Below are 230,686 nucleotides of genomic sequence, written 5' to 3'. Positions count from 1 at the left end.
AGTACTTGAGCTGTCTGCGTCGGAACCGACAAGCGGCCGGACGGGGTAACAAACTCCTCCGTAAATGCAGTGACGATTCGTTCGTATAGCTCTGCATACTCGTTGGCATCCTCTGTTTTCCCAAGAACCGATGCAGTCTTCTGGAGCAACGATGTCGAATACGCATAGAAAGCCGTCGCGATGTAATCCTTGTCAGTTGCACCAATATACGAATCCGGCTTGGAATCGAGTCCGAGCCAATCTCCGAATTGGAAGCCGGTATTCCACAAATACTCGTTGTCCCCCTGGCTACGGATATAATTCACCCAAGCCTGCATACTTTCATATTGCTCTTCCAATATGCGCTTATCCCCATAGCAAACATAGATCGTCCACGGACATATCACGGCTGCGTCACCCCAAGCGGAAGAAGAATACCCCTCCTTATCCAACACATGCGGAACAACGAATGGAACTCCCCCATCCTCGCGTTGATCTGCCGCTAGGTCACGATTCCATTTGGTGAAAAAAGGAGCAATGTTTTTCAAATACGCAGCTGTTCGGATGAACATCTGGGCATCGCCCGTCCAGCCAAGACGTTCATCCCGTTGCGGACAGTCCGTCGGTACGTCTAGGAAGTTCCCCTTCAGTCCCCATAAAATATTATGCTGCAACTGATTAATAAGCGGATCAGAGCACGAAAATTGTCCTGTTGAGGCCATATCCGAATGAAGAACGATACCCGTAAAATCCTCTAACCGAATCGCTTCGTCGAACCCGATCAACCGAATATATTGGAAGCCTTGGAAGGTGAAGCGAGGTTCATAGCATTCCGCTTCCCCTCCCTTCATCACATAACGGATTGTAACCTTTGCGGAACGCATATTATCGATATAGAAATTTCCATCCTTATCGAGAACTTCCGCATGATGAATCTCAACCTCTCTTCCGGACACCCCTTTTACTGAAAAGCGAACCCAGCCGACCATATTTTGTCCGAAGTCCAGCACCGTTTCACCTTTAGGTGTCTTAATGATCGCTATCGGTTGTATCTCTTCTATTTTCTTGACTGCCTCATTCTCTTGAGCAATTAGAGGCGCATTGGACTGTTGAATAATCTCCACTGAATCCCAACCATTATCATCGAATCCTATCGTGCTCCAACCATTCAACTCCAACCTAGCATCATAAGTCTCACCGTGATAGAGCTCCGACATTAAGATCGGACTTCCCGCCGTTCGCCAGCTTCCATCTGATAAGACGACATCTTCCGTTCCATCTTCGTATTCGATGTGCATTTCCAGGAACAGAGCCCGCCGATCGCCGTATATGCTGTGATTCCCTTCCCAGACAAGATTACCTTTGTACCATCCATTGCCTAGCACAGCCCCAATGACGTTCGCTCCACTGACGATCTGATCTGTAATGTCATAGGTTTGTACTTGCAGTCTATGCTTATAGCTGGTCCATCCCGGAGTGAAATAGCTGTCACCCACACGAGTACCATTAAGCTCAAGCTCATAGAGACCTAAAGCAGATGCATAAATTCGTGCCCGCTTCATTCCGTCCTTAACCGTAAAACCCTTCCGAAGCAAAGGGCATTGTTCTGACTCAGGCTTCCCTTCCACAGAGGCCACACTGATCCACTCCGCCAGCCATTCCTCTGTTTCCAGTACCCCCATTTCCCAATAAGCTAGCTCCGACCACGATGAGCCTTCTCCGTTCTGATTCCAGCTTCTGACCCGATAGTGGTAGCGTTTGCGAGATTCAACGCTCAACCCCTCTAAATCCACATGAACAGACTGATCGGAAATCACCTTCCCCGAACTCCACAAGTTCTTCTCAAAGCTTGCATCCTCAGCAACCTCAATCTCATAAGCGGATTGCATGACAGCTCTTTCGTCGGATTCTAGCTTCCAGCTTATGCGGGGGTGCCTAACATCAATACCTATCGGGTTGATCTTATACTCACAGCGTAAATCTATAACGTTCAACATGTTTCAATAAGCTCCTCTCAGAATACAATCTTTTGTTTCCTATGATATAATGGAGCCGACTTTTATTATTGCGGTATAACGGACAGTTTATATCGGTTAAACAGACATTATTGTCTCGATAGGAAGGAGCTCCAAATGAAAAGATCTAATGAAACTTTAAAGGGTGAAGGTCTTTTTCATGATGATTTACTTCTATACATTAATCGCGTAACAGAAAACTTCACAGCCCCAGTCCATGATCACGACTTCATCGAGTTTGCTTACATTGCTGAAGGCAATGGCTTCCACCATATCAATAACGATGTCCACGAGGTGCGGAAAGGTCAAATCTTCTTCATCCCGATAGGAATTCCTCATGTTTTCCGTCCTGTATCCACCGACAGCAATAAACATTCGCTTATCGTCTATAACTGCATATTCCCCCCTCAACTCCTATTAAAGCTAAGTGGTTTCACTTCGGATCATAAGATCAAGCTTCTAATTTCAGCTATTCATGAAGGAAATATGACTTACTTCTACCTCACCGATCCAAGTGATACGATCGAGAAGCTCTTCCTAACGCTGCACCGTGAATATGCATTGCCTAGAGAAGGCTCAACCGAATTTTTAAATACGTTGCTTTTACAGCTACTTATCCTCATTCATCGGTTGAAGCAGCAGCCTGAATCCAATTCGACTCGTCAACTTACCCAATTCGATCATCTACTCACTTACATGGAACAGAATCTGTCCCAAGAGCTGTCGCTAAAGCATCTATCGGCAATCAGCCGCTGGAGTGAACGGCATCTTCAGCGCTTATTCGCACGGTACACTGAGCAATCCTTCGTCAGCTTTCTTCAATCGCTACGTGTTCAGAAGAGCTGTGAGTTATTAAGGAATACTCCTTTCAAAATTAGCGCCATTGCCGAAATGGTCGGATACAAAGACATTTCTTCATTTCTTGCCGTTTTCAAGCGCGTAGCCGGGATGACACCAAGCGAATTCCGAAAATCCTCAACTTAACCCCTATCTCTTTACTGATTGTCATGCATAACCCATCCCATGTTGAACATAATAGGAAAACCGCTATTGTAGCCACAATTTTCCTTAGTCGACAAAATGGAGTTGAAAGTTCATGGGTTCCGGATCCGCACAACATCGAAATCATATCAACCTCTTTCGAGAAGCTTTGGGGCAAAGTCCGGATTTAATCATCAGAGAAATGAAAATCTCCAACACTGTACCGGCTGCCATCTTATATATGGATGGATTAGTAGATGTCCAATCTCTTCATGATTTCGTTATCAAGCCCTTGATGTCTGTAAAGTTTAAGGATCTTAACGTTGTGTTACCTTCCAAACAAAATCTGTTGGAGCTCCTAGTTGAAGAAGTCTTGGGGGCCGGAGAAATGGAGATTTCGGGCAACTCCGAAGAGCTGATCAAGCACCTCTTGTCGGGGAACGCGATCTTGCTGCTTGAGGAAAAAAGGGATTGCATCCGCATTAAAGTGGCCGGCTTGGAGGAAAGAAACGTCACGGAGCCTCTCACACAATCGGTCGTCAGAGGCCCGATGGAAGCTTTTACGGAAAATTCCCAGACGAACATCGCGTTAATCCGGCGTAAAATCAAAGACCCCAACCTCTGGCTCGAATCCTCCTCCATAGGGAACGTAACCCAAACAAAAGTATCCATTTTGTATATCTCTTCTATAGCTAGCGACAAAGTCTTGAATGAAGTTAGAGCGCGTCTGAAAAAGATCAATATCGACGGCATACTCGAGAGCGGATATATCGAGGAGTTTATTCAAGATAAAACCTACACGCCCTTCCCTACGGTCTATAACAGCGAACGGCCCGATACAATCGCTGCAGGGTTGCTCGAGGGCAGAGTGGCCATTGTTGTCGACGGAACTCCGTTCGTACTGCTCGTTCCCGGTCTATTCATTCACTTCTTCCAGTCATCAGAAGACTATGCCCAACGGTCCGACATCAGTAGCCTTATCCGGCTCATGAGGTATTTAGCCTTCTGTATCGCCCTATTCGCACCTTCCTTGTATATCGCCATTACGACTTTCCATCAGGAGATGCTCCCTACGAGCTTGCTCATTAATTTGGCTTCTCAACGGGAAGGCGTGCCCTTCCCCGCCTTCATTGAGGCGTTGCTCATGGAAGTCACTTATGAGATCTTACGCGAAGCAGGGGTGCGGATGCCGAGAACGGTAGGACAGGCTGTATCCATTGTTGGCACCCTCGTCATTGGCCAAGCTGCCGTACAAGCCGGTATCATATCCGCCGTGATGGTCATTATCGTTTCCATCACTGCCATATCCAGCTATGTGATGCCCTCCGGAAGCATGTCTATCTCGGTACGGATGCTTCGCTTTATTTTCATGGGCCTAGCCGCTTCCTTTGGCATTTTCGGAATCTTGATCGGAATATTCGGGCTCATCTTCCATCTCTGCAATTTGAGTTCTTTCGGGATCCCTTATATGTCGCCACTTGCCCCCTTCATTGCACAAGATCAAAAGGATACTCTGTTCCGGTTACCATGGCCGCGCCTATTGACAAGGCCGCTCTTAGTAAATAAGAAAAATATCAAAAGACAAAAACAAGTCAAATAGCAAAGGAAACAGCCCCCAATGAAACGACTAGCGTTTATCCTGTTATTCGTCCTTCTTATCGCCTTATTCACGACAGGCTGCTGGAATCGGCGAGAGTTAAACACGCTCGCCATTCAGCTAGGCACAGGTATCGATAAAATCGGGGATCAATACAAACTTTCCGTGCAGGTTGTAGATCCCGGCGAAGTAGCCGCTGCCAAGAGCTCCTCGACTGAACGTTCCCCCGTCGTGATGTATAAGGCAACCGCCCCTTCTCTCTTCGAAGCCTATCGAACCATGACGGTTAACAGTCCCAGGAAAATATACGGTTCGCATATCCGCGTGCTCATCATCGGGGAATCACTAGCGCGAGATGGCATCGATAAAGTATTAGACCTTTTCTCCAGGGACGCGGAAAATAGAACAGATTATTACATTATGATTGCCCGTGGAACTACAGCAGAAAGCGTGCTTAAGATCTTGACACCGCTGGAGAAAATTCCCGCGAACAAATTGTTTGCCTCCTTGGATACTTCCTCCAAAGCGTGGGCACCTACGACTGCCTTTACCCTAGATAAATTGATTTCCCAAATGGTTACGGAAGGACAGCACCCTGTTCTGACCGGCGTGATCATTAAAGGTGAGCCCAAGCTTGGAGAAACGCAAACTAACATCAAACAAATCGAGCCCTCCGCCACCCTAACCTTGTCGGATTTGGCGGTATTTAAGGGCCCACGCCTCATCGGTTGGTTAAATAGAGACGAGAGCAAGGGCTATAACATTATCATGGACAATATCAGGAGCACCGCGTCTAACATCGCTTGTCCTAACGGTGGTTCAATCACACTCGAGCTCTTGCGTTCGAAAACCAAAGTCAAAGGGAAAGTCATTAGTGGCGAACCAACTATTCACGTTCAAGTAAAAACAGAAGCTAATATCGCTGAAGTCAATTGCAAGCTCGATATCCAAGATCCAATGACGATTAAATATTTGGAAAACCAAGCCATGCAAAAAACGATCGATCTCATGAAGAAATCCGTAAAAACGGCGCAAACACGCTACAATTCGGATATCTTCGGATTTGGACAAGCCATTTACCGAAGCGATCCCAAATATTGGTCCACAGCATCAAAACATTGGGAGGACTTATTCAGTCAGTTACAAGTGAAGTATAAAGTCGAATTTTTTATTCGAAGAACGGGTACGACGGGGAACTCTTTTGTTCAAGACATCAAGGGGTGAAGATCATGTTCGGGTCCATTTTCGTCGTACTGGTCGCTCTAATGATTAGTGTCATCGAGCTCCCCTCATTAATCCGCAAACGGTGGAGTAGAGAAACCCTCTTATACCTCCTGTTGCTAATCACAGGAACGACATTAAGCGTTCTTGCCATTCGGTTGACTCGTATATCAAGCCCGCTTAATTTCTTGATCTCCATATATAAGCCTTTGATAGATTGGTTTGCTTATTTCTTTCACTAAAGGGGAGGCATCGCATTGAACAATGGCAAGATTAGCGTGCAGCAAATGGCGATACTCGTCCTATTGGTCGTTATAGGGGACTCTATATTGATCGCTCCCTCTCTAGTGGCACATTTCGCTAAAGAGGATGCTTGGATTAGCGGTCTATTAGGTGTTGTCCTAGGGACACTGCTAGCCGGGCTGATTTACTTTTTAAGCCGTTTACATCCTCATGCAACCTTAGTCCAATTCAACCGCACTCTGCTTGGCAAATGGATGGGCGGGATCATGTCCTCCCTCTTCCTCCTTTACTTTTTGTTAAATGCTGCGGCCATGACAAGAGAAATCGGGGATTTCATCACCACGCAGATCATGCCCGAAACTCCCCTAAGAGCTATTCACCTGCTACTCGTTATTTTGCTGATGTGGGCTCTTTACAGCGGAATCGAAACAATTGCTAGGACGGCAGAGCTGTTGTTTCCCTGGTTCGTTATCTTTTTCGTGGTACTCCTTATATGCCTTGCCCCCAAAATCGAGATAGATCGGCTACTGCCAATCATGGGTCATGGATTCATGCCGATCCTGCAAGGCTCGATCTACGTGATCGTGTTTCCCTATGCAGAATTAACTGTCTTCCTGATGCTATTTCCTCTTGTCACTCGGAATAAGCATACCAACAGAGATTTTATCCTTGCGACAGCTTTAGGGGGAATTGCAATCACTGCAGTAATCCTAATTTGCATTCTCGTTCTTGGTCCTTACATCACTGCTCATCAAACCTATCCGACCTACGCACTTGCCAAAAAGATAAGTATCGGAGGCTTCTTGGAACGCGTAGAAGCCTTTCTTGCCATCATTTGGATTATATCGATTTTTTTTAAAACGATATTATACGCTTATGCATTCTTGACGGGATTTTCCCAGTTATTCCACTTGAGGAACGAGCGAATTCTTCTCATGCCTTCGGCGTTCTTGTTTTTTGGTCTTGCTTATGCCATTTCACCAAACATCATCTACTATGATTATTTTCTTACGAATTATTGGCCTCTCTGGGATTTCACCTATGCCCTAGTCATTCCACTCGTCCTTATGATCGTCCACCTATTTCGCCGTAAAAAAAGAGCCCATTCGGTGTAACCGAATCGGCCCGTCAGTCGGATTGCCGAAGAAGTCGGATTTCAACACGGCTCCTATTTCTCTTTCTGTTTTTCCAATAAAAAGGGGATCGCCCCGTTAGCCTTTCGTAGAAAGCTAATGGGCCACGTATAGATGAGGGCATACAAAATTCCACTTAGCTGCACATTGAGCAAAGTGGGTACGAGGGTTTACGATAACGAGTCGGGTTGGAGTGGTTTAACCACCGCTTCATCAATTGTCTTACACAATGGAGCGATCGTCGAAGCTAATTCACGAACGCCTTGTCTATGGCTTCTAGTACTCGATTCGTTTGGAACGGTTTGATGATAAAATCCTTGGCACCACTTTGAATGGCTTCAATAATAAGGTTTCGTTGTCCCATCGCGGAGCACATGACGATATTTGCCTCTGGATCAAGCTTCCGTATTTCCTTGACGGCTTCTATCCCCTCCATGACAGGCATCGTGATGTCCATCGTCACGATGTCTGGGCGCATCGATTTATATTTTTCAACAGCTTCTTGTCCATTCTTCGCTTCGAATACAACTTCATGCCCACCCGTAACCAATATATCCTTAAGTATCGCCCGCAAAAATGCTGCATCGTCGACTACCATGATTTTCGCCATTCCGTTCTCCCTCCGAGCCTGATCTTTTTTTCAATCATACCCGACAAAACTTAACAAATTCTGAACAAAGTAAGTTCACCTATGAAAAAGAGCCTAGATCTCATGATCTAGGCTCTTTTTCATAGGTGCTATGCGATGGCTATATTACGAATCTCCGCTAGTGTTGCTTCATCTAATTCAACATCTACAGCAGCTAAAACACTCAAAATATGACTCGGCTTTCTTACACCCACTAATGCGCTAGTTAATGCTGGATGTGCAAGCACATAAGCGATAGCTAGCTGAGGTAGAGTGATATCGAATCTTGCTGCAATAGCCTTTAGCTTCTCCGCACGATCCACATTACTCCTTAATCCTTCACCGATATGCGCCTTATTACGAGATCTCCAATCGTCATCCTCAAACTTGGTATCGTAGGTGTAATTGCCCGACAACAATCCCGACGTTAGAGGACTGTAGGCAACTACACCAATTCCATTCTCTTGGCAGTAAGGTAGAATGTCCTTCTCAATCGCGGGTCTGAGAATCGAATACGGCGGTTGCAAAGAATCGACGTGGCGCACAGTTAGCGACTTCTCCAAGAGTGGAACATCGTAATTGCTAACCCCAACATACCGAACCTTCCCGTCTTGCACTAGCTTGTCCATCGCCTGCATTGTTTGTTCAGCAGGGGCGTCCTCGGCAGGCCAGTGCATTTGGTATAAATCGATATAATTCGTACCTAAACGACGTAAGGAAGCATCTGCTTCGCGGAGGATTGACTCATACAAACCACTTCTCGATACCTCTTTATCCTCATTCCAGACTAAACCGCATTTCGTCGCTAAGATGACCTTATCGCGATCACTCTTAAGGGCTTGTCCTATCACTTCTTCAGAGTGACCTAGTCCATAGACGGCCGCTGTATCGTAGAAGTTCACACCCGCATCTAGAGCAGCGCGCACGCTATCGATAGATAGCTGATCGTCTTGACTTCCCCATGCACTAGCCCAACCCCCACCACCGATTGCCCATGAGCCAAAACCGATGACAGATATTTCAGGTCCGTTTTTCCCCAGCTTACGGTACTTCACTTCGCTTCATCCCCTCGCAAAGGTTCAATTGCCGCATATCCATCATCAATAAGCTCAAGCTTACCCGTATCCGAATGCATGATGAAGCCATGAACAGGGACAAAGCTCGGCATAAGAGGGTGCTTACGTATAATCTGAATGCTATGCTTTACCCCGTCCTCAGGACTATCGAAGCCTCTCAAGAAACGTTCCATGCGAATACCTGAGTTTTCTAGAGTATCTAACACCTCATCCGATATCCCATTTGCTTTGAACTTCTCTACAAGGGAAACCGAATCCAGTTGTGTCATCCCACAACCATGATGTCCGATCACGAGTACTTCTTTAACACCCATATCGTGAATAGCGATCAAGATGCTTCGCATCGCACTACCGAATGGCTGCGTCAAAATTGCACCCGCATTTTTGATGATTTTCGCATCTCCGTTACGCAGGTTAAGTGCTTTGGGCAATAGTTCAAATAGACGTGTGTCCATACAAGTTAAGATAGCAACCTTCTTATCCGGGAACTTATCCGTTAAATATTTCTCGTACCTTTTCTGCTCCACAAACTGTTCGTTAAACTCAAGAATTTCACTGACTATTGTCATCTTTATCTCTCCTCTTATTCTCTTCACACCGATCTCATTCATGTAATCAATGCTGAGAGATGACTGAGTTATCTCTTAAGTTTATTCGATTTTACTTAAATTGCAAAATCCCTTGCTAGATTAGTATCGTATTGCTGGCTCCAGTAGAGTGATTGTAGCATTATTAGCGTTCATGTTGGCAATTGCCCCAATGGGGATTGCCGCTTTGTAAACCCCATGTCCCGTTGCGAAATTTGTAAGCAAAGGCTTACCGAGGGGCACAATATAATCATTAATTAAATCCTCATAGGAGCGACCGTATGCATCTTGGCACCCCGTGCATTCGCCCATAATGATTCCGAGGCAGTCGCTAAACTTACCAGCTAACCTAAGCTGCTCTACATACCGATATACCGTATTCACCGGCTCATGAACTTCCTCAAGAAACAGGATTTTCCCCCTTGTATCCACTTCAAAGGGAGTGCCTAGAGAACCAACAAATGAAGTCAAATTCCCACCGACAAGCGGTCCACTTACGGATCCAGCAACCTTTCGTATGAGTGGTCTACCCGGTGGATTACTAATACTACGCGGTACGACAATAGAGGAGGTTGCAGAAAAAAACTGCTCGAAGTTATAGGGAGGTGTGCTTGGTTTGAAGTCGATGAGCAGAAGACTGTGCAGGGTTATAATACCTGAAAACTGGGTCAACGCATTTAATAACACGGTAATATCGCTATACCCGCTAACTATTTTGGGGTACCGGCGAATATACTCATAATCCAGATAAGGTAAAATCCCTTCTACACCCACTCCACCTCGAGACGGCAAAATCAACCTCACATTATTATTCGCAAACATATTCATGAGATCCTCAGCACGTTCTTGAGCCGTTCCCGCAAGATAGCCATTCTGCGCATACACATAACGACCTAATATCACATTCAGTCCCATAGACTGCAAATAAGCGACCCGAGCATCTATTACGCTAGCATCAAGCGGACTTCCCAATGTTACGATACCCACCGTATCGCCTTGCTGCAATGCCAGTGGTTTAATAGCCATACGAATCCCCTCCCCAGTATTGCCCGCTATTACAATCGTATGAGGGCAGAAGATAGGATATCCTAAAGGAAAGTTTGTTTTACAGATCGTTATTTATTTGGTATAGTTACTTACATAAAGTAACTGAAAATGCATCGGAGGAATGTCAAATGTCCCAACCTCAATCCATACATGGAGACACCGTACTTGGGGTACTCAAGCTTAAAGTTAGCAATCTGCAGCGGTCCATTCAATTTTACCGAGAAGTGGTTGGTTTCCAAGTGTTACGTAACGAGGGAGATAGCGCACAGTTGAGCGTGGATGGGAAAAATCCTTATCTCCTCCTTGAAGAGGTGAAAGATTCCGTCGTCACTGCAAGACAATCTACGACTGGCTTGTATCATTTCGCTGTTCTTGTACCGACCCGTGAACAGCTTGGCTTATCCTTGCGTACTCTAGCACAATCTGGCATTCCTGTGGGTCAGGGTGATCATCTTGTGAGCGAAGCTTTATATATTTCTGATCCGGACAATAACGGGATTGAAATCTATTGCGACCGTCCTCGTTCTGAGTGGATGAAGGATGCCGCAGGCAACTACATCATGGCGACAGACCCTGTTGATATCGAGGGCTTACTCAGGTTGGCAGGAGATAAAGAGTGGACAGGATTATCAGCAGATACGATCCTAGGACATATTCATCTGCATGTCAGTGAGCTATCCGCGTCTAAGGTGTTCTATTGCGATGTTCTTGGATTCGATCTCGTAGCCGATATGTCCAAAACGATGGGAGCCAATTTCGTCTCAGCTGGAGGTTATCACCACCATATCGGCATGAATATATGGGCAGGCATAGGTGCTCCCCAGCCTCCAGCGAACGGAACTGGGTTGGCCTATTATACGATCATTCTTCCTTCCACAACGGAGTTAGAGCGTATCCTTGATAACATCATAAGAGCCGGGTACCTCTTGATCGAGCAAAATGGAGTGTGGGCAGTAAAAGATCCCTCAGGGATTGAAGTCAGACTCATAGCTGCTGTCTAAATGAGTACTAGAGAATGTCTAGCATGGGCAAGCCCTTCGCCTTATTGCCCGACCTAAGCATACGAAAGGGCCATCGCAGAAAGTCTATTCAGACTCCTACGACGGCCCTTTTTGTACTAAAGATTACGACGCAGAAGGACTCGCAACATCATCCGTTGACTGCTCACCGGTAACTCCACGAGCTTTGCCCCCGCCATGATGACGACCGCCGCCAGGCCCTTTGCCATTAATACTACTTTCAACTCGTTCAGCTACTTCAGCCAATTGCTTGTCCGCTTGCTCCTGGGTTAGCTTACCCGCTTTCACAGCTTCGTTAATGCTGCTAGTTATCGTAGCCACCTGAGCATCGATCAGCTTTTGTACATCCACGCCTTTATCAGTGGCAAGATCTGCAAGTGATTTACCAGCCTTTAGTTGCGCCTTCACTTCATCTTCACTAAGTCCAAGTAGCTCCGCAGCTTTAGACAAATCCTGCCCCATACGAGCTCCCCCGCCCTTCCCATCGGGCTTGGACACTTGGAGGTCAGAATCGATCACCTTATCTAGATTAGTGGAGTACTCTTGTTTCTTTTCTTCCAGCTTCTTATTATAAGCAGCGGTCATCGCGCTTTTTAAGCTATCTCTTGAAACGCCTTGTTTCTCTGCGATTTCGGCTAGTGTTGCGCCTGCTTTGATTTGCTCATTCAGAGCTGCTTTATCAAGCTTCAACAGATCGAGTACTTCTTGACTTACACTACCTCTGCCTACGCCGAAGCCTCCGCGTCCCTCGCGCCCACCGTTCTTGAAAGACTGATCCTGCACTTCCGTCTTCACGCTTGTGGCGTCCGTAGTGCTACCTGATGTCGTTGCGGCATAAGCAGAGATTGGAATCATAACCGCTAAAGCAGCTGTAATCCCCAACGTTCTCACCTTATTTTTCATCGTAAATCCTCCTGTTCCATTTATTTTCTCGCCTTACCTCACCCATTATTATCAAATTGTATGAAAATAGGCTGAAGAAAACCTTAGTGGAACATAAGGACCTCCTGAAAGATTGCTGAACGTTATTCCATAAAAGCCAGAGTGAAGAACAATGGAGCATTGTAATCAATCGCATATTCGTTGCTTGCATAGCTGGACAAATCATCCACAAAGCTCTTGGCGGGTGGGAGCCCTTGATTAGCCATTTTCTCCAGAACGGGGTCATTCAAATCTTGATTCGGACCTCCTACCAACAATCCCGGTACGAGAATACCACTTGCCGCCGATATTCGGTGATGGGGATGCAGGGGATACTTCGTTCCTACCCCTGTTACGTAGCTCGTACCCATCGCATTCCTACCTAACACATAATGAAGCTGGTCAGCAGCACCATCCACATAGCTTCTATTGGATTGTAGCTCATTCGCTAGAAGCATGAGTTCACCCTGGGCTAATGCGTTCTTGTTCGAAGCCCAAGAGTATTCTTTACTGAGTAGAGAGCTCCTATAGCCATCCATCCCTACTCGATCTACAAGTCCATCCGCTGCCTTAATAATCGCTTGAGTAGCCACTTCCTTGCCTGCTGAAGGAGTAAGAGATGAAGTCACGACTGCCCACTGACCAAGCAATTGAGCATTAGCCCAGCTAATAAAGGTTGACTCATTACTCTGCAGGTCAGCGAATTCACGCTGTATCGTAGCATCGTAGCGACGATCTCCTGTCGTCTTCAATAGCTCAGCCTGCGCCCAGAAGCGCTCCTCCCGATCGCTTGACTTCTCATAAGGGCCAGAGCCCGAATTCTGACCCTCGTCCACACGAAAAAAAGCATCCGGATTCGCGTCAAGCCACTTTGCCGCTTTCTTCGAACTTGTCAGCAGCTTCTTCGCATACACCGGATCGAACGGCTCATAAATTCGCGCAGCCATGGCCGTTGCGGCCGTAAACATCGCAGTGCCATATGTCGACAGTCCGTATATCGAACGATCCTGCACATCCTCAGCCGGTAAAATAAAGCCAGGGAATGACCCTCCACTCACTTTGTGGTAAACAGCCCCATCCTCCCTCTGCATCCGAAGCATCCAGTCCAGCTCAAATTTCACTTCCGATAACACATCAGGTGCTGCCTTCGCCGGCTTCCAATGCGTCTTCTCCCTATCGTGCAGTAATCTCCTCCCCTCGAAAAATGCCGGACGAACCTCATAAGCCAGCATAAGCTGAGCGACCGTAACGGCCGCAACAGGGATGTATTTGCCATAGTCCCCTGCATCATACCAACCTCCATGTACATCGAGGGTAGGTTGCTGTCCTTTCTCATCCTTGAAGAAGAGTGTTGCTTCTTTATCCTGCAAATGTCCCGGTTGCAGCTTGAGTCCTATGAGCGGGTCATCGATCGCTTCCCCCGACCGTTGTAGCTTGTAGGAGCGTGCCACATTGATGAACAATTCCTTATACACTTCTTTATTGATGAAGAAGCGTAACGATTCGTTTCCTGCTACATTAATATGGTACCAGCCTTCCGTTGTAAGCTTACCGAAATCCACTTGCGATACCCAATCTCCAGAGGCAGCATCTTGCCGTGCAGCGGGACTGACTCCTTTCCATACCACCTTCTCATTATCATGTCGATCCGCTACGCTAACCTTTAACTCTGGGAACGGTTCATCCGCAGCAATGACAAAGACCTTAGGTCCATCCGGCAAATAACCAACCTGATTAAGATGAATGCGCAATTCCAACTCAGAGTCTATGACAATAGATGATGCTGTTTCTGATGCAGAGGTTGTTGGCGAGCTTGAGATAATGGCAGGAGTAGTAACCGATGACACTGCCTTTGGTTTCGACTCCGAACTACGAGTACAACCTGACAACATCGCTGTTGTTCCCATTAGGATACTGAGGATAAGCATCGCAAAACCCCTCTTTTTCACCATCGGTACTGAAGTCCCCTTCCCATCTAGAAAACGTTATCAGAAGTCTATTCGACCGCCCCACGCCAAACTCCTTCTTCCTCTGAATAACCGAAATCTTAAGGATTTCTTCAGAAGTTATTTTCATTTAATTAATGATTGGACTTGTATAATCAAATCATAACGGAGGGATCACGATGATTGAAATGAATCAAATAAACCATCAATTCACCATTGGCAAAAAAGGCAAGGAACGGGTCATCCCCGTACTTCACAACATAGACTTACAGGTTAAGCAAGGTGAAATAGTCGCTATTGTCGGACGGAGTGGCTCTGGCAAATCCACGCTACTCAATCTCATGTCTGGCTATATTAGACCAACATCCGGAACCATTCACTTGGCAGGACAAGCCGTAACGAATATGAGTGAAGGGGAATGGGCTAATTTCCGCCTGGCTCATCTCGGCTTTATGTTCCAGAGCTTCCAGCTTATACAGAGCATGACCGCATTCGAGAATGCGGAGCTGCCACTTGTCCTCAAGGGTGTCGGAGTATCCCAGCGCAAGAAGCGTGTTATGGAGATGCTCGATCAGGTTGGTATAGCTGATTACGCTGGTCATTACCCAGGAGAATTGTCTGGGGGACAGCAGCAACGGGTTTCTGTTGCCAGATCCTTAATGTTAAATCCACCCATTGTGCTTGCGGATGAACCTACCGGAAGCTTAGATAGCGACAATGAACGTCAATTGCTCGCCCTCATCCGACATCTGAATCAAGACCGAGGAACGACCTTTGTGCTCATTACACATGATGAGCAGGTGGCCTCTGTTGCTAACCGAACCATTACTTTGAAGGATGGACATTTGTTAACCGCAGCTCCTGCGAAAGGAGGAATACACTCCTATGAAGCTCACTGACCAGTTCAGATTTGTCCGACAGAACATGAAGAAGAACAAAACTCGCTTATTCATGACGGTACTGGCAACAGCAATGGGCTGTTCCTTCCTCATCGTTCTCGCTTCCGTTGGCTTTGGTTTACAGAAGAGTATCGTGGATAAAGTCGTTGGCGACCGGATGGTCACAGCCATAGATATCTACGGAATCGCAGCTAAGGACCAAGTAAATACGTCAATGGATCAAACCAATATAGAGTACTTGCGCTCAATTGATCATGTTAAAACGGTCACCTATCGCAATTATATTTTGCAAAATTTAAATCCTTCCGTCGAAGGTACCGCGGTGAACAGCAATGGTGCCGTTAATGTCGATTTCGTGGCCGAGGCGAAGGCTGGCTTCGCGCTAGCATCCGGAAGGCTTCCGCAAAATGGCTCCGAGGTTATTGTCGGCTACAACATTCGCGAGTCTCTTGACGGCAATAAGCCAAACACAGAGCCCCCTTCCGCCAAAGAGTGGCTAAGCAAGACCATGAACCTAGAGGTTGAGCAGTTGGCCAAGGACGGTACAAAGCAGTCTAAGACGATCCCAGTAACGATTGTCGGAATCGGTCAAAAGCCATCTCGGGAATGGCAAACGGACACGAAAGTATATGTAGGTAACGAAATCTTAACCGAGATCGAGAGCTTCACCCAAACCCAATGGGGAGAAAAGCGCATCCTCGCGGATAAGGAAAATAAAGATAATCCAGCAGGATACGAGCCTCTCGGATTACAGGATCCTCGTCAATATAGAGAGGTTCAAGCGATCGCCGACGGTGCTAATCATGTTAAAGCCATTGCCGAAGAAATTCGGGTTCAAGGCTACTATAGCCATTCCATCGCTGATGAGCTGGAGCAGGTTAATCTTGTTTTCCTTATTATGAAAATCGGTCTATTGTTCGTTGGCACCATCGCCGTATTGATCGCCTCGATTGGGATCTTTAATACGATGACGATGGCTGTAACCGAACGCGCTCAAGATATTGGAATCATGAAAGCGATTGGGGCTCACCCCTCTGCCATTCGAAGAATATTCCTCATTGAGAGCAGTATGATTGGGCTACTCGGTGCAGCCATTGGAACGATAGTGGCTTATATCATTTCCATCGCCGTTAATGCCGGACTGCCACTAATTATTGAAGGTTTCATGGATGAGAAAGTACCGCAGGACTTCATTTTCTCTTGGATTCCGCCTTACCTGGCGATTATCTCCTGCCTCATCTCTCTTGCAGTCGCCCTGCTATCAGGCTCGCGTCCAGCCAAACGGGCTACGCGCATTGACGTGCTTCGGGCGCTTAGAAGAGATTTATAGACACCTATAGAAACTTAAAGACATTGCTACAAAAACCTAGAAGGGCTACGTTCCGTGATCCTTCTAGGTTTTTTCCCTTCAGAACGTCCACATCGAATGCTCCCACATTTCGATAGTACCTAACTATGGACATCCCCTATTGCTAGTTCACAGGCGGCGCTTAATTGCTCAGGACTAACCTCCAATCCTTCTATTTTAAGATCAACGATTACTACCTTTATTTTATAAACCCCCTCTACAACTTCGTTTCCATCATTATCTTTAAAGTCCCAATATTCGTTATAAGTAAGCTTTCCGCCCTTTTTAATATCCATCTTCATCAAAGCTTGAGTAAATGCGTATTGAGTTGACCACTTATAAACCTCTACATCCTGATCATTGTAAGCAAAAATATCGTACTGCTGCCCCGAACCGAATACAATCTCAAGATTCCTACCAGAAATATTTTGAAGGGAAAAATTAATCTTTACTCCTTCATTTACAATTGCCGCCTCCAGTGTAGTTTTAAATAACCCTTTGACGGATTTAGACTGATTCTCTTTCTTTTCGATTAGCCCTTTTGCGATATCAGGATTAATAATCACTTTTTCGCTAGGTTGTATACTGCCCTCCCTGTGCGAAAGAATGACTTTCGTTTCCAATATGGGATTACTATCTTTAGTTGAAATACTGTCTTTAACTATAACTTCAGGAGTAAAGCTTTCTGCCTTTGCATCGTTTGATACATTCGTACATCCGACGAGCAACAACAGGCTAAATCCAAAGATTAATAAGCATCGAAACTTTGTCATACACAATCACCTCATTTTCTATGACGGCGATCATCCCCAAAATGTTCCATATTGCAGAAATAAAAAAAACCGTCAGACCTCTGTCGGTCTTTCGGTAGATAGCCATAATAGTTTTTAGTACCGCCTCGCGGGTTTATTGCGAGTGGATTTCCGACTGTCGCGCCAATTCTCGGCGTTTGAGCGACTTTCGCTTAGATAAGTCCATCACGCGGACTTATTCCCGCCGATTGCAATATTAGAGGGTGATTACGATTTACGATTTACGATTTACGATTTACGATTTACGATTTACGATTTACGATTTACGATTTACGACTTCTTTCGATCTGACGGAAGCAATAGAGCGAATAATCCAACTAACGGAAGGAAGCTACACACGAGCATGACGTCGGATAATCCGAATACATCGGCAGCATTACCAAGCGCAACCCCTCCGATGGCTCCCATACCGAAGGCTAAACCAGTCGTCAATCCCGATGCCATACCTACGTTCGCGGGCATGAGGAACTGCGCATAGACGACACTGACCGAGAAGCCAGATAAAATGACAAATCCGAGCAACGCGATAACCGGATATACCCAGAACAGAGGGAGATGGGGCAGGATAAGTGCGATCGGAGCAGCTCCTGCTATAGAAAACACGATCATGTTTTTCAAGCCTAGTTTATCCGCCAAGACCCCACCAAAATAAGTGCCAAGCACACCCGCAGCTAGAAACAGGAACACCGGAATTTGCGCTTGCTGGGTTGTTAAGCTGTAATGCTCTTTGAGATAAAACTGATAGAAGCTACTAATGCCAGCATGGTACCAAGAGCGGGCAAACACGAGAAATACAAGCATTCCCATTGCAAATTTAACCCGAGGATGACTCATCTTCTCAACGACAGTCGAACCCGCTTTGCCTGACGCTGCTTGTGCTCGCTGTGCTTCCCACTCTGCAAGCTTACGTTTATACCAAGGCAGCAGCCCGAGTAGAACAGCAATCCCAAATCCTGCGAATAGCGTTCCCCATATCGCTCCAAATTGACCAAGAGGAACAAAGATGAGTGCTGTCATGAGCGGAGCTAAGGAGCTTCCGGCATTCCCACCAACTTGGTAGACAGATTGTGCGAAGCCTCGTTTGCCCCCAGCCGCGAAATACACGACCCGAGATCCCTCGGGATGAAAGATCGCAGAGCCTAAGCCGATGAACACGACTGCCAATAACAAATACCAGAACTGTGGGGCAAAGGCGATACCAACCATTCCGATCATGCTAAGACCCATTCCGATCGGGAGCATATTGGGCAACGAGCGACGATCCGAATATGCACCAACTACGGGTTGCATGACGGATGAAGTCATATTCAGCATAAATCCGATCCAGCCGACCTGCGCCAACGACAGGTTTAGAGATTCTTCCAGTATCGGATACAACGCCGGTACGACCGCTTGCATGGAATCGTTCAGCATATGAACGACACTAATAGCAAGCAATACAGGCATTACCGTTTTCACTGCCGGGTTTGAATTCACGCTTTTGGGTCCTGCTATTGAAGCCAAAGTATTCCCTCCGTTGCTATAACACCTATGACTAACAAGTGTAGAATCGGAGCACCTTGAAGTCAAGAATCCAATTGGTAATGTAAGGGGATACATTAAAAAATATTAATTAGAATTGCACAATCTATCATGTAATATGAAAAAAGGTCAAATTTGGAAGAGGTGTGTCGAATGAGGACATTCGCCATGATTTTGTTTGCATTCTTTTTGTTACCTGTAGTCCTTACCGGGTGTAGCAGCCCTAAAGCTATTCCATTAGTAGAAAAAGAAAATGTCACATTAAACATTGGTTACTTATCTGAGGAAGACTTCGAGCAAAGATATGCGAATATCCTCCAACGCCAATACCCCAAGTTAAGGTACAATATTGTCCCAATGAAGGATCTGTATCGCGGACAAGCAACCGTTCAGGAATGGATGCAGCAGCACCAAGTAGACCTACTCTATATCCCCTCGCACTTATTCCAGTCGTTCATAGACCAGGGACAATTAAAGCCATTAGAGCCTTACATAGAAGGAGACGACTTTTCTCTCGATAACAGAGTTCCTGAAGTGATGGAATTGACAAGACTTTATGGGAATGGGATCTTTTACGGATTACCTCCAACGTTCTATGGAACTGCAATCGCTTATAACAAGACGATGTTTGATCAAGCTCACGTTGATCATCCGACTAGCGGTATGAGCTGGAATGATCTAACTATACTCGCTCAACGTTTCCCTCATGGGCTATCTTTCACTGATAAGGATGCTTGGCTTTGGATCCAAGAGATGGGCTATGATCTAGATCTCCAACTCTATAATGAAGAAACCCGAACAGTTACCTTCAATACTGATTCTTGGCTGAACATATGGAATTCTGCTATTGAGCCACTGAGGAATGGGAATGTTCTGTTCGACGACATTAATCAAAGCCCTTTCCATACTGGAGATCGCGCTATGGTAATGGTGCACAGCGATCAATTTAAGCAACTAGAGCAATTGGTAGCCGATTTCCAATGGGATCTCATTACCGTACCCATAAACCCTGCTCACCCGGATGTCTCCGATAGTCTAAGGGCTCAAGGCTATTATGCAATCCCACAGAGCTCATCCAATTCCGATGATGCTTGGGAAGTGATGCAATTTATGCTGTCTGACCGAGCAGCCAAGTGGGTAAGTGGGGATGAGTATGGGTATTCCACCTTATTAGATCAGTTGGGTAACAATGCAGAGGAGAAGAAGCACCGTTCTGTTTTTCACCAACTGCGTCCTTTGCTCTCAAATCCCACATCCCTGCCAGATTACTTACGTGAACTAGCTGCGCAAACGCTTGATGAACTTATCGCCGGCACAGGACCGATTACGATGGCTGATCTGGACAAGCTTCAGAAGCAAGCAGAGCTACTGCTCCAATCCGAAGCCCCTAAATCGACGGAGGAATGATGATGCGTTTCAAACATTTGCTCGTTCTTATCTTGCTTATATGCACTTTGTTTAGTTTATGGGGCTGTCAAAGCTCAGCGCAAGTGGAGCCAGTTATCCTCAAAGTTAGCTATCCTTCTGTCCAACAATTTTATAGAGATTACGGCTTTGGCTACGAGAAGAAATACCCACACATCCAAATTCAAGTCGTTCCTTACGACTGGGAAGCTGCGGATCCTGGCAAAGATGCGGACATCCGGTATATGCAGCTGATGTCTGATTACAAGCAACAGATTGCCGATGGTAAATTACTATCCCTTGCCTTCCGGTTTCAACAAGACCGTGACGAAGAGCTGCTCAAGATTTCTCCCATTATGGCGACATTACTGAAATCCGTTGCGGATAACGGCGAATTGTATGGCGTTTCTCCTACCTTTGAGGGGATAGGGTTATTTTATAATAAAGATCTGTTCACCAAATACGGGGTTGCCCTACCTACTGAAGGATTAAGCTGGAAGGGTATTTATGCACTCTCGATGAGATTTCCGAAGGAGACTGCTGACGGCAAGCCCTTGTATGGGTTGCAATTTGACAATAACCCTCGCACAGTAATGAAATATTTAATGGAAGCAGGTCGAACCGAGGGTTTATCCTATATTCAGCCGCAATCTCTTCAAGTTACGATCAATACGGATCGATGGCAAGCCTTATTGAAGGATGCGATAGAAGCATTTCGTTCAGGTTCTTTTTTTGCAGAAAATGATGCAGGCAATCCTCCCTTCCTGACCGGACAAGCTGCCATGACCATAGGCAATCTTGGATCTGCCTATAACTATGAGCAGTTCGCAAAAATGGAAGTCGCCGATGCTATAAATTGGGGACTCACCACACCACCAATCGATCCTGGACAGCCTGAGCGCTCCCGAGGCTACAGTATCCACGAGATTTTTGGTATTTCTGCCGATTCCACTCACCCAGAGGAAGCCTGGAAACTACTTAAATTTATGATATCCGATGCGGAAAACACTCGTTACATGACCAATTATCAGAACCGCGGAATACCTGTCATCACAGAATTCACCCAGCCTATTCCTGGTAAAGATGACCTCTCTCCCTTATATAGGCTGGAAGCTAATCCCGACAATCCTGATCCTTATCTATGGCTTGATCATGAAATTGTGAACGCCTTTCATGATACTGCCCAACCTATTATAGAAGCAGCCATTCAGGGTGACATGACCATTGAGGAAGCTTTGGCGGAAATCGAGCTTAAGGGCCAACAAGCCATTGATGCGAAGAAGCAGTAAATACACAGAAGAGCCATCCGATGCCGTGTGCATGGCGAATGGCTCTTCTGTGTATTAGCTCACCTTCAATAAAGCGTTAATTAGTGCTTTCATAGCCGTTAGGTTGGTCGTGGACATCCACTTATCTAACTGATCCTGATTCTCGTCGAAATAAGCCTCCAACGTCATCTTTAATTCCTTCGTATAGCTCCCACCAATCGAGCTACCTTCTTGCTTTAACCCTTGGATAAGCTGTCTCCAATTCGGGTTTCCCTGCTCGAATGGGGCTCGTTCTGGATATTGATCCGCCAGCTTCATAGCCGAATCGTAAGTCTCATTTAAATAGAGCTCCACTGCCACATAATTGCCGATAAACCGATGAGACCGATCTTCAGTCATCGCTTCTGCTAGTTCGACGGCTGCTTCCTTAAACCGTCTTTGTTTCATAAGTGCAGTTCCGTAAATAGACTGAGTATAGCTTTCAATCTTACCCTTGCGTGCTTCAACCAAACGTTTATAGTACCGATCGACCTGCGACCATTCCTTCTTCTCCTTGTAATAGTTGAATAACATGAAGATGTATCTCTCATTCGGATTAACCTCTACCATTTGCTTAATATAGGGAAGTGCTTCCTCGCTCATCCCCCTATTATTTCCAGACGATTCCAGAGCTTCATATAGTTTTACAATCATGCGCAGGCTATGACGATCTTCATTATTGTCCTCATACGACTTCTTGTATACGGCCATTGCTTCATCCAGCTGGTCATTCAGCAGCAATTGATCTGCTTCGGTTAATGTCCGCTCCTGCAAATAGAAAAAAGGTAAATTCCCAAGTGTATTCTCGTTCAAGCGATAGCCGTTACTCTTCGTTATCGGTCTACCTTGCGCGTTGAAAGCTTCCACACTCCAACTGAACCTCTTGTTCGGATTAGCGAAGCCTAGCAGCATTGAGCCATCAACGATCTCCTTGTCATCTACTGTTTTGTATGAAATACCAGATCCATGATCATAGAGCTCCTCGACTGGCATTTCGATATGATTATCCTTGATATCCATACGAAGTACGGTCCCGAACGACCCATTCTCTATCGGCACTGTTCCACTCAACTGATAATAAGCAGCTCCTTCAACCGGCCCCCACTGGAAGGAAATGGTTTTTCCAGTAATGACCTGCTGATTGATCGGTGATTGAATTTCCAGTAGAGGATGCAATACGATATTTGATATTAAGCTTTGTCCTTGCCCAACATCAATCCAGTCCTCATCCAAAGTCGGCCATGTCCAGCCATTAATTTGATCGAATAACAGCCCGATATACAGCTCGTAGCTCCCAGGGAGCACTCCCTTAAATTCGTAACGTCCCTGAGCATCAGTCAACATTTGATACGGTTCACCCTCCGTCACACTATGATAAACATCTTTCTCGCCACGAAGATACACGCCGATTCGTGCCATCGGAGTACCATCGCTTCGTGTAATGGTTCCCGACACAGTCGAGCTAGAATCTTCATCATGCTCCAATGCATTTTCAAGCATACCTTTAAGCGATGTCAATTGCTCCAGCTTTGCCGGGGTGAAGTCACCCATTTCCGGGAATTTCTCAAGCTCTTCCGCTTTCGCCTTTTTAAGCGCTTCTATTTCCCTGCTAACTTCTTTAACTGCACTACTAACATCACCCTTACGGATCAGAATTTGAGCCTTAAGCTGTGCTACCTCGCCATTAAAGTCGTCCATCGCATTCGGGCTAAGCTGCTTCGTTAATTCATTCAATATTTGATCGACATTGCCAATCTCGTCATATTTGGCGTATAGCCTTGCTTGCTCTAGCTTAAGCTCTCGCTTCTGACCGCTATAATTGCCTCCAAGTCGTTTCTCTGCTTTTTCCAAAGCATCTAGCGCTTGGTCCACCTTATTTTCACTGCCATAATAGAAGGCTAACTGTTTAGCTGCGCGAACCAAATATCCGTCTGGTGGACCTTCTAATAAATAAGCTTCCAAGTAGGGGAGCTTATCTTCCCAAGCCCAGTTCCGACTCTCACCCGTTGTAGAATTTGCCATCACTGAGCCATGAGCTCCAACGACTACATCGAATCCGTGAACCGCCGAATCTGTGCCGCTCTCGATCATATTTGTACGAATAAGCTCCCACTTCTGAGCTTTCGAAGACTTATCTATAACAGCAAGCAAGTTTTCCTTTCCATGAAGGCTCCCCTGCTCGTAACCTTTTTGCGCATGATATACCTGAAGCTTGGGGAAAACAACGAAGAAAAGCAACATTAGAAGTGCGCTGATGAAGAAAAGAGCCGTAACAAGATGCTTAACCTTTATGGTCACCTTCAACCGAACCCACCGCCTTCTCGAATTCATCCTTCCAATACGTGTTCCCCCCAGCCTCGATCAGCTGCCGTTGCTTCTGATTCGTAATCGAGGCGTCAATTCCCTCTTGAGCATCCCCGAGTTGATTAATCATTACAACCGCTAAAATAATCGCAACTCCAATCCCCACAGGCAAGATCGGCAATTCGAGTTCTTTGTTCCACAAAGCCTTCCAGCGCGTGCGCCATGTACGGGGATGGGTCCGCTCTAACACTTCTACACCCTTGGAAAATCGCATTTCCCCAAGCTCTTCATCCAATTGCTCCTTAATAAACTCCTGCTCTAGCTTCATCTCCATCCCCCTCCAATCTTTTTCTAAGCTGTATTCGCCCTCGAGCTAATCGTGCTTTGATCGTATTCTCCTTACTTCCAAGCTGATCTGCTATTTCCGTTATAGATAGACCGTTATAGTAATACAGCGTAATGACTTCCCGATACTTATAGTCCAAACCATGAATGGCAGTACTCAATTGCGTATTACGCCACTTTGCGAAGAAATAATCTTCTGGGCCAGGCTCCGTTTCTTCAATAACGGGATCCATATAGGCAAAAGGAAGCATGTTCCTCCAGCTCCAAGTTCGCACTCTCATTCGACACTGATTAATGACGATTCGGAGGAGCCAGCTTCTAAGCTTAGCCGGCTGTTTAAGCTGGCCAATCTTGTTGTACGCCTGAACAAACGTATCCATCACAGCCTCTTCTGCAGCTTGCTCATCCTTAACAATCAAATAGGCCGTCCGCTGTAGCTCATCCCCATATTGCACGATCAGCTCCTGCAGCGCAGTTTCATCCTTCTCTAGCAACCTCTTAATGACATCCAGATTGGCTCCCCCCTCTCCCACTTATTATGATGCGTCTAACCCCGATCAGGTTGCATTGTAATGATAAAAAAAACCGACCCACAAGTCGATTACACTTGTAGAGCCGGTTTAATTTCAGCTATTCGTTATTCACCTTAAAGCTTCTAGCCCAATAAATAACCGGCGTCGAAGCAACTGAGATGACAAATTTAAGAACATAAGTCGTGATTGCAATTTCCCACCATACATTCCAGGTGTATTCCCCAATAAAAGCAATAGAGCAGAAGATCAGCGTGTCTACCAATTGGCTTACACCTGTACTTCCATTGTTACGAATCCACAGCTGGCTTCGTGTCGGATACTTCACTTTAAGCTTACTGAATAGCTTAACATCGAGAAACTGGCTGACGAAATAAGCTGTCAGACTAGCTAGAGCGATACGTGGGGCTAACCCGAATATCGCCTGAAGCGCAGGCTGCCCGAAATCAGTCTCTTGCGGCTGGAATACGAGCACCATCTGCATGATTGCCGTAGACATGAGCAAGAAGAAGAATCCAAACCATACCGCTTTCTTCGCTTCCTTCTCACCGTATTTCTCATTCAGTAAGTCCGTCGTGAGATAAATCGTCCCATACATCGTGTTACCAAGCGTCATGACGAATCCGAACATTCCGATCGTCTTGAGCACTTGAATGTTGGCGAGTACAACCGCCGCTGCGATCCAGGCATACAGCCCCTGCTTACCGAACAATCGATAGCAGATCAGGAACAACGCAAAGTTGACTAGGACGAATAAAACGCCCCAACCCAGATTAAACATAACCATCCTCCTAGTTTTGTTGACGCGGGAGTTTGCGAACCGCGGCTCCGCTTTGCGGAGCAAACGCCTAATTATAGCATACAAAAGGAGTCGGCCAGACTAGGAATTATTTCCTAGCCTGACCGACTCCAATCAGATATTAACAATTATGCGGATATGCGCTCTTCCTTAGCAGCAACAACAGGCTGTTTAATCTTACCGATGAGCAAGCTTAAAGGCAATGCAGCTACAGCTACGAAGGTTGCGATAAGATATACATCGTTAACGCTCATCGTAAAGGACATCATTCCGATATGGAGCTCGTTCGTGTCCCCTGCCTTCATCAAGGATGCGGCATGATCAATGGAACGTGATGCAAGCAGCGTCGTAAAGATCGCGATCGCGAACGATCCAAAGACGTTCCGCGTCCAGTTCGAGATGGCCGATGCGTGACCAGATAGCTCAGGAGGAATTTGCTCCATACTAGCATTACTGGAAGGCATAACGACAAGTGCAATCCCCAAGTTCCGTACAATCATCCACCATACGATATACGAATGAGGAACATCGAGGCTTAACCAGCTTAATGTCAATGTACCCAGTGTTAGCAATAAGATTCCCACTGACATCAACCAACGGGGGCCTACGATACTATACAGCTTTCCGACGAATGGCATGGCGAGCGCCATAACAAGTGAAGCCGGTAATAAGATCAATCCCGTATCCATAGCGGATACGTGTTGAATCCTTTGTAAGAATATCGGCGTCAGCAATGTGCCAGAATATAAGCTAATTGTGATAATGTTGGCAATAATTGTATTTAAGGTGAATCTGACGTTCTTGAATACACGCAGATTAAGCAATGGTGTCTTGGCTGTAAGCTCCCGCCATATGAATAACACCAGCATAAACGCTCCACCAATGAGCAGGAGTCTAACCTTCATGGAGTCCCAGCCCCAAGTGTGTCCTTGACCAAGGGCTAGCAATAGGGAAGTACTGCTTAGGACTACGGTAATAAAACCAAACCCATCAAAGCTTTTCGGTATATTAAGTCGATAATAAGGAATATAAGCATACACACATACAATCGCAATGATTCCAATGGGGATATTCATTAAGAACAACCACTGCCAATCAAAGTTTTGCAAAATCCAACCGCTAATCGTTGGGCCGAACGCGGGTGCCAGCATCGCGGACAGTCCCCACAAGGCAATGGCCATCGCTTGCTTGTCGCGAGGAATGATCTGATAGATAATGGACATAGTCGCCGGAATGATTAATCCGCTAAAGGCTCCTTGCAGCACTCGAAAGAAGATCAGAGATTGTTCGTTCCAAGCAGCGGCGCATAATCCTGATGCTACTGTAAATCCAACTAATGAGAACAGATATAATCTACGATAGCTAAATCTCTCACCTAAATAGCCAACAACCGGTGCAGTTGTCCCCATCGCCAACATAAATCCAGTTAAAGTCCATTGTACAGAGCTTAGAGTGGTGTCGAAATGATCCGTTAAAATTTCTAATGCGAGATTAATGGTAGCTGACGCTAAAACGCATAAGAAAGACCCGATAAAAATAGCAGCCATAATTGGCCAGAAACGTATTTGCTTCTCGTTCGTATTACTCATAAAACCTTCTCCACATCCTCCATTGATTGTATGTCTCTTTTTACATATAACTAGATCAAGCAAGTAATATTACTACTTTATTCCCACCCTGTCAAAGTTTACATCCCACGGAGGATTGAAATGTACAAATGAACACACTTGCATACGGTTTATTGAGCTTACTCTCGCACTCTCATTTATCAGGATATGATTTAATGCTTAAGCTCCAGCCCTTCTGGCCTGCGAAGCATAGCCAGATCTATCCCCTTCTCTCTAACTTAGAGAAAGAGGAGCAGGTCACCTTTGAATTAGTTGCCCAAACTGACAAGCCTGATAAGAAGGTGTATACCATTACGGAGAAAGGAATCGATTCCCTTCGTGAATGGTTATCCGTGCCTGCCTCTGATCCGGTCTTGCGGGATGAATTAATGATTAAAGCGTATTGCCTCTCTTTCGTTGATCCTGCAATTTCTCGAAAGCTATTTGTCTCCCGTCTGGAGTATTATCATATTAAGTTACAGCGCTACGAGGAGAAAATAACTCATATCCTTAAAAAAAGCGGTGTCAATGAAGGAGAAATTCCCTCCTATCAATCCCCTTACCTTGGCGCTTACATCCTACTCAATAAAGCGCTTATGAGCTGTAAGACGAACATCGAATGGTGTACATGGGTACTCAAGGTCATTCCTGCAGATAACGAATAGGATTAAACAGTTCAAAAGGCTGATCTACCTCACAAGGAGGAAGATCAGCCTTTTGTTATTGCTATTTCGATTGAGCAGCATTACGTTTAAGCTGCTATTTTCGTATCCCCGCCTCGTCCTGTCAGCTTAGTCCATCCTTTGCGAATCCATCCGAGTAAGAAATAGTCTAGACCAAATTTACCGGCATTCGTACCTGCAATGAAGATGATAATGCCAAGAAGCAAGAGCCAAGGGTTAGTCGATACTGTACCACTAAACAAGAACAGGAAGTTCATTAATATCCCGAAGAATGCTGCCGCTGCCGTCAAGCCCCCAATGATAAGTCCTAGTCCAACTAGGAATTCGCCCACTGGAATCAAGAAGTTAATAAGTTTTACATTCGGCAATGCAAAATGTTCTAAAAATGCTGTATACGTCGGGTAGATTGCTTCTTTCGTCGCTTTATCCGCTACCGGGTTTGTTGTCGCATTTTTCAAGAAGCCCGCTGCACTGAAAGCGTCACTACCTGTAAGCTTATGCCAGCCTGCATCCAGCCACTGCCACCCCAGATAAATTCGAACTAAAGTTAGAGCTACTGCAGCCCATACATTTTCTTTAATAAATTTCATAACCATACTGGTCATCTCCCATTCATTCTAGGTTCTTATGTGTTTGCTTGTTTGCTACAACCTCAGTATGCACCTGATTTCATTGTTTGAATGTGAAATAAATCACATAATAAATGGCGAAATGATGAACCTCGTTCACAGCATGATTAGCTATTCTGAAGGATGAGTTTTACATGATACAATAGAAGAAAAATAAATGGACATGGAGAATAACTATGAACGATAAAATAACCCCAATTAGAGAGCAAGCCATTATCATCGGAGCCGGACCTTGCGGATTATCCGCGGCGCTTGAACTGCAAGCCGTTGGAATAGAGCCATTAATCATCGAGAAAAACTCCGTCGTCCACTCCCTTTACCTATATCCGACCTATATGCAATTTTTCAGCACCTCGGAGCTATTGGAAATTGGGGGTGTCCCTTTCATTACCCCGAACGATAAGCCCACACGTCGTGAGGCTTTGCAATACTATCGGGATGTTACTTTGCGGAGTGGGTTACGAGTTCGTTCCTATGAAAGCGCGACTTCGATTATTCAACAAGCTGATGATTCATTCCAGGTTAGTACCGTCGATCGGTTTGGAGGGATTCATACTTATGAATCACGCTACGTTATTGTTGCTACTGGATATTTCGATCATCCAAATTTACTCGGTATTCCAGGAGAGGATCTCTCTAAGGTTAGCCACTTCTTTCAAGAAGCACATCCCTATACAGGGATGAAGGTAACAATTATTGGCGGTAATAATTCCGCTGTGGACGCAGCTATGGAGCTTCTTCGAGTTGGTGCAGAAGTGACTGTCGTATATCGTGGTGATCAATACTCTCCCAGCATTAAACCATGGGTGAAGCCGTTATTTGATGGCATGGTGAAGAAGGGGAAAATTAACATGCTGTTCTCCTCCCGCGTGACTCACATCGATGAAGGAAGTGTGACCATTGAGCCTTCTGACCCAGACAGCCCCTCCTATAACTTAGATAATGATTTTGTGCTAGCCATGACCGGCTTTCGACCTGTAAGAACCTTACTTACGGATGCCGGAGCAGAGGTGGACTCCGATTCTACGATTCCAACTTTTAACCCCGAGACGATGGAAACAAACCTACCTGGGCTTTTTATTGCGGGGGTCATCGCAGCAGGGAGACAGGCAAACGAAATATTCATCGAAAGCGGACGTCATCATGGGAAGCTGATCGCTCAGCATATCCTACACCAGCAAGCTTAAATAAGGGAATGAGACATATTTATTTTCGAAGTGTGATATTCCTCACATTAAAATAGGGGAAATTCCCCCCTCAATTCAGCGGATTCCCCGATAACAATAATATCCTTCTGGAGGTACAATGAGATTAAGAAGTACAAGGGGGATGGCATCAATGGGAATTAATTGTCCTGTAAAGGAAACCGGACGTGAAGATATGCATAATCCAAGTGAAAGAAATAAGGGTATTGCAAGCTTCTTCTCTCAGAAGCAATTCGATCAACTCGAAAGCGTCATGGTACCGATGCGCATCAACACAGGTGGGTTCCTGTTCTGGGAAGGGGACATCACAGAAAACCTTTATTATATTCGGAGCGGAAGAGTTAAGCTGAGGAAATCAACGGAAGACGGTAAAGAATACATTCTCACCGTTCTTCAAGCTGGCGATCTCATCTGCGAAACCGTTAACGGATATGAAGCATCGCAGTTCAGCTTTACTGCCGAAGTTATCGAGAACGCAGAAATCGGAGTCATCTCGCGTTATGCTCTCGAAACTTTAATGCTGCATGACGGAAGTATCGCACTTAGCTTTATGAATTGGATGACGGTATCCCACCGGGTTACACAATCAAAGTTTCGGGATTTGTTGCTATTCGGCAAGCCTGGGGCATTGGCTTCGACATTAATTCGTTTAAGTAACTCTTATGGTGTTATGGAATCGTACGGAATCCGAATTGATATGAAGCTCACCCACTCGGATCTTGCGGACTTCATCGGATCGACTCGCGAGAGCGTTAACCGGATGTTGAATGAATTTAAGGAAGAGGGTATCCTCGACTTCAGATACGGTAAGATCATTATCTATAAGCTTAAACCGCTTCAGGAGATTTGCCAGTGTCCAACCTGTCCAGCTTGCACGAAGGAAGTATGCAGAATATAATCACACATTGCATGCACTAGTAATCTATTCATAACCGTAACATCAAGAAGGACCGTCTTCGCGCCTATTCAGCGCAAAGACGGTCCTTCTTGGCTGGAACGAAAGAGAAATTATACCCCTGAGTACTTAGGCAACCAATCCCCATGAGCTTCAATAAGATCGTCGCACATCGCAATGATGTCATCCATCGATAATTCGGCAGAAGTATGTGGATCAAGCATCGCTGCATGATAGATGTGCTCTCTCTTGCCGGTAATTGCTGCTTCGATCGTGAGCAGTTGCGTATTGATATTAGTACGGTTCAACGCCGCTAGCTGCGGAGGTAAATTGCCGATGTATGTCGGGTTGACACCAGAACGATCGACCAAGCAAGGCACTTCAACGCAAGCTTCGCGAGGTAGGTTCGCGATTAAGCCCCCCGTATTCATGACGTTGCCGCCAATCTTGAAAGGTACGTCCGTTTCGATTGCTTCAAAAATGTACGAAGCGTATTCATGGGTGCGTTTATGCTCCAGGTTCGCATCATTAACGAGCTCCTCACGCATTTTTTTCCAACTGCTGATTTGATTTACGCAGCGGCGCGGGTATTCGTCTAATGGAATATTGAATCGTTCGATAAGCTCTGGGTAATTACGCTTGATGAAGTACGGATGATATTCAGCGTTATGCTCTGATGATTCCGTGATGTAATAGCCGAATTTAAGCATTAGCTCATAGCGGACCATGTCATTATGCTGTTCTTTCTGCTTCTCAGCCGCACGCTTCTTAATTTCCGGATACAGGTCGACTCCGTCCTTCGATACTTCAAGCAGCCAAGCCATATGGTTAATGCCAGCAATTTTTGCTTTTACGCCCGCTTGATCGATCCCAAGATGCTTAAACATCTCTGGGACGCATGCCTGTACGCTATGACATAGTCCGACCGTGTTCACACCACCGTAAGTGTTCATCACGTTCGTTAGAACAGCCATCGGATTCGTGTAGTTCAGGAACAAGGCATCCGGACACACCTCGCGAATATCCGCTGCGAAGTCGAGCATAACCGGAATCGTACGCAGATTGCGGAAAATCCCGCCAATCCCGACCGTATCCGCAATCGTTTGTCTTAAGCCATATTTCTTTGGAACTTCAAAGTCTGTAATCGTACAAGGGTCGTATCCGCCCACTTGAATCGCATTAACCACATATTTGGAACCGCGAAGTGCTTCCTTACGGTCCGTAAAAGACTTGATTACACAAGTACTTCCAGATGTTCTTTTGATGTTATTTAGCATGTTCTCTGAATCTTTCAGACGAACGGGATCGATGTCAAACAGTGCAATTTCAAACCCTTGCAATGCTGGAGTCAGCATCACGTCACCAAGCACGTTTCTCGCAAAAACTGTACTCCCAGCACCAATAAAAGTGATTTTAGACAAGTTCAAAACCTCCGAATGAATAATGTGATTTGCTACTCTCAATGTACTGCAAGCGCAATCAAAAGAGTATGGATGGTTTAAGCATCTATATGGACATTTGTCGTTTATTTGTTACAGTAGTAGAAGTAGTTGATCAAACAAATCAGATAGGTAGGTGACTCCGCATGCAATCAGAACATGATTATTATACCGCTGACTTTAATCCTTCTCCTTCGAATAATGAGCTATCCGTTCTTTTCAGTGGAGAAGCACAGCCTATTCGACTCCATAAAATGGGTCCGACCGTACACGATTATTATCTTATTCACACCGTGCTTTCCGGGCATGGCGATTTCATGATCCGGGACAAGAGCCATAAATGCAGCGCTGGTGATACGTTCGTAATCTTTCCGGGAGAATTATTCTCGTATCAAGCAGATGCTCATGAGCCTTGGCGCTATACCTGGATAGCATTCGTGGGCCAGAGAGCGGAGGACGCTATGTCATTATTAGGCGTTTCTCCGGAACGCCCCATCATATCGGGTAGCCTCAACCCGAGTGTCCGGAACTACTATGATCAGCTTCGCCGATGCTTCGAATCCCCTTTATTCCCGGAATTGTCCAATATGGAGGCCGAGGGATGGGTTCGACTTCTGCTACAGCAATTTGGAGTGGCCAGCAAGAAACGAGAGAAGAACAATCCAGAAGCGAGCAATGCGGCGAGCGAATTGGTCATTAAGCAAGCGATTCAGTACCTTACCCTGCAATATACCCAACCAATTTCTATTGCACATATGTCACGGATGATGGGTTACCACAGAACTCATCTTTGTAAGCTATTCAAGCAAGCAACAGGATTATCACCCATGCAGTACTTACTGAAAATACGCATGGAAAGAGCGGAGATGCTACTGGCTACCGCCATGACCATTGATCAAGTCTCCTCTTCCGTCGGCTTTAGCGATGCGCTCTATTTCTCTAAGAAATTCCGAAAATGGCGTGGGCAGTCTCCTTCCGAATATCAAAAAGCGCTTCGGAATCATCCGAAGCGCCTTGTGGATCTTTATGGGGATTAATTATTGCGGTTGATAGATTTGGTCGAAAATTCCATTATCCGCAAAGTGCTTCTTCTGTGCTGCAGCCCATCCTCCAAAATCGCGAATTGTGACCAGTTCAAGCTTAGGAAATTGCTTAGCAAATTCTTTCAGAACAGCTGGATCGTTCGGTCTGTAGTAATGCTTCGCTACAAGTCGTTGACCTTCTTTTGTATACAAGTATTTCAAGTATTCATTTGCGACTTCAGTTGTCTCATTCTTCTTAGCGTTCTTCGTAACGACAGCCACAGACGGTTCAGCTAAGATGCTGAGTGATGGGGTAATGATCTCGTAATCTTTACCAAATTCCTTCTGAATCAAGTGAGCCTCGTTCTCCCACGTAAGCAGCACGTCACCAATTCCCCGTTGTGCGAATGTCGTTGTCGAGCCTCTGGCCCCAGTATCCAGAACCGGTACGTTCTTATACAGCTTGGTCACGAATTCCCTAGCTGCATCTTCGCTATTCTTATTGTGTTTTAGCGCGTAAGCCCATGCAGCTAAGTACGTCCAACGCGGTGCTCCACCCGTTTTCGGATTTGGAGTAATAATCTGTACGTCGGATTTGACGATGTCGTCCCAATCCTTGATTCCCTTCGGATTCCCTTTGCGAACAACGAATACGATTGTAGATGTGTAAGGCGAGCTATGGTAAGGAAGCTTATTCTCCCAACCTGCATCTATCAGCCCTTTATTTTGGATTTCCCCGATATCCAGTGACAGAGCAAGGGTCACAACATCGGCTTTAAGTCCATCTACAACCGAACGGGCTTGTTTGCCAGATCCTCCATGTGACTGTTTGATCTCCACCACCTGGCCGGTCTTCTTCTTCCAATAGGTTGCAAAGCTTTTGTTGAATTCCTCATATAGTTCCCGTGTGGGGTCATAGGAGACATTCAGGAGCGTAATCTTTTTCTTCTTAGCCGCTGCCTCCACCTTGTTGTTTACAGCTGGGCTAGCAGATCCGAAGATCAAAGCGATTGTAGACAGTAAGATGACTACAACCTTCATGCTCTTGAATACTTTCATTGTCTCTCCTCCAAACTTACATAATTTAGAATCTCCATCAGTATAATACACACTATTCCCACTTGTAAACTTGTATTTAAAATAATGGCTTCACCTGTATATGTGTTTCTTCCTTTTGCCGCTATCCCCTTCGTTCAGGAATACTTCGCCAATTGGGATTATAGTTGGGCTTCAGCTAACTGCGCTGTCGACTTCCTGCTGTTTGGGTCATATAGTTCGGTGTCACCTAACTGTGGGGATTTGTATTGCGAGGTTTGAGTTTCTGCTGAGGGTATGAGTTTGTAATGTCAGGTTTGAGTTTCTACTGGAGGGTTTGAATTTCTGCAGAGTGGTATGAGTTTGTGTTGATAGTAGAAAATCAGAAAGCCGCTCCCCCATCTGTGGGGCTAGCGGCTTTCTCATTATTACACCCTAACACTTAAGTTACGCCTCCACAGCTTTCGGAGTGATCTGCTTTCTTTCCGTACTGATCCACACCAAGCCCGCTACCATGCAGACCGCTCCTAAGAGCTGCCAAGCTGTAATTCCCTCATCGAAGAAAACAAGACCCGCAATAACCGCAGCTGCAGGAACGATGTAACGGAAGAAGTTTGCCCTCGCCGCGCCGATCTTGAACATACTCGCATTCCATACGACGAAAGCAACAATCGTACAGATGAGTACGTTATAAATAATCGCTGTATAGTGCCCTACCCCGAGCCCACTCCAATCGACTTTACCCCAGCTTCCGATCGTTAACGGCAGCATGAATAGGCTCCCGAACAAAATAAACCACGTACTCACACGTAATGCTGAGTATCGCTTCATGAGTGGCATACATGCGAGGTTATACAAGGCTCCAAATATACTGACACCGAAAGCCAGTAAGTTACCAATCATATGATCCGACGAAAGATTCAAGCCTTCTTCTCCGCCCAGAATAATAAAGGTAACCCCCACAATCGCGGCCGCACCTCCGACGCCAAGACGTCGAGTAAATTTCTCCTTCACAAACAATGGGGCAAATAGCGCCGCAAATATCGGCCAAGGAGCCACGTTTAACAGCGATGCATTAGCTAGTGTCGTATACTTGATAGAGTACATAACCGCAATTTCGAGTCCTGTCACCCCTACCAATCCAATCAAAGCTAGCTGCAGTATGACTTTCCAAGGCAGACCGACACTACCCTCTTTTATTTTCAAAATAAGAAAAAAGAACGGCACCGCAAGCCCAAAACGAAGAAAAGAAAATAAGATAGGGTCAAACGTTTCCATCGCGGATCGAGATACTCCGAAGTTAGCCCCCCAAATGATTGAAACCATTGCTAAACCTAAATAACTTATCCACTTTTTGTCCATATCGTGCTGCCTCTGCCCCATTCTAATAGATGCTGTATGTACTGGATGTTCCTCTACCCATAGCGATCACGAAATCGTTCTCTCAGAATATTTTCCCATATCCATACTCTATCGTCTGCTCTCTCAATGAGCAAGTGAATGTTTACGGACGGACGCAGCAATCGCTGGTCAGTGATTCCCTACTGATTCCCTAACCCTTTACCCTATCATTTTCGCAGCCCATAATCCGGCATTTAGAATCAAACGTCGGTAGCCCTCCACTTTAAACGCGGAAAGCTGATGACCTGGCATTAAGTAAACAATCCTCCCAAGACCGAATTCATGTGTCCACGCGGCAGGCCATCTCTCTCCTTCATGCTCGTATTCTGCTAGGATCTTTGTCTGGACATGAGGGTTGAATTCGAACCGATACGGCTCATCCTCAACGATAAAAGGCTCAACTCGGTCCATGATCCGATGATTCGGCTCGCGAATACGAATTGGCAACGAGGTGAAATCAGGATGGTGCGTAAACTTGGCTCCAAGCATAACCGCTAGCTCCTGATTCCTCTGCAAGGAAATGCCGTTGTGAATCGCTAGAAACCCTCCGCCACGCGCAACGAATGATAGAAGCGCTGCTGTCCGTGACGGGGAAAGCTTCTCTTCCATAAATTCCGTATAAGAAATAAAAAGCTGATAGGATGATAAATACTCCTCTTTGAGCATTCCGTAATCTCCTGAGCTTCGCACATCTATTTTCCCATGAAAAATCTGCTCAATTTCCTTGTCGATACCCGCAAAAGGATGATAAATAGCATCCGAGTAATTTCCCAAAGCCAACGCCTGAATCGTATTCATTCCAGTGCTCCTCCACTCTTCTAATCGCGTTCTGCTCGCCGAACGAGTACTCATTTATCCGATCAAAATATATGCTAGAAAATTTCATTTTGGCTGGTCTGCTATCCTGAAATTATTTTAGCACACACCTCGATAAATACGTGAAATATCCCTCTCAGAGAATCGTGCGAAGCAAAACATTATTCCCTTAACTTATGATAGTATGAACTGAGAATACAAATACATAGATGCTGCTTCATTTATCATAGAGACTTTGAATAACGACACCGGAATCAAAAGGGGCTTCTATGCCAATGAGAACACTGGATGACTTAATGCCAACGGTTAACTTCGCTAGTCGTGCTAAGACGCAAGGCGATACCGATTGGGGAGTCCGGATCATACCGGACTGCCAATTCCTCTACGTTGTATCTGGTCATGCCAGGCTTTTTGTCGGACAACGTCAATACTTAATTCACGCCGGGGAATGCGCTTATTTCGATTCAGAAAGTCCCCATTGGCTATTCGCTGAAGGAATAACCGATTATTTCAGCGTTCATTTCGACTGGCACCAAGCATCCTCTGTTCCTGTCCATCCGGCTCATCGCATACAGTTAGCTGATCGTGAAGCCCTGATCGGGGAGCCTATCAATCCCGTTCTTGAACTTCCCCCGTATGGGGAAGTCACCCTTCCAACATTGTTCACTGTATCCGGTTTAGAGCGTATTCTGACGAGAATCGTAATAGAATACGAACTCGAGCAGCCGGGGTTTGCTCTCACACTCCGCGGGTTATTGATGCAGCTCCTATCCCTAATCTTCCGGCAGCTGCTGGATAAGGGAGCAAGGCTCCAGGCTTCCAGTCGAATCGAACCCGCTATTCAGGCGATGCAAGAGCACCCAGGAAAAAACTGGGCAGTCTCGGAGCTAGCTTCCCTATGCGGTTATCATCCTATCCATTTTGCCAAGCTGTTTAAAGAGGAAATTGGACTACTGCCCAAACAATACATCATAGCCGAAAGAATCAAGGGTGCAAAACGTGCTTTATTGCACGGAGGGAAGCTCGAGACGATTTCAGAGGAACTTGGATTCACGAGCATCCATTACTTCAGCCATCAGTTCAAGCGATTAACTGGATTAACTCCTACCGAATTCAGAATGTACGGGCACTCTCCCAAGCCGGTTGAATAAACCAAAGTGCCGGAACAACAGAAGCCAAAGAAGAGCGAATGGGAATCGCTCTTCTTTGGCTTCTGTCTACTTCACCTAACCAATGAGGGTGAATAAACAACGGGGAAATGCTCGCCCTGCATGATATCTCCTGGGTTAACCGTTACGTAGGACAGCATGACGTGTTCGCTCGACGGCTCGTATCGCGTATGCCCTGGCATATAGTGAACAGCAATTGCTCTTCGCTTCAGCTCCGATCGATTGTTCGGGCTTCCGTGCCAGGTGAGGCTGTGGTGGTAGCCTACCTGTCCTTTCTTGATCTCGAAAGGAACAGCCTTTACCTCCGCTCCTTCTGGGAGTAGCTCCGGATGGCGATGGTAGGGCATGAATTCCTTGTCGCTAGCCAAGTGCTTCTGATGGTTACCCCATTTGTGACTGCCGGGCACCATCCACATGCAGCCATTCTCAATGACGGCATCATCAAGCGCCACCCATGCGCTTACGAGGTCAGCCGGCTGAATAATAGGCCACAAGGGATAGTCTTGGTGCCAAGCGGTCGGTCCACCAGTAATGGGAGGTTTGTACTGAATCTGGTCGTGCCAAATTCGAAGTGTATCCGTCTGGCAGAGCTGCGCGACTTCTTCACAAATCGTAGGGTTGGCAGCATGTTTGAAGAAAGCGTCGCTTGCCATCCAAATATTAACGATTTGCACAACTTTCTCATTAGTGGTCATTTTCATTCCGTCATACAGAGACTTTTCCTCGAGTGCTTCTTCATCTCCGAGTAGGTTATGGTTCAAGACAGGCTTGGTCACAGACTTACCTTCCATGACGTTATCCAATTCGTTCCTCAACGCTTCTACTTCTTCCTCGCTTAGAACAACGCCGCCCTTTAGAAAACCATTCTTCTCGAATTCAGCCAGTTGACTCTCGTTCAACATTGGGAGCACCCCTTCGACTCTAGTTATGATTTGATGTTCATAGCTCAATCATAAGAGTTAGGAGTGACTATGTATTTCCGATAAACCAACATTCGTTTGCGTTTATTTAAGATTCTAATCTGTCACCTTACGCGATAATGTCCACATGATTGCCTAGGTCTGGGTCTGGATTAGGATCACCCTTGTTACTAGGCAGCTCACGACCCGCTCGACGAACGAGCAGGATAACCCATAAGCTAGCGACTAAATAGCCAAGTGCAAGCAGAAAAACAACCGGCAACGCATCCTGCAACGTATAGTTGAGCTGAAAAGGGAAGAGGAATAACATTAAGAAGCCCAATCCAAAGATGACACTCCACCCTGATCCTGCCACCCGTGAAAGCTCCACTTTTCGCCAAGAAAGAGCAAGCCTCTGAATTCCTCTACATATTCCGAATAACATGACTAAGTCGACTGCAATGGAAAATGAAGTGTATATCAGAACAGGGACCGAAGGTGTTTCGTAGTTTGTCAGAGAGAACCCTATCTGTAACCCGAACAGTTGTAGCACCGAAAGGATGAACAATACTCCCGCTGCTATCCATGCAATTTTGAAGCGTTCATCATACATACGTAAGTGGGACAACCCAATCAGTAAAAGCAAAAATCCAATGACATCCGGAAACAAGTCAAAGCTCCCAAAACGGATATCTATCAGCTCTAATGCAAGACCCCAAGCCACCTGAGAATAGGCTCTCATCATTTCACCTGCCTCCTCTGCTCACGGACATAGGTGCGCATTTGAGCTTCTGTTGGATACGGCGAATAATTCGCGAACACCGTATAATCGTGCTTGTTCCCGTTGGGCTCAACGAAGTTCATTTGAAGTTGTAGGTTATAGACTTCCATAGCTTGCGGGCTTTGTCTGAGCATGAATCGGTAATCCAGCGAAAGCGATTGTCCTGACTTTAATTCGACGGAAGCATTAGCTTCCACTGGTGAATCGATTCCAGATGTAACTCCAGACGTAAATCCAGAAGTGAGTCTCCCCTGAGCAGTCGACTTCACCTCGTATTCAAATAGGCTTCCCAGCTTATCCAGCCAAGCTGAAGAAATTCCTGTGAACGTTACTGGACTCGTTATTTGAACCGATGTAGATCCGTCGTTGTCAGAGGAGCTCCTTCCCGATGAAAACTGAATAGGACCACTTTCAGCGTTCTGCGTACTCGACCAAACCTCCTGATAAGCGACAATCTCTCCGACCTCCTCCTCACTAACACTCCCGTCGCTAAAAAAGGTTGTGATCGTGTGAAGCTTAACCGGGTCAGCCCCAGGCCAACTCATATTCCCGTCATAATACCCCATTAGCTTGTAGATCGTCTGGTGACGCAGCTCCTGATGAATTTGCACCGGATGAAATTTAAGCATAGGGAGCTCATCAACTTGTGCGCTAACGATTTTACGCTTATCTGCATTGTTCGCTACATATAGAAGGTCGAAGGCGACGGAGGGAGCTACATGGGTCTCGATGTAGTGCCGTAAGTAACCCGCTTCCGGGAGTTGATAGTATCGGTTATAGGTATAGTTGCCCACCCCGCTCGCTAGAATGAGTACGATTGCTATTCCATAGATGATTTTCGGTTTCATGTCTATCTCCTCTCCGTTAGCCAGTTTATTTAACCTATTAAGTTAAACGCCACCTATAGCACTTAGTTACTCCGAGAAAATAATAAACCAGAAACGCACGATCTATAACGCGACGTAAACCGAAATACATACCTGACTTTCCTTCCCCCCTTGTACACAAAAAAGGATCAACTTCAGCTGAAAGCTGCGGTCGATCCTTCTTTTCACTATGAGCTAGAATATTCTGTTCCACCAGACAAGCCAACTATTCATCTAGGCTATAATCTGCCAATCCTAAAGGCAGAGGAGCTGGTTTCTCGCAGGTACTCTTCATCATGTAGTGCGTACCTTGCTCGGAAGCATCATGGAAGCCATGCATCGCTTCCAATACATGATAGGCCATCTCCCCGTTCGCACGGTGCTTACGTCCGGTTTGGATCGCTTTCGCCATATCCGCTGCACCTACGCCACGGGCGTTCTCAGCTTTCCCGTGTGTTAACGGAATTGTAGACCATTCCTTAGCCCCCGCACGCCAGATGCTAACCGAACCCCCAAATCCATTCGGGTCAGGAACGAGAAGTGTTCCTTCACTTCCATACACCTCGATGCGAGGAAGCATTGAATTCCCTTTCACATCAAAGCTTGTCAGTATCGTACCTATCGGTCCAGACACGAAATCCATAATTCCCGCGATATGGGTAGGTGTCTCCACCTGAATCTTCTGCCCCTTCTTCGGTTCGCTCGTGATCGTCCGTTCTGGGAAGGAAATGCGAGTTGAGCCCGTTACCCTGGAGATCGGACCAAGCAATGCAACGAGTGCCGTCAAATAGTAGGGACCCATATCGAACATAGGGCCGCCACCTTTGTGATAATAAAACTCCGGCGCCGGGTGCCAATTCTCATGGCCTCCACAAACCATAAACGCCGTTGCTCCGATCGGGGTGCCAATCCATCCATCCTCCACGAGCTTTATCGAGGTTTGGATGCCGCCCCCAAGGAAGGTGTCCGGTGCGCTTCCTACAAGCAGCCCTTTACGCTTCGCTAGTTCGAGTACCTTCAAGCCTTCCTCGCGAGTGACCGCAAGTGGCTTCTCTACATAGACGTGTTTTCCGGCTTCAAGCGCTTGTAAACATACTGTTGCATGAGCGACAGGAATCGTTAAATTAATGATCATCTGAATATCCGGATCAGCGAGCAAGTCTTCTACGGAACAACCACGAACCCCGTGCTCCGCCGCTTTCAGCTTCGCTCTCTCTACGTCCAAGTCAGCGCAAGCCACGACCTCCATCGACTCGAATCGCTTACCATTTTGAAAATAGATTTCGCTGATGTTCCCTGTACCGATAATGCCGACTTTTATTTTATCCATGAATGCACATCTTCCTTCGGATTAAAGTTGGTTATCTGCCATACCTGTATATGCGTTCTCTGCAAGTTCCGCAGGAGCAAGCTCTTTACCTTCCGCACACCATTGGAAGCCACGTCGCATGAGTTCCTTCACAACCGGAATTTCCATAATATTCGCTTGATGTCCGAGCGAGTTATAGTAGACACGCCCATGACCCCAGCGCTTCGTCCAGATCACGGGCATATCGACTGCTCGATTGGATGAATGTGGTCCTGGTGCCACTGGAAAACGGGTCGTCGCGAGCACCTCATTCGCAGGATCAACATGCAAATAATACTGCTCCGTCGATACTACGAAATCTTCAATCCCTTCTACAAGTTGGCTAGAGCTGCTCTTAATCTCCACCGTATATTCCGTTCCATCGTTGCCGGGATGTGAGATCCACTGTCCTCCGGTCATAAACTGCCAATCCGTGTTCTCACGGAATGCATCACACATACCTCCATGGCAGCCCGCCAATCCAACTCCACTCTGTACAGCAGCGGAAACATTATTTACCCAAGCCTGCTCGATTCGCCCCATCGTCCATACCGGAACAATCAGGTCGAGTCCCTTCAGCTTCTCGCCATCCGCAAATGCCTCCAGCGTATCAGACACCTCGACTTCGAATCCTTCCTCCACCAGCTGATTGCGAAAAATTTCCGCAACCTCCTTAGGCTGATGACCATCCCAGCCACCCCATACGATTAGCGCTTTTCTCATCGATGTAGTCTCCCATTCCACTCTAATTACCGCTAGATTTCCTTACTATAAGCTCCGTCTGCAGCTTCTCGTTAATGACGGATACCTCACTATCCTTGTCTGTTAATTGGGATAACAATTTTTCTGCAGCTAGGCGTCCCATTTCAAAGAATGGAACTTTAACCGTCGTTAGCGGCGGTTCCGCGAGACTTGCTGCATCAGAATCATCGTAAGCAACAACCTTAAGATCGTCAGGCAGGCTGCAGCCTAGTCCCCTTAACCCTTGCATAAGTCCAATTGCCATTCGATCATTACCGACGAAGATTGCATCCAGCTTGTTCAAATCGCGATAGACAGTACTTGCAGCCTGTGTACCACTTGTTCGACTGTAATTTCCTTCATATCGGATTGATTCATCCAGTTGAATACCTACTTCCTGTAATGCCCTACGGTAACCGAGCAACCGATCCTGGCTATTCGAGTATTGTGGAGAACCATTCAGAAACCCAATTTTCCGATAGCCCTTATTAATGATGTGCTTAACCGCCTCATAGCTACCTTGTTCGTGATCCGCTGCAACGATGCTAACAAGAGGATTATCGAATCTTTGGTCCATGACGCAAAACGGCAATCTTTCCTCAGCTAGCTGGTTAATTCCCACCATCTCAGAGGGTACGGCACTCGCACCAAGGACAATACAAGCATCAACCCGCTGTGTGCGGTATAACGATATATAATCATATACGGATGCAGGATCACGAAATAATAGCAATAATCCGTAACCCTTCGAACGAACAGCCTCACCAATTCCGCTTAACAATTCCGAATAATAATAGGTGGAAAATAAATGGACCTTCGGAACGTACGGAAGCACAACGCCCAAATTCCCACTCTTTCCTCTGGCAAAGCTCGATGCTACGGCGTTTAACTCGTAATTCAACCGCTTAGCTGCTTCCAATACCCGATCCCGCGTCGATTCCTTCATTGGACCTATACCGTTGAGCACCCGAGATACCGTTGCTTCCGATACGCCAGCTAGCTTTGCTACTTCCTTGCGGTTCGCCAAAGACTAAACACCCTATCTATTTCAAATAATGTACGCGTGTACATTATGGCACGAGCAGGAAATATCGTCAAGCAAAACCCTACATTTCATATTGACCTCTTTTCCTAAAAATGGTACATTCTATTCATACTATTCACATTAATTTACTATGATATAGGAGGGATTACGAAGTGACACAGAAAAGGCAAATCAAACTATCCGCTTACATGGTAGGGACGGGAATGCACGTTGCCTCATGGCGGCTCCCCCATGCACAACCGAGTGCCAGTCATGACATCGACTTTTATAAGAAACTGGTTCAAACCGCCGAACGGGGTAAATTCGACTTCGCCTTCCTAGCAGACAGCTTGGCTATTAACGAGCAATCCCACCCCAATATTCTAAACCGCTTCGAGCCGATTACCCTGATATCCGCCTTAGCTGGGGCCTCTACGAAGATCGGGCTAGTCGCCACTGCTTCTACTTCGTATATCGAACCCTTTAACTTAGCCCGCTTATTCCTATCGGCCGATCATATTAGTAAAGGTAGAGTCGGCTGGAACATCGTGACAACGAGGGATCTATCCGGTAATACCGCCCGTAACTTCAACGCTGAGGAGCATTTCGAGCATTCGTTCCGTTACGAACGCGCAGAGGAATTTCTAGAGGTCGTACAAGGTTTATGGGACTCATGGGAGGATGATGCGTTCACCGAGGACAAGGACAGCGGACAGTTTATTGATCCCAGCAAGCTCCATCGCGTAAACCATAAGGGTAGGTTTTTTTCTGTGGACGGTCCGCTCAATATCGGGCGTTCACCGCAGGGCCATCCCGTACTCGTGCAAGCTGGAACATCAGAATCGGGACAGAACTTCTCAGCAAAAGTAGGCGAGGTTATTTTCTCCATTAAATATAATCTAGAGGATGCTCAGCAATTCTATCGCTCCTATAAGAGTAAGGTTGCCTCAGTGGGTAGAAATCCAGAGACTGTCTACATTCTGCAGGGGATTTCCCCGATTATCGGGCGAACGGAAGAGGAAGCCCAGGCCAAGCTAAAGTTACTTGAATCGCTAATTACGGAAGAGACTGGGATCCTCTTTCTCTCCGATTATTTCAAGGGAGTAGATTTCTCTGGTGCAACACTGGATTCAAGAGCGAAAGATGTTGGCTTGGATGTGTTAGAGGAAACCAAGTCCGATTATAAGAAGCACCAGCCCGTTATCGCCCGTGAGAACCCTAAGCTAAGGGAAGTCTATTCATTGCTTACCGGCTCTTTCAGCGGTGATCATCTCGTAGGCACGCCAATTAAAATCGCAAATACGCTGGAAAAATGGTTCAAGGAGCAAGCAGCCGATGGCTTCATGCTGATGGCGCCTACCTTACCTGATGGGCTCGAGGATTTCGTAGAGCTTGTTGTCCCCTTGCTTCAGGAGAGAGGACTTTTCCGCCAAGATTACGAAGGAAGCACTCTTCGGGAGCATATCGGGCTACCTATCCCCGTTAATCATTTTGCCAAAGTATTGGAAACGAAGTAACAGCTTTCAGCAGCCGTCCAAAGGGGTCAATCCGAACCTGTGGGCGGCTTCTTCAATCTATATCTACAAACGCATTTACTTTTATAGGTAATTTCAATATAATAATGCGGAAAACAAGTAAACCAAAACGTTTTCCTTGTATTCCGCATTACTTATACGAAGGTGAGAGCAGACGACCCCATGAACAAAACATTGAGAGCATTGCTATGGACAACAGATATTGGCTTCATTCTCTATTGGTCGATCACTTGGCTGGGATTAATCCCAAAGGAATACCTCTATCAGGATTACAGCAACGAGATGCTCGTAGCCTGGAACTTATCCTTTATCCCGCTAGATTTACTCATCTCTTTGACCGGGTTAATGAGCATTTATTGCTTCAAAAGACACAATAGCTCCTGGTTAACGCTTTGTATTCTCTCTTTGAGCCTAACATTTTGTTCTGGGTTACAGGCTATCGCTTTCTGGGGCATCCGCCTCGATTTTGACTTGTTATGGTGGATTCCGAACTTATATTTGTTACTCTATCCGCTGTTCTTCTTACCCGCTTTAGCCAAACAACAGCGTGCATCTTTCCGGAGGACATAGGTGATGAAGAATAGAATTGTCCAAGCAGCCATACAAGAGATAACCCTAAGAGGTTTAAGGTTCTCAATAAGAGATTTAGCTCATCGACTTGGTATCAGCACAAAAACGTTATACCAGCATTTCCCGGCGAAGGAACAGATCGTTTCCTACATCGTTGAGCAATCCATTCGTCAGATGAAAGATCAAGAACAAGAATTGATGAGCAACATCGCTCTTCCCGTCAAACAAAAGCTATTCGATGCATTAGTCATGCTTCCACAAGGCTTCGCCTTTAGCGATATTCGCCTATTAAAGGAGCTACAAAATGCTTATCCCGATCAATGGGTGATTGTAGACGGGTATATTAATCAAGGCTGGGACAATATTCGTCTATTGATTCAAGAGGGCATTACAAGCGGAGATTTTCGTCCGTTCGATATCGAAATCTTTATTTCTGTGTACATCGGAGCTTTATATCAATTGATGGATCATGGCATTGCTGGGCACAATTGTGTCTCGTTAGAGAAGGCTTTATCTCAGATGGTGGATTTTTTACTTCGCGGTATCTATCAAACTCAAGCATCAGGAATGGAATAGGTACCCCCTTACTTCCGTCATCGGAATCGTTGTATGGAAAGAAACGGCTAGTCTGACGACTGCCGTAGGAATTGTACTTATTATTGCTGGTGTCATTTCTTTACTTCATCATGCACTTCAGCAAAAGCTTCAATTAACAATTCATAAGACCGAAGACGTTGCGTTGCATTACGAATCGTGGAGATAACGATAAATTCCTCAACCCCATATTTGCGCTGCGCTTCTAGCAATTGAGCGCGCACCCGACTCTTCGAGCCGTGAACGACATACGCCTGCTTATCCTCAATCGTATATTCCTCTTCCGCCTGCCTGCCATATTCCTCGGCATGCTCCACGCTACCAACCGTGATTGTTCGACCGCTCTTCAGGTGAATCCGCACGATCCGGTAATCATTTGCAATTCGCTTCGCTTCTTCATCCGTGTCCGCCACAATGACAGGAACCGCAAGAATAGCTTCTGGCACTTTCCCGTCATTAGTCTGGAAGTAGCTCCGATAAATATCAAATGCTTGAATCGCTTCTGCATCCTCATTATTAATAAACTGAGCAAATACATAAGGCAATCCCAGACTTCCCGCAATCTCAGCACTATTATGACTTGCTCCCAGCAAGTAGATTTCTGCTGCCCGATCCGGAATAGGGCTCGCCTTTAATCCAGCCAACGCATGATCGGGAGGCAGCTGTTCACGGGTATAACGAATAAGCTCAACGATTTTCTCCTGTAACGTCGCAGTGTCGGTCGTCCTGCCTTCCTGAAGCGCTTTGGTTGAATGGGGCAAGCCTCCTGCCGCGCGACCGATTCCTAGGTCTACCCGTGAAGGGCTAAGCGCTGCGAGCACATTGAAATTTTCCGCTACTTTATAGGGACTGTAGTGTTGCAGCATAACACCGCCCGATCCGACCCGAATCCGCTCAGTTCTCGCCAGCAAATGAGAAACAAGAACTTCCGGAGACGATCCGGCAACAAGATCCGAATCGTGGTGCTCGGACACCCAGAACCGATGGTATCCCCACTGTTCCGCCTTTTGCGCTAGTTCAATGGTATGCCGGAACGCTTCTGTCGGACTTTCCCCCTTGTTTATTAACGTTTGATCCAGAATACTCAGTCGAATGGCCATACTCCCGCCCCCATTTTATTGGTACACAAATCCAAATCAGCAATATACATTTCTTTTAATGCCAATCATTTACTAGCAGCGTTTATCGCGTTAGCAAGCCCGCATCCAGCACGAATGGAGAACCCGTTATATACCGCGCACGATCGCTGCTCAGGAACAGCACTGCATATGCGACATCCTCCGTTTCAATCCACGGCACGTCTAATAGATTCCCGGCAGAGCGCTCCGCGATTTCCGCTGCAGTCGTTCCTTCTAGCTCCGCGAGCCCATCGTTCATTGGTGTATTTACACCTGTTGGATGTAAGCTAATGACCCGGATATTATAGCTTGCAAGCTCGATGGCCCACGACTTCGTCAAGCCGACAAGCCCCCATTTGGAAGCCGTGTAATGAGACATCCGATTCAAGCCTCGCAGGCCTGCAATCGAAGAATTGTTAATAATGACGCCAGCACGCGCTTCGATCATGTGGGGAATGACTCGCCTACCGACAAGCCAAGCCCCCTTCAGGTTAATATCTAATACAGAATCCCATTCGGATTCAGATAGTTCATGAGATAGTCCATAAGCCGCAATGCCCGCATTATTGAACAAAACATCTATTTTCCCAAGCTGCTCGATCGTTTCCAATACCGCTCTTGTAATTGCCTCGTCATCTCTTACATCACCGGCAAAGATCAAAGCACGTCGCCCGAGAGCTTCAATCTCTGACTTCAGCGTTAGCAGCTCGTCTGCTGACCCAAACGGGTAGCTCGGATACTGTATTTGCTTCGCAATATCGAAGACGGCAATATCTGCTCCTTCACGAGCGAAAGCTAATGCCGTTGCTCTTCCCTGCCCGTGTGCGGCCCCAGTAATGAAAATGACCTTACCCTCAAACTCCTGTGACACATCCACCGCTCCCCTAAACTAGCTTGAAAAATGTAGCAAATACTCGTCAAGTTCGATATGCAACGCGCTATTAAATACGTTAGTCGCGATCATCTGCCCCGCGAACGCCGTAAGTGCAACGATCTGGGCTGGACTATAATAAAGGCCCAAGTGTGTAAATAATGCATTCGGAACTTCATTAGGACTCCGCGATAGCTGTCTTCCATATTGTTCAAGTGCCTGCTCTTCATCATCCAGGATAAGCTCATCTGCATCTTCTCCTCGATCAGTCAGAGCTTTACGGAAATAAATAGAGCAGAGTAAGCAATCCCCTTCGAGCGATATCGCGTAAGAGAATACGATAAACGCACGATGGCTAATGAAGTCCAATAAAGCTGTACGAAGCTTATACCATTCCTCGTATACATGATAAGAAGGAAGGTGAAGAAGCAGCGTCTTCTTCATATTCGTCACGTTCCCAGAAGTCCGATATTGACGCTCATATTCCGCTTTAGCCTCTGGAGAGGCTTGCTCATAAACAATGGGTTTGATTATCGCAGGCACGATCCGCTCCTCCTTTCGTCAAGGGAACGACTGAAGGTCAAGGCCCTCGGGGCCCTGACACTTCTGTCTCTCTTCGTGATTCTGTTTCCCTTAATTAATTGCCGTTATAATCCGGAATCGCCTCGAAAAATACGCGGTCGAGAAGCTCCTTCTCATCCGTAGAAGCATCTAGAATCCCTTGCGCCTTCTGTTCTTTAATGAAGAACTCTGCGCTTTTCTTAGCATTAATAACGCCTGGTTTCCAGTGATAAGCAGCAAGCAAGCTCTCATTCGTCGCAGCATCCGCGGATACATATTTCTTATCGGTTTCGATCTTAGCCGTTTCAGCTGCGTTCTTCCCTACCCATTCCGCTGATTTCAACAACGCACGAGTAATCGCGGCTGCTTTCTCCGGATCATTCTTTGTTACCGCGCCGCTGATCACGGAGTAGCAGCAATAACCGGACTTGAATGGCTCATCATGACCGTTGCTTAGAAGTCGGAGGTATTTACCTGTATCCAACGCTTGCTGAGCAGCAGGGTCCCACACAATAAAGGCATCAATCTCACCTTTCTCAGCTGCTGTAGCCAGTTGTTGCGAAGGATAGGCTCTCCAATCCACATCCGTCGTTTCGATGCCATTCTGCTTCAAAGTGATTGCAAGTGTGATTTGCGGGCCACCACCTATGACATCAACACCGATTTTTTTGCCCTTCAGATCTTTAATGGAAGTGATTCCGCTATCCTTCAACGTAACCAATTGAATACATCCTGCATGAAGACCTCCGGTCACTTTAACATCAAGCCCTTGCTCGATCGGCTTAAACCAAGCGAAGTTCCCAACGGTGCCATCTACTTTTCCTGAGGATATCCCAGATTTCAGCGTTTCGAAGTCCATCTGCACAAGCTCAACATCCAGTCCTTCTTCCTTAAAGAAGCCTTTCTCAACTGCAGCGTAGATTGGAGCTTCACAAGTACCGCCCGCATAAGCGAATTTCACCTTTTTCAGTTCCTTCGTGCCCGCTGACGAGGCATTGGTAGCCGAAGCTTTAACATTACTGCTCGCTGAAGCTGGACTCGTATTATTGTTGTTTTTACCGCATCCATTAAGGACTGCGATCGCCATCGTTAGTGCGATTGCTGACAAAATCAATTTTCGTTTGGCTTCATTGTTCTTCATCTCTTCTTGTGTCCTCCTCTGATTAGGTAATCTCAAGCTTGGCTTGCACTTACCGTTGCTACAGCTTTCTGAATGGCCTGCTCCAAGTCGTCGATTAAATCTTGAGCATCTTCAATCCCAATCGACAAGCGGATGAGGTCTGGCCGCACGCCCGCTGCTAACTGTTCCTCAGGTGTTAGCTGTGCGTGTGTTGTGCTTCCAGGGTGTATGACAAGCGATTTCGCATCTGCCACATTGGCTAGGTGAGAGAACAGCTCTAGCTGATCAATAAAGCGATTAGCCGTTTGAAGGTCTCCCTTCAAGCCGAACGAGAAGATTGAACCAGGTCCCTTCGGAAAATACTTCTCAGCGAGCTCTTTATACGGGTTTCCCTCAAGCGTTGGATAGTTCACCCATGCCACATCTGGATGCTGGCTTAAGTACTCCACGACGCGTGTCGTATTGGATAGATGCTTCTCCACTCTGAGCGATAGAGTTTCCAAGCCCTGAAGCAGCAGGAAGCTATTAAAGGGACTAATGGCAGCCCCGATATCCCTCAGAAACTGAACTCGAACCTTCGTTATATACGCCAGTTCACCAAACTTCTCAACATATTTCAGCCCGTTATAGCTTTTGTCGGGCTCCGTGAAGCCGGGAAATTTACCGTTCGTCCAATCGAACTTGCCACTGTCCACAATGAGTCCACCGATGGAGGTACCATGGCCGCCGATATATTTCGTCGCAGAGTGAACGATAATGTCGGCTCCGTATTCGAACGGGCGGATCAAGTATGGAGTGCCGAACGTATTGTCAACAATAAGAGGGATACCGTTCTCATGAGCAATGTCGGCGATTTTCTCAATATCGAGAATGTTCAAGCCTGGATTGCCAATCGATTCGATGAATATGGCTTTCGTCTTACTGTTGATGGCTTTACGGAAGTTATCCGGTTCATCCGGATTAACGAACCTCGTCGTGATACCGAGCTTTGGCAGCGTCACGTCGAATAGGTTATAGGTGCCCCCATACAAGGTGCTTGCCGATACAATCTCGTCACCCGCCCCTGCCACATTGAAGATGGAATACGTGACCGCGGCTGAACCTGATGCCACCGCAAGTGCGCCAACTCCACCCTCAAGCGCCGTTATCCTTTGTTCAAGTACATCATTGGTTGGGTTGATGATTCGAGTGTACGTATTACCAGGCTCTTCGAAGTTGATAACCGCTTTGGCGTGCTCTGTGTTCTTGAAAACATAGGATGTGGTTTGGTAAATCGGTACTGCTCGTGCCCCAGTTACCGGATCAGGTTGCTGACCCGCATGAACCTGCAGAGTATCGAATCTCCACTTCTTAACGTCACCTTGTTGATTTGGCACTTGCTCTCCCATAAAGTTCATCTCCTCTTTACAAATAAAAAGAGACCAACCTCCCCTTTCGGGAAAATCAGTCTCCAGATATCTGGTCAACATTTTGTTATTCTTTTGATAACCAAGTATTTCGGTTGGATTAATATGATTATCATATATCCCTCTATCCTATCTGTCAATTACAATTTTAGTAATTTATATATTAAGCATATATCTATTGACAAGTAAATTCAGATTGCGTTAATTTGTATAAAACATATAGGAATTATAGGTTTAATAAACGTAGAAAGCAGGTATCCCATGAGAAGATGGCGTAATTGGATCATTGTGGCCACATTCACCTTACTGATCGGAGCAGTTCTATATCAGCAATTAGACAGCAAGAATAGGAATGTCTCTGTCGAATCATCAGAATTAACGAAGGATAAAGTGCAGGTTAAATCTATCCCAGAAAAGCCCGAAATCAGTTATACAGCTCCTACCTTCACGTTAACGGGCATGGACGGTAAAATCTATGACCTCAAGGAGCTAAGAGGCAAGCCGGTCGTGCTCAACTTCTGGGCTTCCTGGTGCGGACCATGCAAAGATGAAGCTCCCTCATTCGTGAAGCTGAACAAGCAATACGGTGACCAGCTGCAAATTCTCGCCGTTAACCTTACCGCCACGGATACCGTACAATCCGCGCGGGAATTCGCGCAAGCTTATGGCTTCACCTTCCCAGTCTTGTTCGATTCCGATGGGCAAGTCGCAGCTAACTATGAAATTCGCCCGATCCCCTCAACAATATTCGTCGATAGTAAGGGAATAATTACAGACGGTGTTCTTGGAGCACTGAATTGGGATGACTTAAAGGAACGATCCGTAGCTCTACTTGAATCGGTTGAACCAGACAACTAAATAACCAAATGCGACCGCCACGACTCCAACAATAGCAGACACGATCGCGGCGGTCCAAATACCGGAGGATGACCCCATTTGTTCATTCACAGACGATGGCACGGACGAAATAGCTGATGTATTAACAAGCTTAATCGGCTTGCCATCCTCCTGGTCTATGTAGTGGCACGACGGCAATGCCGTTTCACCGACGGAGATCACCTCTGTTCCTTCATGCGCAGACACACCCGACAAGCCCACGATTAGACCCATAAGTAACAAAAGGAACGTACTCCACCTCTGTAAGCTCTTCATCCGATTTCCCTCCCCCATTTTCCTCACCATAGATGCCAGTTATTGAATCGTAAACTCGAACGTCTTCATTTCATGTACACCTTCCGCTGATGTCACGTGAGCTAATAGATAATAGTCCCCGACCTGAGAGAACTCCCCCTTGATGAAGTACAAGCCGTCTTCTACGCTTTTCGCATTTAATTGGGCGTGCTGCTCTTGACCTTTAGGCCATATCTCGAACACAACCGCTGCCCCGATTGCGGGCTTGGATTGCTCCTTAATATCAAGATTCAGGGTCGTGCTCCCGCTAGCACTCGGCTTGACCGGATCCGAAGAGAACTGGATACTCAGCGCTTCACCCAGATTATTAGCAGCGGAGACTTTACTCCCTGCTCCAGAGCAACCGGTCAGTGACAGCAATAGGAATAGCAGTATCGCCACAGCCGTGAACTGTAATCGCTTATTCATAATCATGCTCCCCCTTCTTTCTTCACACAATATATTCCGGCTGCTCGATTTCCGGTACAAGTTGTAACGATTCCAATATTCGCGAACGATACCCGAAGAACGCCGTACTATTACGGATTCTCGGTCGTGGCAAATCAATTGTAATCACTTCCTTGATTTGGGCGGGACGAGGTGTCATGACGACAACCCGATCGCTCAAATATACAGCCTCATCGATATCATGAGTGACGAATACCATTGTCGTTCCTCTTTCCTGCCAAATCCGGAGAATTTCCTCCTGCAAATTCATCCGCGTGAAAGCATCCAGAGCCCCAAGTGGCTCATCCAGCAACAGCACCTTCGGATGGTTCACAAGTGCTCGTGCCAATGCCGCCCGTTGAGCCATACCTCCTGACAATTGGTGGGGATAGGCTTTCTCGAAGCCTTTGAGCCCGACCAGCTCAATGAATTTGTCTACCTCCCCCTTCTGCTCCTTCAGTACCCCTCGTGATTCCGGCCCAGTCGCCACATTGCTCCATATCGTTTTCCACGGGAACAGCGTCGGATCCTGAAACACCAACCCTCTGCTCGGATGGGCATCCTTAATCAACTCACCGTCTAATCGAATCTCGCCCGTTGTTGGTGAGTCTATTCCCGCTATTAGCCTTAGTAACGTCGATTTCCCGCACCCACTTGGCCCGATGAGAGAAATAAACTGCCCAGGGGCGATATCCAATTCAACCTTGCTCAGAGCAACTACGGGCTGTGCTCCTTTTCCTTGATCCTCGAACACGCGGGACACTCCATGAACAGAAATCCGTCCCCCCTCATGTACACTCGCTGCTACCATTTGATCAACCCTTTCTGCCAAATCAAGACGCGATCGCGAATTTTGAACAATACCGTAATAATCGTAGAGAACAGAACCGCCATAATGAGCAATGCTGCGTAAACCTTATAGTATTCAGCCCAGCCCTGTGCCCAAGTAATATAAAAGCCTAACCCAGCTTTGACGCCTAACATCTCGGCTACGATGAGTGTGACAAAGGAGGTTCCCAGCCCCATGAACAAACCAATGAAGATAAGCGGAAACGCAGCCGGAAACGCCACTCGCAGCACGAGATAACGCTCGTTTGCCCCAAGTGTGCGCGCCACCTCAAAAAAGGATTTATTCACGCTCGCAATACCAGACCAAGTCATGACCGCAACGGGAAACCATGTACCGAGTGCAATGAGGAAAATACTAGCAGTGAAGCTGCTTGGAAAGACAATTAACACAATCGGAATCCATGCTGTCGCTGGTATCGGTCCAATGAACCTCAAGAAAGGGTTAATCCAGTATTGAAACTGTTTATACCACCCCATCAGGATTCCAGTCACAAGACCGAAGAACGCTCCAATCAAGTATCCGATGACTAACAAGCGAAGAGAATATAGGACGCAAACAAGTAGCTTCTGCCTGTCATTAATAAGTGCATCTAATATTTTGACTGGTGAAGGAAAGTAAGGGAGCGGTAGCGTGCCCGACTTCAACGTCAGAAGCTCCCAAGCGACGAATAGTGCAACAATAAAGGTGACGATGCTTGAAAAATAATGCAGAGATTTAAATAAGGTTGTGCGATACAAAGCCGTAATTGTCCATGTGGAGAATACGACCAGCACGATGGTGAGTAGAATCGTATACGCCCTCTCCGACACCACCGGTTGTACGCTAGGCACTTGAGTGTGCAGTAGCAATGCAACAACAAGCGCAATAGCGGGTAGAGAAATCTTAAGAATACTGGCCACAGGAATTTTTGCTCTTGTGCTTACTGAAATATCAAGCCGTTTTGTGATTTCCAAGTCGATGTGCCTCCTCGTCCCCTTAAATAACAAAGACCCCTCTCCATGTGCAGGAGTAGGGGTCACCGGTATTCCGGAAGACTCTTTTATTATTCCGATTATATTGGTCGGTATTATTGGAATTACTTTATCACGTATCCCAACGAGCTGTCAATCCTTGGATTGTTCTGGGGAAGAGATGACCTGATCAATAATCCCATATTCAAGTGCCTCTTGGGCGGACATGAAATAATCCCGCTCCATATCTTTCTCCACCTTTTCCAGTGGCTGCCCGGTTCTCTCTGCTGTAATTCGATTTGTCTTATCCCGGACCTGTAATATTCGCTTAGCACTGATTGCGATATCACTCGCTTGCCCCTGTGCTCCGCCATGTGGCTGATGAATCATAATTTCACTGTTGGGCAATGCGAAGCGTTTCCCTTTGGTGCCGGCAAGTAACAGAATCGCTCCGAATGAAGCGGCCAATCCCATGCAGATCGTGTGCACCTGCGGTTTGATAAACTGCATCGTATCGTAAATAGCAAAACCCGCTGATGTGGAGCCTCCTGGTGAGTTGATATACATACTGATTTCCTTCTCCGGGTCTTCCGCCGCCAAGAACAATAATTGCGCAATAATGCTATTGGCGAGTTGATCGTCAACTGCAGCTCCTAAGAACACGATTCGATCCTTCAACAGCCGGGAATAAATGTCGTAGGACCTTTCCCCGCGATTCGTTTGCTCAACAACATAAGGAACGTAATTTGTCATCTCTATTCCTCCATTTTCCTCGTTTGATGTTCGACTTCATCCTGTAAACGAACGAAGGTCTCACAGGGATACGGAGAAACATTCGAATTTACGGAGTGACAATTCGAGCTCTAGCTACCTTCAGGAAAATGGAATATAGTTAGAAAAAAGCGTATCCTTTTTACGGCTTCATTCGTTTACTGTAGTAAGTATAGGACCGAGTAAAGGAGCATGCTCGATGATCTTAGTGGATAACATACACAAGGCCACGAAAGACGAAGAAAACCCTAACGTGGTAAATCTGCAAACCGTACTCAAGCGGTACTGCCTCTCTCTAACCGAATCCACTTGGGATGCCGAGGACTTGGTGCAGGAAACTTGGCTTAAAGCTATAAGCCTGTTACAAAGTGTTGGACACCTCAATACGGAAGCTTACTTGCTGCGAATTGCGAAGAATACGTGGATTGACCATACACGCAGAAAAACAGTTCTAGACCGGATATTGAAGGCGGAACGATCCCGGGCTTCTCAACCCGATCAAGGAGGGACGTTCGAGATTGAAGCGATTTTCCAAGCTTTAATCAAGCATCTGTCACCTCTGCAGAGAGCCGTATTCCTATTGCGAGACGTACTGGAATATCCAATTGCCGAAACAGCAGCAAAGCTTGGAACGACAGAAGGAGCCGTAAAGGCTGCTTTGCACCGGGCACGCCAATCTCTTCGTCTAGTCCAGGATGATATTGAAAAGGATGTCCTCTCCTTGCCAGAGGACGAAGGGCTGAAAACTTACCTCAGAATCATTGCCGCTGCTTATCGAATGGGTGATATGGCAACCTTGATCCAGCTCGTTCAGATGAACGAAATGGAACCCGCGATGGCGATCAGCATGATCCACAGCAAGCAGCTTCATAAGAGTTACAAATCACAAAGCCCTACTATGCTGGCTGCATAGTAGGGTTTTTTACTATCTAAGCCATTCATACAAAGATTATTCCCCATATAGCAGACGGAACTGTAACGGTGTCATCCCCGCTAGCTTATGAAAAGTATGTATAAAATGGCTATCATCCTGGAATCCAACAGCCGATGCGATGTCTTTAACCGTCCTCCCACGATCCGCGAGCAGTAGCTCCTTGGACTTTTGAATGCGAAACTGGACCAAATATTGATAAGGGCTAATTCCCCAGCTATTGCGAAACAACGTATTCAAATATTGCGGGCTAATGTGCAGCGTTTCTGCCATTCGATTAAGGCCTAAGTTGGGATCACCAAAGTCCTCCTCAATAAGCAGGTAAATGGGGGTCAGTCGTGCATGTCCTTTAGATAGAGAGGCTTGCCCACTGGATTTGCCATACTGCTTGATCTGAGATAAGAAAGCGTACACCTCAAGCGATCCATTAATGCCTGCAAAGTCAAAGCTAAACCCACACTTCTCGCTATATTGCTCATGAATATTGGCAAGTGGACAGTCTGCATCCCAGCTGAGCGGCAGCATTTGTTGTAGCTCTAGAGAAGCCGTTATCGGATTAGCTAGGGCACCGTCGAAGGTCATAAACCATGTCGACCAAGCTGCTGATTCCGGAAAATAATGATGGGGTACATTCGGCTTCAGTAGGATTCCTTGATTCGGGTATAGCTTGAAGCTTTGGCCGTTCACTATAAATTCACCGCAGCCCTCGACGGTATGCAACCAATGATAACTCTGAAATCCAGCTTCCCTATTGATCGCTGCCTGATCCGAGTATCCAACGCTTGTGAGATGAAGCGGCAATCGACGATCCCACTCCGTGGTCACAAAATGCCTGCTATAGTACGTTTCCACATCGCACCTCCTGTTTCATTTTATTATATCGGATAGGCATTATATTATATTTAATTAGATGATCTCATGGATTAAAATAGGGTCGTAAGTTTAATTATACGATATCCTATGGAGTGGGAGTGGAATAGCGAATGACGTTGAAGCTTGGTTTTATCGGAACCGGAGGAATTGCCCATCATCATGTCAAGAACTTGGTTCAAATGGAAGGCGTCGCCTTATCAGCCTTCTACGATGTCGACATCCAACGTGCTCAACAAGCTGCATCAGAGCATAACGGAGCGAAAGCGTTCTCTAATCTCAACGAAATGCTGGATGGATCCGATTTGGACGGCGTTTACGTTTGTGTCCCTCCGATGGCTCATGGCGATGCAGAATATCAATTGGTTGAACGAGGAATTCCCTTCCTTGTCGAGAAGCCCCTTGGAATTAATCGAGAGGTTCCACTCTCAATCGGAGAAAAAATCAAATCAAATAATCTAATCACCTCCGTTGGCTATCATTGGAGGTATAATGAGTCTGCGAGCTTGGCCAAGCAGCTCTTGGCAAACAGCAAGCCAGGGATGGCTCTCGGCTACTGGATGGGCGGCATGCCAATGGTCCCTTGGTGGAGAGTTCAGGCTGGCTCCGGTGGCCAGTTCGTAGAGCAAACGACACATATTGTCGATTTACTTCGCTATTTATGCGGAGAGGTTCAAGAGGTTTATGCCGCCTATTCGTTACAAGTGATGGGAGAACAAGTCGAAGGTACAGATGTACCTGATGTCGGCACTGTCACGCTGAAGCTAAAGAACGGCATGGTCGCTACTATCTCGAATACTTGTTTACTGCCGATTGGTCATCACACAGGCCTCGACATTTATACGAGTAACGGGGTTTTGGAGCTTAGAAGCGATGCACTACGAGAGCTAACGACAGCCGGAACAACGGTTCATCCAAATGTAGCAAATCCGTATTACATAGAGGACGAAGCATTCCTCCATGCGCTGAGAACGGGAGATACATCCCAAATTTTGTCCAATTACGAGGATTCCTTGAAAACGCACGAAATTACGATCGCTGCGAATGAATCAGCCGCATCCGGCAAGGCGATCCTACTATCCTAAAACATTTTTTCTCAAGGGGAGCTTAAACTCACATGAAATTTTCCTTATGTATCGGAGCGTATCAGGGTAAAGACGAAATCTATCACTTAGAGAAAATCAATGAGCACGGATTCCACGGATTGGAATATTACGCTTGGTGGGATCTGAAAGATCTGAAGAGGATAGCCAAGGAACAGGAACGGATCGGTGTCGGGATTAGTGCGACTTGCACTAAGTTCATTAGCTTGGTTGATGAATCTTACAGGGATGCTTACTTGGAAGGAATCCGTCAGACGATCGAGGCTTGCAAAATCTTGAACGTTCGCTCTGTCATCTCTCAAACAGGTAATGTGATTGACGGAATTCCGCGCGACATTCAACGGCAAACGATGGTCGAGACGTTAAAGCGTTGCGCACCTCTGTTTGAGGAAGCCGACATCGTGCTCGAAATCGAGCCATTGAATGGACTCGTCGACCACATGGGGCATTTCCTCCAACGCTCTGACGAATCGGTTGACGTTATTGATCAAGTGGGTAGCCCGAACGTTAAGCTTGTGTTCGACGTCTACCACCAGCAGATTACGGAAGGCAATGTCATCCGTAACGCGACGGGATATATCGATAGGATCAACCACTATCATATTGCTGACAATCCAGGACGCAAGCAGCCAGGTACAGGTGAGCTCAACTACGTCAATATTTTACGCGCGATCAAAGACACCGGCTTTTCCGGCTTCATTGGTCTGGAGTGTGGCTATACGATAGATACGGACTTAGCTGTCCAGCAGTTTAAGGAAGAAATTATTTCCAAAGTCGTATAGCTTGAACGCATTAACAAGGAGCTGGCTCAGAAGGTCTCGTAAACACAGACATTCTGGGCCAGCTCTTTTGTTGCAATAAGGAAGGACTAGATTAATGCGGATACGCCATATCAAACTCTATCCCACACGGTCCGCCATCCGAATTGGCATCCAGATCGACTACCGTGCCGTCTTCCCTGAACAATGGACGATAGTGCTCGCTGATATGGGTAGCCGATGAATTCGCATAATGGCAAATGAACGCTCTGCGGAACTGATCCTTCGTCTTATTCCGATACGAGCCATGAATCAGGTTTCCATTGAAGAAGAGGACATCACCTTTGTCCATGATCGCAGGAATTACTTTCTCATCCTTAGGAGGCTTCACATAGTGAGTTGTAAATGATTCCTTGGAGTCTGCTAAATCCGGGCATACAATCTCGTAATCACTTGTCTTCGGAACGACAAGCAGCCCTCCATTCTCCTCATGTGCCGCGTCGACTGCTGTCCAAGCTGCGATACAGTTGCCCGGCTCCACCTTCAAATAGAAATTATCTTGGTGAAGGGCTTGCCCACGGGAGCCCGGTGGCTTGTAATAGAACATGCTTTGTGCGGCGTAAGCTTCCTCCCCGTAAAGATCTGCAAGCACGTCCATCACCGGTTTGTGCAGCATGTATCTCTTGGCCGTATCGTTAAATCGGTGCGGATGCATGACACGAGGATACCTCTTTAGCGGATCGTCGGAGCCTTCATCCAAATCGGGTTCGAAATAGCCCGGAACCTTCACTTGGCTTATCTCTTCGAAAGTTTGCTCGATCGTGGACAGATCTTCTGCCGAGAAAAGCCCTTTGACGATCAAGTAACCCTCTCTAGCGAAATGGGATAATTGCTCCTCAGTTAATGTCTTCAACCTAATGCTCATTCAAGACCACTCCTCTATGTGCAGGTTTATTTTCCTTGACATTAGATTAGCGTTTTCTATAGGGTTGATGAAGTAAGATTGCTGCTATTAAGTACATGGATACTGCTATTCATTAATTTGTGAACGGAGGCACGCCATGACTTTTGATAACCCTCCTGAGGAATATCCCGAGATCTCTAACGCTGCCATTTTCGGAGGTCATTTCAACGCAGACGATACCTATCATACACGTAGGCCAGTTGGCATGAGCGATTGTCTAATCGTATATACAATAAGCGGAGAGGGGTATTTTCGGACATCTGCTGGAGAAAAGCACTGTGGAACGGGACAAATCGGAATTCTCCGCTCGGGAGTTGCACATGAATACGGAACGGCGCAGGGAAAACGTTGGAATTTTGTCTGGGCTCATTTTCACAAACTAGTGGAAACCGACTATCTTCCTCCAGACGAAGTCTTCATTCACACCCTACCTGAAGGATACCTGCGAGATCGGGTACTTCGTACATTTCAAAATTTGCTCCACGATTCGCGTGACCATTCCGGATTTTGGCATGCCCTGTGTGAGAACTCCTTAAAGGAGATTCTCCTCTTAATCGCCCAGCGGCTAGAGAAGAAGCTCGATGCACGAATCGAGCATGTTTTGCAGCTTCTATCCGAATCCATGAAAGAGGAAATACGCATCGACGATCTAGCCAAAGCCGTTAGCTTGTCCTCGTCAAGGCTGTCACATCTATTTAAGCAAGAGATAGGTGAATCGATCTTAGAGCATCTTAATCAAATGAGGCTCCGGCAAGCTGTTCTACTCATGCAGCACATGGGCAGATCAGCTACCGAAGCCTCGTTCGATGTCGGATTCAACAACTACAACCATTTCGCCGCTTTGTTTCGCAGAGCTTATGGCGTCAGTCCGAGGAGGTATTTACGCTCTAAATAATCCGTACCCCTTAAGCGGAACAATGGGCTGTTCGTCTACGACAAGCCCATCTGATTTCCCTCGCAGGGCAACGTCTACGAGCCATTGAGTAAAGGGAGCAACATTCATCGTCTCCATCTCCGTCAAACTATAGAAACCGGCGGCGTCTACCTCGACTCCATCCGGAATCGGCTCACCTTTCACATAGTCCATCTCGAAAGCGACATAGAGATTATGGATGCTTCTTGGTTGATCCCTCAACGCTACAATGCCTCGTACCGTCGCCTCAACCCCACTTTCCTCCATCACTTCCCTAACTATCGTTTCTTCTATCGGCTCTAGCTGTTCAATATACCCACCCGGATTCGTCCAGTAACCTTTGCCCGGTTCTTGTGCCCTACGCACGAGCAGCACTTTGTCCTCCTTAACGACAAGCGCACCCACGCCGATGCTATAGCTACCCCAATGCACGAAGCTACACTTTGTGCATGCTCTTCTAATCGTCCCGTCTACGTCCCGGTTTTCCATCTCGTGTCCGCACGACGAACAAAAGTTCACTTCCATTACTGTCACCTGCTCTGTTGTTGTTAGTAAAAAAATTATGCATTCCACTCTAATGTTTGTCAATTTTTTTTATTACTTAGACACAAGTAAGGCCCCGAGCTCTCTCGGGGCCTTACTGTATATATGTTTAAATCCTTTACAATCTAATCTCGCGACCGAGCTCGGCGGACTCATAGATCGCAGACAAAATTTTAATCATGTCCACACCATGATCTGGTGTTATGATCGGAGTCTCGCGACCTAGCACGCACTCGACGAAATGCTGAATATTTGCTGTATGCTGAGGGATAGCTGCCACTGGAAAATTTGGTTTCTGGTCGATTAGAACGCCTTCATTTTCTGTGAATAGACTCAGCTTGTCGTTCACGAGGCTGAAGCCACCTTCCGTACCTCTCCATTCGAGGAACTTCTTCTCTTCCTCAATATTGGAAGCCCAGCTAAATTCGATCTGAAGCGATGCGCCGTTATCGAAGCGGATAAACCCTGCCGCCAAGTCCTCAACATCGAATGTTCCCGCCGGGATAAGACCCGAAGCATCCGGACGGTCGGCGAACTTGCGATACGTCGACCCTGTCACCGTAACTGGCTTCGGATTACCGCTCAACCACATCGCCATGTCGATCATGTGCACACCAAGGTCAATTAAAGGTCCACCACCCGACAATTCCTTAGTCGTAAACCAACCACCGCGCCCTGGAATTCCCCGACGACGAATCCAACCACAACGTCCCATATAGAGATCGCCGAGTTGACCTTGCTCAATAATCCGCTTGGCGAATTTCGCTTCTTCGCTGAACCGATTGTTACGCATCGCCATAAGAAGCTTCCCTGAAGCCTTCGCGACGTCAGCCATCTTCTGTGCTTCAACTGGATTTACTGCATCCGGCTTCTCGCAGAAGACGTGCTTTCCTTTCTGCAGCGCCGCGATGGCAATCTCTGAATGGTACAGGTTTGGCGTGCTAATTCCAACAATATCGATGGATGGATCGGCAATAAGCTCGCGATAATCGTCATACACCTTCGCATCGGGGAAGTCTTTCGCCGCTGCTTCAGCGGATGCTTTGAATGCGTCGCAGAACGCGACAATTTCTACTTCTTTATGGGATAACCATCCCGGTAGATGAGCACCTTTGAATATGCCCCCCGTACCGATAACTCCTACTTTAAGCGTCATTAGTTTTTCTCCTTAATTGTCTCAAGAGGTTGCGCATTGCCATATTTCGGATACTCACGATTAACTGGAGCAGCCCATTTCACCGCATTGGAAATAACCCTACGGATTTCCGGATTATAGTAAGTCGGGTAAGTCTCGTGACCTGGACGGAAATAAAAGATTTTACCAGCGCCGCGCGTATAGCAGCATCCACTACGGAATACTTCTCCACCTTCAAACCAGCTAACCATGACGAGTTCGTCTGGCTGCGGGATATCGAAGTGCTCTCCGTACATCTCTTCCTTTGGTAACTCGATATATTCACCGAGGCCGTCCGCAATTGGATGACCCGGATTAACGATCCAAATCCGTTCCTTCTCGTCCGCTTCACGCCATTTGAGATCACAAGAGGTTCCCATCAGCTTTTTAAATATTTTCGAGAAATGACCGGAATGAAGCACGATCAGACCCATGCCCTTCAGTACGCGATCATACACTCTCTGCACGATGTCATCTTGAACATCTCCATGCGCCATATGTCCCCACCAGATAAGGACATCCGTACCGTTAAGTACTTCTTCCGTTAAACCATGCTCCGGCTCGTCTAAAGTTGCCACAGCCACTTTGCCCGTAATATCCAAACCTTCGGCTATCGCAGTATGCATCCCTTGCGGATAAACGGAGGCTACCTTCTCGCTTGCTTTTTCATGACGATATTCGTTCCAAACTGTTACGTTGATAGATGGGTTAACTTGGCTCATGGCTGGACACTCCTTAATGTTAATTTCCTCTCTATTTTATTCGAGGAATGCCTATCAATCGATTACCAATTCGACTCATTTCTTACGGTATTCTGTCATTAACTATTTCAATCAATGCGAATATGTTAAAATATCGTTACGCGATCCTGTCGCAACCTTATATCCAAGGAGCTTGCACATGTACCCTGAGATGCGCCACGAGCAGGTTGTCCACCAGAACCCTTTTCTTGCGATGAGGATTTGGCAGATTGATTCAGATTCCCAGCCTTCTGAAGAGCTTCGACGCAAAACGGAACAAAACTGGAAGCAAAAACGGTTCAACGATTGGCATTACCACGAGGAAGTTGAATTCCTGCTTATTCTGGAGGGGGAGCTTACCGCCTTCTATAGAGAAGAACAGTTGATTCTACGTAAAGGGGATATCGCCCTTTTCGGTTCATCGGAGCCTCATACGACGATGCAATCGAAGGAAGGCAGCACGAAGCAGCTCGTATTCCAGATCGACTTACGCAAATACTGGGATCTGAGTACTCTAAACAGCATGCAGCATTTCTCTGAAGTTATTCGACCGCTTAGCTCACTGAATTACATTTATAGAAATAATGATGATGCTCGCATCCAAACTTCAGCGCTCATTCAAGAAATTTTTCAGGAAATGAACGATGCACGGATCGGTTACGAGCTGGCCGTATCCTCGCGGATCAAGAACATCCTTCTTCTCCTCCTTCGTCATGATACCGATATGCAGCTTAATTATAACGACAATCGTTTGCTCGGAAGACTTCAGCCTGCGGTCGATTATGTCGAACAGAACCTCAGCGAGAAGCTATCCGTAACTGAAATCAGCAGCCAGTTGAATATGAGCTATACGCATTTCATCAAGACCTTCAAGAAAGCAGTCGGTATGTCCTTCACTGATTTCGTTGTCTATAAGCGGATTAAGAAAGCCGAGCAGCAGCTCCTCACTAGCGAAGTCAGCATAGCAGAAATAGCCGAGTCGGTAGGGTTCTCCAACATCGGCCACTTCTATGATATGTTCCGTCGCTATAACGATTGCTCACCGAAGGAATATAAGAATAAGCTTCGCATGCCTAATGTAAATTCATAATGGGCTGAAGCTCATAAATATCGAGGGCTAGAACGCCGAGTTATTCAGCCGGGTTCTCCCTCACGAAAGTATATGGAGCGCCACCGACAAAGCGGCATAGTCACCGATTTGTTCCCTTAAGCCAGCGGGCACAATTTGGCAAACCGCAGCCGAATCCGGCAGAGCTTCCCGCCGAAGCTCTTCCAAGACAAAGGGCTCTAGTCGCTTTTGTTGCCTCGCATAAATACTGCCGATGACGATCATCTCGGGATTAAGAATGTCAACTAGAAGGGCAAGCCCTTTGCCCAAATTCCTTCCGACAATCTCGAATATTTCTAATGCCAGATGATCACCCCGTACGGCAGCCTCGGCTATTTGCTGTGCGGTAACTGTCTGCAACTGCTGTTCAGTCTGACAGAAGAGCGACTTCCCACCTCGTTGTAGCACCTGTCGCGCCATCGTTCGCCCAAGCTGAGAAATGCCACCCCCGCTACAAAAGCCCTCGAAGGACCCATTCTTGCCATAACCCATGGGTCCATTCTGTTCAAGGCGGATGTGACCGACTTCTCCAGCAGCATCACTTGTGCCGGAATAAAGCCGCCCGTCGAGAATAATGCCTGCTCCCATCCCGGTTCCGAAGGTCAGGAAAATCAGATTGCGAGTACCTTGTCCTGCTCCCCATCTCCATTCCGCAAGCGCACATGCGTTAGCGTCATTCTGGAGCCCGACGGGTACCCCGAACCGTTCACGGAATGGTTCACAAACTTGAATCCGGTCCCAGTTCGGCAAGTTAGGCGGTGAAAGAACAATCCCTTCCCTGCTATTCAACGGCCCCCCACAACTAATGCCAATTGCGGATAATGTATCATCCTGCCTATCCAACAGCTTCACCAATTCCTTTAGGGCACGCTCTATCGCCGCTTCAGGATTGTCGGGCGTTAGGAAGCTTCGCTTGTCCAGTAGCTCCACATGGTCCCCGGACACTACCCCAAGGCTAACCGCGCATTTCGTTCCGCCAATGTCAAACCCGCCCAATAACCGACACTCACTCATGACGGGAAGAACTCCTCTTCTAGCATAATGCAGAGGGCATGGTAAATCGGCAGGTGACGCTCCTGAATATCCGGAGTCCGTCTCGAAGGAATCCGAATCGTCACATCACACAGCTCCCGAAGCTTTCCGCCGACTTCACCGGTCATTCCAATCGTTCGCAAGCCTTGCACTTTGGCAATTTGCACAGCGCGTAAGACATTTTGCGAATTGCCCGAGGTGCTCAGTGCAAGGAGTACGTCCCCCTGACACCCATAACCAAAAACTTGCTGCGCATAAATCATGTCCGGCGCGACATCGTTAGCGAACGCTGTGAGGAGTGCGGATTGGCTCACCAATGAAATAGCAGGGAGAGCTCCCTGGAGATGCTTGCTCAAATATTCCCCATCTTCTGGATAAATTCCGCTGATGCGGGATTGCGTCTCTTCAGGAAGCTTCCTCGTCGACATAAAGCCCTTCATCAGCTCACCTACGATATGCTCGCAATCCGATGCACTTCCTCCGTTACCGCACAATAACACTTTACCGCCTTGGCGAAAGCTAAGCTTCATCATTTCGAAGACTCGTACGATGTCCGGCTCACAGGTTCGAAGCTCAGGGTACTTGCGAGTCAATTCCTTCATTGATGCCTGCATTAGTTTTCTTGCACCCTCCTTCATGTTGTATTTTCTAGCTTGTTTGCTATTCAAGCTCGGTCAGGTTCGTTTCCGTAATAGGCTGAGACTTGTCCGCAGGAATGCGGAATGTTCTGATCTCGCAAGGACCAAAGGTTGTACGAATTGTTCTTCCTAGATGAGGGAAATCGATAGTTACCTTTGCTTCTGCCTTGTTCGTCTCATAACAGCGAATGATGAGACCATCTCCGTCTTCTGCTGGCTTAACGACGCTAACGATGACATGCTCACAATCGACGTTGACGAACTCGAGATAATGGGGAAGAATGCCCTCATGATAGGTTCCGATCAGCGAGATCGGCTTCATATTCAACTCCGCGGCTCTCTTGACCGTCCTCGCAGATTTCCAATTTCCCGTATGAGGCAATAACGAATAACGGAAGCTCTGAGCACCTTGATCCATATAGTCGTACTCACGACCCGGTATAGGAATATAATCCTTCGGATGCCAGACCGGCTCGTGATGTGCATAAATCGGACTACGAAGCACCGTCATCCGAACGTAGCCTTCACCCATATCGAAGCTGTATTTGCCATCGTTCAGAATACTTAGACCATAAAGATCTCTCCCCCACTCCCCCGTCAAATCCACCCAGCTCAAAGCAGGGACTTCATTGCCGTTCAATGGGCGCTCAATATGACCGTAAGGGATCTCATAAGTTCCGATGCAAGATCGGTAAGGCACAGGAAAATGTAGCTTCAACAGACGATGACGCTCCCTCCAATCGACCGTAACATCAACGTCGATTTGCTCGGAATCCGCATACATCGTAAATTGCTGGATCAGTTGGGAATGTCCGAATCGGCTCTCTGCTCGGATTACCGATTTAACGGATCCACGCTCAATGAGCTTTACTGAAACAGCTTCAAATTCGCCGGAAATATCCCCTGCAAATTTCGCGATACCATGGCTCCAAGTATCCGTAAGATCCTCCAACACGATCGCTTTAGCCGCATCGCCCTCGAACACCTCGACGGCACTTTTCTTGTCAAAGAGGCGACTTATAGCACCTGTTTGCGCGTTAATCTCCAGCTTCAGCCATTCATTCTCAATCATGAGATCACTTGCCCTTATCGGAGCTTTCTCTTTCTCGATATGAGCTAACGCTTCTGGCGGATTCTTGTACAGTCGGTATACCCGATAGCCGAGCGCTGGTAGCTCCGCGAAAAAACCGAGGCGACTGCGGAAATCCGTCGATGCCAGCGATTGTACCTCCTGAAATGGAATCGGATTACTTTCCGAATCGACAAGCACCTCGGTCCCTTTCAGCAAGCTATCTCCAACCCAACCGGGATGCCCGAATTCCAGTTCCACATAGCTCGATACGCGCCATGCATGCGGATTAAACACTACGATGGGTGTCATTCCCTCTTCCTGAGCGATACCAACGCTCCAAGAGACCGCCTGCATGGCATGATTCATTGCTCGAGACGCGATCGTTCTCGCCTCTCCATACAAATCCAGTGCGTCTTCAAAAGCAGGTAATATACTCGTCCCCGGGAGAATGTCGTGGAATTGATTGAACAGTACGTTCTTCCAAGCTTGGCCGAATGGAGCAGCACAAGGGATTTCAGTCAGAGTCCCTCCGATGACAGAGAGCTTCTCCGCTGCCATCAGTAAATTTTCCGCTTGTCGGTTCCAACGCTTAACTGCGGAATGCGCCGAATAACAGCCAATGGCATGCATTTGTAGCTCGGCATGAATGATAGGATATTCATTCTCATCGGTCAAATCAGCGAAGAAGCGATCTGGAGAGCTGAATAGGATCTCCGTATCCGCTTGCTCCTGTCTAAGACGCATAACGCTTTCAATATTCTTTTTCGTCGGCCCGCCGCCATGGTTCCCAACGCCGTAAAAGCACATTAAACGATCATGTAGTGGAAGCTCCAATTCGCCTGACATCAGCTCAATCTGTTCGCCTACATTGTCTTGTACAGAATAGTACCCAATAGGAATACGGTACGAAAGCACTTGGCTACCATCATCTGACTCCCATTGGAATACACGACTCGGCAAATCCATTTCGTGATCCATAGGGCGCATCATAACGTAGTAGTCCAATCCGCTCTTCTTCAGAATTTGCGGTAGCATTGCATGATGTCCGAAGCTGTCAACGTTATAGCCCACATTAGCTGTTACGCCGAACTTTTCCTTCAAGTAGCGTTGCCCACACAACCCTTGTCTTACGAACGACTCCCCGTTCGGCAAGTTACAGTCCGGCTGGATCCACCAGCCCCCGCAAATGACCCACCTACCCTCGGCAGCACGTTGCTTGATTTCCTCGAACATGGAGGGGCAATTGTGCTCTATCCACTCGTAGTAAGCGACAGAGCTGGATGTGAAAATAAAATCTGGATATTCGTTCATCCGATCCAGCGCGGATCGGAAAGTCGCTTTGATCTCATGAAAACCTTCTTGCCATTGCCATAGCCATACCGGGTCCAGATGCGCGTTACCGATCATATGCAGGCGTTTCAATATGTTCTCCCCCTTGCGTAAACCAAATCCTAACCACCCTTGCAGCTATTTAACCGCTCCCGCGACGATTCCGTCATTGATCTGCCTTTGAAAAAGAATATAAATGATGATGATCGGAATCGTCGAGATCAACAGTCCTGCGAACAAGGGACCAAATTCGATCCGATACTGCATTTCCCCTTGCATGAAAGCAAGGCCGATCGGTAGCGTATATTTGGTGGCGTCGCTTAATAGAATCAATGCGTATTGGTATTCGTTCCAGAAGTTCAGCACGTTGATGATGCTTATTGTAATCAGACCCGGCAACGCCAAAGGAAACATGATTTTGAAAAAGACGCTGTATGGAGATGCCCCATCGATGACCGCGGATTCTTCCAATTCGTGCGGCAAAGACTTAAAGAAGCCAATCAAAATAAACATCCCCATCGGCATGGCCGTAATAGAATAAAGCAAAATAATCCCGGATAGCTTGTTGTACACATGCAAATCACTAAACAAAAAGAACATCGGTACGACAAGCATCAAGGAAGGAATCGTCAAGGATGAAAGGTAGAGATAATAGAGGAGACCTTTTCCCTTGAAAGCGAATCTAGCCAAAACATAGGCTGTAGTAGCAGTCAGTAACAACGCCAGCACCATGCTACCCCCGGTAACGAGAATCGTATTGAGGAAGTACGAGCCGAAGTTGTATTTATCCCAGGTATAGGAGAAGTTAGACCATAAGAGCGGTATATCGGGAAGCGCCCAGGCGCTCTTCGTATAAAATTGCTGGTTATCCTTTAACGAATCGAATAAGGAAAAAATGAGCGGATAGACGGAGAAAACAGTCCATACCAATAACATCAAGGTCGTAAGCAACCGCGTAATCGGACTATTCGTATTAATCTTCATGTCTTCTACCTCCTCATGAGACTTCAACCGTGTCTCTCTTCATCAACCTTTGCAGAATAGCGGTCGTAATCAGAGAAAGCACTAGAATGAATACGCCGATCGCGGAAGCGTAGCCCATGTGATATTGTTTAAAACCCATTTGATATAAATAATAGCCTAGCACTTGGGTCGCATTATCCGGACCGCCTTCCGTCATGACACTGACGATGGCAAAAGATCCGTTCAACGACGTGATTACGATCAAGACGATGGACACTTTGACCTGCTCCCAGATTAACGGGATCGTAATCTTCGTAAATTGCTTCCATTGCTTTGCCCCATCGATCTCAGCCGATTCATACAAGGAAGCCGGAATGCTCTTAATGGCTGCAATGAGCAAAATCATGAAAAAACCGATCCCTGCCCAAATAGCCGGCGGCAATAATGCCCACAAGGAGTATCTCGAATCTCCAAGCCACGGAATTTCCACCTCTCGCTGGACAATGAGAGACAGGATGTCATTCAGCAGTCCGAGCGAAGGATTGTAGATAAAGCGCCAGAGTACTGCGATTACGACGATCGAGAGCACGTTCGGAAAGAAGAAGACGACGCGGTAGAAGCTGGCTCCCCTCATTCGGAACCGGGTAAGGGCAACCGCGAAGAAGCAAGCGATGGTCATAATTCCGATCACTTTCCAGAAGATAAGGAAGTAATCGTTTGCTATCGCCTTATATATGATCGGATCGGAGTACATTTCGCGAAAATTTCCGAACCCGATATAATTCATATTCTCGGAAGAGCCCGACCAATCGAAAAAACTAATATAGATTGCTCTGATGATTGGATAGAAAATGAATAGGCTATAGAGTACTAATGTCGGTAAAATGAAAGAGGCAATAAAAAGGCTGCGTTTCCGTTTTGTTGTCATATTGCACCCCCTCCTTAGGATCAAAATGGACGTGTCGAGGATAAGAGAAGGTTCTCTTATCCTCGACAACAATCAAATTTACTGCTTATTTTTAGCCCGCGCCTTCGCCGCAGCCTTCTCTACGCGATCCGCCCATTCCTCCGGCGTAACTTTGCCGTAGGTCAACGCGAGCGTCGCGTTTTCCCATTCTTTTTTTACATCCTCGTTATTGGTCACGGCAGGCAGGACGACGAGATCCGGACTGCTATAATACTTGCTTGCGCTAATCGAAAGCGCGCTCGCCTTACTTCCGTTCAAGTCGACTTTGACATTGAACAACGCTCCTGTGAGCTCAGCCCACTCGATTGCCGCTTTCTTGGAATAGATGAATTGAATGAACGCTTTGGCCGCTTCCGGATTTTTCGCCTTGCTCGCGATCGCGATCGGGCTAGTATACGGATTGGCGATATATTTACCGCCTGGTGCTTGAGTAATGGAAGGAATCATACCGAATTCGAATCCTGCCGGCGTATCCTGCTTCATCTCGTTCTCAACCCATAGCCCATTCGGGATAAAGGCATCCTTGTGCTGCACGAATTGAATTTGCGAATCGGTATGGTTCAATGCTCCCGAAGCTTTATCGATAAATCCTTTATCGCGCAGGGTGACAATTTGCTGCAGAGCTTTCATGACAGGCTCGCTCTTGAACACGCCTTCCTTCAAATCCGCCATATCCTTCAGGATGGCCGGATCATCGCCGTTAGCGGATACGATCGCCGGGAACAAGAATCCTCCCGTGAAGTAACCGGTGTGGACGCCCGTGTGAACGTAAGGCTCCATGCCTGAAGCTTTGATTTTCTCACTTACTGCCAGGAAGCTATCAAAATCGGTCGGGACTTCCCAGTTCTTCTCTCTGAACAACGCTTGATCGTAGAACGTTCCCCATGAACCGAAGACGAACGGGATCGTATAATTTTTGCCGCCAAAATCTTCCGCCGGCGCGATCAGTAAATCCGAGATTAACTCTCCATCCACATTCTGAGCTGTCTTCAACCAATCGGTCAGATCCATGAGTTGTCCGTCTTTGATCGATTGCAGTACGTCCAGTCCTCCAGCACAGTCGATAAAGACAAGATCCGGTGGATCACCTTGAATCCAGCGGGGCTTCATCTGGTCATTGATTTTCGGTCCAGCCGACTCGATGATGTTCACGTCCGGATATTTTTCCTTGAACTGCTTGACCATCGATTTCTGCCAGCTATCCCCGTATCCGCCAACACAGTATTGCACTTCAAAATCCCCTGCAAGTGTAGGTCCCGCTTCCGCGCTCGGGCTCTCTTCCGCGGAGCTTGATGCACTTTCAGTTGCAGGTGTAGAGGCAGATGCGGATGGTTTAGCCGATTCTGCCGACTTGTTAGAGCCGCCACATCCGGTCAGTCCAACAGCTAGCAAAAGCAATACTGTCAGGCTTAGAAATACAATCTTCTTTGTTTTCATATCTTGCTGATCCCCTCCTGTTTGTGGTTTACTTACTAAATATAGAGGATCTGAAAGTGCTTTCAAACGACCTAAAATGATGATTTATGCCACTTTCTACAGGTGTTTATTGATCACCAAAAAATAAAAAACTGACGCCGAAGGAGTATCGACGTCAGTTTTCTACTTCATATTATTTTTTCAATCAAATACTTTACGATTTCATTGCTCGCTTACTGCGAGACAGTTACAGTGCTCACCTCGCTCGAGGTCGATAACTTCACTAATCTACAGACGTTTTATCCGATCCTTCCGAACCTTGTGAGCGATTACGGTATTCCGAAGGCGTCATTCCGTGCATTTTCCGGAACACCTTACAGAAATATTTCGTCGATGAATACCCAGTGCTATCGGCGACCTCATAGGTTTTCAGCGTCGTGTCCCGAAGCATTCTCTTGGCCTGCTCCATCCGGGCCGATGTCAAATAAACGAGATAATTCTCGCCGGTAACTTCCTTGAAGAGATTGCTGACGTAATTCCCGTTCATATGCACAACTTTGGACAACGTTTCCAAACACAATGTCTTGTCCGCATAGTTCTTGCCGATATAGGCTTTGACCGTTTCGATCACTTTGTTCTGCTCCGTATTATCCGGTAAATGGGTTGCCAGCGTTCGAAGCTGATTCTCGAACTCGGATATAATCGACATTAGATGAATCGTCGATCCGGGCAAGGACAGTCTAGAAAGCACGTCAGCAACAGTCTCCCGCATAGCTAAGCTCAGCTTCGATTCCGTCTTGGTCAGTACGGGCAGAAGGATAAGCAATAAGAAATGAAACATCCCCAGCCGCATCATGGAAGGTTGCTCCGAAGCCTGCTGTTTGATCTTCTTAAAGCCCGCCTGAAAAAAATTCATAAGGGCTTCGAAGTCGTTCGTCTCTAAAGCGGCTCGAAGCCGGTTCTCTTGATCAATCCGATCTTTGTTGGCTCCGTTTACGGTATCCGGTTTCTTGCGTCCGTTCTCCGATCTATTCATTTGATGAATCAGGTTCCCGTATACCTCGGGCAGCTCTGCCAACGAGACGAATGAAGCACCTCCTCCCCAGATTAACGCTTCGCCGCCCAACGATGCGTCCGTCGTGGTGGACGACCATGTTCTCAACCACCAGCCCCACATATCATCTACCGGGAGAGCCGTCCCCGAGCTGAATACGAAGAAATGGCGGGAGTCTGAGAAGAAAGCAAAGGTATGATCCTCTTGCCCGAATATAGATTGGAATGCCTCTACCCGCTGCGACAGCTTTTCCCCTTGCCCGATAAACCCATCGTCGTCTCCAACGAACACCAGGAGAGAGTACTCCACCGACTCGAGCTGCCACCCCTCCTCGATTAAAATCCTTTTCAATTGATCCTCCGACTCTTGCAAACCGCAAAGAAGATCCACTAACGAATGTTGCAATCTTTGTGCCCTTGCCTCCGCGGCTTGTTGGCGATTATGGACGCGCTCACCAATCAACCGTTCGGCTTTCTCCAAAGCTTCAACGAGCTCCTCGCGGATAATCGGCTTCAACAAATAGTCCAGAACCTCGGCGCGCAATGCATTTTGAACATAAGAAAATTTATCATGGCCGGTTAGCACGATTTTCAGAATATCAGGAAATTTTTCTTTCAGAAAATGAGCAAGCTCTAATCCATCCATTCCTGGCATGGAAACATCGATAAGCATAAGATCCGGTTTATCCGAGTTCAGGCTTTGCATCGCACTTTCTGCATCCTTACACTCACTAACATGCCATTGCGGTGCAAGCCGTCTAATGATGGAAACGATCCCTGCGCGAATCATCTCCTCGTCATCAATGACCATGATCTTCGGCACGCAGTTCACCTTCTTCCTTCAAATTTTTCATTCTAAGCTCAACAGTCGTTCCTTGGCCTTTTTTGCCACTTAAAGTCAAGCCATATCGATCACCGAAATAATACCGAATACGATCGGAAATATTTTTTAAGCCAATATGAATTTCATCCTCTAGCTTGTCGGTGTCGGTCAATAATTGAGCCTGAATATCTCTTGCCTTCTTCTCGTCTAATCCGATTCCGTTATCCTTAATCCGAATCACGATATCGTCGCCCTCTAGTCTGCCTTCAATTATAATTCGCCCTTCATGATTCAATGGGGAGAGTCCATGGATAATCGCATTCTCAACCAAAGGCTGAATCGTCCATGGCAGGATGAAGGACGTCATGACTTCCGGAGCGATCTCGACATCGAAAACCAAACCTTTAAAACGGATCTTCTGGAGCTGTACGTAGTTCTCAACGTACTCCATTTCCTTGGCAAACAGGATCAGCTCCCGGTCGTGATTAATGGTCATTCGGAACAGGCGACCTAATCTCGAGATCATATCTGCAACTTCGTAGTTGTTATCCACTTCCGCTTTCATGCTGATCGATTCGAGCGTGTTATACAGGAAATGCGGGTTGATTTTACTCTGCAAAACTTTGAAATCGGCTTCCCTCTTCAGAATCCGGATGACGAATACATGACGGACAAGCTCGTTTACCTTCTTGACCATGTGATTAAAGCTACCCGCAAGCTTACCAATCTCATCATTCGAATGGGCCTTGAATTGGACAGAATAGTCCCCGTTCTCCACCTTGTACATCAAGGATTGCATTTTCTTCAATGGGTACAGGAGCCTTCGGGTAAGGAATAAAGAAAGCGCAATAGACAGCAGCACGGCTACTCCCGTCAAGGTCCATAAAATATTTCGAATGATTTCGATGCCCTGGGTCAGTTCCCTGATGGGGATTACGTTAGCGATTTTCCAACCCGAATAGGGGGCTGTTACATAGTTGATCATCGCTTCCTGGCCTTCGATTCTTTCCTCAACGCTGTCTGATTCCATGTCCAAGGCGATGGGGAATATGTGAGTGATCTTGGACTCGTCCCGATCATAGATAATCCGACCTTGCGAATCGACGATCAGCAGCTCCTGTCCTGTACCTCCACGAACATTCTCGAAAATTTCCTTTAGTCCGTTCAAATTGATATCCATACGAAAAACGCCCGCGGACTGATTTTTGTCGACGTCGATTACACTCCGAAGAAAAGAAAAAGCCAGCTCTTCCCTTCCTTCTATGCTCTTTGTTCTTGCCGTCGAAAGGAGCACGCCCTTCCCCCCAGCCATCAACGCCTCTTCATACCATGTTTCCTGTCGAAATCCGTTATAGTCTACCTGTTGTCCTGACCCGTAACGGGAGAAAATGTCGCCGTTCGGCTTAATCAAATACGTGCCGAGGACATCCTGGAATGGGATAAGAACGATGTTCATTAACGCTTGGTCGATGATTTTCTTTTCCGTATAACGTTCTGAGGGCGAGTCCTTCTCCGTCATCAAAGCTTCCTCTACGCCAGCATCCATCGAGAAGGTCGTCGATATCCGTTCCAATTCATGATAATAGTTGTCTACGTTCTTACCGAGCTGCGTTAACAGCTCCAAGCTGAAGGCACTCGCCTTCTTCTTCATGTTCGAATTGTAGGTTTGAAAGCCTAGGAAGGTTACTACGAGCATAGGTAATAGAATCATCAACGCATACATCGCGATCAGCTTCTTGTCCAGGCTCCAATGGCCGATGCGGATTCGGTCTATCGGAATCCTCCTCCCTTGCTGGCCGATCTATCCCATGCGTCGTCCACGTTTGTTAGCATTTCTTCAATAGTCAGGGCATCCAAATATACCCCCTGGACCGAAGCCATCAATTCATCGACGGCGGGTCCGCTTTGTTCCCAGCGATTAGACAAATATTCGTGAATACGACCCTCCTCGATGAATCCGTATATTTCACTCAATTCCGCTGGCACATCGCTTTCCGCTCCCCGTAAAGTTAGGAACGCGCCCTGAGTTTGCGTCCATTGCCTCAACGTTTGCTCTCTGGCCCAGAAATCCAAATATTTGAGTGCGGCATCCAATTGCTTCGTTTTGTTGTTAATCGCCCATGTCGTTCCCGCAGCCACAGTCAAGACTGTTCCTTCCTTGGTGGAAGCAGCCGGCATCGCGAACATTCCGAGCTTATAATCAGGGTTTGCTTTCAACAAACCGTCCAACGCCCAGCTACCGTTAATGAACATCCCCGCATGTCCGTCGGTAAATTCCTTCTGCGCTTGATCCATCGTCACCGTCGTACTGTTCGGCGTTAAATAGCCGATATCGTTCAATGCAAACCACATCTTCGTCATCTCGTTCCACGTCCCGTTGAACTTGATCTCCCTAGCGTTAATTTTCCGGTTAAAGTCCGGATCTTGAATTAGAGAGGAGCCCATCGCGAATAAGGAAACCAATGTCATCCAGCCATCATAGTTTCCGATGGAAATTGGTGTTATCCCCGCTTCCTTCAACCGGGCGCATACGGCCAGAAACTCGCTCCAGTTTGTAGGCGTTTGCAAAGAAAGCTTCTTAAACAAATCTTTGTTGTAATAGACGCCGAGCACGACCGTATCATTAGGCGTCCCATACACCTTACCGTCAAGCGAGACGGCTTCCAATGCTGTCGGCGTAAATTGAGTCGCCCATGGCTCTTCGCTCAAATCGCGAATGAACCCGAGTTTGGCATATCCCCAGTGCTCTTCTCCAGGGTGAAGCATGATCACATCAGGTGCATCATTCACCGCGAATTTGTTCTTAATGTACTTGGAATACGGGACTCCCGGCATTCCTTCGTATATAACCTGAATCCCGGGATTCTCCTTCATGAACTGATCGTTTAGCTCTGGTATCGCGCCAATCTCAGAGCCCGCCTTGTAACCGGACACCCGCAGCTTAATGATCTCCTGAGGTGTAGGTGTCGTAGGAGGAGTCTTCGCACTCTGGCAACCGTTTAGGATCGTCATCGCTCCAACGATGCCCACCAATAAGAACATAGCTGATTTTCTCAACTGCTTCACCGACCCTAAATTGGATTTTTCAACGATTCAGAAAGGTTAAAATCCGCTAACCTTTTCTGAATCGTCTCCGACATATACGTTCATCCGCCATCCCTAAGGACGGCGAATGCCGTTTACGCTTGATTCCGGTCCTTTCAGCTGCTTACGCCATTCTGCTGGGCTTTGCCCGTAGCTGGCTTTAAATAACCGAGTAAAGTAATGGACGCTGGCGAATCCCGTCTCCTGAACGATGGTACTAATGGGCATGTCGCTTCCAGACAAATAACTGGCAGCCGCCTTCAAGCGCAGATCGCGAAGGTATTCGAACGGCGTCATTTTCATGTGTTTCTTGAACAGCCGCACGAGATAAGAAGGATCTAGAGCAACGATTTCTGCAAGTGTCTCTAATGTCACATTTTCCTTATACCGCCAATCCATATAATCGATCAACAAATCAACCGCTGCGCGAGACTTATGCTTCACCTTACGGTCTCCTTCGGCAGAACCCTTCCCAGGGTCCCCCAAAATATGCGCAATAAGCTTGTATGTTTTAGAGATTTCCAATAAACATACCTCGCCGAGATGCGAATCTTGCATAGCCAATCCCGTCGATTGAAGATGATAGACAAAATCAAGAGATTGAATAATGGAGGAAGCCAGCATCGTTCTTGAATAAATATCCTTACGTGCCTGCATGAAATTCCAATCATCTACCTGCATGTTGGTGAACGGGAATTCCTCCAACTCATCAAGCTCCAGGAAGCGGAACTTCGCTTCGGCATCCAAGCTCATCAGCTCATGTGGGGTGGACGCAGATAGAATGAACACGGCCGGCGCCTCGGCATCACATGTATTTCCCCTCCATTTAAATCTTACTTTCCCTCCGGTAATGTAGAGAATCTCATGGCTCGAGGGATGCATTCCCCCACCCGGAGACTCTGCTGATCGAGCTATGGTCCCAGCGCCGCAATATCTGATTTTCATTGCAATCTCCCTCAAACAATTAATGTCAATATTGTTCAAATGATAAATATCTAAAAGGCTATATTCGACTGTTAAACAGGATTAAATTTAAAATAAATAAGACTATCAAGTGCAAATACTATTCTCCATCTCTATTGTACACTTAAATGAATCCAGTTCAATACTTAGAAAATGAAAGTAGGCGATTTTCATTAAAACACTACAAATTATCGGCGCGAACACCTTCGAAATCATTGATATACCATTGGAGAATCCCCAAGAGGATCAAGTGACAGTACAAATTGAGATCGTGTCTACATGCCCGCGTTGGGATATGAGCATGATGGGCGGTAAGGACATGTTCGATGCTTCCAAGCAGCCAGAATACCCTCTACTCCCTGGATTCCCCGGACATGAAATGGCAGGAACGGTCATTGCAGTGGGGAGTAAGGTTCAGTCTCTGAAGGTTGGCGACCGCGTAGCGGCATTGGAGCATCTGATCGGCAATGGCGCTTATGCCGAATATTTGAATTATCATACTCACGAGTTGATTAAGCTCCCAGATGCCGTGGAATGGAAGCAGGCTGTATCGTTTGAGTTATTAAAGTGCGTATTAATAGGACTACTGCAGTTCGGCGACCTCACAGGAAAGTCGATGCTGGTATCAGGTCTTGGACCAGCGGGGATGCTCGCGATGCAAGCCGCCCGATTAATGGGGGCGTCCAATGTCACCGCTGTGGATATTAATAGAGAGAGAATTGCTTATGTTAACGATCTAGGAATTGGATTAGCTAAGCATTCGGATGACTTAGGAGAGGAACGCTTCGACCTCGGTTACGATTGCGTCGGTGCTTCGGCTTCCGTACAAAGCCTACTCGAGAGGATTGACTCGCATCTCGTCATCTTCGGCGTACTGAAGGGCGAAGTCCGTTACGGTGGGCATCTCTGGTTTAAAGGCATTAAGCTGGAGTCCTATCAATACCGGAAATTCGGAGAAGCAGATCAAGCCCTCCTACTCGATCTGGTGGTGAATAAAGGCTTGAACACCGAATGCTTGCAAACCCATCATGTACCTCTTTATCGCTATCAAGAAACGATAGATTTGTTAGTAAAACAAGAAGCAATCAAAGTGTATTCCTACCCTACAACCGATTTCGTCAAAAGTACGGAGGAGGTTTAACATGCGAGCTCAAGCCGTCGTTTTTACAGGTGTAAGACAAGTGCAATATATGGAGGTCGAGGTTCCAGAACCAGGGCCAGAGGATGTCGTCATCGACCTCGAGTATTCTTGGATCAGCAACGGTACAGAATCTTCTTTCTTATATGGAGAGAGAATTTCTGGAGAACAGGTGACCCGACCAGATGACATCTTACCTTTCCCTCAAGTCGCGGGTTACCAGAAGGTTGGTATTGTACAGAGCGTAGGTGATCAGGTCAAAGGCCTAGCACCTGGCGACCGCGTGTTCGCTTCTGTCAGTATGGTAAGCGGTATGATGTTCGACTCCGGCGGCCATATCAATCCTTCTGTCACCCATGAAAGCCAAGTTTGGAAACTACCTGAGAACGCAGATCCTATCGCATATAGCGGTATGGTGCTCACTCAGGTCGGATACAATTGCGGCATCCGCCCTACGGTTTCACCGGGTGATGTTGCAGTCGTGATCGGTGACGGAATGGTCGGCCAATGGGCTGCACAAACCCTTGCTCATAGGGGAGCGGTTGTCACCGTGCTGGGCAGGCACGACCAAAGATTAGCCCTGCTTCCGTCCACGATTCACTCCTACAACTTAAAGCAAAATGCATTGGAGGATTGGATCGGCGATCGTACCGATATTGCTGTCGTCGTCGACACGGTTGGCGCCATGGATACGTTTCGGGAGCTGAAGCCGGCAATGAAGCTGAACAGCCATCTGGTATCGGCCGGATTTCTAGGCGATACAGGAATGGTCGATATCCAGGAATTGCGCCCGCAGGAAATTACCCTTCATAGCCCATCCGGATGGACAGAACAGAGAATGGAGGATACTCTTATCGGTATTCGGGATGGCTGGCTGCAGACTTTACCTTTAATTACTCATAGGTTTAAGGCGAAAGAAGCGGAGAAAGCTTGGCAGATGATCATGGATAAATCCGAATTTTTCCTAGGCGTCATTTTAGAATGGTAAAATGATAACGGAACGGGAGAAGATGGAATAATCAGGAGGTTGACGGAGTTTGTTGAATAATAGACAGCTTGCAGAATCATTCGTGTTCATGAGAGAAGAAGCATTACCCTTACGGTACAAGCCAATTACTGAACAACCCGTCGCCTTGCGAAACTGCTCTAGAAGTGATCATCCAGAGCGTATCGATTACGTGGAAGGCAAGGATTATATCATCGACTATGAACAAGGAACCATTCGCCGCTCAGAGGACAGTCGGATCCCCGACGGTGCGCTTCATCCTATGTACGGGGTGATCGGTTTCGACCACAACCTCTATCCCGATTATAGCAATCAAACCTACACGGTTTATGTTGATTATTCAACCGAATCCGAAACCTCTGGAAAAAGCCTGACTGCCGTCGATATCGAACAGTCGGGATTGCTTAATCACGTGGTTGGTAAGCTTAAGGCTGGGGAAGAAATCGTCTACGTTGTCTATGGAGACAGCATTAGTACGGGCGGGGAAGCCAGCGAGGAAAGCTTAACTTATTTCGGGAGATTCGCGGACACGCTGCGAAGTCTATATCCGCAAGCCCAAATCCGAATCGTGAACAAATCGATAGGCGGCGAGGATACGAGTGGTGGCATGAGCCGCGTGGACGAGGATGTCGTTCCCCTCCATCCGGCTGTGGTCTCGATCGGCTACGGCATGAATGATCAGAACAAGCAGGAGCAAGGCAACACGACGTCGCTGGAAGACTTCGAGAAAAATCTTCGGTTTATGATTGATGCGATTCGCAAGGCCGACGATACCGATATCATCCTCGTTACGCCATGTGAACCCAATCCGGATTGGCAGCATACGAGCGGTCAAACAAGCATGTACGCCGACGTCATCCGCCAACTAGGCAGCGAGTACGGAATCGGCGTCGCGGACGCACATGCAGAGTGGGTTACGGAGCTTGCCGCTGGAAAAACGCCGGAAAGCTTGCTACTGAACAACATCAACCATCCCAACGATTACGGACATTGGATCTATAGCAAAGCTTTCGCTCCAATGCTGAAAAAGTAAACAAATATCAACTACAGAGAGAAAGGCTGTCTCGTAACCCTGTTTAACGGGGTAACGGACAGCCTTTTCTATTGAACTCCGTATCATGGCATATCAAGCAACGTCTCAAATTCGCTCAAGTCTTCGTTATATTCCTTATAGATTCTTATCCAGCTCACCATCACTTCGTCGAGATGCTTGATCAGGTCAGGATCGAAATGCGTACCACTATTATCCTTTAATCGTTCGATCGCTTTGAGCGGGGTGTTAGCGGGACGATAGGATCGGGTGGACGTGATAGCGTCGAAAGCGTCTGCAATGCTTAGTATTCGCGCCTCCAGCGGAATGTCCTTTCCCTTTGCCCCGGTAGGATATCCTTCACCATCCCACCGTTCATGATGATAGAGGACACCCGGCTTCAAATGTCCGAGTCCCGATATTTTCTCCACCATTCTTCCACCTACGACGGCATGAGTTTTGATTAACTCGTATTCTTCCTCGGACAGCTTGTCCGTCTTGGTCAGGACTGCTTCGGGTATATTGATTTTTCCGATATCGTGAAGCAATCCTGACAGCCGGAGTGTTTCCAGCCTTTGCTTATCTTGAAATTCCGGAAGCCTTAAAGCAAGTGCAACCGCGTATTTACTCACCCGCTCACTATGACCGAACGTATAACTGTCTTTGGCTTCTATTGATATGATGAAGGTTTTGACTACCTGTTCAATAGTTGTTTCCATCGAATGAATGATACTATTCACTTGATTGTTATAGAGCTGATTTAGTTGTTTCGGGAGTAAATAACTGAATGTACCCAAAACCAAGTAAAGCAATACCCGATTGGAGAAATCGATAGAGTCGAAAACACCAAGAACTAATGGATCCGCAAAGGTAACCGTAAACATAGTAACCAATCCTATCGTTGAATACAGGAACAATACCCGTAAATTGCCGTAAAGCCCCGCAAGAATAGGAATCGCCAGAAAATATCCCCACGCCTCTCTATAACCGGAACCGTAGTACAAGCAGCAAGCCACAAACACTAAAAATAAATTCACGACATGCTGTATGACAATGGGCTTGATCTTATAGATGCGATTAACGGCAAGAACAAGCAACAAGACAATCAACGGTAGCAGTAAAAAATAAATGTTAGCTCTAGAATATTGAACTTGAAAAATGAGAAATACAGCATTCCAACTAATGCTAAGCAATAAATAAATGAGGGCAATTCTCAATATATTCAGACTCAATTTCCGCTGATGATCCTGATAGTAGGAATGTAACAGTTTCTTTCTTTCGCTTAGCATAATCCCATCCTATCCATATCCATCATTATAATTTCAGTTTAACACCCAACGCCGTTTTTCGACAGTATTTGTCAAAGAATGCGATATCTTATTACAAATCGATACAGGATAATATAAATATCTTAACTAATTAAGGAGAGTGTATATCAATGAAAAACGATTTGGCCTATGTGTACAGTATTGCTAGAGGTAAAATGCGAGAAATGGCAGTTAATCTTCATGTCGAAAGATATTTGGAGGTTGGTTTTTTTCACAAGAACGAGGTTGATCCTTATCAAGACGATGCGGTATATTTTACAGCCGCTCATGCTTTTCATTCCGAGGAGGTTGTTGGGGTAACCCGGTTAATTTTTGGAAAGCTCGATCAATTGCCCACGCTGAAAAATTTTAATATCTACGATCTCGAGAAAATGCGGCTCCAGCAGCTCGAATCCTTTCGGTATGCCGAATTAAGCGCCTTCACCAAGCTTCCCGCCCACGATGTCGCGCTCGGATTGATCAAGACCGTGTTTCAATATTCGGAACAGGTCGGGATTACGCACTGGATTTGCTGCGTGGATGAACGAGTTTACAATTACATGAATCGAGTGTTCAAGTTTCCATTCCGTACAATCGGCGAATCGAAAGTCTACTTGGGATCCAAATCGATCCCTTGCGTATTGAACTTGGAAGAAATTCTATCCACGATTAAAGAAGCACGCTTTCCTTTATATGAGTATTTCGTGGAACGCGAATCCAGATATTTGGAGGTCATCCAATGATTAAGGAACAGTTCGTACGCAACTTGGGAATTATGTCCGAAGAGGACGTCAACAAGCTTCAGCAAACAACCATCGCCATCGCCGGCTGCGGCTGTATCGGCGGATTCTCGGCTGAGCTGCTAGCCCGAATGGGGGTTGGTCGATTCGTTCTGGCTGATCCTGATACCTTTGATCTATCTAACATCAACCGTCAATGCGCGGCCACTCATCTTACGGTCGGAATGTCCAAAGTAACAGCGCTGAAAAATCACCTGCTCGCAATTAACCCGGATCTGGAAATCATCGAATATGCTGCCGGAGTTAACGAGCAGAACGTCGACGGCTTCGTCCAAGGAGCCGATTATGTTATCGATGCTATCGATTATTTCGCTTTCCCTGAAGCGGTTGCCTTACATCGCGCAGCACGCGGTCATAGCTTATATACCATCACTGCGGTCGCATTAGGATTTGGAACTACCGTGCTTACGTTTGCACCAGACGGTATGACTATTGAACAGGTAGCAGGAATTCCTGAGGATATTTCGATTGAGGAACTCAGAGGAACTACGTTTCCTCCTACAGGATATGCGAACCAATTGCCTTCATATGTCACAATGGAAAATGTACAGCAATGGCTGATCAACCGAACAATTCCAACGATCAGCGTAGGACAAGCTTTAGGACCGGGCGTTCTCGTATCTCAGTTGATTCTCCATCTGCTGGGCAGAAAACAGCCTTTATTAGTACCGGATTCTTTCCAGCTACAATTTGAAGCATAAGCTATAAGTGTAAGGAGCGTAGAACAAAGCCCGTTATAGTCGTTTTTCTCGACAATAACGGGCTACTTTTGTTCAAACAGCCTTACTTAGCTAAATTCACTTTCCTACCAGATCACCGTTTCACGAAATAGAACTTATCTACGTAGACCTCTTGAACATTTCCTTGATTATCCCAAGGCATAATATATACCACTTGGTTATTCGTCTGGGAAGGAACAAAGGTGCCGATCTTAATGGTATGCCAGAACATGTTCTCCATATCGGCTGCTGGCATAAGCTTTTCCAATACCGGATAGTTGTTCGCGGTTAGATCATATACACCATAAGAGAATGCATTCCCCGATGGTTGAAAAATTCGATCGATTCCGTTCGAATCCTTGTACACGTCGGTAGCGTATTTGATTTTCACATCTGCGTACAAGTCATAGGTTGTTCCAGGGGTTAGTTGTGCTCGCTCCCAGAACCACTGAATATTCCAAGTTCTCGATGCCGTCACGGTATGCTTAGCCGTCATGGAGTCGGAGGCTGATACGTCTTTCAGGCTTTTCACCGCACCGTTGTTGACGTGGAATGCCGAATCTTCCCCGACATAGACGATCTGGGAAACGTCCTTCGTCAGTTTCAGTACTTTGCCGTCCCCGGCGGCGAAATTCAGGTTGCTAATCGTATAGCCCGTCGGGCTCGCCGTATAGGCGATTCCCGATTGATCGAGCATGTTGGTCACCGCGGAGATATCCATGCCAAGTGCGGCCCGGTCGATGGTAATGCTTATGTTCGCGGCGTTCTCGCAATCGTGATTCACGATGACGAGATACTTGTCGCCCGTCACAGTGTCGATATGGGTCGTGACTTCCGCGCTAGCATAAGCAACGTTCCCGCCTCCCGTTGCGGTCGCGACGTTAGCGATTCTTTTCATCCGCTTAAGGGTTGGCTTTAACGTTTCGATTTCGCTAAAGAGCGTCTGGACAATCGGATAATCCGGCGCGGGATTATAGTTCTCATCCACAATTCCGATCCAATCGAGCTCCGTTTGATACACGAAGTAAGTGAAGCCTTTGGAACCATGCCCGATCGCTCCATAGGTCATCGCCCGGATTTCTGCGGCGGTTGGATTGCGCAGCCAACCGGTCGACTCATTTGTTTGCAGGATCGTCCACATCGGAGCGTCATCTTTCACATCTTTGCGAGTTTGATAAGATGCAAAATCCATGTAGGTTTCAAAAGTAAAACCCGGATAATGATACATGTTGCGGAAATCTCCGATCGCATTTCCTTCCCGGACGCCATAAGGATCTATGTTCATGACTTTCGGCTTCTGGGTATTATAGTGCAACGGTAAGCGATCAAGACCAATAAAGGTGCTGATAACCGCTCGGCTCGGGTCGATCGTTTCCAGCATTCTTTGAATATCCTTCAAATTGTCGGCTAGCTTCAGATCGTTGCCCGGCTCGTCTGCCAAATAGTAGGCATATAAGGCACTGTTGTTGCGGTAAGGTGCTACAAGTCCGTTAATATGTTCGTACATCGCTTGTTCGTCATTAAATAACGTTTCGTTAAATAATGAGTAAGCGTCCGGAAGCCCGACGACTTTTAATTGGTTCTGAGCGGCTTGAGCTAACGTTTCGGAGTAGATTCCCGCAGGCTTCGCGTGCCAATTGGCCAAGAAAACCGTATCCGCTCCTAGGTTGTGAATATCGCCGAACGTATTGTTTAGATAGACGCCCGCATCCCCGATGTTGTAAGGAATAGCTCCCGCCTCGTAGAAAATGCCTTTCGGAACGTCGTTCTTAACCGTGTTCGGGGAAGGCGTCAGCGTTACGCCTGGAAAGACCTGAACATTCGTACGAAGCAGATCGATTGTCCCGTTGCTGACTCGAATCGTGTATAACCCATTGCCAACGTACTGGCCGCTGTCGTTTTTTCCATCCCAGAAGACCGATTGGTTTCCGGATTGCGCGGAAGGGGCGGTTAACGTTCTGACCGTCGTCTGATCCAAATATCGCTGAACGGACACGCTCACCGTCTGCGGCGAAGCTAGCGAATACTTGATTTGAGTGGAGTCGTTCAGCCCATCTTGATTAGAGGGCGAAAGCTTGTAAGGGTAGGCATGGATGATCTTCGAGGCGCTCTCGTCCAACGGTTGTTGAGATAGGGTTACACTATCTATCTTAACCGCTGGGAAATTCGCCGCGTTGTTCACCGGGAAGAAACATACGCGTACATCGTGGGTCGGATCGATCGTGACCGAGCCGATCAGCAATTGATCGAAATATAACACTTTGGACAATGAGGCTGAATTTACGATCGTTGTTTGGACCAGCATGCTATTTGTAGTCAGATCGTAGACCAAATACCCGAACATATCGCCCGACGACGTCTTCCAATCGGATCTTTCCGGCTTGAATCCCGCCGTAATCTTATACGTCTTACCCGCTTCCACGCGGGAGCCATCGATCTTAGCCTGAATGTTCCATCCCGTGCCCGATCCGTTCAGCAGCTTGGCCGCGCTATTGTCCACGGCCATTCCGTCGGACACCAGCGATGCATCGTTGAATGTATAGAAAAGATTATCTTCAATCGTATAGCTCTTATGCTCCTTAAACATGAAAGCGTCTACATAAATATCCGAAATTTGACCAACGTTACCTGTGCCACCTACGTAGATGCTTAGAGCATTCACTCCGGCGTTAGGCATAAAGGTTCCGATTTTAACTTCTTTCCATATCCCATCTTGAGTTTCGGCTGCCGCAACCGTCTTGCTCGGCAATACAGAGTTCGCGTCCGTTAGATCGTATACGCCCATCGTAAAGGCGTTCCCGCTTGGAAGGGAGACCGCGTGCTTCACTTTGACTTTAGCATAAACGTCGTACAGAGCCCCCGCTTTAAGCGTTCCGAAATCCCAATTCTGATACTGAATATTCCAACCCGTCCCGTTGTTGGACATATGCGCCGAATAACCGTCCGGTGCCGTTGTATCCGCAACGGTCGCGGCCCCGTTGAAGAAAGTAAAGCGATTGTCAGAGATCGACTCTTCTTGGGCATATCCGGTACTCGTGCCTAACATCGCAGCTCCTAACAAAGCCAAAATCCCCATTGCCATCCCTTTGACTGCTTTCATCCTACCCTCATCTCCCATATATCCAGTAATGAGAAGGGGAGACTTTCGTCTCCCCTCTGTCCACGCTAGTCTGATGCCTCTGATTACTTCTTCAGCCCGGCAAACGTCTCGGCTGCTTTCGTCATGTTCGTCATCCAGTAATCGATCGCTCTCTGAGCATCCATTCCCTTTAACTCATCCATCATCGTAGCCTGGATCGAATTATACTCCTCTTCAGACTTGGCATAGATCAGCTTCGGCGCCATCCGGACCAAATAATCCGTCACCTTGGCTTCGATCCGCTTAATGTCATCCGGCATGCTCGCATCCTTACCGAGCTCGTTATCCATATCATAATGGATCGTCTGGATTTCCCCGGCCTGCACGCGTTTCTCCACGAGCTCACCTGGATACGACACTCCGAAATGGTCGGAATAGTCCTTGTCCAGTTCTGACATCTGACTCTTCCAGAAATCCATGTTGCTCGTGAAATTCATCGGCACGTTATATTCCGCATCCGTATAATTATCTACGAAGCCGGCGAGGTTCCAATAGAGCCCGATACCTGTCGCTGTTTGGAAGTTCGGATCGTTCTTCTGAGCATCGATCGTCTCTTGCTTCCACTGCGGCTTACCGTCAACGACATCCCAATCCTTGCCTTGAATACCGTTCTGGATTAATCTAGAGCCTTCCATGGATTGCAAGTAGTTAATCAATTCCATGGCTCTTTCCGGGTGTTTGCTATTTTTCGAGATCATAATCAAGCGATTCGAAAATCCGTTCGTTCCGAACTCCCCTAGATAAACCGTCTGTCCCTTTGGTAGCGGCATCGGTACCCAGCCTGTCTTCGGATCTTCCTTAGCTAATGCCGCATTAGATTCGTCTACTCCCGCCCATTTCCACGGCGAGAACAAGACGCGGCCGCTTTTAACCTTTTCCGTGAAATTCTCGTATTTCTGGGTGAAGGCATCCGGATCGAGCACACCCATCTCGTTCGCCTTGCGATAAAACTTCGTTCCGTCCCAATAAGCGACGTTCGGATCCAGAATACCACCTGCCGGCATGAAAGATCCTGGTTGTAGGTAAACGAACATGTTATTTTGGTTAATCCGATTAAATAACCGGTCGAACATCTCGTAAGGAACAAGTCCCCAATCGAACAGCGGAGCCAATCCGTAAACCTTCTGCCCCTGAGCATTCGTCGGATGTTTCTTCTGCATCTCTGCAAGCATGTTCAGGAAATCGTCCAAGTTGTTGACGGCCGGGTAACCCAACTCTTTGTAGTAGTCCCAGCGAATGTTATACGCGTGGTTAGCGTACTTGTATTGAGGCCCCTTCTGGCTTGCGATACCTGGGATAGCATATAGCTTCCCGGTTCCGTTGCTGAAAAACTGCTTGCTGATCTCGACCTTCGAAGGAGACTCCTTCAAGATGGACTGCCCATGCGTCTCTATCAAATCATCCATTGGAATGACTTGATTCCCTTCGATAATCTGCTTCAAATATTTCGAGGAGTTCTGCAAAATAATAATGTCCGGCAAATCTCCGCCAGCTAGCATCAAATTAAACTTCTTGTCATCGGTTTGCGTGTCTAGCTCAAGCGTTACGCCGGTTTTCTTCTGAATTTCCTGCATGACCGGATCGCTCTGGGCACCCGACGCCAGCGTCGACATGAATAATGCGCCGTCGCTTGTCAGCTTCAACGTCACCGGCTCCTTCGTCGCTTGGGATTCCTCTTGAACCACAGGTGAGCTTGCTCCGGAAGCGGACGGGGAGGCCGATTGTGCGTTTTCCCCCGATGATGTACATCCCGCCATGACCGACACGGCAAGAACGACGATTAATGCCGATATACTCTTCCTTTTCTTTCTGTCCATCGTTTTAACCCTCCTATGAGTGTAATTATATACGAAAACCCTTAATAATCAGGTTCTGTATACGCGCTAACCTTTAACGGCACCTAACATGATTCCCTTAACGAAATACTTCTGCATGAACGGATAAATTAGGAGGATCGGCGCTGTTACGATCATCGTAATCGCCATCTTGACGTTCTGTGGCGAGATCTGATGCCCGGCCGATTGGTTGCCCATCATTCGTCTTGTCGTTTCTTGCGCTAGCGCCTCCGATTGCTTCAAGAAATTAAGGAGCGTAAGCTGCAGTGTTTGCAAATTCGGGTCGTTCACTAGAAACAAATTATCCATCCAGGAATTCCATTGGTTCACCGCGTTAAACACGGTAATCGTCGCGATGATCGGCAAGGAAACCGGAAATATAATTTTCGCGAATATCGTAAAAAATCCGGCACCCTCAACAACCGCGGCTTCCTCAAGCGCCACTGGGATTTGTTCGATGAACGTTTTCATCAAAATGACGAAAAAGCCGACGATGACGGAAGGCAAAATATAGAGCAGGAAGCTGTTTTTCAATCCAAGCATTTTCATCGTGAGGTACCAGGGAATCAGTCCCGCGTTCAAGTACAAAGTAACGACGACGAAACGATAAACCGTTTTGCGAAATGGCATTTCCTTCTTCGTGATGATGTACGAGAACAGTGCGCAACTGAAGACAGTTAGGATCGTTCCGAGCACGGCTCGTGAAAGTGAAACCCCAAACGCGACTGAAATTGACCGCTGACCCAGCATTTCCTGATAAACCGTCACATTGAAGCCCTTCGGCCATAAATAGATTCCCTTGGTCACCATGATCGGATCGCTTACGGAATTAATCAGGATGTAATAAAAGGGGTACACACAGCACAATGCGAAGATCGCGAAAAAGGTATAGTTAAAGACATGAAAAGAGATGTCGAGAATACGCTCGCGTCTCAAGGGCAGATTCCTCTCCTTCCTGTTAAATGATGCTTTCTCCACGTACTTTTTTGGCGATCCAGTTCACGCTGAACAGAACGGTAACGCTAACGACCGTCTTGAACATACCCAGCACGGTTGAGTAGGAGAAGTCGTTCGTCTCTAACCCGATCTTGTAAACGTAGTAATCGATAACTTCCAGCTTATCTGCGACCAACGCGTTATAGAAAACGTAAAATTGCTCGAAGCCGTTGTTCAGCATGTTGCTGACGTTGAGCAACAGCAGCACGATAAACGTCGGCATGATTCCAGGAACCGTGATGTGCCATATCGTTCGAAATCTTCCAGAGCCGTCGACTTTGGCTGCATCGTACAACTCTTGATCGATTCCCGCGATAGCAGCCAAATAGATGATCGCTCCCCAGCCAAGCCCTTTCCACAACCCAACTAGCGTCTGGAACGCCCAAGCAATGTCGCTATTTCCTAGGAAGTTGAACGGATTGTGCAGCCATTCCAGCTTGAGCAGCACGTTATTGACCACGCCGTCCGACACGGCGAAGAAAACGTAAAACACGGAATACACGAGCACCCAGCTAATGAAATTCGGCAATGTCGTCGTCACTTGAACCCATTTTCTGAACCATTTCCCCCTCATCTCGTTCAGCAAAATCGCAAACAGAACATACGCAGGTGATACCAAAATACCCAAGAAGCTCAGAACAAGCGAATTTTTTAATACCCGCACGAGATCCATCCCCTGCTCCATAAAGGCGATCCGCAAATATTTAAGCCCGACGAACTCCGATTGCGCAAGAGGGATGCCCGGCTTGTAATCGTAAAAGCCATAGATCCATCCGAATAAGGGAACATAGTAAAACAAGAAAACCGCAACGATAAAAGGTAGAGCCATCAATAACAATTTGATGCTGTATTTCCGTTTCTTTTTCCGGCCTCTCGACCACCCGGTCGCCGCCTTTGCCTCCAAGTTTGCTCCTCCTCACGCTGTGCCCTCGCATCATTTCGTAGTTCTTATGATAAAAGCAAAAAGGCAGCAGCAAAATGATCGAATCTCCGAAAAAAGTGATCGTTTTTCGGAAGATTCCCCATTTCGATTGCTTGCCTTTAAGGAGTTGCCTTATATTCGGATTTGTTTGCTGTTATTCAGGTGTCTGAGATCGGAATAGCAAATTCGACGCATAAGCCCCCCGACGAGGGACTAGAAATCGTAAGCGTCGGACATTCCGGGAAATTCAAACGAATTCTACGATACACGTTTCTCAGACCAATCCCGTAAGCAGCTTCATCGGACGTCTCCGCCTGATCATCCATGTGGTCGGATTCCATCCATTGCCGTACCCGAATTTGTTTCTCGTCGGACATGCCTTGCCCGTTATCGATCACCCGAACGATCAAATACGGGCGACATTCCTGGGCTTCTATTCGGATCTTGCCCGCATAACCGCTTCGCTCGAATCCATGCAGAACTGAATTCTCGATCAACGGCTGCAGAACGAATCGTGGAACTTTATCGTTCATGAGTTCGGGAGCTACCGAATATTCGATCTCCACCCCTTCCCCGTAGCGGTAATTCAAGATCGTAATATAATGATCCGCGTACTCCAATTCCTCCTTCAGCGTGCATAGCAACGCCGTATTTTTGAATATCGGCCGCAGTAAATTACTTAATGAAGTAATGCTCTTCGTAATGTTGTCCGATTTATTGACGACGGACATCCACTTTATCGTGTTTAATGTATTGAATAAAAAATGAGGGTTAATCTGCGCCTGCAACATTTGGATTTCAGCCTTCGTCTTTTCCTTTTCCGCTAGCCTGTTTTGCTCGATCAACTGTTTAATCCCTACCGACATCCTGTTGAATCCGCTGCTTAAGCGGGAGAATTCGTTCATGCCGCCATCTTCGAGAATGATTTCCAGCTTGCCCTTCTCCACCATGCCCATCGCTTCCATCAGATTATGCATCGGTCTCGTTACCTTTTTGATCCATAGCGCGGACGCGATAAATGCGGCGATAAAACTGACTCCCACGATCCAGAACATTTGATAGCGCAAATTCAGGATATCTCCGATAAATTCGTGAATCGGCACTTCCTTCACCATCATCCAATCCGTCAACTCGATCTGGGAATAGACGATTTGTTCGTCTTGTTTCTTCAAGCTTCCACTTTCCGAGCCATCGGGAATTTGTCTGCACGCCTTGCTCTCCGAGCCTAGCATTTGCTTGTCAACGTGCGAAATAACCTGTCCGGATCGATTGCAAATGTAGATTTGTCCGTTCAATTTGGATTTCAGATTGTTATATAGGGTAAATAACTTCTCTTCTTTGACGTTGAGGATCAGAATCGCGGAAGGAAGGCTTTGATACAAGGATTTCACCGATCGTGCCGCTGTAATGATGTTTCTTGCGCTATCCCGTCCAGCCACCGGCTGCGAAGGTTCCCCGAAATCTTCGCTGCGATTGGCCCCGGACCATACGATGCTCGGGAACGTGTGTTTCATATTAGAAAGCAAGACTTGATGATAACTATTAGAAGAATAAAAGTGCCCCTGCTTTAAGCTATCGTTGATCAAAGCTGATTTTTGCCCATTAACACCGATAGCTCTGCCATCGTCCGCGTACAGATAAATCGAATCCAAATAGTCATAGTTCCTTAAATAAACATCCATTTCCTGCATAATCTCTCTGTGCAATTGAATTCGGCTCGGGATTTCCGTCAGATTGTTGTCCAGAAATTGCTGAAACTTGGGATCGATCAGCAATTGCTTCGTCATCTTATCGATTTCTTCGCGGAATTCGTTAATCGAATCTCCGGCTTGCAAAAAGTACTGCATCGATGACTCGTTTGTTTTTTTCTCCAGAATGCCGAGCACGCCAAAGTAAGTAAGCAAAGCACTCAGGATTAAGGCGATCAAGCTGATCAAAATAAAGGATAACCGAAGCTGGTATCGTAAACTTCGGTTTCTTCCGAGCCGCCTAACCCATTTCATGCTGGTCATCCTCCGATGCTCCCTCATCCCATTGCTTGCGATACTCCCGGGGACTCACGCCGAGCACCTTCTTGAATACTCGGCTAAAATGGCTAGTGTTAGCAAAGCCGACCCGTTCCCCGATCTCGTAAGATTTCAGGTTCGAATTCAAGAACAGCTCTCTGGCCCTCTCCACGCGGTATTGCAATAAGTAGTCGATGAAATTAAGTTTCATTTCTTTCTTGAACAACGTACTGAAGTAATTTGCATTCATGGATACCACATCCGCAACTTGCTGCAAGGAGAGGTCATCCGCGAAATGAGATTCGATATAACGCAGTGCCAGCGTCACCGAACTGCTCGTTCTCTTCCGAGCGGCCAAGAGGCCGATAATCTCCCTTACGTAATCTTGGTATAGGCAGATCATCGCGTCTAGCGTGCCTGCTTGAACGAGACGCTCGGCATAAGCGGAGCACAAAACAGTCATCTCTTCCCCCGTAAGTCGCAAGGATAGAACGGGATCGTGCAACCATTGCATAAATGCTCTTAAAGCCTCCGTCCGCGCGCGAAAAAGCTTCCTGTCTAGAAATTCGTTCAGCCTCTCTGCGAAGCCCGACCGGTACTTAACGCTTGCAGGCTCCCAAAGGTCGGCTAAAGCTAGAATTCGGCTTTTCGTCTCCGGGGAAAGCTCGTCGTCTCCTTTTCTCCCCCACACGTAATTTTTTCCGGTTCCTTTCGCGAATGCGGGCCCGAGCGCTTCCACAGACTCCCGATATTGCCGTCGTAGATGAGGAAACCCGTTCTCCCTGCTACTAATCCCGAACGATACGACGACGTTGAAATAGGTCGTCATCACTCTCCGGATATGCCCAAGCATTCGATACAAAGATTCTTCGATTTCCTTCTCGCCGTCCGAACCCGGATAACTGAATAAGATGACGTATCGGTTATCGTGATCATGAAACACTTCGCTGAGACCGTAGAGTTTGATTACCTCGTTGAGCACGTTCAACAAGGAACTGCGAACCAGTTGACCTTTATCGTCTTTGAATTTCTCGCGCAAACGGTCGAACGCATCGATCTCCATCGCGCAGACGATAATCTGCCGGGGACTTAAGGTTAGGTTCACTTCCTCCGCCTTCCGGCCGAATTCTTCCGGAGAGTAACGGTTTAAGAACAAATAACCCTTAAGCAAATTCTCCTTGAGGATTCCGATATCCGCTTCCGATACGATCGTCCCCGCGGGCGTCTTCTCCGCAGTTCTCGCAAGTTCGTTCTCCAGCTTGGAAAGAACCGTCTCCAATTCTTCAGTGGACACACTATGCTTAACGATATAATCGCGAACTCCGAGAGACATCGCTTTCCTGGCAAGCTCGAATTCTTCCAAGCATGTCAATATAACGAGCTGCGTGTGCGGATTTACGCTTCTGATTTTCGCAATCAGTTCCAGTCCGCCCATCACCGGCATCTTCAGATCCGTAATAACGACGTCCGGCTGCATCTTCTTGTATGCGTCCCAAGCCTCCGCGCCATTGGCTACGTCCGCAATGACTTGCATGCGAAATCGATTCCAATCGATCGAGTTTTTCAATCCAAGCCTCACCAAAATTTCGTCTTCTACGAGCAGAACGCGATACATGCAACCCCTCCACCCAGTTGTAATCGCTTACAGTTATTTAGAGTACCATTATGCTCATAGGTTATCAATTACATTAAACTCAAAGGGTTAATTCCCGTATGAGAGCGAACTACGATAAGAAAAAAAGTGAAAGAAAACCCCACAAGGCAGCCGTGATTGTTTGCACCAACAAGTGACTACATCACGTTGCGCCATGTTAAAAAAGGGGTTTCCTTACACATTATCATTCCTTTGACCAACGATTAGCTGGTTTTGTGTCGATCGACATAATAGTCGCTTACAACATTCTCTCCAGCTTCGTTTCAATAATGTCGCCATCATAACCATCAGGAAGCTTAATACGTACAGTCACATCTGACGGATACGATACTATCAGCTCTATCTTGCGACGACTTTCGTCCGCTTTCCAAGATACATCGATTCGTCCACCCGCTGGATGTGGTACACTTCCGCGGGCCCATGCGAGCTCACTTGGAACCGGTGCGATCTCAACGACGCTCCAGCCCGGTGCAAGGCTACGTACGCCAAGTGCTTCCCGGCCAAGGAAATACGCCGGAGCAGATGACCAAGCATGACAATGGCTACGTGTAAGCATGTCCGGATTGGCACGATTTTCGGCGAAATTCGGATACTGTTCCCAGCATGTCGTCGCCCCATGCTCAATCATATTGCCATAATTTTTGCGGATATCATCCAAGATCAACCCTACTCCACCGACATTTGCTAGAGCTTCATAGTAGAAGAAAGACATAAATGGGCTGCCAATTTGCACAAAATGTGATGGTGGATTTAACAAATAACGATCGATAACCTGCTTGCGCTCACCTTGCGCTACACCCGTTAACGAAGCGACAACCTGAGTCTGCATACTAATAACGTTCGAACGACGGCCATCGGCATGGATGCAGTCGATATAAGCCTGCTTCTCCTCATCCCAGAGTTGCTCATTGATTGCAACAGCAAGTCGTTCCGCCGCTTCGTTAAAGCGCGTTGCTCCTTCGATATCCCCTGCTAACGTTCCCATCTTGGCAGTCACACGTAACGTTTGAACTAGGAACGTGTTCTGATGCGTTACGATCCCGTCATTCGGTTGGTCAATCGGGGACCAATCGAGCAGATTCCAGCCTTTCACGTTAAACAGACCACTCTTATCGATTTTCTGCAAATAATGTTCCATCGTGAACCGGATGTGATCGTACATCTCAACAGCAAAAGCCTTGTCATCTGTTTGTTCATAATATTCATAGCAGGCAATTGCCCAGAAGAAAGTCCAATTCGGAATGACGCTGCTCCATCCGCTTGGAACCTGATCCGCGTACAAAGGTGTCTGATGCTTGGAACCCGGAACGAGCCGCAGGCAGCGCTTCAGAATATCCTGCACTCCATACAAGTAGTTGCTTACAAGCGCTTCATTACGGCTATCTCCTACCCAGAATACCTGCTCAAAGGCTGGACAATCAACGAACGTGTCTTCCATGCATAACTTCGTCGTGTGCCTACTGATCTCCCAAATATCGTTAAGCAGCGGATCCGAGCATTCGAACCTACCAACCTCAGCAACGGGATAATTACTTTGTGCGAAGGTAATGCCATAAATATGCACAGGAGTTGCGGCATTCCGAACGGTTAGAGCCAAATAACGGAATCCTCTGCGTATCGGAGTTGAATACTTTTGTCGACCGGCTCGGCAAACGTATCTAAGCGTATGATCAAGCCCGTACATCTCCTGTCGGTATTCCCCTGACATATACTCAAACCCGTACCAATCCAGAATGGTCCCCTCAGTCGCTTCAACCTCGAAGCTTAAGTAACCGGAATACTCTTTGCCGAAATCAAGCAGAATTTCAGTATCGAAGCCTTCGAATACAGGTACAACACCCGCTTCGACACTTGGTAGGATTACATTCTGAAGCTGTGCGGGAACTGCGAGCTTAACGTTGTCCTTCTTCCATACGCATAGACTAAAAACATCAGCCTCCGATACGTGTTTCAACTCAATCGGGCGAAGCCAATGAGAGTAGTTTTCCAAATGCTCCGCTCGTTTGACCGATTCAAGCACGGCTTTGTATTCAACTTGCTCCGTGTCCACCTCGCGATTTGTCTGATGATCTAAGAGTACTACAGAGTCAAAAGGACCTACTGCGTAGAAGGCAGATTGCTCAGGCTCCACCAACGGAGGCAGCGGTGAGACAAACTCGAGCTTCATCGATTCCTCCGCGTATACGCCGATTTGAAGCTTACCCGTGTGAACCTTACTAGACACGTCAATGAGAAGCAGGTTATCCCCTTCAAGAAGCTCTACATCCAAGTATCGCTCCGGATCGACCCCATAGAACTGGCCTATATCCACGATTTCCCCATTCAAGGAAAATCCCTGCAAGCATTCACCACAAGCTAGAAAACCAAGTGTTGCTTGGCCTGCATGACTCGTCCGAATCGAAGTTGCTACATATCCAGTAAATTGTACAACGTTGGCATGATCCTCACTTCCCTCAACCAACACCGAACGAACGTCAATAGCAGTAGACAGATTAAATGATTTTACTTTAGCCAATGATTCTACGCGCACAGGATAGACGATTTCCTCTGTCAGCATAGGAATGTCACGCGGTTTCAGCTTCGTCCACGGCTCCATGCCAACTGGCCCAAGAGCTGTGGCATTCAGCCACTCTGAATCATCATAGTCAGGCTGAATCCAGTTCTGATCCCAAGATGAGGCATCCACATATTCGGCAAAAGCCTGCTGACAAGACATGCGCGGCGATCTTGGATGCTGTCCAAGGTGCTTTGATGTTATCCAGGTTGCATCTGTTGAAACGGAAACTGTATCAGAGCCGAAATCGAGCTGCGCCAACAGCCCTCCGCGTCCTCGTATATAGTAGAAGGTTGAAACTCCAAAGTGCATGACCAGCACCGCGATTGTGTTTTTCTCACCGGGTTTTAGCAAATGTCCAACGTCATAAGTATCATAGGCTTGTTCGAATGGCCACGAGCGCACCGGACCTCGTCCTAACTGAGTACCATTAACATAGAGTACGTACCGTGAATCTGCCGTAATTCGCAAGGTTGCATCCCCCGCGCCCTCCATTGGAATATCGAACGTTTTACGAAAACATCTCCATTCATTACGCGGGCTTACTTCCCCATCTCCCCATATCCATGCAGCCTTCCAGCTCATTATCAACACTTCCTTAAGAGATTGTATATTGTCTACTCTATTGTAGAAAATTGAACGTCGAAAGTTATGGGTTGATTACGTACTCTTATAGGTATATAGTGACTTCAAATGAACAAGAGGAAAGGATGTAAAACATGCGGAAACCGAGTCTGATGATTGAAAAGGGGGAGCAGTTTTTCTCGAATGGTTTATCTCTCTTCGTCAATCGGGTTAACGAGAAATTCGACTTGCCGGAGCACAAGCACGATTTCATAGAAATATGCTATGTATGGGCGGGTAGTGGGTTTCATTATATCGAGGATAAGACAATTCGCGTCTCACAAGGAGATTTGTTCTTCCTTCCAATCGGCGTTTCCCATATTTTTCGTCCCTCCTCCCATAACCCTAAGCAGCCTCTGATTATTGGGAACTGCATTTTCGACGAAACGATTTTCTCCTTTCTAACATCCACTTTAGCTTCCGAATATGGGCTTTATCATTTTAATGAGATCAACGCTCAGACTGGCAGCTGGCTGCAAATGCGCGAGAAATCTGGTGAATTCAGTCGACTATTCGAGTCCCTGCATATGGAGTTTGAGAACAAAAGAACAGGCTACGAGACAATGCTATGTGGCTTACTCCTCCAGCTACTCATCGGAATGGAACGAGCCATGAAGCCGAATATAGAAGCAGAGATCATCAACACGACAGCCAAAAGAATGGACAATGCCCTAGCGTATATACGGCAGCATCTCCATGAAAAGCTGACAATCACTCAGGTTGCCCAGCAGATCGGAATTGGGGAAAGACAGCTTCAACGTAATTTGTCCGATCATACCGGACTAGCTTTCACTACCCTGTTGCATAAAGAAAGGATCGACCGCAGCTGTAAGCTGCTTATCGATCCTTCATTGGCCACATTTACAATTGCAGAGATTGCCTATCGAGTAGGAATTAACGATATGAAGAGGTTTCATCATCTGTTTAAGCAGATGACAGGTTTGACCCCTAACCGCTACCGTCAACAGTACAGCCGATAAAGCTACATCAAGAATAAGTAGAATACGGCAGCGAGCACAAACCGATAGAGTGCGAACCACTCCAGTCTAAGTCGCTTGATTAGATTCAAGAAGGTCACGACCGCAATCATGGCAACGATAAAGGCTGCTACGAAACCAATTGCAAATAACAGCAAGTTATCCGATGTCAACAATTCACGGCTATCATACATATCCAGTACCGTAGCGCCTAGCATAACCGGAACCGAGATCATGAAGGTAAAGTCCGCGGCTGCCTTCTGACTTGTCCCGAGTAGCAAGCCTCCGGAAATCGTCGATCCCGAACGAGAAAATCCAGGCCATAGCGCCAAGCATTGAAACAATCCGATGCCAAGAGCTTGTTTATAGGTGATATCATCTGTATTTTCAGCTGTCACTTTACGCTTAACCCGTACTGCAACAAGCAACAAAATACCGCCGACAACTAAACCAATCAGTACGGGGGCGGGGCCGAATAATTGTTCCTTGATCACATCTTTAAATATTAAATAAACAATAAGAGCCGGGATCATCGCGATAATCATATGAATCGCATTCAACTTCTTCTTAGCCTTGAAGTTCAAGGTGACTAAGCCCTTCAACATGTCCATATATCTTTTCCAATAGAGGATTAGAACAGCCATTACAGCACCCAATTGAATGACGATCTTGAACGTATCCGCTGCTGGTCCATCAAAATTGAGAATATCCCCTACCAAAATCATGTGACCTGTGGACGATACCGGAAGGAACTCCGTTAATCCTTCTACAATTCCGAGTATAATCGCTTTTACATAATCAAACATAAATAAAAATCCGCCTTTCTAAATAGAAGCTTATTAGATTAATTGAGCCACATTCACATGTAAAAGCGCCGAGTTGATGCTGTAGTTCGCTCTCACCTAACTATACAGCGCAATTGGTGATCGTTGAGGGCTGGAGCTTCTCAGCTGCCTCACACCCCAATCACCTTATATTCTAAATCGATAGCCCGCTCCCCATATCGTCTCTATGTATTGGGGGTCGGACGGGTCGAGTTCTATTTTCTCACGAAGCTTGCGGATATGCACGGTCACTGTCGCAATCTCACCCATCGCATCCATGCCCCAGATATGGTCGAACAACTGCTCTTTACTAAATACCCGGTCCGGATTTATTGCCAAGTAACATAATAAATCAAATTCCTTCGTTGTAAAAGTAATCTCTTTCTCATTTACGAAAACACGGTGAGCTGTCTTGTCTATCCGCAAGCCATGAATACGAATTTCATCATTCCGTGCTTCCTTCCGTCCGCTGAGCCTTTCATAACGGGACAAGTGTGCTTTCACCCGAGCAACAAGCTCTCCTGGGCTAAAGGGTTTACTCATATAATCGTCCGCACCTAAACCCAAACCACGAATCTTATCGATATCCTCTTTCTTGGCGGATATCATAATAATGGGGATATCCTTCTCCCCGCGGATTTTACGGCAAATCTCGAAGCCATCTACCTTCGGCAGCATAAGATCAAGAATAATGAGATCGTAATCCATATTAAGCGCACGCTGTAGCCCTTTATCTCCACTGTTCTCAATATCGACAGTATAGCCATTAATCTCTAGATAATCTCGCTCCAGCTCTGCAATACTCTGCTCATCTTCAATAATCAGTATTTTGCTCATCATCTGCCTCCTCTCCCTAACGCTTCATCCACACGGGTAGCTCGACATAGATGGTTGTGCCTTTACTCAGCTCACTTTCAGCCCAAACCTGACCCCCATGCTCTTCCACAATCTGTTTGGCAATCGACAATCCGAGACCGCTTCCTCCAGTTGTCGAGTTACGTGAAGGATCTGCACGATAAAACCGATCAAAAATATGCGGAAGCGCATCCTCAGCGATACCCTGACCGTTATCCCTAACACGAATTACCGCCTTACTGTCTTTCGCATGAATACTCAGACTGATTTTACCATCCGTTTTATCCATATACTTCATTGCATTTTCAATTATATTGATAAGCACACGCTTTAGCTTCTCGCGATCTGCCTTGATGAGGATCTCTTCCTCTGGCAGAGCATCGAGCTTGAGCTTAATGCCTCTCTTTTCCATATCAAAGTATAACTCTTGTGCACAGTCTTGCAAATAAGCGCCCATATCTACCTGTTCAAAGTGAAAAGGCATTTTACCCAAATCTAGCTTAGAAATTAAGAAGAGCTCATCAATCATTCGATCCATATCCATAGCTTTAGTAAAAATCGTCTTTACATAGCGGTCCAGCTTGTCGGGTGAATTCGTCACTCCATCCATTATACCTTCAACATACCCTTTAATCGCAGTAACAGGTGTTTTCAAATCATGGGAAATGTTAGATATGAGCTCCTTACGACTCTCTTCATACTGAATCTGCAGCTCAACCGTTTCCTTAAGCCTCAAGCGCATCTCCTCGAAAGCAACGCTAAGCTTCCCGATCTCATCCTTAGATCGTGGCTTGACTTCATAATCTAGATTTCCATCCTTTATTTCCTCTGTAGCCTTCTGCAAAGCTTTCAACGGCCTAATGATGCTGCGCGAAACCATAAAAGTCAGCACCCCATTGGTCAGAGCAAGGATAACAAGGACAACGACAGCAAACCAGATATAATTCTGTTCGCCAACATCTAGAAAAGGGTTATTATCCATTACGACGAAAACCGATCCTTCGCGCTTATCCGGTAATATAAAGTCCTCATGACGTATTATCGCATGCTTGCCTCTGAATATGTCATCAGTATCATCGCTTGATCCAAAAGCAGGTAATTCCGTTAACATATTAGACGAGCTTAATTGTGCTGATGTATACACAAGTTCATCATCAATTCGAATAATCAGTTGTTTATTGAATTTGCTTAAACGTTTATCAAGCTCTGTAGCTACAGAACTCTTAAGCAAAGATTCCGGCTCACGCAAACTCATCAGCTTGATATCGTTGTAGGTACTTTCATCCTGCTCGATAAACTTTTTAATTGGATTATCGTTCTTCGCGACAAAATGAAAGATCACCATAACCGTCAAAATGATCAGCACGAACGGCACGACAAGCATAGCTAGATAAGAGAGAACGAGCCTTAAACGAATAGACACGACTAATGCTCCTTTTTATCAAACAAATAAAACCCCACTGTAAAAAACAATATACTACATGCCAGCAAAAACATAAATACACTCCATACCTGACCATTTCCCATAGTGTTGCCTAACCATAACGTGTGCCAATTCAAGTAAGCTGTTGGGGAATAAGTAGATACCTGCGGAAAGAAAAACGAACTCCCCTTCACAGCAATGTACAGCAAAATACTTACCGTTATCGCACCGCTACTGCTTGTAAAAAACTGCGCGAGAAAAACGGCTATAATACTTAGCACAGCAAGAGGAAGGAATGCCGCACCATATGCGATCAATACGTCGAGAATAGCAAACTCTGATAATCCACCCCTTAAGAACACGGCTGAGACCACTGATCCAATCATCGCGAGGAGTAAATACGCGGCAATATAAATACCTAGTGACAGTTGTTTAGACGCAAATACTTTGAAGCGTGAAATCGGTCTCGTCAGTACTATTTTCAGCGTGCGATCCCCTAGCTCTCCCGAAAACTGATCCGCAGCACCCATGAATACAAAGAGTGGCAGGAACAATACCGTGAATAATCCGAGCATAGTCATCGGAAAATCGCTTGAAGAAACGGCACTAATCCCGATATTGCTTTGAAAATTGGCAAGGAGTATGCCCGCTCCTATCGGAATAATCAGCGTTATCGCCATAAAAAACCAAGTCTTTTTCTTAAATGTCATCTTCAAGGTTTCGTTCCAGACGTTAGCGTATAGGCTATGCATGGGCGATTGCCCCCCTTTCTTCTTTTACCTCATGGAGGAAGAGATCTTCGAGTGTTGCGAAGCGTCCTTCTAGCAATTCGGACTTAAGCCCTTCGCGAATTAGCTTGCCGTTATACAAGATGCCAATACGGTTACACATGAGCTCCATCTCGTGGATGAGATGGCTAGAAATAAAAAATGTGGTGTGCTCCTCACGAGCCAATCGCATAACAATCTCGCGAATCTGTACCGTTCCTTCTATGTCCAGTCCATTCGTTGGCTCATCCAGAATGAGCAGCTCCGGTCTCGACAGTATCGCTGAAGCTAAACCCAATCGCTGCTTCATACCAAGCGAGTATTGCCCCACCTTCTCCTGCCCTACGTTGTCCAAGCCAACTAGCTCAAGCACTTCGTCTATGCGCCTGCGTGGAAGCCCCGGATACATTCTCGCCGCAAGCTCCAAATTTCTTCTGCCACTCATATAGTTGTAGGCTTCCGCTGTTTCGATCAGCACACCTACCTTAGTTATAGCCTGTTCATAATGCGTGGTAACATCATATCCGAATAACCGAACTTTACCTTTGTCCGCTCTGCTTAAACCGCACATAATCTTCATCACGGTTGTCTTGCCTGCACCATTAGGTCCGAAAAACCCGTATATATCTCCTCTCTGCACATTGAGGTCAATCTCACGAATCCCCCTTTGATTACGAAAGGTTTTCGTTAGTCCTTCTATCTCAACAATGTTCTCCAACAATAACGACCTCCTTCTATTATAGAAAAGAGAGAGCGCCTACTATCACTTGGCGGGAAGACGCTCTCCAACCTAGCTACTTAGCGGCTCAACTGATTGTTTTCCCCTATTTATTCCAACGTTTAAATCCTTCTTCCTTAAAAGGCTGTACCTTCTCCACTTTCTTCCCCTTTAAATCTACTGTGTCAGGAATTGTGGTGTTGAAATCGGATGCATCGACACTGAGTTTAATGAACACCTGATGGTTAGTTCCTTCGTTGTCTTTGCCGATAATTTGGATTTCGGCCGTGTGGTTCGTGATTAGATTGTTGGCGTTCACGTCAGCATCCAAATTAACGGATTGGATTCGGATATCAGTCGTCAGCTTCGGAAGACTGTCATGAATGCTTTGCAGGTTAACACCGAAGGTATCACCCGAATCTAGTTGCAGCTTATCGCTATGTTCGCGTCCACCCTCTCGAATGACGAGTGAACCTACAGTGTTAACAAGGGCTGGAAGCTGACTTCCTTCTAGGTGAAGCCCAATCTCCTTAGCCGTTCCATTGTCCTTCAAAGTTACCTTGTTTTTCAGATTACCAACCAATGCATCGATTACATTTTCCATCTCCTGAGCGAAGGCCGGGTCTTCTAGTTTTCTATGTTCCCTACCTTCGTCGCCGCTTCCCTTCTCCTCGTCACTCTTCTCCACGACTTGATACACCTCTGAATTGCCCATCTTGATGATTGCCTTATCGTCCTGATTAAAGATTTGAATGCTTTGCTCCGTCTGCCCGCTTAGTAGAGCAATATTAGCGCTGCTCGATTGATCATTGTTACCTGACTTCAACGTGGAATTTACCTGCAGCAGCACCTTACCGTTATCTTCAACAGATAGGTTAATCTTCTGCGTAGCATTATCCACTGTAGAAGCCGTATTCTTGATGGCCGATTTGTAAGTATCATATCCCGGGGTAGTTCCTATTCCCGCGTATACCGATGACATCAATAGCACACTTCCTGCCACCACTCCTGCTCCGATCATGACGAATTTCTTATTCATTTCCTTATCCTCCTAAGGGATCAATATTGGAATTACCTCTCGGCTTCCATACATTCATCTTAGCCCCCGCTTCTAAAATCCTCCTAAAGCAGTTGTAAACTGCGTCTAAAACAATTATTAAATATTTATTAATTGTGAGGATGTGTGGCTTAACAAGAATGATAGCCTGACAAGAAAACGATAGTCGTGAACAATCGCATACGGATATAATAGAATGAGAAGGCTCGTACCACATCATTTCAACTATGAACAAGAGGGGATGAAGGGATATGCGACAAAACATTATTGTGCCCTTTGATGGCTCTAACAGCGCGCAAGAAGCATTACGAGTAGCGATTGAAATGGCGGGGAAATTTAACGAGGCGATCCTATTACTCAACGTACAGCCTAGCCTGAATACTCCTAATTCCAAACGCTTCTTCAGTGATTCGGATATACAAGCCTATCAACAATCCCTGTATGAGGAAGCGATAGCTCCCGGATTGCACATCCTTGAGAGTTCCGGAATCAAGTTCAATGCCAAAATGCGAGTAGGTATACCTAAAGAAGAAATCTGCAATGAGGCTTTGAATCAAAACGTTCGTTATATTATTATTGGATCGCGTGGATACAGTGCGTTTGTTGGAAGTATGCTAGGTAGTGTAAGTCAGGGCATTCTTCATCTGGCAGATTGTCCAGTGATGGTTGTCAATGCCCCTCAACAATAATAAGGGTACAGACCATTCAAACGAAGCAAGAGTAGAATAGTTATGAAATTGTAAGGAGAATACTGGATGCCTGCAGGATTAACAACGTATAAAGACATCATATTCGCTATGGGACGAACAGGAATATTAGGATACGGTGGAGGGCCTTCTGTTATACCGCTTATCCGTTATGAAGCAATCACCCGCTACCACTGGGTCGATGATGATGAATTCGGGGAAACGCTAGCCCTTGCTAATGCACTTCCCGGTCCAATCGCACCTAAGATGGCCGCTTATCTCGGATATAAATTGAAGGGAACTTCTGGAGCTATTGTTGCCGTTGTATCTCATATCCTGCCAACAAGTATTGCTGTTATCGCTTTACTCGGAACGCTGTATTCCCTTCAACATTCTAAAGTCGTTATGGGGATGATCGCTGCAGTCCGTCCGGTCATACTGGTCATGCTCGCAATGATGGGTTATGAGTTTATTTCCAAGGCGTGGAAAGGTTTGGGGAAGACATTCGCCATCCTGTTTAGCCTGATCGCATTTTTGCTATTAAACACCTTACAGCTGCACCCAGGGATTGTTGTTGTTCTCTTTCTGGGCTACGGTGCATTCCATCTGTCGTGGATGGATCGTTATAAAAAGCGTAAAAAGCAGAAGGACGCATCCTCATGAGTCTATTGTCGGATTTGCTTGAGCTTTTCTGGGGGTTTTTTGTCGCGAATTTATTAGGCTATGGCGGTGGACCAGCCTCCATTCCTTTAATGCAGCAAGAAGTCGTTACCCACTACAGTTGGATTACGAATGCTGAATTTGCAGATGTCCTCGCAGTATCGAATGCATTGCCCGGACCCATTTCCACCAAAATCGCCGCTTTTGTAGGTTATCAAGTGGCTGGTTGGTTCGGAGCCATTATTGCAACGTTAGCTACCGTTGCTCCTTCTGCTGTTGCCCTAATTGTGCTGCTTAAAATATTGAACAAATATCGGCAATCGTCTGCTGTCAAAGGGATGACCTTGCTTGTACAGCCCGTTATCGCCATTATGATGCTATTGCTAACCTGGGAAATGGCCGAAATATCCGCTTCAACAATCGGAATCTGGCAATCCACCGGTATAGCCGCTGTAGCCCTATTGGCGATGACAAAGTTTCGCGTTCATCCTGCCATCGTTATTGTGGCTGCATTCATTTATGGTGGCCTGGTGCTCTCGCATAGTGTTTAACGTGGACAGCTAAAAGCCTTATCCTTCCCTGAAGTGGGGACGGATAAGGCTTTTTGTTAAAGTGAATTACAATCTCGCTAGATCAGGTTGAACACGATGATGAGTTGCTTGCTCAAACCCATACGCTATTTTAATTAATACAGATTCACTATAGGCTCTTCCTGAGAACACAACTCCAAATGGTCCTTTAGTTGAATCTCCATCGGAATCCACTGTACCGTCATGGACATAGCCCGCTGGAACTGAAATTAAAGGATAGCCTAAGCGTGCGGCAATATACATCCCATCAACGTCACCAGGTAACAGCAATGCATCTAGCTGATATTTATCTAGAACATAGTCAATTCCTTCAGTGCGTGCCAGCTCCGAGATTTCTTGTTTTTTCTGGAGGTAGGCCGCTTCGGTCAGTGTGTTATCATTTGACCTGATTAGCGTGTCTTGCCCATACTTCAAAGCATCCTCTGCATGGTCACAGTTATAAGCAATCAGCTCTTGTAAGGAATGTATCGGGACAGAATCAGATAGATGTGAGAAGTAATCATTAAGACCCTTCTTAAATTCATAGGTAATAACATCGTTATTCCAATCATTATGCTCAATGTGGAGAGAAACGGGATCAACAATTGTGGCCCCCTCATTGTTCAAGGTCGCAATTGCTGCTTCCATGATAGCAAGCCTCTCTTCGTCTAAATGCTTATAATAATGCCTTGGAATACCTATCCTCGCTTGTTGGAGATAAGTTGTATCTAAGAATGGAGTATAGTCATTATATGCCTGGGTATCGCTTAACCACTTAGTCGAATCCTTATCCTCAACACCGGTTAGAGCACCTAAAATAATCGCGGCATCCTTAACTGTTCGCGCTATTGGACCCGGTGTATCCTGACTGCTTGAAATAGGAATAATGCCCGTCCGACTAATTAATCCCACTGTAGGCTTGATGCCTACAACGGAACTTTGACATGCTGGACCCACTATAGATCCCGCCGTCTCCGTACCGATCGCCGCTGCGCCTAGATTAGCAGCGATTGCCGCTGCTGATCCAGAGCTTGAACCACTAATGAACACCTCGCCTGGACCATAGGGACTCAGAACAAGACCACCTCGAGAACTGTACCCCGCAGGCATTGTGCTTGACATAAAATTAGACCATTCCGTCATATTCGTTTTCCCGAGAAAGACAACACCCGCAGAACGGAGCTGCGACGCAACGAACGCATCGGCACTAGCATATGAATCAGCCAAAGCTACAGAACCCGCACTCGTATGCATGCGATCCTGAGTATCGATATTGTCTTTGAGCAGCATAGGAATTCCGTGCAGATGCCCCCGACTCCCTACTTCACTCCGTTCTATGTCTAACGCTCTCGCGATTTCGATCGCATCTGGATTAATTTCCAAGATGGAGTTGATTTGCGAATCATACTCGTTAATCCGCTCCAGGTAAATGCTAACCAAATCCTCTGAACTCAACGTGCCCTCTTCCATAGCAGTCTGCATATCTACGATAGTGGCTTCTTCAATCCACTTTTTGATATTATCATTCACTGTTAAGCACCCCTCTTGAGAGCTAATTAAGCCTATAAGCCCCATTATAAGAAGGATTACTCTTTTAGGATAGATATAGAATAATTATTAACTTTAGACCCGCCCCCATCGGGACGGATCTGTTTCAACTTAAACAACGTGGAAGACAGGCTTCACGGGTATGAAATGGACAGGAATACGAGGAAAAAGAGCTCCGATCCGATCAGCCAGCAGCCTCATCCCTGGCTGTTCGCTTTCCAGGTGACCCACAACGAGGAGTGTTTTACGCTGTCCCATGTGGATGGCATCCCTTACATACTCTGGTGTCTCCCACTCAGGCCCTTCACCGTATAGGATCAAATCTAGATTATGCTGGTCGAACATCGGGATTACGAGCTCTCCCCCTCCTCGATATCCAATGAGCAAACCGATTCGTTCGCATGTCATCGTCAAATCGCCCACAGCTCGGAGGGCTCCGATTCCTAGCTGTTTCTTGACATGTTCAACAACCTCTCTAACCGTACAAGAAGGGAGAGTGATCACCGTTGCCACAGGTAGCTGCTCGGTTACGAATGCCTGCCAACCTAACTCTTTAATAAGCCCCTCCATGATGATATCCGGCTCATAACGATGACAATAATCGTGGAATCGATAGATCGCGAGTCCGTTATGATCGATAAATTGCTTCTTAGCATTGTAAACGAGGTCACTCCCCCTATGCGGTTGTATGGAATCCGTATGGGAGTAGAATGTCCCTTCATGCGCGATAATCAAATTTGCTCCTAAATGGTATGCCTGCTCCAGAACATGATGGGTCGCTATGAACGTGACCGCGATTCCCGTCACTTCCGAGCTAGGGTTTCCGACAATGAGCTTGTCGATGCTACCCAGAATATCACCTACGGGCGCCATTAGAACATCGATCACATCTTGAATTTTAATTACCACCATGCCGACTTCCGACCTTTCGTTACGTATCGTTAATAGATTAAGCGACCGTGGTCATCCGCGATTCCTGACTTGCGATAAAAGTAAGTATTCACGTTATCACGCCATTCTCCCGCATGCTCTACCTGATGAATCAGGCGCTCTTTCACTTGGACAAACCTTTTACTATCGATTTTGTCTTCAATAGAATCCCATAGCTGGACCAAGCTTTCTGCCCGTTCCACTCCCCTAAAGTGTGAATCATAGATGTGCTGAATGACGGTCTTGCCGGACTTTAACACATGAGAGTACGGAACATGATGGAAAAACAACAATAGCTCGTCGGGACATAGCTCCAAAGATTCGTACAATTCCGACTGTGGAGAGTGGTACTGCCCTGTGTACCCCGTGCCGGTTCCCACCGTTCGGTCAACTCCAATGCCGTGGCAATCCGCATAGTGATAGGTGCCCCACTTGGAATACTCGTAGCCATCGATGTTGGGACCATAATGATGATCTGGGTTAACCATCCAACCTACTCCGAGTGGTGCCGTGTATTCCTCGTAGATGGGATAAGAACTAAGAAGCATCTTCAGAATGACCCTCTCCAGCTCCATATCGTGGCGGAATGTCATTAGAACCCACTCCCGCGCGATCTGCTCCGAGCTTAAACGCGGGTTCCACGCTAGACGAGCATAGCCATACCAATTAGCTTGAGCCAGAACGTGTCCAGTCCAATTCGCATGATCCCCAACATTAATTACCGCTGCGAGACCTCCGCGCTTCCTTCCACACAATCTGCCACTCGCCACTTCCGCGACCGTCGAATGCTCCCCTTGCGCATAGGTATCAAAATCAAGAACTTCCTTCCATTGAGGCACCAGATAACAAAGATGGCGTTGCTGACCCGTATACTCCTGAGTAATCTGCAGCTCCAGCAATTGATTAGTTCGTGCCATTCCACCTAACAAAGGAGAAACGGGCTCCCTAACCTGAAAATCCATCGGTCCATTCTTAATCTGTAACAGCACATTGTCCCTAAACATTCCGTCGAGTGGCATGAAATGGTCATATGCTGCACGAGCCCTATCCGTCGAACGATCTCGCCAATCCTGTAAGCAGTTATAAACGAAGCAACGCCAGATGACCTCGCCACCGTATGGCTCTAACGCATCTGCTAGCATGTTCGCACCTTCTGCATGATTTCTCCCGTACGTGAACGGACCCGGCCTAAACTCTGAATCCGCTTTGACAAGGAAACCTCCGAAATCCGGGATGAAACGATAAATCTCATTCACGATTGCTTCCCACCATCTAGACACCGATGGTTCAAGCGGGTCCGCCGTACCCATCCCACCAATTTCTATCGGACTAGCAAAATTGACACTAAGATATAGTCGAATCCCGTAAGCGCGAAAAATACTCGCAACCTTCGCTACCTCGGACAGAAACAGAGTTGTAATGAGCTTTGATTCTTCACGGTGCACATTAACGTTATTGATAGCGACAGCGTTGATCCCCCCCGATGCCAACAAACGGGCATAGCTCTCGATACGACTTAAGTCATCTACAAATCGATTCTCGGAGAAGAAAATACTATTTCCTGCGTAACCACGCTCTATCGATCCGTCCATATTATCCCAATGGTTAATCATGCGTAGGCTATTTTTAGGAATTTCACGAATTCGTAGCCCTTCGATGCTCTCCCCTGTTTGTAGTAAGCGAATAAAATGAAAAACGGCGTAGAGCACTCCTTTATCCGTTGCTGCAGCTATAAAGATATTGCCCTCATCTGAAGTATGGATGACATAACCTTCAACACCCAACTCGGCGATATCGGATTCCTTAGCCAGCGAGTCGAATACCCGAGAGCTACCGAAGGTTCCAACCACGATCGTCGGTCCAATGTCTAGAATCTCCCTCTCCAGTGGCGGCTGACCAAGTAATGCTGCTAACGCAAGCTTCAATTCTCTCCGCGCTGATTCCAATAACGTTGATTTACCGGTTATGTCCAAACGTGAACAGTGCTTCTTATAGCTTTCACGTAAATGACCGTTATCGATATACTCATAACCTAGCCAACAACATTCGTAACCGCTCTCTATGTTCTGTTGATTCATCTTTGCTTAATCTTCCCCTCGCATCTGTTCCGAAGCTAATAGTTCACTTACGGTCACAAGTTGATATCCCTTTGTACTCAGAATTTGGAGAAGCCATCCGACGGCTTGCATCGTCTGTGAACGATCACCATATCCGTCATGAAACATGAGGATACTTCCATTCCTTACACATTCGAGTGATTTATCGAAAATATGCCCTGCACCTGGCTGTCCCCAATCCTGTGCATCCAAATTCAGAGCACCAATCATTCTGTAGCCTGCACTCTCCGAGACCGCAACGACGTCCTCGTTATATTCCAGATAGGGCGGTCGAAATACCCGTGGTCGCTTCCCCGTCAGCTTATGAATCAGAATTTCGGTTCTTTTAAGCTCCAGCTTGCATTCGTCTTTACTAATACGTGATAGATAGGGGTGGCTATACGTGTGGTTACCGATCTCATGTCCCTCACTATCCACGGCTCTGACCACATCGGGATAGTTCTCCATTTGCTCACCGATCATAAAGAAAGTCGCCTTTCCTGATACCTCCTTAAGCAAATCAAGAATTCCTCGTGTATAGATCGGATTAGGCCCATCATCAAATGTAAGAGCCAATGCTTTACGCCGAGTGTGAACCTGATGTAGAATGACCGACAACATCAACGCCCCCTTATTCCTTCATTAATAATTCAATTGAAAAGAGCCTCCGGTAACAGAAGGCTCTTCCCGCAATGAACTATGAACTTATTCTTACGCAAACCACATCCGATAGCGTCCGCTTAAGGCTAATAGGGTAAACATGTAAAGGCAGTTATCGTAATAACGTCTATTCCCCGTACGTAAGGGAGTATTCCAGAAGAGCTCAACGTTCGCTCTTGCGTAAGGCCCCTCTGAAGATGCAAGTGAAGCCATCGCGTTCGTAGCGACAAGACCAATTGGATGAAGCGATTTTTCCTCGAACGGCTCACCCGAGATCTTATAACGCCTGTAGTCGTCGGCGTGCTTATCCGCGAAGAACGCTTGGATACGATCGGTTTGTTGTCGCATCCAATTGCTCGACCCGAACCATTCCGCATCGAGTCCGACATTGGCGGCAACCCGGTAGGAATCGCTGAAGAAATGTCCGTACCCACGTTCGTCGTTCGGCGTTCCATCGTAGAACGCGTACTCCGGAGCAAGACCGGTTTCCGGGTGGCATGCCACCTGCAAATAATTCCTGCTCGCCGTTGCGGCGTCCTTCCAGAACGTCCGATCTTCCTCGTACGCCCATAAAGAAAAGAGCTCATAGAAATGCGGAAGGTGATAAGATGGATCGGTATATTCGCAGTTCGGTATAAACTTGATCAATTTGTTGTGCGGGTTCCACATCGGATGCCCGATGCCGTCTTCTCCCTTGTGAACGCAGGCGTGAAGCAATTCCCTAGCCTTCACGCTATAATCCATCGGGGAGGGACCATCGCCCCACCGATTCGAAGCGAAGAACAACGCGAGAGCGAAATACTCTTCGCCGTCCGGCGCGGGGCCATGCGCTCTCTTCGTACCGTCCTTGTTGCAAGACCAAGCGAAGTATCCCGCGTTTGCTCCCGAAGACATAAACATATGCTTATACGTCCATCTCCATAGCCGATCGAAAATCTCCTTGTGATCGAGTTGCACGGCCATCATCATGCCATAGGACATACCTTCCGTCCGAACGTCGTCGTTCCCGGTATCGAGCATATAACCCATGTCGTCTCCGACCGGATAATAGATTCTCGTAGCTTCATTGTCTCCGAACAAGAGCTGCCACGTCTGTTCGACTCTGATGGCGATATCCTCTTCGTCGTATCCGTAATCGAGCAGAAGATTGCGATAGTTTCCGGAGCGATAAGCACCTTCGTGCTTCGATGCTTCCATTATCCCTTCACGCCTCCGACCGTCATGCCTTTGACGAAATACTTCTGCAGGAACGGATACATAACAATCATCGGAACCGAAGCCACGATCGTCATCGTCGATCGTACCGCGAGCGGTGTAACCGCGTTGGCTGCAGCATCCGGATTCGAGAATGCGCTTGCCGCCGATGAAGCGGCGCTTGAGTTCTGAAGAATTTTTTGCAACTCGTATTGCAGCGTACTGAGATTGATATTCGACGAGTTGTACAAGAATACATCAAGCCAGGAGTTCCATTGATATACCGCTGTGAACAACGCCACCGTCGCAAGAACAGGAAGACAAAGCGGCAGGACGATGTTGAAGAACGTCCTGAATTCTCCCGCTCCGTCGATTCTCCCGGACTCCAGGATGCTTTCCGGAAGTCCGTCGATGAAAGATCGGATAAGAATAAGGTTGAAGACGCCGATCAATCCAGGCCAGATATAAACCCAGAAGCTGTCAATCAAGCCTAAATCGCGAATGTTCAAATAATTCGGAATAAGACCCGGGTTAACGTACGCGGTCAGGACGAAAGCGATCGTGATGAACTTCCGCAACACGAAATCTTGCCGACTGATCGTATACGCGACCATCGCCGAACAGAATACGGTTGTTATCGAACCGATGACCAAACGAAGAACCGAGATCAATGTCGCATGAAATATCGTTGACTGGTTAAACACAAATTTGTAATTTTCAATAGAAAAATCTCTCGGCCATATATAGATGCCGCCCCTGATCGAATCCATCGCTCGGTTCAACGATAACGCGAGTGTGTTCAAAAAAGGATACAAGGTGACGATCATCAGTAAGCAAAGGAAGGTAATATTTAAGGTATCGAAAATTCGGTCCCCTATCGAAGCGTTCCTGCGGGTAAGCTTCTTGAGTGCCGTTCCTGTAGCTATATTTGCCATCCGTCATCCTCCTTTAGAACAGTCTGCTCTCGCCTGCACGCTTCGCAATGCTATTCGCCATGAACAGCAAGACAATGCTAACGAGACTCTTGAACATACCTGCCGCTACAGCCAGGGAAAAGTTGCTTTGGTTAATTCCGTACGTCAGAACGAATATGTCAATGTTCTCGGAATAGTCGATGTTCATCCCGTTTTTAAGCAGGTATTGCGCCTCGAATCCCGATTCCATCAAATTCCCGATATTCAGAATAAGCAAGACAACGATAACCGACTTGATACCTGGCAACGTAACGTTCCACATCCTTCTGAAACGCCCCGCTCCATCCATTTCCGCCGCTTCGTACTGCGCAGGATCGATCGTTGCCATCGCGGCCAAGTACACGATCGTATTCCACCCGAGGTCTTTCCAAACGGTCCCAAGTCCTAATATGGTCCAGAAATCTTTCGGAATGCCGAGGAACAAAATTTCTTGGCCTTTCTCGATCATGCCTAGTTTAATCATTAACAAATTGATAATGCCATCCGGCGCGAGCGTCGCTTGAATAATTCCCGCGGCAACGACCCAAGAAAGAAAATGCGGCATATAAGTAACCGTCTGTACGACACGCTTAAATATCATTCCACGCAATTCGTTGAGCAAGAGCGCGAGGATAATAGCGGTAATAAAGCCAAGAGCGAGATTGATTCCGCTCTGTGCAAGCGTATTTCTTAACACTCGCAAAAACCGTTCGTCGTGAAAAAGAAACTTAAATTGATCCCAACCGACCCATTCTTGTTCCGAGAAGCTTTTGGCCGGCCTGTACTTCTGAAAGGCTGTCGTCCAGCCCCATAGCGGCAAGTATTTGAAAAGAAATAGCCATATGAGAAAAGGAACGGACATCAAGACGAGGATCCGTTGTTGCACAAGTTTCTTGAAGAAAAGCTTAAGTCCCGTCGGCTTTAGATCAGACGCGATGGAAGACGTTGCAGATTTGATGTTACTCCCCATTTTCATTCTCCTTCCGGACCGGTCCTTGCTAATGGAAAGCAAAAGCCGGCTTATGCGAGCCAACAGCACGTATAAGCCGGCCTTTCGCTTATCCATCATTATCGATTATTTGGCAGCTTCGATAGCGGCTTTAATTTGTTCCGTATACCACTTTTCATATCCAGCGGTGTCCAGCTTACCGAATGCAGTCAAATATTCGTCCCATACTTTATCGAAGTCGGCCGGTTTCGCCAGCACGAGCTTCGGATAGTACTTCTTCGTAACTTCGTCTTTTGTCGTTTCCCAGATTTGTTCGGCGGAGCCTTGCGCTTTCGGTATCCCCCAAGCAGGGTACCATGCGCGGTCGTCTGGAGCAGCGAAGAGCTCGGCGTATGTTTTGACGCCGTATTTTTCAAGAATCGTTTTGTCCGCATCCGTCAAGCGCGTTTGGAATACTTCCGGTTGGAAGCCGGGCGCGAACGCGTTCCCGTCTAACAGCGTGGAGTTCGCGCCGTATTGCGGCCAATCCCAATTGAAGTATCTGAAGCCGAAGCTCAAATTGAACGGCTCGTCGATTTTCTTGATTTGCTCAGCCGTACGGTAGAAGCGGCCTTTGTCGTCCACTTCGTAAGTTTCGCCTTTGATACCCCAGCTCTTAAAGATTTGGTTCTCTTCTTTCATCAGGTTATCCCAGTACGCCATGATCCGTTCTGGATCCTTCGCGCTTACGCTGATGCCGATACCGCGGTTCTTAACGAATCCCGGAGGATCCAGAAGCTGGTCTTTACCGCCATCCCACGTGAGCGGCATCGGGAAGTATACGAAATCGTCCTGCATCGGATCCTGTCTTGCGGCATCTACCAACAGGTTGCGGGCATTGGCCGATTGCCAGCCGTAGTCGAAGAATCCGACGACTTTTTTGGAAGAGAGCTTCGCAAGATATTGGTCATAGTTGTCTACGAAGGAAGCTTTGTCGAATATTCCTTTAGCGTTGAGATCGTTCAATTTTTGCAACCAACGCTTCGTGGAGTCGGTCGTGTAGTACGTTTTGGCTTCGAACGTCGTCATGTCGACTTCGACGTTACCGTCGTTCGGATAACCGTCCAGGTGCATAGGCACGTTGGAAGTCGAGAAAAATCTCCAGTCATGCGTCAGGGTAATGAGTCCGGTTAAATCTTCGTCTTTATGCTTGGCGACGAAATCTTCGATCAGCTTCGTGTATTCGTCCAACGTCTTGATCTTCGGATAGCCCGCTTCTTTCAACACGCGGCGTTGTATCCAGAAAGCGCCTTGGTTGATTTCAGGATCCGGCACGAAGTCGCCAACTTGGGCTGAGATCGGGAGGTAGTAAATTTTGCCGTCCGCCGCTTTCATTTGGTTGAGGAATGGACCGTATACGCGCTTGATGTTAGGGTTCTTTTCAATCAGAGCAGTCAGGTCGATAAACGCGCCAGCGTCAACAAGCTGATCAATACCAGCATCCGGGTTGATGACGTCCGGATAATCGTTGGAGGCGATCATCGTACCGACTTTCGCTTTAAGGTCGCCTACCAAATGTTCTACTTTGAAGTTGACTCCGGTTTGATCCTCGAGAGCTTTACCGATTGTCGTCTCATTCGTGTTCACGTCCGGCGCATTGGCTACTCCAAGGAAGTAAGAGAAAGTTACTTTATCAAGCGGTTTTTCCGATGCGGTAGCGCTTTCCGATTCGGCAGGAGTGCTGCTGGCTGTGGTGGACGCGTTGTTCTCGCCATTGTTGCTCTTAGAGCAAGCGGCGGTGAACACCAAGACGGCAGCCATGCAGGCAAATAGTAATTTCTTTACCACTAAATTCGAGCCCCTCTCAAGATAGATATGTTTATTTGTAAGCACTTTCATTATAAAAGCAATCAGGGGCTTTGTTTACCCAATAAACTATAGATCATACTGTGAAAAACATATATGTCAAAGCAATAGCGTATCATTCGACTGAATTTGCAAACGAATGGACGTTCCTTTACCATGTGCGCTGTCGATTAAGAGCTGGAAACGGTCGCCGTAAATCAACTTCAATCGGTAGATGACGTTCTGCACGCCGATTCGCTCCCCGATGACTTCCTCGCTTTCCAGATAGGAGTAAATAAGTTTCACCCGCTCCTCGTCCATCCCTATGCCGTTGTCCATTATCGCTAATATCAATTTGTCCGCTTTCCGTTCGATGCGGATATCTATTTTCCCACCGTTCTTAAGCGGCTCGATGCCATGTATACTCGCGTTTTCCACAAGAGGTTGAAGCGTCATCTTCGGGATTAACTCCAATAGGCTCGCCTCGTCTGCTTCGATCCGATAATTCAGCTTATCCCCGAATCTGTATTTCTGAATTTGCAGAAAACTTTCAACCAGCTCCAGCTCATCCTTGACCGTTACTAAATCTTTGCCCCAGGTTAAAGATTTGCGGAAAATTTTTGCCATGTGATGGATGATTTTGGCGGTCTCTTCTTCGGATTTCATTAAACTCCTCATGCGGATCGTTTCGAGTGAATTAAAGAGAAAGTGAGGGTTGATCTGGCTTTGCAAGGCATGAAGCTGGGTCTGATTCCGTTTCAGCTCCAACTCCTTCTTCTGGATATCTGCCTTATACACGTCGTGGATTAGACTACTAATTTGTGAAGTCATTCGATTGAATTCCGTCGTTAACTGACCGATCTCGTCCTTCGTTATCTCGTCGTCGATCGTTTCGAAGCTATGATTTTTCACGCGTTTCATCTGTTTCAGAATCCGAATGAGACGAACGTTCAGCGAACGCGTGAACCAAATGATGATCAAGGTCGGAACGAGGACATTCGGAAGCGCCATATAAATGACGAATTCTCTGGATTTGCGCACGTCCTCAAGTACTTTCCATTCTTGGAATTCACCGATAATACGCCAGCCTTGGAGATATTCCACGGAAGGAAAGTTTTCTTCAAGCACGATCGCACCATCCTCCGGTGCATGATGAGCCTTGTCACCCTGCTCCTTATTCTCATTCGGTGAGGATTCATACTGCACCTCATCGTCCGCGAGCAAGATTACGTTTCCTTCAAACATTACATTGCTGAACATTTGCTTGATCAACTCGGGATGGAGATCGATTTTGATCACTTTTTCATAGTGGGCTTGTCCGACCGCGCTGCTCATTTTGCGAACGATGCTGATCGTCGGTTGCGTGGTCGAATTAGAGTCGCGAACGATGATCGGATTAGAGGTTCTGGAGCTCTCCAGTCTCTTATACCAGTCTTCTTTCTCTATATCCGAGATCGCAAGAACGGACCCCCCGTAAATAATCGTATGGTTGTCCGTGAAGAGACTGATGTTCTGGATTGCTCTGTACACCGGCGCGTATTTCTCCAGCATATCCGTAATATAGGAGTGATAATTAATAACGTAGTCGGAAGGGATATCATATTGCTGGTCCAAATATTCGTTTAATATCGAGTCATTGTATAGAACGGTTGAAATTCCGACGACCACGTCGATCTGATAGAGAAATTCATTGCGCATCTGCTCGATAGCCAGCGACAAATCATCCATCTTCTGCTTCTTGACGTTATTCGTCGTAATATTATAAAAGATGACATTTGTAAGGATGACCGGGACAAGGACGGATAAAAAGTAAATGATTAGCATTTTGTTTCTAAGCCTAATGTTATCTAGCGCGCCTCGTACCCTCATGAACCATGTTCCCCCTGCCGCCGTCTATACTTTTGCGATCATAGCATTCTTATATTCGGTCGGCGTTTTTCCTTCCACCTTCTCGAATTGGCTGACGAAATAATCTGCGTTGCCGAATCCGACATTTGCAGCGATCTCGTAAACCTTCTGATTGGTTTGCCTTAGCTGCTTCTTGGCCTCGTCTATTCGGATATGAAGCAAGAACTCGTTGAAATACACCCCGTAGGTTTTCTTGAAGAGCTGGCCCAAATAAACCGGGTTCATGTAAAATCGCTTGGATATGCTTTTCAGACTCATATTCTCGTTGTAGTGAATCTCGATATATTGCTTGATTTTCCCAATTTCGCCTTTCCCCTTGGAGCTTCTCAACGCCGTAATATAGTCGGCGCATTCGGATAAGAAATCAACGAACAATCTTTTAATCCCTTGAAGCGTTCTCGGCTCGTGATGCCAATGCATGATCGGTTTCAAAGTACCGATCGCACTCTCGTTACCCAGCATCGTCTGAATGACGCGGGTGATTCCATGCACGCACCTCGAAATCGAAGCCGTAATCGATTCCGGGCTATAGCTTTGCTCTTGAAATGCCGCGAACATTCGGGTCACGAACATAAGCATCTTATCGCCGTCATGCAGTTCCAGGCTTTCTATCAACCCGGAGTAAATCGCGGGCTCGATTTCTTTGACTTGTAACACAACGCTCTTCGTTTCTTCATGAAGGGTTACGTTTTTGGTGTCGAAGACGTATTTATGCTCCATCGCGTCTAAAGCGGTCAAATACGAATTCCTGATAAGAGCAAGCGAAGGCGACACTTCCCCCACGTAAACCCTAAGAACCCCCTCGATCTTGCCGCTTACCGTCCGAACAAGCTCCTCTGCCAGCCTTCCGGCGCCTTCCGCTCCGGTGACGAACGCAAGAAACCCTAATTCCGATAAACTCCGAGCGTATAAGAAAGGCTCTTTACCTTGTATATGCCTAGCCAGTATCGCTTCAGCCGCTTCTTTCGCCTGCTCCACCCGCTTCACGCGCTCGGCTTCGTTTAATGCCGTAGGAGCATCGTTCAATTCCAACGCAAAGTAACGCAATGGCTTATCTTTAGGCAGTCCCAACGATTGGGCGGCTTCCGATAAGCCCTTATCGTCCATCTGACCCGACAGGAGTTTCTCGAACATCGAAGCTTGAATGACGCGATTGTCGACTTGCGACCAGCCCGGCGTACTGTCTATTTCTTTCGCGATACGCTCAAGCGTATCGATCAGCTCGATCTCATCGATCGGCTTGAGTAAATAATCTTGAACACCGAATCGAACCGCATGCTGCGCATACTTAAAATCGCCATAGCCGCTAACGATGATGAACTTCGTCGATTTGCCATTGCGTTTACGCACGGTTTGAATAAGTTCAAGACCATCCAATACAGGCATGCGAATATCGGTGATGACCAGATCAGGTGCTAGCTGTTCGATCAGATGAAGCGCTTCTTCGCCGTCATCCGCCTCGCCTATGATTTCATACCCGTACTTTTCCCACGGAATAAGCACCATTAGCCCTTTGCGTGCGAAAATTTCATCGTCAACCAATATCACTTTTTTCATTAGCCTCCAACTCCTCGCACCTCAATGTAATCGCTTCCATAATAAGAGTCAGAAGATAGTTTTAGGCTGAATTGTGGAATCCAATCTAATCTTACTCAATATGATCCAATTTTGTATACCTAAGAAAATATAGATAATTCTTAGTGATCTTTACATGATTGGCAATATAACCAATACACAGGAAAAAAACCCGGCATTGCAGCCGGGATTATGACAAGTCGCATAATCAACTCAAGAGGTTCAAAGCTCAACCTTTAACAGATCCCGCGGCAATTCCTTCGACGATCCGGTTACTGAGTAGGAAAAAGGCCAACAAAATCGGCATAATACTGATCATGAGGGTCGCCCCAACCGCGCCCCAGTTCGTCGTATATTGTCCAACGAAATTTTGTACGCCTACAGTCAGCGTCTTCAGATGATCGGAACTAATGAACGTGTTAACGAAAATAAATTCGTTCCAATTATAGATCATATTGATAATCCCAGCAGTCACAATTACGGAAGCCGTCATGGGTAGAACAATCTGAAAAAAGATCCTATTTACACTGCAACCATCCATGAGAGCTGCCTCTTCGACTTCTTTAGGAAGCGCGTAATAGAAGCCTAGTAAAATCATGATCGTGATCGGAAGGTTAAAAGCCGTATAAGAGAGAATGAGACTTACTTGCGAATCCGTCAGATGAAGCTTCTGAAAGAGATTAAACAACGGGATTAACGTAGAATGGACAGGGATCATCAGTCCAACCATGAACAGCCCTAGCACGAACGATCGTAGCTTCCATCTCATCCGTGTAATTGCGAATGTCACGAAGCTAGCCAATAGGATCGTAAGTACTACGGATACAAGCGTGATCCACACACTATTCATAAAGTATCTGCTGATGTTACTCTGAGACCAGACACTTTCGTAATTTTCCCAATGCAGCTTCGAGGGGAGCGCAAACGGCGGTAGGTTAAACACTTCCTGACTATTCTTCAATGAGAAGAACAAGAGCCATACTAAAGGAAGAAGCTGTACCGCTGCTGCTAAGACCAGCACCGTATACAAAATTCCGTAGCCGATTCTGCCCCCGATCTTTCGGGATGTCCTATCCGTCCTGTAGTTTAAAGCCTTATTGGCAGTTATCAAAGGGATCTCCTCCTTCCTTACGAATATTGAATCGAATCTTTAGTCGCGGTTAACTTACGAATACCCCATGTAGCGACTAAACAGATGAGTAGCAGGAAGAAGCCAATTGCGCTGCCATAGCCAAAATCAAATCCACGAAACGCTTTGTGGTACATGTACGAGGCCATAACCTCACTTGCTCCATTCGGTCCACCATCAGTCATGACATAGATCAAATCGAAATATTTAAGCGAGCCTACAACGGCCAGCACAATCGTCACCTTGATGACCTCAGCGATCAGGGGGACTTTAATCCGTAGAGCGATTTGTAGTGAACTCGCCCCATCAATACGAGCCGCTTCAACGAGAGAGCCGGGGATATTCTTAAATGCTGCATAGTAAATGAGAATATAAAACCCAGCATACTGCCACAAAATAGGAACGAACAACGCACCTAGAACAACAGATGGGTCTGCCAGCCACTCCGGCGTATTCTTAAACCCCAAGGAAGCTAGTAAATCATTTAGAATACCTGTTGTAGGGTGATAAATTTTCAGCCACAGCTGCGCAATCGCAACAGAGGATAAGAGCATCGGAATTAAATAAATTTTGCGAAATAGATTTGCACCGCGTATCCGACCCGCAAGCACTAACGCCACCGCCATATATACGATCAGGAATACCGCCGAAAGGACTGCGAACAGTAAAGAATGGTTAACGCTGCTCCAGAACTTCTCATCTTGCAGTAGAGTAGCGTAATTATCTAAACCGATAAAGGTCATCTTACTGATTCCGTCCCATTCCATAAGCCCGTAGTATCCCGTCAACACGATGGGCAAATAAATGATGGCGAGGATTAACAATAAGGACGGTATAACATAGAGAGCGATCATTCGTTTGTCCGACATCACTTTATCCACACTTCGCGAGCCTCCTTAAGCTTTGAAAAGAGAAAAGAACATAGCCGGAACGTTCCGGTACTACGTTCTTTTCCTCCAATGCCTGAACTTTATTTACCAGCCTTCAATACATCCTCTTGCTTCTGAGCGAATTCCTCCGGCGTGACGGCTTTGCCGAATAGTGCCTGCACGAGGTTATGATGTTCTTCTGAAGCTACCGGCTTCATCTGAACGTCCACGTACAAGGTTACTTTCTTAGCTGTGTTCAGCTCATTTAGCAAGTCGATGAACATTTGCGGTAACTTGACTGCAGCCGTGTCGACTTTCGTTGCCGGGATAATACCGGCATCGGTCACGGAATGCTCGCCCCACTTCTGTACGAAGAAGCTTACGAATTTCTTCGCCTCTTCCTTGTATTTGGACTTCTCAGAGACGAAGAGTCCTACACCAACACCCCCTACCCAATCGGATAGGTCACCTTTACCACCTGTTACTGTCGGGAATTTGAAATATCCAATCTTGTCTTTGAATTCCTGTGGAACATCCGGATTCGTCGTATAATTCGGAACTTCCCATGTTCCCATCGCATACATTGCCGCTTTTTCATTCATAAATTCTGATTTAGCCTCGTCATTGGACAATCCGTTGAACCCTTTAACGAAAGCTTTCATATTCACAAGCTCCTGCGCCTGCTTAGCCGCTTCGATCAAAGCGGGATCAGTAAACGTGTTACTCGCAACCGCTTGGTCTAGTAGATCCTTACCGCCAATCCGATCAGCCAAGTACATGTACCAGAACGAAGCTGTCCAAGCATCCTTAGCACCAAGTGTGATCGGAGTTATTCCTTTACCATTTAAGGTATTGATAATGTTCTTGAGATCGTCTAATGTTTGTGGCGGTTGCAAATTGTTTTGAGCGAAAATCTCCTTGTTGTAGTAAACAGGAACAATATTCAACTCAACCGGTAATGCATACGTCGTTCCATTGAAGGCATAGCCGTCAGTTGTGCCTGCTACGAATTTATCCTTCAAATCGCCTTGGAGAAGATCATCAAGGGATGTGAACATGCTCCCTTTAACATAGGGTTCCATGAAGCCTGCTGCCCATGTAAATCCTACATCTGGAAGATCATTGGAAGCGGAGAGCACCTTCAGCTTATTCTTATATTGCTCTGTGTCCAGTACTTCTGTACTGATCGTAACGTTCGGATTCGCTGTCTGGTATTCCTCAATAATTTGCTTAATCACCGTATTTTGAGCGGAGTTGCTTCCATCCGGCCAAAGGTGCATCATTTTGAGTGTGATTTTCTCTGCTTGCGCCTGACTATCTCCGCTCGATTCCGATTTTTCCGGAGAGCTGTTGGTTGCTTCATTGCTTGATTTCGCCGCATTTTTGTTGTTTGAACTACTTCCACAAGCGGAAACGATTAAGATCAACGCGAGAATTAACGTACATGCTGCTAGTGTTTTGCTTCTCAACTTTATTCCCCCTTATTCTTCTGAGAAGGATGTATGCGCTTTCCTTCTGAACTAATCTTATCACCGCATGTTGCTCGGAATAAGGGCACAGCCTTTCGATATAAGTTCACTATTATTAGATTTCCATCTGTTCTTCGGTCATCTCTGAACGATATTGTCCCGGACTGCATCCCTCGTATTCCTTAAACAGCTTGAAGAAATACTTGGTTGTTTGATAGCCGACGCGCTCAGCGATCTCTGCAATGGGAAGCTTCGTACGAAGCAGCATTTCCTTAGCTCTCTGCAGCTTTCTTCTCGTCACATATTCGCTGAAGGTCATCTGCATCTGCTCTTTGAATAGAGCGCTCAAGTAGCTAGGATTTAACTGAATATGATCGGCAACCTCTTTCAAACCGACTACCTGTTCCAGATGGTCATTCACATACGAGACTGCATCTGCGACCGGCTTGCTTAAAGCTGAATAATCCGTAACCATCAGTCTCGAATCTACGATTTTCCGCATCATATTCACACGATTGCGTTCCTCGCAAGCTTCAAGGGCGATTTCGACGGATGCAAATAGCTTTTCTTTGCTTATGGGCTTCAGTAAATAGTTGGTGACACCGAGCTGGATAGCTTGATGCGCGTAATCAAATTCAGCATGTCCAGAAATCAAAATAACGGACGGTTTATGTTCGAGTTGCTTTTCCTCCACCCTATTAACCAGAGCCAATCCGTTTATTTCCGGCATGCGAATGTCGGTTATGATGAGATCAACCTCATGATCCACCAGCATATGAAGAGCAGAGTGACCATCTTCTGCGGTTAAAATATGATAGCGCCCGTTCCCTTTAGTCTCCAGTATTCTCTTAAGTCCCTGTCTTGTTCTCGGTTCATCGTCAACGATCATAATCGTTTGAATTCTCATAGCTGCCTCCTGTGACTGCTGGAATTGTCATACAAATACTTGTCCCTTTTCCTTTCCAGCTTCTGATCGCAATTCGACCAGGCATTCCTACTTCTTCCTCGAAATATAGCTTAACTCTTCGGTGCACGTTGTCGATTCCCAAGCCTGATTTTTTCACCGAAGGGACTTGTCCGTTTTCTAGTCCGTCAACAATCGTTCGGAGCGTAACCTCGTCCATCCCCGCTCCATTATCTTCGATAGTGATCTTAAGCTCCTCTTCATTGTCCGATCGTGTTACAGAAACCGTTATTGCTCCTTGGCCAATTTTCTTCTCCACACCATGTGCGATAGCATTCTCCACAAAAGGTTGTATGAGAAGCTTCGGAAGTTTAACCGTATCAAATTCCTCAGAAGTGACGATTTGCCAAGTCAATCGTTCGCCCAGCCGCATTTTCATAATAAGCAAATATCTCTCGATATGTTCTAGCTCATCACGTAGAGTTACCCACTCCTCCTTGTTTGGTCCCATGATCGTATATCGAAATAAGTCTGACATCGCCACTACAAATTCTGCTAATTCGTCCTCTTCTTTTTCCTGTAACGACCAATATAGCGCTTCCAAAGTATTAAATAGAAAATGCGGATTAATCTGCGCTTGCAGCGCTTTGAGCTCCGTTCGACTTTGCAGTAATTCTTTCTCATACACCAAGTTAATCAGATCGTTAATGTTTCCCACCATTTGGTTGTAGGTCCGATTAAGCTCATTGATTTCGATTGTCGATGTCACGATATCCGTTGGTTTCAGTACACCCAAGCGAGCGCTTCTCATCGTCTTGATCAGCTTAAACACAGGCCGAGTAATCATCGTAGATAGTAACAATGACAGAAATACAAAGAGTAGCGTGCCGATACCAGCCGAAACAAAAATCGCTGTGCGCAGTACAGAAATCCCCTTGGTAATCGCACTAAGTGGGGTTAATATAAGCAACGTCCACTCGGTAACTTTGGAACGTTGGCGTACCAAGATATACGGCTTGTCGTTGATATCCACCGTCTGGTTATCGGAGATAATTAACTCAGCAGCATCCGCTTCAGAAATTGTGTGATCGTTCGATGCAATAATTTGACCATCGTTGCCCAGGAGAAGTGTCGTTTCCTGTTCCCCTTCTCCGGACAGTGGCTCCTGGAAGGTGAATACATTACGGTTGATTCTGACGAGCAAATAACCTCCCGGAGAGAAGTTATTGTCCATCAAACTGATCCTTCGGATCGCGAGCACCGACTCCTTATCTAACGGATCGATACCAAACCAGATGATCCCGCCCTTCTCATGCGTCGCTTGGTCGATTCGGTCGTTACTAACCCTGTCTTCCAGCTTGGCTTCATCGAGCGGATAAAGTCTCTTGCGTTCATAACTATAGATCTCTACCGATTTAACTCCGTGTGCGTACGTCTGCACAATATTCACGATTGGCGGAAGCGCCTGACGCTCCGAGAATGTTGCAGGCTTGCCGTTCAATTCGTTCAACAACAAGCTCTGAACATAAGGATTGGTAGAAACCACAGTCGTTAGCGAATCGATCTGCTCAAGAATACCCTCTAGCCTACCATTCGCCTGAATCGCGGTTTGTTGGATGTGTATCTCCGCCTTATTTTTAAGCAAAGTGGAGACGGAATCGAATGTCACGATCCCGACAACAGTAAGGATGATAATCATAACAAGGAGGAATCCAAACAGCATTTGATTACGGAGAGTATTGATTTTAGAAATCCGGGGCAACCACACTTCGATCAACCTTTCCTCCGACAAGCGGAAATGGATTATTTGGTATATTGTTACACTGACAGGTTTGGGATGTAAAGAGAATAGTTCCTTCAATCGACAAAATATGAATGTTGAACATAACAAATTAACCTTGATCGACTAAGGAATTAGTCTATCAAGGCGAGTCGGATTATCTCAGTATTGAATTGGTGTGATACTTCTTAACTTACAATTTGTAAAAAGAAACCGCCGTTCCACCTAATACCGCATCAATCTCTACCTGAGAGCGACCTTCTAGCATTTTGTTCGTCTCCCCCCAAACCTTGCTATAGCTTCCAGCCAGATTCTTAGCTTCCAGTCCTTTCTTCTATTAACTTTTAACAGCCCCCGCGGCGTCGCTGAAGCTGCCGACCAAAGAAGAAATGGACATAATCGTGGAGGTGTTGCGTTCGCCCGTTTTCCACTCCCCATATTCGATAATATCCGCATAGAAGATTGGCATGAGGGTGGTCGTTATGCCTAACGCCAAATAAAGCATAATTCCGCCGATATACACGATGGGGAAGAAGATGCCCATGATTCCTTCGATTGAACTGTGACCCGTTCCTTGTATTTGTTAATGAAGAATAGATTGCTGATGAGGAATAAGGCTGCGAATAGGAGCCCCAACCGGAAATATCCTTGTGCTTGGGTCGATGACGACGCCCATCACCGGAGCCACGCACTGAAAAAAATCATAATTTACGAAGATACGAACCCACCGAGTAGCCCGTTACCGAAATTATTCGACCCATACAACCACTTGAAGCCCAAACTCGTCTTTACCTCCACGCTGCGCCTCACTCCGTTTCCTTATGTTCGATGAATACGATGTACACGGGGTCCATACGGTCCTTCTGAGTCCATCGCTTGCAATGCTTTAAATAATAAAGGTATACTCCGTTTATCGCACGACATCCGGGTGGATAGGCAAGCACGGATAGATGACATTATGAATAAGCGGGGTTAAGGGTGTGGACCAACTAACGACAAGGCAACGCATACTGATGGAAGCGGAAAAGCAGTTTATTTCGCTCGGGATCGCAAGTGTACAAATGAAAGATATTGCATTAGCCATTAATATTAATAGAAGAACACTGTACCGCTATTTCCCCACGAAAGATGAATTAGCCTTTGAAATCGAGATTATAGTGATGAAGCAACTACAGGAATATCTCACGATGGATATCGGGGATTTGTCTGGCAAAACCGGTTTTGAAAAAGTTACGGCGTATTTCTTTCAGGTTGATCTTGATAAAGTCAAAGATCAGATCAAGTTCACCGCCGAGTTCGATAGGTACTTTCAGGGGAGTTATCCGAATCCGGATTTGGAGCAATCGTTCATAGAAGCTTTAAACCCTGATCAGGACCCGCTATTTCTGTGGATACGCGACGGCGTGACGGACGGCTCTATTCGTAATGATATGACGGTCGAAGAGTTGTACCACTTTATTAGCCACAGCTTTATCTCTCTCTTCCAAAGGCTGATTCTGAGAGAGAACCACCTGAAGTATGAATATTGCGATAATATTGATTTTCACAAATCATTCCGGAATATTATACTCACTGGAATACAGCGCACATAGAAATCGGGGTTTCTCAACTTCAATTTCATGTGCGCTGGCATGGCTGTTATTCCATAATTATGGCGTTAGAAGAACTCTTACCACTCCGCAATACGGGGTCGCCCAGAAGCTTCCGAACACAGCTTCATCACCATTTCGAGTTCGCGTCGGTACAAATTCACCTGATTCAGTCAAATAGCCTTCCTCAACGCTAAGATAGTCCACAGGTGTTGATACCAACGACATTTTCATAGCATCCAACCATCCAGGTCCTGACCCTGGAACCATGAAGAGATGGAAGTTACCGGCCAAGTAAAACTCATGCGGTCCTGCTTCGATGATCAGCCCGTGCTTAGGTCGTCCTGCAGTCAACTGAGGATTACGGGAATGTCTATGGTCCTTATGATCACTCAATGGGCCCATATCGATAAAAGGTATTCCTCCGATGTATTGTTCGAATACAAAGCTCTGATTCATTTGATAATCTTCTTCTACGACGGCATGAATTTTGCCTGAACCTCGATACTTCTGAATCAACGGCAATATACTCATTACGCTGCGGAAGCTTTCGATGAATAATACGGCATCCTCCACCGGATTGCCTTCCATATCCAAGATGCTGTCTACGCCAAAACAGAAATAACCAATCGCGTCGTATTCAGCCAACGCCCGAAGCATATTCCGCGCATTAAGCCCGTCCGTGCCGGATTCCGGAACAAACAAAGGATTGTCAGGCCGACGATAATCGTCACACACAGTTCTGTAGTCACCATAATTAACGGAATAAATATCCGGTCCAATCAGATCCACATGAGGCGCTGCAAATTTCCAAATGTCTATCGTGTTTCTAGTCGCTCCACCGGATGGATAGAATCCCGGAACCGGCCATCCTGGGAAGGATATCCACACATTAACAGACAACAGGATATCGTATACCGCGCGGCCTTCTGCAGCGATATGATCAATATATTTGGCAATAGACCAAGCCGTGCAGAACTCGCCGCCCGCGACGCCAAAAACATCCTTCCAGCTCCCTTGTTCTTGAGAACCGTTCTTCTTCCAAGCGTCATAGACATGGCCTTGCCCTAGCTCTTTCACATGCTCGAGGAGCCCAGAAGCTACAGGCCCGACATATGCCGCTTCCGCCACAGGCCCATAATCTCGATCGCAGCCAAGAATGCCTGGTTCATTCTCCACTTGCACCGCAATAATCGTATTCGTGTCGCCATCTGCTTCCTTCAGATGCTTCATCAATGCGCAGAACGCTCTCGAATCCGCCTGCATTGCTTCTTCGCAAAAAGCCGAAAGGATACTCATAGGGGCGCCATCACTGCGAAGCACTCTAGTAAACCGCTGTTTATCCGTCTTTACCCAGCTCGGGCAATACCGCATCTCGCCATTCTTCCAAGTTGCAAACCACAACACGATTAGGTGCAACTCATGCTTACGGCACTCTTCCAGAAGCATGTCCACTGAAGAAAAATCAAATTGTCCATCCTGCGGCTCAACCTTATCCCAATATACCGGGGCTTCCAGCGTATTGCCCCCTATTGCCTTAACGCCTGCAATAGCAGATGCCAGCTCTTCCGCGTTATACGCGCTGGAGTTTTTGGACTGACCTCCCATGGGCATGAATGGTTTTCCCTTTACTGTAAACATATAAACATCTCCTGTTCTTCTATTTAAATGGATAAATCCTGTATCGGACTAGCTTTAGAGAGCACTTTCTTCTCGTCATATTTAAGAAAAGCTAACAGTGAAATTAAGGCAATAACAGCTGCAATGATGACAGATATCCTGATCCCGGAATCATGACCAATTGAATTCCCAATCGCCAATAAGGTGGGCAGAATAATAGCGGATAAAGCGGTTCCAAACTTCGTCAGAAACGAGCGCACTCCAAAGTATAGTGCTTCTTGGTTTTCCCCACTTGTACTAGCGTCATATACGGCACAATCTGCAATGATGGCATTCGGTAATATGCCTGATATGGCCGAAGGAACCGCACAGAGAATAATAACGGGAATCAGCTGTGCAAATCCGTCAAACGGAAGCTTCCCCATAAGAGAGATATAGATGAAAGAAACGATAAGAAACACGAATGAAACGATCATCAATTTCTTCTTGCCGTATTGTTTACTTAATCTGTTTACTAGCGGATACAGCAAGAAAGAGAGAACGCCGACGGCCGTCACAATCAGTCCAACATGATTTTCCTTCTGTCTCGCGAGCACCGTAATATAGTAGACGAGGGAAGATTGGAAGAACCCGTTCGTAAACCAATAACCTAACTCGCTAATTAAGAAAAATTTGAAATCTCGATTATTAAATACCGCTTTAACGGATGATTTGATATCTAAGCTTGACGGGCTTGTCGAACCGTATTTCGTCTCATCAATCGTATAGGCCGGTATAAGCATGAGAATCAAAGCAACGGTTGCAAGCCCTGCAAAGGTCCACTGGATCGAAACCGTTTTGGAAGTCCCAAAGATCGTCATAACCGCCTCCCAGATATTAGGGGCAAAGGTCGCGATAATAAGGCCTAGAAACCAAGTTATTGATATGTATGTCGACAGATCGATACGATCTTCCGTAGTACGACCCAATTCGCTAAGAAGCGCGGTATACGGGATCACATAACAAGTAAACGCCACAAAGTAGAGGGGCAGAATAATGAAAAGCCATAAAGAATTAATCGTATGAACTTCGTTCTGAAAAGGCACGACGAATATGGCTATGAGCAAAATAGCACAAGGCAATGCGCTTCGTCTCAGAAACGGCGTTCTCCTTCCAAGGCGATGACTGCTTCTATCGCTTAAATTCGCGATCCATAGGTCAGTCATTGCATTGATCAACGTAGCTAATCCCATAATGATGCCGATAATCGTGACGCCCATAAAGATGCCGCCTTGCGGAATCGTCACTGTAATGTCGGATCCTTCCGGCGGTAAATAAAAGTAGATGAGCCATGTCCCGATAATTCCAGCTAGAATCGACCAGCCTAACTGGCCTAGAGAATAGTAAATCCTTATCTTCCTTGGTAATTTATCCATCCTCGTCCTCCTTTGTCTCATCATGTTCCCGCTAACAAAATGCCACACGTGTGGCATAACTAAATTATAAAACGCTTTCAACTCTCTCGTCAAGATTGTTTTCTAGCCTTTTGTAGTCGCGGTCAGTTGCGTTTGGAATTGAAGGATTATCCGATGTTACAGCAATCGCGGCAGGGGAAGCTCATTCCTTAATCTTAACGAAAGCTGGCGAGGTCTATTCTTTCGGAGATAATTGGGTTGGACAATTTTGAGCATTACCCGTGCAGAATTAGCGATGATGGGCGCGAAAGCAGTTGGAGCAACAATTACACTGGTAACGACCACAGGCTTTGCCGATGACAGCGAGATCCCTGCTTGGGCTAGATCAGCGATTTTCTCCATCAAAGAATTGGGTATACTCAAAGGTCGTTCGCACAACATCTTTGCGCCACAGGCAACGGCTACAAGAGCTGAGGCGATTACACTGATTATGAATCTAATACAAGCCAAGTAACAGCAACAGGCCGCTCATACGTGAGCGGCCTGTTGCTATTCCAACCCATTCAGCGAGCGTCAGCTCCTCACATATATGGAAGAGCCGAATCCCGTTGCACCTGCAGTTCGAAGGCCAAAAAAGTGCCCTCGTGGAGCCGCATCCCGTTGCACCTGCAGCTCGAAGGCCAAAAAAGTGCCCTCATGGAGCCGAATCCCATTGCGCCTGTAGCACGAAGGCCAAAAAAGTGCCCTCGTGGAGCCAAATCTCGTTGCGTCTACAGCACGAAGGCCAAAAAAGTGCCTTGAACCGAAATTATGGACCTAAGTGTTGCCTAACGTTTGATATAATACTGGCCAAGCGTCGCCCTCGAAGCGTTGATGGACTTTTCCTGTCATCATCTTAGCGTTAAAGTGGCCTTCGCCAATAGGACGGGCCGAGTAAGTCGTTTCCCCCGTCATTAGATGAATAGCCATCGACCGGCGAGCTTCCGCCGAAGTGTTGGGGCCGCTTCCGTGAATCGTCAGCGCATGGTGGAAGCTCACTTGGCCCGCCTTCATCACGATGGGCACGGTCGTAAACTTCTCGTTGTCGGGAATATCCATTTCTTCCACTTGCTTCTCCATGTTCTGTTCGAAGAAGTCGCTCATTCTCAGCAAGCCCCACTTGTGGCTCCGGGGGACCATTTGCATACAGCCATTTGAGAGATCCACATCCGTAAAAGCGACCCATGCAGTTATCAAAGTCGGCTCTTGCGCGCACTGCCAATACGAGAAATCCTGATGCCATCCCACGTTTGCTGTTTCTTTAGCAGTGCCTCTACCCGGCTTGTAAAGCAACTGATCATGCCACAGCCTGATTTCGTCCGCTTTCATTAGCTTACCCGCGATCGCCCCGATCGTCGGATCCGTGGCCAAGCTCCTCATCGTTGCGTCCGCCCAGTGGGAATTGTCTGTTTTGCGCAAGCCACGAGGATTATCCCTTCCTTCTAACCAATTGCATACCGGTTCACGACCCAGCTCGTATTTCCCCTCGTACAATGCATCCTGATGCTGCTTGATCGAGTCGAGCTCCTCCGAAGTAAATACGACTGGGGATACCCAATATCCGTTTTCTTCGAAAAAATCGACATCTTCTATCGTGGGTAAACAATTGGTACGAATCTCAATATCGCTCATCTCTCGACAACCTCTCATAACAGAGTTGATTTCTAACGATTATCATTTTACACTTCAAATATGACCTTGTATTTGTTCCAAATAAGCAATAATTTAAACTTTTCGATCATTCTTATCATTATAAGGAGAATTAGTCCATGACCGATATCCAATCGCCAATTAACCCCACGCCGCGAATCCATCAAACCCTGCATACGGAAGGTGAGTTCCGCATCGATCTCCCTTTCGACCCGGTCGGGAGCAGCATCTACTACTTGGGTCTTAATGTCCAAGATAATTGGGCGACTCAGTCCCATTATCACGAGCATTTCGAGCTTTGTTACCTTGACGAGGGCAATGGGCAATATAAAATCGACAAAACGCTCTACGATTTCCGCAGCGGACAATTGCTTCTAACCAAACCGGGAGAGAGCCACTATGGCCTAGCCAGCAAGCCGGATGCTTTCAAGCTCTATTACGTCGGCTTCAAATTGGATCGATTTTCCGCTTTGCAGCTTGAATGTTATCGGATTGGAATGAGCCGCATCGCCGATGACCCGGAGGGCACGGTAAAATCATTATTCGTCGCTTTGATCAACGAAACAGAGAAGTCATCAAAGCTTGCCGATTCGATGGCGGAAGCCTTGCTTCAGCAGCTACTTATTACGGCTCTTCGGAGATTGTACGCACAGGAACCGCTTGACCCGATATCTGTTAAACCTCTTCGTGCAGCGATTCTAGAGACAATGAACCGGCTTCACGAAGCAATTCGGTACGATCAAGACATTGATGCTTTGGCCGCTGCCATCCCAATCAGTCGGTCCCATCTGACCCGGGAGTTCAAGAATACGATCGGCTTGCCCCTCGGCGAGTATATTCGCAACCTTTGCCTATCCAAAGCCACAACCGAGCTAAGAGAAACGGACAAATCCGTCTCGGAAATTGCTGCCGATCTTGGGTTTGCTTCCATTCACTCTTTCAGTATATTTTTCAAGCGTTTCACCGCCCTGACGCCTACCGAATATAGAAAAAGCCAGAGAATCGGGCACTAGCCTTATCCTGGCATAGATTCCCTAATTGTTCTGGCTTGCACTACTTAACGAGCGTTATTGGAAGTATAGTCGGGGCCTATCTCCTGCAGCTTGCTATAATCGTTCATCCTTTCACAGCGGAGCTTGAAAAGCTTTGAATAATATATTTCTGACCGAAGAAAAAAACGATGAGCAGAGGCACGACGCTTGCCGTGGCGGCAGCCATCATCATGTTGTAGTCCACCCCAGCTTCCAGCATGAAGTTCTGCATGCCCAGCGGAACCGTGTAAAGCTTCTTGTCCAACAGGAAAATCAACGCGTTCTCGTAATCGTTCCAGGTCCATGTAAAATCGATAATGGCGAAGGTCGCCAGAACCGGCTTGGAAAGAGGCAGAAACAATCGGCAGAAAATCCGAAAATGCCCCGCTCCGTCTATAAAGGCCGCTTCGGATATTTCATGGGGAATGCTCATGAAAAATTGCCGAAACATAAACACGCCGAATACGGTGAACAGCCCGGGCAGAATGAGCGCCCAATGGGTATTGTATATGTGCATCCACTCGAACATGATGAATTTGGGAACGAACAGCACCTGCTGCGGAATCATCATCAGGCACAGATACAGCACGAAGATGACGTTCCGACCCTTGAATTCGATGCGGCTGAACCCGTACGCGGCAATGGCGGCCAGCAATGGCGCACCGATCATCAGGATCAATGAAATCTTCAACGAGTTGAAATAAAACATCGCAAATCCATCCCCGGCCGTCCAGACCTTGATGTGGTTACTTAGCACCGGATCGCTGGGAATCCACTGGATTGGATAAGTGAAAACGTCCTTAGCTTTCTTAAATGACGTGCTGATCATCCACAGCATGGGCGACAACAATAGGAGGCTGGCTAGGACCATAAATACGGTGCTTAAGCCTTTGCCCAGCCTCTCTTTGACGATTCTGGAGCTTGTTACATTCATCACGCGACTTTCACCTTCCTTAGTAATGGACCCATTTTTTCTGGCCTGCCCATTGAATTAGCGTAATGCCAAGGATGAGCAGGAACATGGTCCAAGAAACAGCAGACGCATAGCCCATTTCATAAAAGTTGAATGCTTTCTTGTAGGCGAAAATGGAGAACACCGTCGTGCTGTTGGCGGGCCCCCCTTGCGTAATGGCGTAGATCATGCCAAACCCTTTAATGGAGCCGATAAACCCGGTAATCATCAGGAAAAACGTCGTCGGGCTAACCAAAGGCAAAATAATGAGGCGCAGCAGTTGTCCGAACGTCGCTCCGTCGATCTTGGCGGCTTCCAGCTGCTCCGAGGATATTTCCTGCAAGGCGGCCAAATAAATAATCATGTTATACCCGATGCCACCTGCGGTCATCATGATGAGCACCGCATACATAGCTGTGTCGGGAGAGGCGAACCATTTGGGCGGATCGGCTATGCCGATGGAGCCCAGAAAGGCATTGATAGGACCGCTGGAAGGCTGGAACAGCACCATCCAGACGAACGCAATGGCGATACCGCTCGTAAAATAGGGAGCGAAGAAAAAGGCCCGCAGCGTCTTCTGGAAATAGACGCGATTGTTCAGCATGACCGCGATCAGAAAACCTAGCATAATGGAAATCGGCACAGGAATTAAGATCAATAATGTGTTTCTGACGGACACGGCAAACAAGTCGTCCTCGATCATCCTCTTGAAATTGCCGAATCCGATAAATTGCGGGGGTTGCCCGTTGGCGAACACCCAATCCGTAAACATCAAATAAAAGGAGAACAGAGCCGGAATCAGCATGAAAATCGTCATTCCGATCAGATTGGGGGCGATGAATACATAGCCGAGCAGTCTCTGTCGTTGCATCCAATTCACGATCGTTCACCGCCAATATCGATAGTTAGGTCAAAGAAAAGGAAAGGAGAGGCTCGACCACGAGTGCCTGCCCCCCTTAGCCTTTCGGCGTCCTATTATTGGGCCGCTTTTAAGTTCTTGTCATGGACCCGGGCCAATTCCTTCGCGCCTTCTTCGGGAGTCAGCTTCTGTGAGAAAATTTTGTCGTAGATCACCTGCTGCTCGCTACCCGACTTCTTGTCGAGACGGCTTAAGCCGAGTGGTTTGTTACCGAACATGACTCGCTTGATGGAATCCATGTCATAGGTGTCCTCCACGCCCTCGAACATCAGGCTGATTGCCTGATCCGCAGGGAAATCCTTGGAGGCGGGCACTCGGCCGCCCGGGGCCATTGGAAGCATTCCGATATCGGCGTACCACTTGATAAACTTCCAGGCCGCTTCGGGATTCTTCGTATGCGGATTGATGGAGAGCACGTCTCCCAATCCGCCGGCGTTGATATAGTCGGTCTGGTCCTTGTTCACCTTGGGAGCCGGCGCCGCCGCTACCTTGAAGGTACGAGGGTACTCCTTCAGGTTATTCGTCGTTCTGAAAATCTGCTGGGTGGAGAACAGCATCGCCGTCTCTCCCTTCACGAACATCTGGTCCAAAGCAGGCTTCGAAGTAATCTGCTCCGTATGCGGCATGAGGCTCTTGTCCTGGAACATCATGTCGGAGTAGACCTGCAGCGCCTTAACTGTCAGCGGGTTGTCGAACGCCGAGACACCGTCCGCATTGGTTAGATACTGGCTTTGCTTGAGCATGGATCCATTGATCGGCACGTTGAAGTAATAATCGCTTTGCGCCGCTCCCCACACCTTGTCGCCCTTCAACACATTGGCATACTGTTTGAACTCGTCCAATCCCCACTCCTCCGGAACTGGAAGGCCCTTCGCATCGAGCATGTCCTTGTTCAGCCAGACGAACGATAAGCCCTTGCTCGTAGGAACGCCGTAATACTTGTCTTCCACCTTCCACAAGGCCGCGCCCGTGCCCATTTTGTCGTCCACGTTTAAGTCGGCGAACGGGCTCAGATCAAGTGCATTGCCCGCCTTGATCCGCTTCTCGTAGAGGCTGAAATCATAGTTCACGTACATGTCTACGGGTTGGTTAGACATCAGCGCCGTATCCAGCTTCAGGTTGCCTGCATCGTCATTGACGAACCGCACGTATTCCACCTGAATATCCGGATTCTCCTTGTTCCAGTTGTCTACGACCGCCTGCGGACCATTCTCAGCCGGTACCGCTCCCCACATGGTGAGCTTGATCGGGTCTTTGTTTGGCGCGGCGCTCGGCGTCGTCTCCGCCGAAGCAGCCGGCGAAGCTGACCCCGTCGCTAGATTGCCGTTTTCCTTGCCGCCGCAGCCGGTGAGCGTCAGCGATACTGCCGCAAGCAACGCCACCCCTGTGTTCAACCATTTTCTTTTTCTCATCTAGCCGTGCCCTCCCTACAATCGGATGTTTGATTCCTCCTCACTATACCAAGCCGCTCCTTATGTTCTTAGGTTCGAAACTTACAGGTTGGTAGTACAAAACTTAGAAATTGTTCTCCCGCCTGAAAGCGCTGGGCGTTTGTCCTACCATGCGCTTGAATATCTTGATGAAATAAGCATCGTCGGCAAACCCCGTCTCATAGGCGATCTCCTCCACGTTCAGCTTGGAATGCAGGAGCAGGCGCTTCGCCTGTTCGATCCGGATGTTCTGCAAGTAAGCGATTGGCGTTTGTCCGGTTTTTTTGCCAAACACGGTACTTAAATAGTCCACATTAATGGCTACTAGCCGGGCTAGATCCGCAACCTTGATATTTTCCTTGTAATGCTCCAGTAGGTATCGGATCACCCGGTTCACCTCGGGATGATCCGTAAAATTAACATTTTCCTCCTTGAAGCGGCGGATATGCTCCCGTATCATTAGCAGAACATGATCGAGCAGCGAATCATGGCTGATGGCGGAGTCGATAACCTCCAAATCCTCCGGCTTTCGTCCGACCAGCATCGCCAACAGATGAAGAAGATGGGCCGCCTGCGTTTTCACTTCCATATGGGAGAACGCCGAGGCTTTCATGCTTTGCCACATTAGGGTTGCTGTCTCGGCGCATTTCGATACATTGCGTTCTTCAAAGCAGCGGATCAGCTCGGCTTCCAGTTCCGCGATTGGCGGCAGCTCCTGCTGCTCCTGCAACGGCTTCGCCTCGCGGCCGTACCATTCACCGTTCAGTTGATTCAGCGCCCGCCTCCAATCCTGGGCAAGACATTCCAGCCTGCTGCTTAACGCCCGACCGACCGGCGGGATCAAATTGTCCCAATTGGTCTGATCTTCCTTCCGCTGAAAACCCCAGCAAAAGAACGTGGTCTGCCCGCCTTCATAGAAGGATTGGACCAGTAGATACTCTTCCTGCCGGATACCCGCCTGAACCACATCGGCGGGAACAGCTCCGCTCAGCACGGCAAAGATATCAAGACCCAAATGATGGAACTTCCCCGCCGCTGTTCTGGTCTGATCCTCTTGAGCCGATGCGCCAATTCCCCGGATGCCCGACCAAGTACGGTGATAGTAGGGATAAAGCGCCTCTCCCGCCCCCCTAAGCTCTTCGAACAATTCTCCCTTGATTCGCGACAGATTTTCCAACAGAAGGTCGTCGTTTAAGCTCAGCTTTAACAAATAGTTGAAGGCGCCATATTGCAAGGCGTCCCTTGCGTAATCAAAGTGGCTCATCGCCGTGAGCATAATAAACCGGCTGCGGATTCCCGCTTTTCGCGTTTCCTTCAACAGTTCGATCCCGTCCATGCCCGGCATGACGATATCGGCAATTACGACATCGGGCTTAAGCTCTAGGATCATCTCCAGAGCCTCCCTCCCGTTGCCCGCCTCACCCGCTATGCAAAAGCCGTGTTTCTCCCAGGCTACGATTTCCCGGATGGCCTCCCGGACAAACGCTTCATCTTCCACCAGTAAAACCGTCCACATGCCCGCCATCTCCTTCCTGTAAATAAGGCGTTGCAATCAGCAAAGGAAGCCGAATCCGGATTAGGGTCCCTTCCACATCGGAGATCGAATCCAGGGAGCCCTCCTCCTTAAAAAGCAACTGCAGCCTTTCTCTCAGATTGCTGAGTCCGATCCCGTGCCCACTTCGCCTGCCAGGCCTGCGAGCAGCCTCCTCCATGCCGATGCCGTTATCCTCCACCTCCAGAACGAGGACGTTCCCTTCCGCTCTGGCCCTAACCTGGATTGTGCCGCGGCCTTCGGCCGAGTCAAAGCCATGGACAATGGAATTTTCCACCAGAGGCTGCAGACTCAGCTTGGGAACCAGTGCGTATTGAACCGATTCCTCCACTTCATACAGGATGGTAAAGTGATCCCGGAAGCGAAACGCTTGTATGGATTCATACGAGCGCAATAGCCGTATTTCTTCCTTCAAGGAGATCATCTCGATCTCCGAGTTGAGGCTCGCTTCCAAAATGACCCCGAGCGAAGTGCAGATACCCACTATCGCTTCCTGCTTTTCTTTTCGGGCGATCCATTTTACCGTGTTCAAGGTATTCAACAAAAAATGCGGGTTCATTTGGGAGAGCAGCATTTGGAAACGAACCGCCTGCTTTTGCCGCTCCTCTAGCTTAAGCTTGTTAATGAGCGCGACGACATCGTCGATCATCCGGTTGAAGCTGTCGCCAAGGGAACGCACCTCGGCTGTTGCCGCTTTGCCGATGGAAATTTTGACGTTCAACTTCTTGTCCGTCGCTTCCTCCATGCTCCGCTCCAGAACGTACAAAGGCTTCGTCATGCGGGCCGTCAGGATGATGGTCACCACCACGAACGCTACAATCAAAAGGGTCAGAAAGAGGAAAAAGATCAGTCTTAAGTGCCGGATCTCCTGCTGCAGTTCGCCTAATGGCATCTGGCTGACCACATACCAGTCTAATTCCTGCAAATAGCTGTAATTGACAAGGGAGGAGGCGTGCTTGTCCTCGTAATGCCCTACCTGAGCCTGCGCGGTTATGATTCTCTGCATCATATCCTTGCTGAAGGCGGCCGCTTTGCTTTGGAGCATGATCTTCCCTTGCCCGTTAAAGATGGTCAGATCCTGGTTGGCCGGGCTATCCTTTAACGTATTGCGGAACCATTCTTGAATGTTGATGCTGATGCGCGCCAATCCGTAATTTCCCCGCAGTTGGTCGTCCAGAAGGATGTACAGGCTTAGAAGCTTTCCTTGGCCGCCGTTCACATCATTCCCGTCATCCGCCACCCATTGATAGGAATACGACCCGCTATTCAGCTTATTCCGCCATTCTTGCAGTTCTTGCAGCCTGTTGGTCAACTGTCCATTGGGAGCATAGGAAGTGTATACGTTGCCCTTGCGGTCGATGAATCGAAAATACAGATCCGTCTGATGGAAGAAAAAGCTGTTGTTGATTCCGAACATTTTGCTTTCAATCACTTTCTTTCGGTCCAGCGGATCGTACTTGTCCGGATCGTACATCATCTGGATCAGCCCCTCGTCCTGGCTCAGCATAATATTCGCCTTATAGGCGAACGCCATCATATCCGTCAAGGACACGTGAACCTGTTGCATACGCTCAGACAAGCGGTCCATCATATCCTTCTGGCGAATGGATTGAAAATGCTGGAATAAATAATAAATGGCGATGCATAAAGGGATCATCAGGAGGGTGATGTAAGCCAAGAAAAGCCTATGCTTCATGGTGTTCGGAAGCAACTGCCGCAAGATTGGCATCGTGTAAGATTCACTCCCTATAACGAATTCTGATGTCTTCATTATACATAGCCTGAAGGGGGGCATTTCGTTCTCCGAAAAAAATCGCCGATTTTCCCAAGAAGGTAAAAGCGCCTCTGTCCGAGAGAACGAAGGCGCTTTTCAACGATTTAGAAATATGCAGTCTAATCATATACCCGAATCTCCACAATCTCCGCCCGGTCGCAACCGTTCGTCGAATCGATCCATACGCGGAGACGGTCAGCAGCGACCGCCCGGTCCAAGCGATGAACCGTTCTCCGCTTCCGGTTGTTTCGGCATTCGACTACGGTCAGCCATGCGCCGTTCGTATAAGCTTGCACGCGATAGTCCTTCACCAGTTCCGGAATCGTCTCGAACGACGTACGGTGGTGATGAAGATTGATCAGATCCTCGTTCACGTCGTCGTTAAACGTCAGGTACACCGTACGAACGTTCACCGGCTGCGGCCAGCTCAACTCCAGCCACTCCGGTGTTTCTTCCCTAAGAACCGCGGACGACCACAGATGCGGCCCTCCGTAGGGCCGTTGGTAGCCGTCGATAGCTTTGCCGGGCGCGAACGCCTGCGTCGACGATAGGAGTCGGAAGCAGATCGGCTTGCGGACGAAAGGACGCATTTTCCATTGGATGAGCGGCTGGTCCGGCTGACGATGCTCAAGATCTGCAGAGACGATCGGCTCCGGCCCTTTACGAAAGGCAAGGACGCCGGCTTGCGGCTGATCCGACGTATATAGAGACAACTGGTCGTTAGTCTTAATAATAATAAATGCATTGCATGGAGTCTCGGGCTTCCAGCACAGGCTTAGCTTCACCCACTGCGATTCGCCTTTCGCTACCGGTGCCGACGCCGAAGCTTGCCGTGTATGCGGTACATAATTTTCGCCGCGCCCAGTATCCCACAGCTCCAGCTCCAACACGGTATCTTCTGCTGCATCGATAAGCAGCTCAATCCCGTCCAGCTCTGGCTCAACGGGCACGATTAAACCCACTTCCGAATCGAGCGCGATGCCGGAGTCCGACGGGTTCTCCACCGCAATCCGCGTCAATGCACTCGAAGCGGACGGCTCTGCTCGAAGCGCCAGATCGACCGGATCCTCATTTCGAAGCCCGATCACGGACGCATCCTGACGAAGCAGCGTCTGCTGCAGCTCGCGAAGATAGGAGCGGTACAGCTCGCGTGGAGAAACGTCTTTCTCAACGGACAAAGCAGCGGCGGTGCCGGCAGCTTCACCGACGACGGCGCATGTCGCCATGACGCGCGTCGTGCCGAAGGCCACGTGCGTAGCGCTAATATCGCGTCCCGCCATCATCATGTTGCTTACATTAACGGAATAAAGGGACCGAAACGGAATATGGTAAATTCCGTCCGGCTGGAAATGCTTCGAGCCGCTTTCCGTCGAATACATGCCTTGCGGCGGATGCAGATCAATCGACCACCCACCGAAAGCGACACGGTCTTCGAACTCCCGCTGCTCTACGATATCGTTCTGGTTCAGCATGTAGTCCCCGACGAAGCGTCGGTATTCCCGCTTGCCGGGAACCGATCCCACCCACTCGAGCGTCATATTGTCAGCTTCGAATTTGCCGGAATTTTTGATATAATCCCAAATCCCGTAGATCGCCGCCCACAATTCGTCGCGAATCCGCTCGTTATCATGCACCGTATCCAACTCTCCGCCCCATTCGATCCACCAGTACGCGCATCCGTTGTCGCCGCTGCGAATGACGCGCTTCATCGGAATTGTCGTTTGCTCAATATTCTTAGCAAAGCTCGGCGGAATGAATTTGACGGGACGGCCTGCATCCTTCGTATAGAAGAGCAGCGTGCTCCCCAGCGTAATATCGTCCGCAACGGGAGGCGCCCAATCTTCATTGAATTCGCTCTTGGCTTCGCGTCCGATTCGGTATTTGGCTCCGGCAAGGAATCCGACGAGCCCATCCCCCGTACAATCGAGAAACAGCTTGCTTTCAAAACGGATACGCCGCTCCGCCCCCATCATCCAGCCGGTAACGGAAAGGATCGATCGGTTGTCCCCGTCCCCCTCTGCTTCCACTTCATGAACGTCGGTGTTCAGAAACAAACGGATATTCGGTTCCGCCCTCACCGTTTCCAGAACGACCAGGTCCCATATATACGGATTGCCGTCGATATTGCGATACTGATTCTCGACGAACATCTCGCCCATAATTCCGGTTTCTCTCGCATAACGGTTCTCGCCGTGAGCCGTAGCTCCGCATACCCAGACCCGCACCTCGCTGCTCGAGTTGCCTCCGAGAACCGGGCGGTTCTGTACGAGCGCAACGGTTCTGCCCAACCGGGCTGCCGCCACTGCGGCACACACTCCCGCCATGCCTCCGCCGACAACCGTAATATCTGACGCAACGACTTCCTGTCTCATTCGCGCGCATCTCCTCAAACACTATAATTTATCTTCTATTTCATATTAGGACACCAATTTCCCAAATTACATACACCGTATTACAATTAGGTATATACTTTATTTCATAAATGGTGGCGATGAGATGAGAATCAATTGGTCGGTTCGGCCGATCGCGCATATGTACTGGGTCAAGAAGAACAAGTTCGACTTGGACAGCGATATTTACCCGTATTGGACAATATTCGCCGTGGAGGAAGGCCGATTTGCTTACCGTATCCTTGATCAAGAAGGAGAAGCAGGATTCGGCAGCCTGGTCGTTTGCCCTCCGGAAACCCGATTTTATAGAAGGACGCTAGAGCCCGTAACGTTTCATTTCCTGCAATTTGCTTGGGAACAGGAACCCGATCCGGATGAGTGGCAACAGCTTTGCGGAAAGTTGAACATCTCGGATATCGAGCGGCTGGCATCCGACTTCCGCTATTTGCGACGCCAGAAGCTAGAACAAGATGAGGCCGCCATGGCGAGAATACAGCATATGGTCAACGATTTATGGCGACTGGTCGAGATGGAGCGGAGCTTACAAGAAGAGAAGGATAGGGTCGCAAAGTACGACGACGGCAAGATCCTGAAAGCGGCCCGGTTCATCGACGCCAATGCCTACGGCCCGATCGATATGCGGAATTTGGCGCTTTCGTTGCAGCTCAGCCCAGTACAACTCACGAGACGATTTCACGAGGCATACGGGCTTCCCCCCTCCGACTATGCGACCAAGCTTCGGCTCGATCGGGCAAGCCGCTTGCTGCTCGAAACCGACCTTAACATCGACAACATCGCCCGGATATGCGGATACGAGAATGGCTTTTATTTCAGCAGGCTCTTCCGTAAAAAACGGGGAATTCCCCCTTCGCAGTACCGCAATACACACCGTGTTTAACAGGGCAAAAATACAAAAACCATCAGGGATAAGTTCATCCCTGACGGTTTTTTGAAATCCAAAAACGACTCTAACATAAACTGACGACATCTTGGGATAGATGGATACTTGTCTCGGACTCCAGCTCGCTATGATAGGCATATACCCCCAATTAATCCCGAGCTGAGTTCCCCTTATCCACGGGGCTGCTATCTGGAAATATACAGCTAATAGAGCTAGGTTTGAGTATAGAACAGAGATTAGATGGAAATATACAGTTGATTGGCGCCTAGTGGACGACTTTTAGCAATCAGCAGGCCATATAACTGTATATTTCCATTTCGTTCTCTAATGAAGGCCCTTTTCTTCAGGAATAACGGGATAAATCCAGTTATCGCGGGAAATAAACTAGCTGCCCCACTAGTGAGCTAAGCTAGCTCTTTGGGACAGCCCTTTGATTATCGTCAGGCGACATGAACAGCTTCTATAATGGTATAATTTATATGAATTTCATATTATAGGGGGAGTGGGCTCGAATGAATGATATGCGGAAAAAGAAAACCCTTGTCAAAGAGCAATCCGATGTTTATGAGCATGAGACTGCTAATATTGAACCACCTATAGATCAGCCTCTCATCGAGGAAAGATATGAAATCATCGAAGGTATTCGCTATGATTGTCAGCCATCCCCCACTCTTCAACATCAACTCCTTGTTACTCAGCTCTGTAGTGATCTATACTCCACCTGTCACGCTACTGGCACAATAATCGTAGCGCCTATGGATGTACACTTGGATAAAGACAATATCGTGCAGCCGGACCTTATCTATGTATCCAATGAGAATCATTCTATACTCCGCACACGAATTGAAGGCGTACCCGATCTGCTCGTTGAAATACTATCCCCAAGTACCGGAACGCACGACAAGGTACGCAAGAAGGCGCTATACGAGCGCTTCGGCGTCCATGAATATTGGATTGTAGACAGTCATCATCGGACCATTGATCAATTCGTGCTTCATGAAGGGAAGTACATTCTGGAGCAAACCTACGGTTCTGCCCATATCCTATTATCTTCACGTTTCCCTTGCATATCCGTGCAACTTGGGAAGCTGTTTCACATACTGGGCAAGTTAGAGGATTGAATCTTGTACATCGATAGTAAACGTCAAGAGACCCAAGAGAGGTCACTTTTTTTCAAAGTGTCCATCTTTCGGGTCTCAGTTCAGGATCTAGCCATCAAGGCTTTCTTTATTTTTCACCCAATAAAAGCTCCATGATATACATCTCAAGCGCTTCGTAATTTCTGGAAGACTGATAGCTAGACACTAGCCCCTTATCCAAACGTCGAACCTTGGACTCTAGCAATTTGACCATTTTCAAGCTATTTTCCAAATGAGCATACGACAGTTCTCCGGATTGCGTTCTCATAGCCTTGACATCAAGACCGACGTATTCGCCCTTGCTGCCGTATCCGCTGTCCATAAGCACTTTAACCTGGTTAAAGGCAGAGCGCAAATTTTCGACTCCGAACGACTTATCCTGATCGTATCGAAGCCCGTTTTGATCATTCAGATGGACGCCCCATAATTTGCTGTGCGCCAAGCAGAAAGCCATTTCCAAAGCGGGATCAAGACCGGCAAGCACCGCATGAGCGGATTCCAGCAAAGCACCGACTCGGCTTGGATCGGCGGTTCCGGCTGCAAAACCGAGCACGTGTCCGACCGTCGGAACGAAGCTGCGGTCGATTGGTTCGTTCGGCTTCGGCTCGATCAGAATGCGGATACCTGGATCGTAGGCCAACATCGTATTTACCGCATCGCGCAAGCGCTGCATGCTGAGGACCGGGTCCTTGCTCTCCGCGCACAACGTGCCTTCCCTCGCCAGCCATAGCACCAGACGATCGGAACCAAGCTCTCTTGCGATATCGATGGACCGCAATGACCTCCATAACGCAAACTCTCTGTCCTCCGCCGAATTGGAAGTGTAACCGCCATCGATCGTTCTCCCGTCCATCCACAGGCGCGGAGCGACAAATTCGGCTTCCAAGCCTTGTGAGTCTAAGTGCTGCTTCAATTCCCTCGCCCGCGACTTGATTTGGCTTTCCGACAAGTCATTCATATCCGGCACGGCGTCGTCATCGTGAAACTGAATACCCGTAAACCCGATTTCCTTGAATTTAGCCAGCTTCTGCTCTAAAGAAATAGATGTTCTTACTTCGGGACCGAATGCGTCCGCTCCTTCATGTACGTTCCATGGGCCAACCGAAAATTTGAAATTCGTCATCTTTATCTGCCTCCGTTATCGATTTTCGTTTATGAATGCGGATTGCATCGCCGCGAACTTGCTGGGTATAATTCCGACCGTTGCTTTGAACGACCGGCTGAACAAATGGATGCTGGAAAATCCGACCTCATCCGCAACTTCGGTCAAGGTAAGCTTTCCGTCGACGATTCTTTTTTTCGCTTGCTCAATCCGAATATGCGTCACGTATTTATGAATCGATATGCCAAGCTGCTTCTTGAACAAATGAGACAAATGGTTCGTGGATACCCCGACATGCTCGCTGATCGACGCGTTGTTAAGCTGAGGGTCGGAAAAGCAATCGTGAATATAGTTAATCGCTCTTTCGATAAACGCCCATCCTTTTGTCATTTTGCCTTCGTCATCCTTGCGATCCGCTTGATTTTTCAAAAAGACGTGTAGCAATTCCAGGCAAATGGCTTTCATCATCAGGGAGCCGCTCGGCCGTTTATCTAGAAACTCCTTATGCAGCAGCAGAAACCGCTTCTTCAAATCGATCCTATCCGCCAATTGCAAATGGGAGATCGGAACGATCGAGGTCAGCTTCATCTCCCTGTCGACGACCTTCTTTCTCATCCGCTTTGTCGCGTTCGTATATTTCAGCAAGCTCCGCTCTTCGTCGTAAAATAGATCAAAGTGAAAAATATATTGAATCAACGGGACGGACGAGGTCGATCTAATGATATGAGACATGAAGGGATGCATAAGCAAAATATCGCCCTCCCGAGCCTCATATTTCACGCCGCTCAGGAAAAACTCTGCTTCCCCTTGCTCGATATACGTAAAAACGTGATCGTGATCCATCCATTCCCCGGTTAACGAGCTGGATTTCATGATTCTCGCGGCTCTGACGAAAGGGGATATGCTGTTCATCCACGACTCAACCATCGCATAGACCTCCTGACTGACTTCTCGTCCGTTGAAGCTTTTCTAATAGGTTATGGCAACCTTCGAGCCTGTAATCGCCGATTGCTCGATGGCGTCCAGAACGACTTGATTCCGATATCCGTCCTCGAAGCTGGGAGAAGGCTTGTCGCCTTTTCCGGAAATTCCCCGCATAAACTCGTGCATCAAATTAATAAACGTATGCTCGTATCCGATCGAATGCCCCGCAGGCCAATAAGCTCCTGCATAGGGGTGTACGCCCTCTGTACAGTTAATTGTCCGAAAGCCCTGAATGCCTAGAGGATCATTCTCCAAGTATAGTTCAAGGTTGTTCATCTGATCCATCCCCCAACGGATCGAACCCTTCGAGCCGTTGATCTCGATACGGTTTCCGTTGCGATTCCCTTTGGCGAAGCGAGTCGCTTCGAACACGCCTACGGCTCCGTTCTCGAATCTCGCCAACGCGGCTGCCGCATCGTCCACATCCACCTCGGCATAGGAGCCGTCGCTGGTCGCTGCCTCCAATCCCCCAGACATTTCGCCGACTGGCCTTGTCTTAATGAACGTTTCCATCAGACCGGACACTTCGTAGATTTCCCCTACCAAGAACCTAGCCAGGTCGATGGAATGCGCCATCAGATCGCCCAGCGTTCCGGATCCGGTTACTTCCTTCCTCATACGCCACACGAGCGGGAACGCGGGGTCCATAATCCAATCTTGCAAGTATTGGGCGCGAAAATGATAAATGTCCCCCAATACGCCCTCCTGAATAAGCTTCTTCGCCCACTGCACGGCCGGCGCGAATCGATAGTTGTGGCAAATCATATGGACGATGCCCGCTTGCTCCGCGGCTTTCCACATTTCCTTGGCTTGTAGGACATTCATCGCGAGCGGTTTCTCGCAGAGAACGTGCTTACCTGCTTTCGCCGCGGCAATGGCGATCTCCGCATGCGAGTCGTTCGGAGTGCCGATGTCGATAACATCAATATCGTCCCTCTCCAGCAAACGTCGCCAGTCCGTTTCGTAAGATAACCATCCTAGCTTCTCCGCAGCGAGCCTAACAGCGTTCTGATCCCGTCCGACAAGCGTTTGCAGCACTGGCTCAACATCTGTATCGAAGAAAAAGGGCAAATCTCGATAAGCATGGCTATGTGCTTTACCCATGAACTTATAGCCGATCATGCCGATGCGCACCTTTTTACTAACCGTCATGACGGAGTCACGCTCCCCTGACCGGAATGTTCAGCTGTTGCTCAACAAAATCGCGGCAAATTTGCAAGCTCTGCATCGGGGTGCTCGTCGACTGATCGATTTCGACGGTCATCCAGCCCTGATAACCGATTTCGTTCAAAGCTTCGATGATCGGCGGGAAATCGATAGAACCAAGCCCAAGCTCGCAAAATACGGGAAGCGCCTCATTGCCCATCAGCATCGGGAAGTCCTCTTTCGTCGCCTCTTTGGAAGTCAAATCCTTCAAATGCACATAGGCGACCCGATCTCGGTACTTCCTAATGATCGCTGCTGGGTCCATGCCCGCTCCGGTCAAATGAGCCGAATCCGGCGCAAAAAACACCACTTCAGGGTCGCATAAGCTCATCAGCTCGTCGAGCTCATTCTCGTCCTGTACCTCAGTCCATAAGTGCGGATGCAGGCAGGCTTTAACTCCAAGCTCGAACGTTCTTTTTGCCGCCTCGTTAATAGTCACCGCAGCTTGCTTCAGCTCCTCCAAGCTCGTCGGCTTCTGGCGGGGACCGCCGGGGCCGAACACCAAATGCTCGGCTCCACACTTGGCGATGACGCGGGCCAGACGAACGTTGTAATCGACGATTTCCTGGCGAGCCTCCGGGTTCCCGAATCTCCGGTTCATCCCCCCGGATGCGCCTCCATAAAGGCCGGTCATTGTAAGATTATGCCGGTTCAAAATTTCCTTGAATTCCTCTATTCGATCCTCATAGGAGAGAACGAACGACGCCCACGGCTCTATCGCCCGGTAGCCGAGCTTGGATGCCTCCTCCAGTGCCTTGAAATGATCCTCTCCCCACGTAATCGCGTGTACCGCAATGCTTCCTTTGAAATTAGACATAGTTAAACCTCCGCTACGCATAGTAAAGATCGTATTCCTACCTCAGTATAAAATCAGACACATCGACCGGTCTTTATCGCCAACACTTGTTTTTTGTCCAAAACAACGATCCTTGTCAGCCTTTTACCGCTCCGGCGGTCATGCCCGTCATAATCTTCTTGCTGAAAAATAAATACATGACAATAATAGGCAGCGAGGTTATAACGAGACCGGCAATTTTGCCCGTATAATCCGTCGTATGTTGGCCGCTGAAGAAGGTCAGCCAAATCGGAAGCGTGAATAGCTCGGACGATTTATTCAGCACGAGCGCGAACGAAAACTCGTTCCATGTGCCGAGAATGCTCAGAATCGCAACCGTCGACATGATCGGCAGACAGATCGGAAAGATAACCCTGAACATTGTGTAATCGAAGGAGCTTCCGTCCATATAAGCTGCCTCTTCAATTTCCTTAGATATTCCTTTAATGAAGCTGTCGAATAGGAAAATCGCCACTGGCACATTAAACGCGATATACGGAAGAATTAGCGTGAACCGATTATCCAGCATCCCCATCCACTTGAACTGCACGAATAGCGGCACAAGCAGCGCGTGAATCGGAATCATCATGCCGGCCAGGAACAGCAGCATCATGATTTTCTTGCCCTTGAATTCGATTCTGGAAAAAAAATAGCCGATGACGAATGAGCATATAATGATCAACGGAACCGTAATGATTGTGTTGAGCACGCTGCTGAAAATCGCGGAACCGATATTTCCAATATTGAAGGCGTTCACATAATTCACCAACGTCGGGCTTGAAGGAATCGACATCGTGCTTAAGCTGAATTCCTTATTTGTTTTCAAAGACGTATACAGCATCCAGACGATCGGAAACAGCGCGGACAAGGAAAAAAGAAAAACCATCAAATTCGTTCCCGCATACCCCAGTTTTACCGTCAAAGAAGTGTGTTTCTTCATTTTTCCGCCTCACCGCCAATCCATCTCGACATTGCTAGAACGATAATTGCGCACAAGATAAGCATTCCGATGGAAATCGTGCTTCCATAGCTCAATCGACTCATCGTGAAGGCGTTGTTATAGGCGTATTGGGCCATTACCATCGAGCTTCGGCCGGGTCCTCCGCCCGTCATGACGTAAATATGATCGAATATTTTCAACGTTCCGGTGATACAGAGAATAAGAGCAACGTTCATTACGTTTTTCAACAAAGGCAGGATGACGTACACCGTTTTCTTGAACCACGTGGCTCCGTCGATTTCGCTCGCTTCGAGCACTTCCTTCGAGATATTTTGCATTCCCGCCAAAAAAATAATGAAATACAATCCGATATATTGCCAGACAAGCGGAACCGATACCGAATACAGCACATAGTTGGGATTATCCAGCCATAATACGGGATCTATATGAAAGAGATTTAATAGCCAGTTTAGCACTCCCATGCGATAGTTGTAGATTAGCGACCACAAGTAGCCGGTTACGACCGGAGCCAGAACGACCGGTAAAAAGATAACGAGACGGTGAAAGCCCTCCAGCTTGAGCAGCTTGGTCATAAAAAAGGAGGCGATTACAAAAGCGATTCCGACCTGTCCTATGACAGCGAAGATAGTAATGATGACGTTATTTTTAAGCGCAAACCAGAAGTCATTGTCCTTCGCGAGCGCGATGTAATTTTGCAGCCCGACAAACTTGGTGCTCCCTTCATTGTGTATGCTGTAATACATCGAAATCAGCAATGGCAGCAATACGGTAAATGCGTAAACTGAAAAAATAGGAACCAAATAACGAAACGCCGGCCCGGCTCGCAGCTTGAAAAGTCGGCTATTGCTCATACCATACACTCCTCTCCTGAAAGATAAGCGAGGCTCGGGGGTGCGGTGCTCCCCCGGCTTCGCTATCGCTTAGTCTTCCGGCAGCTTTGTTATTTCTGCGTATCTCTTACGGTTTGGATTTTCTTGGCTAGATCTTCGGGAGTGACGCCTCCGATCAGCAGGTCCTGAATTCCCTTATAGATGACTTCGACCAATGCCGGAGCAAGTTGGATATCGTAGATCGGCGAGAACTTCTTGTCGCTCATCAGTTTGAAATAATCGACGGCAAGCGGAGAAAGCTTCGATTGGTCATACTCTTTCACCTTAACGGGAGGCTGTCCGTTATGCTCGATTTTCACTCTGCCGTACTCCTGGCCGGACACACTCTTGATCAAAGAGATCGCCGCGTCTTTCTTCGCTCCGGTCAGCTTCGCATTGAATGCCAACGACCAGCCGGAACCACCCGCAACGGACATCGGGTCGCCCTTTCCACCCGGAACGGATGGAAGAATCGCCATTCCGGTCGCGCTCTCAATATCCTCAGGAGCGTCGCGGGAAATATTGGTGACCGCCCAAGCGCCGTCAACCATCATGGCCGCTTGCTTGTTGAAATACAAGGTCCGCGCCTGATCGCCGTCGATGCTGTTAATGTCAGGATTGAACGCACCTATTTTCGACAACTCTTGAAGCGCTTTCAAGGCATTTACGAATTCAGGGTCCGTAAACTTCGCCGTTCCTTCCTTCATGGCCTTGAACCAATCCGTACCCGTATAGCGGTCAGCCAATGTGCCGAACAGGACCGAGCCGACCGGTACGTTCGACTTGTTGCCCATTGCGATCGGGGTTAACCCGCTGTCCTTAAGTTTGCCGATCGCTGCAGTGAATTCCTCCCACGTTTGCGGGAACGAAGCGATGCCCGCTTTCTCGAACAACTCTTTGTTATAGTAAATAACATGAACGGAGAACATCGCTGTCGGTACGCCGTAAATTTGGCCGTCGGTCGTAAATTCGTCGAAGCTGTTCGGCAGAAAGCCGTTTTTCCATTCAGCGTCCTGATTCAATGCTTCGTTGTACGATCCTACGTAGCCTTTCGGAATGTAGTCGAGCAGCATCGAGCCGTTCGCCACAAACAAGTCGGGCAAATTTCCCGAGGCGCCTAACGTCGTCATTTTCACTCGGTAAGGATCGTGCGGAATCGCTTCTTCGACGAGATTGACCTCGGGATGCTCCTTGCGGAACTTCTCCAAGGCATCCCGAAATATAGCGCCGTTATCGTCAATGTCGAAATGTCCGATCGTCAACGTGATTTTATCCGCGGATTTTTCACCGTTACCATTGCCATTTCCAGTTGACGAACTTTTGCCGCATCCGACTAACCCGATAGAAACGATAAGCAGAACGATCAGAAGCATTTGCATTTTTCTAATTGTCATAAACATTTATGAACCCCTCCGAATGTCATAAATTTGCGAAAGCCTTATCGAATCCTGCCTTGGATCTTGCCAACAGCTCTTCCATGCTTGCGGAAGAAGACGAGCCCAACACTTCTTGCGCGACGACGCCTGAATATCCTGCCGCCTGCAAGCCTTGCAGAAAGCCGTGCAAATCGATGACGCCCTCGCCCGGATACAAGCGATCGCCATCCAACAGATTCTCGATCGGTCCAGCCTTGGCATCGTTGATATGAACGTGTACGATATCCGCTGGCTTTAATTTCAACAGATCGTTTACCGCCAGTCCGTTCGTATGCCAATGATAGGAATCGACCAGCAAGCCCACATTCCGCGACCCGATCGTCTCGATCCAATCGAGCGTGTCATCCATCGTCCATAGGAATGGATTAGCCCATTGCGTCCGTAAATGCCGACTACCGACGAATTCCAGTCCGAGACGAATGCCGTAAGCTCCCAGAACATCGGCGCATAGCCTCAATCGGCGCGTCGCCGCAGCCATGAAAGGAGCGGCAGCCTCATCGGTGGAAGGCAAAATGTACGTACAACACTTAGAACAGCCTAAGGACTTAGCCGCTTCGGCCGCTTCCGGCAGAGCTTTCAAGCCTTCCCGGAATCGTTCCTCGCTAGATCGCCAATCGACATCCAAATCGATGGAACCGATCATGACCCCTTTGCTTTCCAGCAAGTACTCCGCTTTGTCCAGCCCGCATTCCCGAATAAAATGAACCGGATTAAGATCGATCGCTTGAAAGCCAAATTGGGCCGCACCGGAAATAAAGCGCTCATTCGATTCGATAATTCCGAGACCCGCCCGCGTTAATCCTCTAATCACTTATAATTCCCCCTAGGACCAATCGAACAAAACGCCATTGTAGTCGTCCTTGTTGTTTCTTAGGCCGTCGTAAGCTTCTTTCGCCTGTTCCGGCTTGATCACATGGCTTAGCAATGGCTCGATTTGCAATCGGTTTTGCTTCATCAATTCAAACACGATTTTGGAATTTCGGACTAACGAATGCTTCACGAACGAGTTCGGCTCCATAGGATACCGCCATTCATGGCCGCCCTTAAACGTAATGCAGCCCCGATTGTAAAGATGGCAATAATTCAGAACGTCCGTCACATCCGTGTTGAACTCCCCGCGCGGGCTGCCCAGGAAAACGATCTCCCCCAAGCTCCCGATCCACTCGAGGCTTTCCACGCCAACCTTGGGCACGCCCGTCGCTTCGATCTGCGTCGACACGCCTTGCCCCCCCGTTAATGCCAGGATTTGCTCCTTTACCCCTCCATTCCCGCCGTTAAGCGCGTAATCTACGCCGCATCGATTCGCGGTTTCGATTCGTTTGGACGACAGATCGACGCCGATGACGAAAGCTCCTTGAAGACGAGCCAACTGAGCGGCCAAGTTCCCCACCAAGCCTAGGCCCGTTACGCTGACGTAATCTCCGACTTCGATATTGGAGACGCGCACCGACGTAAACGCAACGGTCGCCATCCGGGTAAACGGCACCCATCTTAAATCAAGGTCGGCCGGAGGCTTGATGAGCATATGATTGGCGGATACCACTTGATATTCCGAATGGCTTCCGTAATGGAACACGGTATCTCCCGGCTTGAAGTCCGCGACTCCCCTCCCGACTTCAACGACTTGGCTTACGCTCGCGTAGCCCGGACAAACCGGCAATTTGGCCCATTCCTCCTTGCCGGACAACATCGCCAGCTCCGTTCCCGGGCTGATGAGCGAATAAATCAGCTTGACGAGTACTTCATGATCAGCCAGGACTGGTGGACTGAAATCTTCTTCTACGGTTTCAACCTGCTGCGGGCTGACGAACATAATTTTGCGATTGATCAATCGTGTCCACTCCTTTGTTATCGCTTACATTATTAATTTAGAGCTTTTCCGGTTTGAAGTCTTTGATCACAAAACCGATTTTTTATCTAAAACAACGATTTGTGCCAGGTCCCTCATTCCTTTTCCTTCCATCCATACGAAACGTTAAAAAACCATCAATCCGCGCTATTGCGCCGCTTGACGGTTTTTTGAATCCAAAATCGGCTCTAACTTAACTGAATCGTACTTCCGGAACGATTCGATTCTAGTGCTGCGGTAAACAAGGCATGACTTCCCGCCGCTTCCTCCGGAGTCACGCATTGAAACGGTTGCAACATCCCCTCGCTGCCGTTCGCAAGTTCATCGCAGAAAGCCGCCCACATCTGTAGAATGGAGTCCGAAAAACCGAACTCAAAGATTCCTCCCGTAATCGTGTCATATGCCGATTTATAAGGAACATCCGTAACATGCCAAGCTTGAGCACCTCCAGGCACATAAGGTAGTGATGCGACCTGTTTCGGATTTTTGGTCGTAAACTCCGCAGAAAAATCGGTGCCTTGAATTCGAATAAACCACGTGTTCGCATGTCCGGGAGCAATTCGTTTTGTAGACAGTACCATTGGGAAATGCTGCGTCACCGTCTGCACATCACAAGCAAGAATCGCGTTATCCCATGTTTCGCAAGGCACCATTCCGCCTCGGCCATCAGGACGCTCTTCTACGATTTTATTGAGTAATGCCCTGACATTACACGGTTGCCAACCGAATCTTAGCGGTAAATGTAAGACATGGATACCTAGATCCCCCATACAACCATACTCGCCGTTAGTCTCAATCCGTCGCTTCCAGTTAATCGGCTTACTCGGATCAAGGTCGCTGGAATGCCAGAAACCGGCTTCCACCTCAATAATGCGACCAAATCGTCCTTCCTTAACCCATTTCGTTATTTGCATCGCGCCTGGGAAGAATGGAAACTCAGACGAGCAACGAACAACGACCTGCGGATGATCCTTAATCGTCTGCAGAATGCTCGCATTCGCTTCCTCATCGATTCCGAACGGCTTTTCTCCAAGCAAATGCTTGCCAGCACGAATAGTATCTTCATAGATTTGTTGGTGCAAATTATGCGGAACTGCACAATAAATCGCATCTATGTTAGCATTCGCGAGCATATCCTTGTAGTCTACATACACGTATTTAACACTTGTTACCGCGTGGACGAACCATGCCGAAGCAACTGGATTAGCATCGCAAACCGCTATGATCTGAGGTTCGAAGTTCACGTCGGCAAGGTGGCACCAGCGTGCTGCAGCGCTAGCGAATTCCTTGCCCATCAAGCCGCACCCAATGACTCCGAAACGGATAATCTTTTTTTCCAGCTTTTCAACAGCCAACTTACACTCCACCTCTGTTCAAAATAGCTAACGCCATCTCTGCTGACGCCCCTTTATGAACGACTTGCATAAGAGCTTTAGTCATGCGTGCCGGAGCCGGATGCTGGATTACGTTCCGTCCGTAGACAATGCCTGATGCCCCTTGTCCCATCAGTCGAACGGTGCGGGTAATAATTTCTTCGTCCGAGGCGCGTCCACCCCCGCGTACGAGAACCGGCACTCCCGAAGCCACTTCAATTACGCGATGATATTCTTCGATATGGTCGCAAGGGTCGGCTTTAATGACATCCGCACCAAGTTCGACGGCTTGGCGAACGAGCGACATAATTTTATTGATATCCCCATCCACCATATATCCGCCCTTGACCTCATTCGGCAGCATGACTAGCGGTTCGACCATAAGAACCATTCCGTACCGCTCGGCATCGCTCTTTAACTTCATTACATTTTTAACGCATTGATGGTGCAACTCCGGCTGGTCGGGTAATAACAGCAGGTTAACACAAACGGCCACGGCATCTAGGCGTACGGCGTGTTCGATTGCATTGTCGATAATTTCGCTGAACAGAAACCGCGGTAACCGTGCGCCGTAAATATTCGCAGCATCCGTACGGAGGACGAGTCCTGGCTTATGTTTCCCAGGGATATCTTGCAGGTGTTTTGCCTGTCCTACGCTTAATTGGATACAATCCGGATTCGCTTGAACGACAGTCTCGACGGCTTGCTTCATATCCTCGATAGAAGCCAAGAAGGAGTACTCGTTAAAAAAGCCATGATCAATCGCTACATCGAAGCATTTTCCCTCTTCGCTGAACATTCGTTTCAATCGTGCTTTTGTACTCATACTTAACACCTCTCCAATAGTTGTATAAATCTTACGTACGCTTCTTCCCAAGGCAAATCTACTTGAGGCTCATACACAATTATTGGAAAAGATTCCTTCACGAGCCTGCGAGCATCAGCGAGATTCTGACAATGACCCGATGTAATAAGCTGGGTAAGCACATTTCCAATCGCGCTTGCCTCGATGGGTCCAACCCATACGGGACGACCAATGGCACTTGCAGTCAATTGGCAGAGCAATTCATTCTGACTACCGCCTCCGACCATATGCATGCCACCGAATCTATTGCCTGTTAACTGTTCCAATTCCTCAAGCGTATATCGGTATCGCAGTGCCAAGCTTTCTAGCACGCAACGTATCACTTCGCCTTCGCTCACCGGAACATATTGTCCGGTTTCTCGGCAGAACGCTTGAATTCTTTCCACCATGCCATGCGGAGAGTAGAACCGTAGATCATCTGGATTGATCAAACATGAGAATGCCGGTGCCTCTCGGGCTTGAAGCACGAGTTCAGAATAACTGATCGTGTTTCCGGCTTCCTCCCATTCACGCTTGCATTCCTGAATAATCCATAACCCCATGATTGATTTCAGCAGCTTAAAGGTCCCATAGGCACCTCCTTCATTGGAGAATGCCAACTTCGCGGACTCCGCATTTATTAATGGCTCTTTAAGTTCTGTTCCAAGCATGTTCCAAGTGCCGCATACCAGATATGCGAAGGGCCCCTCTCCTGCCGGTATGGCGACTATAGCCGAGGTCGTGTCATGAGCTGCGGCAATCACATCGATTGGAGCAACGCCTAATTCCACGCAGACATTCGCCGTGAGCGGACCAATAATCTCACCGGGTTGGATCAGATCGGAGAATATCCGGGAAGGGATCGATAGCGAGTCCATAAGGCTCGTATTCCAAACACGTTGAGCTGTGTGCATCAATTGCGTTGTTGTCGCCATTGTGTATTCATTTGTTCGACGACCTGTCAGTAGATAAGCGAGCAGGTCTGAGATCATCAGAAAATGCTGTGCAACACTTAAATGCACAGACCCTGCCTGATTCATCGCAAAGAGTTGATAGATCGTATTAAACGGCATGTTCTGCATCCCCGTTTGTTGATACAGCTCGCTTGCACCAATACGTGCAGTTATTTCTTCAATCATACCGTCGGTTTGTCGATCTCTGTAATGATAGGGATTTCCAAGTAACTCTCCGTTCACATCCAATAACCCGAAGTCAACACCCCACGTATCGATTCCAATCGTCTCCGGCTGGTAACCCGCTTGATAAGCTTTACGAATTCCGGTCTTCACCTCATGCAGTAGATGCAAAATGTCCCAATGCAAATGATCTCCCACATGAATAGCCGGATTAGGGAATCGATGGATCTCTTGCATCTCGAGCTTTGGAGTTTGGCCTTCATCGTTAGTCAATTCACCAATGAAGGCTCGCCCGCTGCCCGCGCCAAGGTCGAAAGCGAGTACGGTTGATAGCCTACTCATTCCGCTCCCCCATCCCTCTCTCCTAACAGTTGTATCGCTTCGCTTAGCTTCAGACCATCCCGCGGGATATATTTTCTCCAGTACATGATCGATGCTTCCAATTTCCGTAATACATCATTGTTAGATTCACTCGTTCCAGAGAATATTTCAAGCGTTAAATAGATATCCTCGCATCTGGGTGGCATCCCTATTTCTTCAGGCTTTTCGTAGGCTTTCTTCAGAGCTCTCAATAGCGGCTCGCCAAAAATGAGTCCATCCTTGTTACATGCTTCCGTGAAAGGTTGATGCGCGGATGAAGTCCCCGTGGTCTGTTGTAAGTGCAGAATAGGTGAGTAAGTTCCCAACTCTTCTATCCACCGGTATGTATCGCTGTCATGTGCTTCAGCGAACAAATACGGATAGCCATCTATAAGTTCATTGATGCGATCCATATAAGCACTTTGCTCATGAACCGGCGACACGCACATCTCCGTGAACAATTCATAAGCTGCATACGGACCCACCCATAACGGCCGCAATGTGCCATCCTGCCTATTGCGTTGTGCCTCTAGTTGAATTTCCTCCGTTTTCGGTCTGCGAAATTTATGCTGGCCGCTCTGATGACCCGTATCAAGCGTCAAATAGAACGGAGAAGCGGACTTGCGGAATACTTCCTTCAATAATTTCTTAGAACCTTCGATGGTCCACGGAATTTGATGAGGAGTGTACATCTGCTCGACGCTCGGAGCGCGAATTCCTAACTCTCGGCAATGTACGGAAATATCCGCTAATCTAGAATACAAGTCCTCTTCTCTTTCTTTGTAAACGCTTGGAATCTGCAGCGTGGCGTCCGCAAATGCATGACAATAAAATCCTAATCCCGCACCCACGCTTGCAGCGATGTTCGCCATGGGTTTGATCCACTCGTGTTGAATCCGGTCACGAATCGAAATATCATGGTGCGCCAACCCCAGCGTCGTATACGTTCCATGCCCCGAGTACATATTCGCGACTCTTACTCCAGTCTTTTCGGTTTGGAAATTAACTTCTCTCACCCAGTTTTCCAAGTATTCCTTGCTCATGTACAGAGGATCGCATTCATTATCCGCGCTTGCTTCCACATAAGAAATGTCCATTGATTGCAGTAAGGTCATCCATTCCGCAGGTTTTGTCCATCGTTTCGAGGCAAAACAATTATCAACGACCAAATACAATTTGGGATCTTGCGGCGCATTTCCACTTTCTCTTATCTCCGCACTCATTCGTTACACCGCCTCGTTTCACTTGGTTATATCTTTTATATTATTGGTCTTTTATTTGTTTTTGTCCATACTTTATTATATATTCTTTGTTTAATTAAAGGAAACAAAGAATAATCGCGATTTTATTGAAAAACACATAGCTTTTTTGGTCATTCTTGGCCAAATATGTCCCCGCTTCTTGATTTTCTGGAGTAAATCGACTATGTTACAGTTGTATACTTTGGATATTATTAAAATAAACAAAATAGATTCGGGCTTTTTTCGTAGTTATATTAAAGAGATATTTCAAACCGAGGTGAGCAGCGTGTCCGTACATGACCGAAAAAACAAAATATTATTCCTACTGAAACAACAGGGTAGCGTGCGGGTGGCAGAGTTAAGCTCTCTACTCGGCGTAACGGATGAGACCATCCGTAAAGACCTCGATCTATTGAGCCAGGCAGGCAAATTGCAACGGACACACGGAGGCGCAATATCTTTATCGGAACCCCTGTCGCTTACCCCGCACTTGGAAAGAGAGCATACGAACGTAGAACGCAAAATGGCTATCGCCGAAATCGCGTTAAAGCATATTCAACCCCATGATACGATCGCGATAGATGGAAGTACGTCCGTATCCTATTTGGCCAAGATCATCCCCGATATCCCGATAACCGTACTGACCAATTCGATGATGGTAGCGTTCGAACTAAGCAACCGTGAGCATATTAATGTCATCGCCGTCGGCGGTAACTTGCTTCGTAAATCCTATTCTTTCCACGGTGCCCTCACGGAACGGATTTTAAGAGAATACCACGTCAATAAAGCATTCTTGTCTTGCACCGGACTTCACATCGACAGAGGATTTAGCGATTCCAACGAGGCGCATGCCTCCGTCAAGCAGCGAATGATCGAAATCGCAGACTCCGTCTATTTTCTCGTTGACAGCAGCAAATTGGGCGTTAAGGATTTAGTTCAAATTGCCCCGATTGGCGACATCGACTACTTGATTACCGATAGTCAGGCAGACCCCGAGTACATCAATAAACTTAGAGAAGCCGGGCTTAAGGTTATCGATCATTAAGCCCTTCCGACTCTGTCCATTCATGCAAGCTTAAAAGCGGTTACCACACCTAATTCGGGTGTGATAACCGCTTTTCATTTAGGGTATGATTACCGTTGGAATTTCTCCCATGGACCAATAGAGGCCCGATTTGCGATCAATGCTGCTACACCTGCGTTTTCTGCGCAAACGTATTGGTTGTTCACTACGGCTTGGAGAGAGAAAGTGCCATCGCTATTATTAATCCATATAAACTTCTGTGCTGTTCCAATCGTTGAAGAATTTGCGATCAAGCTTGCAGAAGAGGAGGCCGTCACATACAAATTGTTAACTGCTGCTCTGAGCGCGATCGCTCCGCCTCCAGCATCGACAACAGTGAATTGTTCCCATCCACCTGCCGCAGGTGCATTGGCAATAAGAGGGCTTGCGCCTGCAGAATCAGCACAAACGAATTTACCATTAATAATCGCTGTGAAAGCAATCATCTGACCGATCGGCACACCACTCGCAACTGTTCCGTTGCCCAGCGATCTTTGCGCTCCGTTTATCGTGATCGTCTTAGTCCCTTGATTCGCCGTACCGGTTAGTTGTGCAAAACTGTAGCTTCCAAGCGGTTTGGCTGATCTTTCGACGATATAATTCGTGTTTGCCGCCGTCGAGATATTGAATAGATTGCTAGAAGTCGTCAAGATGATCGCGTTGTCCGATAGTCTTCTAACCTGAACCTGCTGCGTACCCCATGGATTAACGATCCCGGTTGAATTACCGAATTGACTCCGGATGCCCACATACTTAATCTCTCCGGCTTCTTTCTCCGAGCTAACCAAGAATCCGCCGCTCGCAAGCAGGGTAAATTTCGCATTCATCGTCGCGTCACTCGGCAGTCCTGGGAATACACGTATTTTATCATCATAGCTTTGAAGCAATGACTCGTTCATTGCAATTAAATTCACGCCCATGTATTCAAATTCGCCATTCGTATTCGTCGTGCGTCCGTTTGAAAGATCTTGGTAGCGTTGGATCATCATCTTCATACCCAAATACGCTTCGTCGCCAAGACCCAATCTTGCTGCTTGAATCGGAGCTGGATCCCAAATGTTGTTTCCCCCATAAGGATATGGCCGACTATTAAAGTTGTTAACGAGCATTTGCTGATCTGAGTAGCCAATACCGGTAACAGAATATGGCCAAGCCAGTTCGAGGATTACATTTTCATTATTCCGGTTCTGCGAAAGGGGTGGAGTATGCGGGAAATACTTAGTGGAGTCATTCGGATCTACAGGATACGCAACTAAGTTGTTCAGAATGTTCTGCCATTGCGTGCGTAAGGTGCTGTCTAGACCGAGCTGTTGACTGACTTGAATTGCGACGGGAAATAGCGCTCTTACGGCCACTAAGTCAACGATCGCATTCTGTACGTCCCAATGCTGTTCGTGCGAATTAGAAGAAGCCATATAGTACTTGCCTGTTCCGCTATTATAACTTAGCTTCGCCGACATGAATTTCGCCGCTTCCTTCATGAATGGATACGCTGTATTGCTTAAATAACTAGCATCATTAGTGTATTTGTATTGCGCGTACATATTTAACGCAGCTTCTGCGCTGGTCGACATAATGTCCTGTGTGTAATCGCTATTAATCGTATGTCTGGCATTGCCGTCCCATCCCATTGTCTCAGGCAGCCAAATACCGTCGATCCCATATCGGGTCATCGTATACGACTTGAGCGTATTGAAGTTTCGAGCATACAAATTGTTAAACATATTCACGATCTCTGCATGGTTTGATGCGAGGAACGAATGATAGAGATCCCGCTGGTTCCAATACCAGAAGGCATGTCCCCATTTGCCTGCATCGTCGTCATTCACGCCGCTAAAAGCACCGTTAACGAAATGACTCGGGTAATTCCCATAGCTTCCTGCCGCAATCATATAAGTACTTAAATAGTAGAAGCTCTCGAGATAGTCGGCGTCTCCCGATGCGTTAGAGTATTGAACAAAAGATTTATTCCAAAAATCGTGCCACCAGTTTTTGAAGTTATTCAATGTCGTTGCATACCCAGCACTCTTAACGCTGTTAAGCAAACTCTTGGCTTGTGTAACTGAATCGTTGCCCGGCGCATTGATCCGGCTTGCGACAGAAATCCATATCGTGTAGCTTGAGGTCGGAGTAATGTTCAAACGAACCTTACTGCCACCCGCGGATTGGGTCGTGAAGCTTGCTCCTTCCACCGTTGCGGCCATTGTGTAGCCGAATTTGCCCGCATCGGTCTGTCCACGGCTGAAACCTACAACAGTTGGATCCACAAAGGTCGTTACCGTCTTCCAAGTATTGAGGTCTGGCACGTCGCCGCCATTACTAAGCGTACTGACATCCCATAAGCTTAGATCAAGCGTTACGTTCGACACACCGGTCCGCGAATCATCCACGTGGATTCCCATGACTTCGGAGTTCGGAGAGCCCATGATTGTGATCGTTCGATTATTGTCGTACTTAGTCGTTGAAATGCCGTCATATAACGATAGTCTTTGCTGATAACTAGAATAGCTTGAATCGAAGCCAGGATTGGAGTATAGGTTGACCAGTCCTTGCGAAGCCCAGCCGTGTTGAGAAGCGTCTACACCTTGTAACTGCATCGTAAGGCCACCGGCCGTATTCCACACTTGTGCGCCTACACGGCCGTTTCCTATCGTCATTCCGCTTTTGGAATTTGTAACTGGAGAATTAAATACGAGATCGTTTTTGGACAAATATGACGCATAATCCACATTCAATTTACCACCGCTTGTATCGAACGAGTGCGATGTTGGACTAGCCTCCGCCGTTGGAGCTACAAATAAGCACGCAACCACCAAGCTGCTTGCCGCCGTTAAACTCACGAAGCGTTGTTTCCAACCTTTATTGCGAATCATCCCTGTTCCTCCTTATTTCAATTCAGATTTTCGCATTTCATTCATGTAAGCGTATTCATTGCGTTTTTTAAGAAAGCCTGCCGTTATTTATTCCGGCAGGCTTTCCTGCAACAAATTATTCGTAAAGAACGGCTTTGATTTCAGCATCGTCGATGTTGTTTTTGTCATACCAGTAGAAGCCCGTATCCACATTTTTCTCTACCGGCTCGCCTTTGATTGCCGCTACGGCCGCTTTGACGGTTTCGTAACCGATACCGATCGGATTTTGGGTGATCGAACCGGCGAGAAGGCCTTCACGAACCGCGTCCAGTTGTGCTTTACCGGAGTCGAATCCGATAGCCGTTATTTTGCCGACCATATTGGCTTCCTTAACACCGTTAACTACGCCGATCGCAGCCCCTTCGTTTGATCCGAAGATCCCTTTGAGGGTCGGATGCGCCTGGAGGATAGCTTTCGTAATATCCGTTGCCTTCAGCGGATCACCACTGTACTGAAGATCGACGATCTTAATGTCGGGATATTTGGATTCGATTTGCTCCTTAAACCCGTCTCTGCGATCTACGCCCGTGCGGCTCGTTTGGTCATGGACAACCATAGCGATTTCGCCTTTCCCGCCGATCAATTCAGCCATTTTGTCCGCTGCGAGAGCTGCAGCTTTTTTGTTGTCCGTTGACGCTGTCGTCACTGGGATGTCGCTGTCCACGCCCGAGTCGAATGCGATAATCGGAATATTGCTGTCTTTCGCTTGCTGCAGGAGCGGAATAGAAGCCTTGCTATCTAGAGCCGCAAACCCGATTGCAGAAGGTTTCTTGCCTAGTGCAACTTGCAACATTTCTAATTGCTTGTCAACCTGTTCTTCCGTTTCCGGTCCTTCGAACGAAATTTCAGCACCGAATTCCGCAGCTGCTTTCTCTGCCCCAATCTTAACCGCTTGCCAGAATTGATGCTGGAAGCCTTTACAAATAATCGGGATGTACATTGTCTCTGAAACTGCTGCTTTCGATGCAGCTGGCGCCTTACTTGCTTCTTGAGACGGGCTTGTGTTCTCATTTGAATTTTTTCCGCATGCAGTAACAGTCATGATACCAGCTAGCAAAAGCGTGGCTACAGACAAACCTTTATGACTCTTTTTCATGGTAACTCTCCCCTTCAGTGGATTGGTTTAATCTATATCATCTTCGTGAACGAAGACCATACCCTTGTTACGACGCTTTCTTGCGTCTGATAATGTCCATGTATACGGCAAGGAAGATGACAAAGCCGACAACCACCGTTTGCCATTCTTGCGGAACAGACATAATACGGAGACCATTGGTCAACACACTCATGATGAGCGCCCCAATGACCGTTCCGAGTATTGACCCTTTGCCTCCGCTTAACGATGTGCCACCAATGACAACGGCCGCTATAGCTTCAAGCTCGTAACCCATTCCAAGAGCTGGTTGGGCAGAGTTCAATCGTGAAGCGATCAGAATACCTGCGATTGCAGTAAATATGCCGGTAATGGTATAGATCAATATTTTCCAATAATTCACGTTGACTCCCGATAACCTTGTTGCTTCTTCATTGCTTCCAATCGCGAAATTATACCGTCCAATAATTGTCCGGCTTAATATAATGCTGCCTATTATCGCTACAGCGAAAAAGATGACGACAGCATTCGGAATTTTGAAACCAGGGATTATTTTATTGAATAACGAATCTAGCGATATATCCGAGAATCTAAACCCTTTATCAGGAGATGGGAAGTATACCGGTCGTGTTCCCGATATGACGAGTGCCAACCCTTTGGCAATCATCATGACTGCAAGCGTTGCAATAAAAGGCGGAATTTTCATCTTTGCCACCGCTACGCCGGAGACGAAGCCGCATAACGCTCCAGTCGATATGCCAACGAGAAGTCCTGCCCATATCGGCCATCCCCAATAGGTAATGCTGACACCAGTCATGACAGCGGTTAACGTCATTACCGTACCAACCGATAGGTCAATACCCCCGGTAATGATGACGAAAGTCGCTCCAAGCGCCAGTACCCCTACAACTGCTGTCGATAGTAATATGCCTACGATATTGGAGAACTGAAAGAAGTTATCCGATGCCAGCGAGAAAACTAAAACCAGTACGATTAGACTTCCAAAGGCGAGAAGTTGCTGCAAAAAATCAGATTTTATGAGAGCAGGGTAACGATTGGATTTATGCGTTACCAGTGTCTTATTCATCGATATTCCCTCCAATTAAACGGCTTCGAATCCTTGTGTTGCGAACTGCATGATCCTCTCTTGCGATACGTTCCCGTCATTTATGATCTCCCCAGTAATTCGCCCTTCGCACATCACGAGTATGCGATGACTAAGTCTCAGTACTTCTGGGAGCTCCGAGCTGATAACGATAATGGACTTGCCCTCATGAACTAATCTGTCTAAAAGCTTATAAATCTCACTCTTCGCTCCAATATCTATGCCACGCGTGGGCTCGTCGAAAATCAAGATATCACAATCTCTGGTCAACCATTTACCGATAATCACCTTCTGCTGATTTCCGCCGGATAGATTGCGCAATTGTTGATTAATGCTTGGCGTTTTTACTTTTAGGCTATCTACCATTTTTTCGGCTGTATGAGCAATGCGAGAGTCTGACATCCAACCAAATCGCGAAAAGCTTTCATACGATGCAACAGCTACATTAGACTTCACATCCATATCGAGCACGCAACCGTATCTTTTGCGATCTTCCGATAAATAACCGAGCCCATAGCCTACTGCGTGATGTGGGCCAGAGATTTTGACTTTATTGCCATGAATAAATATTTCACCAGTATCGATTTCATCCGCGCCGAACAAGGCCCTTGCCACTTCTGTGCGCCCTGAACCCACCAAGCCTGCGATGCCTAGTATTTCCCCCTTTCGAAGCTGGAAACTTACATCCTTAATCGCTCTTCCGCGATTCAATCCTCTTGCTTCCAATACAACATCTGCATTTTTGAAGTGATTCTCAGGGCTAGTGGAGTGGTAAATTTCCCTGCCGACCATCATAGCTATGATTCGCTCAATCGTTGTTTCTTCTGTCATGACAGTGTCGATATAACTACCATCCCGCATAACAGAGATTCGATCACTTATCCGTTTGAGTTCAGCCATCCGGTGTGAGATGTAAACGATCCCGACGCCTCTCGAACGAAGCTTTGTAATTGCGGTAAATAACTCTTCGATTTCCGAATCACTTAACGCAGCCGTCGGCTCGTCCATGATGAGCACCTGCGAATCATATGAAATAGCTTTTACAATCTCAACCATTTGTTGTTTGGCTACGGTTAACTCTGACACAAGCGTCGTCGGCTCGATATCCAGATTCATCTGCCGCAGAAGAACAGTTGCTTGCTTATTCATCTCTCTATCGTCCAGGAATAACTTGATCGCTTTCCGAGGTTCACGGCCAATGAATATGTTTTGCGCAACTGTTAGATCGGGAGCCAGGTTTAGTTCCTGATGGATCATGCTAATCCCGAGCTTCTGGGCAGCTTTCGTATCCGGCAATTGAACGGATTTACCGTCCAGAATGATCTCGCCTCCATCTTTCTGATAGACTCCCGTCAAAATTTTCATCATCGTTGACTTCCCTGCACCATTCTCTCCGACAAGTGCGTGAACTTCACCGGGCAGTAGATCGAATCTACAATGTTTAAGAGCATGCACACCGGAAAAATGCTTTTCAATTCCCTCCATGACGACGATAGGCTCGCGCATCGCCCCACCCCATTCCATCTTCTATTTCTTGTCGTTGATAATTACTTTACACTCATCCCAATTATCCTTACATGTGATTTACTACTGGTTTAGTCGAAAAAACGCTAATAAAAACAAAAAAACCGGAAATATTTCCGGTTTAAACACAGATATTTAGTTGGATATTCTTACTTATCGTAAAAAGGGAACAAAAGTTTCTGGTATTCTTCCTCGTACATATTATTTTTGGTAATGATCTCCGAGCCTGTGTCGATTACCTTCGGTACGTTTTTTCCTTGAACGGCATCAACGGCCGCTTTAATGCTCAAATACCCCATCTGGAACGGCTTTTGAACGATGGTAGACCTCATGACGCCTTCTTCCAGCAGATTAATTACGGGAATCGGGCTATCAAACCCGATCATGACAACCTTATCTTTAAGATTCAATTCCTGAAATGCTCGTCCCCCGCCAACGCTCACCATTTCGTTAAGACAGATGATACCGTCGACGTCCGGATGCTCATTCATTATTGTTTTCATTAATTCGTAGGCGTTCTCTTCAAGACCTTTCGCGTAGTAGGTATCCAGCAAATCGATTTTCGGGTCATGACCTAGTACGGCTCTCACGCCGTCTTCTCGATCGCTCACGGAAGCTGCGGCAAGCACATATTTAATAATTGCAACTTGAGTGGGTCGGTCTCCAAGTTGCCTTTTCATTTCCTCGCCTGCTTTTTTACCCGCCTTATAGTTATCCGTCGCGATGATACTCTGTGCGATATCCGCTTTAATACCCGAATCGACAATGAATAGCCGAATTCCGCTTTCTTTCACCTTCTCGGAAACGGGTACCAGCCGATCGTAATCATTCGCTGCCAGTATGATCGCGTCGGGTTGCTCGGCAATCGCTTCCTCTACTAGCGCAATTTGTTCGTCAATATCCGTCTCCGTTTTGGAGCCCTTAACGACCACGTTAGCGCCGAACTCTTTCGCCGCAGTATCGATGCCGTCTTTCATGACTTGCCAGAACTCGATCGAATCGTCGGTAGATTTAATGATGACCCGTATTTCTATCGTCTTATCCTCCGGGATTCGCGTAAGCCAGAAGCCGACGATGGCAACGAGTATAAAACCCGCTACTAGGAGCCAGATGAAGCGTCGGAAACTCCACCGCATCGTTTTTCACCTCATTATTTTAGGCTACAAAACCTTAGGAAAGCGAATCGTAACGACTGTTCCGACTCCTAGCTCGCTAGTATAGCTTAATCCGTACTGAGTGCCAAAATAAAGTTGAAGCCGCTCGTGTACATTCATCACTCCGACCCCGCGACTGCCTGAACGAATCGTTGAAGGATGCAGCAAGGAATTGCGTTTTTCATTATCCATGCCGCAGCCGTTGTCTTCTACAATCAGCAAAATATCGGATTCCGTTTCCTCCGATCTGATCATGATCCATCCGGACCCTCCTTTCTTCTTGATGCCGTGATAGATCGCATTCTCGACTATCGGTTGAAGAATAAGTTTAATTGATAGATAATCTTCAAGCGATTCGCTAATTTCAACCAAGTAATCCATCTTATCGCTGTAACGCATCTTTTGGATTTTCAAATAGCTCGTTATATGCTCGACTTCCGTGCTGATCTGAACTAGCTCTTCGCCTTTACTGATTGATGAGCGAAGCAGCTTAGCCAATGCCGATGTCATTACGGTAATTTCCTTCGCTTTGTAACTCTCGGCCATCCAGATGATCGAATCAAGCGTGTTGTAAAGAAAATGAGGATTAATTTGCGATTGCAATGCTTTAATTTCGCTTTTTCGTTTCTGCTCTTGGTCCGAAATAGCTTGAGTCATGAGTTCCTTGATTTTACCGACCATGATGTTAAATGTTCGAGCCAGCCTGCCGATTTCAATCGTCCTCGGCACTGGCACGTGAATATCGAAATTTCCCTTTTCCACTTCTTTCATATGATGCTCAAGCATCTTGATCGGTTGACTGATTCTCCGCGTCAGCAGTACCGAGATCATTATCGCGATTACTATGCAAATAATCCCTAGAAGAATAAAGGACGAACGCATGTTTTGCTGATTCGCGACCAATTCATTCACGTAAGATACCCCTATGATTTTCCATCCAAAATCTGAGTCTTGAATCGAATAGATTCGACTACGGCTACCTTCGTCGCTCGTAAACGTACTGCTTTTGTTGGAGAGCACCTGATCGATCATTTCCGATTTCAGATTGCTATATATGAGCTGTTGCTGCGGGTGATAGACGATTTTTCCGTTGCTGTCGATAATGAATACATATCCTCTATCGCCTAATTTGATATCTTTCAGCATATCGCTCAATACATTGAAGTTTAAATCGACTAAAAACACGCCCAGCTTCTGTGTCCCGTCATGGCTTAGTAGCTCACGGCTGAGCGATACAACCCATGGATAACGGCCTTTAATGATGTGCTGCACATGAGAAGAGGATACGACATCCGCCCCGTTCGCGGCAATCGCATCCATGTACCACTTCATGCTTTTAATATCGAAATTCGGATTAAGCTCGAAATCCTTTCTACCGGAAATGATTTTATCGTCGCTGCCGAATATATTGATGGATGCTATGTCCGAACGCGAGATGAACATGGCCTCAAGAAAGTCGGATACGGTGTCCTTTTGTTTCTTCTCTTCTCCGAGACTTTCAAAACTGTCCGTAGATAAGTACTGTTGGACGCTACGATTATTCGCGACGAGACTCGACATATACTTCATTCCGTTAACATAGGATTTTATATTTTCATTAACCTGCTTTACCAACTCCAGCGTGTACGCTTGCGTATTTGTTTTAACGGAATCCCTGGACAAATAGTATGAAGTCACGCTCATGATCAAAATCGTCATCAGAATAACCAAGACGAACGCAAGCACGATATTCGTCTGAAAGCTTCTAAATCTAGTAAATAGATTCATCCCTATCACGCTTTCTTCGTTGTCATTTTAAGACGATAATCCGTCGGTGTGTCCCCTGCATGCTTTTTAAAGGCTCCGCTAAAATAATGAGGGTCGCTATATCCGACTTCGTAAGCGATTTCGTAGCTTTTCATCGAGGTAAGATTCAGTAGTTCTTTGGCCTTTTCCATCCGTTCATGCGTCACGTATTCAATAAAAGTTTTCCCCGTATATTGCTTAAATAGCGTGCTGAAGTAGCTTGTACTCATGGTTATATGGTTGCATACCGATTTAATGGACAAATCCGGATTATTAAACTGCGCTTTGAAATATTCGATTGACTTTGCAATCTGCAACGAATTAAAATTTTCCCTTGAGCTCTTGATCTTCGATACGGCTTCCGTACAAAGGGTTTTCATCCACTCCTCCGTATCGTACAGCGTCGTAAATTTCGTTACTTTTTGCGTTAAACTTTCCGCATTTTGCGGCAATTGCGCAAGATCGCTATTCATTTCATAGAGGGTGTGCATCAAAGTAAGTACGATTCTTTGAAGATAGATTTGGCAAATATCCCCTGGATACAATTGATCGCGAAATACTGAGAATAACTTCGTAACCCATATCTCCATCTCTTCCATCGTTCCGGTCTTCAACTTAGTTATCAATTCGCTCTCCCATGACATGATCGGGAACGCTTCACGGTTGCTCCGCTGAGCCATATCCGATAATCGGATAATGGAATTCGATCCGATAGCGAAACGATATTCAAGTGCCGATAAAGCGGTTTCATGAGCAAACGAGACGTTGCTTCCTAGCTCGGATGCATCTCCGATTCCGATTGAAACTTTCACGGGAAGGATCGAAGTTACCGCTTGGTGAATTTCTTCCGCATGACGCATTGCTTCCTCTTGCAGTTCAACGGGATCAGCACCCGATATTAGCGTTAGTACGCGGTTGTCCCGATCTCGAAATACAACCACTCCGCCGTACTTGCTCATGATTTCCTGCGTTACATTAAAGACGGCAAACCAAATCAGTTGTTGGTCGGAGGCGGTTACCGTTTGACTCCAGAGAAACTCGTCCACGGCCATGACCAGCTCTATTACATGAGAGCCTTTCCAATTCGTCTGGAAGTACTGCCACCCTTCATGCTTCTCCTTATCCGACATTTGGGACGTTAACATCCGCTCTAGAAACCGTTCTCTTAAGAGCGGCATGTTTTCCGTTAGCTGACGCTTCAAATGCTCGTAATCTTGTTTCTCTCCTCTAGTCACGTCGAGCTCGCTTTTCAGCTTGCTTAGGACTTCGCCCAAATCATCGGGTGTAATCGGCTTTAGAATATAGTCGACCGCTTGCATTTTAATGGCTTGTTGCGCGTATTCGAAATCGTCGTATCCCGTTAAAATAATAACTTTGATTAATGGATACCTCTCGGATAATTCTTTCGTTAACTCTAATCCATCCATAAATGGCATGTCAATATCGGTTAGCACGACGTCGGGCCTGTTACGCTCGACAAATTCGAGAGCTTCAATGCCGTCCTCGCTAACGCCTATACACTCGAAACCGTATTCCGCCCAATTCATTTGGCTACTGATGGCTTTTCTTACGAGGATTTCGTCATCAACGAACAGCAGCTTATACATGCTCATCCCGCCTTATCGACTTTATTCGTCTTGAATTTCAGAACAGCATGGGTTAGTCCTTCCGCAGTATCATTCATGGATTGGGCCATATTAGCTAATTTCTCGGTTTCGATCGATTGTTCCTGCATTCCAGAGAAGGCTTCTTCCGTAACCGCCGCGGTTTCCTGCGCGACTGACACGATGACCTCGATTGCTTTGAACGCCTTTTCTCTAGAGTAGAGCACCTTTTCAGATGATCTGCGAATATTAGAGACGAATTCAAGCACATGCTTAACTTCCTGATTAATTTGATCAAAGGTTCGATCGGTTTCCGCAATCGCCTCGTTTTGCTCTTTTTGCAGCACGATTGCATGATCGGCTTCCTTAACGGTCGCTTGGGACTTCTCCATGACGCCGGAGATGATATGGTAAATCTCTGTAGAGGCATCTCGCGATTGCTCTGCTAGCCGCTTAACCTCATCGGCTACGACTGCGAATCCCTTACCTGCAGCTCCTGCCCGTGCGGCTTCAATAGCTGCATTGATAGCAAGAATGTTTGTTTTCTTCGCAATAGCGGTTATCGTTTCAACGATTCTAGTAATCGTGCCCAATTCCTCGCTGAGCGATCCGATGTGCTCATTCACTTTTCGCGCTACGGCATTGGATTTGTCCGTCTTCTCATTCAATGACACGACGATCATTTGAGCTCTCCCGCAAACCGCTCCAATTCCGGTCATTGCGCTAGATATCGTATTGATGTCCGTTCCTATCGTATTAATGTTATCGGATAATTCATTCATGCTGGAGAGGCTTTCCATTGCCTCGCCGGCCTGGTGGTTAGCTCCGGATGCGACTTGTTCAATCGTAGCAACGAAATGATACTGATTATTGCGAAATCGATTCGCAAAGGAAGTCGTCTGCTCCGCTTGTCCGAGCATGTTATCTGCAGACGAACGAACGCGCTCGATTAATTTGCTGATCGTGCCCATCGTTTCATTGAAAGAGTTCGAAATGGTTCCCATCTCGTCTTTGTTCGGATCGTCTATGCTTAGGGTCAAGTTGCCATCGTTAACTTGATTCATTTGTTGTAACAACTGCTTCGTTGGGATAGATATGCCCAGCGAAAGAATATAGGCTATCATGACCGATAGCAGCAGGCAGATTACCCCGATCATGATCATTTTCTTCTCCAATGTATTGATTTCCGCATTAATAAACGATTTGGGAATCATCGATACAATCGTCCAGCCACTACTCTCAATGGTCGTCAGGGAAATAAGTGAATCGACGCCGAACACTTGTCCGAAGTAGGAAGTACTTGACCCTTCTTCCCTCTCGGTGTTATTGATGCGATTAGAAACCTCTGCGTCCGTCAGTGTGCGGTTAACCGGATACTTGATTTTGTCTCGACTCGACACGACTTTTCCTTGCTTATCCACAATTACAATATCCGACGACGTTCCTAGATCAATACTTTTGTATAGATCCAAGAAATGTTTCTCTGTAAACGTCAACACAATCGTTCCCAGAACATCGCCACTAATGGATGACTTAATTTGTCGACTAATCGAAATGTAAGCTTTGCCGCTTGTCGTATCTTCGATTAAAGCGAAGTGATAATCATGATTCGTTTGCGCTTCCGCGACAATAGACTTGAGTTGATCTTTGTTCAAGCTATTGAATGTGCCCAGCGTTGTAGCCTCATCTACATAGAGGACAATACTTGACACAAAGTTGAATAATGAAAGTTTACGGGATATTTCTTTCGTGATCGAATCATTCAGCACATATGCATCATTGCCTGCAGACTTCACGTTACCTAAACCTTTCTGAATACCTTCACTAGAAGAAATATCTTCTATTGCGTACTTCACGTGTTCAATATCTAGGTCTATTTTCGCGCTTATTTGATTGATGATCTGCTTGGAGTACAGCTCGATCTTGTCGTTCATTGCCTTGCTAGATTGACGATAGCTCACAGAACTGGTCACAACAATTGATGCTGTAAGCAGGAGAATGAAAAATACAGATAGTCGTGTTTGTATCGAGGAGAAGCGTATGGCTTTACTGTTCGCTATCCTGGTGAAAATACCGAATATGAATTTCATTTTCCGCAGCCCCCGATATTTTGATATGCCATTTCACCATAACTGAATATGCAGAGCTTTACGATGAGGTTTTCTCGAATTTTGATGGAAAATGCTATCCATTAGTACCACGACAAAAAGCGGTTATCGGGTCCATACGAGACTCGATAGCCGCTTTTTACATTTCACAATCGCTGTCGTCTTACTGCCATGTACCTGTCTTGATCCTCACTTGCGGCTGACTTCTTTCACTAGGAGCTCACTGTCGATATGGTATTCGGATCCCGCTTGATAGGCAAACGGAATCGCTTTCCCGTTATACCTTAAGGTTGTGGAACCCGATAATGAGGATTTAATCACCGCTTTATCCAGTTTCCCGTTTAACCACTTCACATCCGCTTCTATTGCACCTCTTGCCTTTAATCCGGAAAAGTACCCCTCGCTCCATTTAGAAGGCAATGCAGGCAGGAGATGAATTTCTCCTGCATGGCTTTGCAGTAGCATATCTGCGATAGCTGCGGTCCCGCCATAATTCCCATCGGCTACATAAATCATCGATTCGGCACCCGCAATCCCGGGCTTTGAGTAGGTGAGCAAATTCGGATAACAGAGTTCGCCGATAAGATGATTAATTTGCTCGTAAGCCCGATCCCCGTCTTGCAATCTCGAGTAGCATCCCGCGAAAGCGGCCACGGTAAATTCAATATCTTCATGACCTTCGCTCGATTTCCGCATTTCGAGCGTTTTTTGCGCGGCTGCGCTTAAATCCGGCGTATGTTGCGGCGTAATTTGATAGGCCGGATACAAACTATGAAGGTGGGACAAATGACGATGCTCCGGTTGGGCATCTTCATAATCCTCTAGCCATTCTTGCACTTGCCCCTTCGCTCCGATTTGAAGCGGAGGCAATAGCACTATAGCTGTTTTAAGTCGCGTTTGAAACTCCTCATCGAGATTCAGTTTTTCCGCAGCCCCTAAACAAAAATCCAATAGATCTTTCACGAGTACCTGATCTAGCGTGGAACCCATGGATAAGGTGCGAGGGTTCCGATTGCCATCCGCGGGATAGAAGCTGTTTTCTGGTGAGATCGAAGGTCCAACAACGAGCCAACCGTATTGTGGGTGAACATCCATGTAATCCATGAAGAAAACGGCAGCGTCCTTTAAGACGGGATAAGCCGTTTCTCGGAGGAATTTCTCATCCAAGGTAAACTCGTAATGGTCTCTGAGCTGCATGGCAATCCACAGTCCACCCGTTACGTTTAGTCCCCAGGAAGTCTCCCAGGCAGGCGCAGTGAATCCCCATACGTTGGAAACCGTATGGGCCACCCAACCGTCGCACCCATAGAAATCCTTGGCAGTGGATTTACCTGCTGAAGCTAAGCGCTCAATATACCGGATGAGCGGAAGATGGCTATCCGATAAGTTGGTAGTCTCGATCGGGTAATAATTCATCTCTGTATTAATATCAAGATGATAATCACAGGTCCACCCCATCCGGCAGGCCTGATCGTCATTCCAAATGCCTTGTAAATTCAGCGGCAGAGGCGAATTCTCCCTTGCCCCACATATAGTCAAATACCTACCATATTGGAAAAACAAAGCATATAGCTGCGGATCGTCATCTATTCCTACCGCAAGAAGTTTAACTCTTTCATCAGTCGGTCGGTTGCTATTGTCTGTTTCTCCTAGGTTTAGGTCTACCCGTTCGTACACACTCTGATAATCAGCGATATGATCCTGTTTAATCAAAGAGTAGCCTTTCTTTAGTGCTGCATTGACTTGATTGTCGCTACGCTCGATCCAACTTTCATCATGACGATCGAAGTCGGTATTAACGACTAAATAGACAACAACTTCACTTGCACCCTGAACGTTGATTTGATTGGAATCGCCGATAACTTGACCGCCATCATTCCGTACTACAAGTTTTCCTTGGCAACGCACGCCGCACTCTCCATCACTGTGTACGTTCTCCAAGGCTTGCCCCCGAAATGCTAAAGTATGATCCGAATCATTCCAGCTTTCGAATTCGTTTGTTTGGCCTTCCAGCCGGAGACTAAAGTTAACCCCCCCGGACTGTTCACTCCAGAGACGGCACGCAATGAGATCATCCTTATGGGTTGCAAACACTTCACGATGAATGATTCCGTTCTTTCCATTCAATGACGTTGTCGCAATTGCATCTTCTAAATTGAGTTCACGATATACGCTCATCCCTGTTTCTTCATCTTCATATTTGAATATAACGTTGCACATAGGAAGATTAGTCCCAAAGTTCTTCTTAACAGGCTGGAGTATATCACCGGCCAACCGCTCTCCCGATTCGTAATCTCCTTCATAGAAGTATTTCCGAAGTTCGGCTATATCTTTTTTTCCAGAGGAATGGCTTTTAATCGCTTCTTGTTTGCCAGACCAGTAGGTCAATTCAGTAATATTCCATACTTCTTGTTCAGCTCCCCCATAAACGATGGCAGCCATTCTACCATTACCTATCGGAAGGCCTTCAGCCCAAGCATTCGCCTCATTCTCGTACCAGAGTTTCATTGCTTTCATGTTGTACATTCATCCTCCAATCGACTATTCAATCTCTCTGCGTTTCAATGATTAACCTTTAACTGCAGAACCAACGGTCATTGCTCGTTCTACTTGCTCGCTGAAGAATAGAAATACAATAACGGTCGGGAGACTGGCTATTGTCATTACGGCTCCCATCCCGCCCCAGTCCGTGCTATATTGCCCTTGGAAGAAAAGCAACCCTAGAGGTAACGTCTTCATGCTTTCGTCTGAAATTAAAATATAAGCGAGCAAAAATTCGTTCCAAACGTTCAAAAATTGTAAAATCGCAAGTGTAGCCACGGCTGGTTTAACGATCGGAACAATAATACTAAAAAAAGTTCGGAAGATTCCTGCCCCGTCCATACAGGCGGATTCCTCTAGCTCGATTGGAATCCCCCTCATAAAGCCGTAAAAGATTAGGCTAGACAGAGGAAGCCCAAATGCAATGTACGGGACAACGAGGGCTCCATAAGTATTAATAAGATGAAAATCCTTTACTAGAACGGCAAGCGGAATCATGATCACTTGCAATGGAATAAACATACCAATCATCATATACGCTCTTGCTGTCCCGCTAAATTTCCATACCATTCTTGCCGTTGCATATGAAAACATAATAGCCAGCAACAATATTCCGGCCGTACTGACGATAGAAACGATAGTGCTATTCAGAAAATAACGCGGAATATTAAAATTATTCCATGCGTTGATGTAATTCTCTATCCTAAAATGTGTTGGCAGTCCAAATGGGTTCGTGCTGAATATTTCATCATTATTTTTTAAGGAATACGAAATCATCCAGTAAAGCGGATAAACCGAAAGAATGAAATATAGCCAAAGCGAACCTTGCAATAGCAGTTGTCCGGGCTTAAAACTTTTTTTTATGACGTGTAGCATCTCGCGTACGCCCCTTTCTGCCGCTAGTGCGAAAATCTCTCGCGATTAAAAACCTTATTAATAATCAAAGTTGCCAGCAAACTCAATACGACAAGGAAAATAGAAACCGCACATGCATACCCGTATTCGGAATCCATAAATGCATATCTATAAATCATAAAAGTTAAGGTGTAGTTTGTTGTTCCTGGTCCACCACTCGTCATGATCAGCATCTGAATGAATGCGCCGATGCCAGAGGTAATGGCTAAGATAAAACTGAATTTATACGTTTCCGCCATCATTGGAAGTGTGATCTTGAGATGAGCCTTCCACTTCGAGCATCCATCAATCGTAGCCGCTTCCATGTATTGTTCAGGAATTGATTTAACCCCAGCATACAAAAGACTAAACTGAAACCCCATAAACTGCCAGGCGTTGACAAAAGCAATCGCAATAATCGATACTGCAGGCGAAGTTAACCAATATTGCTGATAGGGGATTCCAAGCAACTGAAACAGCTTGTTAATCATTCCATTCGTTGGATCATAAATCGCAATCCAAAGCTGACATACAACCGTTACAGAAAGAACAACCGGAATAAAATATCCTGTCTTAAGGATTTTTCTTCCTTTGACTTTTGGGTCAGCGCATACTAAAGCCAACAGAGTGCCTAAACCAATTTGAAACACAACAAGAACTAACGCAAACAAAGCCCCATTACGCAGCGAACGAATCAGTAAAGGATCTTCAAACAATTGAATATAATTTTGAATTCCTATAAACGTGCCGCCACCCAGTCCGTTCCAATCATAAAAACTACGGAAAAGCGCCTGCAATACCGGATATGTCACTATGAGCGTATAAATGAGTAATGCTGGAAGTGTAAATAATGCTATAGTTTTCTTATTGGATAAATAGGTTTTCATGTTGTTCATTCCCTGCATTTGAAAGTTCTCGCGCCGAAACTTTCGTTTCGGCGCGAGACGTTTTTATTGATTGATTTTCTTTAGAATTCTCTCCATATTCTCATCGAATTGTTTATTGCCAAATCCTTTTACAGCTAAATTCTGAGTATTGTCATCAAGAGCGTTATTTAATTCAGTACTTTCGTTAAACTTTGCATACCCTTTAATGTTAGGTAGAATCTCGTCGATAATACGTTGCATCATCGGAGGAGGCGTTACCGATATAGGCTGATCGATTTTCAGCGATACAATCGGATTCGCCTTTTGCAAATACTGGTACTCCGCATATTTTCTTGCCATGAATGCCGCAACCTCAATAGCTAACTCTTTATGCTTGCTCGTTGGAGCAACAGCGAATCCTCCTGGGGCAGGAGCGCCATTTAGAAAATATTTCATGTTCTCGTAGGTTTCTTCGTCTTTTGCCGGCCAGTACATCCAATCTACATCGTCGCCTAAGTTTTCGGTCGCAGCATATATTTCCCATTGACCGTTTACAAACATCGCAGCTTTACCAGTATAGAATATAGATGAAGCCTGATCGTAATTGGTGTTGGTCGCGTTAGGATCGAATAGTCCGGCCTGCTTCAACTCTTCAAACTGTTTAGAAGCAAGCTTGTAAGGTTCCGGCAGCTCGAATAGCCCTTTTTGCTCCAACGGGTAGTAGCCTTCCGGTTGCTCGCGGGTAACTAACCCTTTGTAAAACGAATTCGTTATCCATTTCTCCTTGGCGAAGATTGCCATCGGAGCAATGCCTTTAGCTTTGAATTTCTTGATCGCCGCATTCCACTCATCGTAAGTTTTAATTGGCGCATTCACACCGGCTTCCGCAAACAATTTCTTATTGTAATACAGAATCTGAAAGCCTGTACCCGTTGCTGAATAAGCGTAGGTATGACCATCGGCAGCAGTCAATGATTTTTCGTATCCAGGGTTAAAATCAGCTAGTAGATCTTTAGTTGCCTGTGCGTCGTCAAGGATTTCAATATTTTTCGATTCCGCGAAAGCTTTAATGAGACCGTAATCAGCATCGAAGATATCAGGCATATTCCCTGTAGCCGCATAAGTTTTTAATTTTTGAAAGTTATCTTGTTGCCATGGATCAAGAACCAGTTCGACGTTCGGCATAGCCTTTTTTAGTTCGGCAACTGCATAATCATAAGGCTTTTTAGTGTCATCATCGAAGTATTTCAGATAGACTTTTAGCTTGGTTATCTCATTCGATTCACCAGCCGCTGAAGCCACCGCAGTACCGCTTGATGTTTCATTCGGAACAATATTTGCATTATTGTCCTTAGCACATGCGGATAAAGTAAGAGCGAAAATCGTCATAGCCACAAAGATATTTACCTTTTTTTTCTTCAAAGTGTTCCCCCCTGCCCGGATGTTAAAGCATAGTATTTGACTTCTTTATTATATATAGGCTCGGATGTGGACGGAATGTAACGATCGCGACCTATCTGCAAAAATCGCGCCATTTCCTAAGTTTCTTCCTTATAAAAAAGCCGCCTGTTGGCGGCTTCTTTATCGATTTATGGCTAACCGATTTTCGTATTCCGAAGGCGTTAATCCGAACTGTTTTTTGAAACACTTACTAAAATAATTAGGATCGTTATAACCGACAAGATCGGAAACGCCGAGAAGTTTCACGGCCCCTCCGCCAATGAGTTCTTTTGCTTTTTGCATACGCACATAAGTAATATAGTCTGAAACTGAGATTTCACCCTCTCGCCTGAAAATTTTCCGTAAATAACTTGAGTCAATAAAAAAATGGGTCGCTATGCCCTCAACCGATAATTCGGAATTAATGTAATGCTCCTGAATATAAGAGCGAGTAGCATTGTATAGTTTAAGAGATTTTGACAATCTAGGACCTGATGAGGCTTTAGCTACCTTTTCGAATAGGCTGACAATCCAGCTTTCCGCTTGTTGAATCGAACTTAACTTTTGCATGTGCTGACCCGGCGAAAAACCAGTTCCAAACATATCCTCAATCGAATATCCGGATTCAATGGTGAACGATAAGCACACCGATATTAGACCAAACATAATGGTATGTGCGCTTTCCAGGGTTACCCCGTCTTTAGACAGATAGGAGAATGCCGACTCCAGCGCTTCCTTAACACCGACCCAATCTTTTGCTCGCAACTGAAAGATTAGTGATTCATGAAGATCAATCGGGAAAAAGTTGAATTTTTCGGGTCTATTATTTAGCTGATCGTACCAGATCAGATTGCCTTGGCCTGCCGTCAGTTTGTTTTGAACACATAATAAAGCTTCACGATACGAACGGTGCAAATGCTTGTATCCGTAACCCTTGCTTCCGAACCCTACCGTGACGGTGAATTTAAAATGTCTTTCGACAAGTCGTCCAAGTTTTTCAAAAGCATAGCCATTATAAGTAGCAAGATCTTGCTTATGTTGGAATCCTAACACCGAAACAATATGGCCTTCCGAATCGTTGAAAACGTATTTGACGCCCTCAATTTTGATTAAATCCTGAAGCATATTTGCGACTGTATGCTTCCAAAGAATGATCTCGCTAGGATTACTCCACTTTTCGTACAAATGGTCAATTTCCGTAACAACAACTCGGAATGCCAACGGAGGAATTGGCATGTGAAATCGTCTTAAGGAAAGCTCTATTTGTTCTTGACTCGTTACTAAATCCCGTCCGATTAAATTATTTAAAAAACTTTCGCGCAGAAGCGGCACATAATTATTAGGGAGTTCATTTTCTTCTCGCGAACTTTCAATAAAACTTTTCGCTTTTTGAAGCGCAACCATAAATTCATCGTTGTCAAACGGCTTTAATAGATAATCCGATACGCCAATACGCATCGCTTTCCTAGCATACTCAAATTCATTGTGACCGGTAACTAGAATAATAAACATCTTTGGATACTTTTGTTTTAACTGCTCCGCAAGCTCTAAACCATCCATATGAGGCATACTGATATCAACTAAAGCGAGATCAGGTCTATTTTGTTTCGCCTGCTCTATCGCAACAATCCCGTTATTCGCCTCGCAACTTATGGTTAATCCAATGCTCTCCCAATCTATCCGCTCTCTCATGTGTTGCCGGAATAACGCTTCGTCGTCCACAATCATAACCTTAAACAAAAGTATCTCTCCCCCTTGCCGGTACTTTAACTGTGACCTTTGTACCTGTCCCTTCTTTACTCTCGATGGAAATCCCGTACGCTTCGCCAAAGTGCAATCGTATACGTTCATGCACGCTAAACATGCCGAATGAAGCAGGTTTATCATGATAAGAATACTGTCTCCGAATATTTTCTTGTTTATCCTCGGCAATGCCCACGCCATCATCTTCAATGTGAATGAAAATAAAGTTATCTTCTTTATATCCCGTAATCCATATGGAGCCCTTAATGTCTTTCAGCTTTAAGCCGTGATAAATCGCATTCTCGAGTATAGGCTGCAAAGTTAATTTTGGTATCTCATAGAAATGTACTTCATGGTCTATTTGCAGTTTAAAATCGAATACATCCGAGTAGCGTATACTCTGAATTGCTAAATAATCACGAGCATTTTTAAGCTCTTCCCCAATTGAAATGATTTCGCTACCTTTACTAAGCGCAACCCTGTAAAAATCCGCTAAAGCCTTTGTCGCGTCTCTAGCTTCATGATGCTTGTTCATATCATTCAAAACATAAATTAAATCTAGCGTGTTATAAAGGAAATGAGGTTTGATCTGAGAATGGATGAGCGCCAATTCAATCTCCTTTTTCTTGATTTGGTCCGCTTCTACTTGGAGTAAAAGCTCCTTTATTCGTGTTACCATCGAATTAAACACCGAAGCCATTAATCCAGCTTCATCAGGTGTATCAATTGGAGCGACTGTGTTTAAATCGCCCTCTTTAACTCTCCTCATCGCCTTCGTCAATTTAATCAAGGGATTAACAATCACTTTCGAAAGCATTCCCGCACCCAATAAGGCGAAGAGTAAACAAATCACTCCAATTAATAGGGTTAACATCCCGTTTTTCTTAATATCTTTCGTAATCTGATTTACGGGTACAATATTCACTAGCCGCCATCCCATTTTTTCGTACACAACGCTTGTGATCAAGTTATTTCCCGAATTGGTGTCCATAATCTTAGAAAATGAGCCTTTCGATAAGACAAGCTCTCTTAAAGGCTCATCCTGTAACGGAAACAATAGTTCTCCTTTATCAAGCGACGAGATGACCCTGCCTCCGCTATCCAAAATGACGAATTTACTACCAATGCCAAATTCAGCATTTACTTTCGCAAAAATATTCGATATAGAGCTTTCTTTCAAATTCACGATTAGAGTGCCGAATGGCAAGCCTGATTCAAGTTCCAGGATCTTTTTCCCGATGGACAACACGGGTTCATCGTATCTAGTAACTACATAATCGCGATACTCCATTGGAAACCAATAGTTCATCCCATAACCGGGCTTTTCATTTACTTGCTTTACTAGGGCACTCTCCGAAATCATTTTGTCGTTATTTTTTATCGGGCTGTAGGAGACAAATAATTGATTTGAAGAATCAATAAACGCAGCCGAATCGATATCGGGAAAATTTAGCAGACTAATGCTAAACTGTGTCTGCATTTGGCTATTTAACATTTTTTCTTGCAGTGGGTTACTTATATTAGGAAGGCTCGAATAAATGTGATTGATATCCGTCATCATTACATTCGCTCCGCCTTCGGCATTCTTAATCATCGTATCCAATCGCGTTAATATCAAAGTCGATTCATTAATTACATTCTGTTTGGTTTTCTCTACCAAAGAATTCGTAAATAAATCGCTTGTAAAATATCCGAGTATAAAAAGCGGAACAATAATGAGCGGTATAAATACGACAATTATTTTTTGACGTATTAGCAGCGAGTGAAAAGCCCTATGTGACATTCGGCTTCGAGTCCTTTCTCCGTATCGGATCCTATAACCGATTATATCCTATCCTGCATTCTTCAAAACGATTCTTAAGTTGTTCGATATTGGGAAACATGGGGTGCAGCTTGAATGCCGCACCCCTGTCTATGACTATTTTTATCTATATTTATTTCCAAAGTTCCATTCTTGTCTGGTAGTTTGTAGTTACGCGGTAACGTATATCTATTATAATTATTGCCTTTTCACTTACCAATGTACAGATCGAGACAGTTTAGAAAAAAACGAGACAATGAGCAAAGAACCTCGATAGACCCAAGTATCTGGCCATCAAGGTTCTCTTTTATTTTTTTTATTTCATATCCAACCTTATGATTTCTTACTCATCGCCGCTTTCAACAGCTTAAAGTTTAGCAGTACAAACACTGAACCGCCGAAACTCACACCCGCGACGATACCTCGAACGAAATCTGGCACCTGATTATGGGTCTGACTTAAGATGAGAAAGGTCACAAAAGCTAGCGAGGTTACTAAATGTATGAACTGGATCTGTTTCGTAGACATTTTAGACATTGACATTGTCATTGTCATCTTCATCTCAACCACTCCTCTAGATTTTATAAGCTTTCATCGCTTTGATAATCTCTTTAACCGAAGGACGCTTACCATACATCAGTACGCCCACACGGTAGATCTTCGCGGAAAGCCAGCCGATAGCGAGGATCGTAACGATCAAGGCGCCAACGGATAGAGCGATTTCCCACCAAGCCGGTTCCGCCAATCCGATCCGTAAGAACATGATGAACGGTGAGAAGAATGGAATGTATTGGCACACTAGTATTAAGGTGCTGTCAGGTTGGTTCAAACCGAACATCGCGATGTAGAATCCAACAAGCGTAATCATTGTAATCGGCAGTAGCGCTTGACCTAGATCTTCAGTGCGGCTCACGATGGAGCCAACCGCTGCGAACAACGTTGCGTACAAGAAGAATCCTGCCAAGTAGAAGAAAATCGCATAGACCAGTAGAACCGGATCAATAGAGCTCAGATCGATTCCAAGATTGCTTAACGAATCCTTGTTCTGAGGCATCGTCAAGTTGATGACAAAAGCTCCAATAAGTACAATGAGCTGAAGCATGGCGACAATGAACGTTCCGAGGATCTTACCCCACATCTGCTTTAGTGGAGATACACTCGTCACGATGATTTCCATGACGCGGGAGCTCTTCTCCGCTGTGATCTCGGTAGCGATTAATTGCCCACTGATCATAACAGCCATGAATAACAGGATAATCATTGCGTAAGTCAGACCGATGGCCATGCCTTGCTGTTCCTCCGTCTTACCCTCTTCATCCGAGAAGCTAACCTTCTCTGTACTCAATTGCACTGGCGCAAATAGCTGCTCCTTCTGAGCATCGCTAAGTCCAGCATCCTTGCTGATGATATCGAATTTGATATACTGAAGCGCCGCGGTTAAGGATGATGTTGTTCCACCCTCAAATGCACTCTTCGAGTTGTAGACCGCTTTCGGGAATCCTACTGCTGGATCATCTGTGAATGTCAGATACCCTTTAACGTCTCCGTTTTCTAACGCATTTTTCAGTTCAGCATCCGAAGCTACGGACACTAGCTCAACATTAGGCTCTGGCAATTGGGCGTAATAGTCCTTGAGCCCTTGTACGATTTGTGGCTGCTGACCTTCTGCGTAACCCACTCTTGATGCTTTGTCCCCGCCACCTAGCTTGTCGATCAAGTAGGGAACGTTACCTGCAACAATAAGTAAAACTGCAAGAACCGCTGTCATAATAATGAATGATTTGCTACGAATCTTGTTGCGCATTGTAAATACCATTACTGTCCATAAGCTATTATTCATGGCTCTCACCTACCGTCTTAATAAAAATTTCATTCAACGTGGGTTCCAATACCTCGAAGCGTGTAATCGGACCTTGCGCTAATGCATGATGCAACACGAGCTGCCCGACTTCAGGAGCGCTTACCTTTAATTCATAGCCGCCATGCTCGTGACGGATAACCTGATTAACTCCCGTTATGGACTCCAGGCCATTCAATCCCCCTTCGGATGCAACAATAACTCGCTCCTGAGGGAACTTCTTCTTAATGTCCTTGATAGGTCCTTGTAGAACCGGATTCGACTTGTGCATGATCGTGATGTTCCGGCACAGCTCTTCAACGTGCTCCATACGGTGGGTGGAGAATACGATACTCGTTCCCGCATCACGAAGCTCCTTGACGGTAGACTTCAATAGCTCCACGTTAACAGGGTCAAGTCCACTAAATGCTTCATCAAGAATAAGGATTTTAGGATTATGGATGACTGCGGCAATAAATTGAATCTTCTGCTGATTCCCTTTGGATAGCTCTTCGACCTTCTTGTTGTAATATTCAGGCACTTGGAATTTCTCCAGCCATCTCTTCAAGTTCTGGTCGGCATCCTTGCGAGACATTCCACGGAGCTGAGCCAAATAGATGATCTGATCGCTTACTTTGATCTTCGGATACATCCCCCGCTCCTCCGGCAAATATCCGAGCATGCTAAGCTGCTCCTGACCGTAGCCTTTACCTAGGTAACGAATATCACCCTTATCCGGTAAAATTAGTCCTAATATCATACGCATAGTCGTTGTTTTACCTGCACCGTTGGCACCGAGCAAGCCATAAATTTCTCCCTCAGCTACCTCGAAGCTTAGGCCGTTTACGGCCGTCTTGTCACCATAGTTTTTGATAATGTTATCTACTTTAAGAGAGTTCATCGTCTAGCTTCCTCCTTCCGAATTAAACAGCTTAATATATCTTCTAATTCCATGCGCTGGACAGCCAGTATCTGGAATCCGCAAGAACGGCAATACGCTTCCCCTTGCTCAGGGTCATTAACCTCCAGACGATACAAGCCCGGACCAGACTCTGCTAGGCCCTGCAAACCAGGCGTCTGCTGCAACAGCTCGACGTTAGAATGCATCGTAGATGACTGTTGTATAACTAGCATTCTCCAATCGTCTATCAATCGATCTTTCTCAAATAATCCAAGAATACGACCACGATAGATAAACAATATGTAATCGGCTAAACGCCGGATTTCTTCCATAATATGAGTCGATAGAATAAGAGTCCGATCACCTGGCTCCATGTAGCGCGTGAGCTCCTCTAGCATCGTCTTCCAAGCAAACGGATCAAGTCCCGATGAAGGTTCATCCAGCAATAACAGCTCAGGATCATGTGCCATTGTGATGGAGAGCTCAGCTTTGCGACGCATTCCTTTAGACAGCTTGGATAATTTCATGCTGCCGTCCACATCGAAATGTCTCATCAGCTTACGATATCGCTCCCAATCCCAGCTTGGATACCAGAGGGAGGCAAAATGAGCCTTCTCATCTGCAGTAAAATGGTTCTCATGGGCATGTGGATTCTCAGCAAGAAATCCGATTCTTGTTTTATAGCCTTCATCATGCTGTCCGCTGAGACACGTTCCAAGAACATCAACCTCTCCCTCTCGCACCTGCTCCAGCCCTAGGAGTGTTCGGAACAAGGTGCTCTTCCCCGAGCCGTTCGGTCCAACGATCGCTGTGATCATTCCCCGAGGAATATTGCAATGAAGTGGACCGAGTGTGAATTTGTCTTGCTGAAGCTTAACTCCTCGCAATGAGATCGCAATTTCTGTATCCATCATTGTCATATTAATTCCTCCTTGCCCGTTTCCTCTTTTCTCCGAACCATGATCTCGTGGAAAATCGTTTGAAGCTCCTCTATACTACAATGAAGCTGTATTCCTGCCTCTATCGCTTGTTCAAGCTCTTCAGCAGCACGCTCCAACCGATGTTCATCCTTGACGATTGCATCCACTCTTGCGACGAATGTCCCCGTTCCTTGCCTTGTTCGGATCAACCCTTCACTTTCCAAATCCTGATACACTCTTCTAACGGTTATTGCACTACACTTCAGTGAAACCGCCAGTTCCCGGATCGAAGGAAGCAACGTGCCTTCCGTGAGTTGTCCGCCGAATATGAGCCCCCGAAGCTGCACTTCTATTTGATGATAGAGTGGTTCAGGACGTTGTTCATCTATGCGTATCGGCAGCCACACAAGCTCACCTCGCTTCTACTTACAGTTATTTATAAAGTCATCGATCTTGCCCTTATCCGACTTATCGTAGCTCGAAAGCCCATCCAAGTTACGATTGCTGCTACAATCATCAATCCTATAATTAAGAACACGCCGTGACCTTCTTTAATAATCTCTAGCACGCCTTGAAAGAGGAAAACACCTTGCCAAACCAATAGAATGGACACAATCGTCATGAAGATCATGAACCCCAAATAAAACTGTACGTATCTTTTACCATCAAATCCAAGTTCACACCAAGCGAATACAATATTGATTGCAAAAGCATAGCATCCCCAGATGATTCCACTCTCCACCCATTGTAGCGGTGATACCATTTCCCTAAGGTTAGGAGCAAGCAAATACTGTAGCAGGAGAAACAATGTACCGATGATTGGCAATGTGATCGCACTTTGCAGGAACCTCGCTTGCACGATTGCTTTAAGAGGAACAGGCATGACACGCCACTGGGCAAGTCGTTTGGAGTAGCTGTCACCCTTCCACATTCCCATTGCCGACTTGTTCATCACCAGGCCGAACACCGGAAACATAATTAAGTACATGCTATCAATAACGATGTAGAAAAATCGGGGGAACGGTTCCCCATCCTGTGCCCATACTCCATTAATGCTGAAGCTGATTACTGATGCTATGTAAAGCGCGAATAATAGAGTGAAAAAGATACCTAGCCTTTCCCTCTTCCACATGTATGCCCCGATATGCCTTACTGCTTGCCCCTGGGTCATGACTGTTTCCTCCGGTTCAGTGTTTATGTGTGTATATCCTCATACACACTATACAAGGTGATCACAGTGTCGTCAAGTCATTCTAGGAAAAAATATACAAACGAATTCTTATTCGTTAATTTCATTAGTGTAGCTAAATAAGGTATACTTGACCCACCATCATTATGCACGCGATACCGAAAGGAACGATAGATTCTCTATGAAAAAAGGAAATAAAGCACCCCGTCCACATATCGGGGCATTAAACAGGAATCAAACACCACCGAAGCAATTCAAGGTAACGGAAAAGAGCGAGCTGTTGCTTTTCCTTCTGGATAAGCTCTCTCCTCAAGGACGGAATTCCATTAAATCCTTGCTAGCTCATGGACAAGTTGCTGTCGACGACCGGGTCGAGAAGCTGTATAACCATCCGCTTAAGGCTGGACAAGTCGTTACCGTGCGCAAAGATCGTACAACGATTGCCCCTCCATTAGCGGGCATTAAGATCCTCTATGAGGATGATGCGCTTATCGTCATTAACAAGGATGCTGGATTGTTATCCATTGCAACCGATAAAGAAACCGAGTTAACAGCTTACCGACAGCTCACCGCACATGTTCGAATTACGAATCCAAACAACCGCATCTTTGTGTTACACCGTTTAGACAGAGATACCTCGGGCGTTATGATGTTCGCTAAGAGCGAGAATATTCAGCAAAAGATGCAAGATAACTGGAAGGACGTCGTTAAGGAACGTACGTACGTCGCGTTAGTCGAAGGGTTGGTCAAGAAAACCCAAGGCACAATCACCTCTTGGTTGAAAGAAACGTCCACACTTAAGATGTATTCCAGCCTCACGCCAAATGATGGACTACACGCAGTGACTCACTACAAAGTGCTGCGCGCAAATCGTAACTACTCTCTCGTGGAAATCCAACTTGAGACCGGTCGCAAAAACCAAATTCGCGTACACATGCAGGATATCGGTCATCCAATCGCAAGCGACAAGAAATACGGCTCTAAGACTAAGCCCTTCTCTAGACTTGGCCTTCATGCCCGGGTGCTTGCCTTCGAGCATCCGATCACGGGCAAGGTGATGCGTTATGAGACAGATGTCCCTAAGCAATTCATGAGCCAATTCAAGGAAGATCCTAAATAAGGACAAAGGCCGCCCTCGAAGAATTCTCTTCGAGGGCGGCCTTTTGTTATTTGTACACCTTAGTATTAGCTGTGCTAAAGTCGTTGACTTTACTCCATCCAGAAACTAGCCACTGTCCATCTTCGTACACGAGGTGATATTCCTCATAGTTAGTGCCATCCACCGGAACAGGATTAGGATCGAATTCCTTGTAGTAGAACACTTCACTATAATCAATCATTGCCTTAACGGAAATCGAATAATCCGCTTCATCATATTGGTTCACTTTGAAGCTATCCAAATCAAATGTCATCTTATTCAACGTACCGATGTAAGACTCATTATTCACTACCATATCGGTGAAATACTCCGTGTAATCCCCTAATCTATCTGGGTGAACATGCCGAAGTTGATTTTCACGGGCCTGGAACGACTGCATCCAGCTCGACAGAAAATCATGAGTCACGCCCATAACATCCTCTTTGAGCTTATCATCAATTCCCTCAACATTAAGCTCTACTTGATCCGAATCTAAGACTTGCTCTCCACTTCGCTTCTTCCCCCATGGAAATGCAACTTCTACTACTATTTTGTTCGAGCCATCCACTGCGATTGGACCAATCCGTTGCCCGTCGCCTACTGCTAGATTAATATCCTTATTGTTAATAAATATTTTTGCATAACTGTTGTTGGAGCTCACATTGACATAATCCCCTTCGAGGATAATCTCAACCGAATTGTTATCGCGTTTCATCGGGAAGAGCGATATCTTCGTCTCATTTTCTAAGGTCGTATATTCCCCTTCATAAATCGCCTTAATTTCATACTCCCCCGGCAAGAAAGGACCTAGCTCGACCGCAGAGTTCTCTTCCTCTGTAGTGACCGCTTCTTTGTCATCTACGAGAATTTTAGCTCCTGCGAAGTTCGTTTGCACCGGAACCATATAACGCTTGAGCTTTAATTCATAATCCTCAAAGATAAACCAACGCTTCTTGTCCTTCTTTTGTAAGTAAATGAATGCGGTATCGAGGTCATTCTCGAACGATTTCATATCGCCTTTGTTAAGCTGCTCGGCCTCTGAATTCAATTCTTCAATAATGGCTTCCAACGATGCCTTATTCGACTTTAAGTAGGCAACAATTCCGTCAGCTGTCTTCTGGGTGAATTGAATATCCTCATTGGAAGCTGACAGCATATCGAATAGCTTGCCCGCCTTATCCCCGTCTACCGTTTGCTCGAAACGTTCGATTAGTCGCTGATCATCCGTCAAATACTTACCTAGAAAATATAGTCCGACAAACAGCAAGACAACTACGACCCCACTAGCGATCATGATCTTAGCTTTCTTCGATAATGCATGGACAGTGCTCGAATGCTGATTAGGCGATGATGGGACGGCTTCCGGAGTCTGAGCTGGAACCTCTTGCGAATCGCGAGGCTCAACTGGACTGCCGCATTCTGGACAGAAGGAATAGTCACCTACCATTCTCGTCCCACACTCTTTACAGTAATGTAAAGTAGCGATGATTTTCACCTTCCTATCTATTAACTATGTATTCCGATTTCATTAGAAAAAGAAAGAGTTTTCTAAATTACCAAATAAGGTAGAAGCGATATCTTCTCCTAGAAGAGCGATTAATATAATAGAAGCGGCATAGGTAATAATGACACCGTAGAAAGCATCCATGCCACTTGTATGATCCTTCTTAAAGCTGAAGATGACTAGGCAAACCGCAACAAGCCACGAGAATAATCCCAAGCCAATTAACAGCCCCATCACAACCGATCCGTCGCTAATAAAGGAGAACAATAGCGAGACAAGGAAGAAAGCCACGGCTGGAATCATGAAGCTTCCAAACCTTGCTGTGACTTCACGATAACTCACTCCCACATTCCCTATCTTGAGCACTAAGAACATGATTGAATTCACAAGCATGACGATAATGAACAAAAAGAATGATGGCTTAATCACGACATCAACAAATGAAATATGATCTTCAAATCCGAAACCTATACGAGAAACCTGCCCGCGTAGCTGGAAGTAGACCATTAAAGGTAAGATCAGTGCAAATAAAATAAGGGTGATCAGTCCATTCACCATATGTCCGGCATTCGAGCTTTGTCCTGTCCTCATAGGACTCTTCAGTACCTCAAGAAAGTAGTTGAGATATTGTTTACTCACCTGCTTCACCTGTTGAAGCTGTGGATTCATTTGGGCTGAAGCAGCTGGCTGCTCAACTGATTTGCTAAGTTGAACCGGTAATGGCTGATGACTTACAGGCGGTTGGGGTACCGAGCTAGTTGATGGTGGAAAATTGTTGCTAGCTGTCTCTGATGTTGCTGCCACCTGTAATTGAGTCCCACATTTCACACAAAACTTCGCTGACTGATTGATCTGACCGCATTGAGTACACTGCACGCTCGACTCATCCTCCATAAAACTGTTATATTCTAGAAATAATACCCTAGTAATCATAAGTATTATAGTAGGAAATAGTACATGCGTCTATGCTTAACCACCTAAAATATTCTTAAAACCTGACCCTCCTGTGTACAAATGTACAGTTCACCTTCCGAATCCCGACCAAAGGAGGTAACATTGGCGTCAGATTGCAGCAGGGTTCTATTCTCTATTGTTCCATCCTTGCGTTGTTGCAGTGCCCACACTAGCCCCGTTCCATAATCAGCATAGATATATGAGCCAATAAGCTTAGGCAGTTGCTTGCCTCTGTAGACGTACCCTCCCGTAATCGATATTCCTTGATCGTGATCATATGTAAATAGAGGCTGCTCTAAGCCTTCTTTCGTACATCCGTCCTCAGGATTGAAGCACTCCATTCCTTCCTGAATACGCCACCCATAGTTTTTGCCCTTCTCTATAAGATTGATTTCTTCATAGCGATTCTGGCCGACATCCGCCGCCCATAGGTTACCGGTTACCTCGTCGAAGCTGAACCGCCAAGGGTTTCGCAGCCCGTAAGCATAGATTTCAGACATACCCTCGTCGATAAAAGGGTTATCGGAGGGTATCACATACTCACGTTCTTCTGACTTGTTATCTACGTCAATGCGAAGTATTTTCCCTAGCAGGCTTTGAAGGTTCTGGCTGTTATTATGAGGGTCGCCTCCACTGCCACCATCACCGGTCGCTATATACAAGAAACCATCCGGACCAAAAGCCAGCTGACCCCCATTGTGGTTCGGAAATGGCTGCTCAAAGGTTAATAGGATTTGTTCACTTGAAGGATTTAGATACCCGGGGCTCGCTGGATCAGCATCATACCGTGCGATAATCGTGTGGGTCTCCGTCGTATAATTCACATAGGCTTGGTTCGGGTGTTGTGGATGGAATGCCAAGCCAAGTAAGCCTTGCTCACTCTCTGCGTCGGATACACGATCCGTAATATCGAGAACAACCACTGCCTTATCCGTGGGTTGTTTAATATTCTTACTTACGATCCGTCCCGGCTGTTCTATAATGTAAACGATATCGGAATAGCCAATCCGGTGCTCTAACCCAACGGGCATGTCGAAACGCTCTTGTCCAAAAATAGGATCCAGAGCTATTCCATCCTGCTCTGCTCTTATTGGCGTTGTTTGCGTAGAAGTCGTAGACTCCTTTGAGCCCCAGCATGCAGTGACGCTTACCATCATTAGTACACCGGTTAGTACCCATCCAAGTCGTCTCATTTATAACAGCCCCCTTTATCTTTGATCATAACATACAAGCATAAACGATCTCCCGCCGTCCTTGGGGATGGCAGGAGATCGTTTAAGTCGGTATGCGACCCACTTTGGCTACATACGATTTTTCCCTTCAAAATGCTATACATTCTATAATGTTAAGAAAAAAAGCTTACCCGCCAATTAATCACGGGTAAGCTTCTACTAGGGTTAACCTCTCCCCATATTCCCAGCTGCTAAAATGATCCTCCCATACGATATGGTACAGGTTACCATGGACTTCCATGATGATTCCTTTGGATCCATCCTGAACATATACGACATGATCGCCAACCTTCATCCTGCGTCCCACCCCTGTCACCCGAGTCGAAAGACGATACCATGCCCACCCTTTGGATACACCCACTTGATATTCTGATGTGGACAGCCAATGCGACAGCTCCCACATTCATGACAGCCCTCATAGCCGACATGCATGCGGATTTCCTCCCATTTATACACTTCAGCCGGACAAAATATGGTGCAAATCTTATCGGGGCAGCTTGTCATGCAAACCTCTGTATCCATAACATGAAGGTGGGACTGATTATCGGCATTAAACCGGAGTAAATATTGCTTCTCCTCGATATTAGCTGTCTTCGCAGCTGGCTGTGGCTCGCTCATCACTTCATCACCTTCCATACTCGAAGTAGATCACGAGCAATCTTGAGCTTCTTCTTCGCCGGGCCAATTTCTTTCCATATCTTCTTCTGCTTCTCTCGTTTAGAGGAACCATCCACGGTTAGCATCTGACTAGCTGCACGGTTCACCATAGGAATATATTGCTCGAAATATTGTGGGAACTTATCGAAATGATGTGTCGCGTCCTTGTACTTCTTCAGATCCTGCCCCACGAAGCTACCCATCAGCTTCTTCCGGTACTCATCGAGTGAAGCTTCGGAGAAATCCCCCCGACCCATCGCTGCTACGATTGTCTCGGCAGCGAATCTCCCCGAGGTCATTGCCATATTGGAGCCCTCACGGTGTATGGCATTCACAAGCTGCGCCGCATCTCCAACAACGAGGACTCCCGCTGCTACAACCTTCGGCATCGAATGGTAACCGCCTTCAGGAATGAGATGCGCGAGATACTCTTGCGGCTCAGCGCCCTGAATATAAGGGCGGATCATCGGATGCATTTTCACATATTCCATGAGTTCGTAAGGCTTTATCTTATGCTTGATTAGTCCGGAAAGTAACGTGCCTACGCCGATACTAAGCGTATCCTTATTCGTATACAAGAATCCTGTCCCGAGTATGCCTTTTGTTGCATCTCCGAACAGCTCAATCGTACAGCCTTGGCCTTCTTCCAGGTTAAATCGATCTTCGATGATTTTCTTGTCGAGCTTCAATATTTCCATCGTTGCCAAAGCCACTTCATCTGGACGAAATTCCTTATGGAAGCCAAGTGACTTTGCTAATAGCGAGTTCACTCCATCCGCTAGAACAACAACATCTGCTCGCAGCTCCCCATCTGGTCGATCCGTCCGAACGCCAACAACCTTACCATCCTCTACAATGCATTCCAGCACGACTGTTTCATTAATGAGCAGAGCTCCCTGCTCAACCGCTTTGGAAGCAAACCATTGATCAAACTTAGCGCGAAGCACAGTGAAGTTGTTAAAGGGATCCGTTGCCCATTCCAACCCTTTGTAGGAGAAGGTAACCGCCGAAGTCTTATCCATCATCATGAACCGCTGTTCAACGATCGGGCGCTCTAGGGGGGCCTCCTTGTGAAAGTCCGGTATGATTTCCTCCATCATTTTACGATAGAGTACACCCCCCATTACGTTCTTAGAACCAGGATATTCCCCTCGTTCTATGAGTAACACTTTCGCTCCTGCCTTACCTAATTCATAAGCACATGCAATTCCCGCAGGTCCCGCTCCAACGACGATGGCATCAAACTTTTCCGGCATCAACCTCTTCCTTTCTTCCTAGTGCGGATTTGAAAGCTTCGGTAAGCATAGGCACGATTGTGAGAGCATCTCCTACGATTCCATAATGGGAGGATTGGAAGATCGGAGCAGCCGGGTCTTTGTTAATCGCAATAATAAGACCTGAGTTCTGCATGCCAACGATGTGCTGAATGGCCCCGGATATTCCGATGGCAAAATAAATTTTCGGAGTAACCGTCACTCCCGTCTGCCCGACCTGATGATGATGCGGCACCCAACCTGCCTCCACAACATCTCGACTCGCCCCCACCGCTGCACCCAACGTCTCAGCAAGCTGATGAATGACTTGGAAGCCTTTCGGTCCACCAAGACCTTTGCCACCCGCCACGATAATATCGGCTTCGTCGATACGGACATGCTGCACCGTCGTTCTAACGATCTCAAGCACCTTCGTGCGAATATCCTCTTCCTTGATTGGTATACTTTCCTCGATGAGCTCGCCTGTCGCTCCCTTATTTCGCGCGAGCGCTTTCATAACTTTAGGACGTACAGTGGCCATCTGCGGGCGATATTTCTTACATAATATCGTCGCCATGATGTTTCCACCGAATGCGGGTCGAGATGCGAGAAGCAAGCCCGTATCCTCTTCCACATCAAGCTGTGTCGTGTCAGCGGTTAGTCCTGTTGGCAAGTCCGTAGCTACTGCACTCGCCAAATCTTTTCCCGTTGAGGTCGCTCCATACAACAGAATTTCCGGTTTATACTTTTCTACACAGGCAAGAATTGCCCTCATATAAGTTTCCGTCCGATAGAAGCGGTAGATAGGGGCATCGTATACATATACTTTGTCCGCGCCATACTCGATTGCAGTCCGAACGAGAGCTTGAACATTGTCTCCGATTAATATACCAGCCAGTTCTGTTTTTCTTTTATCCGCAAGTTGCCTTCCTGCACCCAGGAGCTCTAGCGATACTGGAGCAACCGCTCCATTCTTCTCCTCGATGAACACCCAGATTCCGCGATAATCTTCGTGATTCAAGAAGCCCCACCTCCTGCGCTCACTTCGAACAGCTCCCTACGCTCAAGCAAAACATCCAACAGCTGACGGATTTGCTCCTCTGGCTCACCTTCCAACAGCTTTCCACCCTGTGGCTTTTGGGGCGCCCATACTGAGCTAACGATTGTTGGTGAACCCTTCAGACCCAGCTGCGTTTTATCGATATCTCCTAGATCGCTCACTGACCAGATATGTGGCTGATAACGTGCAGCACGCAGCATATTCGGTAACGTGGAATAGGGAACATCGTTGATGTCTTTCTCTACCGAGAATAGACAAGGTAACGTCGAACGGATGACCTCATGCCCATCCTCTAGTTTCCTATGAATAATCGTGTACCTTTCGGCTTGATTAATCTCGACTACTTTATTAACTGATGTCAGCGGCGGCATATCTAATCGCCTTGCGATTCCGGGTCCGACTTGGCCGGTATCTCCGTCGATTGTCATTTTGCCACAAATGATCACGTCAATAGGACGAATCTCTCCGATCTTCTCTAGCGCTTTCGTCAGTGCGTAGCTAGTCGCCAATGTATCTGCACCGGCGAACGCCCGGTCTGTGATCATATACCCTTCGTCCGCTCCGATCTCGATACATTTCCGGATTGCTTTAACCGCTGGTGGTGGTCCCATCGTAAGCACCGATACAACCCCCCCATATCGGGCTCGAAGCCTAACCGCTTCCTCCACCGCATGCGAATCGTACGGATTCAGGATCGCCGGAGCGCTGGATCGGTCCATCGTATTCGTCTTAGGATTCATCTTGATGATCTTCGTATCCGGTACCTGTTTAATACAAGCGACAATATGTAGCATTCTACTCACCCTTTCCCTGCTTTCCGGATTCCCGGTTCAACCGTTCAATCTATTTATATTAGTCGAGAGTCGATAACATGACTGGTCTGTCCGACATATGAAAAAGAACCCCTACGAGGTAGGGGCTCCATGCCTATAGAGATGTCTTTAACTCCATTTACTTTCCGTTTGCTACTTTCCACTCATCCAATTGCTTCTGCATTTCCTCCACAATTTTCCCAATTCCCGCTTTATCCAGCTTGTCGTTACGTTTCTTAAGAATGTCCACTGGATCAACTGGACCGGTACGCAGAATGTCGCTGAACTCCGTAAAGATCGTGTTATAGGAGGCAACCTGAGTTTTTACAGGATCAGGATTGAAGGAAAAACCAAGTAACGGCGACTGCTCCGCTGTTTTGTTGAATTCCACATATTCCTCATATTTGCTATCTGATTCATTGTCTAATAGATAGTTGTTTAGCTGGTTGCCGATGATCCATGCATTGCCCGGGGCATAGCCGGAATCCGCGATTTGCTTGATCTTGTTATCTCCAACCTTCGTGTAATGCTTGTCTTGAATTCCGAAAACGACTGTATTCAGTAGCTCTTTATCCGTATAGAGCAGATCAAGCACCATCATAGCGCGTGCCGGATCCTTGGAGGAGCGAGCAATTGCGAATTGTGAGCCTGTTGCCTGCGATGTTGTTACTAGAGGGGCTTGAGTATTCACGATGGACCAATCGAAGTTCTCTGGTCCGCTACCGGAGTTGTTCTTAATACGTAAAGCCTCTTCCCGACCAGGGGAAGTGGTCGTTGAGATGAACCAAATCTTTCCTGCCGACTTAATGTCATCAATCTTCTCTTGCGTTGTAGGTGCATTTTTGTTCAGATAACCCTTCTTATACCAGTCGTTAAGCAGCTTGTCGTTCGCGAGTTCAATAGCTAAATACTCCGGACTTGTCATGGAGATTACCTTGCTACCCTCAACTGTACGGTTAATGTAAGTACCGAAGCCCAGTTGTTGATACCCATAGTCTTGCAACCAATCCAGTACAGAATCCTGCTTGTTGCTATACACCGGATAGATATTCGGCTCCTTCTCTTTAATGACTTGAAGGAATGGTTCGATATCCTTTAGATCCTTGACCGTGCTGATGTCGAAATTATACTTCTCCACGATATCTTTACGGAAGGCAAAGCCACGCCCCTGGGCGAGCTCCTTATTTGTAGGAATCGCGTACAGTTTGCCTGCGATGACAGGCGCTTGTAGATAAGAAGGATTAATCGTCTCGCTAATTCCCTTCCCATATTGGGCAAGTAAGTTGCCTTGAGCTAGACTATCGTCATTCAAGGGAAGAAAAGCACCCTTCGCTGCATTAGAGAAAAACTGATACCATTCCGGCGCGAAGACGAGATCCAACGGCTCCCCCGATTGCAGCATGAGGTTCGTCTTCTCCAAATAGGCGCTCCAATCAATATAGTTCAGACTCACCTTCGTATTCGGCAGCTTATCCTTTAGCAGCTCATCAATCCTCTCTTCAACAACCACTTGATCCTTCTGTGGTGAGCCTGGCATATAGATGGACACTTCGAAAGGCTGAAGCTCTGTCTTGGCGGGTTCAGATGAACTCGCGCTTGGTGAATTGCTTTCACTAGCGGTTGGTGATGTGGACGGCGATGCGGATGGAGATGCGTTATTGTTATTGTTACCACAAGCACTTAAGCCGATGGCCGCCGTCATGCTTAGAGTGAGCAACAGGGCTGGAGCTTTTAGACGTTTTTTCACGGAAACCCCTCCATTAATGAATGAATAAAATTATGGCTTATCTATGCTAACCGGGCGTCCCCGGGTCTAGCCAGTGATGATGCTTTGGGTCTAGCCTTTAACAGAGCCAACAGTTAAGCCTTTAATGAAAAAGCGTTGGAAGAACGGGTAAGACAGTACAATAGGACCAATGCCAACAACGACCATTGCCATTCTAAGCGTCTCGCTTGGAAGCTCGCTAAGATTCAAATTCATTTGTGCAACTTGGTCCATGCGGTCTTTGATAAACTGAACGTCGTTCATAACCTTAATCATGAGATATTGTAGCGGCAGCTTATTCGCATCATTAATGAACAGCAGCGCATTGAACCAGTCGTTCCAGTAATTTATAGTGCTGAACAAGGCGACCGTCGCGAACACGGGCAACGACAGAGGGATAATAATTTTGGCAAAAATCCGGAACTCGCCGGCACCGTCGATTTTAGCCGATTCTAGAATCGCAGGATGGATCGTCGTCTGAAAGAATGTCCGCATGACGATGACGTAGAACGGTAGCATCAACAGTGGTAACAATAAGGCTAGATACGAATCTCCAATGTGAAGGATGCGAGTGTAGACGATATACTTAGTGACCGTTCCCCCGTTAAATAGGAGAACGAAGACTAAGAGGAACGAGAAGATTTGGCGGTAAGGAAGATCTCTCCTTGAGAGCGGATACGCATATAAACCCATAATGAGGATATTAATCAGCGTCCCTACGACGGTCAAACCGATGCTAACCCCATAGGCACGGAAAACCGTCGAAGCATCCTTGAATAGAAAGTCATACGATTTCAGAGACCATTGCTCCGGCCAGAAGAGGTAGCCATGATTAATAATAGAAGTCTCGCTGGTGAATGAGATCACGATAACCAGTACAAGTGGCACGATGCAAGCGATTGAAACGGCGGTGAAAATAGAATGGATAAGGAAGTTAGCCGTCGGACCGACAGCGTTTTCCCTTCTAGCTGTACGTTTGCTCATTGCGATCTCCCCTCCTAGAACAGCGAGTCTTCCTTACTTATTTTGCGAACGACTACGTTTGAGCTTAACACTAAGGCGAACCCGACCGTTGACTGTAGAAGCGCTGCTGCCGATGCCATGCCGATATCGTTAAGGTTAATGAGCGAACGGTATACGAACGTATCAATGACATCGGTCGTGTCGTAGAGAATGCCTGAGTTAAGCGTCACTTGATAGAATAGCCCGAAGTCCGAGACAAAAATATTCGCCATCGACAACAGGGTGAGGATAATGATGAGCGGTCTGATCATCGGCAATGTGATCGATTTCGCCTGCTGCCAACGGCTCGCACCATCGATGACTGCCGCTTCGTAATATTCCGGATCGATACCCGCCATTCCCGCGATGTAAACGACTGCGCTGTAGCCGACATTTTTCCATAAAGTAATGACAATGAAAATCGTAGGCCAGTACTGGGAAGAGGAGTACCAATCGATCTCTGCTATGCCCATGCTCTTGAGAATGACATTAATGAAGCCACCCTGCGGACTTAAAAATGCGAGCACGAGGTAGCTCACAACGACCATGGAAAAGAAGTAAGGTAAGATCATTAAGCTTTGATAAACCTTCGCAAACAATCGTGATCTCAGCTCATTGAATAGAAGACCGACCGTGACGGCGAACACCGTCGTCAGCGACATAAAGGTGACGCTATAGAGAACGGTATTGCGAACAGCTCGGATGGCATCATCATTGCTGAAGAGGAACTCGAAATTGTGGAAGCCTACCCATGGACTTCCGAAAATACCGTCTATGTAGTTCACGTCCTTAAAGGCGACGAAAACACCGAAGATGGGCAAGTAATTGTTGACGAGAAGTACGAGCAATCCTGGAATGAACATCACATAGAGTGCTTTGTACGTCATCAGATTCCGAGCAAGTGTTGTTGCGCCTCTTTGCCTGTATACAAGTGGCCTATCCTTCTTATCCGCATACACCGTGCGATCTATAGAAGTCTGAGTAGCCATGCGAATTCCTCCTGCCTCTATGCTTAACTCCCTAGTGTCTGTAGCCTGACTCTAGCTGATATAAACTGATTATAGAGGCGATACGGAGTCATTACGATGACGGTTGTATTCATTATCGTGATGGATATTCATGCCCCTAGTTCGTTCAGACAAAAACAACTTCGCAGACTCATGTGGAGTATGCGAAGCTGGAATGGATATGCTCGATTACATTAAGCCTTCCTTTTCCTCCAATGCAGCGAGTGGTCGAATCGGAAGACGAATCTCTGCCCTAGTCCCCCCATCCTCACGTAGCGAATAGCGGATGCCGAATACGTCTCCGAAATGAAGCTTGATACGGCGATCGACATTACGAATCCCGTATCCTTCTCCCACACCAAAGGCCATGAGTCGATGCAGCGATTCAGGATCAGCCGGCTTAAAGCCATTGTCGTCGATGATAAAAGCGAAGTAGTCCTCCCCTCGCACCACCCGAATCCAGATTTCTCCCTCGCCATCCATCTTCCCTACACCATGGAGAATGGCGTTCTCCACAATCGGCTGCAGAATAACCTTAGGCGTAGTCTCGTCCAGCAATCCTTCATCGAGATCATAATGCACCACAAATATATTCTGGTACCGCTGCAGCTGCAGACGAGTATAGGCCTGAATATGCTGGATTTCCTCGCGAACCGTCACCAGCTCCCTCCCTCGGCTTAAACCAATACGCAAAAGGGAGGATAAGTCTTTTACCATTCGTGCAAGCTCGGGCTCGTCCTTATCTATGGCTGTCCAGTAAATGGAGTCCAATGTATTGTAGAGCAGATGTGGCGTGATCTGGGTATGCAGCGTCATAAGCTCCATCTGCTGCTGCTTCATTTCTAGCAGGTAACGTTCCCCAACTAACTGGTTCACCCGCTCGGTCATGCGCTGAAAGGAGCCGTACATTTTACCAATCTCATCATTACGTTGCACCATAGATAGAAGGCTAAATGTCATGCCTGGCTCATATTTCTCAGCTAACTTAGACAGCTTGTGCAGCGGACTAAGCATAAGGCGAAGCATATAGATGAGATAACCGGCAACGAATAGGAAACAAAGTGCCATAACGATGAATAGTACCCTCTGGTAGGACTCCTGCTCGCCGATCATCGTATGGACAGGTACCTCGTAAACAAGGCGGGTGCTAAATTTCTGATTATAGATCGAGGTGAATAACACCTGGCGATTGTGCCAATTCACCACGCGGTAATCGTTTGTTAGCTGTTGCATCTGCTCCGGTATTTCTAGCTTACTGCCAATCAGTTCATTGGAGTCGGAGCTTAATACTTCGTTCCTTTCATTGATAAGGTAGCTACGACTTCCCGATGGGACTTGATTATCCCAGATGTCATTAAATAGAATCGTCTCCAGATGTGTCACGTAGAGAACACCTAGTGTCTGTGTCGAATCCTGCGGATCGATAATCGCCCTTACGAAGCAGACGGTAGGATTGTGCGAATTTCCGAACTGCACGACACGAATGGTTCCGGTCCCCCTAAGCTGGACCGCCTCCTCGTAAAAGGGCGGCAGACGGTTCGGATCCGTATAGATTAAGCCGAATTCCTTGCCCGATTCGAGCGTATAATTCCACTTATCCTCCGCATCAGGAACGAATAGGGCGTAATGTGTTCCGTCGAGCGTGAACTTGGAAATGAGATTGCTAATCGAATTGTACTCGGATAGTTCACTAATCTGACTCGGGACAATCGGACTCTTCGCATTATTGATGAAGTGTTCTTCAATGAACTTGAGTGTCTTCTCATTCATGCTGTTGAGTGTTCGCTCCAACGTAATGCCATTCTGCTTAGCCAGCCGAAACAGAGTTAAGCTAACCTGCTCCTTCGTCATGTTCGATGCCTGACGATAGGAGAATCCGCCGACAATCAGAAAGGGAATGACGATGAATGCGAGGAACGAGAGGATAATCTTATTTTTTAACGGCATAACGATTTCCCCTTTCTTCCGTCGCAATGAATTCGTTGCCCTTACCTATTGCGGTAGTCGGCAGGACTGACACCGAAGTGCTTCTTGAATACCCTGCTGAAATGCTCAGGGGACTCATAACCAATGGATTCGGAAATCTCATATCGTTTTTTGTCACTTTGTAGAAGGAGGCGTTTGGCCTCTTTCATCCGAATTTCTGTCAGGTAGTCCCATAAATTCTTATCCGTCACTCGCTTGAATAGATAGCTGAAATAATTCGGACTGAGGTGAACCTCGCGCGCCACATCCTGAAGCTTCAGTCCCTTGTTCGCATAGGATCGGCGAATATATTCCATTGCCTTCATGACCGTCGAGCTCTCCCGTCGGACATGTCCTAGAATGACGCACCGAGCGATGTCGGTCAGATAAGCACCAAATTCGCCAAGCTTATCCTTCGATACCACATGCCTTGCATATACCTGTGGCTCCGACGGCAAACTCTCCTCTTCCAGCATATCGCGTAATTCGCCTAGCATCCCATACAGACAATAAGCTGCCTGTAGTAGACAGTTCGCCCACTGCTCTTCCGGCATGCCAAGCTGATCTAGCTCCTTCAGTAAACGGGCAACGATAATCTCAGCCTGCTCCTCCTCGGTTTGCTGTTGCAGCACCTTAACGAGCCCTTCGAGATGCTGCTGCCAACGAAGCATTAACTTGTCTAGCTGTTGCTCGACATCCCCGATATAGTAGACCGGTAGCTCTGGACGGTCATTCTGCTTCGACTCCAGCGCAACCTTAGTCTCCTGATACAGAGCTGGAATCCGAGTCACTCCTTCAATCGTCCGACTAATCCCAATCCAGCTATTCAGATTGAGATACGTCGAAATATTCGCCTGCATCGTACGTGCAATCAATTGAATCTGAGTCAGCGCCTCTGACCCCCACTGCTTCCATTCCACATCATTAATAGAGATAATAGAGACCAGTTGCCCCTTCAGCCCATAGAAGCTCACAGCCTCCCAGTTGGATAAACTCTCCTCAATAATATTCAAGGCAGCGAAGAGCAGTAACTTACGATCTTTGACGTTAAACCTCGTATTACGGCGCAAGCCCCCCTCGCCCAAATCCAATTCAACGTTCAGCACACAATAGAAGGGTCCTGGCAATAGAACTCCTAAATCAGAGAGTACGATTTCAATCTCATCGGAGGTCCATTCATTGTCCTCATCACTCAGCCATTCGTATAGCAGAATGGACTTGGCGGTGAGCAATTGTCCTACTGCATACTTCTGCCGCACCTGATGCTCCCAAGTCTTTAAGTCCTCCTCATGTCGCCTGCTGAGTGCATTACCCACTACACGATACAGATGATCGGACTCCACTGGCTTGATCAAATAATCAATCGCTCCAAGCCGAAGCGCTTGTTGAGCATAATTGAAATCCTCATGGGCGGAGATGACGATAATCGGAATGTTCGGATGCTCGGAGAAGATGACTTCCATAAGCTCGATCCCGTTCATCCCACCCATTTGAATATCCGTAATAATCAGATCGAACTTGTCCAGCCTCAAATAATCAAGGGCTTCGAAGCCGTTTAGAGCCGTCTCGGCCCGTACAATTCCATATTCGGAACGCAGAAGGAATCGGCTGATTGCACCGCAAATGATCGGTTCGTCGTCAACGATCAACACATTAAACATATGCTACCCCCTCACAGATCCCTAGTTTCTTTATATCACATTAAAGGGTCGTTATGGTTAAAAAAGGTAGTCCCCCAGTCAAATGACTAGGGGACAGTCCCTTATTGCTCTCTTAAATACAGCTCGTATACAATCATTTGCTCACTTTCACGACCATCTTCACGCTAACCGTTCTACCAACTCTATTAATGAGCTCGCATTCATACTCATATGTTCCGATCGGCTTGTTAGAGAGCGTTGTTATGACCGACTGGGCGCTCGGCGTTCGATCGGTCAGCATTCGAGTATCAATTAGGATGCCGTTCTCATACAAGCGGTACGTTGTGCCGTTAGTTCCCCACCACAGATTCATGCTGACTTTGTAGCTTCCGTCGCCGTCCCAGTTATCCTGGGAGAGAACCGGCACTCCCGGTTCTGCTTGCGTGATCGTTACCGTATGAACTTCGCCTCTCGTCGTGCCCGAGGCGTTGGAGAGCTCTGCATAGTAGCGGTAGGTACCATTCCCTCTATCGATAATTGACGTCACAGTGGTTTGGACATTCGGTGAACGAAGTGCGAGGGCTTGCGTATCGATCAGTACGTCATTCTCGTAAAGCTTATAAGTACTGCCGTTATTTCCCCACCACATATTCATGGTCAAAGAATAATTCCCACCTCTAATTCCTGTGCCATATCCATTATTATCCGATAGATATGGCTTTCCCGGAGCTTCTTCCGAATTCGGCTGAGGTAAACGCATGATCGTCAATACTCCGTTCCCTTCGCTACTTAGGAAGTACGCCGTATCATTCCGACTGAGCGTAACCTGTATCGGGTAAAGCATATCTTGATCCACGCTTGCCGCCAATTCGATACTGTAGTCCAGTTCCGCTACCCCGTTCGCGTCGGTAACAGCGGTTCCGACGGCATTCCCGTACACGGCAAAGGACACACTTTCTCCTGCAATCGATAGACCGTCCTTATCCTGAAGCAATCCCCTTAGCTTAACGGTATCGTTAACCTTTCCCTCAACGTTTGACGCTAACAATTCCGTGCTATGGTATAACTTGAAAGGAATCGTTTGTTCAACAGTATTACCTGCCCGATCCACGGCTTGCACGAACAATATGTGATTCCCTCTCTCCGTTACAGGTGTACCGGACGCCCACTCCTCCCCATTCAACGTCATTTGAATGTTTAACAGATCCCCGTCCTCATCTACGGCATTCACGACCGGAATGGCCTCATCGGTGTAGCTCTCCCCTGCTATGACTCCTTCAATGGTAATAACGGGAGGTGTTGAAGCTTGTGCTATCACTACATCTCTCTCAAATAAATTGTTCGTATAATCCATTTCCGTAATCCGATAAATATCGTTAACCCTGAACCCAATCTTAAAGGTCCCCTCACTCGGGATATGCCAAAGCTTGCTGCCCTGAGGACCGCCAGTTGCTTCCCAGATCACAGATTGCCCTGGTGCAATGGAATCCTTGAACACATCGTTATAAGCTATGATGCCGCCATCTACCAGGAACACGCCTCCGACGACGGAGTTGGCCGGAGTTGGCTTCACCCCAACATTCTTAATTGTCGCGCGTAGCAATACATCATCACCGGCTTGCGGGGAATTCGCGACAAGCTCTACTCCAGTCACGATTAAATCTGCCCCCGAGCTGATTGGTTTGGCCTCCAAACCTAAGTAGCCAAACTTATATACCGCTATCGTACCTTCCTTAACGACGAGCCTAACGACATGTAACCCATCCGTCAGTTCTTCTGTCTTGAATACTTCACGGTTGAAGCCCTCAAGGCCTGCTTGAACTAAGTCGACAGTTGCCAGAAGTGCCCCGTCTACGTAAACCTCCGCGATTCCCATATTCGACTGAATCCGAGAATTCCAGCTGAATCCTGTTCCCTTAAAGGCAAACTCTGCATAAGCACCCGGCGTCGAAGCATCATGGGAATCCGCTCCCGCACTGAGAGCAAAGCCAGTGCTGTATTCCAGGAACTCACTAGTGTGCGGAAGCTCCTGCCAGATCGGCGTTGGCACATATTCACCGGGACTGAGTTCGAAAAAGTCGACATCTGCACCACCGGTTCTCGATTGAACGACGATGTTGTTTTTCCCTTGCTTTAATTGAATACTTACTTTCCGATCCTTGTAATGATTGCTATTAGCCCAACCGCCTGTTGACGGCAGATCGATCAGTACACCTGGATTTCCATTTGCGACAATCGTTTTGCTTGCATTCTCAGCGGCAGCATAACGAATCGTTAGCGTATAGTAGCCAGCTTCTGCTGCCGTGATATTAAGTAAAGTGAAAGGCCCTGTGTGTGTCTGAGCTACAGCCTTGCCCCCCGAAGCGTTCGAATCATTGACGATGACCATACCGTTCGCAAGTTGAGTCAATTCTGCCTCGTATCTCGGACCGCCCGGAGTGATTGGCATGACTAACGAGGTTTTCGTGATCTCACCAGAAGCAGCCGAAGTGTTACCGGAATCGTCAAAAGCTTGCACGTAATAGGTATATACCGTTTCCGGCACCACGCTAAAGTCCTTGTAGGCCTTCAAGGTGCTTGGAACAGTGTTTAACAGCTCACCGTTGCGATAAATCTTATAACCCGCTACACGTTTATTATCTGTTGATCCACTCCAAGCCAGATTCATTTGCTCGTATGAGATGGGTTGTACAGTGAGTCCAGTCGGAGCGGTTGGAGCAATACCATCCTTAGCTTCAAGGATATATTGCACAGCTTCGCCCGGATTCACCGTCACCTCCAGCGTCAAGTAAGGATCGGCCGTTAATGCAGTCACATCCTGATGCGCCGCGGAATACGAATCTCCATTGCCGTAACGACTGCCTGAATATTGTCCAGCCACCGGAGGTTTGACCTTTACCTTCATTGTGAGCGGCGAGGTTTCGAAGCTAACAAAGTTCAGCAATATTTTGCTCGCGCTAGCTCCGACGCCCGATGTGCCAAGCCCCGATGTATCCACCGCCCGGAACAGCACACGTTTGTCTTGCACTGCCGCCTTGTCGAGATACTCGTAGACTAGTGGGGTCCCGTGAGTCGCATAGGCCGTAGCCAAACGGCGGAAAGACTTCACGCGAGTCTCACCCGGCTCCTTCGTATTCGGCCAAGCGATCGTATCCTCCGGCTTCAGTGTTCTCCAGTTGATATCGAGATCGAATAAACCAAAGGATGTATCTCCCTCTTCGAAGAATGCCGCATGCTGCATAATATGGTCTACATATCCGATATTCGCCCGCATCTCCCGGTCGAACGCGGAAGCGAAGCGATAAGCCGTCGTTCCATATTGGGAGCCATCCACATGATGGTCATTGCCACCCGTCTCGCTCATGACCATTTCCTTTGGAATAACTCCATTTGTTTCTGAATAGGTCAGCAAGGTTTCAGCGAGTGAGCTACCACGAGGGGATGACACCCCAGTCCCCCCATAGCTATGACCGTTAGTCATATCGGAGAGATCTTCAATTTCCCTGCGCATCTCAGGATCGCGCTCCCACCCGGCAGGAGAACCATTCGTCGGCCAATAAGCCCAGCCCGGCGCGATAATCTTAAGATTCGGCTGTTGAGTCATACGCTCCTGTTGCAGCATCTGGCCTAGTGCGACGACCGACTTCTGGTGCCAGCCGAACAGTCCGGGCTCGTTCTGCAGCTCCAAGTACTGGAACAGATCACCGTATCGAGACACAAACTGACGATAAGTGTCACGAACGCCTTGCGTGATCGTGCCTTGTTGCAGCGCCGTGTCGTTCTTCAGGTCGCCACCGAATATATCCATCATCGGAGCGAGGTTCAAATCTCGTAAGGTGAGCAAGTAGTCGCGACCTTCATCCCACCACTGGCTCTTCGTATCCGTCCAGAACGGAACACGCATCCAGTTACCGCTGTAGGCAATACCAAGCCACTCCGTGAGCTGTGGGAGAAGACGGGTCTGATCATTGCCGAAAGAGAATAGATTTCCCAAGTTAGTACCGAGATGAACATATCTACCATTCAGCGGTTCGACCGCAGGCTCGTTGAGTTGTTCCATCTTCACATAATCCCACTGGTACCATAGATATTGATCTCCGGTATTGTTCGCATACAAACCGCGATCTACCTTTAGCTTAAGCGTATTCTCACCAGCATGTAGAAGCTCGCGGGGAATATACACCTTATAATCCTGCTTATAGGCTAGCGGATCGCCACCGTTATCAAGCGCCCCACTGCCATTAATACCTGCAATTTGGACAAGTCCGGTTAGAATGCCATTCATGAACACATCCATTTGAGGGGTGGATTTGTAGGCATCCAGAATCTTATAACTGAGCCTAAGCCCGTGCTCCGGAACTTCTGAGAGATTAAAATTCACATTCATCGTGCCATTCTTATCTGCCTTCATCCCCTTGGAGAAAGCACTCCAGTCAGTGCGTGATGCCCAATCAGATGGGATCGTAACGGTCTCTTCCGAAGGAGCATAATCTCGGAATTCAGCGGAATTCATATCTTCTTTACCTATACGCCATAGAAGACTTGCGGCTTCCTCACCGGCCTTCACTCCGCTAGAAGCAGTGATCACAAACGCTTTGTCTGACTTCAGAATGCTGCCCGCCAGACCGTTCGCAGACGCTGCCGCTCGAACGCGAATCTGAACTTCACCCGCCGCACGGAAGACATTACCCACCGACTGCGGATTCGTTGTCGCCTGCTGCCAGGTTGCACCGTTATTCAGGGAGTATTCATATTTGTCAGCATTTTCGTATCCACTTGTATTCGTCCATCCAAAGGTATGATTCGTGTTATTCACTACCGGAGCTGTCGGAGCCGCCGGAGCTTCGCCAAGCGGATCTACATAGATCGTCCAAGAAACATCGTCAATATAGGCGCCGATTCCTGTCCTCGGGTTACCCCAATTGGCAAGATCAAACTCGATGCGCACATCCTTTGGCGTCCAACCAGCTGTAGTCGTGAACCGCGGACTGGTGCCTCTGTAATAATAATTTTCAGTTACCCCAGTTAAGGCTGTGCTTTTTAATGTATCGTCACGTAAATCCTTCCACTGCGTATTGCTATTCGTATCAGGATTGGAGTTGACCAGTGACCAATAGAGGAAGGATCCTCCATTCCAGCCACTCGGTTGCCACCTGCGGAACTGCAAACGAACGAGATAATTCGCTTTTCCCGACAACTCTTTAAGCTGATCCTCTGTCATGCCCAGCGAACCTATCTGGCTCTTGCGTATTTCATTATTCGTCATGATAAGGGCTATCGATTTGTCTCCGCCATTATGCGGATTGTCAACCCAAGAGGCATTCTGACCATCCCAGGTCGGCTGATCCCCCACCCAAGGTTTACCGTCGCCAGCGAAATCCCAGCTCTTCACATATTTAGCCGTATATTCGACGCCTCCATGAATATATTTATCGCCAACCAACGTGGCAGCCGTCTTAACAACGACAGCCGTACTTAATGCCGAAGCGTTATTCTTAGCATCACGAGCTTTAATCTGCATGGAATAGCTCGCATTCTGCGCTAGTCCCGTCAGCTTATAAGTCGTAACATTGCCTACCGAGGACAGCAAGGAATCACCGCTATAGATATCGTAAGCCGTGACGCCTTCGTTGTCCGTAGCTGCATCCCAATGCAGATCAAACCCCTTGTCTGTAATACCCGTGGCGTATACGTTAGCTACGACGGAAGGAGGTGTAACGTCTGGCACGATCGCCTTCACAGAAAAATTGTCGAAGATCGCATCCGAGTTTCCGTTCCAAACACCGACTCTCCCCCCGGTGAACGTGATATCATTTCTTTCCCACGCGAGTACCCCGTCCACATAGAATTTCATGTTTTTGCCGATTTGAACAAGCTTGATCCTATAGAACTGATTCACATTTGAGCTAAAATCCTTGTCAACGTACGAGCATCCCGTACTATTGATCACGCATACGCCTACCTTACCTCGAGTCGGATCTAGAGAAACCTTGACTCCATTCTGAGTACCCGCTCCATCCGACTTGAGAACAAAACCCGCATCTCTTCGGGAGATGATCTTCAGATCCGCCTCAAGCTGTACATCCTGAAACCTCCTGTCCTTAACCCATATATTCTGTGAGAGCCAATCCGGGGCTTTAAATTGTCCATTCTGGATTATCCATACCTCGTCTCCTGGACTTCTATCACTAACCCATCCACTCATATCTCCACTAAAGTCATCTGCGAAAGGCTCGCTTGTAGGTGTAATTGGCAGCGGGTCATCCGCGTATACCGATCCAAACGGCAGCATCGTCGCGACTAATAGAATGACGAGATACAAACTCAGCTTTTGCTTGAGCTTTACAATTCTCAATGATTTCACTCTCCTTAATAGATATGAAATCCATAACATCACCTTTTAGGAACATTTGGAAGCGCTATCATTTCTTAAAGTGACATCCCGGTTTCTTCTTCATTTTAAGGATTGTAATTATTTCTAGCGATGACCTCTATTCCTGTCCCTGTGACATTTATTATTGAGTTCCCGTCGCCTACTCCCGAATAACTCCAGCATACAAAAAAGGTACCCCTAGTCTGAACACCTTTTTCTCAGTGTCCAGTCTGTGGGTACCTATGTACTCTGCCCAACCCTTATACCAATCTTTAACCAAAAATCGCATCGATAACCGGTTTCGTATGTCCACCTGGATAACACAGATAGAGCAGTACATAGACGGTCACACCCGTTATTACGGTAGCGAACCACATTAAAGCAGTTATCTTACCCCATTTGCGGTGCTTCGCAAAGCTCTTACGAAAGGCAAGTGTAAGCGTCGTAATTCCGAAAACAGCTGCGACAGTCGCAAGTGTGATATGAAACAGAAGGAAAATCAAGTACACGGTTTTTAAACTTTCTGGTCCGTTAAACATCGTATTTCCGATGAAAATGGTACGAGATACATAGATGATGAAGAAGCATGATGCAGCTATAGCAGCAGCAATCATTACCTTTTCATGCGCTTCCTTTTTCCTCTTGATGATTAATGCCCAACCGATTGCAACTAGTATTCCGCTGATCAGAATAAAGCTTGTACTAACTAGTGGAAAAATATCATACCACGACATGTAACATTCACCCGCTTTATTGTCATAACTGCAATGCTAACTTCCCCTTATTGTACCTGTACCCTTTTGCAAGTTCAAACGTTTCTATTCACCGTCACACATTGTTAATAAACTTCCCGTGCAAAAATTCAATTTTCTGTAGCATTCATCCGGCTACCCGATGTTGGATCAAGGACATTATCTTCCTCACTCATACGATCCCTGCGGTACCATTGCATGAATACAGTATATAACGCCACTGCATTAACAACCTCCTGCAGCAGCTTCATAATAATACCGCCTGCTTGTTGATCCTCTTTACCAGTCATCATATTAAAGAAGGAGGGTCCTTCAAATTTGCTTAATAATGCGGCTGGATCACCTGATACGCAATAGCCCATCGCTTTAACCCATACGTTTGGGTCATTATATACCGCGAACAAAGGCTCATTTGCAAATATGATCATTACACAAGCCGGTGTTAACAATAGACTACTTAAGAAAATATAGCCTAGAGAGAGTAAATTGGACATCCGTCTCCATTCTGGAACCGGACAAAAGATATGCCAAGACAACATCATAGATGAGATAAACAGTAATGCATAATAAATCGTATGAACCGTGTAATGCGTCATAATCCAATCATGATTACTCGGCATGTGGTAGAACGAGAATAACATAATAAATAGAAACATACTGATGATCGGATTCATAATGATTCTAAATACGCCAAGCCTCCAGAAGCTAGCTCGGAACATGCCACGCCATAACCAAGCCGGTATACCGTAAATAAGCAACGGGGGTACAAGGATATAAGCAAGTGCCATATTTGTCATATGAAAAGTAAACATCAAATGTCCAAGCAAGCTTAGTGGACCGCCCTGGGTTAAGTAGAGCAACACAATCGCTATCACAAAGGACAACTGACGAGGAATAGATACGGGCGCACTACCTACGAACCGATGTCTCCACGGACCAATGATGAACGTATACAAGACAATAACCGCCATCATGAACACCATAAACTTAGGGCTCCACAAATCACTAAAAGAGAAATACTCTAATCCCATCATGGCCTTTAACCTCCCTTCATAAAAAAAGAGAGGACGGATTATGGCCCGCCTCTCTGCAATTCAAACTTTTACTTCCTTTACCACCAAACCCAGTATAGAGCCATGACCACCATAGTGATCACAACAAATACTCCAGCAAAAATTCCGACTATCGGAAATAGATGCCCACGATCTTTCATATGCATCCAGAAAGCCATCTGAATGATGACTTGAATTACCGCCATGGATACTAAAATGATGTACGTAAAGGTGGCATTAATTTCGCCTGCAGATACTGCAGCGAAAGCAATAATTGTTAGTGCAAGTGACATGACAAAGCCTACGATATGCTTCTGTGGACCTTCAACCTTATGCCGTTTAGGTGCTTCTTCGGAAGCCGTATGGTTTTGGTTGCTCGACATGAGTTAACCAGCCACCTTTCCCATTAAATACACAACGGTGAAGATGAACACCCAGACTACGTCAATGAAATGCCAGTAAATGGCGGAAATATATACTTTCGGAGCAGTTACAACTGTTAAGCCTTTTTTCAAAACTTGGCCGATAACAAGTGCAATCCATACAATCCCGAAGGCAACGTGCGCGCCATGGAAGCCGACTAACGTATAGAATGAGGAGCTAAATGCACTCGTCGTAAATTTGTGACCTTCGTGAATGTAGTGTAAGAACTCGTAAATTTCTAGTCCTATGAACGCAAGTCCAAGCACGATGGTCACGATTAGCCAGCCAAGCATGGATTTCTTATTATGATTATGCAAAGCTTGAACGGCGAAAACGCTCGTTAAGCTTGATGTCAACAAAATCATCGTCGCAGCAAATACCAATGGAAGCTGAAACAATTCATTAGCCGATGGTCCATCTCCGATATTATGGCGCAGAGCCAAGAAAGCAGAGAACAAAGTTCCGAACAACACGGTCTCAGCACCAAGGAATAACCAGAAGCCCAAAATCTTGTTGCGGGCTTCTAAGGTTGCTTTCTCAGGCTCATGTGGTAATTGTCCTTCTACGTGATCGTGTGCGCTCATGCCTGCACCCCCTTCTCTTGATCTTCCGGTTCAATATGGAAACCGTGATCATCAAACAAGGAACGGATGACCATACACCCTAACGTGATCACAAGACCTCCAACAGCAATGATCAGATGATCGTACATAAAACCAAAACCCGCAACGAACAATCCAATACTCATAAATAGTGGCAAAATGGATGGAGAAGGCATATGAATCGAACCAATTGGTTCTGCAGGCGTCATAGCTTTCTTTCCTTCCATCTTTTCCTTCCACCATGCATCGTAACCACGAACGAGTGGAGTTTGTTGGAAGTTATATTCTGGCGCTGGTGATGAGATCGTCCACTCCAGTGAACGGCCATCTTCCCAAGGATCGTTAGATGCATTACGCGGCTTCGCCCAAGTAACAAAGACGTTAATGACGAATGCAATCGTACCAATACCCATCAGGAATGCACCTATTGTACTAATAAAGTTCATGTCGTCGTAGCCTTGACCGCCTAAATACGTATAGACACGGCGCGGCATCCCGAGAAGACCCAAGAAATGCTGGACCAAGAACGTCATGTGGAAACCGATAAAGAATGTCCAGAACGTAATTTTACCAAGTGTTTCATTGAGTAGACGACCGAACATTTTCGGCCACCAGTAGTGTAATCCGGCAAAAATACCGAAAATCAAACCACCAACAATAACGTAGTGGAAGTGAGCAACTACAAAGTAAGTATCATGATATTGGTAATCCGCTGGTGCAGATGCCAACATTACACCGGTAACTCCACCCATAACGAAGGTTGGAATAAATCCGATAGCGAACATGCTCGCTGTTGTGAAACGAATGGAACCGCCCCACAATGTAAACAGCCAGTTGAAGATTTTAATTCCTGTTGGAACCGCAATCAACATCGTCGCAATGGAGAATAGTCCGTTCGCTACAGGTCCTAGCCCTGTTGTAAACATATGGTGAGCCCAAACCATGAATCCTAGGAAAGCGATCAATACGGTTGCAAACACCATGGAGCTATATCCGAATAGACGCTTACGTGAAAATGTGCTGACGATTTCAGAAATAATCCCGAATGCCGGCAATATCAGGATGTATACCTCAGGATGACCAAACACCCAGAAAATATGCTCCCAAAGTACCCCATTTCCTCCGTTTGCAACATCGAAGAAATTGGCAAAGAATAGCCTGTCAAACATAAGCGCAACCAGACCAACTGTCAGTGCTGGGAACGCGAATACAATCATCGCAGAGGTAATGAAGATTGCCCATGTGAACATCGGCAGTCTCATGAAGGTTAACCCTGGCGCACGCATATTAATAATGGTAGCCATGAAGTTAATCCCACCGAGAAGTGTCCCGATACCGGCAATTTGCAAACCGATAACGTAGTAGTCGACACCTTTTCCTGTACTAAAGTCCGGTCCAGCTAGTGGGACATAGGATGTCCACCCTGCATCCGGAACCGCACCTGCAAACCAACTCAGGTTTAGAAGCACTCCTCCGAAGAAGAAAGTCCAGAAGCCTAGGGAGTTCAAGAAAGGAAACGCTACGTCGCGAGCACCGATCTGAAGAGGGATGATCGCGTTCATAAGCGCGAACAGCATCGGCATAGCCGCCAAGAAAATCATAGTCGTTCCATGCATGGTAATTAATTCGTTAAATGTTTGTCCATTAACGATATTGCTATCTGGATACATAAGTTGAATCCGGATCAATACCGCTTCTAAGCCGCCTACCAAGAAAAAGAAACCACCGGCCATTAAGTATAAAATTCCGATTTTCTTGTGGTCGACGGTCGTTAGCCAATCCATCAAGCCGCTATAACGCTTGACTTTGTGTCCATGTGCATGTGATGCCAAGGCCACGTACCCCCTTCAATTCCCGCTTGTTTAATAGTCGAGCTTATAGTCAGCCAAATACTTAGATATGCTTGACACTTCTTCATCTGTCAAGCCCGTATCTTCCGAACTCGGCATCATAGCGCCTGCTTTAACAGCTTCAGGATTTGTAATCCAATCGTGAAGATTCTGTTCCGTTGGAGCTTCATCATTGTAAAGAATACCGCCAACGGTCTGTCTGCCACCCACACCTGTTAAGTTAGGCGCACTATTACCGCCATTCTCACCAACAGCATGACAGCTTAAGCATTGGGAAGTAAATTTCTCTGCTAGCTCAGCATCAGCAGGCATAACCGCTGGAGCTTTCATCGCTGCAACCCAACGATCGAAGGACTCCGGACTAACCGCTTTCGCTTTAAAGTCCATCAGAGCATGAGAAGGTCCGCACAGCTCCGCGCACTTCCCACGGAAAACGCCTTCTTTAGGGAATTCTAAGTACATTCTGTTTGTACTACCTGGATTCGTATCCATCTTACCGCCAATAGCCGGAATCCAGAAGGAATGCTTCACATCGGCTGCGGCCAGCTCGAACGAAATGACCTTGTCAGTAGGAACGATTAATTCCTGACCTGTCGTAATTCCATAATCGGTGTATTCGAATTCCCACCAATATTGATGCGCTGTTACTTTGACTTGTACAGCATTCTTATCCTTACTGTAATCCTTGGCTAGACCAAATACGTCCTTGATCGTAGGTACACCGAGAATCAATAGCAGAACAAGCGGAATAACCGTCCAAATGATTTCTAACGTGTGATTACCTTCCACTTGCTTAGGAATGGTATTGTCGCCTTTGCGACGGCGGAATCGAATCAATACATAAATACAGATGATGAACACGACGACAACAACTAAACCCATGATGCCAATCGAAAGTTTCATCAAGTCATATTGCTTCTGAGCTACTGGTCCTTGCGGATTCAGAGCTGAGAGGTCTTCTCTTCCACATGCCGATAAAAGCAATACCAAACCTGTCAGCAACGGAAGCAGCCGCTTCATTACAGGCCACCGATTCATCATATCAACCCCAATTTACATTTTCATAGAAGCCTTCGTTCTTTGCATAAAGCCTAATTCTCGATAAAAGTCCTTGCAAAAATCAAACTACCAGTGAACAGGTGATCCGCATCACTATAAATATTAAGTTTGATCTGCCTTCTTGTCAATGTTCACAGAACAGTTCACAAATTGTTCTCAGAACCGTCAAAAATGCCGTCATTCTAAGGAATTTCTTGATTTTATGCTAATCTTGAACATCTCTTACGTCGACTTCTACTTGAAAGCCCTCGCGAGAATGAAGTCGATTGCCCTTCTTCATTTTTCCCTCCCCCTTCTTTTTGCCAATTCATCCGACTTTTATGTGTGCATATCCGTACATACTTTCTTAAATGCAGTATACCCTAATCCCATGTTGAATAATGAGGAGGGGTTGTACCATGTTAGCTCGACGTTCATATGTACTTATCGTAGCTGCCCTGATGCTTGGACTGCTAACCGGATGTAACTACAAAACCTACTTCCAAAATAGTAATCAGGATTACGGAAGCCGAAAATCAAATGATCCGAAAATGATGCAGGTTCGTTCTTACGGCAACACATCCTCCAATCCGAACCAGCATGACAATCGTTACTTCGAGTACAGTTCTGCCATTTCTAACAAGGTAGCCGCTTTACCTGGGATAAACTCAGCGATTGTTTTCCTGACAGACAAAAATGCCTATGTAGCGATACTTACTGATTGGTCTGCCACGGGCACTGGAGCAAGAGGTGGCCCTCGCTCAAATGAACAAAGTCATATTGGGTATTCAGCTGGAGTGAATAACGTCAGTAACGTTAATAAGGCCAATCCCCATGCGGTAAAACCGTATAATTCCTTATTTACACATAAGGACTATGGAGATTTATCTACGGAGCTGAGACAGGTCATCGGTACTACCGTTAGAAGAGACTTCCCACGTGCCCAGGAGGTTCATATTTCTGCGAATCGTGAATTTAATAATCAAGCTTTCGAATTTGCCAAGGCTTCATGGTTAAAAAAATCGCTCGCTCCTATAACTCCACAATTTAATGCTTTAGTGAAATATACATTCGGAACAGGGAATACTATCCCCTTACCACTACCCTTAACTCAGAAACCGAACCAATTGCCCAAATGATCTGCTGGCCAATGGTTCGGTTAGGATGTCTTTCTATTATTTCGTTAAAATAATTGGACCTGCAGATGTAATGGCCACCGTATGCTCGAACTGAGCAGCTAAGCCGCCTTCCATAGTAACCACTGTCCAGCCGTCCTCCTCGATGTAAACATCGGGGGATCCAATCGTAAGAATTGGCTCGATTGTAATGACCATTCCGTCTTTGAGCTTGCGTCCCGTCTTAGCTTTGCCAACGTATGACACCTCTGGAGGCTCATGAATAGATTTGCCGATTCCATGTCCTCCGAACTGACCTACAACACCATAAGAACCGATATCTGCAACATGGCAAACCGTTGAACCTATGTCTCCAATCGTTCGACCGGGCCAGCATTGCGCAATTCCGCTTACCATCGCTTGGTAAGCGGCTTTTCGTAGTTGATTAGCCTCCGCTGACACTTTTCCTACAGCATAGGTCCACGCGGTATCCGCCAGCCAGCCATTAAGCTCTACAACAAAATCCAAAGTGACCAAATCACCCTTCGCTAGCAACCGCTCATTCGGCAAACCATGACAGACGCAGTTGTTAACCGCCGCGCAAATGGCATAGGGATAACCGTGAAAGCCCTTCTGGGCGGCACTTGCACCATGCTGGTTCATGTAGTGCTCTGCGAAACTGTCCAATTCCAGCGTCGACACGCCTGGTACCACTCTTTTCCCAAGCTCCCGTCTAAGCTTTGCTGCTAATTGTCCTGCTTTTACCATCTGCGTGAGCTCTTCCTGAGTACGGATCGATATCCCACCGTTGGCTTTGCTCTTACTATCCTCTCCCATAGCACACCTCCTATATCTCTTATGTTTATTCCGTTATAGGGGGGTGCAGTGACTTGATAAAACAAAAAAACCGAAATGGAAAATAGCTCGCGCTATTCGCCATGTCGGTTATTTCTCTTGCAGCAGCTTAAGAAGCAGGAGAATTTAATTTAGTTAGCTCGCGTTCTACGAGCATCGTTAGCTCATCTTCATACCCACCGGTAATTCTGTATTTGCGGATGTAATCTTTAACGAACTTGCGCGGATCCTTAGGGCGGAAAATTCTAGTCAGTTCTCGCAAACTTTCTTGAACCTCGTTGTGGCTACGTTTGGCCATGCAATTCCCTCCCAGAGGAATGGATTCCGGATCGGAGCAAATCCCGGGCCGGAGGCGTTATACGCCACCTTGAGAACCGAATTGGGGTTCTTCCTTCAAGCCTCGATAATTCCACTATGAATTACGATATAGGAAAACGTTCCTGCACTTTCACATTATACCATTTTACTGCTGTGGGATAAAGTAAAAAACGATAGGCTCCCGTCACCATGGACATACGCATTAGTTAGACTGCTCAACCTGATCCTGAACTTCGAACCAATGCTCCTTACCTGATAGGGAAAATCGCTCACCTGAATGAAGTTCATAGCGAACCCCCGGCTTTAGACGTTCGCCATTCAGGAGGAACGTTCCATTGGAAGAACCGTTATCCTCCAGAAAAAATAACCTATTCTCTTCATTAAATCTTAATGTACAATGTACACGGCTGATTTCTGAAGCCTCATATGGAAACAAAATCACACATTGCGCAGGATCACGGCCGATGATCAGTCGACGATTCAGAATACGGTAGCTGCTGCCCGCATGCTCTCCCTCTAAACCGCATAATCTAGGCTCTGTCTCCTCCGCTAGCTCAGCTTGCTCTGGAGTCCTCATGATTTGGGTAACCGGAATTGTATAATCACTCAAAGAATGATCGTCATCATTCCAATCTTCATTGATATATTCATCATAGGTTCCTTCCGCTATAGCCTCATCAGCTTCTTCAACTTCATCAGCCTCATTCTCTGTCGCCAATATTGAAGCCTTATTCGCCCCTTTGCCCTTGGCCGTCATCTGTAGGAATGCAATCACTGCACCTACAGCTACAGCAATTCCTAAGCCAAGCGAGGCTAGCAACGGAAGTGTCCCTGCTTTAACTTGGGTTATGGAGGTTTCTACGGAACCCGCGGCCCATGCGTGAATAGGTGAAGCCTGTAGCCCAACAATAAGGATCGAAGAGCTTAGGATTGCCTTAAATCTGCGGGGCGACATTATCCCCGTGAACTTGAATGAATTCCCCCTTTCTATTTTTACTCGCTTACGCTCATTCACAACCTTCACCTCCGTTATCTGTCACAATTGGATTTATTTTTTGTAAACGCTTTCCTTAATGGTTAGAAAAATAATTCTAATGTTTTCACAGCTATATCTATTATAGCGAAAACAAAGTCCCCATTCAATTACGGAATTCCAAAATTTAGGTTTATTTTAGGTTTTCTCCCTCTTCTGATTTCTGATCCTCCTTCAGCTTACGTCGGATAACCTTCCCAATCAAAGACATTGGAAGACTATCCCGAAATTCGTATTGCTTGGGAACCTTATAGGCAGCTAGTCGATCTCTACACCACCGATCTAATTGCATCTCCGATACTTGCAAGCCTTCCTTCAAAACGATAAAAGCTTTAACCGTCTCTCCGCGATATTGATCAGGAACTCCAAGAACGGATGCTTCCTTTATTGCAGGATGCTCGAAGAGAACTTCTTCTACCTCGCGTGGATAAACATTAAATCCTCCAGCAATAATAACATCCTTTTTCCGTTCAACAATTTTGAAATAGCCTTCATCATCCATCGTTCCAAGATCCCCTGTCCGCAGCCAGCCATTTTGCAGCACGGCTGCTGTCTCTTCCGGACGATTCCAGTACCCCATCATAACTTGTGGACCGCGAACGGCGATCTCACCAACCTCACCTATGGGTAGTGGATCTAAGCTATCTTCCCCGATGATAATGACATCTGTGTCCGGGAGCGGAATGCCTACTGTTCCAGATTTACGCCTTCCCCAGACCGGATTGCAATGCGACACTGGAGAAGTTTCCGTTAAGCCGTATCCTTCGATCAGTCTACCTCCAGATTTCTGCTCGAATTGCTCCTGCACATCACGTGGAAGGGGTGAAGCACCGCTAAAGCATACCCGAATAGAGCCGAGATCCCCCTCCTTCGTTAGGGGGTTATTGAGCAATGCAATATACATCGTCGGTGCCCCTGGAAAAACAGACGGCTGACGTCGCCGTATCGTTTCCAGAACGAGTTTCGGTTCGAAGCGCGGAATGAGCAATAATGATCCTGCACGATGTATCGCTTGATTCAGCAACACCGTCAAGCCAAAAACGTGAAATAAAGGAAGCGCCGCAAGGTATCTTTCCTTTCCCGGCTCCAGTTGATAGCACCAATTGGTTAGCTGCACCGCATTGGCGATCAGATTAGCGTGAGTCAGCATAACCCCTTTGGGTCGACCCGTCGTCCCTCCCGTATATTGGATCATCGCTAGTTCCGTATCTGCGTCAACCTTTTCACAAATGGGTGTTTCCTTGCCCCGCTTCAGCAGAGAGGACCAGCGTATAATTCCGTTAGCAGCCTTATATTTCACCTTGAGATCAGGATGTTCTTTACGACGTTTAATGGGATACAGGACGTTCTTCGGAAAAGGTAGTCCATCCGACAGTGAGGTTACGACAACTTGTTTCACTTCTGTATGCTCTATCCCTTTGCTGACTCGAGGCATGAGTAGATCCAGCGTTATGAGGGTGGTTGCACCGCTATCTACAAGCTGGAGATTTAGCTCCCGTTCTGTATAGATCGGATTTGTTTGAACGATTACAGCTCCAGCCATCAAGCCTCCATAATAAGCTATGACCGCCTGTGGACAATTGGGGAGCATGATCGCAACCCGATCCCCCTTATTAACATTTAGTTGTTTTAGGGCATTCGCCAGCTTGTAGCATTGCCGTAGCAAATCCTTGTAGGTATAGCTTTTGCCTAGGAAGTCGAGTGCTTCATTGTTCGGAAAAGCATGTGCGGAATCGATTAAAAAATTAGCAATGTTCTGGTCTGGATATTCATAGGACGATTTAACTTGAAGAGGGTAATAGGGCAACCATGGACGATCACTCTCTTTCGGAGCCGTATCCTCACTCACTCTGCTCGCCTCCTCAAAGTCCGACATAGCTCTCAGCAGAAACGACCCGGGCAGAGATGCGTTTACGCAGAGCAGATAGATTAACGGACTCGAATCTGAGCAACCGCTTCAGAACAGATAGCTGTAGTCGTAGGTTTTCTCCTGTCTCCAAAGTCGCAAGTATCGTTCGAGCACGCTGCCCGGCTCTCTCGACAGCTTCCTCGGCGAATAGTGTGGTCATGTCAATTGGATGTTGCAAGCTTTGAGGGTCGGGTTCTCGTAACGCTAGCTTGCGTGCTCTTAACAATGCGCTCTCCAGTGCATAGATGTCGATCATGGCATCGGCTAATGCTGCTACAATTTCTTGCTCACGTTCCAGTCTCAGCCCATGCTTCTGAACGGCAAGTCCACCGATCATTAGAAATACTTTCTTGACCGCTGCGCATATCGCTATAGGTTTATCCAATGGGTTGGGCGCTGTCGCTGATGCTGCGACAAATGGAGAGGGGTTCAGTAATTCACGTTGCAGCGTTTGTGCCTTCTCAATTAACGGAAGCTCACCCTTTAAAGCACGTTTGAGAAGTGTCGCAGGGATTAACAGTCGATTAATCTCATTCGTTCCTTCGAATATCCGATTAATGCGAGAATCTCGGTAAAGCCTTTCGATCTTGTATTCTTGAATGTAGCCGCAGCCCCCATGAATTTGGACACCTTCATCGACGACGGCATCCATCACTTCAGAAGCAAACACCTTATTAATAGAACATTCTAAAGCGTACTCCGCGATCGCCTTAGCCGCCTGCAAACCTCCGTCTTCACCATCTAGATTGGCATGATTAAGCGATTCATCGATAAGTCCAGCTGTTCTATAAACCATACTCTCAGTCACGTAAGTGAGTGTATTCATATTGGCGAGCTTAGAAGCGATTAGCGGGAAGGAGGAAATGGCTTTACCAAATTGCTTTCTCTGATTAGCATAGGAGGCGGATAGCTGTATGGCTTCTTTCATGCCTCCAAGACACCCTGCCGCCAGCTTAAATCGACCGATATTTAATATATTGAAAGCAATCAGGTGGCCTTTGCCTACTTCACCTAGTAACTGATCAACAGGAATATATGCATCTTCAAAAAAAAGGGGGCGCGTGGATGAGCCCTTAATGCCCATTTTGTGCTCCTCTGGTCCAATCGTGAATCCCGGTGTATGACGCTCAACGATAAAAGCACTGAAATGAACGCCATCTACCTTGGCATATACAATAAATAAATCCGCAAAGCCGGCATTCGTAATATAGAGCTTGGAGCCATTGAGGATATAATGCTGTCCATCTTCGGATAATACGGCGGTTGATCTGGCACCTAGTGCATCCGAGCCGGAGCCTGGCTCCGTCAAGCAATAGGCAGCAATAAGCTCACCGCTAGCTAATTGCGGGAGCCAGCGGTTCTTGTGCTCCTGCGTGCCAAAGAACACGATGGGTAATGTCCCTATTCCGGTATGCGCTCCAACAGATAAGGCAAAAGACGAAGCTGGTGCTAGCGTTTCCGCAAGCAGCGTCGTACTCATTTTATCCAGCCCCAAGCCGCCATAAGCTTCAGGTACATCCGCTCCTAGCAGTCCAATTTCCCCTGCCTTGCGCATAAGCCGCACCGTTAATTCATAGTCCAGCTTCTCAATGTCTGCATCGCGGGGCTTAATATCCCGTTCAACGAAGGCACGAACCGTCTCAGCTAGCATCAACTGCTCCTCCGAAAAGTCCTCAGGAGTCACGCTTTGCGCTGGATCAGCGTCATCTACAACGAATCTACCGCCACCCCAAACAGGATTAGACATATTGCCACCTCCTTAAACAACCTCGAACACGCCAGCCGCGCCCATCCCACCACCCACACACATCGTGACCACGCCATAGCCGCCACCAAGTCGAAGTAACTCGTGAATTAAAGTCACCGTCAGTTTGGCTCCCGTGCAGCCTAAAGGGTGGCCAAGTGCAATGCCCCCTCCATTGATATTGACTAGCTCAGGGTCAATTTCTAGCCGATCGATGACTGGAATACATTGTGCTGCGAAAGCTTCATTAATTTCCCAAAGGGAAATCTGCTCAGTTGTTAAATTCGCTTGCTTTAGCACCTTGGGAACGGCTTCTATAGGACCGAGTCCCATTATCTCTGGTTGTAGGCCTGCAACGGCATACGCTCGGAATATCGCCAGCGGTTGAATACCTAGGCTTTCCGCCTTCTCGCGACTCATGACAACAACGGCTGCTGCACCATCGCTGTAAGGAGACGAATTGCCGGCGGTTACCGTTCCGTTTACTGCGAACGATGGCTTGAGAGTAGCTAACTTAGCTATTGAAGTATCCGCGCGTACGCACTCATCATTAGTCACTGTGAGATGGTTTGTTTGTAATTTCCCCGTGGAGGGATCTGTTACCGTAGCTGTCGTTAGGATCGGAATAATTTCCTCTTGGAACCGTCCAGCAGCGATTGCTTGTGCTGCTTTGCGATGGCTCTCTGCTGCGAATTGATCTTGCATCTCCCTGGTGATTCCGCAGCGCTTGGCGACGAGCTCAGCCGTATGTCCCATGCCCATATACGCGGTAGGCATCGCATCCCATAGTCCCGGATGTGGGGAAGGCTTGAAGCCAGTCATCGGAATCCGACTCATGCTCTCCACTCCACCAGCAACGATCGTATCTGCGGTTCCACTTTGAATGGCTGCCGCCGCTTGGGCAATCGCCTGTAGGCCGGATGCGCAAAAACGGTTCACGGTTACCGCGGGAACGTGAACGGGAAACCCGGCATGTAGCGTAATATGCCGGGCAACATTGAGTCCTTGCTCACCTTCTGGCATCGCACAACCTATTACGACATCATCGATGTCGGAAGGTTGCAGCCCTGGCACGCGCCGGACTGCTTCGCGAATGACTGCTGCGCCCAAGTCTTCCGGTCGAGTCTGTGCGAAGCCGCCCTTCTTCCCCCGACCAACCGCCGTACGTACCGCCGAGACGATGACGACTTCTCTACCTGTCATAGTTCTCCCCTCCTTGTGAGTGCTTTTGGCCTTCGTTTGGGGTGCTGGCTGCTGAGATGTTTACTGGTGAGTGTTTGCGCCAAGGCACTTTTTTGGCCTTCGTTGTGGCTTTTGCTGCTGAACTTCTCCGCCAAGGCATTTTTTTGGCCTTCGCTTGGGCCGTTGCTGCTGAGTCTCTCCACCAGGGCAGTTTTTTGGCCTTCGTTGAGGCTTTTGCTGCTGAGTCTCTCCGCCAGGGCACTTTTTTGGCCTTCGTTGAGGCTTTTGCTGCTGAGTTTCTCCACCAGGGCACTTTTTTGGCCTTCGCTTGGGCCTTTGCTGCTGAGCTTCTCCTCCAAGGCACTTTTTTGGCCTTCGTTGTGGCGTTTGCCGCTGAGCGTCTGCGCCAGGGCACTTTTTTGGCCTTCGTTGAGGCTTTTGCTGCTGAGCTTCTCCGCCAAGGCACTTTTTTGGCCTTCGCTGAGGCGTTTGCCGCTGAGCGTCTGCGCCAGGGCACTTTTTTGGCCTTCGTTGTGGCTTTTGCTGCTGAGTTTCTCCGCCAAGGCACTTTTTTGGCCTTCGCTTGGGCCTTTGCTGCTGAGTTTCTCCGCCAAGGCACTTTTTTGGCCTTCGCAAGTGAAGCTGGTTTGTTTAGTGCTCTCCATTGTTGGTTTTTTCCGCTATGGGAAGGTGCTGGTGTGTGCAATGCTCTTCATTGTTGGTTTTTTCCGCTATGAGAGGGTTCTGGTTTGTTTGGTGCGCTCCATTTTTGGTTTTTTCCGCTATGATAGGGTGCTGGTTTGTTTGGTGCGCTCCATTGTTGGTTTTTTCCGCTATGGGAGGGTGCTGGTGTGTGCGGTGCGCTCCATTGTTGGTTTTTTCCGCTATGAGAGGGTGTTGGTTGGTTTGAAGCATCATCACTGAGCTAATCAATTCAGTTTCGAAGTGGCTTGCCGGTCGCTAGCATTTGGCGCATACGGGCTTGGGTGAGCGGTTCACCGCATAAGCTCAGGAAGGCTGCCCGCTCCATGTCGAGTAAATACTCTTCCGACACAACTGTTCCCGCTGGAACATCTCCTCCTGTTAGCACATCGGCTAGCTTGCCGGCAATCCGAACATCGTGATCGGAAATATAGCCACTCCGCCGCATTGAGGAAACACCCAGCTTCAGCAAAGTCGCGGCTTCTCTTCCCCCAACAGTAACCTGCCGATTAACGGGAGGTACCGTGTAGCCGCGACGATCCAACTCAAGTACCGTTCGTTTTGCCTCAGCGATTCGTGCTTCTTCATAAATGACGACCGTATCACCCTCTCGCCAATAGCCAAGTCGCTTCGCATCATATCCACTCTCCGACACTTTAGCCATTGCGATCGTCTCGAATAGCTGGGAAATTGGCGATGTCACATCCTCTATCCCCGCGGCTCCTGCACGTTCTTGCGCCATAACTGCTGCTGCTAAGCATCCTCCTCCGGCAGGAATTAACCCCACACCTGTCTCCACAAGTCCGAAATAAGTTTCCGCTGCAAAAATAATCCGATCCGCAGGCAAGCAAGCCTCCACACCTCCACCCAGCGTCATCCGATGGGGCGCCGCTACAACTGGACGAGGCAAAATGCGGAGCGATTTCATGCTCATCTGGAACTCGCGAATAATAAGATCAATTTCCTCCCATTCCCCATTCTCCGCCTCCATCAGGAGCAACATCAGATTGGCCCCCACACAGAAGTTACGCCCTTCGTTGGCAATGACAAGTCCTCGCCAGTTGCGGTCTACCTCCTCAGAAGCTTGGCGAATAGCAGAGAGAATTCCCGGACCTATCGCATTGTGAGGAGAATGAAACTCCAGGCATGCCACTTCATCACCAAGATCAATTAGACTTGCTCCATCACCAACAAAAATGGTTTTGCCACGCTCACGTAACTTCCGCAAGGACAGTTCATCCGGCCTTTCCTCTACTGCCTTATATTCACCACGCAAGTAATGAAACAAGCTACCTGCCTTCCGTGTGTAAAAGGAGGTCGAGCCCTTATCCAGCATAGCGGCTACTGGAGCAGGAACCGCTACTCCACGTGCATCTAGTCGAGCCACCGTTTCCGTGACTCCAAGTGCATCCCATGTTTCAAAGGGACCTTTCTCCCAGTTAAAGCCCCACTTCATCGCCTGATCAATTTGAATAGCATTATCCGCAATCTCACCGAGCTTATCTGCTGAATAGCATAACGCTGCTTCCATCACTTCACGGGCAAAAGCCGCCAAACGATTGTCATCCGCCACCTCTAGCAGCGCCTGTATTTTCCCCATTGTCCCCTTGGCCATCTTGGCCGCTTCTAAGGCTGGTGAGGTAATCTTGCTACGAGGGCTGTAAGTCATCGTATACGGATCAAGTACTTGGATTCGATCTTTGCCACGCGCAGAATCATCTTTACGATAGAAGCCTCCCCCGCTTTTCTCTCCTAGCCACCCCTTCGATACCAGATCCTCGACAATTGCAGGTGCTGCAAAAGCTGCAGCCTCAACAGGATCCTCTATGTTCTCTCGTACATTGCGACAAACATGCAGGAAGGTATCTAATCCGACTAAATCCAATGTCCGAAAAGTCGCGCTATTCGGCCGTCCTAGCAGGGGACCCGTCACCGCATCGACTTCCTCTACCGATAACCCATGCTTTTCCATCGCCTGAAGGGTTACTAGCATGGCATACGTCCCGATCCGATTCGCAATGAAATTAGGTGTATCCTTTGCCATTACAACGCCTTTACCTAATCGATCACGGCAAAAACGTTCAACATCAGCAACCGCCTGAGCATCTGTATCCCGACAGGGGACGATTTCTAGCAGCTTCATATACCGAGGGGGGTTGAAAAAATGCGTAACCATAGCATTCCGGCGACATGCTTCACTGCAAACCGAGGTTATCTCGTTAATTGACAAACCCGATGTGTTACTGCTAACGATCATCCCCGGTTTCCATACGGAATCGATGCGCGACCATACGCTATGCTTCACATCCAGCTTTTCCGATACGGCTTCGATAACCCAATCACACTCTGATAGTAACCCCAAGTCGCGATCCAACTCGCCAGCCTTTATTCGTGTAACAAAGGAAGGGTCGTATAAGGGGGACGGCTTCGTTTCCTTGAGCCTAACTATCCCTTTAGCTGCCAGCCCTTCAAGATCCAGCAATAGGCAGGGCACACCTGCATTCGCCAAATGGGCGGCGATGGCTGAACCCATCACCCCCGCTCCAATAACCGCCGCCTTCCGCACATTCCACAAGTGGCCTCACTCCCCTCGGGTTATTTTGTCCGCAGCGCCGAATACCGACATCGCCAGCACTTCTGCCACATCCATTGCTCCCGTTCGTTCTTCTGCTCCATGCTTGCGTAAGCCTTCCTCCATCATCGTCAAACAATAAGGGCATGCCGAACCGATAAGCTCTGCTCCAGTGGCCAGCGCCTGAGCTGTGCGAACCTCATTTACCCGACGTCCGGGCTCCTCCATCCACATCCGTCCACCACCCGCACCGCAGCAAAGTCCCTGTTTACCGGATCGCTCCATTTCCTTCGTTGTAAGCTCAGGAATCGCGGTCAAAATCTCGCGCGGAGCCTCCGTCACCCCGTTATAACGGGCCAAATAACAAGAATCATGAAGTGTAAGTGTCCGCGAAACCGCATGCTGAGGAGTAAGGCGTCCATTAGCTAGAAGCTCCGCCAGTAGCTCCGTATGGTGCTTGACTTCAGCCTCAAAGCCAAAATCCGTATACTCATTGCGGAAAAGATGATACGTATGCGGGCAAGTCGTTACGATTCTCTTTATCCTGTGACGCTTGAAGGTTTCAATGTTAGAACGACATAACTCTTGAAACAAAAATTCGTCACCTAACCGTCTTGGCGTATCTCCAGAATTCCGTTCCTCTGTCCCAAGCACGGCGAACGATACCCCCGCTTCGCGCAATAATCGTGCAAAGGCAAAGGTCACTCGGCGGGCACGCAAATCGTAAGCGCCCATACTACCAACCCACCAAAGCCAATCCGGCTTTGGCTCATCTCGTAAAGTCGGAATATGCCAGCCTTCCTTGACGGCGAATTCCTCCATCCAAGCTGTGCGATCCTGACGAGGGAAGCCCCAAGGATTGCTCTGACGATCAATATTTTGCAGCGTGCGTCTCGCCTCTGGAGGCATCTTCCCTTCCGTTAGCACAAGGTACCGGCGCATCTCCATCAAAGGTGCAAGCTGCATGTTCCCTACAGGACAGCTTTCTTCGCAATGACGGCATGTCGTACATGCCCATAGCTCTTGCTCGGTGATCACCTCTCCGATAATCGATTGAGGCTCCGATAGTTGTGAGCCCTCGTGAATTAAGCTACCGGTCAGAAAACGATCGCGCTTCACCCAGCTCATCTTTTGCCACATCAGAGTTCCGTTCATGTCCATCGTGTCCGACGTCCCATTCTCCACCGTGCCGACTGGACGAAATTCCATTCCCTTACGTTGCAGGGTGTCCCGTAGCTTCGTCATCAAATGCATCGGGGATAATCCTTTGTCCGTATTTGCTGCTGGACACACATTGGTACACCTGCCGCACTCCACGCATGCGAACAGATCCAGCCTTTGTTTGCGCGTTAAATCTTCAACCGTGCTCATCCCGAACTTCTCTGCGGTTTCGTCCTCCAAGTTCAATGCTGCAAGCTTTGGGGTACCCAGCGGACGCAAGAGCCAGTTAACGGGTGCCGTAAAAATATGAAAATGCTTGGATAGAGGCACATAGACGAGAAAGCCCAACAGTAGCAGAAGGTGCAACCACCACGATATTGCATACCCTATCTGCGCGGAATACTTAGGTAGAACAGAAGCAACCGCAGACGAGATTGGAGCATAGCTTGAGGTTACCCAGCCCTCCCTCACTCGATCAAATGCAAGCGTGAATAAGACCGACAGCATTAATCCAGCAATCCAGATGAGCACTAGAAGGGGCTTCCATCCCTTTGGCAATCTCGGGAGCTTTTCCCCATATCTCCGATAGGCCCCGTACGCAACCGCTAGCAGAACTAAGGTAACCGTAACCTCCTGCAGAATTGTGAAAACGCCATTGCTCGCCCAAGGAAGGGATTTCTCCGTAACTCCTCTCCATAAAATATCTAAGGCGCCTAACTGCAGCATGAGGAATCCATAAAATAAAACCAGATGCATCAATCCGCTACGTCGATCCTGAAGAAGCCGACGATGCCCAAAAACCTGCCCAGCCGCTTGTAAAGCACGACTCCAATCGAGCTTCATCCCCCTGTCCGGCTTGCCGCCCAGAATAAGCTTGATTTTGCCGAGGACAATTAAGCTAAAGGTACCGATTCCGCAGAAGGTAACAGCTGCAACAATCCAAAGATTCATCGAACTGTCCACCCCGCTCCCCTTTAGCTATTGCCTAAATACACACCCCAACAAAGCCCGATCTTCTGAACCTTCTACAAGGGTCATACGATGAAAGTGACACTATGCAAACGGTTGATACTCGTAAATTTATTCCGAAACCTACCCCTCATATGCCCTAATCGGCAAAAAAGGACACACCAATCGGGATACATCTCCTATTTTACGAATCCGTTTACAAGGAGGATGCCTGTGGATATCGCGGTTTTGATCAAATCTGTCATTGCTACGGATGAGCCTATCTTCGTGCGAGACGGCAAGATAGACGATATTGGCGTGAAAAAGGTGCTCAACCCCTACGACGAATACGGTCTGGAGGAGGCTTTGCGGATAAAGGAAGCCCACGGTGGCACGGTAACCGTCATTTCAGTCGGAACAGAAAGGTGTATTGAAACGCTACGAACTGCCCTAGCCATGGGCGCTGACGAAGCCTTGTGGATTCATGTGAGGGAGCACAGTTTGGATGAACGTGGTGCGGATGGGCAAAATTCAACTCGGCTAAGCGCAGATGAGCATACCGTCTCTTTGCTGCTTGCCTCTGCGATAAGGGAGCGAGGGTTTCCGCTTGTATTCGCTGGACATTTATCTATAGATAACGGGGCGGGACAGGTTGCTATCCGTGTGGCGGAGTTACTCGGATGGCCTCATGCGGGGGCCATTGTTTCTTGCCAATTGGTGAATTCTGCTGGAGGCAGCGAGAACGGGGCGGCATCTGGAGCAAAGCTACTGGTTACCCGCGATGCAGAGGGAGACAGCGAGAGCTGGGAACTGCCACTCCCCGCGTTACTTACCGCGCAGCAAGGATTGAACGAGCCGCGTTATCCGGCGTTGGCAGGGATCATGAAGGCGAAGCGGAAGCTGTTAACCGAGCTTAGTCCTGAAGAGCTCGGGGTGGAGTTGTCGAGAGGAGCGGCTGCACCCCGCACCGAGCGAATCGGTTGCGACGCGCCGCCTGCAAGGCCATCTGGCCGGAAACTGAGCGGGGCGGCAAGAGAGCAAGCCGTGGAGCTGCTCTCCCTGCTGCGGAACGAAGCGCAAGTATTGAAAGAGAGGTGAGCATAGCGATGATGAGCCAACATGTTATAGTCGCGGAATGCCGCGACGGCAAGCTGCGTCGAGTATCGCTGGAGGCGATTGCCGCAGCCAAGGGCTGCATGGCGGACGGCGACAGACTCGCCGCAGTCCTGCTGCTTGGCAGCGACGGCGCGGGCGAGGCCGCAGCTGCCTCCGCCACCGCAAAGCTGCTGGCGCAGCACGGCACAGATGAGGTGATCGTCATCGATCACCCCAGTCTTGGCCGCTATGCGCCACAAGTGCATCTCGCCGCCCTGCTGGAGGCGGCGAAAGCACTGGCGCCCGAGGCGCGGTGGTGGCTGGGCCACACCGCAATCGGGCGCGATCTTGCCCCGCGGCTGGCCGCACGCCTCGGGGCAGGCCAGGTTTCCGATGCGCTCGCCGCCGCCCGGGGCGCGGACGGACGCATCGTGTTCACGCGTGCTCTGCACGCGGGGAAAGCGCTCGAGCGGCGCGCTTTCCTCCCGGGCTACCCGACGATCGTCACGGTACGCCCCAACAACTTCGCTCCTGCAGCTATCGTCGCAGGGGCAGCCGCGCCAATCCGCAGCCTACCGTTCACCCCGCCACAGTCGCACACAATTGTGTGCGATGTTGTCCGGCGAGCTTCCGGCACGGTCGACCTAGCGGAGGCGCGGATCATCGTCGCCGGTGGACGCGGCGTGAAGAGCGCTGCCGGCTTCGCACCACTCGCAGAGCTCGCAGCGCTGCTCGGCGGCGCAGTTGGCGCTTCGCGCGGAGCCTGCGATGCCGGTTATTGCGATTATGCCCTGCAGATCGGGCAAACAGGCAAAACCGTCACCCCAGATCTCTACATTGCCTGCGGCATCAGCGGCGCCGTCCAGCATCTTGCCGGCATGAGCCGTTCCCGCGTCATCGTCGCAATCAACAAGGACCCCGACGCTCCCATTTTCAGCGTAGCTGATTACGGTATCGTCGGCGATCTATTCGAAGTCGTCCCAGCCCTCATCGATGGGTTGTCCTCAGAACTATAGTCGCTCGTCTATTCTGTTGCTTTCCCTTCAAGCAGAATGACATCCATACGATTTTCCCGCCTCCTATCACGGTATCTCTTCCATCCCAATATCATCCTGAGCCAAAGGGATACCGTGAAAAGGCCCAAAAAGAGGCGTGCTCTCAAGCCACTACTGGCTTGAGAGCACGCCTCCCTTGTAAACCGATTATTATAATTGCTCGTTGGATATCACAGCTA

At 47.1% G+C, this 230,686-nt stretch carries 197 protein-coding genes (1 of these 197 cut by a window edge); 46 read left to right on the top strand and 151 right to left on the bottom strand.

What is annotated here, in order from left to right; genetic code table 11:
- Window positions 1-1,976 carry the 5' portion of a family 78 glycoside hydrolase catalytic domain gene (locus M1K58_RS11210; RefSeq protein WP_256758936.1) on the bottom strand. Its footprint begins 676 nt before the window's first position, so 1,976 of the gene's 2,652 nt are visible here — the first part of the coding sequence; its start codon is at window positions 1,974-1,976; its stop codon lies off the left edge, out of view.
- 135 nt (window positions 1,977-2,111) lie between these two features.
- Here M1K58_RS11210 and M1K58_RS11205 point away from each other — a divergent pair, with 135 nt between their 5' ends.
- The 6 genes from M1K58_RS11205 (at window position 2,112) to M1K58_RS11180 (ending at window position 7,283) form a co-directional block, all read left to right on the top strand.
- Window positions 2,112-2,978: an AraC family transcriptional regulator gene (locus tag M1K58_RS11205; RefSeq protein ID WP_256758935.1), complete on the top strand. Its 867-nt coding sequence runs from the start codon at window positions 2,112-2,114 to the stop codon at window positions 2,976-2,978.
- Between the two features lie 112 nt (window positions 2,979-3,090).
- Window positions 3,091-4,575, top strand: coding sequence for a spore germination protein (locus tag M1K58_RS11200; protein WP_256758934.1), 1,485 nt, complete (start codon window positions 3,091-3,093; stop codon window positions 4,573-4,575).
- 18 nt (window positions 4,576-4,593) lie between these two features.
- On the top strand, window positions 4,594-5,796 hold the full coding sequence (locus tag M1K58_RS11195) for a Ger(x)C family spore germination protein (RefSeq protein WP_256758933.1): 1,203 nt from the start codon (window positions 4,594-4,596) through the stop codon (window positions 5,794-5,796).
- A gap of 5 nt (window positions 5,797-5,801) precedes the next feature.
- Window positions 5,802-6,035, top strand: coding sequence for a hypothetical protein (locus tag M1K58_RS11190; RefSeq protein ID WP_256758932.1), 234 nt, complete (start codon window positions 5,802-5,804; stop codon window positions 6,033-6,035).
- A 15-nt stretch (window positions 6,036-6,050) separates the two neighbouring features.
- Complete coding sequence (locus M1K58_RS11185) at window positions 6,051-7,151, top strand: GerAB/ArcD/ProY family transporter (protein WP_256758931.1); 1,101 nt, start codon at window positions 6,051-6,053, stop codon at window positions 7,149-7,151.
- Between the two features lie 21 nt (window positions 7,152-7,172).
- On the top strand, window positions 7,173-7,283 hold the full coding sequence (locus tag M1K58_RS11180; RefSeq protein WP_256759038.1) for a hypothetical protein: 111 nt from the start codon (window positions 7,173-7,175) through the stop codon (window positions 7,281-7,283).
- A 133-nt stretch (window positions 7,284-7,416) separates the two neighbouring features.
- On the opposite strand, the gene M1K58_RS11175 is transcribed toward M1K58_RS11180, so the two are convergent.
- The 4 genes from M1K58_RS11175 to M1K58_RS11160 form a co-directional block, all read right to left on the bottom strand.
- A complete protein-coding gene (locus M1K58_RS11175; protein ID WP_256758930.1) occupies window positions 7,417-7,779 on the bottom strand; it encodes a response regulator in 363 nt (120 codons plus the stop codon).
- A 128-nt stretch (window positions 7,780-7,907) separates the two neighbouring features.
- Window positions 7,908-8,852 carry an aldo/keto reductase gene (locus M1K58_RS11170; protein ID WP_256758929.1) on the bottom strand — a complete coding sequence of 315 codons (945 nt, stop codon included), beginning with the start codon at window positions 8,850-8,852 and terminating at the stop codon, window positions 7,908-7,910.
- Window positions 8,849-9,442, bottom strand: a complete 594-nt coding sequence (locus M1K58_RS11165) for a beta-class carbonic anhydrase (protein WP_256758928.1) — start codon at window positions 9,440-9,442, stop codon at window positions 8,849-8,851. The genes M1K58_RS11170 and M1K58_RS11165 overlap by 4 nt, the downstream gene beginning before the upstream one ends.
- Before the next feature lie 120 nt (window positions 9,443-9,562).
- Window positions 9,563-10,486, bottom strand: a complete 924-nt coding sequence (locus M1K58_RS11160) for a S66 peptidase family protein (RefSeq protein ID WP_256758927.1) — start codon at window positions 10,484-10,486, stop codon at window positions 9,563-9,565.
- 149 nt (window positions 10,487-10,635) lie between these two features.
- Between M1K58_RS11160 and M1K58_RS11155 the strand changes: the two genes are divergently transcribed.
- Entirely contained in the window at window positions 10,636-11,508 is an 873-nt protein-coding gene (locus M1K58_RS11155) for a VOC family protein (protein WP_256758926.1), read from the top strand.
- Between the two features lie 123 nt (window positions 11,509-11,631).
- On the opposite strand, the gene M1K58_RS11150 is transcribed toward M1K58_RS11155, so the two are convergent.
- Both M1K58_RS11150 and M1K58_RS11145 read right to left on the bottom strand, forming a co-directional pair.
- Window positions 11,632-12,429 (bottom strand): hypothetical protein, encoded by a 798-nt coding sequence (locus M1K58_RS11150; RefSeq protein ID WP_256758925.1) that lies wholly within the window; start codon window positions 12,427-12,429, stop codon window positions 11,632-11,634.
- Between the two features lie 122 nt (window positions 12,430-12,551).
- Window positions 12,552-14,399 carry a glycoside hydrolase family 9 protein gene (locus M1K58_RS11145; RefSeq protein ID WP_256758924.1) on the bottom strand — a complete coding sequence of 616 codons (1,848 nt, stop codon included), beginning with the start codon at window positions 14,397-14,399 and terminating at the stop codon, window positions 12,552-12,554.
- Between the two features lie 173 nt (window positions 14,400-14,572).
- Between M1K58_RS11145 and M1K58_RS11140 the strand changes: the two genes are divergently transcribed.
- Together M1K58_RS11140 and M1K58_RS11135 are read left to right on the top strand one after the other, a co-directional pair.
- The gene (locus M1K58_RS11140; protein WP_256758923.1) at window positions 14,573-15,292 is read left to right on the top strand and encodes an ABC transporter ATP-binding protein; all 720 of its coding nucleotides are present in this window, start codon (window positions 14,573-14,575) and stop codon (window positions 15,290-15,292) included.
- A complete protein-coding gene (locus M1K58_RS11135) occupies window positions 15,279-16,622 on the top strand; it encodes an ABC transporter permease (protein WP_256758922.1) in 1,344 nt (447 codons plus the stop codon). Before M1K58_RS11140 ends, M1K58_RS11135 begins: the two co-directional genes overlap by 14 nt.
- Window positions 16,623-16,741: 119 nt before the next feature.
- On the opposite strand, the gene M1K58_RS11130 is transcribed toward M1K58_RS11135, so the two are convergent.
- Window positions 16,742-17,413, bottom strand: coding sequence for a BsuPI-related putative proteinase inhibitor (locus M1K58_RS11130; RefSeq protein WP_256758921.1), 672 nt, complete (start codon window positions 17,411-17,413; stop codon window positions 16,742-16,744).
- Between the two features lie 309 nt (window positions 17,414-17,722).
- Complete coding sequence (locus M1K58_RS11125) at window positions 17,723-18,898, bottom strand: MFS transporter (protein ID WP_256759037.1); 1,176 nt, start codon at window positions 18,896-18,898, stop codon at window positions 17,723-17,725.
- Window positions 18,899-19,126: 228 nt separating this feature from the next.
- Here M1K58_RS11125 and M1K58_RS11120 point away from each other — a divergent pair, with 228 nt between their 5' ends.
- Window positions 19,127-20,380, top strand: a complete 1,254-nt coding sequence (locus tag M1K58_RS11120; RefSeq protein ID WP_256758920.1) for an ABC transporter substrate-binding protein — start codon at window positions 19,127-19,129, stop codon at window positions 20,378-20,380.
- Between the two features lie 2 nt (window positions 20,381-20,382).
- Window positions 20,383-21,666 carry an extracellular solute-binding protein gene (locus M1K58_RS11115; protein ID WP_256758919.1) on the top strand — a complete coding sequence of 428 codons (1,284 nt, stop codon included), beginning with the start codon at window positions 20,383-20,385 and terminating at the stop codon, window positions 21,664-21,666.
- A gap of 54 nt (window positions 21,667-21,720) precedes the next feature.
- Here the strand turns inward: M1K58_RS11115 and M1K58_RS11110 are convergent, their stop codons facing one another.
- The 5 genes from M1K58_RS11110 to M1K58_RS11090 all read right to left on the bottom strand — a co-directional run bounded on the left by M1K58_RS11110 (window position 21,721) and on the right by M1K58_RS11090 (window position 27,251).
- The gene (locus tag M1K58_RS11110) at window positions 21,721-23,988 is read right to left on the bottom strand and encodes a carboxypeptidase-like regulatory domain-containing protein (RefSeq protein WP_256758918.1); all 2,268 of its coding nucleotides are present in this window, start codon (window positions 23,986-23,988) and stop codon (window positions 21,721-21,723) included.
- Entirely contained in the window at window positions 23,966-24,316 is a 351-nt protein-coding gene (locus tag M1K58_RS11105) for a hypothetical protein (RefSeq protein WP_256758917.1), read from the bottom strand. Before M1K58_RS11105 ends, M1K58_RS11110 begins: the two co-directional genes overlap by 23 nt.
- Window positions 24,291-24,827 (bottom strand): RNA polymerase sigma factor, encoded by a 537-nt coding sequence (locus M1K58_RS11100; RefSeq protein WP_256758916.1) that lies wholly within the window; start codon window positions 24,825-24,827, stop codon window positions 24,291-24,293. The genes M1K58_RS11105 and M1K58_RS11100 overlap by 26 nt, the downstream gene beginning before the upstream one ends.
- Before the next feature lie 136 nt (window positions 24,828-24,963).
- Window positions 24,964-25,644: a queuosine precursor transporter gene (locus M1K58_RS11095; protein ID WP_256758915.1), complete on the bottom strand. Its 681-nt coding sequence runs from the start codon at window positions 25,642-25,644 to the stop codon at window positions 24,964-24,966.
- A 146-nt stretch (window positions 25,645-25,790) separates the two neighbouring features.
- A complete protein-coding gene (locus M1K58_RS11090) occupies window positions 25,791-27,251 on the bottom strand; it encodes a DHA2 family efflux MFS transporter permease subunit (protein WP_256758914.1) in 1,461 nt (486 codons plus the stop codon).
- A gap of 128 nt (window positions 27,252-27,379) precedes the next feature.
- Here M1K58_RS11090 and M1K58_RS11085 point away from each other — a divergent pair, with 128 nt between their 5' ends.
- Entirely contained in the window at window positions 27,380-27,934 is a 555-nt protein-coding gene (locus tag M1K58_RS11085; protein WP_256758913.1) for a PadR family transcriptional regulator, read from the top strand.
- Window positions 27,935-28,020: 86 nt separating this feature from the next.
- On the opposite strand, the gene M1K58_RS11080 is transcribed toward M1K58_RS11085, so the two are convergent.
- Entirely contained in the window at window positions 28,021-28,548 is a 528-nt protein-coding gene (locus tag M1K58_RS11080; RefSeq protein ID WP_256758912.1) for a TQO small subunit DoxD, read from the bottom strand.
- 209 nt (window positions 28,549-28,757) lie between these two features.
- Here M1K58_RS11080 and M1K58_RS11075 point away from each other — a divergent pair, with 209 nt between their 5' ends.
- Together M1K58_RS11075 and M1K58_RS11070 are read left to right on the top strand one after the other, a co-directional pair.
- Window positions 28,758-29,768: a YpdA family putative bacillithiol disulfide reductase gene (locus M1K58_RS11075; RefSeq protein ID WP_256758911.1), complete on the top strand. Its 1,011-nt coding sequence runs from the start codon at window positions 28,758-28,760 to the stop codon at window positions 29,766-29,768.
- 151 nt (window positions 29,769-29,919) lie between these two features.
- A complete protein-coding gene (locus M1K58_RS11070; protein ID WP_256758910.1) occupies window positions 29,920-30,684 on the top strand; it encodes a Crp/Fnr family transcriptional regulator in 765 nt (254 codons plus the stop codon).
- 110 nt (window positions 30,685-30,794) lie between these two features.
- On the opposite strand, the gene melA is transcribed toward M1K58_RS11070, so the two are convergent.
- Window positions 30,795-32,102 (bottom strand): alpha-glucosidase/alpha-galactosidase, encoded by a 1,308-nt coding sequence (gene melA, locus M1K58_RS11065; protein ID WP_256758909.1) that lies wholly within the window; start codon window positions 32,100-32,102, stop codon window positions 30,795-30,797.
- A gap of 164 nt (window positions 32,103-32,266) precedes the next feature.
- On the opposite strand from melA, the gene M1K58_RS11060 reads away from it, so the two are divergent.
- The gene (locus M1K58_RS11060) at window positions 32,267-33,157 is read left to right on the top strand and encodes an AraC family transcriptional regulator (protein ID WP_256758908.1); all 891 of its coding nucleotides are present in this window, start codon (window positions 32,267-32,269) and stop codon (window positions 33,155-33,157) included.
- Here M1K58_RS11060 and M1K58_RS11055 read toward each other — a convergent pair whose 3' ends face one another.
- The 3 genes from M1K58_RS11055 to M1K58_RS11045 form a co-directional block, all read right to left on the bottom strand.
- Entirely contained in the window at window positions 33,158-34,201 is a 1,044-nt protein-coding gene (locus M1K58_RS11055) for a sulfate ABC transporter substrate-binding protein (protein ID WP_256758907.1), read from the bottom strand.
- Window positions 34,202-34,624: 423 nt separating this feature from the next.
- A complete protein-coding gene (locus M1K58_RS11050; RefSeq protein WP_256758906.1) occupies window positions 34,625-35,539 on the bottom strand; it encodes a DMT family transporter in 915 nt (304 codons plus the stop codon).
- A gap of 198 nt (window positions 35,540-35,737) precedes the next feature.
- Window positions 35,738-36,376 carry a ThuA domain-containing protein gene (locus tag M1K58_RS11045; protein WP_256758905.1) on the bottom strand — a complete coding sequence of 213 codons (639 nt, stop codon included), beginning with the start codon at window positions 36,374-36,376 and terminating at the stop codon, window positions 35,738-35,740.
- A 293-nt stretch (window positions 36,377-36,669) separates the two neighbouring features.
- Here M1K58_RS11045 and M1K58_RS11040 point away from each other — a divergent pair, with 293 nt between their 5' ends.
- Window positions 36,670-37,545 carry a helix-turn-helix transcriptional regulator gene (locus tag M1K58_RS11040; protein ID WP_256758904.1) on the top strand — a complete coding sequence of 292 codons (876 nt, stop codon included), beginning with the start codon at window positions 36,670-36,672 and terminating at the stop codon, window positions 37,543-37,545.
- 71 nt (window positions 37,546-37,616) lie between these two features.
- Here the strand turns inward: M1K58_RS11040 and M1K58_RS11035 are convergent, their stop codons facing one another.
- The 6 genes from M1K58_RS11035 to M1K58_RS11010 form a co-directional block, all read right to left on the bottom strand.
- Complete coding sequence (locus M1K58_RS11035) at window positions 37,617-38,465, bottom strand: phytanoyl-CoA dioxygenase family protein (protein ID WP_256758903.1); 849 nt, start codon at window positions 38,463-38,465, stop codon at window positions 37,617-37,619.
- 127 nt (window positions 38,466-38,592) lie between these two features.
- Window positions 38,593-39,207 (bottom strand): hypothetical protein, encoded by a 615-nt coding sequence (locus tag M1K58_RS11030; protein ID WP_256758902.1) that lies wholly within the window; start codon window positions 39,205-39,207, stop codon window positions 38,593-38,595.
- Window positions 39,204-40,091: a hypothetical protein gene (locus M1K58_RS11025; RefSeq protein WP_256758901.1), complete on the bottom strand. Its 888-nt coding sequence runs from the start codon at window positions 40,089-40,091 to the stop codon at window positions 39,204-39,206. The genes M1K58_RS11030 and M1K58_RS11025 overlap by 4 nt, the downstream gene beginning before the upstream one ends.
- Before the next feature lie 244 nt (window positions 40,092-40,335).
- Entirely contained in the window at window positions 40,336-41,439 is a 1,104-nt protein-coding gene (locus M1K58_RS11020) for a Gfo/Idh/MocA family protein (RefSeq protein WP_256758900.1), read from the bottom strand.
- Between the two features lie 21 nt (window positions 41,440-41,460).
- The gene (locus tag M1K58_RS11015; protein WP_256758899.1) at window positions 41,461-42,180 is read right to left on the bottom strand and encodes a ThuA domain-containing protein; all 720 of its coding nucleotides are present in this window, start codon (window positions 42,178-42,180) and stop codon (window positions 41,461-41,463) included.
- Between the two features lie 22 nt (window positions 42,181-42,202).
- A complete protein-coding gene (locus M1K58_RS11010; protein ID WP_256758898.1) occupies window positions 42,203-43,225 on the bottom strand; it encodes a LacI family DNA-binding transcriptional regulator in 1,023 nt (340 codons plus the stop codon).
- A 170-nt stretch (window positions 43,226-43,395) separates the two neighbouring features.
- Between M1K58_RS11010 and M1K58_RS11005 the strand changes: the two genes are divergently transcribed.
- The 3 genes from M1K58_RS11005 to M1K58_RS10995 all read left to right on the top strand — a co-directional run bounded on the left by M1K58_RS11005 (window position 43,396) and on the right by M1K58_RS10995 (window position 45,903).
- The gene (locus M1K58_RS11005; RefSeq protein WP_256758897.1) at window positions 43,396-44,739 is read left to right on the top strand and encodes an LLM class flavin-dependent oxidoreductase; all 1,344 of its coding nucleotides are present in this window, start codon (window positions 43,396-43,398) and stop codon (window positions 44,737-44,739) included.
- 180 nt (window positions 44,740-44,919) lie between these two features.
- The gene (locus tag M1K58_RS11000; protein ID WP_256758896.1) at window positions 44,920-45,327 is read left to right on the top strand and encodes a DUF5360 family protein; all 408 of its coding nucleotides are present in this window, start codon (window positions 44,920-44,922) and stop codon (window positions 45,325-45,327) included.
- Between the two features lie 3 nt (window positions 45,328-45,330).
- Window positions 45,331-45,903: a TetR/AcrR family transcriptional regulator gene (locus M1K58_RS10995; RefSeq protein WP_256758895.1), complete on the top strand. Its 573-nt coding sequence runs from the start codon at window positions 45,331-45,333 to the stop codon at window positions 45,901-45,903.
- 92 nt (window positions 45,904-45,995) lie between these two features.
- Here M1K58_RS10995 and M1K58_RS10990 read toward each other — a convergent pair whose 3' ends face one another.
- From M1K58_RS10990 to M1K58_RS10970, 5 genes are all read right to left on the bottom strand, one after another.
- Complete coding sequence (locus tag M1K58_RS10990) at window positions 45,996-47,021, bottom strand: LLM class flavin-dependent oxidoreductase (protein WP_256758894.1); 1,026 nt, start codon at window positions 47,019-47,021, stop codon at window positions 45,996-45,998.
- 82 nt (window positions 47,022-47,103) lie between these two features.
- A complete protein-coding gene (locus tag M1K58_RS10985; protein WP_256758893.1) occupies window positions 47,104-47,910 on the bottom strand; it encodes a mycofactocin-coupled SDR family oxidoreductase in 807 nt (268 codons plus the stop codon).
- Between the two features lie 18 nt (window positions 47,911-47,928).
- Complete coding sequence (locus M1K58_RS10980) at window positions 47,929-48,453, bottom strand: carboxymuconolactone decarboxylase family protein (protein ID WP_256758892.1); 525 nt, start codon at window positions 48,451-48,453, stop codon at window positions 47,929-47,931.
- A gap of 94 nt (window positions 48,454-48,547) precedes the next feature.
- A complete protein-coding gene (locus tag M1K58_RS10975) occupies window positions 48,548-49,612 on the bottom strand; it encodes an ABC transporter substrate-binding protein (protein WP_256758891.1) in 1,065 nt (354 codons plus the stop codon).
- A 32-nt stretch (window positions 49,613-49,644) separates the two neighbouring features.
- Window positions 49,645-50,979 (bottom strand): O-acetylhomoserine aminocarboxypropyltransferase/cysteine synthase family protein, encoded by a 1,335-nt coding sequence (locus tag M1K58_RS10970; RefSeq protein ID WP_256758890.1) that lies wholly within the window; start codon window positions 50,977-50,979, stop codon window positions 49,645-49,647.
- Window positions 50,980-51,258: 279 nt separating this feature from the next.
- Here M1K58_RS10970 and M1K58_RS10965 point away from each other — a divergent pair, with 279 nt between their 5' ends.
- Window positions 51,259-51,855 carry a TlpA family protein disulfide reductase gene (locus M1K58_RS10965; protein ID WP_256758889.1) on the top strand — a complete coding sequence of 199 codons (597 nt, stop codon included), beginning with the start codon at window positions 51,259-51,261 and terminating at the stop codon, window positions 51,853-51,855.
- Here M1K58_RS10965 and M1K58_RS10960 read toward each other — a convergent pair.
- From M1K58_RS10960 to clpP, 5 genes are all read right to left on the bottom strand, one after another.
- A complete protein-coding gene (locus M1K58_RS10960) occupies window positions 51,826-52,149 on the bottom strand; it encodes a hypothetical protein (protein ID WP_256758888.1) in 324 nt (107 codons plus the stop codon). The genes M1K58_RS10965 and M1K58_RS10960 overlap by 30 nt on opposite strands.
- A gap of 39 nt (window positions 52,150-52,188) precedes the next feature.
- On the bottom strand, window positions 52,189-52,596 hold the full coding sequence (locus M1K58_RS10955; protein WP_256758887.1) for a hypothetical protein: 408 nt from the start codon (window positions 52,594-52,596) through the stop codon (window positions 52,189-52,191).
- Window positions 52,597-52,618: 22 nt separating this feature from the next.
- Complete coding sequence (locus M1K58_RS10950; RefSeq protein WP_256758886.1) at window positions 52,619-53,425, bottom strand: ABC transporter ATP-binding protein; 807 nt, start codon at window positions 53,423-53,425, stop codon at window positions 52,619-52,621.
- Window positions 53,419-54,417 carry an ABC transporter permease gene (locus tag M1K58_RS10945; RefSeq protein ID WP_256758885.1) on the bottom strand — a complete coding sequence of 333 codons (999 nt, stop codon included), beginning with the start codon at window positions 54,415-54,417 and terminating at the stop codon, window positions 53,419-53,421. The genes M1K58_RS10950 and M1K58_RS10945 overlap by 7 nt, the downstream gene beginning before the upstream one ends.
- Before the next feature lie 150 nt (window positions 54,418-54,567).
- Window positions 54,568-55,167, bottom strand: a complete 600-nt coding sequence (gene clpP / locus M1K58_RS10940; RefSeq protein WP_256758884.1) for an ATP-dependent Clp endopeptidase proteolytic subunit ClpP — start codon at window positions 55,165-55,167, stop codon at window positions 54,568-54,570.
- Window positions 55,168-55,384: 217 nt separating this feature from the next.
- Between clpP and M1K58_RS10935 the strand changes: the two genes are divergently transcribed.
- Window positions 55,385-56,098, top strand: coding sequence for an RNA polymerase sigma factor (locus M1K58_RS10935; RefSeq protein ID WP_256758883.1), 714 nt, complete (start codon window positions 55,385-55,387; stop codon window positions 56,096-56,098).
- A 36-nt stretch (window positions 56,099-56,134) separates the two neighbouring features.
- On the opposite strand, the gene M1K58_RS10930 is transcribed toward M1K58_RS10935, so the two are convergent.
- Window positions 56,135-56,968: an AraC family transcriptional regulator gene (locus tag M1K58_RS10930; protein WP_256758882.1), complete on the bottom strand. Its 834-nt coding sequence runs from the start codon at window positions 56,966-56,968 to the stop codon at window positions 56,135-56,137.
- A gap of 131 nt (window positions 56,969-57,099) precedes the next feature.
- Between M1K58_RS10930 and M1K58_RS10925 the strand changes: the two genes are divergently transcribed.
- Together M1K58_RS10925 and M1K58_RS10920 are read left to right on the top strand one after the other, a co-directional pair.
- On the top strand, window positions 57,100-58,071 hold the full coding sequence (locus tag M1K58_RS10925) for a Gfo/Idh/MocA family protein (RefSeq protein ID WP_256758881.1): 972 nt from the start codon (window positions 57,100-57,102) through the stop codon (window positions 58,069-58,071).
- A gap of 32 nt (window positions 58,072-58,103) precedes the next feature.
- Window positions 58,104-58,871: a TIM barrel protein gene (locus M1K58_RS10920; protein ID WP_256758880.1), complete on the top strand. Its 768-nt coding sequence runs from the start codon at window positions 58,104-58,106 to the stop codon at window positions 58,869-58,871.
- A gap of 91 nt (window positions 58,872-58,962) precedes the next feature.
- Here the strand turns inward: M1K58_RS10920 and M1K58_RS10915 are convergent, their stop codons facing one another.
- Window positions 58,963-59,772, bottom strand: coding sequence for a phytanoyl-CoA dioxygenase family protein (locus M1K58_RS10915; protein WP_256758879.1), 810 nt, complete (start codon window positions 59,770-59,772; stop codon window positions 58,963-58,965).
- Between the two features lie 136 nt (window positions 59,773-59,908).
- On the opposite strand from M1K58_RS10915, the gene M1K58_RS10910 reads away from it, so the two are divergent.
- Window positions 59,909-60,706, top strand: coding sequence for a helix-turn-helix domain-containing protein (locus M1K58_RS10910; protein WP_256758878.1), 798 nt, complete (start codon window positions 59,909-59,911; stop codon window positions 60,704-60,706).
- Here the strand turns inward: M1K58_RS10910 and M1K58_RS10905 are convergent.
- From M1K58_RS10905 to M1K58_RS10895, 3 genes are all read right to left on the bottom strand, one after another.
- Window positions 60,692-61,249 (bottom strand): NUDIX hydrolase, encoded by a 558-nt coding sequence (locus M1K58_RS10905; RefSeq protein WP_256758877.1) that lies wholly within the window; start codon window positions 61,247-61,249, stop codon window positions 60,692-60,694. The genes M1K58_RS10910 and M1K58_RS10905 overlap by 15 nt on opposite strands.
- 136 nt (window positions 61,250-61,385) lie before the next feature.
- Complete coding sequence (locus M1K58_RS10900) at window positions 61,386-62,423, bottom strand: Gfo/Idh/MocA family protein (RefSeq protein WP_256758876.1); 1,038 nt, start codon at window positions 62,421-62,423, stop codon at window positions 61,386-61,388.
- On the bottom strand, window positions 62,423-63,163 hold the full coding sequence (locus M1K58_RS10895) for a ThuA domain-containing protein (protein WP_256758875.1): 741 nt from the start codon (window positions 63,161-63,163) through the stop codon (window positions 62,423-62,425). Before M1K58_RS10895 ends, M1K58_RS10900 begins: the two co-directional genes overlap by 1 nt.
- A 178-nt stretch (window positions 63,164-63,341) precedes the next feature.
- Here M1K58_RS10895 and M1K58_RS10890 point away from each other — a divergent pair, with 178 nt between their 5' ends.
- Window positions 63,342-64,271: a helix-turn-helix domain-containing protein gene (locus M1K58_RS10890; protein WP_256758874.1), complete on the top strand. Its 930-nt coding sequence runs from the start codon at window positions 63,342-63,344 to the stop codon at window positions 64,269-64,271.
- Window positions 64,272-64,331: 60 nt separating this feature from the next.
- On the opposite strand, the gene M1K58_RS10885 is transcribed toward M1K58_RS10890, so the two are convergent.
- The 10 genes from M1K58_RS10885 to M1K58_RS10840 form a co-directional block, all read right to left on the bottom strand.
- Window positions 64,332-65,303: an ROK family protein gene (locus tag M1K58_RS10885; RefSeq protein ID WP_256758873.1), complete on the bottom strand. Its 972-nt coding sequence runs from the start codon at window positions 65,301-65,303 to the stop codon at window positions 64,332-64,334.
- A complete protein-coding gene (locus M1K58_RS10880; protein WP_256758872.1) occupies window positions 65,300-65,935 on the bottom strand; it encodes a D-sedoheptulose-7-phosphate isomerase in 636 nt (211 codons plus the stop codon). The genes M1K58_RS10885 and M1K58_RS10880 overlap by 4 nt, the downstream gene beginning before the upstream one ends.
- A 46-nt stretch (window positions 65,936-65,981) precedes the next feature.
- A complete protein-coding gene (locus M1K58_RS10875; protein ID WP_256758871.1) occupies window positions 65,982-68,453 on the bottom strand; it encodes an alpha-mannosidase in 2,472 nt (823 codons plus the stop codon).
- A gap of 45 nt (window positions 68,454-68,498) precedes the next feature.
- On the bottom strand, window positions 68,499-69,344 hold the full coding sequence (locus M1K58_RS10870; protein ID WP_256758870.1) for a carbohydrate ABC transporter permease: 846 nt from the start codon (window positions 69,342-69,344) through the stop codon (window positions 68,499-68,501).
- Between the two features lie 13 nt (window positions 69,345-69,357).
- Window positions 69,358-70,251: a carbohydrate ABC transporter permease gene (locus M1K58_RS10865; protein ID WP_256758869.1), complete on the bottom strand. Its 894-nt coding sequence runs from the start codon at window positions 70,249-70,251 to the stop codon at window positions 69,358-69,360.
- 78 nt (window positions 70,252-70,329) lie between these two features.
- A complete protein-coding gene (locus M1K58_RS10860) occupies window positions 70,330-71,727 on the bottom strand; it encodes an ABC transporter substrate-binding protein (RefSeq protein ID WP_256758868.1) in 1,398 nt (465 codons plus the stop codon).
- Window positions 71,728-71,989: 262 nt separating this feature from the next.
- Window positions 71,990-73,582, bottom strand: a complete 1,593-nt coding sequence (locus M1K58_RS10855) for a response regulator transcription factor (RefSeq protein WP_256758867.1) — start codon at window positions 73,580-73,582, stop codon at window positions 71,990-71,992.
- Window positions 73,560-75,305 (bottom strand): cache domain-containing sensor histidine kinase, encoded by a 1,746-nt coding sequence (locus tag M1K58_RS10850; RefSeq protein WP_256758866.1) that lies wholly within the window; start codon window positions 75,303-75,305, stop codon window positions 73,560-73,562. Before M1K58_RS10850 ends, M1K58_RS10855 begins: the two co-directional genes overlap by 23 nt.
- 47 nt (window positions 75,306-75,352) lie before the next feature.
- Entirely contained in the window at window positions 75,353-76,639 is a 1,287-nt protein-coding gene (locus M1K58_RS10845; RefSeq protein ID WP_256758865.1) for an ABC transporter substrate-binding protein, read from the bottom strand.
- Window positions 76,640-76,741: 102 nt separating this feature from the next.
- Window positions 76,742-77,611: an AraC family transcriptional regulator gene (locus tag M1K58_RS10840; protein WP_256758864.1), complete on the bottom strand. Its 870-nt coding sequence runs from the start codon at window positions 77,609-77,611 to the stop codon at window positions 76,742-76,744.
- 268 nt (window positions 77,612-77,879) lie between these two features.
- Between M1K58_RS10840 and M1K58_RS10835 the strand changes: the two genes are divergently transcribed.
- The 3 genes from M1K58_RS10835 to M1K58_RS10825 are packed head-to-tail and all read left to right on the top strand — an operon-like array spanning window position 77,880 to window position 80,806.
- On the top strand, window positions 77,880-78,770 hold the full coding sequence (locus M1K58_RS10835) for an alcohol dehydrogenase catalytic domain-containing protein (RefSeq protein WP_256758863.1): 891 nt from the start codon (window positions 77,880-77,882) through the stop codon (window positions 78,768-78,770).
- Between the two features lies 1 nt (window position 78,771).
- A complete protein-coding gene (locus tag M1K58_RS10830) occupies window positions 78,772-79,755 on the top strand; it encodes an alcohol dehydrogenase catalytic domain-containing protein (RefSeq protein ID WP_256758862.1) in 984 nt (327 codons plus the stop codon).
- Window positions 79,756-79,804: 49 nt separating this feature from the next.
- Complete coding sequence (locus tag M1K58_RS10825) at window positions 79,805-80,806, top strand: SGNH/GDSL hydrolase family protein (protein WP_256758861.1); 1,002 nt, start codon at window positions 79,805-79,807, stop codon at window positions 80,804-80,806.
- Between the two features lie 83 nt (window positions 80,807-80,889).
- Here the strand turns inward: M1K58_RS10825 and M1K58_RS10820 are convergent, their stop codons facing one another.
- Window positions 80,890-82,092 carry an HD-GYP domain-containing protein gene (locus tag M1K58_RS10820; RefSeq protein WP_256758860.1) on the bottom strand — a complete coding sequence of 401 codons (1,203 nt, stop codon included), beginning with the start codon at window positions 82,090-82,092 and terminating at the stop codon, window positions 80,890-80,892.
- A gap of 149 nt (window positions 82,093-82,241) precedes the next feature.
- Here M1K58_RS10820 and M1K58_RS10815 point away from each other — a divergent pair, with 149 nt between their 5' ends.
- Both M1K58_RS10815 and M1K58_RS10810 read left to right on the top strand, forming a co-directional pair.
- On the top strand, window positions 82,242-82,853 hold the full coding sequence (locus M1K58_RS10815) for an N-acyl amino acid synthase FeeM domain-containing protein (RefSeq protein WP_256758859.1): 612 nt from the start codon (window positions 82,242-82,244) through the stop codon (window positions 82,851-82,853).
- Entirely contained in the window at window positions 82,850-83,611 is a 762-nt protein-coding gene (locus M1K58_RS10810; RefSeq protein ID WP_256758858.1) for a ThiF family adenylyltransferase, read from the top strand. The genes M1K58_RS10815 and M1K58_RS10810 overlap by 4 nt, the downstream gene beginning before the upstream one ends.
- A 112-nt stretch (window positions 83,612-83,723) precedes the next feature.
- Here M1K58_RS10810 and M1K58_RS10805 read toward each other — a convergent pair whose 3' ends face one another.
- The 7 genes from M1K58_RS10805 to M1K58_RS10775 all read right to left on the bottom strand — a co-directional run bounded on the left by M1K58_RS10805 (window position 83,724) and on the right by M1K58_RS10775 (window position 97,320).
- Window positions 83,724-86,729 carry a FlgD immunoglobulin-like domain containing protein gene (locus M1K58_RS10805; RefSeq protein WP_256758857.1) on the bottom strand — a complete coding sequence of 1,002 codons (3,006 nt, stop codon included), beginning with the start codon at window positions 86,727-86,729 and terminating at the stop codon, window positions 83,724-83,726.
- Window positions 86,730-86,812: 83 nt separating this feature from the next.
- Entirely contained in the window at window positions 86,813-88,585 is a 1,773-nt protein-coding gene (locus tag M1K58_RS10800) for an extracellular solute-binding protein (protein ID WP_256758856.1), read from the bottom strand.
- A 66-nt stretch (window positions 88,586-88,651) separates the two neighbouring features.
- Complete coding sequence (locus M1K58_RS10795) at window positions 88,652-89,539, bottom strand: carbohydrate ABC transporter permease (RefSeq protein WP_256758855.1); 888 nt, start codon at window positions 89,537-89,539, stop codon at window positions 88,652-88,654.
- 22 nt (window positions 89,540-89,561) lie between these two features.
- On the bottom strand, window positions 89,562-90,503 hold the full coding sequence (locus tag M1K58_RS10790) for an ABC transporter permease (RefSeq protein ID WP_256758854.1): 942 nt from the start codon (window positions 90,501-90,503) through the stop codon (window positions 89,562-89,564).
- Window positions 90,504-90,679: 176 nt separating this feature from the next.
- Entirely contained in the window at window positions 90,680-92,533 is a 1,854-nt protein-coding gene (locus tag M1K58_RS10785) for a cache domain-containing sensor histidine kinase (protein ID WP_256758853.1), read from the bottom strand.
- On the bottom strand, window positions 92,511-94,142 hold the full coding sequence (locus M1K58_RS10780; protein ID WP_256758852.1) for a response regulator: 1,632 nt from the start codon (window positions 94,140-94,142) through the stop codon (window positions 92,511-92,513). Before M1K58_RS10780 ends, M1K58_RS10785 begins: the two co-directional genes overlap by 23 nt.
- Before the next feature lie 277 nt (window positions 94,143-94,419).
- The gene (locus M1K58_RS10775) at window positions 94,420-97,320 is read right to left on the bottom strand and encodes a family 78 glycoside hydrolase catalytic domain (protein WP_256758851.1); all 2,901 of its coding nucleotides are present in this window, start codon (window positions 97,318-97,320) and stop codon (window positions 94,420-94,422) included.
- 134 nt (window positions 97,321-97,454) lie between these two features.
- Here M1K58_RS10775 and M1K58_RS10770 point away from each other — a divergent pair, with 134 nt between their 5' ends.
- A complete protein-coding gene (locus M1K58_RS10770; protein ID WP_256758850.1) occupies window positions 97,455-98,339 on the top strand; it encodes an AraC family transcriptional regulator in 885 nt (294 codons plus the stop codon).
- A gap of 2 nt (window positions 98,340-98,341) precedes the next feature.
- Here M1K58_RS10770 and M1K58_RS10765 read toward each other — a convergent pair whose 3' ends face one another.
- From M1K58_RS10765 to M1K58_RS10740, 6 genes are all read right to left on the bottom strand, one after another.
- Window positions 98,342-99,142: an undecaprenyl-diphosphate phosphatase gene (locus tag M1K58_RS10765; protein ID WP_256758849.1), complete on the bottom strand. Its 801-nt coding sequence runs from the start codon at window positions 99,140-99,142 to the stop codon at window positions 98,342-98,344.
- Between the two features lie 165 nt (window positions 99,143-99,307).
- Window positions 99,308-99,997 carry a response regulator transcription factor gene (locus tag M1K58_RS10760; RefSeq protein ID WP_256759036.1) on the bottom strand — a complete coding sequence of 230 codons (690 nt, stop codon included), beginning with the start codon at window positions 99,995-99,997 and terminating at the stop codon, window positions 99,308-99,310.
- A 16-nt stretch (window positions 99,998-100,013) separates the two neighbouring features.
- Window positions 100,014-101,438, bottom strand: a complete 1,425-nt coding sequence (locus tag M1K58_RS10755; RefSeq protein WP_256758848.1) for a sensor histidine kinase — start codon at window positions 101,436-101,438, stop codon at window positions 100,014-100,016.
- A gap of 2 nt (window positions 101,439-101,440) precedes the next feature.
- The gene (locus M1K58_RS10750) at window positions 101,441-102,190 is read right to left on the bottom strand and encodes an ABC transporter permease (RefSeq protein WP_256758847.1); all 750 of its coding nucleotides are present in this window, start codon (window positions 102,188-102,190) and stop codon (window positions 101,441-101,443) included.
- On the bottom strand, window positions 102,183-102,923 hold the full coding sequence (locus M1K58_RS10745) for an ABC transporter ATP-binding protein (protein ID WP_256758846.1): 741 nt from the start codon (window positions 102,921-102,923) through the stop codon (window positions 102,183-102,185). Before M1K58_RS10745 ends, M1K58_RS10750 begins: the two co-directional genes overlap by 8 nt.
- A 106-nt stretch (window positions 102,924-103,029) precedes the next feature.
- On the bottom strand, window positions 103,030-103,962 hold the full coding sequence (locus M1K58_RS10740; RefSeq protein WP_256758845.1) for a hypothetical protein: 933 nt from the start codon (window positions 103,960-103,962) through the stop codon (window positions 103,030-103,032).
- Between the two features lie 269 nt (window positions 103,963-104,231).
- Here M1K58_RS10740 and M1K58_RS10735 point away from each other — a divergent pair, with 269 nt between their 5' ends.
- The 3 genes from M1K58_RS10735 to chrA all read left to right on the top strand — a co-directional run bounded on the left by M1K58_RS10735 (window position 104,232) and on the right by chrA (window position 105,877).
- Window positions 104,232-104,669, top strand: a complete 438-nt coding sequence (locus M1K58_RS10735; protein ID WP_256758844.1) for a universal stress protein — start codon at window positions 104,232-104,234, stop codon at window positions 104,667-104,669.
- 66 nt (window positions 104,670-104,735) lie between these two features.
- Complete coding sequence (gene chrB, locus M1K58_RS10730; RefSeq protein WP_256758843.1) at window positions 104,736-105,329, top strand: chromate efflux transporter ChrB; 594 nt, start codon at window positions 104,736-104,738, stop codon at window positions 105,327-105,329.
- Complete coding sequence (gene chrA, locus M1K58_RS10725; RefSeq protein ID WP_256758842.1) at window positions 105,326-105,877, top strand: chromate efflux transporter ChrA; 552 nt, start codon at window positions 105,326-105,328, stop codon at window positions 105,875-105,877. The genes chrB and chrA overlap by 4 nt, the downstream gene beginning before the upstream one ends.
- A gap of 66 nt (window positions 105,878-105,943) precedes the next feature.
- Here the strand turns inward: chrA and M1K58_RS10720 are convergent, their stop codons facing one another.
- The 16 genes from M1K58_RS10720 to M1K58_RS10645 all read right to left on the bottom strand — a co-directional run bounded on the left by M1K58_RS10720 (window position 105,944) and on the right by M1K58_RS10645 (window position 126,227).
- A complete protein-coding gene (locus tag M1K58_RS10720; protein WP_256758841.1) occupies window positions 105,944-107,425 on the bottom strand; it encodes an amidase family protein in 1,482 nt (493 codons plus the stop codon).
- A gap of 129 nt (window positions 107,426-107,554) precedes the next feature.
- Entirely contained in the window at window positions 107,555-108,355 is an 801-nt protein-coding gene (locus tag M1K58_RS10715) for a Nif3-like dinuclear metal center hexameric protein (protein ID WP_306220343.1), read from the bottom strand.
- Between the two features lie 29 nt (window positions 108,356-108,384).
- Window positions 108,385-110,451, bottom strand: coding sequence for an alpha-glucuronidase family glycosyl hydrolase (locus tag M1K58_RS10710; protein ID WP_256758840.1), 2,067 nt, complete (start codon window positions 110,449-110,451; stop codon window positions 108,385-108,387).
- Between the two features lie 6 nt (window positions 110,452-110,457).
- A complete protein-coding gene (locus M1K58_RS10705; RefSeq protein ID WP_256758839.1) occupies window positions 110,458-111,090 on the bottom strand; it encodes a polysaccharide deacetylase family protein in 633 nt (210 codons plus the stop codon).
- Between the two features lie 90 nt (window positions 111,091-111,180).
- Complete coding sequence (locus tag M1K58_RS10700) at window positions 111,181-112,326, bottom strand: family 8 glycosyl hydrolase (RefSeq protein WP_256758838.1); 1,146 nt, start codon at window positions 112,324-112,326, stop codon at window positions 111,181-111,183.
- Window positions 112,326-113,258, bottom strand: coding sequence for a carbohydrate ABC transporter permease (locus tag M1K58_RS10695; RefSeq protein WP_256758837.1), 933 nt, complete (start codon window positions 113,256-113,258; stop codon window positions 112,326-112,328). Before M1K58_RS10695 ends, M1K58_RS10700 begins: the two co-directional genes overlap by 1 nt.
- A gap of 13 nt (window positions 113,259-113,271) precedes the next feature.
- The gene (locus M1K58_RS10690) at window positions 113,272-114,252 is read right to left on the bottom strand and encodes an ABC transporter permease (RefSeq protein ID WP_372339149.1); all 981 of its coding nucleotides are present in this window, start codon (window positions 114,250-114,252) and stop codon (window positions 113,272-113,274) included.
- Window positions 114,253-114,351: 99 nt separating this feature from the next.
- Window positions 114,352-116,025 carry a type 2 periplasmic-binding domain-containing protein gene (locus M1K58_RS10685; protein ID WP_256759034.1) on the bottom strand — a complete coding sequence of 558 codons (1,674 nt, stop codon included), beginning with the start codon at window positions 116,023-116,025 and terminating at the stop codon, window positions 114,352-114,354.
- A gap of 144 nt (window positions 116,026-116,169) precedes the next feature.
- Window positions 116,170-117,918, bottom strand: coding sequence for a histidine kinase (locus tag M1K58_RS10680; RefSeq protein WP_256758835.1), 1,749 nt, complete (start codon window positions 117,916-117,918; stop codon window positions 116,170-116,172).
- 24 nt (window positions 117,919-117,942) lie between these two features.
- Window positions 117,943-119,514: a response regulator transcription factor gene (locus tag M1K58_RS10675; RefSeq protein ID WP_256758834.1), complete on the bottom strand. Its 1,572-nt coding sequence runs from the start codon at window positions 119,512-119,514 to the stop codon at window positions 117,943-117,945.
- 247 nt (window positions 119,515-119,761) lie between these two features.
- On the bottom strand, window positions 119,762-120,640 hold the full coding sequence (locus tag M1K58_RS10670; RefSeq protein WP_256759033.1) for a carbohydrate ABC transporter permease: 879 nt from the start codon (window positions 120,638-120,640) through the stop codon (window positions 119,762-119,764).
- 20 nt (window positions 120,641-120,660) lie between these two features.
- Window positions 120,661-121,542: a carbohydrate ABC transporter permease gene (locus M1K58_RS10665; protein ID WP_256758833.1), complete on the bottom strand. Its 882-nt coding sequence runs from the start codon at window positions 121,540-121,542 to the stop codon at window positions 120,661-120,663.
- 89 nt (window positions 121,543-121,631) lie between these two features.
- Window positions 121,632-122,999, bottom strand: coding sequence for an extracellular solute-binding protein (locus M1K58_RS10660; protein WP_256758832.1), 1,368 nt, complete (start codon window positions 122,997-122,999; stop codon window positions 121,632-121,634).
- Window positions 123,000-123,114: 115 nt separating this feature from the next.
- Entirely contained in the window at window positions 123,115-123,906 is a 792-nt protein-coding gene (locus tag M1K58_RS10655) for a response regulator transcription factor (RefSeq protein WP_256758831.1), read from the bottom strand.
- Window positions 123,878-125,671 (bottom strand): cache domain-containing sensor histidine kinase, encoded by a 1,794-nt coding sequence (locus tag M1K58_RS10650; RefSeq protein WP_256759032.1) that lies wholly within the window; start codon window positions 125,669-125,671, stop codon window positions 123,878-123,880. The genes M1K58_RS10655 and M1K58_RS10650 overlap by 29 nt, the downstream gene beginning before the upstream one ends.
- 349 nt (window positions 125,672-126,020) lie before the next feature.
- Window positions 126,021-126,227 carry an MFS transporter gene (locus M1K58_RS10645; protein WP_256758830.1) on the bottom strand — a complete coding sequence of 69 codons (207 nt, stop codon included), beginning with the start codon at window positions 126,225-126,227 and terminating at the stop codon, window positions 126,021-126,023.
- Between the two features lie 436 nt (window positions 126,228-126,663).
- On the opposite strand from M1K58_RS10645, the gene M1K58_RS10640 reads away from it, so the two are divergent.
- Window positions 126,664-127,275: a TetR/AcrR family transcriptional regulator gene (locus M1K58_RS10640; protein ID WP_256758829.1), complete on the top strand. Its 612-nt coding sequence runs from the start codon at window positions 126,664-126,666 to the stop codon at window positions 127,273-127,275.
- Between the two features lie 57 nt (window positions 127,276-127,332).
- Here M1K58_RS10640 and M1K58_RS10635 read toward each other — a convergent pair whose 3' ends face one another.
- Both M1K58_RS10635 and M1K58_RS10630 read right to left on the bottom strand, forming a co-directional pair.
- The gene (locus M1K58_RS10635; protein ID WP_256758828.1) at window positions 127,333-128,913 is read right to left on the bottom strand and encodes a DUF5597 domain-containing protein; all 1,581 of its coding nucleotides are present in this window, start codon (window positions 128,911-128,913) and stop codon (window positions 127,333-127,335) included.
- Window positions 128,914-128,936: 23 nt separating this feature from the next.
- Complete coding sequence (locus M1K58_RS10630; protein ID WP_256758827.1) at window positions 128,937-130,307, bottom strand: MFS transporter; 1,371 nt, start codon at window positions 130,305-130,307, stop codon at window positions 128,937-128,939.
- A gap of 137 nt (window positions 130,308-130,444) precedes the next feature.
- On the opposite strand from M1K58_RS10630, the gene M1K58_RS29665 reads away from it, so the two are divergent.
- Entirely contained in the window at window positions 130,445-130,558 is a 114-nt protein-coding gene (locus M1K58_RS29665) for an RCC1-like domain-containing protein (protein ID WP_372339151.1), read from the top strand.
- A complete protein-coding gene (locus M1K58_RS10625; RefSeq protein ID WP_256758826.1) occupies window positions 130,555-130,800 on the top strand; it encodes an S-layer homology domain-containing protein in 246 nt (81 codons plus the stop codon). Before M1K58_RS29665 ends, M1K58_RS10625 begins: the two co-directional genes overlap by 4 nt.
- Window positions 130,801-131,102: 302 nt before the next feature.
- Here M1K58_RS10625 and M1K58_RS10620 read toward each other — a convergent pair whose 3' ends face one another.
- Window positions 131,103-131,957: a phytanoyl-CoA dioxygenase family protein gene (locus tag M1K58_RS10620; protein WP_256758825.1), complete on the bottom strand. Its 855-nt coding sequence runs from the start codon at window positions 131,955-131,957 to the stop codon at window positions 131,103-131,105.
- A 137-nt stretch (window positions 131,958-132,094) separates the two neighbouring features.
- Between M1K58_RS10620 and M1K58_RS10615 the strand changes: the two genes are divergently transcribed.
- A complete protein-coding gene (locus M1K58_RS10615; protein ID WP_256758824.1) occupies window positions 132,095-132,988 on the top strand; it encodes an AraC family transcriptional regulator in 894 nt (297 codons plus the stop codon).
- Between the two features lie 103 nt (window positions 132,989-133,091).
- Here the strand turns inward: M1K58_RS10615 and M1K58_RS10610 are convergent, their stop codons facing one another.
- The 6 genes from M1K58_RS10610 to M1K58_RS10585 all read right to left on the bottom strand — a co-directional run bounded on the left by M1K58_RS10610 (window position 133,092) and on the right by M1K58_RS10585 (window position 142,005).
- Window positions 133,092-133,940, bottom strand: coding sequence for a carbohydrate ABC transporter permease (locus tag M1K58_RS10610; protein ID WP_256759031.1), 849 nt, complete (start codon window positions 133,938-133,940; stop codon window positions 133,092-133,094).
- 19 nt (window positions 133,941-133,959) lie between these two features.
- A complete protein-coding gene (locus M1K58_RS10605) occupies window positions 133,960-134,829 on the bottom strand; it encodes a carbohydrate ABC transporter permease (protein WP_256759030.1) in 870 nt (289 codons plus the stop codon).
- Window positions 134,830-134,933: 104 nt separating this feature from the next.
- Window positions 134,934-136,289 (bottom strand): ABC transporter substrate-binding protein, encoded by a 1,356-nt coding sequence (locus tag M1K58_RS10600; protein ID WP_256758823.1) that lies wholly within the window; start codon window positions 136,287-136,289, stop codon window positions 134,934-134,936.
- A gap of 103 nt (window positions 136,290-136,392) precedes the next feature.
- The gene (locus tag M1K58_RS10595; RefSeq protein ID WP_256758822.1) at window positions 136,393-137,823 is read right to left on the bottom strand and encodes a response regulator; all 1,431 of its coding nucleotides are present in this window, start codon (window positions 137,821-137,823) and stop codon (window positions 136,393-136,395) included.
- Window positions 137,795-139,654, bottom strand: a complete 1,860-nt coding sequence (locus M1K58_RS10590) for a sensor histidine kinase (protein WP_256758821.1) — start codon at window positions 139,652-139,654, stop codon at window positions 137,795-137,797. Before M1K58_RS10590 ends, M1K58_RS10595 begins: the two co-directional genes overlap by 29 nt.
- Before the next feature lie 98 nt (window positions 139,655-139,752).
- Window positions 139,753-142,005 carry an FAD-dependent oxidoreductase gene (locus M1K58_RS10585; protein ID WP_256758820.1) on the bottom strand — a complete coding sequence of 751 codons (2,253 nt, stop codon included), beginning with the start codon at window positions 142,003-142,005 and terminating at the stop codon, window positions 139,753-139,755.
- A gap of 124 nt (window positions 142,006-142,129) precedes the next feature.
- Here M1K58_RS10585 and M1K58_RS10580 point away from each other — a divergent pair, with 124 nt between their 5' ends.
- Both M1K58_RS10580 and M1K58_RS10575 read left to right on the top strand, forming a co-directional pair.
- Entirely contained in the window at window positions 142,130-142,921 is a 792-nt protein-coding gene (locus tag M1K58_RS10580; RefSeq protein ID WP_256758819.1) for an AraC family transcriptional regulator, read from the top strand.
- Window positions 142,922-143,436: 515 nt separating this feature from the next.
- Window positions 143,437-144,045, top strand: a complete 609-nt coding sequence (locus tag M1K58_RS10575) for a Uma2 family endonuclease (protein ID WP_256758818.1) — start codon at window positions 143,437-143,439, stop codon at window positions 144,043-144,045.
- 106 nt (window positions 144,046-144,151) lie between these two features.
- Here the strand turns inward: M1K58_RS10575 and M1K58_RS10570 are convergent, their stop codons facing one another.
- From M1K58_RS10570 to M1K58_RS10510, 13 genes are all read right to left on the bottom strand, one after another.
- Window positions 144,152-145,186 carry a TIM barrel protein gene (locus M1K58_RS10570; protein WP_256758817.1) on the bottom strand — a complete coding sequence of 345 codons (1,035 nt, stop codon included), beginning with the start codon at window positions 145,184-145,186 and terminating at the stop codon, window positions 144,152-144,154.
- 15 nt (window positions 145,187-145,201) lie between these two features.
- Window positions 145,202-146,092 (bottom strand): AraC family transcriptional regulator, encoded by an 891-nt coding sequence (locus tag M1K58_RS10565; RefSeq protein ID WP_256758816.1) that lies wholly within the window; start codon window positions 146,090-146,092, stop codon window positions 145,202-145,204.
- A 42-nt stretch (window positions 146,093-146,134) separates the two neighbouring features.
- Window positions 146,135-147,301, bottom strand: coding sequence for a Gfo/Idh/MocA family protein (locus tag M1K58_RS10560; protein WP_256758815.1), 1,167 nt, complete (start codon window positions 147,299-147,301; stop codon window positions 146,135-146,137).
- A 7-nt stretch (window positions 147,302-147,308) separates the two neighbouring features.
- Window positions 147,309-148,193, bottom strand: a complete 885-nt coding sequence (locus M1K58_RS10555) for a sugar phosphate isomerase/epimerase family protein (RefSeq protein ID WP_256758814.1) — start codon at window positions 148,191-148,193, stop codon at window positions 147,309-147,311.
- A gap of 94 nt (window positions 148,194-148,287) precedes the next feature.
- Window positions 148,288-149,130: a carbohydrate ABC transporter permease gene (locus M1K58_RS10550; protein ID WP_256758813.1), complete on the bottom strand. Its 843-nt coding sequence runs from the start codon at window positions 149,128-149,130 to the stop codon at window positions 148,288-148,290.
- Window positions 149,127-150,002 carry a carbohydrate ABC transporter permease gene (locus M1K58_RS10545; RefSeq protein ID WP_256758812.1) on the bottom strand — a complete coding sequence of 292 codons (876 nt, stop codon included), beginning with the start codon at window positions 150,000-150,002 and terminating at the stop codon, window positions 149,127-149,129. Before M1K58_RS10545 ends, M1K58_RS10550 begins: the two co-directional genes overlap by 4 nt.
- A gap of 89 nt (window positions 150,003-150,091) precedes the next feature.
- A complete protein-coding gene (locus tag M1K58_RS10540; RefSeq protein ID WP_256758811.1) occupies window positions 150,092-151,420 on the bottom strand; it encodes an extracellular solute-binding protein in 1,329 nt (442 codons plus the stop codon).
- A gap of 19 nt (window positions 151,421-151,439) precedes the next feature.
- Window positions 151,440-152,267: a sugar phosphate isomerase/epimerase family protein gene (locus M1K58_RS10535; RefSeq protein ID WP_256758810.1), complete on the bottom strand. Its 828-nt coding sequence runs from the start codon at window positions 152,265-152,267 to the stop codon at window positions 151,440-151,442.
- 12 nt (window positions 152,268-152,279) lie between these two features.
- Complete coding sequence (locus M1K58_RS10530; protein WP_256758809.1) at window positions 152,280-153,287, bottom strand: zinc-dependent alcohol dehydrogenase; 1,008 nt, start codon at window positions 153,285-153,287, stop codon at window positions 152,280-152,282.
- Between the two features lie 206 nt (window positions 153,288-153,493).
- Window positions 153,494-154,660: a Gfo/Idh/MocA family protein gene (locus tag M1K58_RS10525; RefSeq protein ID WP_256758808.1), complete on the bottom strand. Its 1,167-nt coding sequence runs from the start codon at window positions 154,658-154,660 to the stop codon at window positions 153,494-153,496.
- A gap of 1 nt (window position 154,661) precedes the next feature.
- Complete coding sequence (locus tag M1K58_RS10520; protein WP_256758807.1) at window positions 154,662-155,504, bottom strand: class I fructose-bisphosphate aldolase; 843 nt, start codon at window positions 155,502-155,504, stop codon at window positions 154,662-154,664.
- Between the two features lie 2 nt (window positions 155,505-155,506).
- Window positions 155,507-157,000: a rhamnulokinase gene (locus M1K58_RS10515; RefSeq protein WP_256758806.1), complete on the bottom strand. Its 1,494-nt coding sequence runs from the start codon at window positions 156,998-157,000 to the stop codon at window positions 155,507-155,509.
- Window positions 156,997-158,241 (bottom strand): apurinic/apyrimidinic endonuclease family protein, encoded by a 1,245-nt coding sequence (locus M1K58_RS10510; RefSeq protein ID WP_256758805.1) that lies wholly within the window; start codon window positions 158,239-158,241, stop codon window positions 156,997-156,999. The genes M1K58_RS10515 and M1K58_RS10510 overlap by 4 nt, the downstream gene beginning before the upstream one ends.
- 202 nt (window positions 158,242-158,443) lie before the next feature.
- Here M1K58_RS10510 and M1K58_RS10505 point away from each other — a divergent pair, with 202 nt between their 5' ends.
- A complete protein-coding gene (locus M1K58_RS10505; RefSeq protein ID WP_256758804.1) occupies window positions 158,444-159,304 on the top strand; it encodes a DeoR/GlpR family DNA-binding transcription regulator in 861 nt (286 codons plus the stop codon).
- 89 nt (window positions 159,305-159,393) lie between these two features.
- On the opposite strand, the gene M1K58_RS10500 is transcribed toward M1K58_RS10505, so the two are convergent.
- From M1K58_RS10500 to M1K58_RS10405, 20 genes are all read right to left on the bottom strand, one after another.
- Window positions 159,394-162,195 (bottom strand): glycosyl hydrolase family 95 catalytic domain-containing protein, encoded by a 2,802-nt coding sequence (locus M1K58_RS10500; protein ID WP_256758803.1) that lies wholly within the window; start codon window positions 162,193-162,195, stop codon window positions 159,394-159,396.
- A gap of 115 nt (window positions 162,196-162,310) precedes the next feature.
- Window positions 162,311-163,330, bottom strand: coding sequence for an ABC transporter substrate-binding protein (locus tag M1K58_RS10495; protein ID WP_256758802.1), 1,020 nt, complete (start codon window positions 163,328-163,330; stop codon window positions 162,311-162,313).
- A gap of 67 nt (window positions 163,331-163,397) precedes the next feature.
- Complete coding sequence (locus tag M1K58_RS10490; protein WP_256758801.1) at window positions 163,398-164,414, bottom strand: ABC transporter permease; 1,017 nt, start codon at window positions 164,412-164,414, stop codon at window positions 163,398-163,400.
- A 15-nt stretch (window positions 164,415-164,429) separates the two neighbouring features.
- The gene (locus M1K58_RS10485; RefSeq protein ID WP_256758800.1) at window positions 164,430-165,938 is read right to left on the bottom strand and encodes a sugar ABC transporter ATP-binding protein; all 1,509 of its coding nucleotides are present in this window, start codon (window positions 165,936-165,938) and stop codon (window positions 164,430-164,432) included.
- A 167-nt stretch (window positions 165,939-166,105) separates the two neighbouring features.
- Window positions 166,106-167,092: a substrate-binding domain-containing protein gene (locus M1K58_RS10480; RefSeq protein ID WP_256758799.1), complete on the bottom strand. Its 987-nt coding sequence runs from the start codon at window positions 167,090-167,092 to the stop codon at window positions 166,106-166,108.
- 24 nt (window positions 167,093-167,116) lie between these two features.
- The gene (locus M1K58_RS10475) at window positions 167,117-168,877 is read right to left on the bottom strand and encodes a sensor histidine kinase (RefSeq protein WP_256758798.1); all 1,761 of its coding nucleotides are present in this window, start codon (window positions 168,875-168,877) and stop codon (window positions 167,117-167,119) included.
- 5 nt (window positions 168,878-168,882) lie between these two features.
- Window positions 168,883-170,502, bottom strand: coding sequence for a response regulator transcription factor (locus tag M1K58_RS10470; RefSeq protein ID WP_256758797.1), 1,620 nt, complete (start codon window positions 170,500-170,502; stop codon window positions 168,883-168,885).
- Window positions 170,503-170,504: 2 nt separating this feature from the next.
- Window positions 170,505-172,589 (bottom strand): methyl-accepting chemotaxis protein, encoded by a 2,085-nt coding sequence (locus M1K58_RS10465; RefSeq protein ID WP_256758796.1) that lies wholly within the window; start codon window positions 172,587-172,589, stop codon window positions 170,505-170,507.
- A 207-nt stretch (window positions 172,590-172,796) separates the two neighbouring features.
- A complete protein-coding gene (locus tag M1K58_RS10460; RefSeq protein WP_256758795.1) occupies window positions 172,797-175,124 on the bottom strand; it encodes a glycoside hydrolase family 95 protein in 2,328 nt (775 codons plus the stop codon).
- A 51-nt stretch (window positions 175,125-175,175) separates the two neighbouring features.
- Entirely contained in the window at window positions 175,176-176,024 is an 849-nt protein-coding gene (locus M1K58_RS10455; RefSeq protein WP_256758794.1) for a carbohydrate ABC transporter permease, read from the bottom strand.
- Window positions 176,025-176,047: 23 nt separating this feature from the next.
- The gene (locus M1K58_RS10450; protein WP_256758793.1) at window positions 176,048-176,929 is read right to left on the bottom strand and encodes a carbohydrate ABC transporter permease; all 882 of its coding nucleotides are present in this window, start codon (window positions 176,927-176,929) and stop codon (window positions 176,048-176,050) included.
- A 63-nt stretch (window positions 176,930-176,992) separates the two neighbouring features.
- Complete coding sequence (locus M1K58_RS10445; protein WP_256758792.1) at window positions 176,993-178,330, bottom strand: ABC transporter substrate-binding protein; 1,338 nt, start codon at window positions 178,328-178,330, stop codon at window positions 176,993-176,995.
- Window positions 178,331-178,489: 159 nt separating this feature from the next.
- On the bottom strand, window positions 178,490-180,088 hold the full coding sequence (locus tag M1K58_RS10440; protein WP_256758791.1) for a response regulator: 1,599 nt from the start codon (window positions 180,086-180,088) through the stop codon (window positions 178,490-178,492).
- Window positions 180,081-181,874: a sensor histidine kinase gene (locus M1K58_RS10435; protein ID WP_256758790.1), complete on the bottom strand. Its 1,794-nt coding sequence runs from the start codon at window positions 181,872-181,874 to the stop codon at window positions 180,081-180,083. Before M1K58_RS10435 ends, M1K58_RS10440 begins: the two co-directional genes overlap by 8 nt.
- 351 nt (window positions 181,875-182,225) lie before the next feature.
- Window positions 182,226-182,453 carry a hypothetical protein gene (locus M1K58_RS10430; protein ID WP_256758789.1) on the bottom strand — a complete coding sequence of 76 codons (228 nt, stop codon included), beginning with the start codon at window positions 182,451-182,453 and terminating at the stop codon, window positions 182,226-182,228.
- A gap of 13 nt (window positions 182,454-182,466) precedes the next feature.
- A complete protein-coding gene (locus tag M1K58_RS10425; RefSeq protein WP_256758788.1) occupies window positions 182,467-183,732 on the bottom strand; it encodes an ABC transporter permease in 1,266 nt (421 codons plus the stop codon).
- Window positions 183,725-184,630, bottom strand: a complete 906-nt coding sequence (locus M1K58_RS10420) for an ABC transporter ATP-binding protein (RefSeq protein ID WP_256758787.1) — start codon at window positions 184,628-184,630, stop codon at window positions 183,725-183,727. Before M1K58_RS10420 ends, M1K58_RS10425 begins: the two co-directional genes overlap by 8 nt.
- Window positions 184,627-185,550, bottom strand: coding sequence for an ATP-binding cassette domain-containing protein (locus M1K58_RS10415; RefSeq protein WP_256758786.1), 924 nt, complete (start codon window positions 185,548-185,550; stop codon window positions 184,627-184,629). The genes M1K58_RS10420 and M1K58_RS10415 overlap by 4 nt, the downstream gene beginning before the upstream one ends.
- Complete coding sequence (locus M1K58_RS10410; protein ID WP_256758785.1) at window positions 185,547-185,957, bottom strand: GntR family transcriptional regulator; 411 nt, start codon at window positions 185,955-185,957, stop codon at window positions 185,547-185,549. Before M1K58_RS10410 ends, M1K58_RS10415 begins: the two co-directional genes overlap by 4 nt.
- Window positions 185,958-185,986: 29 nt before the next feature.
- Complete coding sequence (locus tag M1K58_RS10405) at window positions 185,987-186,721, bottom strand: hypothetical protein (RefSeq protein ID WP_256758784.1); 735 nt, start codon at window positions 186,719-186,721, stop codon at window positions 185,987-185,989.
- Between the two features lie 199 nt (window positions 186,722-186,920).
- Here M1K58_RS10405 and M1K58_RS10400 point away from each other — a divergent pair, with 199 nt between their 5' ends.
- The gene (locus M1K58_RS10400; RefSeq protein WP_256758783.1) at window positions 186,921-187,859 is read left to right on the top strand and encodes an RluA family pseudouridine synthase; all 939 of its coding nucleotides are present in this window, start codon (window positions 186,921-186,923) and stop codon (window positions 187,857-187,859) included.
- A 46-nt stretch (window positions 187,860-187,905) separates the two neighbouring features.
- Here M1K58_RS10400 and M1K58_RS10395 read toward each other — a convergent pair whose 3' ends face one another.
- The 20 genes from M1K58_RS10395 to coxB form a co-directional block, all read right to left on the bottom strand.
- Window positions 187,906-189,372: a zinc ribbon domain-containing protein gene (locus tag M1K58_RS10395; protein WP_256758782.1), complete on the bottom strand. Its 1,467-nt coding sequence runs from the start codon at window positions 189,370-189,372 to the stop codon at window positions 187,906-187,908.
- Between the two features lie 33 nt (window positions 189,373-189,405).
- Window positions 189,406-190,257: a zinc ribbon domain-containing protein gene (locus M1K58_RS10390; protein ID WP_256758781.1), complete on the bottom strand. Its 852-nt coding sequence runs from the start codon at window positions 190,255-190,257 to the stop codon at window positions 189,406-189,408.
- 101 nt (window positions 190,258-190,358) lie between these two features.
- A complete protein-coding gene (locus tag M1K58_RS10385) occupies window positions 190,359-191,528 on the bottom strand; it encodes a PQQ-dependent sugar dehydrogenase (protein ID WP_256758780.1) in 1,170 nt (389 codons plus the stop codon).
- Window positions 191,529-191,709: 181 nt separating this feature from the next.
- Complete coding sequence (locus M1K58_RS10380) at window positions 191,710-191,862, bottom strand: hypothetical protein (protein WP_256758779.1); 153 nt, start codon at window positions 191,860-191,862, stop codon at window positions 191,710-191,712.
- Between the two features lie 17 nt (window positions 191,863-191,879).
- Window positions 191,880-192,203 carry a ferredoxin family protein gene (locus M1K58_RS10375; protein ID WP_372339148.1) on the bottom strand — a complete coding sequence of 108 codons (324 nt, stop codon included), beginning with the start codon at window positions 192,201-192,203 and terminating at the stop codon, window positions 191,880-191,882.
- Complete coding sequence (locus tag M1K58_RS10370) at window positions 192,185-193,480, bottom strand: FAD-dependent oxidoreductase (protein ID WP_256758777.1); 1,296 nt, start codon at window positions 193,478-193,480, stop codon at window positions 192,185-192,187. The genes M1K58_RS10375 and M1K58_RS10370 overlap by 19 nt, the downstream gene beginning before the upstream one ends.
- Entirely contained in the window at window positions 193,464-194,498 is a 1,035-nt protein-coding gene (locus tag M1K58_RS10365) for an electron transfer flavoprotein subunit alpha/FixB family protein (protein ID WP_256758776.1), read from the bottom strand. The genes M1K58_RS10370 and M1K58_RS10365 overlap by 17 nt, the downstream gene beginning before the upstream one ends.
- A complete protein-coding gene (locus tag M1K58_RS10360) occupies window positions 194,495-195,331 on the bottom strand; it encodes an electron transfer flavoprotein subunit beta/FixA family protein (protein WP_256759029.1) in 837 nt (278 codons plus the stop codon). The genes M1K58_RS10365 and M1K58_RS10360 overlap by 4 nt, the downstream gene beginning before the upstream one ends.
- Before the next feature lie 157 nt (window positions 195,332-195,488).
- A complete protein-coding gene (locus M1K58_RS10355; protein ID WP_256758775.1) occupies window positions 195,489-197,096 on the bottom strand; it encodes an ABC transporter substrate-binding protein in 1,608 nt (535 codons plus the stop codon).
- Between the two features lie 90 nt (window positions 197,097-197,186).
- Window positions 197,187-198,098 carry a carbohydrate ABC transporter permease gene (locus M1K58_RS10350; protein ID WP_256758774.1) on the bottom strand — a complete coding sequence of 304 codons (912 nt, stop codon included), beginning with the start codon at window positions 198,096-198,098 and terminating at the stop codon, window positions 197,187-197,189.
- A 14-nt stretch (window positions 198,099-198,112) separates the two neighbouring features.
- A complete protein-coding gene (locus tag M1K58_RS10345; protein WP_256758773.1) occupies window positions 198,113-199,105 on the bottom strand; it encodes an ABC transporter permease in 993 nt (330 codons plus the stop codon).
- A 207-nt stretch (window positions 199,106-199,312) separates the two neighbouring features.
- Complete coding sequence (locus tag M1K58_RS10340; protein WP_256758772.1) at window positions 199,313-201,070, bottom strand: sensor histidine kinase; 1,758 nt, start codon at window positions 201,068-201,070, stop codon at window positions 199,313-199,315.
- 41 nt (window positions 201,071-201,111) lie between these two features.
- Window positions 201,112-202,749, bottom strand: coding sequence for a response regulator (locus M1K58_RS10335; RefSeq protein ID WP_256758771.1), 1,638 nt, complete (start codon window positions 202,747-202,749; stop codon window positions 201,112-201,114).
- A gap of 133 nt (window positions 202,750-202,882) precedes the next feature.
- Complete coding sequence (locus M1K58_RS10330; protein WP_256758770.1) at window positions 202,883-209,083, bottom strand: polysaccharide lyase family protein; 6,201 nt, start codon at window positions 209,081-209,083, stop codon at window positions 202,883-202,885.
- Window positions 209,084-209,373: 290 nt separating this feature from the next.
- Complete coding sequence (locus M1K58_RS10325; RefSeq protein ID WP_256758769.1) at window positions 209,374-209,835, bottom strand: DUF420 domain-containing protein; 462 nt, start codon at window positions 209,833-209,835, stop codon at window positions 209,374-209,376.
- 128 nt (window positions 209,836-209,963) lie between these two features.
- Entirely contained in the window at window positions 209,964-210,887 is a 924-nt protein-coding gene (ctaG, locus tag M1K58_RS10320) for a cytochrome c oxidase assembly factor CtaG (RefSeq protein ID WP_256758768.1), read from the bottom strand.
- Window positions 210,888-210,964: 77 nt separating this feature from the next.
- Complete coding sequence (locus M1K58_RS10315; protein WP_256758767.1) at window positions 210,965-211,288, bottom strand: cytochrome C oxidase subunit IV family protein; 324 nt, start codon at window positions 211,286-211,288, stop codon at window positions 210,965-210,967.
- 3 nt (window positions 211,289-211,291) lie between these two features.
- Window positions 211,292-211,912 (bottom strand): cytochrome (ubi)quinol oxidase subunit III, encoded by a 621-nt coding sequence (locus M1K58_RS10310; protein WP_256758766.1) that lies wholly within the window; start codon window positions 211,910-211,912, stop codon window positions 211,292-211,294.
- A complete protein-coding gene (gene ctaD / locus M1K58_RS10305; protein WP_256759028.1) occupies window positions 211,909-213,714 on the bottom strand; it encodes a cytochrome c oxidase subunit I in 1,806 nt (601 codons plus the stop codon). Before ctaD ends, M1K58_RS10310 begins: the two co-directional genes overlap by 4 nt.
- Before the next feature lie 78 nt (window positions 213,715-213,792).
- Window positions 213,793-214,821, bottom strand: a complete 1,029-nt coding sequence (coxB, locus tag M1K58_RS10300; RefSeq protein ID WP_256758765.1) for a cytochrome c oxidase subunit II — start codon at window positions 214,819-214,821, stop codon at window positions 213,793-213,795.
- A 416-nt stretch (window positions 214,822-215,237) separates the two neighbouring features.
- On the opposite strand from coxB, the gene M1K58_RS10295 reads away from it, so the two are divergent.
- Entirely contained in the window at window positions 215,238-215,957 is a 720-nt protein-coding gene (locus M1K58_RS10295) for a YhcN/YlaJ family sporulation lipoprotein (protein ID WP_256758764.1), read from the top strand.
- A gap of 36 nt (window positions 215,958-215,993) precedes the next feature.
- Here M1K58_RS10295 and map read toward each other — a convergent pair whose 3' ends face one another.
- The 7 genes from map to M1K58_RS10260 form a co-directional block, all read right to left on the bottom strand.
- Complete coding sequence (map, locus tag M1K58_RS10290; RefSeq protein WP_256758763.1) at window positions 215,994-216,770, bottom strand: type I methionyl aminopeptidase; 777 nt, start codon at window positions 216,768-216,770, stop codon at window positions 215,994-215,996.
- Between the two features lie 127 nt (window positions 216,771-216,897).
- Complete coding sequence (locus M1K58_RS10285) at window positions 216,898-217,086, bottom strand: hypothetical protein (protein WP_130605333.1); 189 nt, start codon at window positions 217,084-217,086, stop codon at window positions 216,898-216,900.
- Window positions 217,087-217,308: 222 nt separating this feature from the next.
- Complete coding sequence (locus tag M1K58_RS29660; RefSeq protein ID WP_256758762.1) at window positions 217,309-218,121, bottom strand: FHA domain-containing protein; 813 nt, start codon at window positions 218,119-218,121, stop codon at window positions 217,309-217,311.
- Between the two features lie 151 nt (window positions 218,122-218,272).
- On the bottom strand, window positions 218,273-219,988 hold the full coding sequence (locus tag M1K58_RS10275; RefSeq protein WP_256758761.1) for a long-chain-fatty-acid--CoA ligase: 1,716 nt from the start codon (window positions 219,986-219,988) through the stop codon (window positions 218,273-218,275).
- A 13-nt stretch (window positions 219,989-220,001) separates the two neighbouring features.
- Window positions 220,002-221,795 (bottom strand): acyl-CoA dehydrogenase family protein, encoded by a 1,794-nt coding sequence (locus M1K58_RS10270; protein ID WP_256758760.1) that lies wholly within the window; start codon window positions 221,793-221,795, stop codon window positions 220,002-220,004.
- Window positions 221,796-221,807: 12 nt separating this feature from the next.
- On the bottom strand, window positions 221,808-222,995 hold the full coding sequence (locus M1K58_RS10265; RefSeq protein WP_256758759.1) for a thiolase family protein: 1,188 nt from the start codon (window positions 222,993-222,995) through the stop codon (window positions 221,808-221,810).
- Complete coding sequence (locus M1K58_RS10260) at window positions 222,992-223,639, bottom strand: hypothetical protein (protein WP_256758758.1); 648 nt, start codon at window positions 223,637-223,639, stop codon at window positions 222,992-222,994. The genes M1K58_RS10265 and M1K58_RS10260 overlap by 4 nt, the downstream gene beginning before the upstream one ends.
- Between M1K58_RS10260 and M1K58_RS10255 the strand changes: the two genes are divergently transcribed.
- Window positions 223,629-223,898 carry a hypothetical protein gene (locus tag M1K58_RS10255; protein WP_256758757.1) on the top strand — a complete coding sequence of 90 codons (270 nt, stop codon included), beginning with the start codon at window positions 223,629-223,631 and terminating at the stop codon, window positions 223,896-223,898. The genes M1K58_RS10260 and M1K58_RS10255 overlap by 11 nt on opposite strands.
- 10 nt (window positions 223,899-223,908) lie before the next feature.
- Here the strand turns inward: M1K58_RS10255 and M1K58_RS10250 are convergent, their stop codons facing one another.
- Window positions 223,909-226,251, bottom strand: coding sequence for a 3-hydroxyacyl-CoA dehydrogenase/enoyl-CoA hydratase family protein (locus tag M1K58_RS10250; protein ID WP_256758756.1), 2,343 nt, complete (start codon window positions 226,249-226,251; stop codon window positions 223,909-223,911).
- 6 nt (window positions 226,252-226,257) lie between these two features.
- Window positions 226,258-228,360 carry a (Fe-S)-binding protein gene (locus M1K58_RS10245; RefSeq protein WP_256758755.1) on the bottom strand — a complete coding sequence of 701 codons (2,103 nt, stop codon included), beginning with the start codon at window positions 228,358-228,360 and terminating at the stop codon, window positions 226,258-226,260.
- Between the two features lie 231 nt (window positions 228,361-228,591).
- On the opposite strand from M1K58_RS10245, the gene M1K58_RS10240 reads away from it, so the two are divergent.
- A complete protein-coding gene (locus M1K58_RS10240) occupies window positions 228,592-229,455 on the top strand; it encodes an electron transfer flavoprotein subunit beta/FixA family protein (protein ID WP_256758754.1) in 864 nt (287 codons plus the stop codon).
- A gap of 8 nt (window positions 229,456-229,463) precedes the next feature.
- Window positions 229,464-230,468, top strand: a complete 1,005-nt coding sequence (locus M1K58_RS10235; RefSeq protein ID WP_256758753.1) for an electron transfer flavoprotein subunit alpha/FixB family protein — start codon at window positions 229,464-229,466, stop codon at window positions 230,466-230,468.
- Window positions 230,469-230,686 lie beyond the last annotated feature (218 nt).

The organism is Cohnella sp. WQ 127256 (assembly GCF_024519285.1).
Lineage (GTDB): Bacteria > Bacillota > Bacilli > Paenibacillales > Paenibacillaceae > Cohnella.
The sequence above is the reverse complement of the archived record's forward strand: the minus strand, read 5'-3'. Positions and strand labels throughout refer to the sequence as shown.

Excerpts from the sequence above, each read along its gene's own strand:
- M1K58_RS10375 (WP_372339148.1), bottom strand. The coding sequence starts at position 192,203 with ATGGAAGGTGATGAAGTGATGAGCGAGCCACAGCCAGCTGCGAAGACA.
- M1K58_RS11050 (WP_256758906.1), bottom strand. The coding sequence starts at position 35,539 with ATGGACAAAAAGTGGATAAGTTATTTAGGTTTAGCAATGGTTTCAATC.
- M1K58_RS10770 (WP_256758850.1), top strand. The coding sequence starts at position 97,455 with ATGCGGAAACCGAGTCTGATGATTGAAAAGGGGGAGCAGTTTTTCTCG.
- M1K58_RS10435 (WP_256758790.1), bottom strand. The coding sequence starts at position 181,874 with ATGTCACATAGGGCTTTTCACTCGCTGCTAATACGTCAAAAAATAATT.
- M1K58_RS10430 (WP_256758789.1), bottom strand. The coding sequence starts at position 182,453 with ATGAAGATGACAATGACAATGTCAATGTCTAAAATGTCTACGAAACAG.
- chrB (WP_256758843.1), top strand. The coding sequence starts at position 104,736 with ATGCCTGCAGGATTAACAACGTATAAAGACATCATATTCGCTATGGGA.
- M1K58_RS11090 (WP_256758914.1), bottom strand. The coding sequence starts at position 27,251 with ATGAGTAATACGAACGAGAAGCAAATACGTTTCTGGCCAATTATGGCT.
- M1K58_RS10900 (WP_256758876.1), bottom strand. The coding sequence starts at position 62,423 with ATGACGCTTAAAGTAGGAGTTATCGGTACGGGGGGCATATTCAAAGGT.
- M1K58_RS10805 (WP_256758857.1), bottom strand. The coding sequence starts at position 86,729 with ATGAAAGCAGTCAAAGGGATGGCAATGGGGATTTTGGCTTTGTTAGGA.
- M1K58_RS11125 (WP_256759037.1), bottom strand. The coding sequence starts at position 18,898 with ATGCCTGTATTGCTTGCTATTAGTGTCGTTCATATGCTGAACGATTCC.
- M1K58_RS10340 (WP_256758772.1), bottom strand. The coding sequence starts at position 201,070 with ATGCCGTTAAAAAATAAGATTATCCTCTCGTTCCTCGCATTCATCGTC.
- M1K58_RS10385 (WP_256758780.1), bottom strand. The coding sequence starts at position 191,528 with ATGAGACGACTTGGATGGGTACTAACCGGTGTACTAATGATGGTAAGC.
- M1K58_RS11015 (WP_256758899.1), bottom strand. The coding sequence starts at position 42,180 with ATGAGAAAAGCGCTAATCGTATGGGGTGGCTGGGATGGTCATCAGCCT.
- M1K58_RS11145 (WP_256758924.1), bottom strand. The coding sequence starts at position 14,399 with ATGGTGAAAAAGAGGGGTTTTGCGATGCTTATCCTCAGTATCCTAATG.
- M1K58_RS11020 (WP_256758900.1), bottom strand. The coding sequence starts at position 41,439 with ATGGATAAAATAAAAGTCGGCATTATCGGTACAGGGAACATCAGCGAA.
- M1K58_RS10460 (WP_256758795.1), bottom strand. The coding sequence starts at position 175,124 with ATGAAAGCAATGAAACTCTGGTACGAGAATGAGGCGAATGCTTGGGCT.
- M1K58_RS11080 (WP_256758912.1), bottom strand. The coding sequence starts at position 28,548 with ATGGTTATGAAATTTATTAAAGAAAATGTATGGGCTGCAGTAGCTCTA.
- M1K58_RS10510 (WP_256758805.1), bottom strand. The coding sequence starts at position 158,241 with ATGAGTGCGGAGATAAGAGAAAGTGGAAATGCGCCGCAAGATCCCAAA.
- M1K58_RS11160 (WP_256758927.1), bottom strand. The coding sequence starts at position 10,486 with ATGGCTATTAAACCACTGGCATTGCAGCAAGGCGATACGGTGGGTATC.
- M1K58_RS10920 (WP_256758880.1), top strand. The coding sequence starts at position 58,104 with ATGAAATTTTCCTTATGTATCGGAGCGTATCAGGGTAAAGACGAAATC.
- M1K58_RS10595 (WP_256758822.1), bottom strand. The coding sequence starts at position 137,823 with ATGTGGACGGTTTTACTGGTGGAAGATGAAGCGTTTGTCCGGGAGGCC.
- M1K58_RS10710 (WP_256758840.1), bottom strand. The coding sequence starts at position 110,451 with ATGAATCAACAGAACATAGAGAGCGGTTACGAATGTTGTTGGCTAGGT.
- M1K58_RS10870 (WP_256758870.1), bottom strand. The coding sequence starts at position 69,344 with ATGAAGATTAATACGAATAGTCCGATTACGCGGTTGCTTACGACCTTG.
- M1K58_RS10925 (WP_256758881.1), top strand. The coding sequence starts at position 57,100 with ATGACGTTGAAGCTTGGTTTTATCGGAACCGGAGGAATTGCCCATCAT.
- M1K58_RS10235 (WP_256758753.1), top strand. The coding sequence starts at position 229,464 with ATGATGAGCCAACATGTTATAGTCGCGGAATGCCGCGACGGCAAGCTG.
- M1K58_RS10360 (WP_256759029.1), bottom strand. The coding sequence starts at position 195,331 with ATGCTACATATTGTCGCTTGTATTAAACAGGTACCGGATACGAAGATC.
- M1K58_RS11165 (WP_256758928.1), bottom strand. The coding sequence starts at position 9,442 with ATGACAATAGTCAGTGAAATTCTTGAGTTTAACGAACAGTTTGTGGAG.
- M1K58_RS11025 (WP_256758901.1), bottom strand. The coding sequence starts at position 40,091 with ATGAAACCGAAAATCATCTATGGAATAGCAATCGTACTCATTCTAGCG.
- M1K58_RS10905 (WP_256758877.1), bottom strand. The coding sequence starts at position 61,249 with ATGGAAGTGAACTTTTGTTCGTCGTGCGGACACGAGATGGAAAACCGG.
- M1K58_RS10970 (WP_256758890.1), bottom strand. The coding sequence starts at position 50,979 with ATGGGAGAGCAAGTGCCAAATCAACAAGGTGACGTTAAGAAGTGGAGA.
- M1K58_RS11060 (WP_256758908.1), top strand. The coding sequence starts at position 32,267 with ATGCAATCAGAACATGATTATTATACCGCTGACTTTAATCCTTCTCCT.
- M1K58_RS10735 (WP_256758844.1), top strand. The coding sequence starts at position 104,232 with ATGCGACAAAACATTATTGTGCCCTTTGATGGCTCTAACAGCGCGCAA.
- M1K58_RS10750 (WP_256758847.1), bottom strand. The coding sequence starts at position 102,190 with ATGCATAGCCTATACGCTAACGTCTGGAACGAAACCTTGAAGATGACA.
- M1K58_RS11135 (WP_256758922.1), top strand. The coding sequence starts at position 15,279 with ATGAAGCTCACTGACCAGTTCAGATTTGTCCGACAGAACATGAAGAAG.
- M1K58_RS10765 (WP_256758849.1), bottom strand. The coding sequence starts at position 99,142 with ATGTTTGATTATGTAAAAGCGATTATACTCGGAATTGTAGAAGGATTA.
- M1K58_RS10420 (WP_256758787.1), bottom strand. The coding sequence starts at position 184,630 with ATGAACTCTCTTAAAGTAGATAACATTATCAAAAACTATGGTGACAAG.
- M1K58_RS10455 (WP_256758794.1), bottom strand. The coding sequence starts at position 176,024 with ATGCTACACGTCATAAAAAAAAGTTTTAAGCCCGGACAACTGCTATTG.
- M1K58_RS10345 (WP_256758773.1), bottom strand. The coding sequence starts at position 199,105 with ATGGCTACTCAGACTTCTATAGATCGCACGGTGTATGCGGATAAGAAG.
- M1K58_RS10565 (WP_256758816.1), bottom strand. The coding sequence starts at position 146,092 with ATGGTTGAGTCGTGGATGAACAGCATATCCCCTTTCGTCAGAGCCGCG.
- M1K58_RS10635 (WP_256758828.1), bottom strand. The coding sequence starts at position 128,913 with ATGTTTACAGTAAAGGGAAAACCATTCATGCCCATGGGAGGTCAGTCC.
- M1K58_RS11115 (WP_256758919.1), top strand. The coding sequence starts at position 20,383 with ATGCGTTTCAAACATTTGCTCGTTCTTATCTTGCTTATATGCACTTTG.
- M1K58_RS11190 (WP_256758932.1), top strand. The coding sequence starts at position 5,802 with ATGTTCGGGTCCATTTTCGTCGTACTGGTCGCTCTAATGATTAGTGTC.
- M1K58_RS10785 (WP_256758853.1), bottom strand. The coding sequence starts at position 92,533 with ATGACCAGCATGAAATGGGTTAGGCGGCTCGGAAGAAACCGAAGTTTA.
- chrA (WP_256758842.1), top strand. The coding sequence starts at position 105,326 with ATGAGTCTATTGTCGGATTTGCTTGAGCTTTTCTGGGGGTTTTTTGTC.
- M1K58_RS10400 (WP_256758783.1), top strand. The coding sequence starts at position 186,921 with ATGAAAAAAGGAAATAAAGCACCCCGTCCACATATCGGGGCATTAAAC.
- M1K58_RS10775 (WP_256758851.1), bottom strand. The coding sequence starts at position 97,320 with ATGAGCTGGAAGGCTGCATGGATATGGGGAGATGGGGAAGTAAGCCCG.
- M1K58_RS11130 (WP_256758921.1), bottom strand. The coding sequence starts at position 17,413 with ATGACAAAGTTTCGATGCTTATTAATCTTTGGATTTAGCCTGTTGTTG.
- M1K58_RS11070 (WP_256758910.1), top strand. The coding sequence starts at position 29,920 with ATGGGAATTAATTGTCCTGTAAAGGAAACCGGACGTGAAGATATGCAT.
- M1K58_RS10505 (WP_256758804.1), top strand. The coding sequence starts at position 158,444 with ATGTTACAGTTGTATACTTTGGATATTATTAAAATAAACAAAATAGAT.
- M1K58_RS10335 (WP_256758771.1), bottom strand. The coding sequence starts at position 202,749 with ATGTTTAATGTGTTGATCGTTGACGACGAACCGATCATTTGCGGTGCA.
- M1K58_RS10915 (WP_256758879.1), bottom strand. The coding sequence starts at position 59,772 with ATGAGCATTAGGTTGAAGACATTAACTGAGGAGCAATTATCCCATTTC.
- M1K58_RS11040 (WP_256758904.1), top strand. The coding sequence starts at position 36,670 with ATGAGAACACTGGATGACTTAATGCCAACGGTTAACTTCGCTAGTCGT.
- M1K58_RS10380 (WP_256758779.1), bottom strand. The coding sequence starts at position 191,862 with ATGAAGGTTGGCGATCATGTCGTATATGTTCAGGATGGATCCAAAGGA.
- M1K58_RS10260 (WP_256758758.1), bottom strand. The coding sequence starts at position 223,639 with ATGGAGAGCACTAAACAAACCAGCTTCACTTGCGAAGGCCAAAAAAGT.
- M1K58_RS10610 (WP_256759031.1), bottom strand. The coding sequence starts at position 133,940 with ATGAATGTAACAAGCTCCAGAATCGTCAAAGAGAGGCTGGGCAAAGGC.
- M1K58_RS10715 (WP_306220343.1), bottom strand. The coding sequence starts at position 108,355 with ATGGTGGTAATTAAAATTCAAGATGTGATCGATGTTCTAATGGCGCCC.
- M1K58_RS10630 (WP_256758827.1), bottom strand. The coding sequence starts at position 130,307 with ATGGATAAATTACCAAGGAAGATAAGGATTTACTATTCTCTAGGCCAG.
- M1K58_RS10555 (WP_256758814.1), bottom strand. The coding sequence starts at position 148,193 with ATGCGTAGCGGAGGTTTAACTATGTCTAATTTCAAAGGAAGCATTGCG.
- M1K58_RS10580 (WP_256758819.1), top strand. The coding sequence starts at position 142,130 with ATGAGAATCAATTGGTCGGTTCGGCCGATCGCGCATATGTACTGGGTC.
- M1K58_RS10485 (WP_256758800.1), bottom strand. The coding sequence starts at position 165,938 with ATGCGCGAGCCTATCGTCGTCATGGAGGGAATTGAAAAGCATTTTTCC.
- M1K58_RS10910 (WP_256758878.1), top strand. The coding sequence starts at position 59,909 with ATGACTTTTGATAACCCTCCTGAGGAATATCCCGAGATCTCTAACGCT.
- M1K58_RS11105 (WP_256758917.1), bottom strand. The coding sequence starts at position 24,316 with ATGAAGCTAGAGCAGGAGTTTATTAAGGAGCAATTGGATGAAGAGCTT.
- M1K58_RS10560 (WP_256758815.1), bottom strand. The coding sequence starts at position 147,301 with ATGACGGTTAGTAAAAAGGTGCGCATCGGCATGATCGGCTATAAGTTC.
- M1K58_RS10655 (WP_256758831.1), bottom strand. The coding sequence starts at position 123,906 with ATGAGAATTCAAACGATTATGATCGTTGACGATGAACCGAGAACAAGA.
- M1K58_RS11035 (WP_256758903.1), bottom strand. The coding sequence starts at position 38,465 with ATGTTGAACGAGAGTCAACTGGCTGAATTCGAGAAGAATGGTTTTCTA.
- M1K58_RS10465 (WP_256758796.1), bottom strand. The coding sequence starts at position 172,589 with ATGAAATTCATATTCGGTATTTTCACCAGGATAGCGAACAGTAAAGCC.
- M1K58_RS10470 (WP_256758797.1), bottom strand. The coding sequence starts at position 170,502 with ATGTATAAGCTGCTGTTCGTTGATGACGAAATCCTCGTAAGAAAAGCC.
- M1K58_RS11075 (WP_256758911.1), top strand. The coding sequence starts at position 28,758 with ATGAACGATAAAATAACCCCAATTAGAGAGCAAGCCATTATCATCGGA.
- M1K58_RS11175 (WP_256758930.1), bottom strand. The coding sequence starts at position 7,779 with ATGGCGAAAATCATGGTAGTCGACGATGCAGCATTTTTGCGGGCGATA.
- M1K58_RS10350 (WP_256758774.1), bottom strand. The coding sequence starts at position 198,098 with ATGAGCAAACGTACAGCTAGAAGGGAAAACGCTGTCGGTCCGACGGCT.
- M1K58_RS10620 (WP_256758825.1), bottom strand. The coding sequence starts at position 131,957 with ATGAGCGATATTGAGATTCGTACCAATTGTTTACCCACGATAGAAGAT.
- M1K58_RS10965 (WP_256758889.1), top strand. The coding sequence starts at position 51,259 with ATGAGAAGATGGCGTAATTGGATCATTGTGGCCACATTCACCTTACTG.
- M1K58_RS10295 (WP_256758764.1), top strand. The coding sequence starts at position 215,238 with ATGTTAGCTCGACGTTCATATGTACTTATCGTAGCTGCCCTGATGCTT.
- M1K58_RS10815 (WP_256758859.1), top strand. The coding sequence starts at position 82,242 with ATGAAAAACGATTTGGCCTATGTGTACAGTATTGCTAGAGGTAAAATG.
- M1K58_RS10545 (WP_256758812.1), bottom strand. The coding sequence starts at position 150,002 with ATGAGCAATAGCCGACTTTTCAAGCTGCGAGCCGGGCCGGCGTTTCGT.
- M1K58_RS11150 (WP_256758925.1), bottom strand. The coding sequence starts at position 12,429 with ATGAAAAATAAGGTGAGAACGTTGGGGATTACAGCTGCTTTAGCGGTT.
- M1K58_RS10490 (WP_256758801.1), bottom strand. The coding sequence starts at position 164,414 with ATGAATAAGACACTGGTAACGCATAAATCCAATCGTTACCCTGCTCTC.
- M1K58_RS10550 (WP_256758813.1), bottom strand. The coding sequence starts at position 149,130 with ATGAAGAAACACACTTCTTTGACGGTAAAACTGGGGTATGCGGGAACG.
- ctaG (WP_256758768.1), bottom strand. The coding sequence starts at position 210,887 with ATGATGGGATTAGAGTATTTCTCTTTTAGTGATTTGTGGAGCCCTAAG.
- M1K58_RS10890 (WP_256758874.1), top strand. The coding sequence starts at position 63,342 with ATGTACCCTGAGATGCGCCACGAGCAGGTTGTCCACCAGAACCCTTTT.
- M1K58_RS10285 (WP_130605333.1), bottom strand. The coding sequence starts at position 217,086 with ATGGCCAAACGTAGCCACAACGAGGTTCAAGAAAGTTTGCGAGAACTG.
- M1K58_RS10865 (WP_256758869.1), bottom strand. The coding sequence starts at position 70,251 with ATGACAACAAAACGGAAACGCAGCCTTTTTATTGCCTCTTTCATTTTA.
- M1K58_RS10270 (WP_256758760.1), bottom strand. The coding sequence starts at position 221,795 with ATGTCTAATCCTGTTTGGGGTGGCGGTAGATTCGTTGTAGATGACGCT.
- M1K58_RS11045 (WP_256758905.1), bottom strand. The coding sequence starts at position 36,376 with ATGAATACGATTCAGGCGTTGGCTTTGGGAAATTACTCGGATGCTATT.
- M1K58_RS11055 (WP_256758907.1), bottom strand. The coding sequence starts at position 34,201 with ATGAAAGTATTCAAGAGCATGAAGGTTGTAGTCATCTTACTGTCTACA.
- M1K58_RS10800 (WP_256758856.1), bottom strand. The coding sequence starts at position 88,585 with ATGGACAGAAAGAAAAGGAAGAGTATATCGGCATTAATCGTCGTTCTT.
- M1K58_RS10700 (WP_256758838.1), bottom strand. The coding sequence starts at position 112,326 with ATGGAAGCATCGAAGCACGAAGGTGCTTATCGCTCCGGAAACTATCGC.
- M1K58_RS10540 (WP_256758811.1), bottom strand. The coding sequence starts at position 151,420 with ATGTTTATGACAATTAGAAAAATGCAAATGCTTCTGATCGTTCTGCTT.
- M1K58_RS10370 (WP_256758777.1), bottom strand. The coding sequence starts at position 193,480 with ATGCCGGAAAAGTTTGATGCCATCGTCGTTGGAGCGGGACCTGCGGGA.
- M1K58_RS10605 (WP_256759030.1), bottom strand. The coding sequence starts at position 134,829 with ATGCAACGACAGAGACTGCTCGGCTATGTATTCATCGCCCCCAATCTG.
- M1K58_RS10690 (WP_372339149.1), bottom strand. The coding sequence starts at position 114,252 with ATGAAAATGGGGAGTAACATCAAATCTGCAACGTCTTCCATCGCGTCT.
- M1K58_RS10955 (WP_256758887.1), bottom strand. The coding sequence starts at position 52,596 with ATGAATAAGCGATTACAGTTCACGGCTGTGGCGATACTGCTATTCCTA.
- M1K58_RS11195 (WP_256758933.1), top strand. The coding sequence starts at position 4,594 with ATGAAACGACTAGCGTTTATCCTGTTATTCGTCCTTCTTATCGCCTTA.
- M1K58_RS10975 (WP_256758891.1), bottom strand. The coding sequence starts at position 49,612 with ATGAAGAACAATGAAGCCAAACGAAAATTGATTTTGTCAGCAATCGCA.
- M1K58_RS11120 (WP_256758920.1), top strand. The coding sequence starts at position 19,127 with ATGAGGACATTCGCCATGATTTTGTTTGCATTCTTTTTGTTACCTGTA.
- M1K58_RS10575 (WP_256758818.1), top strand. The coding sequence starts at position 143,437 with ATGAATGATATGCGGAAAAAGAAAACCCTTGTCAAAGAGCAATCCGAT.
- M1K58_RS10265 (WP_256758759.1), bottom strand. The coding sequence starts at position 222,995 with ATGACAGGTAGAGAAGTCGTCATCGTCTCGGCGGTACGTACGGCGGTT.
- M1K58_RS10245 (WP_256758755.1), bottom strand. The coding sequence starts at position 228,360 with ATGAATCTTTGGATTGTTGCAGCTGTTACCTTCTGCGGAATCGGTACC.
- M1K58_RS10450 (WP_256758793.1), bottom strand. The coding sequence starts at position 176,929 with ATGAAAACCTATTTATCCAATAAGAAAACTATAGCATTATTTACACTT.
- M1K58_RS10830 (WP_256758862.1), top strand. The coding sequence starts at position 78,772 with ATGCGAGCTCAAGCCGTCGTTTTTACAGGTGTAAGACAAGTGCAATAT.
- M1K58_RS10325 (WP_256758769.1), bottom strand. The coding sequence starts at position 209,835 with ATGTCGTGGTATGATATTTTTCCACTAGTTAGTACAAGCTTTATTCTG.
- M1K58_RS10820 (WP_256758860.1), bottom strand. The coding sequence starts at position 82,092 with ATGCTAAGCGAAAGAAAGAAACTGTTACATTCCTACTATCAGGATCAT.
- M1K58_RS10515 (WP_256758806.1), bottom strand. The coding sequence starts at position 157,000 with ATGAGTAGGCTATCAACCGTACTCGCTTTCGACCTTGGCGCGGGCAGC.
- M1K58_RS10310 (WP_256758766.1), bottom strand. The coding sequence starts at position 211,912 with ATGAGCGCACACGATCACGTAGAAGGACAATTACCACATGAGCCTGAG.
- M1K58_RS11085 (WP_256758913.1), top strand. The coding sequence starts at position 27,380 with ATGAACACACTTGCATACGGTTTATTGAGCTTACTCTCGCACTCTCAT.
- ctaD (WP_256759028.1), bottom strand. The coding sequence starts at position 213,714 with ATGGATTGGCTAACGACCGTCGACCACAAGAAAATCGGAATTTTATAC.
- M1K58_RS10885 (WP_256758873.1), bottom strand. The coding sequence starts at position 65,303 with ATGAGTGAGTGTCGGTTATTGGGCGGGTTTGACATTGGCGGAACGAAA.
- M1K58_RS10415 (WP_256758786.1), bottom strand. The coding sequence starts at position 185,550 with ATGACAATGATGGATACAGAAATTGCGATCTCATTGCGAGGAGTTAAG.
- M1K58_RS10680 (WP_256758835.1), bottom strand. The coding sequence starts at position 117,918 with ATGAGGGTACGAGGCGCGCTAGATAACATTAGGCTTAGAAACAAAATG.
- M1K58_RS11095 (WP_256758915.1), bottom strand. The coding sequence starts at position 25,644 with ATGTTTAATCTGGGTTGGGGCGTTTTATTCGTCCTAGTCAACTTTGCG.
- M1K58_RS10425 (WP_256758788.1), bottom strand. The coding sequence starts at position 183,732 with ATGAATAATAGCTTATGGACAGTAATGGTATTTACAATGCGCAACAAG.
- M1K58_RS10600 (WP_256758823.1), bottom strand. The coding sequence starts at position 136,289 with ATGAGAAAAAGAAAATGGTTGAACACAGGGGTGGCGTTGCTTGCGGCA.
- M1K58_RS11140 (WP_256758923.1), top strand. The coding sequence starts at position 14,573 with ATGATTGAAATGAATCAAATAAACCATCAATTCACCATTGGCAAAAAA.
- M1K58_RS10705 (WP_256758839.1), bottom strand. The coding sequence starts at position 111,090 with ATGTTGTCGGTCATTCTACATCAGGTTCACACTCGGCGTAAAGCATTG.
- M1K58_RS10475 (WP_256758798.1), bottom strand. The coding sequence starts at position 168,877 with ATGAATCTATTTACTAGATTTAGAAGCTTTCAGACGAATATCGTGCTT.
- M1K58_RS10520 (WP_256758807.1), bottom strand. The coding sequence starts at position 155,504 with ATGAGTACAAAAGCACGATTGAAACGAATGTTCAGCGAAGAGGGAAAA.
- M1K58_RS11030 (WP_256758902.1), bottom strand. The coding sequence starts at position 39,207 with ATGATGAGAGCCTATTCTCAGGTGGCTTGGGGTCTTGCATTAGAGCTG.
- M1K58_RS11155 (WP_256758926.1), top strand. The coding sequence starts at position 10,636 with ATGTCCCAACCTCAATCCATACATGGAGACACCGTACTTGGGGTACTC.
- M1K58_RS10840 (WP_256758864.1), bottom strand. The coding sequence starts at position 77,611 with ATGAAAATCAGATATTGCGGCGCTGGGACCATAGCTCGATCAGCAGAG.
- M1K58_RS10495 (WP_256758802.1), bottom strand. The coding sequence starts at position 163,330 with ATGAAAAAGAGTCATAAAGGTTTGTCTGTAGCCACGCTTTTGCTAGCT.
- M1K58_RS10860 (WP_256758868.1), bottom strand. The coding sequence starts at position 71,727 with ATGAAAACAAAGAAGATTGTATTTCTAAGCCTGACAGTATTGCTTTTG.
- M1K58_RS10760 (WP_256759036.1), bottom strand. The coding sequence starts at position 99,997 with ATGAGCAAAATACTGATTATTGAAGATGAGCAGAGTATTGCAGAGCTG.
- M1K58_RS11205 (WP_256758935.1), top strand. The coding sequence starts at position 2,112 with ATGAAAAGATCTAATGAAACTTTAAAGGGTGAAGGTCTTTTTCATGAT.
- M1K58_RS10480 (WP_256758799.1), bottom strand. The coding sequence starts at position 167,092 with ATGCGGTGGAGTTTCCGACGCTTCATCTGGCTCCTAGTAGCGGGTTTT.
- M1K58_RS11000 (WP_256758896.1), top strand. The coding sequence starts at position 44,920 with ATGAACAAAACATTGAGAGCATTGCTATGGACAACAGATATTGGCTTC.
- M1K58_RS10880 (WP_256758872.1), bottom strand. The coding sequence starts at position 65,935 with ATGCAGGCATCAATGAAGGAATTGACTCGCAAGTACCCTGAGCTTCGA.
- M1K58_RS10995 (WP_256758895.1), top strand. The coding sequence starts at position 45,331 with ATGAAGAATAGAATTGTCCAAGCAGCCATACAAGAGATAACCCTAAGA.
- M1K58_RS10615 (WP_256758824.1), top strand. The coding sequence starts at position 132,095 with ATGACCGATATCCAATCGCCAATTAACCCCACGCCGCGAATCCATCAA.
- M1K58_RS10315 (WP_256758767.1), bottom strand. The coding sequence starts at position 211,288 with ATGTCGAGCAACCAAAACCATACGGCTTCCGAAGAAGCACCTAAACGG.
- M1K58_RS10950 (WP_256758886.1), bottom strand. The coding sequence starts at position 53,425 with ATGGTAGCAGCGAGTGTACATGAGGGGGGACGGATTTCTGTTCATGGA.
- M1K58_RS10695 (WP_256758837.1), bottom strand. The coding sequence starts at position 113,258 with ATGGCAAATATAGCTACAGGAACGGCACTCAAGAAGCTTACCCGCAGG.
- M1K58_RS10685 (WP_256759034.1), bottom strand. The coding sequence starts at position 116,025 with ATGGCTGCCGTCTTGGTGTTCACCGCCGCTTGCTCTAAGAGCAACAAT.
- M1K58_RS10850 (WP_256758866.1), bottom strand. The coding sequence starts at position 75,305 with ATGTATGCGTTGATGATTCTATTACCTATGCTCGTAGTAACCTTCCTA.
- M1K58_RS10675 (WP_256758834.1), bottom strand. The coding sequence starts at position 119,514 with ATGAAAAAAGTGATATTGGTTGACGATGAAATTTTCGCACGCAAAGGG.
- M1K58_RS10585 (WP_256758820.1), bottom strand. The coding sequence starts at position 142,005 with ATGAGACAGGAAGTCGTTGCGTCAGATATTACGGTTGTCGGCGGAGGC.
- M1K58_RS10960 (WP_256758888.1), bottom strand. The coding sequence starts at position 52,149 with ATGAAGAGCTTACAGAGGTGGAGTACGTTCCTTTTGTTACTTATGGGT.
- M1K58_RS10590 (WP_256758821.1), bottom strand. The coding sequence starts at position 139,654 with ATGCCCCCCTTCAGGCTATGTATAATGAAGACATCAGAATTCGTTATA.
- M1K58_RS11200 (WP_256758934.1), top strand. The coding sequence starts at position 3,091 with ATGGGTTCCGGATCCGCACAACATCGAAATCATATCAACCTCTTTCGA.
- M1K58_RS10780 (WP_256758852.1), bottom strand. The coding sequence starts at position 94,142 with ATGTATCGCGTTCTGCTCGTAGAAGACGAAATTTTGGTGAGGCTTGGA.
- M1K58_RS10500 (WP_256758803.1), bottom strand. The coding sequence starts at position 162,195 with ATGATTCGCAATAAAGGTTGGAAACAACGCTTCGTGAGTTTAACGGCG.
- M1K58_RS10405 (WP_256758784.1), bottom strand. The coding sequence starts at position 186,721 with ATGACCCAGGGGCAAGCAGTAAGGCATATCGGGGCATACATGTGGAAG.
- M1K58_RS10990 (WP_256758894.1), bottom strand. The coding sequence starts at position 47,021 with ATGGCCATTCGACTGAGTATTCTGGATCAAACGTTAATAAACAAGGGG.
- M1K58_RS10935 (WP_256758883.1), top strand. The coding sequence starts at position 55,385 with ATGATCTTAGTGGATAACATACACAAGGCCACGAAAGACGAAGAAAAC.
- coxB (WP_256758765.1), bottom strand. The coding sequence starts at position 214,821 with ATGATGAATCGGTGGCCTGTAATGAAGCGGCTGCTTCCGTTGCTGACA.
- M1K58_RS10645 (WP_256758830.1), bottom strand. The coding sequence starts at position 126,227 with ATGGGCATCTTCTTCCCCATCGTGTATATCGGCGGAATTATGCTTTAT.
- M1K58_RS10740 (WP_256758845.1), bottom strand. The coding sequence starts at position 103,962 with ATGAATAAGAAATTCGTCATGATCGGAGCAGGAGTGGTGGCAGGAAGT.
- clpP (WP_256758884.1), bottom strand. The coding sequence starts at position 55,167 with ATGACAAATTACGTTCCTTATGTTGTTGAGCAAACGAATCGCGGGGAA.
- M1K58_RS10810 (WP_256758858.1), top strand. The coding sequence starts at position 82,850 with ATGATTAAGGAACAGTTCGTACGCAACTTGGGAATTATGTCCGAAGAG.
- M1K58_RS10570 (WP_256758817.1), bottom strand. The coding sequence starts at position 145,186 with ATGACGAATTTCAAATTTTCGGTTGGCCCATGGAACGTACATGAAGGA.
- map (WP_256758763.1), bottom strand. The coding sequence starts at position 216,770 with ATGGGAGAGGATAGTAAGAGCAAAGCCAACGGTGGGATATCGATCCGT.
- M1K58_RS10895 (WP_256758875.1), bottom strand. The coding sequence starts at position 63,163 with ATGAGCCAAGTTAACCCATCTATCAACGTAACAGTTTGGAACGAATAT.